This is a genomic window from Klebsiella sp. RC2 (assembly GCF_014192815.1).
Classification (GTDB): Bacteria; Pseudomonadota; Gammaproteobacteria; order Enterobacterales; family Enterobacteriaceae; genus Klebsiella; species Klebsiella variicola.
This window is the reverse complement of sequence record NZ_JACHYL010000003.1, coordinates 224537-455222: the sequence shown is the minus strand read 5'-3', so window position 1 is coordinate 455222 and position 230686 is coordinate 224537. Positions and strand designations below refer to the sequence as shown.

Below are 230686 nucleotides of genomic sequence, written 5' to 3'. Positions count from 1 at the left end.
ATCTTACTCCTGATTGTTTTATTAATTTCTCAGATAAATAAAATCCCTGCTATTATTGAGGGATATTCCACCTGGTTAAAGATAGGCGCGATTATAGGAATATCTTGCATTTCCTGCGTAACAGCTCAGTTCGTCTTATTTGAGAGGCATATTGAAACACCATTTACCCCTGATGATGAGAACTATGTCAACGAGATGTATTATGCGACGGCAGAGAACAACAATGAATTAAAAAAATATCTTCAGCACCGCTATAGTTTCTTTTGGCGCCGCAAAGTCCGCCTGATTTTAGTCACCGGGGACGATACAGCAATCGAACAACTGGTGCCTGGTCTGCGTCAGCAGCGCTGGCTGGAGGGCCAGCGTACCGTTCTGATTTACGGCGGCAGTCTGCTCTGCGAACCCGATCGCCAACAATACGCCGCGCTGCGCAAGCTGCGCCGCGGCCGTCCTCTGGACGGGATTGTGCGGGTAATGCCGTCGTCTCTCACCCTGACGCCGCAGATAAGCGAGAGCGACCTGCGCGGGCTGGAAAAAATCAGCGAACTGCTGCGCTATGCCGCCCCGGTCTGGCTGTGGAAACTGTGCGATAGTGAGTGGCCGCAGGCTGACCGCGCGGTGCAGGCGGTAGGGGTTAGCTTCCCGTTACGCGCTACCGAGGACGATGTCGCCCGTCAGCTTGCGCAGATGCTGCCCATGCTGCGGGAGCAGGGGATGCACCAGATCTCAGCAGATACCCGCCACGACTTCCTGCTGCGTCTGGGGCAGCAGCTTATCGACGGGGAGATCGCGCAATGGCGCTGGCAGCTGGCGCCGTGGCTGACCGCCTCGCGGCAGCGGTTTGCACTGCGTGGCCTGATGTTTAGCCTGCCAGAGCCTCGCGCCAAGGACCCTTATCAGGAGGCTGATACCTCGCCTGCGGGCCAGCCTCATCTCCTGACTTTGCCCGCGACCTGGCAGGGGATCGTCGATGACTGCCGCCGTTTACGCGGGCATCACGTGGGAATGGCATGGGAGCGGGGCCTGGCGTGCGGTCTGCTGGCCATCCTCGGCCTGTGGGCGGCGGGACTGCTGCTCTCCTTTGCCCTCAATTACAGTCAGATTGCTTCGGTAGCGGGAAAAGCCCGCGACCTGGTGGCCCACCCCTCCGTTTCTGACTATCAACTGACGGCCCTTCATGCCCTGCGCAACGAAGCCGGCCGTCTCGTGCACGATGGGCAGAAGGGAGCTCCCTGGTATCGGCGCTTTGGTCTGGACCATCATCAGCAACTATTAGACGCCGTCCTGCCCTGGTACGGTGTGGCAAATCATCGCCTGATACGTGACCCGGCCAATGCCGCGTTGCAGCAGGCGCTCAGCGCGCTGGTCAACTCCGCCCCCAATAGCGACCAACGAGCCCAGCTGGCGAAACCAGGCTATGACCAGCTGAAAGCCTGGCTGATGATGGCTCGTCCGGATAAAGCCGATGGCGCATTTTTCGCGCAGACCATGAAAACGGTCCAGCCGACGCGAATGGGGATCTCGAGCGGGCTGTGGCAAAGTCTGGCGCCGGATTTGTGGGCCTTTTATCTCTCCCTGCTGCCCGAGCGGCCAGAGTGGAAGATAACTCCGGATGCGCAACGGGTGAGTCAGAGCCGTCAGGTTCTGTTGCAGCAGCTAGGTCGCCGCAATGCCGAAAGCACCTTATATGAAAACATGCTTAAATCCGTGCGTCGTAATTTTGCCGATGTGTCGCTGGAAGACATGACCAGTGGCACCGACGCGCGCCGCCTGTTTACCACCGATGAAGTGGTCCCGGGGATGTTTACCCGCCAGGCATGGGAAGGCGGCATTCAGCAGGCCATTGATAAGGCAGCCAGCTCGCGCCGGGAGGAAATCGACTGGGTGCTGAGCGATTCGCGCAAAACGGTGTCGACAGACCTGTCGCCGGAGGCGCTGAAAGCGCGTCTGACCCGACGCTACTTCACCGATTTCGCCGGCAGCTGGCTGAATTTTCTCAACAGTCTGCGACTTAATCCGGCGACCAATATCGCCGATGTTACCGACCAGCTCACGCTGATTAGCGATGTCCGCCAGTCGCCGCTGATTGCCCTGATGAATACCCTTGCCTGGCAGGGGCAGGCGGGGCAACAAAGGGAGGGGCTGTCGGACAGCCTTATTAAATCGGCCAAAGATCTGGTGGGCGGGAAAGACAAGCTGGTCATCGACCAGTCGGCAGCCGGCCCGCAGGGGCCTCTGGATGACACGTTCGGCCCACTGCTCCAGCTAATGGGGAAAAACACGGGTAGCAACGTCATGTCGGCCGATAGCACCCTGAGCCTGCAAACCTATTTGACCCGTATCACCCGCGTGCGCCTGCGCCTGCAGCAGGTTGCGAATGCCTCCGATCCGCAGGAGATGATGCAGACCCTGGCGCAGACCGTCTTCCAGGGGAAAAGCGTCGACCTGACCGACACGCAACAATATGGCAGCCTGATTTCGGCAAGCCTTGGCGAAGAGTGGAGTGGCTTCGGTAACACTCTGTTTGTGCAGCCGCTAACTCAGGCCTGGGAAACCGTGCTTCTGCCGTCGGCGGCCAGTCTGAATGACAAATGGCGCCGATCGGTGGTCGCCAACTGGCACACCGCCTTTGACGGACGCTTTCCGTTTGCCGCCAGCAAAAGCGATGCCTCCCTGCCGATGCTGGCTGAGTTTGTGCGCAAAGACAGCGGGCGGATCGAACGTTTTCTCACGACGGAGCTGAACGGTGTCTTGCATAAAGAAGGCAGTCAATGGGTGCCGGATAAGGTCAACAGCCACGGCCTGGTCTTTAATCCGGCCTTTCTGCGCGCCATCAACCAGCTAAGCCAGCTGTCTGACATTCTTTTCACCGACGGAAGCCAGGGGATCAGCTTTGAGTTACAGGCCAGGCCTGCCCCGGAGGTTGTCGAGACACAGTTGACGATAGACGGCCAAAAGCTGCGCTATTTCAATCAGATGGCCGACTGGCAGACTTTCCGCTGGCCGGGGGAGACGTATAAACCCGGCACTCTGCTGACCTGGACCAGCGTCAATGCGGGCACGCGCCTGTTCGGTGACTACAGCGGTACCTGGGGCTTTATTCGCTGGCTGGAGCAGGGTAAACGCCAGCAACTCGAACGCAGCCAGTGGATGATGAGCTTCACCGCTCCGGATGGCCGCACCCTGCAGTGGGTATTGCGCTCCCAGCTTGGGAGCGGCCCGCTGGTGCTTCTGGCGCTGCGCGGATTGACCCTGCCGGATCAGATTTTCACTGTCGATGCGGCTGAGAGCGCACAGGCCCTGACGACGGGGGTAGGGAATAGTGACATGGATGAGATGGAATTATGAGTATTTTACAAAATCTGGTTGCCGCCAGTCAGTTGGATGAAAGCGTACTGCGCCAGCAGGCCCGGTCACGCCAGGCGCAGTGGCAGTCCTGGCTTGCGCCAATCAGTGATAGCCAGCCCACCGGGAGCGATCCGGGCTATGACGATGATTTTCAGCGTATCCGCGAGGAGGTCAATAAGATCTCCGGTGTCGATACCGAACTGATTTGCCAGCTGGCAGAAAAACTGCTGACTCAGACCTGCAAGGATCTGCGCGTGATCACCTTTTACGTGTGGGCGCGTCTGCAGCGGGATGGCGAAACCGGTCTGGCGGAGGGCGTTACGCTGCTGGCGGCAATGCTTGAGCGGTTTGGGGCTATGCTCCATCCCCAGCGTGAACGTAGCTGTAAATCGGCGCTGGAATGGCTTGGCAGTCGCCGGATGTCGGACAGTCTGTCTCTTTATCCGGAAGTCGACATGACCACTATGCAGGTCATTATCGGGGCGTTATTGCTGGCGGAAGCCACTTTTTCCGGCTTGGCTGAAGCATCTCGCCCCGATCTTTCCGGGCTATATCAGATACTGGAGAACCGCCTGGTGCAAAGCGGCGGAGCCCACAGTCTGGTGCCGCAGACCAGCCGCGAAGAACACGATCTGCTACCCCAACATGCAGACACCGCGCCGGTAATGCATACCGTCACGTCAGGTCGTGATTTGCTCGATCAGGCTAAGGTGTTGGCGAAATATCTGCGTGAGTGTCCCGGCGGATGGCTGGCAGGTCATCATCTGATGAAGAGTGTGCGTTGGGATACGTTAACGGAGTTACCGCCGCTGGATGCCACGGGCCGGACCCGGCTATTGCCTCCCAAGCCTGAGAGTAAAGCCCATCTTAAGCGGTTGTATTTACAGAAAAGCTGGTCGGAACTGCTGGAGCATACGGACACGCTGTTGGCGCAAGGCGTCAACCATCTGTGGCTGGATGTGCAGTGGTACGCCTGGCAGGCGCTGCTGAAACTGGATGCTGACAGTGTACGGGCCGATATCCTGTGCCGGGATATGAAAGGGCTACTGGCTCGTCTGCCGGGGCTGGAAACCCTGGCGTTTAACGATGGTACGCCATTCGCCGATGAAGTAACGCTCAACTGGCTTAACGAGCGTGTTCTGGATGAGATGGCCGGATGGCAAGATGAGCCGGTAATGGCGGCGACCAGCGCTGATGAGGTGCTGTCGCTGGAGCCAGAAGTGCTCACCCGCGCGGACGATGAAGGTATTGAGTCGGCGCTGAACTGGTTACAGGCGCAGCCGGGCTATACCACCAGCCGCAATCGGTGGCTGATGCGCTTACTGATGGCGCGGGTCAGCGAGCAGTACGGAAAAAATGAAATGGCGCTACATCTGCTGGCGGAACTCGACAGCCATGCCCGGGAAATGACGCTCGAACAATGGAAGCCGGAGCTTATCTTTGAGGTCAAAGCCCGCCGACTCCGGCTGCTCAGAGGCAAGGCCGGGCGCAGTGAGGCAGAAAAAAATCGCTTGCTGCCAGAAATGGAGTCATTGCTTGCCGGGCTCATCGCTCTGGATCCCGCTCGCGCTGCGGTGCTGTGCGCATAATTCACGCATCATTCACATTGCACTCCCTGCACTTGCTGTTCTCTGCATATCTGAAAGCTATTACTCATTCTGGTGATTTATGGACGATTTAACCCTGCGTTATTACGACGCTGAAATGCGCTACTTGCTGGAAGCGGGTGAAGAGTTTGCCCGTGCTCATCCTGAGCAGGCGGCAATGCTCAATCTCGACAAAGCGGGCGCCCGCGACCCCTTTGTCGAGCGCCTGTTTGAAGGTTTTGCCTTCCTGATGGGCCGCATGCGCGAGAAACTCGATGACGATCTGCCTGAGCTGACCGAAGGCGTGGTCAGTCTGCTGTGGCCCCATTATTTACGTACCATTCCCTCGATGTCGGTCGTGGAGTTCACCCCCGACTGGCCGGAAATGAAAGAGCCGATGACGATGGCCAAAGGCTTTGAAGTGCTTTCCCGGCCGATCGGTGAAAAGGGCACGCGCTGCCGGTACACCACCACCAAAGCGATCGCTCTGCAGCCGTTATCTCTTGAGCACGCCCGGCTGGCCACCGATACGGATGGCCGGTCGGTGATCACGCTGCGCTTTAACTGCAGCCAGCTGACGGACTGGAGCCGGGTCGATCTCAGTCATATCCCGCTCTACTGCAACGCCGATGCGCCGCTGGCCTGCGCCATGCACGAGGCCTTTACCCTCAATGTGGCCCGGATGTGGCTGCGCATGTCCGATGAGGTGGACAGAAGGCCGCTGGACGGGTATTTCAGCGCGCTGGGATTTGGCGAGGAGGACAGCCTCTGGCCTGAAGATGGCCGCAGTTTTCGCGGTTACCAGCTGCTGCTGGAGTATTTTACCTTCCGCGAAAAGTTCATGTTCATCGATCTGCGCGGGCTGGAGACGGTGGCTTTTCCGGCCGGACTGGCGTGGTTTGAAATCGACGTCGTGCTGGCGGAACGCTGGGAACATGACTTCCGCTTCAGCGAAAAGCAGCTGCGCCTGCACTGCGTGCCAGTGATCAACCTGTTTCCGCTGGAGTCCGATCCGCTGACCATCAATTCCCTGCAGACCGAATACCCGCTGCGCCCGATGCGCGTGCAGGACGGCCACACCGAAATTTACACCGTCGATTCCGTGATCTCCTCGCACCAGCAGGTTTACGCGCCGTTCTCAAGTTTTCGCCACAAAGGCGGCATGATGCGTCATGACGCGGCGGACTATTACTATCATACCCGGGTGCGCCGTGGCCCCTCCGGGCTGTACAACACCTGGCTTATCGTCGGCGGAGAAGCCTTTGATAATCATACCGTACCGGAAGACGAAAGCCTGTCGCTGACCCTCACCGGAACTAACGGCCAGCTGCCGCGTCGCGCGCTGCAGAGCACCGTGCTTGATACGGTGATGAAAACCACTTCCGCCAGCGTCGCAGTGCGTAACCTCTGCGCACCAACGCTGCCGTGCTATCCCCCCGCCCAGGACCGTTTTCACTGGCGGGTGCTGAGCCATCTGGGCAGCAGTTTTCTTTCCCTGATGGACAACGCTGAAGTCCTGCGCGGCACCCTGGCGCTGTATGAATGGACCGACAGCGAGATGAATCGTCGGCGTCTGGAAGCCATCCTCGACGTGAAGCACTGCGCAACAGAGCGCTTTGCGCAGGGCCATCTGGTGCGCGGCGTGCAGATCGAAGTCACCCTCGACAGTCACGGCTTTGCCGGACGAGGCGACATATGCCTGTTTGGCGAGATGCTTAGCCGCTTCTTTGCGCTCTACACCGACATCTACTTGTTCAACCGCCTGATTATCATTCTGCAACCAACCGGAGAACGACTGGAATGGGAAGAGAAGCACAGCCGACGCATTCCCGGCTGAACCCACGGCTGGAAGCCGACCTGCCGCGGATCAATTTTTACCGCTTCTGCCAGCTTCTGGAAAAGCGGCGTCCCGGCCAACCGCAGATGGGAGAGACCAGCCATCCGGCAGACGATCCGGTGCGTTTTTACCCGCATCCGGGGATGGGATTTCCCGCCAGCGAACTGAAAGCCGTGGAATACGATGAGGCTGATGAAAGCAGGCCGCCGGTCATTCGCACCACCTTTATGGGGTTGTACGGTGTCGATTCGCCGCTCCCGACGGCATATCTCGATGATATCGCCCAGCGCAGGGAAGGGCATGAAGCGCTGCAGGGCTTACTGGATATCTTCAGCCACCGGATCATGACGCAGTTTTACCGCATCTGGCGGAAATACTCCTGGCCCGCCACCTTTGAGCCCGGCGGCACCGATCGTCTCTCGCAGTCGCTGCTGGGCCTGGCGGGGCTGGGCATCCCCGGCACGACGCAGCATATCGCCTCGCCGGCGTCGCGCTTTCTGGCGCTAACTGGCGTGCTGCGTCAGCCGGGCAAAACCCAGCAGGGGATCCAGGCGCTGGTCACCCTGCTGGCCCCGGAGACCACCGTCAGGGTGAGCCCGTACAGCCTGCGTCCGGTGGCGATCAGCCAGCCGCTGGGGTTTTACGGCGATGACGACTTCTTCCTGGACGGCAATATGCCGCTGGGTGACGAAGCGATGGATGCCAGCAGCCAGCTCCTCGTCGCCCTCGCCACTGATAACCCCGTGGAGGCGCAGGGCTGGAAGCCTGACGGCCCGCTGTTTCGGGACTTTCTCATCCTGCTGCGGGTATACCTCGGCTGGCGATTCCGGGCCAACATCACCCTGACCGCGCCGACCCGACTGCTGGCTGTCCCGCCGCTGGGGGACGAGCCGTTCTGGCTCGGTATGAATGGCGTGCTGGGTGTGGGGGAGGGCGAGTGTCAGGACGATATTCCTCAGACCTTTACCACCGAGCTGGGTACCTATACGGGCCTGCAGCCTGCCACCTTTCTACAAGGAAACCGACGTGTTACGTACAAGTTTGACTAAAACCGCCTGCCTGCTGCCCCTGCTTGCGCTTTGTCTGAGCGGGTGCGGGCTCACCCAGCGTGTCTCGGAGGGGACCAAAACCGCCTTCAACGCCGTTTTTTATAAGCAAATTAATACGCTGCATCTGGACTTTACCGCGCGCGAAGCGCTCAACACCGATGCCAGAGAGAATCACTCGCTCTCTGAACCGGTTGTGGTGCGCATCTATCAGCTTAAAGATCGCCAGACCTTTGACCGGCTGGTTTACCAGCAACTGCTGGAGGAGGGGGATATTCTGCTCGCCGCCGATCTCCTCGCCAGTCGCGATGTGGTGATCAGTCCCGGAGGGGATGCCAGTCTGAATATGCCGCTGGAAGCAGAGGCGACGTTCGTGGCGGTTGTCGGCCTGTTCCGCCATCCGGACACCGAAAGAAATACCTGGAAGCAGGTGCTGGGGCGTGAGGAATTGGACCCGGACAAGCCGCGCATTTTCACCGCCGAACGCAACCAGTTACGGCTCAGGCCTGAAGCGGCGAAGTAACGTCGAAAACAAACATTTGTGGCGGGGCTATCGCGCCAGTTCGCCCTCAATCTTCGTAACCAGCGAACGGGCGATAACCATCTTCATCCAGCCCACCGGCTTCATCACAGCACAGGGAGATAACGTGACAGCGAGGGAACGTTTTTTTAAGAAACTGCAGCAACAGCAAAATCCGCAGCGGACAGCGGCCCTCGACGGCTCGGCCGCCGCGGATATCGCCAGGTTTCGTCAGCAGATGGCGGCGCTGGCTCAGCAGATAAGTCAGTGGTTTGATGGAACCGGTATTGAGGTGGTGATTTCGACCCGCCACCTCCACGATCTGAGTACCCTTGGCTACAGCCTCAACAGCGGCATCTGCCGCTACGATATCCCGGCCATTCGTCTGCAAAACGGCGAGCGCAGCGTCAATATCGTGCCGCAGCAGCTGTTGGATGGCGTGGAAAAGGGGATCGTGACGCTGAGTCTCGAGACACCCGGCGGTACGGGCTCCCGGGAGGTGTTTTATCTTAGCCTGGCCCCGGAGGATGGCTGGATGATCCGCAAGGCGCACCAGTCCCCGCAAGCGCGGCTTATGCTTACCGAAGATCGCTTTTTTATGGCGGTCGACAGCCTGGCCTGACAATCCCTGACAGGCGATGACGTTCCCGCGGCGGCGGTGCAAAGCGCGCATCGCCGCCCGGGGATATCAGGCGCCAAACGCGCCGTCGATGGTGTGCATGGCGCCCGTGACAAATGACGCCTCCGGACCGGCCAGCCACGCCACCATTCCCGCCACCTCTTCCGGGCGGCCATGGCGCTTAATGGCCATAAAGCTGTGCATCAGCTCTTTCATCGGACCGTTCTCCGGGTTGGCGTCGGTATCAACAGGGCCGGGCTGGACGACGTTGACCGTGATGCCGCGCGGGCCAAAATCCCGCGCCAGGCCACGCGCCAGCCCCTGCAGGGCCGATTTGCTGACCGCATAGGCCGCCATTCCCGGCACCGGCATGCGATCGCCATTGACTGAACCGATGACAATAATGCGCCCGCCTTCCGGCATGCGGCGCGCCGCTTCCACGGAGGCATGGTAGGGGGCATGAATATTGATGCGGAACAGGCGATCGATGGCATCGCTGTCCTGCTCGAGGGCATCGCCGAAAATGGCGATCCCGGCATTGACCACTAACACGTCCAGCGGGCCGCTGTCGCGGACCAGGCTTATCACCGCATCACGATCGGCGCTATCCGCCTGCACCGCCGTGCTGCCGGTCTCCGCCGCCAGCCGCTCGGCCGCTTCCGGCGAACCGGAATAGCTAAACACCACCGATGCGCCATCGGCGACAAAACGCCTGACAATCGCCGCGCCAATTCCCCGACTCCCGCCTAAAACCAGCACTGATTTGTTGTGAAATGCTGTCATATCCCGTACCTCATGATATTGTAGTGACGATTACAATATGCTGCGGCAAAACAGGCTGTCAAGGATTAATATAGTGACCACTACAAAATCAGGGCGTACTCCGGGACGTCCTCGCCAGTTTGATGCGGAACAGGCCATTGAAACGGCGCAACGCCTCTTTCACGCGCGAGGCTATGACGCGGTGAGCGTGGCCGATCTGACCCAGGCTTTCGGTATCAATCCCCCGAGTTTTTATGCCGCTTTCGGCAGCAAGCTCGGGCTGTATACCCGCGTCCTGCAGCGCTACAGCCAGACCGGGGCCATTCCCATCGACGCCCTGCTGCGAGACGACCAGCCGGTGGCGGCGTCGCTCATCGCCGTGCTGCAGGAGGCGGCTCGCCGCTATGTGGCCGATCCGGCCGCCGCCGGCTGTCTGGTGCTGGAGGGGGTACATTGCCAGGATGCCGACGCCCGAGGGGCGGCTGGCGAATGGCATGCTGCGGCGAGGGCCAAAATCCAGCAGTATATCGCCCGCCATCGCCCGCAGGACGCGCTGCGGGTGACTGACTATATGGATACGCTGATGCTTGGCCTGTCGGCGAAAGCGCGGGAGGGGGATAGCCTGCCGCGTCTTCTGGAGACCGTGCGGCTGGCAGGCCTGGCGCTGGAGCACATCCTGCCAGCCTGAGTCGTCAGATGGTTTGTCCGCCCGACACCTCGATCCGCTGGGCGGTCACCCAGCGGTTATCGTCGCGCAGCAGGCTGGCGATCATTGGCCCAATATCCTCAGGAACGCCCACCCGTCCCAGCGCCGTCATGGCGGCAAACTGCGCGTTAACCCCCGCGTCGTCCCGCACCAGCCCGCCGCCAAAATCGGTGGCGATAGCCCCGGGGGCGATGGTATTGACGGTGATGCCGCGTCCGCCCAGCTCGCGGGCCATGTACACGCTCAGCATCTCCACGGCCGCTTTGGCCGCAGCGTAAGCGGAGAAGCCAGGATAGGAGACGCGGGTCAGCCCGGAGGAGAAGTTAACGATCCGTCCGCCGTCTGCCAGCAGCGGCAGCAGGGTTTGTACGAGGAAAAATACCCCCTTAACGTGGACGTTAAACAGCCCGTCGAACTGCGCTTCGCGCGTTTCGGCCAGCGGGGTGAATTCGCCGTGCCCTGCGTTATTGATCAGGTGGTCGAAAGTGGCCCGCCCCCAGACGCTGGCCAGCGCGCTGCCGAGGCTGTCGGCGACCACCGCTTCCGCCTGTTCGAGATTGCCGCGGCAGGTGACGATGACATCCCCACCCTGGCGGGCGATATCCAGTGCAGTCTGACGGCCAAGGCCGCGGTTGGCGCCGGTAATAAGTGCAATCTTAGTCATGTTCGGTCCTCTCTGGTATGTTGAGGCTCTACAATAGGGGCCGCGCGTCAGGCCGGGTTGCCCAATCCTTGTTATTTTTTGCCCATTTCTCTCCGTTCACTCCCTTTTCCCGGGAAATAGCGCATACTCAGGCTTTAAAACTTGCCTGAAAGGATCTTATGCGCGACGCCCTGTTCGATCTCTGCCGCCGGTTTGCCGATGCTCATGTCGATAGCAGCGGGGTGGCGGTTACCCCGGTTCCCGGCATCACCCTGGTGCGGGCCCTGCATCCTGGCGACCTGCAGGCGGCCATCGCCAGGCCGCTGGTGGCCATGCTGCTCCAGGGGCGCAAGAGCGTGACCACCGGCCTGGCGAGCTTTGACTATGGCCCGGGCGAGGCGATGGTGATTGCCGCGGATGTCCCCACCACCAGCCAGATCACCGAGGCCAGTCAGCGTTTTCCCTATTACGCGCTGGTGCTGGAGCTGGACCTGGCTATCCTGCGCGAGCTGCAGGAGGCCGGGCCGTCAGGGCCGGATGAGGCGCCCCGCGTTGGTATCGAACCGATGAACGCCGATGTGACGGACGCCGCTTACCGGCTGGCAAGACTGTTTGATCAACCGGGGGCGCTGGCGGTGCTGGGGGAAGGTCTGCGGCGGGAGCTGCATTACTGGCTGTTGCAGAGTGTCCATGGGCCGGCCATTCGGGCGCTGGGCGCCGTAGACAGCTATTCGGCGCGGATCCGCCGGGCGGTGGCGATGCTGCGCCGGGATTTTATGCAGCCAGTCAGCGTCGACGTGCTGGCCGACGCCGCCGGGATGAGCGTCTCTGTCTTTCACCGTCATTTCCGCGCCGTGACCACGCTGTCGCCGCTGCAGTTTCAGAAGCAGTTACGCCTGATCCACGCCCGTCGCCTGATGTTGGCGGAAGGGATGAGCATTGCCCAGGCTGCCGGGGAGGTGGGCTATATCAGCGTGTCGCAGTTCACCCGGGAATACGCTCGCCTGTATGGCGCGCCGCCGGGCCGCGATCGTCGACGGGAAAAAATGAGCGCCTGACCTGGCGCGCGGGCAGGCGGCAGCTCATCCCTGAGCCTGACGCCGGTCGTTTAGTCCGCGATTTTCGCCGTGATATGCACTTTGTTGCCCATTCGCGCTTCAGTGATGCGATAGGTAGTCGCGCCCTCGCGGGCGGCCTGCTGGCGGATTTTGCTCTCCGCATGGTCCAGGGTATCGCCGGTGGCGGTGATGGTTCTGGCATTTGCCGCCAGAGGCAGCAGACAACTCAATACGATCAGTGGAATTAACTTGTTCATCGTCATTCTGTCCTGTGAGAGAAAATCAGCGCGCGGTCTGCAGCCAGCCGGCAATGTCCTGGGTCGGCAGCTGGTGGCGGGCATTCCAGGTGTCGCCCATCGGCCACCACACGCCATCCCCCCGGGCGAAGGCGGCGCGATAGCGCAGCATGGCGTCATCCGGGTCTGTCCGCAGCTGCTCCAGCAGGGCGGGCAGGGTGTGGACGGCTTTGCTGAACGTCTGCTGCGTTACGCGCTCCACGGTATCCGCCAGCTGCCGGTAAGAGGTTGTTTCGCCGGCAACAAACACCACCTCGTTGACGATCCGCGGCTGATGCAGATAAATCGCCGTGGTCAGGCGGCCAATATCCGCCGGTGAGGTGACGGTCACCTGGGTATCCCAGCTGCCAAGGGCGTGAAGGGTTCGGTTGGATAAATTCACTACATCGAAGTCTGGTTCGAAGAGAAAGCTGGTAAACATCCCGGTGGAGACAATGACCCACTCCGTGGCCCGCTGCGCGCGCAGCAGGGTCCGGACATCGTACTGCTCGTCCCAGACCGGCTGACCGCTGCCTTTGCCGACCACATCGTAATTGACGCCAAACTGCCAGGGAAAATAGCGGGGTACCCCGGCCGCCAGCACCGCGCGGGTAATTTTCAGCTGTGTCCCCGGACCGGCGACAAACCCCATGCAGTTAATCACGGTGGTGAATCCGCGAAACTGATCGGCCAGCGTCTCCATGGCGCTACCGGCGATGTCGACGGCGAGGAAGGTGGCTCCGGCGTCGGCCAGCGCCTGATGGTTTGCCGACCGCAGCTGGCCGGCTTCATCCCTGGCCGCCGGCGAGACGATAACCGAGACCGTGCCCTGGCGCTGGATCACCGCAGGCACCAGCGCATCGAGAACGGCGGCGCCCAGTTGTCCCGCTCCCAGCACCAATACCTTTTCCTCATGATTAAAATTATCAGTTTTCATTTTAACTCCTTGCTCAGTTAAGCCTTGTACTGACGGGCTACAGGCTCAGTGTAGGGGGGCGGGCATCATTCGATAAGAACAGGATTTCGGGTTAGACTGTTCGTGATAATGGGATAATAATTGCCGGGGGAGTACGAAATGGACAGACTGGATGCCATGCAGTTGTATGTTGCGGTCGTGGATGCCCACAGCTTCGCCCGCGCGGTGGAGGTGCTCGGGCAGCCGCGCTCCACGGTATCGCGGGTGGTGAAGGAGCTGGAAGCCTGGCTTGGGGCGCAGCTTCTTCAGCGCACCACCCGCAAGCTCAGCGTGACGGCGGAGGGTCGCCGGTATTATGAGGAGTGTAAAAGGCTGCTGGCCGAGATGGCGGCGATGGAAGCCTCCTTTCCCGGGCGCTCGGCTCAGCCCGCCGGGCGGTTCAAGGTAGGGATGCCGCAATCCCTTGCCCGCCACTGCATTCTGCCGAGGATCGGCGAGTTTTTGCAGCAGTATCCCGACCTGGAGCTGATCCTCTGCTCAAGCGACAACGTGGAAGATATTATTCAGGAGGGATTCGACTGCGTGATCCGTACCGGGCGGATCGAAGATTCCACCACCCTGGTGGCGCGTCCTCTGGCCTGCTACCGCTGGATGGTCCTCGCCTCGCCGGCCTGGCTCGCGGCCCACGGCCGGCCGCAGGGCATCGACGATCTGCACCAGCACCGGGCGGTGGGCTATCTGAACCACCGTACCGGGCGGACCATCGACTGGCTTTTCTCCCTCAATGACGGCGACTACGCGATCCGTATGCAGGAGACGCTGGTGGTCGACGATACCGATGCCTATATCCAGGCCGGCGTTCAGGGGCTGGGCCTGATACGCGTCGCCAGCTATCTGGCGCAACCTTATCTGCAGAGCGGGGCGCTGGTCGCCTGTCTGGAGCAGGCCGCTTCTGATCTTCCCTTGTCGCTGGTCTATCCGCAAAACCGCTATCTGCCGCCGGCGGTGCGCGCGTTTTATGACTGGAGCAGGCGCGTTCTGCAACCCCCGCTCAGCGAGGCCTGATGCCGGGGCATCGGCCCGGTTATTGACCGCGCATGGCCTGTTTTAACTTCGCCACCAGCCAGTTCAGCGCCGGATCCTGCGCCCGCCGTTTGTGCCGCAAAATGCACAGCGTAAATTCCGGATACGCTACCGGCGGAGCGTCCGCGCGCAACGCGTACTGCGCCTGCCAGCGCTGCGCCAGCCCCTGCGGGACGGTGGCGAACAGCGGCAGGGTGGTCAGCAGCAGGGGAAAGGTGGAGAAATTCTGCGTGGCAAAGCGCACGCGCCGCGCGAGTCCCTGGCTGGCGAGCTGGCGGTCTATTTCCCCGTGGCCGGTTTCGCGATAGGCCACCATCACGTGTTCCCAGGCGACAAAGTCGCTCACCGACAGCGGCCCGCGACACGGGATCTGCTGCGGCGACCACAGGGTGGTGACTCCCATGGTCATCACTGGCTCGCTGACCACCTCCCCGCGGCTCTGTTTGTTGACAGACACCGCGACATCAATGCGCTCCTCCTCCAGCAGCTGGCGAACCTGGAAGGGGTCGGCGGCTATCGACTGCAGTGAGACCCCGGGCGCCTCCTGCATCAGCCCGGGTAACAGCTGGGGCATCAGCCAGTGTTCGCTCCAGTCGCTGAGGCCGATGCGAAAAAGCTGCTGTGCGCGCGCCGGGACGAACTCCCCGGCGCCAAACATCGCCGAATGCAGGTTTTCCATCAGCGGCTGCAGGTCGGTCATCAGCGCTTGCGCCCGCGGCGTCGGCAGCATGCCTCTGGCGCTGCGCACGAACAGCGGGTCGTCAAACATCTCGCGCAGCCGCTTCAGCGCCCCGCTGATAGCCGGCTGGCCAAGGTGCAACACCTCTGCGGTGCGGGTGACGCTCGCTTCGCGGTACAGCACCATCAAGACCGTCAACAGATTCAGATCGATACGACTAAAATCATTTTCAATGATTTTCTTCATTATGATAATCAATTTGAATGTGGGTTATCCCGGCAGCATAGTGAATCTCACCCCGATAAATCAACCAGCGCAATGCGCGCGGAGGGTGTGATGCAAACTTACCAGACAGGCGATAGCCTGATTTTCAAAGTGCCGGAGCGCGAGATTACCCTGCAGCCGGCGGCGCTCTATCCACAGGCGTTCCCGGTAGCGGAGGCGGACAACGTTATTCAGTCGATTGCGCTGTCGATCCACAGCTGGGTGGTGCAGACCCCCCACGATCTGATTGTTATCGATACCGCCACCGGCAACGGTCGGGAGCGCGGCGGCAATCCGCTCTATCATCAACTTAACACGCCGTATCTGGAGAATCTCCGCGCCGCGGGAGTGAACCCGGAGGACGTGACCCTGGTGCTACTGACCCACCTGCATACCGACCATGTCGGATGGAATACCGTCTGGCAGGACGATCGCTGGGTGCCGCTGTTCCCCAACGCCCGCTACCTGTGCTCGGCAAAAGAGCTGACGCGGGTGAAAAACAGCGAACGCTACCGGGCGCTGTGGCTCGACAGCCTGCTGCCGGTGATCGAGGCCGGCCAGCTGGAAACCGTCGATGTGGCGGCCCGGCCGCGGGTCGGCGGGCGGATCGACTTTATCCCCACCCCCGGCCACAGTCCGGACCATGCCGCGCTGATCCTCGCCGCCGGAGATGATTACGCCTGTTTCTCCGGCGATCTCCTTCATTCCCCGCTCCAGTTTGCCCATCCGCAGTGGAACTCAGCGTTCTGCGGCGATCCCCGGCAGGCGGAAGCCTCCCGACGGGAGATGATGGCGTGGGGGGCAAGCCATCATGCTCAATGGTTCACCGGGCATTTTGCCGGGCCTTCCTGCGGCTGGCTGGAGGAGGATAAGCAAGATGACTATCGCTGGCGAGAGGCCGGGCAACAGGCTGCAGATAAGGGGAAACAGTGATGAATAATGCGCAAAGCGTGTTGATTTTTGGCGCCACCGGTCAGCAGGGCGGCTCGGTGGCGCGGGCGCTGCTGCACCGCGGCTGGCGGGTTCGGGCGCTGGTCAGGGATCCTTTCTCCGCCGGGGCCGTCGCGCTGGCGGCACGGGGAGCCGAGCTGGTGGTGGGTACCTTTGAAGACCGGGCGGCAATGCGATCGGCAATGGCCGGGGTCGACGGCGTCTTCAGCGTCCAGCCCAGTTCGCCGGGAGGGACGGTAACCGATGAGCAGGAGGTACGCTACGGGATAACCATCGCCGATCTCGCCGTCGAGTGCGGGGTGAAGCATCTGGTGTACAGCTCCGGCAGCGCGGCGGGGGAGACGCCCACCGGCGTAGCGCATTATGACACCAAAGCGGAAATTGAACGGCATATCCGCCGCCTGCCGCTGGCGGCGACCATCGTGCGTCCCGCCACCTTTATGGAGCTGCTGGTGATGCCCGGTTTTGGCCTTGATGAAGGTCATTTTCACTTTTTTATGCTGCCGGAGGGGAGGATGCAGGTGCTGGCGGTGGAGGATATCGGCCATCTTGTCGCGGCGGTTTTTGCCGCGCCAGCGCGTTTTGCCGGCAAGACGTTTGAGATCGCCAGCGACAGCGTGACCGGCCGTCAGCTGGAGGGGTTATTCTCCGCGGCGGCGGGACGGCCGATCCCCTATTCGCGATTTTCCGATGAGGTGCTGGCCGCCAGCCCTTTTCTGCACAAGCTGACCGGGCTGGTGGACGACGGGCGGCTGGCCGGGCACGCCGACCTCAACGCCCTGCGCCAGCTGCACCCGCAGCTGCACACCTTCGCCGGCTGGCTGGCAGGCCCCGGCCGTCCCGCCTTCGAGCGGGCGCTGACCAGCGGGGCCCGCTGGGCGTTTGATCGTTAAAGGCTGGCGTTCCGGTCACCCGCCAGGCGTGCTGTCTCGTCGGTGACCAGCCGCCGCTAGCCGGCAGTCAGGATCGCGTCGGCCAGCACCGCTAAAATCCGCTCTGCGCGCGGGGCATGGGAGGGCTGCTCCCGCAGCCAGGCAAGCGCGGCAATCAGATCGAACAGTTCGTCTCCGCTGAGATCTGGCCGTGCCTGGCCGGCCTGCTGCGCGCGGGTCAGCAGCGACGTACCGGCGGCGCGCAGGGCAACGCAGGCGCTGTGCAGGGCGGACTCAGGATCGTCGATGGCGCTCATCAGCGGGGCGATGATCCCGCGATGCTGATGGGTAAACGCCACGCTCTCGGCCAGCCATTCCAGCAGCGCCGCGGCAGGATCGGCGGCGAGCAGAAGCGACTCAGCCCGGGCGGTCAGCGCCGCAAAGCGGCTGCGGAGCAGGGCTTCCAGCAGGCTGTCGCGGTTGGGAAAGTGGCGGTAGAGGGTTCCCATTCCGACGCCCGCCCGGCGGGCGATATCGCGCAGCGAGGCCTCGGCGCCTTGCTCCACAAACACTTCCCGGGCCACGTCGATCAACAGATCATAATTTTTTCTGGCATCAGCTCTCATTGGCGTTCCTTGACAATCGGAGCACTGCTCCATATATTCGGAACAGTGCTCCGTTAAATATAACGCATTTCCATATGAGGAGAAAGCGATGTCGACGCAGATGATGAAGGCTGTTCAACAGCACGCCTTTGGCGGGCCGGAAGTCCTGAGCTATGACGATGCGCCACTGCCGGTGTTGCAGGCTGGCGAGGTGCTGGTGCAGGTGCACGCGGTGGGCGTGAACCCACCGGACAGCTATCTGCGCGATGGCTATCAACAGCTGCCCCCGGAATGGCGGCCCGAGGTCCGCTTTCCCTTGATCCTCGGGACCGATCTCTCCGGGGTGGTGGTGGCGCGGGCGGATGACGTCCGGGAGGTGGCGGTCGGCGACGAAGTGTATGCCATGGCGCGTTTTCCTGAAGGGGCGGCAGGGGGCAGCCGCGCTTACGCCGAGTACGTTAGCGTACCGGTCAGCGACCTGGCCCGCAAACCCCTAACCCTGAGCCATCAGCAGGCCGCCGCGGTGCCGATGTCGCTCCTCACCGCCTGGCAGTTCATGATCGATCCCGGGCATGAGGTGGCGAATCCGCTGCAGCCGGGGCCGCATCGGCCGGTGCCGCTGGCGGGTAAACGCGTTCTGGTCAACGGTGCGGCGGGCGGCGTTGGTCATTTCGCCGTACAGCTGGCGAAGTGGCAGGGCGCCGAGGTGATTGCCGTCGCCGCGGGCCGCCATGAAGCCTTTTTACGTCAGCTCGGCGCCGATGCCGTTATCGACTATACGACCACTGCGGTTGAGGAGGCGGTGCGTGACCTGGATCTGGTCATTGATGCGCCGGGCGGGCCGGCCAGCGGTCGTTTTCTGCGTACCCTGCGGCGCGGCGGCGCGCTGTACCCGATTTTTCCGCTCGGCTTTGCCGGGGCGGAAGAGGCGCGACAGCGCGGAGTGACGGTCTCGACCACCCAGGTGCGCTCCAGCGGCGCGCAGCTCGCCCGGCTTGCCGGCCTGCTGGACGCCGGAGTCATCCGGGTGGCGATTGACAGCGTTTTCCCCCTTGCGCAGGCGCAGATGGCGCACGAGCGAGCGGTGCAAGGTCATCTGCAGGGCAAAATTGTGCTGTCGGTGATGGACTCGTCAGCTGAGTAATCCCCGGCGGCCAGGGTTACGTTTTTTCGCTTCTCCCGGCGGCGGACTAAAACAGCGCCAGCCGGGCGAGACGGTCCAGCGCGTTGCTCAGCGCGTCGTCGCCTGCCGTGAGGCTGATGCGAATAAACCCTTCACCCCCTTCGCCAAAACCAGTGCCTGGCGCCACCAGAATATGCGCTTCCTGCAGCAGCAGGCGGGCAAACTCCTGCGAACGGTAGCCGGGCGGCACGCCGAGCCAGAGGAAGAAAGTGCCTTGTGCGGCACGAGCCGGCCAGCGCAGCGCAGCCAGTCGACGCAGAACCCACTCCCGACGTTGATGATAGACCGCCGTCAACTGCGCAATCCGCTCAGCTGGCAGGTTGAGCGCAGCGATCGCCGCATCCTGAATCGCGCCAAACACCGTGCTGTAGCTATGGGTGTGCAGCTTTTTAAACGCCTGGATAATCGAGGCGTTGCCGACCGCGAAGCCGAAGCGCCAGCCGGCCATATTAAAGGTCTTGGAAAAAGTATAGGTTTCCACTCCCCATGCTTTCGCGTTGGGCTGGGAGAAGAGGCTCAGCGGCGCATCGCTGGCCGCGCTGCCGATGGCCGCATAGGCAAAATCATGGAGGATCGGCACCTGGTGACGACGGGCAAATTGCAGAGCGCTGGCGAACAGCGCCGGCGTGGCGAGGGCGCCGGTTGGATTATGCGGGTAGTTAAGCACCACCAGCCCGGCCTTGTCAGCCACCTCCCGGGGGAGGTCGTTAAAATCCGGCAGGAAATGGTTCTCCGCCCTGAGCGGCAGTGCAGCGCCGCTGAGCGGTAAATCGGATAGCAGGGATCGGTGGAGATCAGATATTGACCGGGGCTGAGCAGCGCCCGCGGGATGCCGCCAATGCCGATATGCGAACCCTGAAACACGGCGACTTCGCTGTGCGGATCGAGTTCCACATCATATTGCCGGCGATAGAACTGGGCGATCGCCTCGCGGACCTGCGGTTTGCCCCAGAACGACGGGTAGCCATGGTTTTCACGACGATGAATGGCGCTCTGCAGCGAGTCAATCACTTCCGGCGGAGTGGGTTGATCCGGACTGCCGCTGGAAAGATCGATCAGCGGCAGCGCTTCGGTGTTGACCTCCGCGGCCAGTTTTTCCAGCAAGCTGAACAGATTCTCTTCCAGCGCGTCCACCAGCGGCGAAGCAGTAAAATCAGGCATAACATTCCCGGTTTAAGTCACGAATAATTAGCCATCTTTAAGGGATTTATTGCGCCTGGCTAAATAACAAAAAACGCAAAGGATTCTTGTTTTTAGGATATGTCGATATAGCAAAAGTTAATGAGGAATTAGCAAAAGGAAATCCGGCGTTCTGGCTTACAACCCACAGTCGGCTGTGATTTAATCGCTCAATATCGCCAACCTTCCAGGAAAATACCTTATGAACAAGTCAGTTGCGCTCAGGATGACTCTCGCCCTGTTGTCGGCCACCTCTTTTTATGCCGCCGCCGACGAACATCTTATTCGCGTCGGCTTTAACCCCGGGCCGTATAAAGAGCAATTTGAGAAAGGCGTCGCGCCCTATTTATTGAGTAAAGGGTATAAAATCGAATATAAGGATTTCAGCGACGGTATTCAGGTGAATGACGCGGTAGCCCGCGGGGATATCGAAGCGAATATTATGCAGCATCCGGTATATCTGAAAGCAATTAATGAGCGGCTGGGGATCGATAACGTGGGCATTGTGCAGGTCCCCACGCCGCCGATGGGGCTGTACGGCGGTAAACTGACCACCCTGGGGACGCCGGCGGCAGGGACCGTCGTGTCGGTACCGAACCAGCCGTCGAACGAATATCGCGCGGTGCTGGTGTTACAGAGTCTGGGCTGGGTGAAGGTCAAACCGGACAGCGACCCCGCCACTTTTTCGCAGCGCAATATCGTTGACAATCCGTACAAAATTGTCCTTAAAGAGATGGATAATGCCCAGCAGGTTCGCGCTCTGCCGGATGTCGACTATGGCCTGATTCAGGGCAATTTCGCCGTCTCCAGCGGTATGTCCCTGACCTCGGCATTAAAGCTGGAGGCAGCCACCAGCCATTTTATTAATGTCGTGACCGTCGCCGGTAAAAATCAGAAGGCGCAGTTTGCCAAAGATATTATCGATGGCTACCACTCTGCCGATTTCAAAAAATATATTCTCAGCCATCCGCAGTATGATGGTTACCTGCTTCCTGATTATTTAAAATGAATAACGCGATGATAGAGTTTCGCCACGTCAGTAAAAGCTTTTCCAGGAAAGGACATCCGGTTCTGGCCCTGCAGGATATTAATCTCAGCATTGAACGAGGCGATATTTTCGGCATTATTGGCTACAGCGGGGCAGGAAAAAGCACCTTATTACGGCTGATTAATCGTCTGGAAACGCCTGGCGAGGGCGAGGTGCTGTTAAACGGCGAGCCGCTACAGGCCTGCAGCGGCCAGCGCCTGCAGGCCATCAAAAAAGATATCGGCATGATCTTTCAGAATTTTAATCTGCTGAATTCGAAAACCGTTTTCCATAACATCGCCATCCCGCTGATTTTACAAGGCCGCGACAAGGCCTTTATCCAGGCGCGGGTGGCGGAACTGCTGGCGTTCGTCGATCTGAGCGACAAAATCCACAGCTACCCTAATGAGCTGTCGGGTGGACAAAAGCAGCGGGTCGGTATTGCCCGGGCGCTGGCCACCAACCCGTCGGTACTGCTGTGCGATGAAGCCACCTCGGCGCTCGATCCCCACACCACGGTGCAGATCTTACTGCTCTTGCAGGAGATTAATCGCCGCTATGGCATCACCATCGTACTGATCACCCATGAGATGTCGGTGATCCAGAAAATCTGTCACAAGGTGGCGGTGATGCAGGCGGGCCGTATCGTTGAGCAGGGGACGGTTTTCGACCTCTTTGCCCAGCCGCAGCATCCGGTAACGGCCAGTTTCGTGCAGTCGGTGGTGCACGATCGTCTGCCGCAGCGTGTGGCGTCGCTCCTGCAGCGCGATAACGGCGCCCGGGCTATACGCCTCGAATTTATCGGCGCGACGGCGCAGCAGCCGATCATTAACCACCTGATCCGCGAGTATGCTGTCGAGGTGAATATCCTGTTTGCCAGCATGTCTGAAGTTCAGGGCCGGATTCTGGGATTTATGATTGTGCAACTCCTCGGCGAGCCTGACGAAACCGACCGCGCCATCACCCATCTGGCCGATGCAGGAGTGAAAATCACCCATGTTTGATCTTATTGATACCGCCATTACCGGCGATCAGTTTCTGCTGGCGCTGCATGACACGCTGATTATGGTCGCCGTCTCGCTGGGCTTTGGCGCGCTGATCGGCGTACCGTTAGGGATTGTGCTGGTGGTTTGCCGTCCCGGCGGCATCGTGGCCAACCCGGTGGTGCATCAGGCGCTGAATCCGCTGATTAACGTGCTGCGTTCGCTGCCGTTTATCATTTTGCTGATTGTGATCCTGCCCTTTACCCGACTGCTGGTGGGCACCACTATCGGCACCGCGGGGGCCATCGTGCCGCTGATCGTTTTTGTCGCCCCCTACATTGCCCGGCTGGTGGAGAGCTCACTGCTGGAGGTGGATGAGGGGATCCTCGAAGCCGCGGATGCTATGGGCGCGACCCCCCTGCAGACGGTCTGGCATTTTATGCTGCCGGAGGCGGCAGCGTCGCTGATTCTGGCCCTTACCACGGCGACCATCGGCCTGCTTGGTGCGACCGCCATGGCAGGAACGGTGGGCGGCGGCGGTATTGGCGACCTGGCGATCACCTATGGCTATCAGCGCTTCGACGCCTTTGCCACCCTCACCACCGCCCTGGTGCTGATTGTGATTGTCCAGCTCATTCAGACGCTGGGCACCCGCCTGGCTCGCCGACTGCGTTGCGAATAACCGTCGTCCCGCCCCGGGGTAACCGCGGTTCGCGGGACAGCGGCTTAGCGCGTGGAGACCGCGGCAAAGGCATGGGCGACTCGCGCAATATTACCGTGGTTGAGCCCGGCCACGCAGACCCGACCGCTGGCGATCAGGTAAATGCCGTACTCTTCACGCAGGATGTCCACCTGCCGGGTGCTAAAGCCGGTATAACTGAACATGCCGCGCTGGGTCAGCAGATAGGAAAAATCACCCTCCGGCTGGGCGGCCTGCAGGGCCGTCACCAGCGCGACGCGCATGGCGCTGATGCGGGTGCGCATGGCTTCCACTTCTTCCTGCCACAAGGCGTTCAGCGCGGGAGCGTTGAGCACCTGCGATACCACCTGGGCGCCAAACCCCGGCGGGCTGGAGTAGTTGCGCCGCACGGTGGCTTTCAGCTGGCCCAGCACGCGCCCGGCGATATCGGCATTGTCGCAGACCACTGACAGGCCGCCAACCCGCTCGCCATACAGCGAAAATATCTTGGAAAACGAGTTGCTGACCAGCGCCGTCAGCCCGGCGCTGGCGATGGCGCGAATGGCATAGGCATCCTCGTCCAGTCCGCGGCCGAAGCCCTGGTAGGCGATATCAAGGAATGGGATCAGCTCCCGGGCGATCAGCACCTCAATCACGCGATCCCACTGCTCGCGGGTGAGATCGGCCCCCGTCGGGTTATGGCAGCAAGGGTGAAGCAGCACAATGCTGCGCGGCGGCAGTTGCTGGAGGGCGGCGAGCATAGCGGGGAAATTCACCCCGCGGGTGGCGCTGTCGAACCAGGGATAGGTATGTACCTCAAAGCCGGCGCCGGCAAAGATGGCAACGTGGTTCTCCCAGGTTGGATCGCTGACCCAGACCGCGGAGTCGGGGAAGTAGCGCTTGAGGAAATCAGCGCCCACCTTCAGCGCGCCGGAGCCCCCCAGCGTCTGGATGGTGGCGATGCGTCCGGCACGCAACGCCGGATGATTGTCGCCAAACAGCAGGGTCTGGACCGCACGGCGATAGGGCGCCAGCCCCTCCATCGGCAGATAAAGGCTGGCCTTTTGCTGCTGACTCTGCAGCCGGTCAGCGGCCTGACGGACCGCCTCCAGCTGGGGAATAATGGCCTGCTCGTTATAGTACAGCCCGATGCTGAGGTTAACTTTGTCTGCCCGGGGATCCTGTTGAAAGGCTTCCATCAGCGACAGGATAGGATCGCCCGTATAGGCGTCAACGTTCTGGAACACAGTGGTTACTCCTGAAATGACCGTCAAAGGTGAAGCCATTACACCGCGTAGCGTCCGGGACGGTGGTTCATGGCGATAATCGAATTCAAAACTACGGCGCCGAGGATAGAGACCAGCAGCATCGGCAGGCTTACTACCCATAGCGAGGCGGTGACGATGCAGGCGTCAACCACCATCTGGAATTTACCGGCGCGGATGCCACTTTTGTCCTGCAGATAGAGGGCCAGAATATTAACGCCGCCGAGGCTCGCTTTATGGCGAAACAGCACCACAAAGCCAATGCCGACCATGATGTTGCCGAAGAGAGTGGCGTAATAGGGGTTCAGGCGATCGACATGGATAAAGTAACCGTGCAGGTCAGAGAACAGGGACACCAGTCCGACCGCGCAGAAGGTTTTCAGCGTGAAGGCGGCGCCCATCCGCCGGACGGAGAGCCAATAGAAAGGCAGGTTAATGACGAAGAAGACCACGCCAAACGGCAGGTGGGTGGCATAGTGGATCAGAAAGGCCATACCTGCCGTTCCGCCGGTCAGGGCGCCGGCCTGGCGAAATAAAATAATGCCAAAGGAGATCATCAGCGTGCCGAACAGCAGCGCCAGGGTATCCTCCAGCCAGGTGTGGGTCAGTTTTTCAGGGGAAAGGATATTATCCATAAATAAGCACTATCTTTTCGTTAACAAGGATAAGTCCTTATTTGCAAAAATCGCACCAGAGGAGAGGGCCGGGCGATCGTTTGCGGAAAAAACAGACGCTATTCAGCCTAACGTATTGTTATGCCGAAAAGAGAAAATTGCACAAGTCATGCGATTTTCTGCAATCCATTGCGCAAACCGTGCAAATTATCACGATGTGATGCATTAACTAACCCTGCGTTTGCACCAGCGCAGGGCATCATGCCCTGATTCAGCGCAGCGGATCCGGGCCCGGCATCAGTTGGCCATTCTCTTTAAGGCGGTTGAGTATCACCGCGGTTTTCAGGTGGGCGACCCCTTTGTTTTGCGCCAGAATATGGCTGATCAAATGGCTCAGACCGGGCAGGTCCGGGACCGTCACCCGCAGCAGATAATCGGCGTCGCCGGTGGTTTTCCAGGCGTCCAGGATGGCGTCCACTTCACTGAGCATCTGGTGAAAGCTCTCCACGCATTGCGGGGTGTGATTCAGCAAGCGCACTTCTATCAGACCCAGCATTTCCTGTCCGGCAGCATCCGGCGCCAGCCGCGCGTGATAGCCGAGGATAAGCTGCGCCTGTTCAAGGGCGATGCGGCGCCGTGAACACTGGGAGGCGGACAGGCCGATGAGATCGCTCAGTTCCTGATTGGTCAAACGGCCATTGGCCTGCAGCAGGGTGAGAATTTTCAAATCATAGTCGTCGATGTTGTACATGGTGGCCACTAATGGAACGTCAGAGTGGTTAACAGCCTAACAGCTTTTTGCCCGCCGTGAAGTCTGACGACAGGGCGACGACGTCGGCGCACCAAAACGGGTCAGCTTTATGCATGAGGAGGCTATTTTTCTCATGATATGTGCGATTTCAGGCGGTTTATTGCGCGTTATGTTTGGCCTGGCGGCGCATGACTCACGCCCCAGAGCAGACGGATAAATAATATTTTAATAAAATTCAATATATTGCTCTTGCTCTTATGGCGGGATGCTGCGCCCTGGCCTGAAAGTTGCTATCGCCGAAGGTGACTTTTTTACAGACAGGGGCAGGTCAGAGATGACAACGCAGCAAGAGCATCAGTTAAAACGTGGGTTAAAAAACCGCCACATCCAGTTGATCGCCCTCGGGGGCGCGGTCGGCACCGGACTGTTTTTAGGTATCGCGCAGACGATCCGTATGGCAGGCCCCTCGGTCCTGCTGGGCTACGCCATCGCCGGAGCGATCGCCTTCTTCATCATGCGACAACTTGGCGAGATGGTGGTAGAGGAGCCGGTGGCGGGGTCGTTCAGCCATTTCGCCAACCGCTACTGGGGGCCTTTCGCCGGGTTTATGTCCGGCTGGAATTACTGGGTGTTGTATGTGCTGGTGAGCATGGCGGAGCTGACGGCGGTGGGGATCTATATTCAGTACTGGTGGCCGGAAGTACCCGCCTGGCTGTCGGCGGCGATCTTCTTCGTGGCGATCAACGCCATCAACCTGACGAATGTCAAAGTGTATGGCGAGCTGGAGTTTTGGTTCTCGATTGTCAAAGTGGCCGCCATCATCAGCATGATCGCCTTTGGCAGCTATCTGTTATTTAGCGGCCACGGCGGCCCGGCGGCGACGGTGGCCAACCTGTGGCAGGACGGGGGATTTTTTCCTAACGGTATCACGGGCTTAGTAATGGCGATGGCGGTAATCATGTTCTCCTTCGGCGGCCTTGAACTGGTGGGGATCACCGCGGCGGAAGCCGACGAACCGCATAAAACCATTCCTAAAGCCACCAACCAGGTGATCTATCGCATTCTGCTGTTTTATGTGGGGTCGCTGGCGGTCCTGCTGTCACTCTACCCCTGGCGGAACGTCGTGGAGGGGGGGAGCCCCTTTGTGCTGATCTTTCATGCCATTGACAGCAATATTGTGGCCAACGCTCTCAATCTGGTGGTGCTCACCGCCGCGCTGTCGGTCTACAACAGCTGTGTGTACTGCAACAGCCGGATGCTGTTCGGCCTGGCTCAGCAGGGCAATGCTCCGCGGGCGCTGCTGCGGGTTAACCGCCGGGGGATCCCGTTGACCGCGCTGGCGGTATCTGCCGTCGCCACGGCGCTTTGCGTGGTGATTAACTATGTGATGCCTGGTAAAGCGTTTGGCCTGCTGATGGCGCTGGTGGTGGCGGCCCTGGTGATTAACTGGGCGATGATCTGCATCACCCATCTCAAGTTTCGTCGCGCTATGCAGCGGGCCGGGAAGGTAACGGCCTTCCAAAGCCTCGGCTATCCCCTGACTAACTGGCTGTGCCTGCTGTTTCTCGCCGGGATCCTCGTGGTGATGTATCTGACTCCCGACATCCGCATCTCCGTCTGCCTGATCCCGGTATGGCTGCTGATCCTCGCCGCAGGCTATCTGCTGCGGAAGAAAAGCGCCCCGGCGCTGGTGGCGATGAAAGAAGGTTAATCGCCAACACCCTGCCGGGCGGCAGGGTGATATTCTCATCGTGAAAATAACGTCAATACTTCTAGTGGATTTTATAATTCCTATAAATGATAACCGGACATGTTAATCTGGGAATAGATGACATGAACATGCTTTTTATTGATCTTGCGTGGCGCTTTGGTAATATCCCGACGGCATTCAGGTTTATTTTATAATGCCACCGAATGGAATAGTAAAATACATAATGGAGTATGGGATGAAGCATGTTCATAAACTGGTCTGGATAGGCCTGTTCGTCAATATTATTATCTGTTTTGTCGCTCGAAATTTATTACTCGATGAAGGACAGCTGAACTTTCATCATCGGGCGGACAGCATGTGGTCCTGGCTGGTGCTCGCTCTGTTTATCGCCGTGGTGGTTCAGGCCGTCAGTATTATGTTGTCGGGCCGCTATCCTTATCTGGCCATCGTGCTGGCGTTTATTGGCGGTATCGTGATGGTGCCCGCCAGCATGATCTTTCTGGTTGGCTGTATGTTCAGCTTTCAAACGCGGATTAACGCCGGTTTTACCCCGTGGCGGTCAACAACCGGGGCGATGGGCCGCGACGATAATCACCAGCTATTAACCTTTAATGCATCCGGTTTTTATCCGCAGGGGGCGCTGGCGCTCATCGCCGGCATTATTATCTTAATGATTGGCATGGGTATTGGCGGGGTATTTATTGCCGCCGGCATTGTTGCGCTGTGCAATGGCTATCGTCTGCAGAATCGGGTGGTGATTGGCGTGAGCGGCGAGTCGATGATATTTACACCGGGGCTCTATGCCGATACCTACGTTATTCCGTTAGGTGACGTTGTGCTGGCTGAGCGCGGGAATAATGATGCGAAAGTTCGGCTACGGATCCGTTCCAGCGGCAGAAGCTTCACGTTGCGTAAAAAACTGCTCGCCGGCGATAACGTTAATGATGCCTTCGCCGCCATTCTGGCCAAACTGTCCACGGTTTAAGGCCGACGGGGAAGGGAAGCCGCCAGGAGAGAAACACCTGGCGGCGAAAGCGTGGGTTAGCATGCGCGTTCATCGCGCCAGCCTGCACCCACGCCCTACAGCACCAGGTTGCATGTTAATCCACGTTGGTAAAATAATCGCGCGCGGCGGTCTCGACGCGTTTCGCATCCAGCCCGGTCTTCTCAGTGATCTGTTCGATAAACGGTTTAAATTTTTCGTCCATCACGTTACCCCCGTCCCAGTGGGCGACGTAAAATTTGCACTGATAGCGATAAAAATGGAGAGTGGTATCTCCTAACGTGTAGTACATGAGCTTCTCCTGTCCATTAATACGGTCGCGGCGTCCACAGCGTCAGCAACCCTTTTCTCATCACGATCGAACTGCTCTCTATCCTCCTCCCAATTGGCTGAAATTTCCAGCGGTGCTTTGCGCTATAAAGCAGGATAAAGGAGGGTTAGATTGCGGACGAGTAGTGATTTTTTCTGAAATGGATCGGAGGAACCGGTTACCTGCGGGATGCGCAGATAACCGGAGAGCAGGCAGGATTAGCGCAGCGCGTTGCGCTCGTCGTCGGTCAGGTCCAGGGTCTGCACCATGCCGCTTTCTGCAGCGCGCACCGCCGCTTCCAGAACGGCCATTACCGCCAGCGCTTCAACCGGCGGCACCGGATTGGCGATCTGACCCTTCAGCGCGTCGCGGATCTGCATATAGTACTGGCGCTGATCGCCCTGCGGAGTGGCCTGAGAGTGGGCCTGCAGCGAGGCGTCATAGATCACCAGCTTGTCATCATCCTGACCCCAGCCGGCGCTTCCGGGCTCCACGCCCGCCAGCAGCTGGCTCTCCTGCTGGTCGGCCCGCGCTTTGATAACGCTGCCTTTATCGCCGTGCACGGTGAAGCGCGAGGAGCCGCCCGCGACCAGCATGCTGCAGTGCAGGATCGCTTTATGCGCCGGGTAGTTTAATACCACATGCGCCCAGTCGTTGATCTCCGCGCCGTCGCGCAGGGTGGCGATATTGCCTTGTACCGACTGCGGCAAACCAAACAGCTGCAGCGCCTGGTCGATCAGGTGGGGCCCCAGATCGAACCATAAACCACTGCCCGGGACGTTCTGCTCACGCCAGCGGACGCGGACTTCCGGACGGAAGCGGTCAAAATGCGACTCGAAGTGTTTCACCGTGCCAATGGCGCCCTGCTCAATGACCTGACGGATCCCCTGGTAGTCGCTGTCCCAGCGGCGGTTATGGAAGACCGAGAGCAGGCGCTGTTTCTCCTCAGCCAGGGCGATCAGCTCCCGGGCTTCCTGCATATCGAGGGTAAAAGGTTTATCCACCACCACATGCTTGCCGGCGTTCAGCGCCAGGCGGGCCAGCGGCGCGTGGGTGGCGTTGGGGGAGGCGATGACCACCAGATCGACATCCGGATGCTGAACCGCTGCCTCCGGGGAAGCGATGACCGTGACATCCGGCAGGTCGCGTTTGACTTTCTCTTCATCGCGCGAGGCGACGAACGCCAGATTCAGACCCGGCACTGAACGGATAAGCGGCGCGTGGAAGGTCTTACCGACGAAGCCATAGCCAATCAGGGCGATATTTATTGTGTTGTTACTCATCAGGTTCTCCACGCGGTTAAGCGTCAGCAATATGTACAGAGAGGGCGGGGTCATCCCCCAGCTCAGCCCAGGGACGATCAAGAAAAAGATGGTGAATGTCGCTGAGCCCGGCCACCAGCCACGGCTCGCAATGGTTGACTTTGGTATGGTCTGCCACCAGCCAGTGCTCTGCGCTGGCGGCCAGCATGGCGCGCTTCACGTCAGCATCGGCCTCCTGGCTCGCGCTCAGCCCCAGCCCGGCATGAAGCGCGCAGGCGCCGAGAATGGCGATGTCGGCCCGGTAGCGGGCGACCAGCGACAGCGTAGCGCTGCCGGCGAACAGCCGCTGTTCACTGTCCCACTGGCCGCCAAGCAGGATCAGCTGGATATCGGTACGGTCGCTAAACAGCTGGGCGATATCCAGCGAAGGCGTGATCACGGTCATCGGCCCTTTAAGCTGAGCGGCGACCGCCAGCACCGTGCTTCCGGCGTCGAGAAACAGCGTCGAGCCGAGGGGGATGCGCGCGGCGACCTGCTGACCCAGGCGCTGCTTGGTCTGGGGGAGCAGGGCGTTTCGACCCTGGCGCGTCATCGCCGGGACGTTAAGAGCGATGGCGCCGCCGTGGCTTTTCTGCAGGACACCCTGTTTTTCCAGCTCGCTCAGATCCCGGCGAATGGTATCGGCGGAGACCTGGAGCCCTTCGACCAGTTCGCTGATGCTTAGCTGGCCGTTTTCACTCAGCCTGTCGAGGATGTGTTTTTGTCTGGCGAGCTTATGCATGGCAAGTGACCCCGCAAATTAACGCAATAAACAGCATAATACAGCAATGAGTGACAAAATAAACCGCAGAAAGACGCATTGAGATCGGCAAAACGGGAAGAACTTGATTTCACTACGCTTTAACGTTAAATGAGGAGTGCAGCGCGACCCGGGGCGAAAGCGCTTTTTAATGAAGCTATTAGCCCAACTTACTGGGCAATAAAAAGCGAAAAAGCGCGCTTTCGCGTACCTTATAGAGAGTGCGCGCAATGTGACAGGTATGGATTAACGGAGGTTGAGTGGACGCGATTAAAGGCTCGGAGTTGCAAATACCGGACGCGATCTTCGCGTGGGTGCTCGACGGACAGGGGGGCGTGAAGCCGCTCACCGATAACGATATTATCGACAAAGACAAGCCCTGCTGGCTGCATCTGAATTATACCCACAGCGACAGCGCCGACTGGCTGGCGGCCACCCCGTTGCTGCCCAATAACGTGCGTGACGCCCTGGCGGGAGAGAGCACCCGGCCACGGGTGACGCGGATCGGCGACGGGGCGCTGATAACCCTGCGCTGCATTAACGGCAGTACCGATGAGCGTCCCGACCAGCTGGTGGCGATGCGTCTGTATATGGACGAGCGGCTGATCGTCTCCACCCGTCAGCGCAAGGTGCTGGCGCTGGACGATGTGCTGGGTGACCTGAAGGAGGGCAATGGCCCGACGGACGGCGGCAGCTGGCTGGTGGAAGTCTGCGATGCGCTGACCGATCATGCCAGCGAGTTTATCGAACAGCTGCACGACCGCATTATCGACCTGGAAGATGACCTGCTTGACCAACAGGTGCCACCGCGGGGTTTTCTCGCGCTGCTGCGTAAGCAACTGATTGTGATGCGCCGCTATATGGCGCCGCAGCGCGACGTTTACGCCCGACTGGCCAGCGAGCGGCTGCCGTGGATGAGTGACGATCAGCGGCGGCGGATGCAGGATATCGCTGAGCGGCTGGGGCGCGGTCTGGATGAGATCGACAGCTGTATCGCCCGGACGGCGATCATGAGCGACGAGATCGCCCAGATTATGCAGGAGTCGCTGGCGCGGCGGACTTATACAATGTCGTTGATGGCGATGGTGTTTCTGCCCAGCACCTTTTTAACCGGCCTGTTCGGCGTCAACCTTGGCGGGATCCCGGGAAACAGCTGGCATCTGGGGTTTAGCCTCTTCTGCCTGATGTTAGTTGTTGTCATCGGTGGTGTTGCGTGGTGGTTACATCGCAGTAAATGGTTGTAAAGAATCGCCTTTTAGCGGCCGCATTGCCGGGAAAACCCGGCAATGTTTGAGCGAAATCAATAAACCACCTACCCATTCAGGGCAATATCTCTCTCGCAGGTGAATGCAACGTCAAGCGATGGGCGTTGCGCTCCATATTGTCTTACTTCCTTTTTTGAATTACTGCATAGCACAATTGATTCGTACGACGCCGACTTTGTTGAGTCGGCTTTTTTTTTGCGCTCTCCGGACCAGCTTCTACGCTTACTAAGACACCCGACGGTCTTCAGGCCGTTAAGCCTGCGGGTACGCCCGTATTACTCTCCGGGAGGCCTCTATGCATTACGCTTCAGGGCTGACAGCCCAGTCTATCCCCATCTCACCCGAGCCGAACGATCCGGCTCCTTTACCCGACCCACGACCGCGTCCGCAGCCGCAGCCCGATCCGCCGCCTGACGAAGAGCCGATTAAATTGTCGCATCAGGCGCGGAGATCTGCGAGGATACGCGCCTGCAGATTGTCCGTCCTTTAATACGAGAATACATTGTGACCGCTTTTTCTACCCTGACTGTTTTACCTGCCGCCCAATTAGCCAACCTTAATGAGCTGGGTTATCTGTCGATGACCCCGGTTCAGGCCGCCGCCCTGCCGGCGATCCTTGCGGGGAAAGATGTGCGCGTGCAGGCAAAAACCGGCAGCGGAAAAACGGCCGCATTCGGGCTGGGTCTGCTGCAGCATATCGATCCGGCGCGCTTTGAAACCCAGTCGCTGGTCCTGTGTCCGACCCGCGAGCTGGCCGATCAGGTTGCCGGTGAGCTGCGTCGCCTGGCGCGCTGCCTGCCGAACATCAAGATTCTGATGCTCTGCGGCGGGCAGCCCTTTGGCGCCCAGCGAGATTCACTCCAGCACGCCCCGCATATCATCGTCGCCACCCCGGGCCGTCTGCTCGATCATCTGCAGAAGGGGACGGTCTCCCTTGACGCGTTGCAGACCCTGGTGATGGATGAAGCGGACCGCATGCTCGATATGGGCTTCAGCGACGCCATCGACGAGGTGATCCGCTTCGCGCCGGCTGACCGGCAGACCCTGCTGTTTTCCGCCACCTGGCCGGCGGCAATCGCGGCGATCAGCGGCCGGGTACAGCGCAATCCGCAGACAATTGAGATCGACACTGTCGATGCGCTCCCGGCGATTGAGCAGCAGTTCTTTGAAGTTTCCCGCCACGGTAAGATTGCCCTGCTGCAGCGCCTGCTCAGCCAGCATCAACCCGCATCCTGTGTGGTGTTCTGCAACACCAAACGCGATTGCCAGGCGGTCTGCGATGCGCTCAACGCCGCCGGGCAGAGCGCCTTGTCGCTGCACGGTGATCTCGAGCAGCGCGACCGCGATCAGACGCTGGTGCGCTTCGCCAACGGCAGCGTCCGGGTTCTGGTGGCGACCGACGTCGCCGCCCGCGGCCTCGACATCAAATCCCTCGCGCTGGTGGTGAACTTCGAGCTGGCCTGGGATCCGGAGGTGCATGTTCACCGCATCGGCCGTACCGCCCGCGCCGGCGAACAAGGGCTGGCCATCAGCTTCTGCGCGCCGGAAGAGGCGCAACGCGCCACTATCCTGGCCGACATGCTGCAGCTTTCCCTGAACTGGCTGCCGGCGCCGACGGGCAACACCACCATCGCGCCGCTGACGGCGGAGATGGCCACGCTGTGTATCGACGGCGGTAAAAAGGCGAAAATGCGCCCGGGAGATGTGCTGGGAGCCCTGACCGGGGATATGGGTTTTGACGGTGCCGATATCGGCAAAATTACCGTCCATCCGGCTCATGTCTATGTGGCGATCCGCCAGAATATGGCGCAGAAGGCGTATAAGCAGTTACAAAATGGCAAGATTAAGGGCAAAGCCTGCCGCGTTCGACTGCTGAAGTAAGGGCAGGTTAGTGCGTCTCAGGCGGCTGCCTGAGACGCGTGAGGGTTACTTCACTTCCACCACGTTCAGACGCAGTTCATCGAGACGGGCGTCTTCTTCTTCCGGCTGCCAGCCGGCGGGTTGCAGGGGAATCTCTTCCCGGTCAAACGCCAGATCGCCACCGTCCACCACCTCGGAGCCGTGGGTGATACCTTTAAAATCAAACAGATTGACATCGCTCAGATGCGAAGGCACCACGTTCTGCATCGCGCTGAACATGGTTTCAATGCGCCCAGGATAACGCTTATCCCAGTCGCGGAGCATATCGGCGATCACCTGACGCTGCAGATTTGGCTGCGAACCGCACAGGTTGCACGGAATAATCGGGAAGCCTTTGGCCTGGGAGAAGCGCTCGATGTCCTTTTCGCGGCAGTACGCCAGCGGGCGGATGACGATGTGTTTGCCGTCGTCGCTCATTAGCTTCGGCGGCATCCCTTTCATTTTGCCGCCGTAGAACATATTCAGGAACAGCGTCTGCAGGATGTCATCGCGATGATGGCCGAGGGCGATCTTGGTCGCCCCGAGCTCGGTGGCGGTACGGTAGAGGATGCCGCGACGCAGGCGAGAGCACAGCGAGCAGGTGGTTTTCCCTTCCGGGATCTTCTCTTTGACGATGCCGTAGGTATTCTCTTCGACAATCTTGTATTCCACGCCCAGCTGCTCAAGATACGCCGGCAGAATATGCTCCGGGAACCCAGGCTGTTTCTGATCGAGGTTCACCGCCACCAGCGAGAAGGAGATGGGCGCGCTTTTCTGCAGATTACGCAGGATCTCCAGCATGGTATAGCTGTCCTTGCCGCCAGAAAGACAAACCATAATGCGGTCGCCCTCTTCAATCATATTGAAGTCGGCAATCGCCTCACCGACGTTGCGGCGCAGACGTTTCTGCAGCTTATCGATGTTGTATTTTTCTTTTTTACTGATTTCTTGATTTTGCAGCATGTAATAGTGGCTCAATTCATAGTGTGGCATCAGAAGAGCACGCGTTCTGCCAGCCTGGACAACGTGGCGCTGGCGCGTAGCAATTAATGAGGTCTGACAGACAACCGTGGCGTGTATGGTACGGATTCAGGGGCAGAATGTCAGCATCTTTCCGGCACTTTCCGCTGCGGGCAGGCAGGCGGAGGCGGTGTAAGCGGAAATAAAAAGCCCGCCGGGCGGCGGGCTGTGGCGTTAACGCACCACCAGGACTGAGCACTCGGCGTGGCGGACCACCGCGGCGGCGTTGGAGCCCAGCAGATAGGTGGTGATATCTGGCCGGTGCGACGCGATGATCACCAGGTCGGCGGGTAGCGACTTGGCCAGCGCGAGGATCTTATCTTTTGGCGACCCTTCGGCGACGTGAAAATGCATCCGATCTTCCGGGATGGAAAATTGTTTGGCGATCTCTTTAAGCTGCGTTTCCGTTCCTTCGCGCAGCTCATCCATACCCGGCAGTTCAGCGGTGTAAGCCATTCCCAGTGAGGCATAATAGGGCAGGGAAGGGATCACGGAGAGGAAATGGACCTCGGCGTCGTCAATCCGTGCTTCCGATTCAACGTGACTGATAATGCGTTCAGTAAATTCTTTATCAGAGATATCGATAGGGACAAGAATCATTCTGCTCATAAAAACCTCCTGTTTAAGTATCCCCTCACATTGTACGGCATTAGAGCACGTTTTGTATCATGACCGTGGTCACACTTTGACATTAACGTGGCTTGCGTTCGGGGAATTTCCCTTTGATCACGCCGTCATAAAATCGTCCTTTTGACACCACCTGTAAAAAATCGCGGAAAATACGCGGTGGCACGCCGGTATATTGCAACGGCGGCTGGTGATAAAAATAGATTTCCAGTGTGGCGGAGGCGTCATCGTAGGCGACAGAGATAATTCGGGATGATTTTACCGGGTGATGATGCATGGTGGACGTCCTCGGGCAAGCACTGACTGAGCACGACTATATCACTAAATGGACGGCTATTTTAACCAGCGGGATATATTGTTTTGTTTTATCTACTGTACGGCGGGAGGAAGAAGCCCGCCGGAACCGGCGGGCTGGCGCATCAGAACTGGTAAACCAGGCCCAGGGCGACGATGTTGTCGGTAGAGATACCGTTGTCTTTGTAGAAGCTGTCGTTGTCATCCAGCAGGTTGATTTTGTAATCAACGTAGGTAGACATATTACGGTTGAAGTAATAGGTAGCGCCAACGTCCATATATTTGACCAGATCTTTATCGGCGTAGCGGCCGTTATTATAGAGATCTTTGCCTTTGGACTGCAGGTAGGAGATGGCCGGACGCAGGCCGAAGTCGAACTGATACTGCGCGGTGACTTCGAAGTTTTGCGTTTTATTGGCCACGCCGTCATTGCCGTACGGGGTCATATTGCGGGTTTCTGAGTACATGGTCGCCAGGTAGATATCGTTGGCGTCGTACTTCAGGCCGGCGGTCCAGGCTTCGGCTTTATCGCCGCGGGCGTTGGTCTGGGTCATCTGATCGTTGGTACGGTCAGAAGAGGTGTAGGCCGCTGCCGCGCTGATGCCCATGCCGAAGTCATAAGAGGTGGAGAGACCGAAGCCATCGCCATTGTCGAAGCGAACATCGCTGTCGCTGCTGCGGTTATTGGTGCCGACGTTGATATCCTGCGCGTTCTGACCTTCGTTTTTACCCTGATACTGCAGGGCAAAGTTCAGACCCTCCACCAGGCCAAAGAAATCGCTGTTGCGGTAGGTCGCGACGCCGTTGGCGCGGCCTGCCATAAAGTTATCCGCATAGGTGTAGGAGTCGCCGCCGAACTCCGGCAGCATATCGGTCCAGCCTTCGACGTCGTACAGCACGCCGTAGTTACGACCGTAGTCGAAGGAGCCGTAATCGCCGACTTTGATACCCGCGAATGCCAGACGGGTCCACGCCTGATCGCTGGAGCTCTCGGTGTTGTTGGCCTGAACGTTATATTCCCACTGACCATAGCCGGTAAGCATATCGTTGATCTGGGTTTCGCCTTTAAAGCCGAAACGCAAATAAGTTTGATCGCCGTCTTTTTTCGAGTCGCTGGAGAAATAGTGCAGACCGTCTACCTTGCCATAGAGATCTAATTTATTTCCGTCTTTATTATAAATTTCCGCCGCATGGGCGGCACCGGCGGCTAATAAAGCCGGAATAACGAGGGCCAGTACTTTTCTTTTCATGAAGAAATTCCTTTAACTGTTTTTATGTTTTAGCTTCCGGGAAGGAAGTGAACTCATGCTAAAGGAGCGGTCTGAGATATGGTAAGACTCAATTGTTACGATATAAGTAAAATCTAAAATAAATAATACCAAAGAAATGGTGATAATTATGCTGAATATATCCGTGGATAATATACAAAATAAAAATTATACATGCCCAGGGTAATCACGTATTATTCGCACGTTATATGCCTTTATTGTCATGCCAATTATTTATTGTTGCCGTCTCATTCTGCGGAATGATTTTGTTTATCGGTAAAACGACAAGCCCGAACAACATGTTCGGGCTTTTTTTATGGCTGCAGGATGGAAAATAACCTTAGCCTTCGCTCGGTGATTTCTCCGCTTTGCCGGCCAGCTGGGCGAGGAAGTCATACCGTTTCTGCAGATCGGCGGCGGCGTCTTTCCACAACTGCTCCGCCACCTCCGGCTGCTGGGCGTTCAGTCGACGGAAGCGTTGCTCGTTGAGCAGCGTCTCGGCCAGCGTGTCGGACGGCGGACGAGAATCCAGCGCCAGCGGCAGTTTGCCTTCGTCAGCGCGACGCGGGTCGAAGCGGTAGAGCGGCCAGAATCCAGTGGCGGTCAGCTGACGCATCTGATCGTGGCTGAGCGCCAGATCGTAGCCGTGCTCTTCGCAAGGACTGTAGGCGATGATCAGCGACGGTCCCGGATAGGCTTCCGCTTCCTGAATCGCTTTCACCGTCTGGTTCAGCTGCGCGCCCAGCGAAATCTGCGCCACATAGACATGACCGTACATCATCATGCTGACGCCCAGATCTTTGCGCGCCTTGCGTTTACCGTGTTCGCCAAACTTAGTGACCGCCCCCAGCGGGGTGGCTTTTGACGCCTGGCCGCCGGTGTTGGAGTAACACTGGGTATCCAGCACCAGAATGTTGACGTTTTCCGTCAGGCTCAGCACATGATCCAGACCGCCGAAGCCAATATCGTAGGCCCAGCCGTCGCCACCGATCAGCCAGACGGATTTCTCCACCAGCGCGTCAGCATCGGTCAGCAGCTCTTCAGCGCCGTCCACGCCGGCCAGCGCCTGGCGCAGGGCCGCCACCTGTTCGCGGCGTACTTCCGGCGTCGCCTCGGCATGCAGCGCCGCGTTCAACTCTGCCGGCAGTTTGTCGGCAAATTCGCTCAGCAGGCGCATCACGCGCTGACGGTGCTGGTCGACGGTTAAGCGGAAGCCGAGCCCGAATTCAGCGTTATCCTCAAACAGCGAGTTGGCCCATGCCGGGCCGCGGCCGTTGGCGTCGGTCGTATACGGCGTCGAGGGCAGGTTGCCGCCGTAAATGGAGGAGCAGCCGGTAGCATTGGCAATCAACATCCGATCGCCATACAGCTGGGTCAGCAGTTTGATATACGGCGTTTCGCCACAGCCGGAGCAGGCACCGGAGTATTCAAACAGCGGGCTGATCAGCTGCGAGGTGCGAATATCTATCCGCTCCAGTTTTGTGCGGTCGATTTCCGGCAGGTTGAGGAAGTAATCGTAATTGACCTTCTCCTCTTCCACATGCTCCAGGCGCGACATCATATTGATAGCCTTGATCTCCGGGTTCTGGCGATCTTTCGCCGGGCACACTTCAACGCACAGGTTGCAGCCGGTGCAGTCTTCCGGGGCGACCTGCAGAACGTATTTTTGTCCGCGCATATCGCGGGATTTGACGTCCAGCGAGTGCAGACTGGCAGGGGCGTTCTCCATCTCTTCCGGCGCGACCACTTTGGCGCGGATCGCCGAGTGCGGGCAGGCGGCGACGCAGTGGTTGCACTGCGTACACAGCGCTTCCTTCCAGATGGGGATCTCTTCGGCGATATTGCGTTTCTCCCAGCGCGTGGTGCCCATGGGCCAGGTGCCGTCCGGCGGCAGGGCGGAGACCGGCAGCGCATCGCCGAGGCCGGCCAGCATCGCGGCGGTGACCGTTTTGACGAAATCCGGCGCGGCGTCGGAGACCACCGGCGGGCGGTTCGGACTGCTGGCGTTCACTGGCTGGAGCGGCACTTCCGCCAGCGATTCCCGGGCCAGGGCCAGCGCCTGCCAGTTGCGTTCCACCAGCTCCTGGCCTTTGCTGCTGTAGCTTTTGGCGATGGCTGCCTGCAGTTCCGCCAGCGCGCTGTCGCCCGGCAGGATGCGGGTGAGATGGAAGAACGCCATCTGCATCACGGTATTAATGCGCGCGCCGAGGCTGCACTCGCGGGCGATTTTCGCCGCGTTGACCACGTAAAAACGCGCTTTTTTCTGATTCAGGGTGGCCTGGACTTCCTGCGGCAGGCGAGACCAGACCTCATCGGCGCTGTACGGCGTGTTGAGCAGGAAAATACCGCCGGGCTTCAGCCGCTCGGCCATCTGGTATTTATCGATAAACTGTAGCTGGTGGCAGCCGACGAAATCAGCCTGCGAAATCAGATACGAAGAACGAATCGGTTTTTCGCTCACGCGCAGATGCGAGACGGTGAGGCCGCCCGCTTTCTTCGAGTCATAGACAAAATAGCCCTGTGAGAACCACGGGGTCGAGTTCCCGATGATTTTGATGTTGTTTTTGGTGGCTGACACGCTGCCATCGCTGCCGAGACCGTAGAACAGGGCCTCGAGCTTGGCCTCTGCGGGCAGGGTATTTTCTCCCAGCGGCAGCGACAGATTGGTCACGTCATCATAGATACCGACGGTAAAGCGTGGCTTCGGCTGAGCGGACTGCAGTTCACTAAATACCGCCAGCACGCATTCCGGGCCGAACTCCTTGGAGGAGAGGCCATAGCGGCCGCCGATGGTGCGCGGCAGCGTCTCGCGCTCGCCGCGGTTAAAGGCTTCCGCCAGGGCGGTCATCACATCGAGATACAGCGGCTCGGCAAGCGCGCCAGGCTCTTTGGTGCGATCGAGCACCGCTACCGCCCGGGCGCTTTCCGGCAGCGCTGCCAGCAGGTGGGCGGCGGAGAATGGGCGATAGAGGCGCACTTTCAGCACGCCGACTTTCTCGCCGCGGCTCAGCAGTTCATCAACCACCTCTTCGCAGGTACCGATGGCCGAACCCATAATGACGATCACGCGCTCTGCCTGCGGGTGGCCGTAAAACTCAAACGGTTTGTACTGACGGCCGGTGGCGGCGGCGAAGTCGTTCATCGCCGTCTCAACATGGTTATAGACCGCGTCGTACCACGGATTGGTGGCCTCCCGGGACTGGAAGTAAGTGTCGGGGTTGGCCGAGGTTCCGCGGATCACCGGGTGTTCCGGATTGAGCGCGCGCTGGCGATGCTCGGCGATTTTATCCTGCGGTAGCAGGGAGCGAATGGTGTCATCCGCCAGCGGGGCGATTTTGTTGATTTCGTGCGAGGTGCGGAAGCCATCAAAGAAATGAATAAACGGCACCCGGCTTTGCAGGGTGGCGATATGCGAGATCAGCGCAAAATCCTGAGCCTCCTGGACGCTGCTGGCGCACAGCATGGCGCAACCGGTCTGCCGCACGGCCATCACATCGGAATGATCGCCGAAGATCGATAGCGCGTGGGTGGCGACGGTGCGGGCGGCGACGTGCAGCACAAACGGCATCAGCTGGCCGGCCAGTTTGTACAGCGTGGGGATCATCAGCAGCAGACCCTGCGATGAGGTAAAGGAGGTGGAGAGGGCGCCGGTCTGCAGCGCGCCATGTACGGCGCCAATGGCGCCTGCCTCCGACTGCATTTCGACTACCCGGGGAACATCGCCCCAGACGTTTTTCAGCCCATTGCCGGCCCAGGCGTCAGCCTGTTCCGCCATCGTTGAACTGGGCGTGATCGGGTAGATGGCGATAACTTCACTGGTGCGAAACGCGACGGAAGCGACCGCGCCATTACCATCAATCGTAATCATATGAAGACACCCTTACATTGCGCAAAAGAATGGACACGTGAAACCGCGACGCGCCCTGTAATTATATAAGGGGTAGTTTAGCAAACCGTTGGCGCGGCCATTTTTGCATTTGTGTCCTCAATGCGCCGGCCACCCGTGACCAGATCAATATTTTGCATGGTTCGCGGAGAAAATGGCTTCCTGCCGAGTGTCGAATCACGTGCGCCCGGCGACCAGGCCGGAGCAGATCAAGCTTTCGGCGAAAATTTGCTAGAAAATGTTAATGAGGCGCATAAATACGTACTTCCCCCCTCGACGCCGCCCGCCACGCTGCCTATTATTCTGGGGTTTGCTTTTTTAAGACGTTTCCGAGGGGAGAGAGAATGCGAGCTGCGATATTAGTAGGTTGTGCGGCGCTGTTGCTGTCGGCGTGCAGTAGTGAACCCGTTCAGCAGGCCACGGCGGCGCACGTCACGCCAGGCATGCGGGCGGCGATGAGCGACGCCGGTCAGGCCAACTGCGCCATGATAGGCGGCTCGTTATCGGTGGCTCGTCAGCTCGATGGTTCGGCGATTGGCATGTGCGCGCTGCCGAACGGCAAACGCTGCAGCGAGCAGGCGCTGGCGGGCGGCAGCTGCGGCTACTAACGGCGGCCCCGTCGCGGGGCAGCGTCAGCGGCACCTCAAGGCCGGCTAGTGCATCAGGTCGGCGAGCTTATAGACCAGCGTCTGGTCGGCGGTCGCCAGCGTCAACTGGTTTTCCGTCAGATCGACCTGCGCGCCTTCGCGCAACATCTTGCCGATCGTCGCGTCAAGGGTATTAAGCTGGGCATCGTGGCACAGCATCCGGGTCATCGCCAGCGACTTCACCTTCAGCTCGCCGTCCGACACCTTGCCTTCCCCGCTAAAACCGTTGCACATATTGCCCGAAACATACATCTTGCCCGTAATAGCCATCTTCTCGCCGAAGCTCAGCTCCAGCGGCCGGTCGCCGGCGTTGACCGCCTGGCCGTTGACGCTGGTCAGCACGAAGCGATGATGCTGCAGCTGTTCCGCGCCGGTGGACACCTTACTGTTATAGACACAGCCGGACAACAGCATACCTGCCGCCAGTAGCGCCGCCAATTTGTTCATTTTCACTCCAAAACATTCACATTTCTAATAAAACCAAGCCAGTGTAACGGTATCGCAGCGGGGATCTGTGGGGATTATCTGAATGTGCTCCCCCCGGGAGAGGAGCACAAAAGGGAAAGGAATCAGACGATGGCGTTCGGGCAGGTTTCGCCGTTTGCGACCTGCTGCAGGTTGCCCAGGGTGGTCTCCGAAATGCTGATCAGCGCCTCAGCGGTGAGGAACGCCTGGTGGCCGGTGAACAGCACGTTGTGACAGGCGGAGAGGCGGCGGAAAACGTCGTCCTGGATCACATCGTTGGATTTGTCTTCAAAGAACAGATCGCGTTCGTTCTCATAAACATCCAGCCCCAGCGCGCCAATTTTCTGGTGCTTCAGGGCGTCGATGGCCGCCTGGGAGTCGATCAGCGCGCCGCGGCTGGTGTTAATCACCATCACCCCGTCCTTCATCTGGTCAAACGCCTCGCGATTGAGCAGATGGTAGTTTTCGTCGGTCAGCGGGCAGTGCAGGGAGATCACGTCCGACTCCTTGTACAGTGTAGCGAGGTCGACATATTCCACCCCCAGCTCCAGCGCGGCGGCGCTTGGGTACGGGTCGAACGCCAGCAGGCGCATGCCGAAACCTTTGAGGATCCGCAGCATCGCCACGCCAATTTTCCCGGTGCCGATCACCCCGGCGGTTTTACCGTACATGGTGAAACCGGTGAGGCCTTCGAGGGAGAAGTTGGCATCACGGGTACGCTGATAGGCGCGGTGGATGCGACGGTTGAGCGACATCATCATACCGATCGCATGCTCAGCGACGGCTTCCGGCGAGTACGCCGGGACGCGGACCACGCGCAGGCCAAGCTCCTTTGCCGCCTCGAGGTCGACGTTGTTAAATCCGGCGCAGCGCAGAGCGATATACTTCACGCCGTGGGCCTTCAGCTCTTCCAGCACCGGGCGGCTGCCGTCGTCATTGACGAAGATACACACCGCTTCGCAACCGTTGGCGGTTTTGGCGGTCTTCGCTGTCAGCAGGAAGTCGAAGAATTCCAGTTCAAAGCCGTAGGTATCATTCACGTGCTGCAGGTACTTTTTATCGTACTGCTTCGTACTGTAAACCGCGATTTTCATAAGACTTTTCTCCAGTGATTATAACGTCACGGTAGCATATTTAAAATAATCGTACAATTATTAAAAAATAGTTTAAGTGTCAGGTGCTTATGCTAATTCTAGAGCATATCGCGGATTTGCGGAATCTCTTTGAAAGACAAAGTTTTTTCACCACAAACTGAGGCTTAAAGCGCCGGGGGAGAGCAGCAGAAACGGCCACAGCAGACCGGAGCTGACGTTAGCTAGCTGAAACGACCACAGCGGCAGGCCGCTGGCGCCGCTGACCAGGGGCAGGGTGGCGCGCAGGGGAGAGAGGAAGCGACTGAAAAAGACCGCCCACAGCCCGCGGCGCTGAAAAAAGAGTCGGCTGCGGGCCAGCCGCTCGGCGGTGAGCCAGCGTAACTGTGTGAGGCGGTGACGATAGCGAACGCCTAACCACCACGAGAGCCAGAATCCGCCGATGGCGCCGAGGCTGGCGCTGGACCACATTAACAGGAAATGACCGAGACTGGCGGAAGCGAATGTCCCCAACAGCAGCAGGCCGGAGGTGCCCGGGATCGCCAGCGACACCAGCGCGCAGGATTTAGTGAAGGTGAGCAGGAAAACCATTAGTAATACCAATGGATAGTGGCCCTGTGCGCTCTCAAAGAGCGAGATAATTAACGACACGGTCTCTCCCGCAAGCCATTTCTGTCTGGCTGGAGTGTGGCAGGCGCTGCTTAAACAAAAGCTAAATGATGACGGCCGATCGCCGCGCCGCGATACCGGCTGGCAACTATGCTTTAACAGGTCGCAAACTTTCACTCACTGGTCGAACGTGTCACAATGGGCGCCATTCGGCTTTTACTTATGTTGAATCAGGATATTAACTGCCCATGAAGGGTAAATATAAAGCCGCCATCGCGCTGGTGTTAGTGCTGGTGTTATTGCCGCTAACGCTGCTGTTGACGCTGACCCACTGGGTGCCGACGCTGGCGGGCATCTGGCTGCCTGTTGGCACTCGTATCTCGTTGCAGGAGAGCCCGCGTCTGACGCGGTCGGCTCTGCTGATCCCCGATCTGCGCTATCTGGTGGGCGACTGTGAACTCGCCCGGGTGACCGATACCCGCCTTTCGCGTCCCAGCCGCTGGCGGCTGCATATTGGCCAGCTGGACATCAACAGCGCTTGTCTGAGCAAACTGCCGGCCAGCGAGCCCACGCCGGGATCGCCGCGCACCCTCGCCGAATGGCAATCGATGTTGCCCTACAGTTGGTTAACGATTGATAACCTGCGGCTGTCGCCGTGGGAGAAATGGCAGGGGCGGCTGGTGATGTCGTTGACGCCAGTGCAGCAGGACATCGGCTTTGCCGGTAAGGAACTGAGTCTGCAGGCGCGCCTGCGCGGCCAGGCCCTCACCGTCAGCCAGTTCAGCGCCCGGCTGACTGACGATCAGCCGCCGGTGAAGCTGGTGGGAACCTTCCACCTGCCGCTGGTACCGGATGGTCTGCCGGTCGACGGCCAGATGCAGGGCACCTTTGAATTTCCACAAACCGCGGAATGGATCGATGCCGAGCTCGAGTGGCAGCACAATCGCGGCCAGCTGCTGGTGACGCCGCGCGGCGAGGTAGAGCCGATCCTGGACCTGCCGTGGGAGATCACCCCGGAGCGGATCACCATCAGCGACGGCCGCTGGCGCACCCGCTACCAGAACTACCCGCTCAGCGGGCGCGTCGCATTGTCGGTGGGTAACTGGCAGCAGGGGACCGAGCAGATGACCGTCAGCGGTCGCTTAAATGTCCTCACCGAGGGGCATGCCGGCAAAGGCAACGCGGTGCTGAATATCGGTCCGGGCAAGCTAAGCATGGATAACAGCGACATGCCGCTGCGGCTCACCGGCGAGGCCAAGCTGGGGGAGATGATCTTCTACGCGGCGCTGCCGGCGCAGCTCAGCGGGTCGCTGGTCAGCCCGCAGCTGGCGTTTCATCCCGGGGCGCTGCTGCGTTCGCGCGGACGAGTGATCGATGCGCTGAATATTGATGAAATTCGCTGGCCGCTGGCTGGGGTGAAAGTGACCCAGCAGGGCGTCGATGGCCGCCTGCAGGCGATCCTCCGCGCCCATGAGCAGCAGATGGGCGACTTTACGCTGCATCTGGACGGTCAGGCGAGCGATTTTCTGCCCGACAGCGGCCGCTGGCAATGGCGCTACTGGGGTGAGGGACACTTCACCCCGATGCAGGCGCGCTGGGATGTGAAGGGCAGCGGGGAGTGGCGCGACAATGCTATTACCCTGAGCAGCCTCTCCACCGGCTTCGATAAGCTCGAGTACGGCACGATGCGGGTCAGTACGCCGCGTCTGACGCTCGAGCAGCCGATCCGCTGGCTGCGTGATGCCCAGCACCCGCGGCTGACCGGCGCGCTGTCGCTGGACGCGGCCAAAACCACCTTCTCCGGCGGCAGCTATCTCCCGGCGTCAACGCTGAAATTTGCCCTCGACGGCCGGGACCCGACGTGGTTCCAGTTCACCGGCGCCCTGCACGCCGATACCATTGGCCCGGTGCGGCTGACCGGGCGCTGGGATGGCGAACGGCTGCGCGGCCAGGCGTGGTGGCCAAAACAGTCGCTGACGGTGTTCCAGCCGCTGGTGCCACCGGACTGGAAGATGAACCTGCGGGAAGGGAGTCTCTATGCGCAGGTGGCCTTTTCAGCGGCGGCCGGGCAGGGATTTGAGGCGGGCGGCCACGGCGTGCTGAAGGGCGGCAGCGCCTGGATGCCGGATAACCAGATTAACGGTGTCGACTTCGTGCTGCCATTCCGTTTCAGCGACGGCCACTGGCAACTGGGCACCCGTCGTCCGGTCTCCCTGCGTATTGGCGAAATCGTCAACCAGGTTACCGCGCGCAATCTGACGGCGGACCTGCAGGGCACCTGGCCGTGGAGTGAGGCCAATCCGCTGCAGCTCAGCGACGTCAGCGTCGATCTGTTAGGCGGAAAACTGACCCTGCTGCAGCTGCGCATGCCGCAGCGCGACCCGGCGCTGATCCGTCTGCAACATATCTCCAGCAGCGAACTCACCAGCGCCGTCAAGGTGAAGCAGTTCGCCATGTCCGGGGCGGTGAGCGGCGCGCTGCCGCTGTGGCTGGAAAACAACCAATGGATCATCCACGACGGCTGGTTGCGTAATGACGGGCCGATGACCCTGCGGCTGGATAAAGACACTGCCGATGCGCTGGTGGCGGACAATGTCTCCGCCGGGGCGGCGATTAACTGGCTGCGCTATATGGAGATCTCCCGCTCGTGGACGCGGATTAACCTCGACAATCTGGGCGTATTGACGCTTAAGGCCACCATCAACGGTACCAGCCGGGTGGACGGGAAAAGCAGTACCGTGCATTTAAACTACGCTCATGAAGAGAATATTTTCGACCTGTGGCGCAGTTTACGCTTCGGCGACAATTTACAGGCGTGGCTCGAACAGAATGCCATGCTGCCCGTGCGGCACTGTACGGACGGTAAGACATGTAAGGAACCTAAATGAAGAAGTTGCTACTGGCCATGGTGGCGCCGATGCTGCTCGCCGGCTGTACGCCGCGTATCGAAATTGCGGCATCGAAAGAGCCCATCACCATTAATATGAATGTCAAAATTGAGCATGAGATCCATATCAAGGTCGATAAGGATGTGGAAAATCTGCTGAAATCCCGCAGCGATCTGTTCTGAGGCGACGATGAGAAAACGACTGTTAAGCGCAGCGCTGGCGCTGACCTTACTCAGCGCGCCCGCGCTGGCGTTGACCCTGAGCGAAGCGCGGCAGCAGGGGCGGGTGGGGGAAACGCTGAACGGCTATCTGGCGCCGCTGCGCCAGGATAAAGAGACCTTAGCGCTGGTGAAGCAGATCAACGCCGCGCGCAGCGAAAGCTACCAGCAGCTGGCGGATGACAACAATCTGCCGGTAGATGAAGTGGCGAAAATGGCCGGGCAGAAGCTGGTGGCCCGGGCTCAGCCCGGGGAGTACGTCCAGGGGCTGAACGGCCAGTGGCGGCGTAAATGATCAGCGGCAGCGCTTGCGGTATTCGCCCGGCGAGACGCCAAAGCGCTGCTTAAAGGCGGTGGAGAAATGGCTGTGGTCGCTGAAGCCCCAGCGGTAGCCGATCCCCGCCAGCTTTTCGTCGTCATGGGCATTCTGTAGCGCCCGGGCGCACAGATCCAACCGCCGGTTCTTAATATACTGCGCCACCACCAGCCCTTTGTCGGCAAACAGCCGGTACAGGCTGCGTACCGACATCCCCGTCTCGCTGGCCAGCCACTCCGGGCGCAAATGCTCCGACTGAATGGACGCATCGATTAAGGCAATAATCTTTTGAAACTGCTTTTCCCTCCGGGAAGGGGTAGGCTCGCGCTGATGCAGCACCGGGCGCAACAGGCAGGCGATCGCCTCCAGCGCCGCTTCACTCTCGCTGGCGGAGAGTGTCGTGCCGCCCATGCTTTCCAGCAACAATCGCTGGCTGAGCTGCACCATTGGCAGGGATTTGTCCAGCCGGCAGGCGGTGGCGATGTCGCCTGTGGGCGCCACCCGCTGGCGCGGCAGCAGCAGGGAGGCCTGACGCGAGGTCTGCTGCCAGACAATCGAGCAGGGGCGGGCGGCGTCGATTAACGTGATATCGCCTGCCGCCAGCGTCACCTGGCGATCGTCCTGTTCGATGATGGCTTCGCCGGCAAGCTGAAATACGGTGTAGAACCAGGCGTCGTTATCGCGTTTTATCTCATTGTGTGTGCGGTAGAGATTAACGCCGGCGGCGGTGACCGTGCTGACCTTGAGGTTACCGGCGTAGCGGGCGTCAATCTCGCCGTGGAAGCGCCCCTCCAGCGGCCGGGCGGCGAAATGGCCGCAGACCTGATTGATCGTCGCCAGCCAGCGCTGGTACGCCAGCCCCCCCTCTGCCGTGGTCATCATTCGCCCTTCTCCTGTAATAACAATGTTTCCGCATTGTTGCATTTATGCCGCCTCAGGCAAGGCCGCGATGGCGGGTATATGAAAGAACTATTACCTGCGGCACATTTCTGCCAGGGTAAGCCGCGGATTTGCGGCGACTGTCACAGCGGCGCAAACGAATGTCACAGAGAAAAAAGCGCCAGCCGCCAACCGGACATAGACTGAAAGCACTATCCGCGAAGAATAAGGAAAGGGTATGTCCACCTCTCAGATAGCGCTGCTTGCCAGCGTCCAGCAGTTTTTAGACCGTCAGCATGGCCTGTATATCGACGGCGCTCCCTGCGCCGCGCAGAGCGAAAACCGGTTAACCGTCTGGGATCCGGCCACCGGGCAGGCGATTGCCACCACCGCCGACGCCAGCCCGGCGGATGTTGACCGGGCGGTAATGTCCGCCTGGCGCGCTTTTGTCGATCGCCGCTGGGCCGGGCGCACCCCGGCCGACCGTGAACGCATCCTGCTGCGTTTTGCCGACCTGGTGGAGCAGCACGGCGAAGAGCTGGCGCAACTGGAAACCCTTGAGCAGGGCAAATCCATTGCGATCTCTCGCGCCTTTGAGGTCGGCTGCACCCTGAACTGGATGCGCTACACCGCGGGGCTGACCACCAAGATCAGCGGCCGGACGCTGGACGTGTCGATCCCGTTCCCGCAAGGGGCGCGTTACCAGGCGTGGACCAAAAAAGAGCCGGTCGGGGTGGTGGCGGGCATCGTCCCGTGGAATTTCCCGCTGATGATCGGCATGTGGAAGGTCATGCCGGCCCTGGCGGCAGGCTGTTCGATCGTCATCAAACCTTCTGAAACCACCCCGCTGACCCTGCTGCGGGTGGCAGAGCTGGCGACCCTGGCGGGCATACCTGACGGGGTATTCAACGTGGTCACCGGCAGCGGCGCCGGCTGCGGCGCGGCGCTGACCGCCCATCCGCAGGTAGCGAAGGTCAGCTTTACCGGCTCAACGGCGACCGGGAAACAGATCGCCCGTGTGGCCGCCGACCGCCTGACTCGCGTGACGCTGGAGCTGGGCGGCAAGAACCCGGCGATTGTGCTCAAAGATGCCGATCCCCAGTGGGTTATTGAGGGGCTGATGACCGGTAGCTTCCTCAATCAGGGGCAGGTCTGCGCCGCCAGCTCGCGGATCTACATCGAAGCGCCGCTGTTTGACACCCTGGTCAGCGGTTTCGAGCAGGCGGTAAAATCGCTGCAGGTGGGGCCGGGGATACAGGAGACGGCGCAGATCAACCCGGTGGTCTCCCGGGCCCACTGCGACAAGGTGGCGGCCTACCTCGAAGAGGCTCGCCAGCAGAAGGCAGAGCTCATCAGCGGCAGCGCCGGACCGGATGCGGGGGGGTACTATATTCCGCCGACGCTGGTGGTTAACCCCGACGCCGGGCTGCGCCTCACCCGTGAGGAGGTGTTTGGCCCAGTGGTGAACCTGGTGCGGGTGGCCGACGGCGAGGAGGCGCTGCGTCTGGCCAACGACAGCGATTTTGGTCTGACCGCCAGCGTCTGGACCCGCGATCTAACCCAGGCCCTGAACTACACCGACCGTCTGCAGGCGGGAACGGTATGGGTCAACAGCCATACTCTGATTGACGCCAACCTGCCTTTCGGCGGCATGAAGCAGTCTGGTACCGGCCGCGATTTCGGCCCTGACTGGCTCGACGGCTGGTGCGAAACCAAATCCGTCTGCGTGCGTTACTAGACCGCTGTCGGGGAAAGCGAATGGCTTTTCCCGACGCGCCGCTTGCCGACCTCCGGTCTTTCTCGCTACTGTGGAGGGCAATCTTTGCCCAACCAGGGCGGTGAATCACCAGGAGGTCTTCGGCATGACAGCATTTCCTAAGGTTGCACTTATTGGTCCCGGCGCCATCGGCACGACTATCGCCGCCGCCCTGTTTGAGGTGGGGAGGGCGCCGATGGTCTGCGGCCGTACCGCCCATTCGGCGCTGGTGCTGCGCACTGACGAGGGCGAGATCGTGGTGCCCGGCCCGGTGCACACCGACCCAACGGCGATAGCCGCCCCCTTCGACCTGGTCTTTGTCGCGGTGAAAACTACCCAGACGGAGGCCATCGCCTCCTGGCTGACGGCCCTGTGTTCCACGGACACCGTGGTGTGCGTGCTGCAAAACGGCGTTGAGCAGCGCCAGCAGTTTGCCCCCCTGACCGGCGGCGCGACGGTGTTGCCCTCGGTGGTCTGGTTTCCGGCGCAGCGCGATGCCGATGCCTCTGTCTGGCTGCGCGCCACGCCGCGCCTGACCCTCCCGGATCTGCCGGGGGCAGAGCGAGTGCAGCAGGCGCTGGCGGGGACCCGCTGCGCGGTGGACCTGGCGGCGGATTTTACCACCGTGGCCTGGCGTAAACTGTTGCAGAACGCCGTCGCCGGACTGATGGTGCTGACCGGACGCCGCGCCGGGATGTTTGCCCGGGAAGACATTACTGCCCTCGGACTGGCTTATCTGCGCGAATGTCTGCAGGTGGCGCGGGCGGAAGGGGCCGCCCTGGGCGACAGCGTGCCGGAGGAGATTATCGCCGGCTTTCACCGGGCGCCTGCCGACTTAAGCACCTCTATTCTGATCGATCGCCTGAATGGCCGACCGCTGGAGTGGGATATTCGTAACGGCGTGGTGCAGCGTCGCGGACGTCAGCACGGCATTCCGACACCGCTCAGCGATATCATCGTGCCGCTGCTGGCGGCAGCCAGCGACGGCCCGGGCTGACCCGGGCAGGCGCGGGGTTAGTCCACCAGGGAGGGATCGAGGTCGATCATTAACTGCTTCATTTCGGCAAAATGCTGCCGCGAGAAATCGGCAATCTTCTCCCAGTCCTGGGCCGTTTTTTCCGCTACCGCGTCTGACAGAACCTTCAGCGGCTGGCCGGTGGACCAGGCGGTGATCAGGATCTGACAGGCGCGCTCCAGGGTCCAGATATCATCGAACGCTTCGCCGATGGTCGGGGCGGTCACCAGCACCCCGTGATTCCCCATCAGCAGGCGGCGTTTGTCCGCCAGCAGGCCCGCCAACCGGGCGCCTTCTGCCGCGGTGTCCGCCATCCCGCCGTACAGCGTATCGACGGCGACCCGGTTAAAATAGCGGGCCGTGTTCTGGTCGATGGGCAGGATCTGCGGCGTCGCCAGACAGGCGAGGCTGGTGGTGTACACCGGGTGCAGATGCAGCACCACCCGCACGTCCGGGAGCCGCTGATGGATCTGCCCGTGAATAGCCCACGCGGTGGCATCGACGTCAGGGCGCGCGGCGCAACCTTCATCATCGGCGTTCAGCACCAGCAGATCGCTGGCGCGGATGCGCGAAAAGTGTTTCCACTTCGGGTTGAGTAAAAACGTTTTCCCGTCAGCGGAGAGCGCGGCGCTGAAATGGTTGGCCACCGCCTCATGCATGCCAAGATGGGCAATGATGCGAAAGGTGGCCGCCAGGTCGATGCGGATCTGCTCTTCATCGGAATCGCGCATGGCCATTACTCCGCTTTCGGCATCAGGGTCTGCAGATCGTCCGCCGTCGGCGCCTGGAAGCGATATTTCTTCAGCAGGGCGGCATATTCCGGCGTCGCGCTGTACTTTTTCAGCGCCTCTTCGAGGGCGGTTTTCACCTCAGTATTGCCTTTTTTAACGCCAAAGCCGTTCAGCACCGGATAGATCAGCGTGTCAGAGGAGATAACCACCCGGTCGCCCAGTTTTTCCACCACCCCGCGCGCCACGGCGGCGTCGGTGATCTGCGCATCCACCGCGCGCGACAGCAGCGCCTGGGTGGTCTGCGGGTCGGTGGTATAAACGCTCAGCGCAATCGGCTTCAACCCCTTCTTCACGCAGTAGTCGGCGGAAAGCTTCTGCAATTGCGCCAGCCACGAGGTGGCGCCCATCGAGCCGATTTTATGCCCGCAGAAGTCCTCCGGGGTCTTAGGCTGGTAGTCGCCGCCTTTGCGGGCGAGGATCGCTTCCCCACTTTTCAGGTACGGCACCATATCGATCACCTTCAGGCGTTCGGCGGTAATGTACATCGACGAGTTGGTGATATCGAAGCGCCCACCCTGCAGCCCGGGGATCAGGTTGGGGAAGCGGGTATCGATATTCACTGCTTCACGGCCCATAGTCTTCGCCAGACCATCGAGCAGCTCGATGTCAAAACCGGCTGGCTTATTGTTTTCCATGTACTCGTAAGGAAAAAAGGTCATGTCCGAACCGGCGGTGATCTTACCGCTTTGCTGAAAGGCCAGTGCGCTAAAGGATGTCAGAGCAGCCGCTGCGCAGAGCAGCAGGGTCAGCGGGCGTGGTGCGAAAATGCGTGTCATAAAACCTCCGGAGTGTGGGCAAATTACATGCTGGCGCGATCGGCGCCGGCCTGCTGAACAAAAAACGAAGCGCCGCGCGGCTTCTGCGGCAGACGAAGCTGGTTATTGGTGCTGCGCACCAGACCGCTCTCTTCTCCCGCGACCAGTTGGCCGGCATGGCGGCTCGGCAGCGGGTTTTCGCCGTAGGGTAGCGCATCCTCCGCGGCGTAGACGCTGATGAACAGGGTGCGCGGCAGGGCGGTTTCGTTGGGACTGGAGGCGTGCAGCAGGCGGGTATGCATAAAGCAGACTGAGCCCGCCGGGCCAAAACAGGCCTGCGGCTGCTGGCAGTGCGTCGCCACCACCTCATCATCCACCGCCCCCGTGAAGCGCCCCTCCTGCCAGTGGGACCACAGCGGCCCCTGATGACTGCCCGGCACCACGTTGAGCGGGCCATTCTCTGGCGTCACCTCGCTGACCATCAGCAGGGCGGTGATGATGTCGTCATTGCTGTGCGGGGTGAAAAGGAAATCCTGATGCCATTTCACCTCGGTGGCGGTGTGCGGCAGCTTGGAGTTAATTTTGCTGTGATGAAAGCGGGTGCCGCTGCCGCCGATCAGCTGCGCGGCGATGGTCGCCATCCGCGAGTTCAGCGCAGTATGGCGATAGGCCTCGGAGATCTCCGTCGGGGAGGCGACCCGGCGCAGCGACGGATGGTCAGGAGCATGATCGCGCTCGATATCGAAGCGCGGCCGCCCGTCGAGGGTTTCTCCCCACACCGTCGCGTGACCGCGGCTCTCCTCGACCCAGCCGTCGAAATCGCTCTGCAGGGCGGCGATGTCGGCGCTGGAAAGCACCTCTTCGACCACCAGAAAACCCTGCTGATGAAACTGATCAATTTGCCACTGCGCAATCATAGTTTTTCCTCTTCACGTTCCGATAGTTAAGCCAGAGAAACATCTTTGAGAAAGGCCTCGACCCGCGGGTGTTGCCCGCTACGCATCGCCTGCGGCGTGTCATCGCACACCACCCGGCCTTTCTCCATAAACACGATCCGGTCGGACACTTTGAAGGCGAAGTTCATCTCGTGGGTGACGATGACCATGGTGATGCCTTCGTGGGCCAGGGATTCGATAACCTGCAGCACTTCATTCACTTTTTCCGGATCCAGCGCCGAGGTGGGCTCATCGAACAGCATGATCTGCGGACGCATCATCAGGGCGCGGGCGATCGCCACCCGCTGCTGCTGTCCGCCGGAGAGCTGGTGTGGATACTTCCAGGCGTGCTCCAGCATGCCCACTTTGTGCAGCAGTTCGCAGGCGTGCTGGCGCAGCTCCGCGTCACTTGCCAGATGGTGATAGCGCGGGGCCAGCAGCAGATTGCCGAACACGGTCAGATGCGGGAACAGGTTAAAGCTCTGGAACACCATGCCGATGTTCAGGCGATGTTCGGCATTCTCCATAAAGCGCGGCTTCTGCTGCCCCTGACGGTCGAGGTGAATAAAGGGTTGGCCGTTAATCTGAATTTCGCCGTTATCGATCTGCTCAAGACCGTTCAGCAGGCGAATGAGGGTGGTTTTCCCCGAGCCTGACGGACCGATGACCGAGACCACCTCGCCGGGCTGGATCTGCAGGCTCACCGCCCCCAACACTTCGACGTTGTTGTAGGCCTTATGCAGCTTAGAGGCCTGCAGCGCCGGCTCATGACTCTGGGTGACGCTGCGCGCCATCGCCGGGCGGCGGGCGCTGGCCAGCCGCTGCATCTCGGCATCTACCGGACGAGCGGTATTGCGCTGGGTCACGTCAAGGTAGTTCTCCAGCCGTTTCAGCAGAAAATCGAACACCGTGACGATAAAGATGTAATAAAACGCCACGGCCGTCATCGTCTCCATGACCAGAAAGTTCTGCGAGTAGAGCTGCTGGCCGACCATCAATATTTCGGTCAGGGAGATCACCGACACCAGCGAACTGAGCTTCACGATGGCGATATATTCATTGGCCAGCGCCGGCAGGGCGACGCGCAGCGCCTGGGGGATGATCACCCGCCACTGGATCCCGGCGTAGCGCAACCCCAGGGCCCGTGCGGCTTCGCTCTGCCCGCGAGGGATGGAGAGCAATCCGCCGCGGTGGATCTCGGCGATATAAGCCGCTTCGCTGAGGACCATCGCCAGCAGGCCGGCCCAGAAGGGATCGTTCAGCACCGGGGCGAAGGAGGGCAGCGCCTGCGGCATGTTGTAGACAAAAATCAGCAGGACCAGCAGCGGCATACTGCGAAATAACCAGATATACAGCCGGGCTGGGGTGGATAACCAGCCGCGCGGCGACTGTTTGGCCAGCGCCAGAATAAATCCGAGCACAATACTGCAGCCCCAGGTCAGCAGACTTAATTTAATGACGGTCCAGGTGGCCCACCAAAAATCGGCATCGCTGAGCAGGCTTAACATGTAGTTCCAGTTAAACGTCATGGGCTATTTCACTCGTCATAATTATCAAAAATGAAAGTGGCTCGGCTGTGCCGTAATGGAGCGCCACCGGTATTCATCGTGCGAATACACTATGCTGGCAGGATGCTTTCAGAGGCAATTAGTAAATTTTTGGTCTTTAAGTTTAAAAAAACTATACAGAGATATTAACGATATGGAATTTAAAGTGATTGTTAAGATACTTTGTGTAAACAATTTAAAAACAATGACTGTAATTCAATAACGCTATTTTGCGCAGACAGGTTATTTTGCGCGAAACTGGGGCAGGCGCTGCCAGTCTGGCGTGCAGCGTGGCGCATGATGGTGCAATGGTGGAAATAAACCACGCGGGCGTAGAGCAATAATAAATATTGTCGCCCCTTGTCGGGCAATGCGCCGCGCTTTTCCGGGGGTGGCACGCGGATTGCTTGGGACTTAGAGGAAAACTATTCCCCGTGTACGCCGGACCATATTTTATCAATGGTGATGCTATGAACCGATTTACCCTGAAGCAGCTCAAATATTTCGTCACCGTGGTGGAGACGGAGAGTATCGCCGAGGCCTCCCGCCAGCTGCACATTGCGCAGCCGTCGATTTCGATTGCCATCAAGAATCTGGAGAGCACCTTCGACCAGCAGCTGTTTATTCGCCACCATGCGCAGGGCGTTTCGCTCACCTCCAGCGGTCGGCGGATCTACGATAAAGCGAAAGAGCTGCTGCGCCTGTCCTGGGAGTTCGAACAGAATTCGCGAGCGGATAAAGAGCTGGTTTCTGGCATGATCTCCATCGGTTGCTTCGAATCGGTGGCTCCGCTGTATATGCCGAAGCTGGTGGCCGGGTTTAAGAAATGCTATCCGGAAATCACCCTGCATCTGTACGACGGCGAACAGCATGAGCTGATGCATGGCCTGCACCGCGGCCGCTTCGACCTCGCGCTGGTTTACGATCTGGAGCTCGGCCATTCGATCAATAAAGAGCGGCTCAATGCCCCGCATAAACCCTACGCGCTGCTGCCCGCCGCGCATCCGCTGGCGCAGAAGGCGCAGGTGACGCTGCAGGAGCTGAGCCGCGAGCCGATGATCCTCCTCGATGCGGTCCCCAGTAAAAATTATTTTATCTCCATCTTTAAGGAAAAGGGTTATCACCCGGAAGTGGCTTACAGTTCCCCCTCCATTGAAATGGTGCGCTGTATGGTGGGTCAGGGGTTGGGTTTTTCGGTGCTGGTCACCCGGCCCTGCTGCGATATGACCTACGATGGCGAAAGAGTGGTGCAGCGGGATATTGCCGACGAGATGCCCGCCTCGACCTTAATTATGGCGCATCTCGCGAATAATGAGCCCACGCGGCCGACGCAACTGTTTATGGATTATTGTCGCAGCATCGAATTAACCCCAACTCACGCCTGAAATAACGCCTGTCGATCCGGCAGGCATTATTTTTTGTCGTCACTCAGCCTCGTAAAATTCTATTCAGTCGATCGTTTTATAATATTTTACCAATTCGTCACAGTTAAATAACCTGAAAGCCGTCAATTCCGGCGACGTCGTCGGCAACTGTGCTTGAAGGATAGCGAAATGACTGAACAGATTACCGAGATCGATACCCTGGTGGTGGGCGCGGGGCAGGCGGGCGTCGCCATGAGCGAGCATCTGACCCGGCTGGATATCCCCCACCTGGTGCTGGAAAAGCAGGGTATTGCCCAGGCCTGGCGCAGCGGACGCTGGGATTCGCTGGTCGCCAACGGCCCGGCCTGGCACGATCGGTTCCCGGGCATGGTGTTCCCGGACTGCCCGGCAGACAGCTTTGTCGGCAAAGAGCAGGTGGCAGACTATTTTGCCGCCTATGCCCGCAGCTTCAATGCGCCGATCCGTACCGGGGTGGAGGTTTTCAGCGCCGAACGCCTCGTCGGACGGCCGGGCTTTCGTATCGACACCTCGCAGGGGGTGATTGAAGCGCAGCGGATCGTGGCGGCCACCGGGCCGTTTCAGCGGCCAGTGATCCCGGCCATCGCCCCACAGAGTCAGGCTATTCAGCAGCTCCACTCCGCGCACTATTTTAACCCGCAGCAGCTGCCGGAGGGCGGTGTGCTGGTGATTGGCGCAGGCTCCTCCGGCGTGCAGATTGCCGATGAGCTACAGCGAGCCGGACGCGCGGTGTGGCTGTCGGTGGGAGCGCACGACCGCCCGCCGCGTCGCTATCGTCAGCGCGATTTTTGCTGGTGGCTCGGGGTGCTGGGAATGTGGGATGCCGCGGCCAATGCGCCGGGTAAAGAGCATGTCACTATCGCGGTGAGCGGCGCGCGCGGCGGCCATACCGTCGATTTTCGCCAGCTGGCGCATCAGGGGGTCACGTTAGTGGGGCAGACCCGTGGCTTTGACGGTGACAAAGCACTGTTTCACCACGACCTGGCGGAGAATATCCGCCGCGGCGATGCCTCCTACCTTGCGCTGCTCGACGCCGCGGACGCGTGGGTGGCCCGCAACGGTATGGACCTGCCCGAAGAGCCCTCCGCCCGCGAATTTCTGCCCGATCCGGCCTGCGTTACCGACCCGCTGCTCAGTCTCAATCTGGCGGAGGCCGGGATCGGCACCATCATCTGGGCGACGGGCTACACCACCGACTATCGCTGGCTGAAGGTCAACGCCTTCGATGACGCACAGCGGCCACAGCATCACCGCGGCGTATCGACGGAGCCGGGCGTCTATTTCCTCGGCCTGCCTTGGCTCTCGCGGCGCGGGTCCACCTTTATCTGGGGCGTCTGGCACGATGCCAAATATATTGCCGACCAGATCGCCATTCAGCGCCAGTACCAGCGTTACCAGCCGTCCTGTTAACCGTTTTCCTTAAGGAGTGCTTTGATGCCAACTCATACCCGTATTCGCATGTTTAACACCAAAGAGACCTACCCGAACCAGGCGCTGAACAACGATCTGTGCCAGGCGGTGCGGGCCGGCAATACCGTCTACGTTCGCGGCCAGGTTGGCACCGATTTCGCCGGCAATCTGATTGGCCTCGGCGACCCGCGGGCGCAGGCGGAGCAGGCAATGAAGAATGTTGAACAGTTGCTGAAAGAGGCGGGAAGCGACCTCTCGCATATCGTCAAGACCACCACTTATCTGATCGATCCCCGCTATCGCGAGCCGGTCTATCAGGAGGTGGGCAAATGGTTAAAAGGCGTCTTTCCCATCTCCACCGGGGTGGTGGTGTCGGCCCTCGCGCAGCCGCAGTGGCTGATGGAGATTGACGTTACGGCGGTGATCCCTGACGACTGGCAGGGGGAGGCAGCAGAATGACTCTCTCTATTAGCGCCCGCTGCCCGGAATCAGGTCAGTTGGGCATTGCCATTAGTTCGTCGAGCATGGCCGTGGGATCGCGCTGTCCGTGGCTATTGCCCGGCGTCGGCGCAGTCGCCAGTCAGAACATAACCTTACCGTCGCTGGGGCCGCATATTCTTGGTGCGCTTGAGGCGGGGGCCTCCGTTGAGCAGGCTCTGAACCTGGCCCTGGCGGAGGACCGCTTCCGCGAATATCGCCAGGTCGCGGCGATTGATGCCAACGGTGAAGTGGCGGCGTTCAGCGGAGAACATACTCTCGGGATCGGTGGCACCCTGGCGGGAGATAACTGCGTGGCGGCGGGCAACATGCTGGCCAGTCACGAGGTGATCGCCGCGATGGTGGCCGCCTTCGAGACGGCGAGCGGTGAACTGGCCAGCCGGCTGCTGGCCGGGCTGCGCGCGGGGATTGCCGCCGGGGGCGAGGCCGGCCCGGTCCACTCGGCGGCGGTGAAGGTGGTGGACGATTACCCGTGGCCGGTGGTCGATCTGCGTATTGACTGGGCGGAGACGGATCCGCTGGCGGCCCTTGAGCAACTGTGGCTGGCCTGGGAGCCGCAAATGGACGCCTATATTACCCGGGCGCTCGACCCTCGCGATGCGCCCGCCTATGGCGTCCCCGGCGATGAATAACATCCTCGCCGCGCTGCTGGCTTTTGACACCACCAGCCGCCATTCGAACCTGGCGATGATCGACTGGATCGCCGATTTTCTCGCTTCCCGCGGCGTGGCGTCCCGCCGCTTTTATGACCCGTCGGGCGGTAAGGCCAATCTCTACGCCCGGCTGGGGCCGTCCGGCGGCGGTGGGGTGATGCTCTCGGGCCACACCGACGTGGTCCCGGTGGACGGCCAGGCCTGGAGCGTTCCGCCTTTCAGCCTGACCGAGCGCGATGGCCGCTACTATGGCCGCGGCAGCGCCGATATGAAGGGGTTTCTCGCCTGCGTGCTGGCGGCAGTGGATGACTTTCTGGCGGCGCCGCTGCGCATGCCACTGCATCTGGCCTTCTCCTATGACGAAGAGGTCGGCTGTCTCGGCGTGCGCAGCCTGGTGGATTTTCTGCAGGCCTCGCCGGAGAAACCGGCGCTGTGCCTCATCGGCGAGCCAACGGAGATGCAGCCGGTGTTCGGTCATAAAGGCAAACTGGCCATGCGCTGCTGCATCGAGGGGCAGGCCTGCCATTCGGCCTATGCCCCGCAGGGGGTGAACGCCATCCGCTACGCGGCGAGACTGATCAACCACCTGGATCGGCTGGGCGTGCGTCTGGCCCGGCAGCAGGACAGCCGCTTTTCGCCGCCCTTCAGCACGCTGCAGGTGGGCACCATTCAGGGTGGGGCCGCGCTGAATATTGTTCCGCAGTCCTGCCGCTTTGATTTTGAGATCCGCTACCTGCCGGGGATGCGTCCCGAAGCGGTCACCGAGGCGCTGGCGGCCTACGCCCGCCGCCAGCTGCTGCCGGAGATGCGCCGGGTAGGCAGCGGGAGCGACATCCAGTTCCAGCTGTTAAGCCACTATCCGCCGCTGCTCAGCGATCCGCAGTCCGACTTCGCCCGCTGGCTGGCACAGTGGTGCGGCAGCGACCGCTTCTCCACCGTGGCGTTCGGCACCGAAGGAGGGCTGTTCGATGAGATGGGCGTCGCGACCCTGGTCTGCGGACCGGGCAGCATGGCCCAGGGCCATAAGGCCGATGAGTACATCAGCATCGCGCAGACCGAGCGCTGTATGACGATGCTGCGACAGCTTTGCGCGTGGATGCGTGCCGAACCGGCGGAACCGCTCACCTGATCCCTCAACACAGGAACCCAAGCGATGCACAACCAACACTCTCCCCACATCGATCAAGCGACCATCGACCGCTGGCAGGCGGATGGCGCGGTGTTATTAAAAGGCGTCTTTACCCCCTGGGTCGAGCGCCTCGCCGAAGGGGTCACGGCGCTGATGGCCAGCCCCAGCGAGTATGGTCATGCGCGCACGGTGATCCCCAAAGATGGTTCGCCGCCTTTTTTTCAGGACTACTGCAACTGGTCGCGGATCCCGGCGTTTAGCGAGTTTGTCTTTCAGTCAGCGGCCGCCGAGATCGCGGCGGCGCTGATGCAGTCGCAGACGGCGAAATTTTTCCATGAACATACGCTGGTCAAACCGGCCGGAGGCAGCACGGTGACTCCCTGGCATCATGACCAGCCTTACTATTGCGTCTCCGGCAGACAGAACGTCAGCTTCTGGATCCCGCTGGACCCGGTGGCGGAGGCCACCTCGCTGCGCTGCATTCGCGGGTCGCATCGCTGGGAGGAGGAGTACAGTCCTACCCGTTTCAATGGCACTAAGCTTTACGAGCACACCCGGTTCAGCACCCTGCCGGATATCGACGCCCATGAGGACGAATACGATATCGTCAGCTGGGCGCTGGAGCCGGGGGATGCGGTGGCCTTCCATTTCCGCACCGTCCATGGCGCCCGCGGCAACCCCGGCGCGCGGGCGCGACGGGTCTTCTCCGCCCGTTGGGTGGGGGATGACGCCGCGTTTGCCGATCGCGGCGGCGTGACGTCGCCACCGTTCCCCGAGCTGACCCTGCGGGACGGCGACCCGCTGGATTCCCCGCTGTTCCCCCAGGTTTGGCCGCGGGCGTGAGCCACTGGCGGCGGGATCTGCTATGATCCCGCCTTTCGCTGTCTGGAGCCTGTCGATGTTCAACGACGCCATTGTTTATGACCGTTACGGGCCGCCGGCCGCCGTGCTGATCCTGAAACGCCTGCCGCTGGCGCCGCTGGCGGGCGGACGGGTGCGGGTCAGGATGCGCTATGCCCCGGTGAATCCCTCGGATTTGATCCCCGTGACCGGCGCCTATCGACACCGCACCCGACTGCCGGCCGTCGCCGGCTATGAAGGCCTTGGCGAGGTGGTCGCCGCGCCATACGGCAGCCGGCTGACCGCGGGCCAGCGGGTGCTACCTCTTCGCGGGGGCGGCACCTGGCAGCGGTTTATCGATCTGGATGAGACCTGGCTGGTGCCGGTGCCGCCAGCGGTTGACGATCTGCTGGCCGCCCGCGGGTATATCAATCCGCTGACGGCTATGCTGATGCTCAAGCGCTGGCCGGTTGCCGGAAAACACCTTGTGCTGACCGCGGCATCGTCCTCCTGCGCCAGCCTGCTGGGACAGTGGGCGCTGGCGATGGGCGCCCGCTCGGTGAGCGGGATTATTCGCTCGCCGCAGCACCGGGCGCGCCTGGAACAGGCCGGGATCTATCCGATCCTCGATACCGACCGGGCGCTGATGGAGAAGGTCAGCCAGCACAGCGATCTGGTGTTTGACGCGGTGGGCGGCGAACTGGCGAATACGCTGCTGTCGGTGCTGCCCGCATCGTCGCTCCTGATCTCCTATGGGCTGTTATCCGGGCAGCCGCTGACCCAGACGCGCGGTAGCGCGACGGTGCGCAAGTTTCATCTGCGGGAGGCGTTGCCGACACTCAGCGTGGCGGCGTGGCGGGCGGCGTTTGACGAGATTTGGCTGCGCTTGCCAACGACCACCCAGCCGCCGGCCCAGCGCATAGCGTTGAACGACTGGCGGGAGGCAATTGCCGCCGCCGACCAGCCGGGAAGAGGCGGTAAAATCCTGCTCGATTTCACCGCGGGCTAAGATTACTTTTTCTTCTCGCCAAGGGTTGGGGTTTCGTCAAAGAAGTTCCACGGCTTCAGCAGGGCGTGCGCCCACTCGGTCGGCATGATCGGCCACTCTTCGGCGCGCGCCACGTGGGTGGTGCCGGTGGTGATCCACACGACGTCGTCGTGGTTTGTCAGCGACTCATCATCCTGCGCATACTGCCCTAAGCCGGTATCGTGGGCGGAACGGTTAGGGTATTTCCCTTCCGGATAACGCTCTGTCGGGTGGTAGCGCGTCACCCACAGCTGTTTATCCATAAAGCTCAGGCGATGGTAGATCCACTCGTCCGGGGCGAACTTCGCGCCGGTCGCCGCCGGATGCGTGCCGCCGGCGTAAGGGATAATCTGATAAGAGACCGGGTTGCCCATGCGGTTCTCTTTGCTGGTATTGCTCAGCAGGCGAATGGTGCCCGGGTCGAATTTCTGCGCCGCTTTCTGCTCGCTGTCAATGGTGTACTGATTCACCTGCATGGTACTGGTGCGCGGGCCACCGGCGGTGTTGGGCTTCACTTCAGGATCCATCGCCACCAGGGTGTTGTTTTCGCCGTCCACGTCGAGGTCGAGGCGGAAGTTATAGATGTGCTGGTGGGTGGTGCCGACAATATTATGGTCGATCAGCGTCCCGTAGCGGGTATCCTCTTTGGCGCTGGGGTCATGCATGGTCTTCGCCATCACGCCTTTAACGGCTTCAATGCCGGTGGCGCCGGCGTCGATACCGATGGTGCCGTTGTCGTGGAACACCCAGTCAAAGATATAATCATAGTTCCCGACGGTACTGATCCAGCGTACCACCAGTTCCCGGCGTTCGGTGCTGACGTTGGGTTTGCCCATTTCCAGGTGCTTATACTCAGGCCCGGCATAGCGTTCGAATATGGCGACCGCGCCTGGAATCGTGGTCGGTTTGCCGGTGTAATCGGCGATGGTTTCATCCAGCAGCACCGCATTCGATGGCGCATCTTTACCTCGCACAATCGGCGAGGTCAGGGTGCCCATGCCGTAATCGCCGGAGTCGAGGTAGGCTTTGAAATACCAGCCGACGTCCGGGTCGCCGTAGGGGACGATCATCCCGCCGAGGGAACCTTCATACATCACCTGGCGTTTTGTGCCGTTATCGTTGTAGGTCACCGTCGAGAGGATTGGCCCGACGCGCGAGTTCAGGCGCAGGTGGAAATCCCAGTTTTGCCAGTGAATGGTATCCCCGGTGATTGTGTAGTTTTTGCCTTCCGGTTCGGTTATCTCCAGCAGTTTCACCGCCGGGGCGTTGCGGTCGCGGCCATCATACGGACGGGGCTCCATCGGTACCGGGATCACCGGGCCTTCCTCAATTTTGATAATTTTCTTCGCTTCAAGGTCGACCACCGCCACCAGGTTTTCAATCGGGTGCGCCCAGTAGTTGCCGTCGCCGGTATCGAGATAACTGACCACCTTCAGCAGACGCGCATCCTGTTGCAGGCCATCTTTGCCATCAAAATAGCCAACGGTGAGCGGGGTGGTGACCACTTTGCCTGGATCGGTAATACCGTGCTTTTTCAGCACCTCAGCGAATTCGCTGCTGGCGTTGATGATGTTCTGCACGCTGACAAAATCATCGAGCAGTACCATCCCGTGGGCGCCTTTAATCGGCGTCCAGGAGAGGATTTTTTTGTTTTGCAGATCGACGACGGCTTCAATCACGTGTTTGCCATCCAGCATCACCACATCGGCGGTGCGCGGTGAATCGACCGGCGTACCCTGCAGGGCAAAGGCCCACACCGCCGCTTTATCCGGCTCGTGCAGGGAAATTTCGGTAAAGCGGGTATTGGGCTGGAATTCCGGCGCGGCTTTGACAAGGGTCACCGCTTCACTGATTTCCGCCGCCGAGAGCGAGTTTAACGGGTGAGGGCGCTTTTCCACCTGGAAGGTCTGATCGAGACCGGACTGGAACACATCGTTGATAAAGGTATCGGAGACCCAGGCTTTTCCTTCCTTCATCACCACCGGCACCTGCAGGTCAAGGGTTTTACCGTTGACGATCGCGGTTTTGGCGCCGGGCTTCACTTTAACGTAAGCGCCGTCTTTTATCAGGGTGAACATTTGCGCGTAGTCATCCCACTGCACATCGGCGCCGAACGCCTGCAGCGTTTTATCCAGCGGTACCATGTGGGCTTCGCTGCCGTGGGCGAAGACCGGTGATTGCCAGGCGCAAACCACCGCGACGGCCAGCGCCAGTGCGGTTTTACGAGGAGAAAATTTCAAGCCGTTTGCCATAGTGACCTCATCTTATTGTTGTGTTGTCTCTTGCCGCTGCGAATGTCGGCTTTGTCACCCTTAAGCTACCAGCCAGCGGCGCCGGGGCGTTTGTTTGCTTTTGCCAGCTTGTTTGTCAGTTTTGCCAGACGGACGTAAAAAATGCCTCCGCAGAGGCATTGAGAACGTGCGCCGATTTTTTTGCCGGGTGGCGGCTGACGCCTTACCGGGCCTACAGCCCCTACAGATCCAAATCATCGCTGGCGCTGGGGCCGCTGAAACTACCGGTGCTGGCGGCCTCAAAATCGCTGAGACGTTCCCGGAAGGCCGGGGCAGCCCGCAAGGATGCGGGCTGAGGGCCGTGTTTTGCAGGGACGCTGCCTCGGCCCGACCCGCAGCCTGCAGGGAAAAGTCGAAGGCACCACGCAGTGGCGATTTTGCTGGCCGGAGCCCGGGGGTACAGGGGGCGGCGGCGACTGGCCGCCCCCTGTGCGCTCCCTGCGCCATGAGTGACATAACGCAGACGATTAATCGGGAGCGCAATGTGCGCTGAAGCCACAGATAACATAAAGGACTTCCCGGGGCGAAACCGTTGCAAACCGATTGCAGGATCAATGGCTCAAGGATCGGCCAACAGAGCGCCAGCGGTCTATTTTCCGCTATTACGCCGGAAAATCCCCTTGCTGGCGCGCCACCAGGGTCAGAATGGAATACAGCGCCACCGCCTGCTGGTGCTGGTTGAAAATCTCCACCGCCCATTCCACCACGCCGGTGGCTTTCTCATCGGCGCTACGCTGACGCTTAACGGTTTTACGCTTACAGGTCAGGCGAACCTGAATGGTGTCTCCCGGTTTGACCGGCTCAATAAAGCGCAGGTTTTCCATCCCGTAGTTGGCGATAACCGGCCCGACGCCGGCATCGACGAACAGCCCGGCCGCAGCGGAGATCAGGAAATAACCGTGGACCACCCGCTCGCCGAAAATCGACTCGGCGGCGGCGATTTTGTCCATGTGCGCATAGAAATGGTCGCCGCTCAGGCAGGCGAAGTTAACGATATCCGCTTCGGTGAGGGTTCTCCGCGGGGTTAATAAGCTATCGCCAGGCTGGATCTCTTCGAAGTATTTACGGAACGGGTGAATGCGGTCTTCGCTAACCTGCGCGCCACGCACCCACTGCTGGCCGATGGTCGCCAGCATCGTTGGGCTGCCCTGGACCGCGGTACGCTGCATATAGTGTTTCACCGAGCGCAGCCCGCCAAGCTCTTCTCCGCCGCCCGCGCGGCCAGGGCCGCCGTGTACCAGCTGCGGCAGCGGCGAGCCGTGGCCGGTCGACTCTGCCGAGGACTCCTCGTTAAGGATCTGAATACGACCATGGGCGCGCGCGGCGCCAAGGATAAACTCGCGCGCCAGCTCGCCGCTGGCGGTGACCAGCGTACCAGCCAGGCTACCGCCGCCGGCGCGTGCCAGCGTGAGCGCATGCTGGCGGTCGCGATACGGCATCAGCGTCGCTACCGGGCCAAAGGCTTCAATGGCGTGAACCTCTGGCGTTTCATCCGGCTGCGGGCAGTACAGCAGGGTCGGCGGGAAGAACGCGCCATCAGCATTAAGATCTGCCTGTCCGCCGAGCAGCGCTTCACAGCCGGAGGCAATCAGTTTATTGACGTTATCCTGCACATCTTGACGCTGTTCGCGATTAACCAGGGCCCCCATCTTAATGCCCTCCTGCGCAGGGTCACCGACGGTTACTTTATGCAGGCGGGAGATCAGTGCATCGCTAACCGCATTAATCTGAGCCAGTGGCACGATGATTCTGCGGATAGCGGTACATTTTTGCCCGGCTTTCGCCGTCATCTCGCGGACCACTTCCCAAATAAACAGCGCGAATTCAGGTTGCTCTGGCGTGACGTCTTCACCTAATACGCAGCAGTTGAGCGAATCCGCTTCCATCGTAAAGGGAATCGATTTTGCCACCAGGTTAGGGTGGGTCCGTAGCTGCTGACCGGTGGCGGCTGAGCCGGTAAAGGTCACCACGTCCTGGCTATCGAGATGGTCGAGAAGATCGCCCGCACCGCCGCAAATCAGGCTGATGGCGCCTTCCGGCACCAGGCCGCTGTCGACAATCGCTTTCACCATCGCCTGGGTAAGCTGGGCGGTAGCGGTGGCCGGTTTAATGATCGCCGGCATGCCGGCAAGCCAGGTCGGCGCCAGTTTTTCCAGCATTCCCCAACAGGGGAAGTTGAAGGCGTTGATATGGACGGCGACGCCTGATTTCGAGGTCAGCACGTGACGCGCGGCAAAACCCCCTTGTTTGGAGAGCGGGATCAGCTCGTCCTCCGGCCACAGGATATCGTCCGGCAATTCGCGACTACCGAGCCCGGCATAGGTGAAAAGGGTGCCGATGCCGCCTTCAATATCCACCCAGCTGTCGGCGCGGGTTGCGCCGGTTTGCGCGGAGATGGCGTAGAACTCGTCTTTCTGCTCCAGCAGCCGTTTTGCTACCGCTTTTAACATCGCGCTGCGTTCAATAAAGGTCATGGCTTGCAGAGCTTTACCGCCGCGCTCAATCGCGAAGCGGCGCGCTTGCGCCATATCCAGGCCTTCACTGGTCACCTCCCACAGCGCCGCGCCGGTGATGGCGTGATGGATAGTACGGGCGCGGCCCCGGCCGGTCTGCCAGGCGCCGGATAAGTAGCTGGCTAACTGCTGCATCGCAAATCTCCAAATGTGTTACGTGTGATATCTATAAATAGTTCTTTTATGAATCATAAAAATCAAGCCTGTATTTAATAATTTATTAACATTGTGATCGGCGGTCGATGGGGTGTTGCGTTTATGCTGCTGATTTATCGGCTGTTTACAAAAGGTTTTGCGGTTAGCATCACAAAAAGAACAAACAAAATTTGTGGTTTTATTTAACCAATATGTAACCTTCAATAAACAAAGTGATTCACATAAATGTTTTTGTTGTGAATATCGGAATCATAAAGGTGATGACGTGACAGAAGAACAACGCTTTGACCAGCGCATCGCGCAGGAAACGGCCATCGAACCGCAGGACTGGATGCCGGATGCCTACCGTAAGACCTTGATTCGGCAGATAGGCCAGCACGCGCACTCGGAAATCGTCGGCATGCTGCCGGAAGGCAACTGGATCACCCGCGCGCCGACGCTGCGCCGCAAAGCGATCCTGCTGGCTAAGGTACAGGATGAGGCCGGGCATGGGCTTTATCTCTATAGCGCCGCGGAAACGCTGGGCTGCGCCCGGGAAGACCTGTATCAGAAAATGCTCGACGGGCAGATGAAATATTCCTCCATTTTTAACTACCCGACCCTGAGCTGGGCGGATATCGGCGTGATCGGCTGGCTGGTCGATGGCGCGGCCATCGTCAACCAGGTGGCGCTGTGCCGGACCTCCTATGGCCCCTATGCCCGGGCGATGGTCAAAATCTGCAAAGAAGAGAGCTTTCACCAGCGTCAGGGTTTTGAAGCCTGCATGGCGCTGGCGCAGGGCAATGACGCGCAGCGGCAGATGCTGCAGGACGCCATTAACCGTTTCTGGTGGCCGGCGCTGATGATGTTTGGCCCCAACGATGACAACTCGCCGAACAGCGCCCGCAGCATGGCGTGGAAAATCAAACTGCACTCCAACGACGAGCTACGTCAGCGCTTCGTCGATAACACCGTGCCGCAGGTAGAGATCCTCGGTATGACCGTCCCGGACCCGGATTTGCAGTTTGATGAAGCCAGCGGCCACTACCGCTTCGGCGAAATCGACTGGCAGGAATTTAACGAGGTGATTAGCGGCCGTGGGATTTGCAATCACGAGCGGCTGGCCGCCAAGCGTAAGGCCTGGGAAGAGGGCGAGTGGGTGCGCGAGGCCGCGCTGGCCCATGCGCAAAAACAGCAGGCCCGCAGCGCGGCATGAGGAGAGACAACATGAGCAAAGTTTACTGGCCGTTATATGAAGTGTTCGTTCGCAGCAAACAGGGGTTATCCCATCGTCACGTCGGCAGTCTGCACGCCGCTGATGATCAAATGGCGCTGGAGAATGCCCGCGATGCCTATACCCGCCGCAGCGAAGGCTGCTCAATTTGGGTGGTGAAGGCCAGCGAAATCGTTGCTTCGCAGCCGGAAGAGCGCGGCGAATTCTTCGACCCGGCGGAAAGCAAAGTCTACCGTCATCCGACTTTCTATACCGTGCCGGATGGCATGGAACACATGTGAGGCGGCGATGAATAACCCTAACCCCGTAGCCACCTACGCCCTGCGGCTTGGCGACAATGGTCTGGTTCTGGCCCAGCGTTTAGGCGCCTGGTGCGGCCATGCTCCCGAGCTCGAGATCGATCTTGCGCTGGCCAACATCGGCCTCGACCTGCTCGGCCAGGCGCGCAATTTTTTAAGCTATGCCGCCGAGCTTAACGGCTGCGGCGACGAAGATACGCTGGCCTTTGGCCGCGATGAACGCCAGTACAGCAACCTGCTGCTGGTGGAGCAGCCAAACGGCAATTTTGCCGACACCATCGCCCGCCAGTTCTTTATCGACGTCTGGCACGTCGCCCTGTACAGCCGGCTGGTGAACAGCCGCGACACGCAGCTGGCGGCCATTGCCGCCAAAGGGCTGAAAGAGGTGCGTTACCACCAGCGCTTTAGCCGCGGCTGGCTGGAGCGTCTGGGTAACGGCACCGAGTTATCAAATCGCAAAATGCAGCAGGCGGTCGACAATCTGTGGCGCTTCACCGGCGAACTGTTCCTTGCCGATGAAGTGGATCTCAGCCTGGTTGAGCAGGGCATTGCGGTTGATCCGCGCGAGCTTCAGGCCGAATGGCAAAGGGCGGTACACACGGCGCTGCTCGACTCCGGCTTACAGATCCCGCAGGAAGCGGCCTTCCGCAGCGGCGGCAAACAGGGGCTGCACAGTGAACATCTCGGCCCGCTGCTGGCGGAGATGCAATATCTGCAGCGTTCGCATCCCGGACTGCAGTGGTAAGTGAGGTGACTATGCAACGTCTTGCCGACATCGCTCCTGCAGAGGTTCGCACCATCTGGGGATTATTAAGCGCGATCCCGGATCCGGAAGTGCCGGTACTCACCATCACCGACCTCGGTATGGTACGCAGCGTCGCGCGTCACGGCGACGGGTGGGTGATTGGCTTTACCCCGACCTATTCGGGCTGTCCGGCGACGGAGCATCTGCTGGGCGAGATCCGTACGGTCATGAGCGAGCATGGCTTTCTGCCGGTGCATATCGTCCTGCAGCTGGATCCGCCGTGGACCACCGACTGGATGAGTCAGGAGGCCCGCGAGCGCCTGCGCCAGTACGGAATCAGCCCGCCCCAGGGGCACGCCTGCCATGCGGACATGCCCGCTGAGGTGAGCTGTCCGCGCTGCGGCAGCACCCATACCTCGCTGATTAGCGAATTCGGTTCCACGGCCTGCAAAGCGCTCTATCGCTGCGACAGCTGCCGGGAACCTTTTGATTACTTTAAATGTATTTGAGGTTGCCATGACGACGTTCCATTCGCTTAAGGTGGCGAGAGTCGAGCCGGAAACCCGCGATGCGGTGACCATCACTTTTGCGATCCCGCAAGCCCTGCAGGCGGAGTACTGCTTTCGCCCAGGCCAGCATCTGACGCTAAAAGCCCGTCTGGGCGGCGAAGAACTGCGCCGCTGTTACTCCATTTGTCGCAGCCGCACGCCCGGCGAAATTAGCGTCGCGGTCAAAGCTATCGACGGCGGGCGCTTTTCGCGCTACGCCCAGCACGATATCCAGCAGGGTATGGAGCTGGAAGTGATGGTGCCGCAGGGGCATTTCGGTTATCAACCGCAGGCTGAACGGCAGGGTGAATATCTGGCGATTGCCGCCGGTTCCGGGATCACGCCGATGATGGCGATCATGAGCGCGACGCTGGCGACCGAGCCGCACAGCCGCTTCACGCTGATCTACGGCAACCGCAGCAGCCATAGCATGATGTTCCGCCAGGCGCTGGCCGATTTAAAAGACCGCTATCCGCAGCGCCTGCAGGTGATACATCTGTTTAGCCAGGAGTCGATGGACAGCGATCTGCTACAGGGGCGCATTGACGGCGACAAACTGCGCCAGCTCGCTGACCATCTGCTGGATTTTAGCCGTTTCGACGAGGCTTTTATCTGCGGTCCGGCGGCGATGATGGATGAGGCGGAAGCGGCGTTACGTGAACTTGGCGTAGCGGAGAAATCGATTCATCTCGAACGCTTTAATACACCAGGCGGCAATGTGAAGCGCGCCGCCGGCGTGCAGGCGGAAGGGCGCACGGTGACCATCCGCCAGGACGGGCGCGATCGGCTGATCGCCCTCAGCGCCGAAGACGACAGCATCCTGGATGCCGCATTGCGTCAGGGCGCCGATCTGCCGTTCGCCTGTAAGGGCGGGGTATGCGCCACCTGTAAATGCAAAGTGCTACGCGGTGAAGTGGCGATGGCCGCCAATTACAGCCTGGAAGCAGATGAGCTGGCGGCGGGATATGTCCTGAGCTGCCAGTCGTTGCCGACCAGCGGCGATGTGGTGGTCGACTTTGACGCGCGGGGGATGGCATGAGTGACCTGCTGATCCACCGTCATGGCCGGGTGCTTCAGCTGACGCTGAACCGCCCGCAGGCCCGCAACGCGCTGAACAATGCCTTATTAACCCAGATTGCCGAGGCGCTGGAGGCCGCGGCAGTTGATGACAGCGTCGGCGTCTGCGTTATCAGCGGCAACCCGCGTTTTTTTGCCGCCGGGGCCGACCTCAATGAGATGGCGGAAAAAGATCTGCCTGCCACCCTTGATGATATTCGCCCACGGTTGTGGGCGCGAATTGATGCTTTCACTAAACCGCTCATCGCTTCGGTCAACGGCTACGCGCTTGGCGCCGGCTGCGAGCTGGCCCTGCTGTGCGACCTGATTATCGCCGGCGACAACGCCCGTTTTGGCCTGCCGGAAATTACCCTCGGCATTATGCCGGGCGCGGGCGGCACCCAGCGGCTGATCCGCAGCGTAGGCAAGGCGCTGGCCAGCCGAATGGTGCTGAGCGGCGAGAGTATTGACGCCCGCCAGGCGCAGCAGGCCGGGCTGGTTAGTGATATCCATCCGGCGGCGTTAACCGATGAGTATGCCCTGAAACTGGCAACCACCATTGCCCGCCACTCGCCGCTGGCGCTCCGGGCGGCAAAACAGTCGCTGCGCCTGTCGCAGGAAGTCAGCCTGCAGGCCGGTCTGCAACAGGAGCGCCAGCTGTTTAGCCTACTGAGCGCCACCGAGGACCGCCGCGAAGGCATCGACGCCTTCTTACAAAAACGTACACCGGACTTTAAAGGACGCTAATCGTGGAAGCTTTCATTCTCAGCGCAGTGGAACAGGGCGTCATGACCATTACCCTCAATCGCCCGGACCGTCTCAACAGTTTTAACGATCTGATGCATCACCAGCTGGCGGAATGTCTGAAGCAGGCCGAGCGCGATGATGGCGTGCGCTGCCTGCTGATCACCGGCGCCGGTCGCGGCTTTTGCGCCGGCCAGGATTTGAACGATCGCAATGTCGACCCCAGCGGCCCACCGCCGGATCTCGGCCTGTCGGTAGAACGCTTTTACAACCCGTTAGTGCGCCGTCTGGCGGCGCTGCCGAAGCCGGTTATCTGCGCGGTCAACGGCGTTGCCGCCGGCGCTGGCGCCACCCTGGCGCTGGGCTGCGATATCGTGCTGGCCGCGCGTTCGGCGAAATTTGTGATGGCGTTCAGCAAGCTCGGCCTGGTGCCGGACTGCGGCGGTAGCTGGTTCCTGCCGCGGGTGGCCGGCCGCGCGCGCGCGATGGGGCTGGCGCTGTTGGGGGATAGCCTCAGCGCGGAACAGGCCGCGCAGTGGGGAATGATCTGGCAACTGGTGGACGATTCAGAACTGGCGGATACCAGTCTGCAGCTGGCGCGCCATCTGGCGGCGCAGCCGACGTTTGGTCTTGGGCTGATTAAAAAGGCGCTGCTGGCTTCTGAAACCAACAGTCTCGATGCGCAGCTGGATCTGGAGCGCGATTATCAGCGCCTGGCCGGACGCAGCGATGATTACCGCGAAGGGGTCAGCGCGTTTCTGGCCAAACGGCCACCACAGTTCAGCGGGAAATAGATGATGACGACATCCTTAGCCAACGTGGCGGTGATCGGCAGCGGCACCATGGGGGCCGGTATTGCCGAAGTAGCCGCTGCCGCCGGACATCCGGTGCTGATTTATGACATCGATCATCAGGCCATTGCCCGGGCGATCGACGGCATTGCCAGGCGTCTGGCATCACGGGTCGAGCGCGGCAAACTGGCGTCAGAGCAGGCCGACGCGCTGCTGGCGCGCCTGCATCCGGCTCACGATTTAGCCGCGCTTGCCGACGCGGATTTAGTGATTGAAGCGGCCTCTGAACGGCTGGAGGTCAAAACGGCGCTGTTCGCGCAGCTGGCGGAGATCTGCGCGCCGTCAACGTTGTTGACCAGTAACACTTCGTCTATTTCGATTACCGCCATCGCCGCCGGGGTCAAAAACCCGGAGCGGGTGGCCGGGCTGCACTTTTTTAATCCGGCGCCGGTGATGAAGCTGGTCGAGGTGGTCAGCGGCCTGGAGACGTCTGCTGAGGTAGTAGAGCAGCTGTGCCAGTGCGTAAGCGGCTGGGGGAAACAGCCGGTACGCTGCCGCTCAACGCCCGGTTTTATCGTTAACCGCGTAGCGCGTCCGTTCTACGCCGAGGCCTGGCGCGCGCTGGAAGAGCAGGTTGCCGCCCCGGAGGTTATCGATGCCGCTTTGCGTGACGGCGGCGGTTTTCCGATGGGACCCCTGGCGCTGACTGATCTGATTGGCCAGGACGTCAATTTCGCCGTGACCTGTTCGGTGTTTAACGCCTTCTGGCAGGACCGCCGCTACCTGCCATCGCTCCTCCAGCAAGAGCTGGCGCTGGCCGGGCGGCTGGGTAAAAAGAGCGGTTACGGCGTCTATCGCTGGCCCGCTGAGACACTGCCGGACGCGGCGTTGCCGCCGGTTGCCAATGGCGCTCAATCCGTGATGACGATAGGTGACAGTGTCACTGAGCTGGACGAACTGCTGTTGCTGGAGACCGAAGGTGAGACCGCGCTGGCGCTAAGCGTTAAGCATCACCGCCCGGTGGTGGTGTATGACCTGTGCGCCAGCGATACGGTGGTGCTGGCCGCAGCGGCGACCAACGCGCCTGCGGCCACTGATAAGGCCGTGCATTACTTCCAACAGCAGGGCAAGAAAGTCCTGCATATTGCCGATTATCCCGGCCTGCTGGTGTGGCGCACGGTGGCGATGTTGATTAACGAAGCGCTGGATGCGCTGCAAAAAGGCGTCGCCAGCCCGCAGGATATCGATACCGCGATGCGCCTTGGCGTCAATTATCCGCACGGCCCGCTGGCATGGGGAGAACGCCTTGGCTGGCGACGGGTGCTGCAACTGCTGGAGAACCTGCAACACCATTATGGCGAGGAGCGCTATCGTCCCTGTTCCCTGTTGCGCCAGAAGGCGCTGATGGAGAAGCACCATGAGCAATGATGCGTGGCGCAACGCGCGCGTGATGTACGAAAAAGATACCTGCGCCAGAAAGATGGGGATCGAACTTATCGAAATGGACGATGGTTTTGCGCAGATGAGCATGACCGTCTCGGCGGACATGCTTAACGGCCATCAAACCTGTCACGGCGGTCAGCTATTTACGCTCGCCGATACCGCTTTCGCTTACGCCTGTAACAGCCAGGGGCTGGCGGCGGTGGCTTCGGCGGCAAATATTGATTTTCTTCGTCCGGCGTTTGCCGGCGACAGGCTGGTCGCCACCGCAAGAGTCAAACAGCAGGGCAAGCTGACCGGCGTCTACGACATCGAAATTGTTAATCAACAGCAAAAGATTGTGGCCCTGTTCCGCGGCAAATCGCACCGTATCGGCGGCACAATCACGGGAGAAGTGTAATGCGCGACGCCTTTATTTGTGACGGGATCCGCACGCCGATTGGCCGCTACGGCGGAGCGCTGGCCGGCGTCCGCGCCGACGATCTGGCGGCGATCCCGCTACGTGAGTTGCTGAGCCGTAACCCCGGGCTCGACCCGGCAGCGATTGATGATGTGATTTTCGGTTGTGCTAACCAGGCCGGTGAAGATAACCGCAACGTAGCGCATATGGCGACGTTGTTGGCAGGTTATCCGCATACCGTGCCGGGCACCACGATTAACCGCTTGTGCGGATCGGGTCTGGATGCAATCGGTTTTGCCGCCAGGGCGATCAAAGCCGGCGATGCCGATCTGTTGATTGCCGGCGGCGTGGAATCGATGTCTCGCGCGCCGTTCGTGATGGGAAAAGCCAGCGCGCCTTATCAGCGTCAGGCGGAACTCTTCGATACCACGATTGGCTGGCGTTTTGTGAACCCGCTCATGGCGCAACACTTCGGAACTGACAGCATGCCGGAAACGGCCGAGAATGTAGCTGAATTGTTAAATATCAGCCGGATCGATCAGGACGCTTTCGCCTGGCGCAGCCAGCAGCGTACGGCGCAGGCCCAGCGTGACGGCATTCTGGCGCAGGAGATCGTGCCGGTGCAGATCATCGGCAAGAAAGGGGCGGTCAGTGCGGTACGCGATGATGAGCATCCCCGCCCGGAAACCACGCTTGAGCAACTCGCGCTATTAAAAGCGCCGTTCCGTAAAGGCGGAGTCATTACGGCTGGAAATGCTTCTGGCGTTAACGATGGCGCAGCGGCGCTGATTATCGCCAGTGAACAGCAGGCCAGCGTACAGGGGCTCACGCCGCGCGCGCGTATCGTGGCGATGGCGACGGCGGGTGTTGAACCGCGCCTGATGGGGCTGGGGCCGGTACCGGCAGTGCGTAAAGTGCTGGAGCGAGCCGGACTCAATATTAACGATATGGATCTGATAGAGCTGAATGAGGCCTTCGCCGCGCAGGCGCTGGGGGTGCTCAGACAACTCGGCGTGCCGGATGATGCGGCGCACGTGAATCCCAACGGCGGCGCCATCGCGTTAGGTCATCCGCTGGGCATGAGCGGCGCGCGACTGGCGCTGAGCGCCAGCCTTGAGCTGCAACGCCGGGGTGGGCGTTATGCGCTGTGTACGATGTGTATTGGCGTGGGTCAGGGCATTGCCATGATCCTCGAGCGAGTGTGAGCTAATTTACCTGCGAGTACCCTACAATGATAACTACTACAAAATTAGATCCGATTGAAACCGCATCGCGTGATGAACTGCAGGCTCTGCAAACCCAGCGCCTGAAATGGACGCTGAAGCATGCGTATGACAATGTGCCGATGTATCGACGCAAATTCGACGCCGCCGGCGTACACCCTGACGACTTTCGGGAATTAAACGATCTGAAAAAATTCCCCTGTACCACCAAACAAGATCTGCGCGACAACTATCCCTTCGATACCTTCGCGGTGCCGATGGAGCAGGTGGTGCGCATTCACGCCTCTTCCGGCACCACCGGCAAACCGACGGTGGTGGGCTACACGCAGAACGATATTGATAACTGGGCCAATATCGTCGCCCGTTCGCTGCGCGCCGCCGGCGGCACGGCGAAAGATAAAATTCACGTCGCCTACGGCTACGGCCTGTTTACCGGCGGCCTTGGCGCGCACTACGGCGCGGAGCGTTTAGGCGCGACGGTGATCCCGATGTCCGGCGGGCAGACCGAAAAACAGGCGCAGCTGATCCGCGATTTTCAGCCGGATATGATCATGGTGACGCCGTCCTACTGCCTGAATCTGATTGAAGAGCTGGAGCGCCAGATGGGCGGCGATGCCCGCGGCTGTTCATTGCGGGTCGGCGTGTTTGGCGCTGAGCCGTGGACGCTGGCGATGCGCGCGGAGATCGAGCGCCGCCTGGGGATCACCGCCCTGGATATTTACGGTCTGTCAGAGGTGATGGGGCCAGGGGTGGCAATGGAGTGTCTGGAAACCGTTGACGGCCCGACCATCTGGGAAGACCACTTCTTCCCGGAAATCGTCAACCCGGACGACGGTACGCCGCTGGAAGATGGCGAGCATGGCGAACTGCTGTTTACCACATTGACCAAAGAAGCGCTGCCGGTGATCCGCTATCGTACCCGCGATCTGACTCGCCTGCTGCCGGGCACCGCGCGGACCATGCGCCGCATGGATCGCATCAGCGGGCGCAGCGACGATATGCTGATTATCCGCGGGGTTAACGTCTTCCCCTCGCAGCTGGAAGAGGAGATCCTCAAGTTTGAACACCTGGCGCCGCACTATCAGTTAGAGGTCAATCGCCGCGGTCATCTTGATTCGCTGGCTGTGCGCGTTGAACTGAAAGAGAGCGGGCTGGCGTTAAGTCATGAACAACGCTGCCAGATTTGCCATCAGTTGCGTCACCGCATTAAGTCGATGGTCGGGATCTCTACCGATATTACTATCGTCAACTGCGGCAGCATTCCTCGCTCGGAAGGGAAAGCCTGTCGGGTATTCGACCTGCGTAAAGCGGTGGTCAGCGGTTAATTCTCTCCCCGGTAACCCGGCTGAGGCCTTTACGCCGTAAGCCGGGAATTTCCTGTGCTATGATTCATAAAGGAAAAATATAACAACAGAATGAATCAGATGAGTAAACTCGACGCCTTTATTCAACAAGCGGTGACGGCGATGCCGATCAGCGGTACGTCATTGATTGCCTCGCTGTATGGCGACGCTTTATTGCAGCGCGGTGGGGAAGTGTGGCTGGGCAGCGTTGCGGCGCTGCTGGAAGGATTAGGCTTCGGCGAGCGCTTTGTCCGCACCGCGCTATTTCGTCTCAATAAAGAAGAGTGGCTCGATGTCGTCCGTATCGGCCGGCGCAGCTTCTATCGCCTGAGCGATAAAGGGCTGCGCCTGACCCGGCGCGCGGAACATAAAATTTATCGCGCCAGTGCCCCGGAATGGGACGGTACCTGGCTGCTGCTGCTTTCGGAAGGCCTGGAGAAAAATGTGCTCGCCGACGTCAAAAAGCAGCTGCTGTGGCAGGGCTTTGGCGCGCTGGCGCCCAGCCTGCTGGCCTCGCCGTCGCAAAAACTGGCCGATGTCCAGTCGCTGCTCCACGAAGCGGGCGTCGCCGAAAACGTCATCTGTTTTGAAGCCCATTCGCCGCTGGCGCTCTCCCGTGCGGCGCTGCGCAGCCGCGTGGAGGAGTGCTGGCATCTCACTGAACAAAACGAGATGTATGAATCTTTCATCTCGCTATTCCGACCGTTACTGCCGCTGCTGCGCGACTGCGACCCGGCCGAGCTGACGCCTGAGCGCTGTTTCCAGATCCAGCTGCTGCTGATCCATTTTTATCGCCGGGTGGTGCTCAAAGATCCGCTGCTGCCGGAGGAGCTGCTGCCGGCGCACTGGGCGGGGCAAACCGCCCGCCAGCTGTGTATCAATATTTATCAACGCGTGAATCCCGGCGCGCTGGCGTTCGTCAGCGAGAAAGGGGAAAGCTCGGTGGGCGAGCTTCCGGCGCCGGGCCCGCTCTATTATCAGCGCTTTGGCGGTTTGCCGGGCGCATAAGGAGGTTGCATGCCGATTTATCAGATTGATGGACTGACGCCAGTGGTGCCGGAGGAGAGCTACGTCCACCCAACCGCCGTGCTGATTGGCGACGTGATCCTCGGCAAAGGGGTCTATGTTGGGCCCAACGCCAGTCTGCGCGGCGATTTTGGCCGCATCGTGGTCAAAGACGGCGCCAATATTCAGGACAACTGCGTCATGCATGGATTCCCCGGCCAGGATACGGTGGTGGAAGAGGATGGCCACATCGGTCACGGCGCTATTCTGCACGGCTGCGTGATTGGCCGCAACGCGCTGGTGGGCATGAGCGCGGTGATTATCGACGGGGCGGTCATTGGCGAAAACAGCATTGTCGGCGCTTCGGCCTTTGTCAAAGCCAACGCCGAGATGCCCGCCAACCATCTGATTATCGGCAGCCCGGCAAAAGCGATTCGCACCCTGAGCGAACAGGAGCTGGCGTGGAAAAAACAGGGTACCCGTGAATACCAGGTGCTGGTGGAGCGCTGTAAGCAGACGCTGCATCAGGTGGAGCCATTACGGGAAGTGGAAGCAGGGCGTAAGCGACTGGAATTTGATGAAAACCTGCGGCCAAAAACGCAGCGCTAACTTTCCAGGGCAACCCGGAGGGGCTCGGTGGATTAGTGCTCAGCCAGTTCACGAAAGAACGCCGGGTTGGCCTGGATAACCGCCAGTACTTTTGCTGCCAGGCCTGTCGGGTTGCGCCGCCTGGACTCCCAACTTTTGATAGTATCCACGCTGGTACCCAGCGCTTTTGCCATCTCCGCCTGCGAAACATTAAGCTGAGTGCGGATGGCTTTCACATCAGCAACTTCATAGCGCGTCGCTCGGGCTGGGGCCTTGTTGCCGTCTTTGATCTCAACAGCCTCTTCCAGGGACGCTTTAAGTTCGTTGAAGTAACCCATTTCAAACCTCATTTTTTAGTCGCCGGGTCAGTTTCCTGAGTTCGTTTTTTTCCGCTGCGCTCAGGCTCTCTTTGGTGTGCTTGGGGTAGGCTAAGACGAGATAGATGATCTCGCGGGTTGCCAGAAAATAAATCACCCGCACGCCGCCGCTTTTTCCCTGTGAGCCTGTCGCCATTCTTATTTTCCGTAACCCGCCGGTATCCTGGATAAGATCGCCGAAATCCGGATTGCCTATGAGTTGCCTCTGCAGTGCCCTCAGATCTTCATCGCTGGCCAGCTGTTTTATCTGGCGGGTAAATAGCGACGTTTCGATAAATTCAATGGCATGACACACGAAAACGCTCCTTGCTAAGGTACCATGTACACCATCGAGTGTACATAGTACGCACTCCTGTTTTTGACCATGACAACGGTTGCCGTCAGCGACCGGGAGTGAGCCAGATTCGCGCGGCGACAGCCATGGTACAGGCTGGTGGCTTAAGGCGTTGGAATGATGTGTGAATTTACGAGGCGGCTCGTAAAAGGGGGATGGGCGAGGGGAAAAAACACTCCCGCCGGGCGGCGGGAGTGGAAATCTTAGGCTGCAACCACGCTGTCGATGGCCGCTTTGGCATCGGACTGCGCTTTGGCCGCCACTTCCGGGCCGTAAGCGATACCTTCGGCGAACACGAAGTTCACGTCGGTGATACCGATGAAGCCGAGGAAGGTGGACAGGTACGGGGTGACCAGGTCGGTCGGGGTATCTTTATGGATACCGCCGCGGCTGGTCACGACGACCGCACGTTTACCGGTCACCAGACCTTCCGGCCCTTTCTCGGTGTAGCGGAAGGTGACGCCGGCGCGAGCCACCAGGTCAAAATAGTTTTTCAGCTGCGTCGGGATGTTGAAGTTGTACATCGGCGCAGCGATAACAATCACATCATTGCCTTTCAGTTCGGCGATCAGCTCGTCGGAAAGGGCCAGCGCTTCCTGCTGACGCGGAGTCAGCGGCGCGTCGCTCGGACGCAGGGCGCCAACCAGTTCACCATCCAGAACCGGGATCGGATTAGCGGCCAGGTCACGCACGGTGATCTCGTCGCCCGGGTGTTTTTCCTGCCATTGTTCAACAAAATAGTCGGAAAGCTGACCAGATTGTGAGTACCCTGCCAGAATACTGGATTTCAGAACTAATACTTTGCTCATGGGTGTTTCCTTTTTTAATGTGATTGACGGGTCAATGCCCTGGTGCTTGTTAACACTGTATTCACAATCGCGCCACAGAGATAGCGCAATATATCGAATCCTATGTTCAGATTTTTTGAACAAGGCACGGATGACACAGATGTGGTACTCTAAGGCAATACATCAAAAGAGATTTTCCCGGCAGAGCTCTGCCCGATAACGCTATGACAGAACAACAAAAAATCACCTTCCCCCAGCTTTATCAACAGCTCGACGGCCTGATGCTGCGCGACAAAACGCGCTTCGCCCGCCGTCTGCACGGCGTGAAGAAGGTTAAAAATCCTGAATCGCAACAGGCCATCCTCCAGGAGATGGCGCAGGAGATAAGCCAGGCAGCCGGTAAAGTCCTGCTGCGCGAAGCGGCGCGTCCGGCCATCACCTATCCTGAAAACCTGCCGGTTAGCCAGAAAAAACAAGAGATTCTCGAGGCGGTGCGCGATCACCAGGTGGTGATCGTCGCCGGAGAGACCGGTTCGGGTAAAACCACCCAGTTGCCAAAAATCTGCATGGAGCTGGGCCGCGGGCTGAAAGGGCTGATCGGCCATACCCAGCCGCGTCGTCTGGCCGCGCGAACCGTCGCCAACCGTATCGCCGAGGAGCTGCAAACGGAGCCGGGCAGTTGCATCGGCTATAAAGTTCGCTTTAGCGATCACGTCAGCGACAACACCATGGTCAAGCTGATGACCGACGGTATTCTGCTGGCGGAGATCCAGCAGGATCGCCTGCTGATGCAGTACGACACCATCATTATCGATGAAGCGCACGAGCGCAGTCTGAACATTGATTTTCTGCTCGGCTATCTGAAAGAGCTCCTGCCGCGCCGCCCGGACCTGAAAATCATCATTACCTCGGCGACCATCGACCCGGAACGTTTCTCAAAGCATTTCAATCATGCGCCCATTATCGAAGTCTCCGGGCGGACTTACCCGGTGGAAGTCCGCTACCGGCCGATAGTGGAAGAGGCGGACGACACCGAGCGCGATCAATTACAGGCGATTTTTGATGCGGTTGACGAACTGGGGCGCGAAGGGCCCGGCGATATTCTGATCTTTATGAGCGGTGAGCGGGAAATTCGCGATACCGCTGATGCGCTGAATAAGCTGGATCTGCGCCATACTGAAGTGCTGCCGCTGTATGCCCGCCTGTCCAACAGCGAGCAGAACCGCGTCTTCCAGCCGCACAGCGGACGACGCATCGTGCTGGCGACCAACGTGGCGGAAACTTCGCTGACCGTGCCGGGCATTAAATACGTTATCGATCCCGGTACTGCGCGTATCAGCCGTTACAGCTACCGTACCAAGGTGCAGCGCCTGCCGATCGAGCCGGTTTCCCAGGCGTCCGCCAACCAGCGTAAGGGCCGCTGCGGCCGCGTTTCGGAAGGGATCTGTATTCGTCTTTATTCGGAAGACGATTTCCTGTCGCGCCCGGAGTTTACTGACCCGGAAATTCTGCGTACCAACCTGGCGTCGGTCATCCTGCAGATGACCGCCCTGGGCTTAGGCGATATCGCCGCCTTCCCGTTTGTCGAAGCGCCGGATAAGCGCAATATCCAGGACGGCGTGCGCCTGCTGGAAGAGCTGGGCGCCATCACCACCGATGAGCAGGCCACCGCCTATAAGCTGACGCCGATGGGCCGCCAGCTCAGCCAACTGCCGGTGGATCCCCGTCTGGCGCGCATGGTGCTGGAGGCGCAGAAGCACGGCTGCGTGCGGGAAGCGATGATCATCACCTCCGCGCTGTCGATTCAGGACCCGCGCGAGCGGCCGATGGACAAACAGCAGGCCTCCGATGAGAAGCACCGCCGCTTCCACGATAAAGAGTCCGATTTCCTCGCCTTCGTCAATCTGTGGAACTACCTTGGCGAGCAGCAGAAGGCACTGTCGTCGAATCAGTTCCGCCGCCAGTGCCGGGTCGATTTTCTTAACTATCTGCGCGTGCGCGAGTGGCAGGACATCTACACCCAGTTGCGCCAGGTGGTGAAAGAGCTCGGCCTGCCGATCAACAGCGAGCCGGCGGAATATCGCGAGATCCATACCGCGTTGCTGACCGGTTTGCTGTCGCACATCGGCATGAAGGATGCCGATAAGCAGGAGTTTACCGGCGCGCGCAACGCCCGCTTCTCCATCTTCCCGGGTTCCGGTTTGTTTAAAAAGCCGCCAAAATGGACGATGGTGGCGGAACTGGTGGAAACCAGCCGGCTGTGGGGGCGCATCGCCGCCCGCATTGAGCCGGAGTGGGTTGAGCCGGTCGCGCAGCACCTGATCAAGCGCTCATACAGCGAACCGCACTGGGAGCGGGCGCAGGGCGCGGTGATGGCGACGGAGAAGGTCACCGTCTACGGCCTGCCGATCGTTGGCGCACGCAAGGTCAACTACAGCCAGATCGACCCGGCGCTGTGCCGCGAACTGTTTATCCGCCACGCGCTGGTGGAGGGCGACTGGCAGACGCGGCATGCCTTCTTCCGGGAAAATCTGAAGCTGCGGGCGGAAATCGAAGAGCTGGAGCATAAATCGCGCCGCCGCGACATCCTGGTGGATGACGAAACCCTGTTCGAGTTCTACGACCAGCGCATTAGCCACGACGTCATCTCCGCCCGTCATTTTGATGCCTGGTGGAAGCAGGCCAGCCGCGAAACGCCAGACTTGCTCAATTTTGAAAAGAGCATGCTGATTAAAGAAGGGGCGGAGCAGGTCAGCAAGCTGGACTACCCGAACTTCTGGCATCAGGGCAACCTCAAGCTGCGGCTTAGCTACCAGTTTGAACCGGGCGCCGATGCCGATGGCGTGACGGTGCATATTCCGCTGCCTCTGCTGAACCAGGTGGAGGAGGCCGGATTTGAGTGGCAGATCCCCGGCCTGCGTCGCGAGCTGATTATCGCGCTGATAAAATCGCTGCCGAAGCCGGTGCGGCGCAATTTCGTCCCGGCCCCTAACTATGCGGAAGCGTTTCTCGGCCGGGCGACGCCGCTTGAGCTGCCGCTGCTTGATTCGCTGGAGCGTGAGCTGCGTAAGATGACCGGCGTGACCATCGACCGCGAGGCCTGGCAGTGGGATCAGGTGCCCGATCACCTGAAAATCACCTTCCGGGTGGTGGATGACAAAAACAAGAAGCTTCAGGAAGGGCGCTCGCTGCAGGCGTTGAAAGACGCGCTGAAGGGCAAAGTTCAGGAGACGCTGTCGGCGGTGGCCGATGACGGCATCGAGCAGAGCGGGCTGCATATCTGGAGCTTTGGTACGCTGGCGGAAAGTTACGAACAGAAACGCGGCAACTATAAGGTGAAAGCCTGGCCGGCGCTGGTGGACGAGCGCGACAGCGTGGCTATCAAGCTGTTTGATAATCCACAGGAACAGCAGCAGGCCATGTGGCGTGGTCTGCGCCGCCTGCTGCTGCTCAACATCCCGTCGCCAATTAAGTATCTGCACGAAAAACTGCCGAACAAAGCCAAGCTTGGGCTCTATTTTAACCCGTACGGTAAAGTGCTGGATCTGATTGACGATTGCATCTCCTGCGGCGTTGATAAGCTTATCGACGAGGCGGGTGGTCCGGTGTGGACGGAAGAGGGCTTCAGTCAATTGCACGATAAAGTGCGAGCCGAGCTCAACGACACGGTGGTGGAGATCGCTAAACAGGTCGAGCAGATCCTCACCGCGGTGTTCAATATCAACAAACGGCTGAAAGGCCGCGTGGATATGACCATGGCGCTGGGGCTGTCGGATATCAAAGCGCAGATGGCGGGTCTGGTGTATCGCGGTTTTGTCACCGGCAACGGTTTCCGCCGTCTTGGCGATACGCTGCGTTATCTGCAGGCGATTGAAAAGCGTCTCGAGAAGATGGCTATCGATCCGCACCGCGATCGCGCACAGATGCTGAAAATTGAGAGCGTGCAGCAGGCGTGGCAGCAGTGGCTGAATAAGCTGCCGCCGAACCGCCGTGAGGACGACGATGTCCGGGAGATCCGCTGGATGATCGAGGAATTGCGCGTGAGCTTCTTCGCCCAGCAGCTGGGCACCCCGTATCCTATCTCGGACAAACGCGTCCTGCAGGCGATGGAGCAGATCACGCCGTAATCCCTTCCTTCCCCCCGCCCGGTGGCGCTGTGCTTGCCGGGCGGGGGCATATCCTGAGGCTGATACTCATCAGTACGCCGCACCCGATAATCTTCCCGCCCCGGATGTGGCCCATACCGGTTCTCCCGGACGTAAAATTAACGGATTCTGAAAATCAACCCGGTGGCTTGGGGAACCTGCTTTATTGGCGTATGTTTAGCCTCGCTTTGCCGGATAAACAGGACTCGGAGTCTATTTTTACGATGATGGCTATGTACAGACTATTTATGCTGGTGTCGGCCATTCTTGTTATTACGGCGTGTAAGCCTTTCGTTGACGCTTTTTCCTGTGATGAAACCCAGCGGGCGATCAACGATGCCAATTTTTATATTTTGACCTATCTTCCACCGCTCAATGGCGATGTGCAGAGCGTAAAAATTGACGGTAGCCAAAATAACGACGCAGGCACGCTGCGTTTTGCCCGGTGCCGCCGGCTGGAAAGTTACGAGCGAGCAAAAACTTTTAATACCGCGAATGACTCCACGATAGTCAGAGATAATGTTCACTGGCGAAATGATAAAGGATGGATGCGGGAATATATCCGACAGACCCGGAGCGCGGCGGGAAATATCAGAAAAATGGTCATGCGTGAGCAGTTCTACACCGATAATCTCGGGCGCATTGTACGTTCAGAGAATCTACTCGTGTCGCAGCAACCGCCCAAAGCCATGAGCACGACCACCTATCACTATGACGACCGCCACCGGCTGGTGCGTAAAACGGTCAATGGCGGCATGATGGCCATGCTTGCTGTCAATTATCGCTACGCGGAAGGGCATTTAAGCCGCATTGCCGACTCGGATGCGACCACGACGCTGCGTTGGGATGAAAAAGGGCGGTGGTTATCCGAGGAAAGAACCACCACGTATAGTACAAAACACCAGTCGCGCTGTTTAGGCTGGGACCCCGAGGGGAACTGTACCGGGGAATATGGCGAGCATGAAGGATACGGCGGAAAAAGCGACGCGTCTCTGCACTATCAGTATACGTATTATCCCCAATGATCGTCAGCGGACGAATGCCGCTGGTGACGCGTCCCGGCGCGGGTTTTCTCCCTCTCCCTGGGGGAGAGGGCCGGGATGAGGGCATCAGGCCGCCCGGATCTTACCCATTCACCAGCGCCAGCGTAAACCCATCCCATCCCTTGATGCCCACCGTCTGCAGCGCGGTGGCAGTGAGCCGCGGGTTATCCCCGATCATTTCGATAAACCGACGCACGCCCTGCACGCGCGCATCATCGCTTTGTCCGTTAATCACTTCGCCATCGCGCACCACGTTATCGCCCACGATCAGCGTCCCGGGGCGCGAATAGTGCAGCGCCCACTCCAGATAGCGAGGATTATTAGGTTTATCGGCATCAATAAAGATCAGGTCGAACGGCTGCACATTCGCGAAATTTTCCAGCGTGTTCAGCGCCGGTCCTTCAATGAGTTCAATGCGCTCGTTTAGCCCCGCAAGGCGGATATTCTGGCGCGCCACCCCGGCATGGCCAGGATCGGCCTCGAGGGTAATCAGCTTTCCGTCGGCGGGCAGCGCGCGCGCCATCCAGATAGCGCTATAGGCGCCGAGCGTGCCAATTTCCAGGATCCGCCGCGCCTGCGTTATGCGCACCAACAGCGCCAGAAGTTGCCCCTGATTGGCCGCAACATCATGTTCAGGTAGCCCGGCGCGTTTGTTGTTTTCCAGTACCTGACTCAGTATGTCATCTTCAGGAATAAGCGAAGAAATCATGAAATTATCGACGGCAGACCACTGTTGTTGCATAGATTGACTCCCTGGTGGTTGTTGCCGGGTAGCGCTGCGCTACACCGGCCTGAATATGGGTTTCTGCGCTCTCCACGGTTGTGGACCGGCGCGCACAGGGGATTCACGCGTTCATCCAGCCGCCTCCCAGCGCCCGGTAAAGATCGATCTGCGCCAGCAGCAGGTTGTTCTTCACCTGCACTACGCTAAGCTGGGTGGAGAACAGCGTTCGCTGGGCATCGAGCACATCCAGATACGAAGAGTAGCCGTTACGGTAGCGATTCTGCGCAATGCGCAATGTTTCCTCCGCCACCGCCACCTGCCCCTGCAGTTCGGCCAGCTGTTCGCCGTAGCGGCTAATGGCGTCAAGGCTGTCATTCACCTCTTTGAACGCGCCGCGCACCGTTTTCTCGTAGCTATAGAGCGCCTGGTTGCGCTGGGCCATGGAGACATCCACCTGGGCATTTAACGCCTGGCGGTTAAGCAGCGGCGCCAGAATACTGCCGCCGACGCTCCACAGCCGCAGCGGGTTGTCCAGCAGGTCCGGCAGTGTACGATCCTGCATGCTGCCGGTAGCGGTGAGGTTGATAGACGGCAGCAACTGCGCCTGCGACGAGGCCAGGGTGGCATCGGCGGCCACCAGCTGACGCTGAGCCTGTACGATATCCGGGCGGCGGTTGAGTAAGGTGGACGGCAGTTGCGACGGCAGACGCAGCGGAGTGAGCTGGGCGAACTCGCCGCGTTTTACCGCGCCGGGGTTATCACCCAGCAGCACGCTGAGCGCATTTTCCTGCTGCGCAATCTGGTGCTGTAGCGGCGGGATCTGCGCCCGCGTTGAGCGCAGCTCCGAATCTGCCTGCATCAGCTCAAGGCGTGAAGTATACCCGGTTTCAAACTGACGCTTCGCCAGGCGCCACGCGTCTTCCCGTGATTTCAGCGTCTGTTGGGTAACCCGCAGCTGCTCATCCAGCGACAACAGGGTCACGTAGCCGACGGCCACCGAGCTGGCGACGCTCAAATTGGCCGCGGCTGCAGCGGCTTTTTGCGCCTCGAGGCTGGCTCCGGCGGCACTGGCCGCGCTGCGGTTGGCGCCCCAGATATCAACATCATAGCTGGCGGTCAGGCCGCCTTTGTACAGCGTGCTATGGATCGGCAGGCCGGTGGTGGCGGACTGCGCGCGGGCGCGGGTGCCGGTCAGGCTGGCGTCCAGCGAGGGGAAAAGGCTGCTGTCGGCGGCATAGGCCCGCGCCTGATACTCATTCACCCGCTCCCGGGCGATCAGCACATCGCTGTTATAGCGCAGCGCCCGGTCGACATTCTGATTGAGCGTGCTGTCATGAAAATTGCGCCACCAGACGCCTTCCACCGGGCTGGCCGGGCCAACGTCGGCCCGCCAGGCGGCAGGGATGGTCAGGGTCGGCTGCGCGCGCTGCACGTCGGCGGATTGACAGCCGACCAGCGCGAGGATGACGGCAAGGGTGACCGGGCGGATCATGGCTGTTTCTCCGCGCGGGTATCAATGGTCACCTGCACCGACATACCGGGACGCAGGTGTTCGCTGTACTTCTGCCCGTCGTTGACCGTAATGCGCACTGGGATCCGCTGGGCGATCTTGACGAAGTTGCCGGTGGCGTTGTCCGGTGAGATGGCGCTGAATTCCACCCCGGTCGCCGGGGAGATGCTCTGCACCTTGCCATGGAAACGCTCACCGTTAAGCGCGTCGACGGTGAAGGTGACCGGCTGGCCGATACGCACCTCGGCAAGCTGGGTCTCTTTCAGGTTGGCGATCACCCAGTGCTGGGGCGGGACCAGCGAGGTCAGATGGGTTCCGGCGCTGACGTAGGCGCCAAGACGTACCGAGATCTGCCCCAGCTGGCCGCCGGTGGGGGCGATGATCTGCGTATTCTGCAGGTCGATCTGCGCCAGCTCGAGGGCGGCTTTGGCGCTGGCCACGTCGGCTTCCAGCGAATCGCGATTGACGATGGTCGATTCACGGTCCTGGCGCGACATCTCCAGCGCCGCTTTCGCCTGTTCAATATCCGCAGCCCCTTGCGCCGCGCTGGCGCGCGCCGAATCACGCTCGCGGATCGACAGCGAACCATCGGCAGTCAGCTCCTGTACCCGTTTTAAATCGGCCTGGATTTTCAGATTCTGCGCGCGGGCGTTTTGCAGCGCGGCTTCATTTTTGGCGATCGTCGCCTCGGCGCTTTTGCGCTGCTGCAGATTGTTGCGCAGCGCGGCCTCCTTCATCGCCAGGGTAGCCTGGGCCTGATGCACCCGCTGCTTATAGATGCGATCGTCTATCTGGAACAGCACCTCGCCCGGCTGGACAATTGCGAAATCTTTGACGTTGACGGCGGTGATGTAGCCGTTGACCTGCGGGCTGATAAAGGTGGTCTGCCCGCGCACATAGGCGTTATCGGTAAACTGGCTATGCCGGGTGAACGGCGGCAGTTGCCAGGCGTAGAGGATCACTAATACGCCGACGAGGCCTATCGCTGCGGCGGTAAAAATGGAGACCACGCGAATGTTGTTCCGGGTGTTGGCCTGTTGTTTGGCCGCATCCTGCTGACTCATAACGACTCCAGAGATGAAATGATGATAATTATTTGCTGCCGGTGGCGCGTTTTAAGGCGATACGGGCGGTCAGTCGTAAGCGAATTAAGCGCCAGAAAACCCACACTAATGTGCCGGCGGAGATGGCCGCCGTCAGCAGATAGGTGTCATTCCAGGCGAGAATATTGGCCTGCAGCGTCGCGGCGTTTTGCAGCAGGGTGGTGGCCTGAACGTTAAGCAGGGTGCTGTCGCCGATCTGGCTCTGATACATCTGGCTATACTGCTGCAGCCGCTCGACGATCAGCGGGTTCAGGGTGGTGATCTGGTCCGCCAGCTGGCTGGAGTGAAATTTTTCCCGCCAGGTCTGGAAGGTGCCGAGGATCGCCGACCCCAGCAGACCGCCGATGTTCTGGCTCATGCCGAATAGCACCGAGAAGCTGACCAGGTTGCGCGGATCGGCAAACACGCCGCCAATGCCGGCGAGCATCGCCGGGGCCAGAAAGAAGGCGCTGCCGAAGCCGAGTAAAAACTGGCTGAACATTAATTGTTCCGGACGGGTGAGGGCGTTGGACTGGCTGTCGAGCAGCGAGGCTACCATGATCAGCGCCAGGGCGGTGGCGGTCGGCCAGTAGAGCTTCTGCGGGTTGAGCGTCAGACAACTGGCGATGATCCCGCACAGAATGCCGGCGAAAATTGACCATGCGAGGTTAGTCATCTGTTCGTTTTGCAGACCAACGTACTGCAACCAGCCGATGACCCCGGTGTTTTGCTCCGCCAGCACGATGCGGATCAGCAGCATAATCAGGCCGAGGCGTACGATGCTGCCGCTGGAGAGCCACTTGGTATTGAGCAGGGGATTGCTGCGGTTATGCTCAAAGGCGATAGCGGCGACGATCAGCACCACCGCTGCCGCCAGCGACCAGCCGATCCACGGCGCTTCAAACCACCACTCGAGCCGCCCCAGCGACAGCACGGCGCACACCAGCGCCATGCCGGGCGCCAGCAGAAAGAAGGTGATAAAATCCTTCTTCTCGAACACCTTTTTACGATCGCTCGGCGGCAGTTTCAGCGCGATGACGCAGGCCAGCGACACCAGCGCCAGCCCCAGTTCAAAGAAGTAAAGGCCGCGCCATTCATCGATCTGCAGCAGTTCGGTGGAAAAGAGACGCGCCAGCGGAATGGCCAGCGACGAGCCGGTGATGCCGATGGTTAGCCCTTTCAGGCGGTGGCGTGCGGGCCAGGCCTGCACCTGGTAGTAGATCCCCAGCGAGCTGAGCGCTGCGGCCACCATGCCGTGGGCGGCGCGGACCATCATCGCCGAGCTGAGATCGTTGACGAACAGGTGGAAAAAGGTGACCAGCACATAGAGCACCAGAAAGCCTTCGGTAAAGGCGCGCAGCCCAAACTGCTGGCGAAATTTCACCAGCAGCAGGTTGATGGAGACGTTGGTCATGACGTACACCGCCGGCAGCCAGGCGATCTCGGTCGACCAGGCGGCGAAGGTGCCCTGCAGCAGCTGCAGGTTGGCGGTGACCACCGCGTTGCCCAGCGCGCCGGTGAGGCACACCAGCAGGCCGACCACGCCATAGGCGAGACGTTTCTGCGGACTGTGCAGCGGCGTCGAGGGCGAGCCAAGCAGGGCTGGTTTTTCATGCGGCGCCCAGTCATGCGGGGCATAGGGGTTATCCTGGCGACGGGGCATTATTTCTTCTCCACTTCGCGCAGCAGTTTTTCCAGCACCCGCTGAGTTTGCTCCCGCTCCTGCGGGGTAATCGCCGTCAGGATCTCTTCGCGCAGATCGTCCGCCACCGTTTTGACCTGCTCATACAGCGCCATTCCCTGCTCGGTGGCGACCAGCAGCCGCTTACGTTTATCGCTGGCGGTGGTGACACGCTCCACCAGGCCGAGGGCGACCAGCCGGTTGATCAGCGGCACAATGGTCGGACTCTCTACCCCCAGCTCCTGCGCCAGTTCGCTTTGCGACAGCGGCTGTGGCTGGCGGGCAATGGCCGCGACCGCCACCCAACTGGCCTGGCTCAGGCCAAGGTCCTTTAGCCGACGGTTGACCGCCAGCCGCCAGTGATGGGCGGTGAGGTATAAAAGATGGGAGAAGTTAAGCTGTCGATTGTCCATAGGTCGTCTGTCAATATCGTTAGAGCTCTAACGAGTTTATGTCGGGCGACCGCCATAATTCAAGGCGAAGGAAAAAAATTGGTTAACGGTATGTGCGTTTATTGTGGCTAATAGCGATGGGTTAACCCGCGAACCCTCTACTCACTGAGGATGCTCTTATTCTGCGCCATGACCCAGGTGATAAAGGCCCGTAGCGGCACCGGTATATGTTTCCGGCTCGGGTAGTAGACGCAGAAATGGTCGGCAGGATAGTGGTAGTCGGGTAACAAACGGACCAGGCTGCCCGCGCTCAACTGCTGCGTCACCAGCGACTGATAGACAAAGGCGATGCCTAATCCGCTCTCCGCCGCCTGGATCATCGCCGTATCGGAATCAACGACCAGATCGCCTCTGACCGAAACTTCGCTAGGCTCCCCGCTGGGGCTAATAAACTCCCAACGGTACTTTTCACCGCTGGGAAAACAGCGGTTGATGCAGCGGAAATTGACCAGCGACTGCGGGGTGTCGGGCTCGCCGGCCTCGCGGATATAGGCCGGGCTGGCCACCGGGATCAGCGACAGCTTCTCGCCAAAGGGGATGGCAATCATATCTTTGGGCACATCCTGCGAATAGCGAATACCGGCGTCAAAACCGGACTCAATAATATTGACTTTCCGATCGGTGGTGTACAGTTCGAGCGTTACATCGGGATAGGCGGTTTTAAAGGCAATAAAATAGTGTTGAAAAAACAGGTCAAGAACAATACGCGGTAAATTGACTTTCACCACGCCTTCCGGCGTCAGGCGATGATAATTCAGGCTGTCAACCACCCGGCGATAATCATTGACCACCGACGTCATATTATTAAGAAATTCCTCACCCACGGCAGTTAATGACAAACTGCGCGTCGAGCGATTCAGCAGGCGCACGCCTAACTTTTCTTCCAGATGATTAATAGCGCTGGTGAGGGCCGGTGGTGAAAGATTTAATGCCCTGGCAGCCTGGCGAAAACTGCCATGTTTCACTATGAGTATTAATATTTCAATTTGTTGCAAATCCGGCAAGGTTTTCATTGTTAATTTCCAGCTAACACCGCGTTCGGAATAGATTAATTGTTATCAATGTAAAAGGGAAGTATATATTTAATAACATTCAGCACGTAAGGAAAATAAGGTGAAAACACGTTATCTCGGAAAAGAGAAGTTCCAGGTTTCCGCATTGGGTCTCGGGTGTATGGGAATGAGTTTCGCCTACGGCGGCGCCGAGGAGTCGCAGGCGATTAATACGATTCATGCCGCGGTGGACATGGGCGTGACCTTCCTGGATTCTGCCGAAGTGTATGGTCCTTTCGATAATGAAGTTCTTGTCGGGAAAGCGATAAAAGGTATCCGCGATAAGGTGCAGATTGCCACCAAGTTTGGTTTTCGTATTTTGCCGACCGGCCAGGGACTGGAGCGGATGGCCGGCGTCGACAGTCGTCCGGAACATATTCGCGAGTCAGTGGAAGGGTCGCTGAAGCGGCTGAATATCGAGACCATCGATCTGCTCTATCAGCACCGCGTCGATCCGGCGGTGCCGGTGGAAGACGTGGTGGGCACCATGGCCGACCTGGTTAAAGAGGGGAAAATTCGTCATATCGGACTGTCGGAAGTCTCATCCCAGACGCTGCGCCGGGCCTGCAAGGTGCATCCGATTACCGCCGTGCAGACGGAATACTCGCTGTGGACCCGCGAGCCGGAGGCCGGTATTCTCAACGCCTGCCGCGAGCTGGGGGTGGGCTTTGTCCCATACAGCCCGCTGGGGCGCGGCTTCCTGACGGGAAAAATCACCGATCCTGGCGTCTTCGCTGAGGATGATTTCCGCCGCAATCTGCCGCGCTTCCAGGCCGAGACCATGCGCAAAAACCAGCTGCTGCTTGAGCGTCTGCAGCAGGTGGCCACGCGCTATGACGCGACCCTTGCGCAGATTGCCCTTGCCTGGGTCATGAGCAAAGGCGAGGATATCGTGCCTATCCCGGGGGCGAGAAAAATTGCCCATCTGCGTGATAATGCCGGAGCCGCGAATATTACCCTCTCTCCTGAGGATATTCTCACCATCGAAGATATTTTCACTCCCGATAACGTCACTGGCTTACGCTATAACCAGGGCGACTTTAACTTAATCGAAAAATAACCCCCTGAATACTATTCTCCCGCCGCCCTGGCGGGAGATGAGGTTACTTATGACTATTGCTGTTTCCCGTACGGCGGGATTGCCTGCGGCAGTTTATGCGCTTTCCGTGGGCTCATTTGGTATTGGTACCACCGAATTTGTGATTATGGGATTATTACTTGATGTGGCCCATGATTTTCATATATCCATTACGCTTGCCGCCTGGTCTATTACCGCTTATGCCTGTGGGGTGGTGATTGGCGCGCCGCTCCTCACACCGCTATTAAGCAGCTACCCCAAAAAACCGGCGTTGTTATTTCTGATGATCTTATTTTCCATCGGTAATTTAGGTTGCGGTATTGCCGGTAATATGACCATGCTCATTATTTTCCGGGTAATAACCGCCTTAGCTCACGCCTCATTCTTCGGCATCAGTTCGGTCTATGCCGCGGAGCTGGCGCCGGTGGATAAACGGGCTTCGGCGGTCTCCGCCGTCTTTCTCGGCGCCACCCTGGCCAATATTCTGGGCGTGCCCCTCGGCGCCTGGGTAGGGCAATACCTTGGCTGGCGCTACACCTTCTTTATGGTCACGCTGATTGGCATTCTTTCCGCCCTGGCAGTCATTGCCCTGGTGCCCGGCCGTCAGGCCCAACCGGCGGTGCAGAGTCGGATCCGCGACGAGCTGAAGGTGCTGCGCCATCCGACGGTGCTGCGCAGCCTGCTGATCACCGCGCTCGGGTTTTCCGGCGTCTTCGCCGCCTTTACCTACATTGCGCCAATGCTGAAAACCGTCACCGGGATGAGCGACCATCTCATTCCACCGGTGCTGGTGCTGTTTGGCGTCGGGATGGTCGCCGGGAATCACCTCGGCGGCCGCCTGACCGACGGTGGGGTCCGCCGGGCGCTGCTGCTGACCCTGGCCTTGCTTATCGTCGTCCTGTGCCTCTTTCCGTTCGCCATTCAGACGCTACCCGGCGCCTGCGCGGCGGTGTTTCTGCTGGGGGCGGCGATGTTCTCCACCATTCCGCCGCTGCAGATGCAGGCGCTGGACAGCAGTGAGACCGGCAAAAGCATGGTCTCCTCGTGCAATATCGCCGCCTTTAACCTCGGCAATGCCGCTGGCGCCTGGTTTGGTGGGCTGTTGCTCACCGCCGGCGTCTCCCTCTCGCATATTCCCCTGGCCGGTGCATGCCTGACCGCCAGCGGATTTGTTATCGCTAGTGTGACGTTGTCACCTTTAAAAGGAAGTCAAGCATGAAGTATCGGTATTTAGGTTCCACCGGGCTGTCGGTGTCGGAGCTCTGTTTTGGCGCCATGACGTTTGGTGAAAAAGGGGCCTTTCTCGGCGCACCGGGACGCAACTGGTCGGAATTCGGCGTGGTGCCTGAGCATACGGCATACGATCTGGTGTACAAAGCGCTGGACGCCGGGATTAACTTTTTTGATACCGCGGACTGTTATAAAAACGGCCAGGGCGAAGAGCTGCTCGGTAACGCGCTGAAGGGGAAACGCCAGCAGGTGATTATCGGCACCAAAGGACGCTGGCAGACCGACCCCAATCCGAACGCGCTGGGGGCGTCGCGCTACCATATTATTAATGCCGTCGACGCCAGCCTGCAGCGGCTGAAAACGGATTATATCGATATCTATCATCTCCACGGGTTCGATCCGCGCACCGCGCTGGAGGATACCCTGCGGACGCTGGATGCGTTAATTCGCGCCGGGAAAATTCGCTACATCGGGGTCTCCAACTACGCGGCCTGGCAGCTGGCGAAGGCGCTGGGGATCTCAGAGCGCCTCGGACTGGAAAAATTCTGCGTCTATCAGGGCTATTACAATATCGCCGCGCGAGAACTGGAGCATGAGATTATCCCGCTCAGCGTCGATCAGAACGTCGGCATCACCGTCTGGAGCCCGCTGGCCGGGGGCTTCCTCACCGGTAAATACCCTCGCAATCAGGCGTTTCCTGAGGGCAGTCGGCTGGCGAACGCCACCCCGTTTGAGTCGGCGCCGATCGCCAATCGTGAACAAGCCTGGCAGACCCTGGAAGTGATGCAGGAGATTGCCCGTCAGCGCAACGCCAGCGTGGCGCAGGTGGCGCTCAACTGGTTGCGTACCCGCCCGGGGATCACATCGCTGGTGATCGGCGCGACCAAACTCGCCCAGCTGGAGGATAACCTGGCGGCACTGAACTGGACGCTGAGCGACGAGGAGGCGGCGATCCTCAACAGCGTGAGCGAAAAAGAGAAGCCTTATCCCTACTGGCATATCTGCAATGTCGCCGGCGATCGCCGTCTGGCCGACGATATCTACCCCTAACTCACCCTGCACCCAGGCAACACGCGTATGCCCCCCTGGGGGCATACAGAGAGGCTCGATCGTGAAAAAAGTACTCATTGTTGGCGCCGGCCCGGTAGGGTTAATCATTGGCTGCTATCTGAATAAGTATGGAATTGATTTTGATATTATTGATAAAAATACACACAGCACCACCTGGTCCAAAGCGCTGAGCGTCAGTCCGGCGACGATTAAAGCCTTCCACGGCTTAGCCCTTGCCGGGGAGCTGACCGCCCAGGGCAAGCAGGTTCAGTCAATTTACGCCTGGTATAAAAACCGCAAGTTTCTGCATATTGATAACCGCCATCTCCCCACCTGCTATCCCTTCCATGTCAGTATCCCGCAGCCGCGGACGGAGAAGATCCTTGAAACGGCGCTGGCCGAGGCCGGTCAACTGGTGAAACGCGGACATCAGCTGGTCTCCTGGCGGCGGGAGGAAGGGCGCTATCACGTCTCTCTGCTCGACGATGCCCGCCGGGCCTGTTCCGCTACCTATGACTATATTATCGGCGCCGACGGCGCGGCCAGCACCGTCCGGGAGCTGGCCGGGATTGGCTTTAGCGGCCATGATTACCCGCTGCATTTTGTAATGGCGGACGTGCAGTTCGCCAGCGCGGCGACGCTCCCGGGAACCTCTTACTATATTGACGAGCTGGGCTTTCTGATCTTTCTGCCCATGCCGGACAATCAGGTCAGGATCGTGATTAAAAGAGCCGGTCGATTACCGTCGCCGCGTCCGGTGCCGGATCTGCAGGAGATCAACGTGGCGCTGGCGCGCTTCTGCCCCGAGGTTCCTCCGGCGCAGGCGCTGACCTGGTCCTCCAGCGCCAACTTCTATAACCGGATCGCCGATGACAATCTGCAGCACAATATCATGCTGGCAGGCGATGCTTTCCATCTGTTCAGTCCGATTGGCGGGCAGGGGATGAATACCGGTATTCAGGATGCGATTAACCTGGCCTGGAAGCTGGCCTTTTACCTGCATGGCGTCGCCAGCGACCGGCTGCTGGCATCCTATCGCACCGAGCGTTTCGCCGCGGTGAGCGGCGTGCTGCACGCCACCGATCACGATACCGGCCTGATCGCCGGTCTGGTGCCGAAAAACCATATCGACGCGGTCTACTTTCCGGAGTTTTGCAATCGTCACTATTATCGCCACCAGCTGCCGCTGCAGTACGCCGGCTTTGCCGCGCCGCAGAGCGCTCACCCGAACGGCCTGATGGGCCACCATGTCCCGTGGTACGTCTTTACCTCGCCGCAGGCGAGGTTTCGCAACAGTTATGACGCCTTCGCCAGCGGTAAGGTCGTGGTCTTTTCCGCGCGCGTCGACTGTCCTCCCTTATCCCGCCTGAAACCTGGCGGCTGGTTTATATTCTGCGCCCTTGACCCGGCGGACGAGGCGTTTCTCGAGGCGCTACAGATTGGCCGCGATGACTATGCGGTGATCAATCCCGATGGCTATGTGGGCTTTACCGGCAGCGAAGCCGGGACATCGCAGTATCTTTCCTCGCTCTACGTAATGGAATAATCATGAATAAAGTGTATATCGTCGCGGCCTGCCGTACGCCGGTGGGGCGTTTTCTTGGCGCCCTGAAAACGGTCTCTGCGGTGGAACTGGCCGCGCTCACCGTCCGCCACAACCTGCAGCAGGCCGGGATTGACCCGGCGTGGATTGACGAAGTGATCTGCGGCTGCGTCCTCGCCGCCGGGCAGGGGATGGGGCCGGCGCGTCAGGCCGCGCTGCGGGCGGGGATCCCGGTGCAAAAGCCGGCTTACACCCTGAATATGATCTGCGGTAGCGGTATGAAAAGTATTACCGAAGGGGCGATCCATATCCAGAGCGGTTATGCCGACATGGTCGTCGCTGGCGGGATGGAAAACATGAGCCAGGCGCCGTTTTTGCTGCGGGGAGAGATAAGGGGCGGCATGAAATTTGGCGCGTTCAGCAGCGAGGATCTGATCCAGAGCGATGGCTTAACCGATCCGCTGTTGCATATTCCGATGGGGGAAACGGCGGAGGCCATCGCCGCGCATGAGCAGATCTCGCGCGCAGAACAGGACCAGTACGCGCTGGACAGCCATCAAAAAGCCTCCGCCGCCAGCCGCGCCGGCCATTTTGCCGAGGAGATAGTGCCGGTGACGGTCAGCGGGAAGCGGGGCGTCAGCGTGGTCCGCGAGGATGAGCAGATCCGCCATGACCTTAGCGCCGACCAGCTGGCGGCGCTGAAACCGGCTTTTCGTCGCGACGGGAGCGTCACGGCGGGCAACGCCTCGGGGCTGAACGACGGCGCGGCGTCAGTGATCCTCGCCTCGGCGCGCGCCGTTGCGCAGTACGGCCTGCGGCCGCTGGCTGAGATAGTCTCCTTCGGCGAGGGCGGCGTCGACCCGGCGATGATGGGGCTTGGGCCGCTGCCGGCCATGACGTGCGCCCTGCGCCGCGGGCGGTTTCAGCTCAGCGATATGGCGCGACTGGAAATTAACGAAGCCTTTGCCGCGCAGGTGCTGGGGGTGGTCAAGGGGCTGGCCCGCGAGCATCAGATGACGGCGGAGGAGATAGCCGCCCGCCTGAACGTCAACGGCGGCGCGATTGCCCTCGGGCACCCGCTCGGCAGTTCCGGAACCCGGATTGTCGTGAGCCTTCTGCACGCGCTGCGCCGGGAGAATAAACCGACCGGCCTGGCCTCGCTGTGTATCGGCGGCGGGATGGGTATTGCGTTAATTGTGAAAGCGATCTGAGGAGACAAGCGCCATGGAAAAATTAATTGTGGTGGGTGAGAAATTTACCGATTTTGCCCGGCGGCATCAGAACGTGCTGACCGTCAACGAGTTTGAGCGTTTTGTCTGGAGCGGCGAGCTCGCCGGCGTCGATAAAATCGTCATTGGTCAGGGCGTGCAGCTCGACGACATCTCCCGCACGGTCTGCATTATTCGTCAGCACTATCCGGATAAAATCCGCCAGATCGTCAATCTGCAGGATCTCTATTATCAAAACAACCGCGATCATCAGCGGCTGGTGCATAAACGTAAAAAAGAGAACATCCTCATCACCTCGCCGGAAAAACGCGATGAAGATAGCTATTGCGCGCGTCTGATCCTGCAGGACGCCTCGGAGCTGCTTTGCGACCACCAGACCGGGCAACACATCCAGGGGATGGTGCTGATCGAGGCGGCGCGGCAAACCATCATCGCCACCTCGGAGAAATTTCTGCTGGCGGAGGCCGGCGTGGCGATGGACGAGAAGTACTTCACGCTGAGCTCGCTGCAGGTAGCTTTTTCCAGCTTTGTTTTCCCGCTGCCGGTGACCATTGTGCTGAATGTGGTGTCGCGCAAAAGCTCAGCCCACGGCCGCTTTACCTGCGAGTGTTCGGTCGGTTTTGACCAGACCGGCACCCGCAAAGCGGAAGTCGGCTTTAGCTTCAGCGTCTATGACCTGAACTACATTACTCGTAAGGAGTGTGAGCAGGCGGCGCTCTGCCATCAACATTATCTGGTCAGTATTGAGCAGGGGGACGGGGATGAGCATCGCCTTTTTTGACGTGGATGAAACGCTGATTACCGGCAAAAGTATGTTCCTGTTTCTGCACCGCTATGCCGAGGAATATCCGCTGCAGTGCGGTTTGACGGCCGCGGCGATTGTCCGCCAGCTCCAGGCGCTTAGCAAAGCGGGTCAACCGCGGGAGGCAATCAATCGCTACTACTATTCGCTGTTTCGCCATGAGCCGCGCGCCCAGGTACGGGCGGTTGCTGAGGCATTGTATCGCGAAGGTGGGTACGGTTTTCACCGTGAGGTGGTGGCGATCCTCCGGCAACATCAGGCGCGCGGGGATGACGTGGTGTTTGTCTCCGGATCGATGACCGACATTCTCTGGCCAGCGATGGCGGCGCTGGGGGTGGAGCATGCCCTGTGTTCAGAGCCGGTGGTGGTTGACGAACACTATACCGGGGAACTCTGGCGGACCGCCATTGGCGAACATAAGGCGTTGCATGCTCAACGCTACGCGCAGGAACGGGGCCAGCCGCTGGCGGCGTGCTATGCCTTTGGGGACCATATCTCGGATCTGCCGCTGCTCGCGCTGGTTGGCAACCCCTGCGCGGTCAATCCGTGCGCGGCGCTGCTGGCGGAGTCGCAGCGTCGGGGATGGCCGGTGCTGTGGTCTAACGGCGGTTGACGGCACGATAGCGAAAAAAAGGGGGCGGCGCTACGCCACCCCCTGATTCACACCCTGACGGGGATCAGCCCGGGTAGATGCCGCGGTCTTTACGCGCCATCAGGATGCGCTCGCAGGCCACGATATAGGCGGCGGTACGCAGCGTACACGCTTTCTCGGCGGCTTTATCGCAGACGTGAATAATGGCGTCGGTCATGATGCGGTCCATCTTGGCGTTGATCTCTTCTTCGCTCCAGAAGAAGCTGGCCATATCCTGCACCCACTCAAAATAGCTGACGGTCACCCCACCGGCGTTACAGATAACGTCCGGCACTACGATCACGCCGCGCTCGGCCAGCACGTCGTCCGCTTCCGGAAAGGTTGGGCCGTTGGCCCCTTCCAGCACCAGTTTGCAGGTCAGCTTCTCCGCGCGCTCGCGGGTGATTTGCCCTTCCAGTGCTGCCGGGATCAGAATGTCCATCGGGGTGGTCCAGAAGGCGTCTTTATCGATCTCCTGGGCGCCAGGGAAACCGGCAATCTGCTTTTTCTCCGCCTGCCAGGCGGTGAGGGCGGCCATATCAATCCCGCCTTCGTTATACAGGGTCGCGGTATGATCCTGAATGACCACCACGCGGGCGCCGACGCCGGCGAACAGGCGGGCTGCTTCGCTACCGACGTTACCAAAGCCCTGCAGCGCGACTTTGGCGCCTTCAATTTCGATACCGGCGCGACGAGCCACTTCCCGGCCGGTGACAAATACGCCACGCCCGGTGGCCTTTTCACGGCCGAGGGAGCCGCCGAGGTGGATCGGTTTGCCGGTGACCACGCCGGTAATGGTGGTGCCATGGTTCATGGAGTAGGTGTCCATCATCCATGCCATCACTTTACCGTTGGTGCCGACGTCCGGCGCCGGAATATCTTTCTGCGGCCCGATAATAATGCCGATTTCGCTGGTGTAGCGGCGGGTCAGACGCTCCAGTTCACCTTCTGACAGTGAGAAGGGGTCGACGCGAATGCCGCCTTTGGCCCCGCCGTAAGGAATATTGACCGCGGCGCACTTAATGGTCATCCAGGCAGAAAGTGCCATGACTTCGTTAAGATCGACATCCGGATGGTAGCGAACACCACCTTTACCCGGTCCACGCGACAGATTGTGCTGAACGCGATAGCCCTCGAAGTGGCGGATGGTGCCGTCGTCCATTTGCACAGGAATGTCGACGATCAGCGCACGCTTCGGATGGCGCAGGGTTTCCACCCAGTAGGCAAGATCGCCGAGATAAGGCGCGACACGGTCGATCTGGCGCAGGTAGGTGGTCCATGGAGATGTACTACTTTCAGATGCGTAAGATAACTTTTCCATAAGAGTCCTGTTTCTCAGTGTTATTTATGTCGTGTAAAACCGTGGAATAGCTACAGCAGTAAACTCTGTGCAATGAATGGTATCACCAATTTTATAAAGCGGTATTTGACGGCAATTCCGATTTTTAAATTTTTGTTAGATTTTTTATTTTTTAAGTGAATAACTACGCACGCCAACCACCTGCAAGCTGTGCATTTTAATTCACTTTTTATTCACTTAAGTGCATAGAAAAATATTTTTTCTATGTTTTTCATTATCTTGATGATCTTCAAAAAGTGAATAAATTGCTTCCACCCGTATTGACAATCTTATTGTTCACAGGCCAGCATTAGCCCACACAACAACATGACGTTAACCATGAATTAACAAATGCCCGCAAAATAAATAGGGCTTATTTTTCCTGTGGTGAATATTTTTGCCATCACAGCGGGCGCGCTCGTGTCCAAAATAAGCCGAGGGTCAGGGTTAATGTCGATTGTCCAACGCGGCGGGAGCGTTTTCCGTCGTCTTACGTTCCGGAGATGAATGATGTCAGGCACTATGACTCGCGAAGATTTTGACGCTTACCTGGTTCCCTGTTTTGCCCCCGCGCCGTTTATTCCGGTCAGGGCGGCGGGTTCCCGCGTCTGGGACCAGCAGGGGAAAGAGTATATCGATATGGCGGGCGGCATTGCGGTGAATGCCTTAGGCCATGCCCATCCGGCGCTGGCTCAGGCCCTGCAGGATCAACTGGCGAAACTGTGGCATATCGGCAATGGCTATACCAACGAGCCGGTGCTGCAGCTGGCGAAAACCCTCGTACAGTCGACCTTTGCCGATAAGGTGTTTTTCTGCAACTCCGGCGCCGAAGCCAACGAGGCCGCTCTCAAACTGGCGCGGAAATACGCTCACGATAAGTTTGGTGGTGAAAAAAGCGAAATCATCGCCTTCAACCATGCCTTCCATGGCCGGACGCTGTTCACCGTCTCCGTCGGCGGCCAGCCGAAATATTCCAGCGATTATGCTCCGCTGCCGCAGGGCATTACCCATCTGCCCTATAACGACATCGAGGCGGTCACCGCGGCCATCTCTTCGCGCACCTGTGCGGTGATCGTCGAGCCGATCATCGGCGAAGGCGGCGTGATACCCGCTGACCCGGCGTTCCTCCAGGCGCTGCGCACCCTCTGCGATCGCCATCACGCGACCCTGATATTCGATGAGGTGCAGACCGGGGCGGGCCGTACCGGCCATCTCTACGCCTACCAGCACTACAACGTCGTCCCGGACATCCTCACCAGCGCCAAAGGGCTGGGGGGCGGCTTCCCAATCGGCGCGATGCTGGCGAAAGAGGCCTGGGCGCAGGTTTTCCAGCCCGGCACCCATGGCACCACCTTCGGCGGCAACCCGCTGGCGGCGACCGTCGCTAACGCCGTGCTGGCCCATCTCGATGCGCCGCTGCTGGCGGGCGTTGGCGAGCGCCATGCGCTGATTGTTGACCAGTTGAATGCGATCTCTGCCCGTTACGATGCGTTCAGCGCCGTGCGCGGCACCGGTCTGCTGATCGGCGCTGAGCTGGCGGGGCCGCTGCGCGGCAAGGCCAAAACGTTGACCAACCTGGCGGCGGAAGAGGGGCTGATCGCCCTGATTGCCGGCCCGGACGTGCTGCGCTTCGCGCCGGCGCTCAATATCCCGCTGGCGGATATTGCGGAAGCCTTCGTGCGCCTTGATCGCGCCGTTGCTCGCTTAACCCGCTAACCGGGAGGACGGCCTGTGATGCTATTTCGTCCCGTACGGGAAAACGATCTCGACGACATCGTCCGCCTTGCCGCGCGGGCGGGGGTCGGCATGACCTCCTTACCGCATGATGCCGGGCGCCTGGCCGCCCGTATCCAGCGCAGTATCGAGACCTTCGCCGGCGAACTGCCGCGCGGCCAGCAGGGTTTCCTGTTTGTGCTGGAAGACACCGCGCTGGCGCGGGTGGTGGGGGTGAGCGCCATTGAGGTCGCGGTGGGCCTGGACGAGCCGTTTTACAATTTTCGCATTCAGAAAACGGTTCGCGCCTCGAAAGCGCTGGGAGTCTATAAGCCTCAGGAGCTGCTTAATCTCAGCTATGACCACACCGGGCACAGCGAACTGTGTACGCTGTTTCTCGACCCGGCCTATCAGCGCAACCGCAATGGTCTGCTGCTCTCCAAGGCGCGCTTTTTATTTATCGCCGCCTTCCGCGAGTGGTTTTCCCCGTACCTGTTTGCCGAACTGCGCGGCTGCAGCGATGAGCAGGGGCAGTCGCCGTTCTGGGATGCGCTGGGCCATCACTTCTTCGACATCCCGTTTGCCGATGCTGACCGGCTGACCGGCACCGGCATGAAAACCTTTATTGCCGAACTGATGCCGGCTTACCCGATCTATATCTCACTGCTGCCGGAAGCGGCCCGCGAGGTCATCGGTCAGGTGCATCCCAATACCGCCCCGGCGCGGGCGATCCTCGAGAAAGAGGGATTCAGCTGGCGCGGCTCGGTGGATATTTTCGATGCCGGACCGGTGCTGGAGGCGAACACCGATCAGATCCGCGCCGTGCGCGACAGCCAGTGCCTGCCGGCCCAGCAGCTGATGGGCGCCCTGCCGGCGCCGACGCTCGTCGCCAACGGTCAGTTCGACAATTTCCGGGCGCTGCTGGTGGCCCACGAAGAGCAGGTCTCACTGGATGCCGCCGCGCTGGACGCGCTGCAGGTCAGTGAAACCGACCGCGTTTATACGGTAACCCTGAATCCAGAGGAAAACAGATCATGGCGGTAAAAGCACAGTTTATAGCCGGGCAGTGGCAGGCGGGCAGCGGCGCAACGATGAGCAAACTGGCCCCGGAGGATCAGTCGCTGCTGTGGCAGGCGGCCAGCGCGGGTGCCGACGACGTCCAGGCGGCCTGCGCCGCGGCGCGCGCGGCGTTTTACCCCTGGTCGCACCGGCCGCTGGCCGAGCGTATTGCCGTGGTGGAGCGTTTTGCCGCGCTGCTGGAGACACATAAAGAGGCGCTGGCGACCCTGATTTCCCGGGAGACCAGCAAGCCGCTGTGGGAGACCCGCACCGAAGTGCAGGCGATGATCGGCAAGGCCGCGATCTCCATCGAGGCCTATCACCAGCGGACGGGCTTTCACGAGTCGACGCTGCCGGACGGAAAAGCACAGCTGCGCCACAAACCGCATGGCGTGATGGCGGTCTTTGGTCCCTACAACTTCCCGGGCCACCTGCCCAACGGGCACATCATTCCGGCACTGATTGCCGGCAATACCATCGTGTTTAAACCCAGCGAGCTGACGCCGGCCACCGCCGAAATGACCGTCCAGCTGTGGCAGCAGGCGGGCGTCCCTGACGGGGTGATCAATCTGCTGCAGGGCGGAAAAACCACTGGCCAGGCGCTGCTGGAAAATCGTGATATCGACGGCGTACTGTTCACCGGCAGCGCGGCGGCCGGTTTCCACTTCCATCGCTATTTCGGCGGCCAGCCGGAGAAGATGCTGGCGCTGGAGATGGGCGGCAACAACGCGCTGATCGTCGCCGACGTGGCCGATGTCGATGCGGCGCTGCATGTGATTATCCAGTCGGCGTTTATCTCCGCCGGGCAGCGCTGCACCTGCGCGCGCCGGCTGATCGTGCCGCGCGGCGAGCAGGGGGATGCGCTGCTGCAGCGGCTGGTCGCGGCCAGCGCGCAGATCCGCGCCGGCAAGTGGGATGACCAGCCCGCGCCGTTTATGGGCGGAGTGATTTCTCTCGACGCCGCGCAGAACATGCTGGCGGCGCAGCAAAAACTGGAGGGGCTCGGCGGCAAGGTGCTGCTGCGCATGCGCCAGCCCGACCCGCGCTCCACGGTGCTGACGCCGGGGATCGTCGACGTCACCGGTATCGAGGTGCCGGATGAAGAATACTTTGGCCCGCTGCTGACGGTTATCCGTTATGACGATTTCCCGGAGGCCATCCGCCTTGCCAACCAGACCCGCTATGGCCTGGCCGTTGGGCTGATCTCCAGCGACGCGGCGCAGTTTGACCAGCTGGCGGACGAGGCGCGGGCCGGGATCGTCAACTGGAACAAGCCGCTGACCGGCGCCTCGAGTAAAGCGCCGTTTGGCGGGGTGGGCGCCTCCGGCAACCATCGCGCGGCAGCGTGGTACGCCGCTGATTACTGTGCCTGGCCGATGGCCTCTCTGGTCAGCGATACGCTGACGCTTCCGGCGACGGTATCGCCGGGCCTGCCATTCTGATAACGGATCCTGTGAGGACATATGTCTGGTTTTGAAGCAAACTTTGATGGCCTGGTCGGCCCGACGCACCACTACGCCGGACTCTCCGTCGGCAATGAAGCCTCGCAAAATAACCGCGATGGTCTCTCTAACCCTAAAAAGGCGGCGCTGCAGGGGCTGTATAAAATGAAAGCCCTTGCCGATCGCGGATTCGTGCAGGGCATTCTGCCGCCGCAGCCGCGTCCGAATCTACGTCTGCTGCGCGAAGTCGGTTTCCAGGGCAGCGATGAGCAGGTCATCCGGCAGGCGGCCCACGCGGCGCCGCAGCTGCTCTCCGCCTTCAGCTCCGCCTCGTCGATGTGGACCGCCAATGCGGCGACCGTCTCACCGTCGGCGGACAGCGCCGATGGCAAAGTCCATTTCACCGTCGCCAACCTGAACAATAAGCTGCACCGTATGCAGGAGGCGCCCACCACCTCGGCGATCCTGGGCGCCACGTTCGCCGATCCGCGCTACTTCGCCCACCATGCGGCGCTGCCGCAGCATGGCGACCTCGGCGATGAAGGGGCAGCCAACCATAACCGCTTCTGCCGGGAGTATGACCGACAGGGGGTGCAGTTTTTTGTCTACGGTCGACGCGCCAGCGGCGGGATCGCCCCGGTGAAGTATCCGGCGCGGCAGACCCTCGAGGCCAGCGAGGCGGTGGCCCGCCTGCATCAGCTGGATCCGCGCTACACGGTGTTTGCCCAGCAGGCGCCGCAGGCTATCGATCGCGGCGTGTTTCACAACGACGTCATCGCGGTCAGCAATCGCCATGTGCTGTTCCACCATCAGCAGGCGTTTGTCGATCAGGCGACGGTGCTGGCGACGCTACGGGCTAAAAGCGACAGTCTGGATATCCCGTTCACCAGCGTGGAAGTGCCGGACGAGCGGGTGTCGCTCGATGACGCTGTGGCCTCTTACCTGTTCAACAGCCAGCTGCTGAGTAAACCTGACGGCAAGATGCTGATCGTGGTGCCGGAGGAGTGCCGCCAGCGGGAAAACGTCTGGCGCTATCTGAGCGACCTCGCCGCCGACAGCGCATCGCCGATCGATGAAGTGGCGGTCTTTGACCTGCGGGAAAGCATGCGCAACGGCGGCGGCCCGGCCTGTCTGCGGCTGCGGGTAGTGCTCAACGAGGCTGAACGCCAGGCGGTCAACGCCCACAGTCTGATGAACGACGAGCGTTATCAGCAGCTGACGGCATGGGTGGAAAAACACTATCGCGACCGGCTGCACGCCCGCGATCTGGCGGACCCGCAGCTGCTGCGCGAGGTTTATCAGGCGCTGGATGAGCTGACGCAGATCCTGCGCCTGGGCGCGGTCTATGATTTTCAGCGTTAAGGAGCGGCAGATGGAGCACCTGGTTAACGATTTACTGCACTGCCGCCTGCAGGAGTGGAGCTTCCCGGCGGGCATCGAGGCCCGCTGGCTGGGCGAGGGGATCCTGCAGTTGCTGCCGACGGCGCCGTGGCGCCAGGCGACGATCCTCTCCGCGGGCGTGCATGGCAATGAGACCGCGCCGACGGAGCTGCTGCTGCAGTTGACCCACGATCTGAGCCAGGGGCGGCAGCCGCTCACTCAGGCGCTGCTGATCGTCTTTGGTAACCTGCCGGCGATCCGCGCCGCACGCCGCTATCTGCACAACGACTTGAATCGCCTGTTCGGCGGCCGCCATCTGGCGGTCACCCCGGGGAATGAGTCGCGGCGGGCTTTTGCGCTGGAGCAGGCGGTGCAGGCCTTCTATCGCGCCGCCGATGCGGCGGGTCCGGTCAACCGTAGCCATCTCGATATGCATACCGCCATTCGCGGGTCGCTGTATCGCCAGTTTGCGCTGCTCCCGGCCCACGCCGGGGATTTTTCGCCTGGCTTCTACCAGCTGTTGCAGGCCAGCGGGATGGATGCCATCGTGCGGCATACCGAAGCGGGCGGCACCTTCACCCATTTCACCTGCGAAAAGTTCGCCGCGCAAAGCGCCACCCTGGAGCTGGGGAAAGTGATGCCGTTCGGCGCCAACGATCTCAGCCTGTTCGCCGCTACCGACGCGGCGATCCGGGCCTGGATTTCTGACGCGCCGCTACCGCCGCGCGACAAAGCGCCAGTGGACTACTTCCTGGTCGAGGAGAGCATCATCAAGCGCGAGGGGGAATTTACGCTTAATCTCGCGGCCAACGTTGAGAACTTCACCGCGCTCCCGGCGGGATACGAAATCGCTCGCCAGGCGGAGAAACGGTGGGTGGTGCAGGCCCGGGCCCCCTATATCCTCTTTCCCAATGCCGGGGTCGCCACCGGTCAGCGCGCCGGGCTGCTGCTGCGCGCCGCGGCTCTTCGCCTCCCACAACCAGCCTGAGGAAACACCATGACTGAACATCAACATCAGGCGTCTCCTGCCGCCGGAGGTGAGGGCGCGTCACAGCTTAAACGCGGGCTCGGCGCCCGCCACATTCAAATGATTGCCCTCGGGGGCGCCATCGGCACCGGGCTGTTTATGGGGGCGGGGCGCAACATCGCCGTCGCCGGCACCTCGATTCTGGTGATCTATGTGCTGGTCGGGTTCTTTACCTATATGGTGATGCGGGCGATGGGGGAGCTGCTGCTCACCCGCCATGACTACCGCTCGTTTGCCGACTTTGTCGGCGAGTATCTCGGGCCGCAGGCCAGCTTTTACCTCGGCTGGACCTACTGGCTAAGCTGGGTAGTGACCTGCATTGCCGACGTGGTGGTCTGCGGGAGCTATATGCAGTACTGGTTCCCGGAACTGTCGGCATGGATGCCGGCCCTCAGCATGCTGGCGATCCTGTTCCTGCTTAACCTGCTGTCGGTGAAAATGTTTGGCGAGGCGGAGTTCTGGTTCGCCCTGATCAAGGTGATCACCATTATCGCCCTGATCGGCACCGGCGGCTGGATGATTGCCACTGGCTGGACTTCTCCGGACGGCGTGACGGCTTCTCTCAGCCATCTTACCGACCCGACGGCTTTTATGCCTCACGGTATCACCGGTTTTTTCGCCGGCTTCCAGATAGCGATCTTCTCCTTTACCGGCATTGAGCTGCTGGGCACCATGACGGCGGAGACCCGCGATCCGCAGCGCATTTTGCCCAAGGCGATCAATGCTCTGCCGCTGCGGATTATCATCTTCTATCTGCTGTCGATGGTGGTGATTATCGCCGTCGCCTCCTGGCCGGGGGTATCGGCGGAGACCAGTCCGTTCGTGACGCTGTTTGCCAAGGCCGGGCTGCCTGCCGCCGCGGCGGTGATTAACTTCGTGGCGCTGACCTCGGCGATGTCCTCGGCCAACAGCGGCGTCTTCTCCAGCACCCGCATGCTGTACGGCCTGTCGGTGGAGAAGCATGCGCACTGGCAGTTTCGCATCCTGTCGCGCAATACCCGCATCCCGGTGCGTAGCCTGCTGTTCTCCTGCTTCTGCATGCTGATCGGTACGCTGCTGCTATTCCTGGTACCGAATGTGATGACCCTGTTCACCATCGTCTCGACCCTGGCGGCGATTATGGTGGTGTTCAGCTGGGGGATGATCCTCGTGGCCTATCTGGTCTATCGCCGTCAGCGTCCGGACCTGCACGCCGGGTCGATCTTTAAGATGCCTGCCGGGGTGGTGATGAGCTGGGTGAGCCTGCTGTTCTTCGCCTTCGCCATCTTCATCATGATCTTTGACCCGGACACGCTGCTGGCGCTGTTGGCTTCTCCGCTGTGGTTTATTGCCCTGTGGGGCTTCTGGAAGCTGAAGCAGCGGCGTGAGGGGCAGCTGACACTGGATAACCAGAGCGCCTGACACTCGCCGGCCAACCTGGCCGGCTAAGCAGGAGGTGAAGACGTTACGTCTGTTTCTGCCCGGTGGCGGCTGGCGCTTTACCGGGCCTACATGCTTACCGGACCTGGGATGAGCGGTATCCCCCGCGGCGTGATCTCCCTCTGTAGGCCCGCGCAAGCGCAGCGCCGCCGGGCGGGATAGTCGGCACGCTACCTGCCCAGACGGCGGCGGTTAGGCGCTTTCCGCCCGGGAAGGGGCCGCACCCGGCGCGGACTTCATCCGGCTGGCGCAGAAAATTGCCAGCAGCGAAATCACCACCGTTACGCCCAGATAAACGGCCACCGGCCGCCAGTCCCCGTCATATTTTGCCAGCAGACCGGTGGCGATAAGCGGCGCGGTGCCCCCGGCCAGCGCGGCACCCAGCTGGTAGCCGAGGGTGATCCCGGTATAGCGCACATTGGCGCTGAAAATCTCAGAGCACAAGGTGCCGAGCACCGCAGTTACCGGCGCCCACAGGATGCCGAAGGCAACGACCGTCGCCAGCATGATGCCCCAGTTGGTGCCGGTGTCGAGCAGCAGGAACCACGGAACGATAAACAGCCCCAGCAGCACCACGCTCAGGGTATACATCTTTTGCCGCCCCACCTTGTCTGACAGCAGCCCCATCAGCGGGATCATCACGGTGGCCACCAGCGCGCCCAGGGTCACGGATTCCAGCGCCTGCGACTTCTGGTAGCTCAGGGTGGTGGTGGCATAGCTGACCACAAAGGTGGAGAAGATATAGAATGGGGCGGTCTCCACCACTTTCAGACCGGCGGCAATCAGCACTTCCCGCCAGTGGTGCTTGAGCGTTTCGCGCAGCGGGGCCTTCGCCACCTGGCCGGATTTTTTCACCTGCTTAAAGGCGGGCGTTTCGTCGATATCTTTGCGGATCCACAGGCCGAGAAAAACGAGAACGGAGCTGAGCAGGAACGGTATGCGCCAGCCCCAGGCGAGAAACTGCGCCTCGTCAAACAGGGTCATCAGCGAGACGATAAACGTCGCCATCAGCATGCCGATGGTCACGCCGGCCTGGGGAATGCTGCCGAAAAAGCCTTTCCGCTTTTCCGGCGCGTATTCGTAGGCCAGCAGCAGCGCACCGCCCCATTCACCGCCGATACCCATGCCCTGAATAATGCGCAGGGTAATCAGCAGGGCGGGCGCCCAGAGGCCCACCATCTCATAGGTGGGAAGCAGGCCGATCGCCACCGTGGCGCTGCCCATCAGCGACAGGGTCAGCACCAGCGTCTTCTTGCGGCCGATGCGATCGCCGATATGAGCGAAAATGACGCCGCCGATGGGGCGGATAAAAAACGTCAGCGAGAAGGAGAGCCAGGAGAGGATCAGGCCGATGACCGGGTCGACCATCGGAAAGAAGATTTTGTTGAACACCAGCGCGGCGGCGGTGCCATAGAGAAAATAATCGAACCATTCGATGGCGCTGCCTGTCAGGCTGGCGATCAGGACCTTCTTGTTTTTCTGCAGAATGGATGCAGTGTTGTCTTGTGGATTGCTCATTACGAAACGTTCTCCCGCCACGGTAAATAGGTCAGGTGTCACTCTGTGTAAACAGGGTGCAACCTGGTGTGAAAAAAGGTTGTGTAATTGTTAAGCAACTTAGGGTTGAAGGTTACAATTGGCAAGTTCATCGCTGGCAAACTGGGCGACATGGCGAGGTTTGGCGTGGTGTAACCGCGACGCTATTTTTTATTTTCCACCTGATTTTGCTGTTTTTTGTTATTTTCATAGTGAGTTGTTCAGGTGCAACCCGCCTGTTTTTAGATGTTTCTTGTTATTTCAAAATGGTTACAAATTAACGCCGCTTTGCCTCCCGCGAGGCGGCGTTTATGATGGCGAAAGCATCCTCTCCGATCGGCTGAGAGGGAATTAAGGAGACAGAATGGCAGAACAATTTCCCCGGCTGTCGGCGGCGACGCTGGCGGCGGCTAACCAGGTCGGCGCCTGGCTGGCGCAGGACGATCTGGCGACGCTGCCCGCGCTGCCGCAGGTGGACGTGGTGGTGCTGGCCGGCAACGCCGTGATCCCGACCATCGACGCCGCCTGCCGGCTGGCGGCGGAACGGGAAGTCCCGCTGCTGATCAGCGGCGGCGTGGGACATTCTACGAACTATCTCTACGAGGCGGTGCGCCAGGATACCCGTTACCGTATGTTGCCGGTGGCGGGGCGTCCGGAAGCGCATATTCTGGCCGATATTGCTCATGACTACTGGCACATTCCGCGCTCGCGGCTGGTGGTGGAGGACCAGTCGACCAACTGCGGCGAGAACGCCCGTTTTACCCGGACCACGCTGGAGAACGGGGGGATCCCTCATCGTCGCGGGATCGTCATTCAGGACCCCACCATGCAGCGGCGAACCATGGCCACCTTCGCCCGCGTCTGGCAGGGGGTGGCGACACCGCCACAGTGGCTGAGCTTTCCCGGCTGCTCGCCGGTGCTGGAGCAGACCGATGGTCAACTGGGGTTCGCGGGCGGCGGGGCGGGGCTGTGGCCGGTCGCCCGCTACCTGGCGCTGCTGCTGGGCGAGCTGCCGCGCCTGCAGGATACGCCTGAAGGATACGGTCCGCGGGGGAAAGACTTCATCAGCCACGTCACCTTCCCGCCGGAGATCCTCGATGCCTGGCGACAGCTGCGGGAGGACGGCCAGCTTGCCGGGGCGCTGCAGGCCCGCACCCTCGGCTGAAAACTGCCCGTTTGCGGCAGATTTATCGCAAACGGGCAATTTGTGTTATTGGAATGTAACCTCAACCGGGCATTTTTGGCCCGGTTTTATGAATCAGCTCACAGAACGGCGCCAACGTGCTGCGAAGCCACGGCTTATCCGCCCGATATTTAACAAAAAAATCACTTGTTAAATACAAACGCACTACAGGAGCAGCCATGACAGCACCCGTTCAACACCAAATGTATATTGATGGCCAGTTCGTTTCCGGTCGCGGCGACGGCTGGATCGACGTGCTTAACCCGGCGACCGAAGCGCTGCTGTCGCGGATCCCGGACGGGACTGCTGAAGAGGCGCGGCTGGCGATTGACGCGGCTGAGCGCGCCCAGCCCGCCTGGGAAGCGCTGCCGGCCATTGAGCGTGCGGGTTGGTTACGCAAAATTGCCGCTGGTATCCGCCAGCGTGCTGAAGAGATTGCCGGGCTGATCGTGGCTGAAGGCGGCAAGATCCAGCAGCTGGCTGCGGTGGAAGTCGCATTCACCGCGGACTATCTCGACTATATGGCCGAATGGGCGCGCCGTTACGAAGGCGAGATCGTGCAGAGCGATCGCCCTGGGGAGAATATCCTCGTCTTTAAACGCGCGCTGGGGGTGACCACCGGGATCCTGCCGTGGAACTTCCCGTTCTTTCTTATCGCCCGCAAGCTGGCGCCGGCCCTGATCACCGGGAATACCATCGTCATTAAGCCCAGCGAATTTACGCCCAATAATGCCATCGCCTTTGCCGAGATTGTCCATCAGGTAGGGTTGCCGAAAGGGGTCTTTAACCTGGTGCTCGGCCGCGGAGAAACCGTTGGTCAGGAGCTGGCCGGCAATCCAAAGGTGGCGATGGTCAGCATGACCGGTAGCGTGGCGGCAGGAGAGAAAATCATGGCCGCTGCGGCGAAAAATATCACCAAAGTGTGCCTCGAACTCGGCGGCAAAGCGCCAGCCATTGTGATGGATGATGCGGATCTGGAGCTGGCGGTGAAAGCGGTGGTGGACTCGCGGGTGATTAACACCGGGCAGGTGTGTAACTGCGTCGAGCGGGTCTATGTTCAGCAGGACATTTACGACCGCTTCGTCAACCGCCTCGGCGAGGCGATGAAGGCCGTGCAGTTTGGCGACCCGGCGACGCGGGATGACATCGCGATGGGGCCGCTGATCAACGCGGCGGCGCGGGACCAGGTGGCGGGCAAAGTGGCGAAGGCGGTGGCGCAGGGGGCGCGGGTGGCGCTGGGCGGGCAGCCGCTGGAGGGCAAAGGCTATTTTTATCCGCCGACCCTGCTGCTGGATGTGCGTCAGGAGATGGACATTATCCACGAGGAAACCTTCGGGCCGGTGCTGCCGGTGGTGGCGTTTTCGACCCTCGATGAGGCGCTGGCGATGGCCAATGACAGCGACTATGGCCTGACCTCCTCGATCTATACCCGCGATCTGAACGTGGCGATGAAGGCGATTAAGGGACTGAAGTTCGGCGAAACCTATATCAACCGGGAAAACTTTGAGGCGATGCAGGGTTTCCACGCCGGCTGGCGCAAATCGGGGATCGGCGGCGCTGATGGCCGCCACGGGCTGAATGAGTACCTGCAGACCCAGGTGGTCTATCTGCAGGCCTGAGGTACTTAACTCCGAGCCGGCGGGCAGCTCAGGCGGCCCGCCGTTCGCTTAGCGGGCGAATTTCTCCAGCACGCGGATCAACTGGGTGACGAAGCCGTATTCGTTATCATACCAGGCGACGGTTTTCACCAGCTGTACGCCGCCGGCCTCCACAATCTCCAGCTGGGTGGCATCGTAGATCGAGCCGAAATGGCTGCCGATGATGTCGGAAGAGACAATCTCTTCTTCGGTGTAGCCGAAGGATTCATTGCCCTCAGCCGCCTGCTTCATCGCCTGATTGACCTCATCCGCAGTCACTTTTTTCTCCAGCACCGACACCAGCTCTGTCACCGAACCCGTTTTTGTCGGCACACGCTGGGCATGGCCCTTCAGTTTACCGCTCAGGGCGGGGATCACCAGGCCGATGGCCTTTGCCGCACCTGTGGTGTGCGGGATGACGTTTTCTGCCGCCGCTCTGGAGGCGCGCAGATCTTTGCCGCGCGGCCCGTCCACCAGCGACTGGGTGCCGGTATAAGCATGGATGGTGGTCATGGTGCCCACGGTGATGCCGAAGGCATCCTGGAGGACTTTGGCCATCGGCGCCAGGCAGTTGGTGGTGCAGGAGGCCACGGAGATGATGGTGTCATCCGGGGTCAGGGTGTCATCGTTGACGTTGTAGACGATGGTTTTCATCTCGCCAGCGGGGGCGGAAATCAGCACTTTGCGCGCGCCGGCCTGGAGATGGGCTTGCGATTTCTCGGCCGAGGTGTAAAACCCGGTACACTCCACAATCACCTCTGCGCCTGCCGCCTGCCACGGAATATGCTGCGCCTCTTTTTCGGCATACACCGTAATGGTTTTGCCGTTGACGATCAGCGCATCTTCCGTAAAGTCGACGCTCCACGGAAAGGGGCCGTAGTTTGAATCATGCTTCAACAAATAGGCCAGCACCTTTGGCGAGGTGAGGTCGTTGATAGCCACCACTTCCAGGCTGCTGTCGACTTCTAATAAACGGCGTAACACCAAACGTCCGATACGACCAAATCCATTAATCCCAAGTTTACTCATGGACATTCTCCGGTTGGTAAAACGACTCGATGTGATAAAACTCCTCCAGGCTTAGTCCTGTCCCCCTGATTGGTCAACTGACAATCTGTGCGGTATGCCAGCGTTTCCGGGCCGGGGAGGAAAAAAGTGGATGTTTTCCCGGCCTTTTTTAGCGCTGACGGCAGGGAATAATTTTTGTTACCGGAGATGAGGGGGCCGCCTGCTGGCGAAGCGGTGAAAAGCGTCTATGCTTAACTATTGAATAGCTTAGTAAAATATTGACGTTAGACGAAGGGAGAGGTTATGGGATTCTGGAGAATCGTTTTCACTATCATTCTGCCGCCGCTGGGCGTACTGCTGGGGAAAGGCTTCGGCTGGGCGTTTATTCTCAACATTATTCTGACCCTGCTGGGCTATATTCCTGGCCTGATCCACGCCTTCTGGGTGCAGACCCGCGACTGAGGGGCGAGCAGATAACCACGCCTCCCCCTGGGACCCGCTCAGGGGGGCATCAGGCTCTCTTTATACAGCAGCGTATTATCCTTCGACCAGTAGTGCCGGGTCTCCTCTTCCAGATCAACAATCCACTTAAACACGCCGGCGCTGGCGAGATCCTTGCAGTACTGTTCAAAGTTGATGGCGCCGGCAAAATGGCGGATGACCGCGGCCGAGGTCAGTCGATGGCTGGGGGCGCTGCGCACGCGTAGCAGGCCGCGGGCGCTTTTTATCGAAATCACCTCGTCGTTTGCCATCACGAAATTCATATTGCCGGTGGAGACAAAATAGATGTAGTAGGAGACCTGATGCCGGCGGAGTTCACTGGCGAAGGTGGTAAAATCGGCATCCGCGCGAACCTGTTCGAAAAAGTGACCCAGCCTTGCCAGCAGTTCCATTTCAATCCTTGTTGTGTTGTTGCTGCGCATGGTTTCGGCGTCTGTCGGCATAAACCATTCACACGTTTACTTATTCGTATTTTAATAATATAGGCGCGTTATATTAATGGTTATTATGTAACTGGAACATCGTTTCAAGTGTTACAAGCTATTGCAAAGGTTCGCAGGGGATCCTCGAGGCAGGCAGAAGGTGTGGTAAGACGGGAAGAGGCGAAATTAGCGCCGGCGATGATCGTCGCCGGCGGGGCCATGAGCCGCGGCTATTTCTGGATCAGATAGCGAATGGTTGGGCCATCCTGCTGAATATCCAGCACCGTATAGCCATGGTTCCTGGCATCGAGTGGAATGTTATTGATCGACTGCGGACAGTCGCTGACCACTTCCAGGATCTCGCCTTTTTGCAGGGAGGGCATCGCTTCCAGAGTGGCCACGGCCGGATAGGGACAGGGTTCGCCGACCATATCCAGGCGATAATCAGGGATGATGTTTTTCATGCGCTCTCCTTCACGGTCCGGACCGCCGTCGACTGGCGGCGGAAAAAATGTCTTTCCCAGGCGATCACCAGCAGCAGGGCGATCAGCAGCAGCAGATAGGTCGCCAGCAGCCCGCCGAAGGGGCCGAAGGCGTTCAGCAGGTTGATTTTTTGCCAGTGGGTGGCGAGCGGAGCGGCGATATCGTCCCAGCACCAGGCGAGCAGCGTTGAGCCAATGACATTGCCCAGCCCAACCCACCAGTAGTGAACCTGGCCCTCCACCGCCCGGTACATCCAGCCGGTTTCACAGCCGCCGGCCAGCACGATGCCAAAGCCAAACAGCAGCCCGCCAATCGCCGCATTGGGACCGGCCCACATAATTTTCGGCGCCATCCCCAATTGCACATAGCTAAAGATACCGATGGCGCTCGCCGCCATGCCGAAGATAATCGCCTTCGCCATCACCGTCCGGCCGGTGATCCACATATCGCGAAAGGCGGAGGTAAAGCAGATCTGCGCGCGCTCAATAAGCAGACCGAAGCCGATGCCGAACAGCATCGCCAGGCCGAGCGCCGGGTGGTCTGCGGCGGTGAGCAGGCCCCAGCCGATCATGGCGAAAAAGATCACCATCCCCAGCCGGAAACGGCGGCGCGCCTGCTGCGGTTTTTGGGTTAACGGCGAGGCGGCGGACACCTTTTGCATTTTTACCGGGATGCGAAAAAGGGGCAGCAGCGTGAAGCGGGCGCCAAACCAGGAGCCGATGGCGGTGGCGATGGCAAACAGCCAGGCGTGCAGGGAGAACTGCGGAATACCGGTGAAAAAAGCCGCCAGATTGCAGCCCATCGCCAGACGTGCGCCGAACCCGGCGATGATGCCGCCTGCCACGGCCTGCACAATGCGGATCCGGCTGCGTGGAAAGCGCAGTTTGACGTTATTGGCCCATAGCGCGGCGGCCAGGCAGCCGCCGAACATGCCGATGATCATCCTGCCATCGATGCGGGTCAGCGGCGTCCCTTCGAGATGAATCAGCTGGTAATAGCCCCACTGTTCGCTGTGGACGCCCAGCAGTTGCAGCAGTTGACCACCCCAGCGGGTGAATTCGCCGGTCACCGCCCAGAAGGTGCCGGTGATGCCAAAATAGTAGGTGGAGAGGATGCCCGCCGCGATGACCGCCGGGACAGGGGACCAGAACCGGATAAGCCAGGCCTGTTTGAAGGATTGCCATGTCATAAAAATGCCTCTGAACTCAGAAGGTATTAAAGGTCGATGACCGACCGAAGGGGGCAAATAGTACCCGCCTTAACGCCTGCTTTCTCTGTTTTGGATCAAGGCCCTACGCTTGCGCCACCACGGCAAGCAGCGCCAGCAGTGCGGGCAGCGCCTGAATATAGAGAATTTTGCGGCTGGCGGTTAGCGCGCCGAAAATCCCGGCGACCAGCACGCAGGCCAGGAAAAAGATAACCACCTGCACCCCCGGCGCCCCCAGCCACAGCCCCCACGCCAGGCCGGCGGCCAGAAAACCGTTATACAACCCCTGGTTGGCCGCCAGCACCCGGGTCTCCCGGGCGAAATCGGCGCTGAGGTTAAAGGCCCGGCGCCCGGCGGGGGCTTCCCAGAGAAACATCTCCAGCACCAGGATGGCGAGATGAATAATAGCGACCAGCGCAACGAGGAGAGTGGCTAACACAGCAGTCCTTAATCAATAAGATGAATGTGTCTGCAGTATAGCTGCAAGCGCTAACGAAGCGGGAGCGCCGCTGCTATAGTGCAGATAGGGTCATGTTTTCTGCCGCGACCAGCGTCGGTTATCTGATTGCCCTTCGGTTTAGTTTAGCGGTGCTAGTATGCCGGGTTCTTTTTTACGGGTGTGGTGTAGGTTGCTGAATGTTAAATAAATTATGGATTTTGTTATCAGGGCTACTGGTGGTTGCCATGCCGTCGGCGCAGGCCGGGGAATTAAACCTCTATTCGATGAATACCGGCTCCTATGTTTATCATATGACCGGTAACCACGGACAATATAACGAGCATTTCAATAACAATTTTTTCTCGGTGGAGCGCAAGTTTTCTCAGGATTCAAAATACAGCGTGCTGGTCGGAACGATGAAAAACAGCTTTGACGATCGCTGTTTGACCCTCGGCGTGCGCCGCGACTGGCTGAAAAACGATACCGGCTGGGTGCTGAAAGGGGTGTATGCCTATACCGGGGAATTTTTCTTTGACGCCTTCAGCCACTGTGGGGATTCCGGCACCTACCGCACCGCCAAAAAAATCACCGGCGTCGGTTTTTCGCCCTACCTCTATCATGGTCTGCAATATAACTTCACCGATTATTTCGGTGTGGAAGGCGGCATTATTGTGCCGGCGATCTTTGTGATGAGTATTCAGTGGAGCTTTCGCTAGCCGCTTTATTATCCGGGAAAAGAGCAGGCCGCCTCAGGTGGCCTGCTACTGATGACCTGGCGGCAGGAATTAATGGAAGCCGAGACGGATCAGATCTAACGGGCAAAAGCGGCCCTCGCAGCCGTCGATTTCAACGCAGTCCGCCCGGCGAAGCTGCTCGGCGGTTTTCCCTTCACCATGGATAGCTTTAATCACGCCTGTTGTGCCGTTACCGGCGATCATTACCATGCTGCCGGTAGCAATAGCGTTACGATTACGGTCATAGGTTTTCATGGTCTCCTCCTCAATAAACCAGGGTAAGCAATGATTAAGCGGCTAAAGTAATACGCTTTTTTGCCTAAAAAAGTTTTGAGGATAATCAAATTTATTTTAATAACCCCGGAGCGAAAAGGGCCACAAGTCCCCTCTATTCACGCCGATCGCATCGCCTGCGTGGCGCGCGACACTGACGGCAATATGTCATTCAGGTTACTGTTTTATGACCAGATTATTAACCTTGCCAGCCCGCGGAAAATAGCGAAAGATGGCGCTATTCGGGCATCAACAGTGCCAGTGCGTGTCCTGAGGGAGCCATGAGTCAAGACGTCACCGCGAAGATGTTAAAGCCCGATTTTGATAGTGAAGTTTCCGGTCTGGTGCATGGTTATCTGTTTCATGAACAGCGCCCCCCGCAGCCCATCGCCTCTGGCGAGGTGTGCGCCCGTTATCAGGCGCTCGCCGATGACAAGGCGTTTATCTGGTTACACCTGAATCTCAATCATGCCACCGCCGAAAAATGGTTAACCAGCCACTTTCCGGTGGCGGACTTTTTCTTCGAGGAGATCCGCAGCGGCTCGCACACCACCCGCATTGAGCGACAGGGGGAGAATCTGTTCGCTGTGCTCAACGATGTGCTGTTTCGTCCGCAGGATACCAGTGCGGAAACCGCCACGCTGTGGCTCTACTGTAGCCCTAAGCTGGTGGTGACGGCGCGCTTCAAACCGTTGCGGTTTATCGAATGGATGCTGCCGCGTCTGCAGACGCTCAGGGTGAATACCTCTACCGAGCTGCTGGCTTTTCTGCTGGAGGAGCAGGAGGAGGTGCTGGAGCAGGTCGTCCGCCAGGCCAGCCGCCATGTCGACCTTATTGAAGAGCGTCTCCTGAGCAATCACGTGCAGAGCAACCGGGCCGATCTGGCGCGGCTGCGGCGGATGCTTTTACGTTTTCAGCGGCTGCTGGCGCCGGAGCCGGCGGCGATGTTCCGGCTGCTTAACCGGCCGCCGGCGTGGATGGATCGTGCAGTGGTGCAGGCGTTTCGTCAGTTCACCGAAGAGTTTAGCGTGGTGCTCAATGACCTGTCCGGCCTGATCGAGCGCATCAGTCTGCTGCAGGAGGAGATTGGCGCCCGCCAGCTGGAACAGAGCAACCGCACCCTCTACACCCTGACGGTGATCACGGTCCTCGCGCTGCCGATTAACATCGTCGCTGGCTTCTTCGGCATGAATGTCGGGGGGATCCCGCTGGCGAGTAACCACCACGGGTTTATCCTGCTGGTGGTGATAGTCGCCATCTTTACCCTCGGCGCCGGCTACCTGGCATTCCGCCGGCGCGATGACCTGTAGATTGCGCGTCGAATCAGCTGAGGCTGCGCAGGGCGGCAATCAGTCCTTCGACACCGCGTTCCAGCTTCTCGCGCGGGCAGCCGACGTTGAGGCGCAGAAAGCCGTTGCCCTCAGGACCATAGGTATAACCCGGCATAATCGCCACCTTCTGTTCGGCGATCAGCGCCTGCTGTAGCGCGTGATCGTCGATGTTCAGGGGGCGCAGGTCGATCCACGCCAGGTAGGTGGCCTCCGGCGGCTGCCAACAGAGCGCGGGGAAGGCATTATTAAGCGTGTCGGCGACATAGCGCATATTCGCCTGCAGATAGTCACGCAAGGCGTCGAGCCAGGGAGCCCCGTCGCGGTAGGCGGCGATATGGGCGACCAGCGCCGGCACGGAGGGAGAAGAGAGCCCGTCGCGGGCCTTCAGCGCCTGCAGGTAGTTGTCGCGCGCGTTCGCCTCAGGGATAAAGCCATAGGCCCCGGTAAAGGCCGGAATATTAAAGCTCTTCGAACCGGAGGTGAACAGCGCCCATGGCCCCTGAGCGACCTCGCTCCACGGGATATGGCGGTGTTTGTCCCAGGCCATGTCCATATGAATTTCGTCGCTAATCACCCTGACGCCATGTTTTTGACACAGGGCCGCCATGGTTTGGAGCTCCTCCCGACGCCAGACTTTCCCCGTTGGGTTGTGCGGGCTGCACAGCAGCAGCAGGGTATTCTTCGGTTCCGCCAGCACGGCTTCCAGGCGGGCCATATCGCAGTGCCATTGATTATTCGTCAGGGTCAATGGCACCGGGGCAATCTCCCGGCGGTTAGCGGTGATGGTCTTATAGAATGCATCGTAGGCAGGGGTATGGACGACGACCCCGTCGCCTTCGCTCGACCACTGGCGGATGGTTTCCGCCACCATGTAGATAACCGACGGCCCGTAGACCACCGTTTGCGGATCGATGACGCTGTTAAACCGGCTGGCGTACCAGTGGGCAATCGCCCCGAGAAACGCCTCGTTCCGCCAGCGACTGTAGCCGAACACCCCGTGGGCCAGCCGCTGGCTGACGGCGTCGAGAATGCAGGGCGCGGTGGCGAAATCCATATCGGAGATGGTGAACGGCAGCAGGTCGGCGGCGCCAAACCGGTCGGCGACATAGTCCCACTGTGTGCACCAGGTACCGTGGCGGTCGATGGGGGTGGCAAAATCAAACATCGGAACTTCCTTAGCGAATGTCCCCCTCCGCGCGGAAGGGGGACCAGTGGGGTCAGGCCTGAACAGTATTCATCAATACGGCCATTTCATCTTTTACTGACTGCACCTGCGGGCCAATAACCACCTGCAGGTTATGCTGATTGAGCTGAACCACCCCGATGGCGCGATGGGCTTTCAGCGCGGCGGCGTCCACTTTGCTCATATCGTGTACCGACAGACGCAGACGAGTAATGCAGTTATCCAGCGAAACAATGTTCTCGGCGCCGCCGAGCGCCGCCAGAATCGCCGGCACGTTATAGCCGGATTTGCCGATGGTACCGGCGACGGCTTTCTCCACGCTGGCGGCGGTGTCGATATCGCGGCCCGGCGTTTTCAGATTGAAGCGGGTGATGGCGAAGCGGAAGATGGCATAGTAGACCGCGAACCAGATAGCCGCTACCACCGGCACCAGATACCACTTGGTCGCCAGGCCATGCAGGATGCCAAACACCACGAAGTCAATGATATTGCCGTCGGTGTTGCCGATGGTCACCCCGAGCACCGCCATGATGGTAAAGCCGAGACCGGTCAGCAGCGCGTGGATGACATACAGCACCGGCGCGACGAACAGAAACAGGAACTCCAGCGGCTCGGTGGTGCCGCCGACCACGCAGGCGATGACCCCGGAGATCAGCAGGCCTTTAATTTTATGCCGGTTTTCCGGACGGGCGCAGTGGTACATCGCCAGCGCGGCTCCCGGCAGGCCGCCGAGGAAGGCCGGCATTTTACCCTGCGACAGGAAGCGGGTGGCGCTTTCGGAGAAGCCGTGGGTGGTTGGGCAGCTTAGCTGCGCCTGGAAGATGGTCAGCGCGCCGCTGACGCTGTGGCCGCAGACGTCGAGGGTACCGCCGGCTTCAGTGAAGCGGATCAGCGCCACCAGAATGTGGTGCAGGCCAAACGGCAGCAGCAGTCGCTCGCCGGTGCCGAAGATCATCGGGCCAAAATCCCCGGCGCTGTTGATCATCTTCCCGAGGGCGTTGATCCCCATGGCGAAGACTGGCCACACCAGCGGGATCGCCAGCCCGACCAGACCCAGCACCACGGTGGTGATGATCGGCACGAAGCGGGTGCCACCGAAGAAGGCCAGGGCGTCCGGCAGGCGAATGTTATGGAAGCGTTCATGCAGCAGCCAGACGATAATCCCGGCGATAACCGCGCCGAGGATCCCGGTATCGATCGACGGAATACCGATGATGTTCTGGATATTGTTGGCCTTCAGGATCGCGGCGTCGGTGGTGGGCAGAATGCCTTTCGCCGTCAGCCAGAAGTTGACCGCCAGGTTCATGACCGCGTAGCCGACAAAGCCGGCGAAGGCGGCGACGCCTTTGTTCTCCCGCGCCAGTCCCAGTGGGATGGCGATACAGAACATGACCGGCAGGAAGCTGAAGGCAAAGGAGCCGACTTTGCTCATCCAGATAAAGATGGCCTGCAGCAGCGGCATATCCAGCCACGGCAGCAGCGTCAAAACATCGTGACTGCTTAACGAACTGCCGATCCCCAGCATGATCCCACAAAACGAGAGCAACGCTACGGGCAGCATAAAGGTTTTTCCGAGCTGCTGGAAAAACTCCCATAAAGTGATTTTTGGTGCTGTTTTCGCCGTCATAACACGGTTCCTGATTCTCAAGTGGTCGGGAAGAACTAACGCCACGGCAAGATAAAACGTTTTACCAGTTTTTAGTGCGATAAAAATCACATAATCAAGCGATAATAAGGTTTATAAAGATTGCACAATGATAAAACGTTTTATCGACAGGCAAGGGAGTCAGCCAGCACGTTATGGCTATCGCAAAAAAGATCACCATCAATGATGTGGCGCAGGCCGCCGGGGTCTCCGTGAGCACCGTCTCGCTGGTGCTGAGCGGTAAAGGGCGCATCTCCAGCGCCACCGGCGAGCGGGTTAATCAGGCCATCGAACAGCTGGGATTTGTGCGCAACCGCCAGGCCGCCTCGCTGCGTGGCGGGCAGAGCGGGGTGATTGGCCTTATCGTTAGCGATCTGTCAAAGCCGTTTTACGCCGAATTAACCGCCGGCCTCACCGACGCCCTGGAAAGGCAGGGGAAAATGGTGTTCCTCACACAGGGCGGGCGCAGCGGCGAGAAGATAGACCAGCGGTTTGATACCCTCGCGGCGCAGGGGGTCGACGGGGTGATCATCGCCGGGTCGATCGATCGCGGGAGCGAACTGCGCGAGCGGGCCGCGCAGGCCGGCGTGCCGCTGGTGTTTGCTTCCCGCGCCAGCTACCTTGACGATGTCGACCTGATCCGCCCGGACAACATGCAGGCGGCGCAGCTGGTGACCGAGCATCTTATCCGCCGCGGCCATCAGCGGATCGCCTGGCTTGGCGGGCAGAGCTCGTCGCTGACGCGCGCCGAGCGGGTCGGCGGCTATTGCGCCACCTTGCTGAAATACGGTCTGCCGTTTCACAGCGAATGGGTGCTGGAGTGCGAGTCGAGCCAGAAGCAGGCGGCGGAGGCGATGGCGGGGCTGTTGCGCCAGAACCCGACCATCACCGCGGTGCTGTGCTACAACAACGTGGTGGCCACCGGCGCGTGGTTTGGTTTACTGCGGGCCGGAAGGCAGAGCGGAGAGGATGGCGTCGAGAGCTATTTCGAACAGCGGGTGGCGCTGGCGGCCTTCGCCGACGTGCCGGAGGCGGCGCTGGATGACCTGCCGCTCACCTGGGTAACGACCCCGGCGCGCGAGATGGGGAAAACCCTGGCAGAGTCGATGCTGCGACGGCTGGAGGAAGGCACCGGCGAGGCGCGAAACCAGATTATGCCGCCGCGGCTGGTGACACGGAAGTGAGGGAGACGGCGCGATGGCCGTCTCCTGAGACGATAAGTTACGGCTGCGGGGCGGCGTCGTCCTGCTGAGGAGCGGCGTCATCCTGTTGCGGCTGGCCTTCCTGCGGCGCCGCGTCCGGTTGAGCAGGCGCTTCCAGACCAAACATCGCGGCAAAATCCTCCAGCGGCATTTTCTGTCCGTTCAGCGTCACCTGGCCGTTAGCGTACTGCAGGCTGCTGCTGATGGCGTTATCTTCCATGGTGGTGATGCGGAACATCTGGCCCATCGCCGCCAGGCCTTTGACCTGCTGATCGGCGAGTTTGGCCGCATCGGCTGGCTGGTAACCTTCCAGACCGGCGATTTTGGTCATCAACTCCGTCGCCATATCCACCGGGATCACCACCTTGCCGTCAAGGGACTGCACCACGCGATCCAGACTGTCCGCCAGGGTCTGCGGTGGGGTGGTCACCTGGGCCGGATCCTTCAGCAGAACCGACAGATTCAGGGTACTTTCCCCTTTGGCATTGCGCCAGCTCAGCGGAGAGATGGTCACCGATGGGTTGCCTTTAAGCAGGATCGGCAGCGCATTGAACAGGGTTTCGGTTAACGCCTGCTGGTACAGTTCCGGGTTTTGCGCCAGTTCCGGTTTTGCCAGCAGCGCCTGAGACTGTGCACTGTACTGCTGACTAAACTGGTGCCACGCCTGACCGTCGACATTATCCACTTTCAGCGTCAGTTTGCCGCTGCCCATATCCTGCCCCTGCAGCTTGAGGCTGTTGACGGTGTAGTTCACCTGGCTGTTCACGCCTTTGCCGTCCTGGGTCAGCGTCGAGCCGCCGTCCAGCGCCATCCCGTCAACCAGCGCCAGCTCTTTGCCTTCGACGCTGATGGCCAGTTTATCGAGGGTCATTTTTTGCTGGCCGATACGTTCGTTGAAGCTGGCCAGTTCGGTGGCGCCGTCGGTGGTCAGGTTGACGAAGCGCAGCTGTACCTTCTGATTATATTCGTTGAGCGCATCGATCTGCCCGCTGCCGGCCTGGCCCTTCAGGCTGATGTTTTTGCCGTCGCGGTCGGCGTCGAGCTGGAACTGACCGCCGCTGAAGGTGACTTTCTCATCACCTTTGGCATAGTCGAGGGCATTGAGCACGATCGCCGACTGGCTGTCGCCGCTGTAGGCGATGCGTGTATCGACGGTAAAGGGAGTGTTGCCTTTGGCGATCTCGAACAGCGCCTGGCTGGCATCATTTTTCACCAGCGTGGTGTGGACCGAGGCCATCGCCGGGGCCAGATTAAAGGTTTTTAATGAGGCCAGCGGGAAGGGTCCATGATCGACCACCTCGTCAAGTACCACGCTCTGTCCGGCGGCCAGCCAGCTGTTGGCCTGACCGGCGATCGGCTTAACCACCAGCTGCAGATGGCTGCTGAACAGCCCGCGCTGGTAATTCTGATAGCTCAGCTCCAGACCTGATTCCGGCGCGCTGCTGCGTAGCTGCGCGTTAGCCTGCTGCACCATATCGGCGATCCGGCCTTCCAGCTGTTTGCCGGTGTACCAGGCGCCGCCTGTCCATACCACGCCCAGCGCCACGATGATGCCTGCTGCGACCAGCGATTTTTTCATAGCATTTGTCCATAAATGAAGCCAGGCGGAGAGACCGCCTGGCTGAGTTGTCATCATTCAGTAAGCGCGACCTGAAAGGTCAGTCACTTACTGGAGCTTATTGAACACGCGCGCCACGCGGCCGCGTCCGCTGACCTGCACCGGTGATTCGTTGGCGGCCACGAAAGCCGACTCGCCCGGCTTGAGCGTCAGGCTCTGGTCACCTTTGTGCAGCACGGCTTCGCCGTCGACGCAGAAAATAATCGCCGCGCTCGCCTGAGCCAGATCGCTGGCCTCGGCGGAGAGGTCGTGCAGCGAGAAGGCAAAATCTTCCACCGGGATCGGGAAGTCCAGCTCTGCGCCGTGCTGCTGCGGCTGGGTCAACAGCTCACCCGCCGGTTTGGCTTCGAACTTGACGTTAGCGACCAGCTCAGGAATATCAATGTATTTCGGCGTCAGACCGGCACGCAGTACGTTATCCGAGTTGGCCATCACCTCCAGCGCCACCCCCTGCAGATAGGCATGCGGCGTTTCGGCGAACAGGAACATGGCTTCGCCAGGGTTCAGCTTCACCACGTTCAGCAGCAGCGGCGAGAAGAGGCCGCTGTCGTCCGGATAGAATTCCGCGATCAGGCGGATAGTCTGCCACGGTTCGCCTTGTTCACGGGCCAGTACGTCGCGCAGCACCTGCAGCGCCTTGGCTTTTTCCTCGCCCTGCATATTGAGCAGGCTGGCAAACAGCTGGCTCAGATGAGCCGCATCCGGCTGCTGCAGGAAGGCGCCAATCGCCGGATGCGCGCTAGCCACCGGCTGCAGCAGGGTGACAATCTCGCTGAACTCGCGAAACGCATTCATCGCCAGGAACGGCGTCAGGGCAAAAACCAGCTCCGGCTTGTGGTTTGGATCTTTATAGTTACGCTCGGCGGCGGAGAGCGGGATGCCGGCGGCGTTCTCGCGGGCGAAACCTTCTTCCGAGGCCTGCTTGTTGGGATGGACCTGAATAGAGAGCGGCTGAGCGGCGCACAGCACTTTAAACAGGAACGGCAGCTCACCAAAGCGGGCGGCAACCTTGTCGCCGAGCAGGGCGGTTTTATCCGAGTCAATCACCTCGCGCAGCGAACGCGGCTGGCCGTCGGCCGCCAGGATCTGCGAGCTGCTCTTCGGATGCGCCCCCATCCACAGCTCCGCCATCGGCAGGTTGTCCGGGTTGGCAATGCCATACAGTTCAGTTAAAGCGGTGTGGCTTCCCCATGCGTAGTTCTGTACGGCGTTGATCAGCTTTTGCATTCTCATTCCCTGTATCAATCAAAGTAAAAATTATTGCTCTATTAAACCAGTAAACCGTGGAGAAGCAACTGCTGAAAGAAAAAGTCGTCCCTGTCTCAGTTTTTGTTAAAAAATTGTGTAAGATTGATCGACTCGCTTTTCTACAGGCACATGGAGTCCCTGCCTGAAACATAATCAGCCAAAGCAGTAAGTGAGAGTACAATGTCGAATAAACCGTTTGTTTACCAGGATCCTTTTCCCCTCAAAAAGGATGACACCGAGTATTATCTCCTCAGCAGTGATTACGTCTCCGTCGCCGAATTTGCCGGCCAGGAAGTGCTAAAAGTCGACCCTCAGGCGCTAACCCTTCTGGCGCAGCATGCTTTCCACGACGCCTCCTTTATGCTTCGCCCGGCGCATCAGCAGCAGGTGGCGGATATCCTTAACGACCCGGAAGCCAGCGAAAACGACAAATACGTCGCCCTGCAGTTCCTGCGCAACTCGGATATCGCCGCCAAAGGCATTCTGCCCACCTGCCAGGACACCGGCACCGCGATCATCATGGGTAAAAAAGGCCAGCGCGTGTGGACCGGCGGCGGTGATGAAGCCGCTCTGGCGCAGGGTGTGTACAACACCTATATCCAGGACAACCTGCGCTACTCGCAGAACGCGCCGCTGGATATGTATAAAGAGGTTAACACCGGTACCAACCTGCCGGCGCAGATCGATCTTTATGCTACCGATGGCGATGAGTACAAATTCCTCTGCATCGCCAAGGGCGGCGGTTCGGCGAACAAAACCTATCTGTACCAGGAAACCAAAGCGCTGATCACCCCGGCGAAGCTGAAAAACTATCTGGTTGAGAAGATGCGCACCCTCGGGACCGCCGCTTGTCCGCCGTACCATATCGCCTTTGTGATCGGCGGGACTTCGGCGGAAGCGACGCTGAAAACCGTGAAGCTGGCCTCCACCAAATACTACGATGGCCTGCCGACCGAAGGTAACGAGCATGGCCAGGCGTTCCGCGACATTCAGCTGGAGCAGGAGCTGCTGCTGGAAGCGCAGAACCTTGGCCTCGGCGCGCAGTTCGGCGGGAAATACTTCGCCCACGATATCCGCGTGATCCGTCTGCCACGCCACGGCGCTTCCTGCCCGGTAGGGATGGGCGTCTCCTGTTCCGCCGACCGCAACATCAAAGCCAAAATCAACCGCGACGGCATCTGGATCGAGAAGCTGGAGAGCAATCCGGGGAAATATATCCCTGAGCATCTGCGCCAGGCCGGGGAAGGCGAAGCGGTGAAGGTGAATCTTAACCAGCCGATGAGCGAAATCCTGGCGCTGCTGTCGCAGTACCCGGTGTCCACCCGTTTGTCGCTGAGCGGCACTATTATCGTGGCCCGCGATATCGCTCACGCCAAGCTGAAGGAGCTTATCGACAGCGGTGAAGCACTGCCGCAGTACGTCAAAGATCACCCGATCTACTATGCCGGTCCGGCCAAGACACCGGACGGTTACGCCTCCGGCTCTCTGGGACCGACCACCGCAGGGCGCATGGATTCATACGTTGATCTGCTGCAGTCGCACGGCGCGAGCATGGTAATGCTGGCGAAAGGCAACCGCAGCCAGCAGGTGACCGATGCCTGCCATAAACACGGCGGCTTCTACCTCGGCAGCATTGGCGGCCCGGCAGCAGTGCTCGCCCAGCAGAGCATTAAGAGCCTCGAATGCGTGGCATATCCGGAGCTGGGTATGGAGGCTATCTGGAAAATTGAAGTGGAGGATTTCCCGGCGTTTATCCTCGTCGATGATAAAGGCAATGACTTCTTCCAGCAGATCCAGACGTCGCAGTGCGCCCGCTGCGTGAAGTAACCCAGACCGCCCTTCGGGGCGGCTCTGGCCGATGACAAACCGGTTTTCGTTATTGTGATCGCCTTTCTGCCGGGTGGCGGCTTTCGCCTTACCCGGCCTGCGAAAAACAGCAATATTAAACAGTTAGGCAATTCTCTGTAGTCCCGCGCAAGCGCAGCGCCGCCGGGCAATCCCGACGATTGCATTTTGTCAGCGGTCTGGGCCGCCCTTCGGGCGGCTTTTTTATGTCGCTTCGCGGCACGAACCACCAAAACAACTTATAAATCTGGCCAATACTTAGTCTTTTAAGCAGGTGAGCTTTGTCGCTATGACGCACTTTGAATCCAAGGAGAAAGTAATGACAACGCATCGCAGTGAAAAAGACTCGATGGGCGCCATCGACGTCCCGGCCGATAAACTCTGGGGCGCCCAGACCCAGCGCTCGCTGGAGCATTTCCGCATATCAAGCGAAAAAATGCCCGGGGAGCTGATTTACGCCCTGGCGCTGACCAAGCGGGCGGCGGCGAAGGTTAATCAGGATCTCGGGTTGCTGACGGCGGAGAAAGCCGGGGCGATCGTCGCTGCCGCTGACGAAGTCCTCGCCGGAAAGCACGCGCAGGAGTTCCCGCTGGCTATCTGGCAGACCGGCTCCGGCACCCAAAGCAATATGAATATGAACGAGGTGCTGGCCAACCGCGCCAGTGAACTGCTGGGCGGTGAACGGGGGATGGCGCGAAAAATTCATCCCAATGACGATGTGAATAAGAGCCAGAGCTCAAATGACGTGTTCCCCACCGCCATGCACGTCGCGGCGCTGATTGCCCTGCGGGAAAAAGTGATCCCGTCGCTGCAGGCGCTGCGGGCGACGCTCAATGAAAAAGCAGTAGCCTTCAGGGATATCGTCAAGATCGGCCGCACCCATCTGCAGGACGCCACGCCGCTCACGTTAGGCCAGGAGATCTCCGGCTGGGTGGCGATGCTGGACCATAGCCTGAAGCACATCGAAGCCAGTCAGCCGCATCTTGCCGAGCTGGCGCTGGGCGGGACGGCGGTAGGAACCGGGCTGAATACCCATCCGGAGTATGCCGTGCGGGTGGCGGCCGAGCTGGCGTCGCTCAGCGGACAACCATTTGTCACCGCACCAAACAAATTCGAAGCGTTGGCCACTGTGGATGCCCTGGTCCATGCCCACGGCGCGCTGAAAGGCCTGGCGGCGTCCCTGATGAAAATCGCTAACGATGTCCGCTGGCTGGCCTCCGGCCCCCGCTGCGGCATTGGCGAAATCGCCATCCCGGAAAACGAGCCAGGGTCATCGATTATGCCCGGCAAGGTTAACCCAACCCAGTGCGAAGCCCTGACCATGGTCTGCTGCCAGGTGATGGGCAACGACGTGGCGGTGAATATCGGTGGCGCCTCCGGCAACTTTGAGCTTAACGTCTATCGCCCGATGGTCATCCACAACTTCCTGCAGTCGGTGCGTCTGCTGGCGGACGGCATGGCAAGTTTTAACGAGCACTGTGCGGTGGGTATTGAACCGAATCGCGAGCGGATCAGCCAGCTGCTCAATGAGTCGCTGATGCTGGTCACTGCGCTGAATACCCATATCGGCTACGACAAGGCGGCGGAAATCGCTAAAAAAGCGCACCATGAGGGGCTGACCCTCAAAGCCTCGGCGCTGGCGCTGGGCTACCTGACGGAAGCCGAATTCGACAGCTGGGTGCGCCCTGAGGAGATGGTTGGCAGCCTGGCTACTCGCTAGCCAGCCAGAGGTGCAGGCGCGGGATAAGTAATCTCAGCGACTGCGCCTCCGGTTTGTAGCGGTACTGGACATTGTCGGCGTCATAGTTCAGCAATTCGCCGATATCCGGGACGCTGACCCCCTGGCTGCCGGATATCAGCGCGATCAGCGGGCTGGGGCAGGCGTACTGCACCTGTTTCTGCTCGCTGGCGTACCAGACGCGGGCAATCGGCTGCACTTTCACCGGCCGTTTGATTTTCAGCCGCGCCCGCTGCGGCAGGGCGGCGATGTCCTGATACTCCCTCTCAAGCTTGCTCTGCCACTGCTCACGGGTCCACGGCGGCACCGCTCGCGGTGATTGCAGGCTTTTCTCCAGCATCATCAATACCTGGTCGCGGGTCAGGTTCTTGATCACGTGTTTATTGGCCCAGCCGAAGCGGATGGTGCTGGGGTCGATAAGGGGCGTCAGCGTGCGGTAGGCGCTGAGGGTGATCAAGCCCGGCAGGTGGCGATGCACCCATTCAAAACGGGCAGTGGGGGGCAGGCCAGAATCGACGGTGACGATTTTCTCGAAGGTAGCCTTCAGGGCGTTAATATGCTGAATGCGCGCCTGCAGATCCTGCTGCTCCGCAGCGGTGACCTGCAGGCAGATAGCCCCTGGCAGGCGGACGGCGGCCTTGCTGCTGCGGTTTTCCGACTGCTGCTGGATAAACAGATGGCTGAAGTGGCGCAGGGCGAGGGCCAGCGCCGCCTTGCCGCTGTGCTGCACCACCGGTATGTTGGCCAGCGGATCGTGCTCGGCATCCTTACTGATCGCCGGCAGTTCAAATACCCTGGCCGCCAGCAGCCGACAGCTGCTTAATGCCTGCTGGAGCGTCTGCAGCTCCAGCTCGATCTGGCGAAAGGTATCATTCAGACGTTCAACAAGATCGTAGCTGGCCATCATTTCACCTTAGTTACAACATACTATTTGATTTTTACAGCATACGCAGCGCGCGGCCGCTGCGCAAGTTTTATTCAGGCAGAGGTAAAATCGGGCAACTGATGATAAACCGGCCAGCTAAAGCAGAAGCGGGCGCCGCCGAGAGGGCTGGCCTCACAGCGCACGTCACCGCCCATCGCCTGGGCGATACTGTGCACAATCGCCAGGCCGAGGCCACAACCTCCTGTCGCCCGATCGCGGCTGGGGTCAAGACGGACAAAGGGCTCAAACACCCGCTCGCGCTCTTCGGGAGCGATTCCCGGGCCGTCATCCTCGACCTGCAGCGACGCGCGCGGACCCTGTAGGGTCAGGCTGACCGCCACCCGCTGGGTGCTGTAGCGCAGGGCGTTATTCACCAGATTATCCAGTACCCGCTCCATCAGCCGCATATCCAGCGCGCCGTAGTTGCCGTGGGTCAGCGTCGCCAGAGCGACCTCGCGCTGCGGGTTGACCATCTGGATATCCTCGACGTGATCGCTGATCCAGGCGGGAAAGTCAGGCGTCGTCAGGCTGAGTTCCGTCTGCGGGCGGTCGAGGCGGGCGTAGGTCAGGAGCTCTTCAATCAGCGCCTCCAGCTGGCCGATATCGCGGTTCAGCGCTTGCGATTCCGCCTCGGTGAGGTTTTCGCTCATCTCCAGACGGTAGCGCAGGCGGACCAGCGGCGTCCTGAGCTCATGGGCGATACCGTCAATCAACTGCTTCTTACTGGCAATGAGGGCGTTAATGTTATCGGCCATTTGGTTAAAGGCCACGCCGAGCCGTTCAAAGCTGGACATGCTGTCAAAATGAATGCGCTCGCTGAAGTGGCCCTCGCCAAAGCGCTGGGCAGCGGTTTCAATGCGCAACATGTCCTGCCAGTGCGGACGCATCCAGATAAACACCGGAAAGGCCAGCGAGATAGCAATAAACGCCATCAGCGCCACGTCCAGCAGGCGCATTTCATGCAGAAAATAGAGATAAGGCACCGGGCCCACCGACAGCACATAATGGCTGCGGGGAATACGCTGAATAAAGGTGTACTGGTCATCCAGCGCGACAATATCGCCGGCGCGCAGGTGCTGCATCGAGCTTTCCGACAGCTTAAATTTGCTGATCGGCTCGATGTGCAGATCGAACGACAGGTTCAGATCCAGCTCTTTGAGCGTCTTGCTCCAGTCGCGCGGCGGAATTTCCCGCAGCTCGCTGCGCATCAGATACAGCGAACTTTTCATCAAATCGTCCAGCGACTGTCGTCCGGCGCGCTCAGCGGTAAATTTATAGACCAGACCGACCAGCATGGTCATTACCAGAAAGCAAACGAAGAGCAAAAGATAGAACTGCACAAACAGCTTTTTCATTAAATCTCACTTAAATCAGAATGTTAATTACCTATCTTTTGCCTTCATGGCGCGGTGTGGTATGTGTCTTTCCGCTAAAGCGGTGATGCAGGAACGAAACCAGACCGCAGTCCAGGGCGTTTGTCACGGCAGAATATACCGCAAAATCACTTCTGCGTTTCACGCCCGGTTTAATGCGCTATCAAAGCAGGGTTCACCCTCACTGACAACATCCCGTACGCATAAATAATGACGGAGCCCTTATAAGCGCAGCAGTCCGCCATCCACCACATACTGGGAACGGACGTTGTTGGCCATGATGGTATCGAACTGCGTTTCGGTGGTATTTTCCACCGTAGAAAAGGCGAGCTGCCCGGCGTTCAGCCACAGGCCATCCAGCATGCCAAATGATTCTACAGACTCGGCGAGGGCATGCGCCGCCTCAGGTTTCGCACCATCGTTCTGAAGAAACCAGGCACGCTCGGGCAGCAATGTGCGTAACGACGCCAGTTTTTGCTGATGGCGTCCGGTCAGCATCACTTCGCCCCCTTCATCAATAATGCGCATTGCCCCCGCCAGACCAATACCGCTGCTCGCCCCTGTAATCACAATTTTCTTACCTGAGAACCGTCCCATTGTCTCTCCCGTACCGCGTGAGTGTTGAGTTAACTCACACTAGAACAATGAAAATTTATTGTAAAACGACCATCTTTGGGGGCTCGGCATGTTGCACCTTGCCATCTTTGTGGCGCCGGTATACCCGGTATAGGTCGCGTCATCCGGGATGATATCGGCCGGGAATATCTGAATTAGTGACGTTGTCACAAATCAATTATAACCACCAGACCTGCACTACTCTGGGGCGTCGAGCGGGGTATCGCTACTCACGAAAGTAGGGAATATCCACCGGATAGAGGGTCGTCAGACTCAGCAGACGACAGCGCACCAGCTTTTCCGTTTTGGCATACCAGTAAGCAAATTCGCCGGTGGTCTGGTGGTAAATCATCTGATCGAGGTTGGCAAACGGGATCACCAGCAGCGGTCCCTGGCGAACGTGGCCGCCTCCCGTTTCAAAGTGATGCTGTCCCCAGGATTGCTGGGTATGTTCATAGCGGTGGAGGATCACCTCGATTTGCCCGCGCTGTGGACAGAGGAGTCGAATATCGGCGTTGTCGAGGGAAAAAGCCCAACCAGAGAGTGAAGTGAAGAGTGAGAGTGCCAAAAGTACAACGTATTTCATCATGCAAAAGTCCTGTGTTTTCAGGCTTTATGCCACTCTGATAACGGTAAGTCCTTGAGCACAATCATATTGAAGGCTTATGTGATGGGGAACTGTACGGCTAAACCTATTGATTTACGCAATATGACAAATTCGCAGCGGGCAGCGGGCGCGCAGAGGGAAACCCGCGCAGTTGCCCTAAGCAGTAAAAGTTGAGGTGGTTACTGTCGGGGAGTGCGCCATAAAACGGGCCCTTCGCAGGGCCGCGGGAGAAGCTTAGTTGTCCCAGGCGTGTGGGGCGAACAGGTAGCCTTTGTTGCGAACGGTCTTAATACGATAGGGCTCCGTGGCGTTGTCGAGCAGTTTTTTGCGCAGGCGGGAGATAGCCACGTCAACGCTGCGATCCATCCCGTCGTAGGTGACGCCGCGTAAATTTTTCAGCAGCGCGTCGCGGTCCATAATTTGCCCGGCGTGGGTGGCCAGCTCCCACAGCAGATCGAAATCGGCCGTCGACAATGCGACGTTTTCTCCGCCAAGCAGCACCTGGCGGTTGACCGGGTCAATGGTCAGCGAACCAAAGGAGATGGTTTTGTGCGGCGTGAGCGTTGCCGGGGTACCGGCGCCGGCGCCCGCCGGAGCGATATGCTGGCGTAAATGCAGACGCAGTCGCGCGAGAAGCACCGCTGGCGGCGTGGTTTTCAGGATATAATCGCTGGCGCCCATCTCCAGGGAGAGGATATGGTTCATGTCGCTGTCGAGTGAGGTCAGCAGGACAATGGGCCCTTGCCATTGCCCGCGCAGATCGCGGCAGAGCGTCATCCCGTCTTTGCCGGGCAGCATAATGTCCAGCAGCACGAGGTCCGGTTTCTCCCGCGCGATCACGTCCTCTGCGCGGTCGCCGCGAGGCTCGACCACCACCTCCATATCATGCTTGCCGAGATAGGCGGCGATCAGCGCCCCAACCTCAGGGTCATCCTCAACAAAAACGATTTTATTCATGTCTATTGCACATCAGTAAAAGAAGTAACATACACTGCGTCTATTTTACCCGCCATTACTCTTTTATAAACAGCGCTATTTCCGCTATGCTGCGCTAACTTGTTGATTCATTGTTAAGGCATAAGGACATGGGGCTGTTAATCAAAGGGCTGCTGGGTGCGCTGGTGGTGGTGCTGATTGGCGTGCTGGCAAAAACGAAAAATTACGCTCTCGCCGGGCTGATCCCGCTGTTTCCTACCTTTGCGCTCATCGCCCACTATATCGTCGCCAGCGAGCGCGGTATTGAAGCCCTGCGCGCCACCATCGTGTTCGGCATGTGGTCGATTATTCCCTATTTTGTCTATTTGGTATCGCTGTGGTACTTCACCGGGATCATGCGCCTGCCGTTGGCGCTGGCAGGCGCGGTGGGATGCTGGGGGCTATGCGCCTGGCTGTTAATCCTGGGCTGGAACCACTTCCACTAGCGCAGCGGGCGGCCGCCGTCGACGGCGAAGGACCGGCCGGTGACGTAGCGGCTGGTAAACAGATAGTCGATAAGGTCGCTAATCTCTTTTTCGCCTGGGGCGATTTTCATCAGCGATTTATCCAGCGCCTGCTGACGATAGGCTTCGTCGTCACCCTCATTAAACATAATCAGCGACGGGGCGATGGCGTTGACCTTGATCTCCGGCGCCAGCTTGCGGGCGAAGGAGCGGGTCATATTGTCCAGCGCGGCTTTGCTGGCGGCGTAGGCGATATGTTTATCGCTGCCGCGCTCCACGACGTAATCGGTAATATGGATAATATCACTGGCGGCATGGCCGTGGCCGCGCAGCAGATCCTCCAGCGCGTGGTTGAGCAGGTAGGGGGCATGGACGTGGATCTGCATCATGCGGTTGATCACTGTGCTCAGCGCAACTCCCGGCTTCTCCGCCATCCAGTCGCTGGCGTTGTGGATGATGGCGCGCAGGCCGCTGGTGTGCGATTTGACCGCTTCGGCGAAGGTCAGTATGCCGTCATCGCTGCTGAAATCGGCCTGCAGACAGAGGGCGCCCGCGTCGCGCAGGCCATCGATTGCCGGATAGGGCGTGCGATAGCTGACGATGACCGGCTGGTGTTGCAGCAGAAAATGGTGTGCCAGCGCGAGACCGATGCGGCGGCCTCCTCCTGTGATCAGAACCGGGCGGGGCTGTTGTTCAGCCATGGGTATCTCCTATGCGTTCTGCGGCAGGGCGAGCGCTTACCCCACCAGCATCCACGTTGCCGGCACAGCGGCAACCAGCAATAAACCAATTAGCGCCAATTCGCGGCGTTTGAGCGAACGATCGTGCTGGTGCGTACGTCGAGCGTACAAAAAGACCAGAAGACCCGGAGCGTAAAGTACCACCGACAACAGCAAATGCACAGGTCCCGACGCGTATAATAACCATAAGCCATAAATGCAGGCGCCGATACCCACCGCTTTGTGCAGCGGGCGAGTGGCGATTTTCAGCAGAAAGGCGCCGACCAGCAGATAGGGAACGAGGATCATCTCTGAGGCGATGGTCAGCAGGGTGCCGTAGTCCGACCCGGTCAACCAGATCAGCACCAGCGATACCTGAACGCTGATATTGGTCAGCCACAGCGAGGCGGACGGGGCATTGTTGCTGTTCTGGCGGGCAAACAGGCGCGGGAAGGCTTTATGAGTGGCGGCCAGGAAAGGCACTTCCGCAGCCATAATCGTCCAGCTCAGGTAGGCGCCACACACCGACACGATCAGGCCCGCCGCAATCACGATTTCTCCCCACGAACCCATCATGTTGACCATCAGTCCCGCCATCGACGGGTTACGCATACCGGCCAGTTCGCTGCGCGGCACCACGCCCAGCGACAGCAGGGTGACCAGCAGATAGACCGTGAGGGCGGAGAGCACCGCCAGCAGCGTTGCGCGACCGACATCGCGCTTGTGTCGGGCGCGGGCAGAAACCACGACGGCACCTTCCACGCCAATAAACACCCACAGGGTGATCAGCATGGTGTTTTTAACCTGCTCCCACACGGGGATTCCCAGCGCCAGTCCGCGGAAATCGAGGCGGAACGTATCCAGCTGGAAGGCCAGGGCGGCGAGCGCGATAAACGCGCCCAGCGGCAGGAGTTTGGCGAGGGTGGCCACCAGGTTAATCCCCGCCGCCGTCTGCACGCCGCGCAGGACCAGAAAATGGACAACCCACAGCAAAACCGAAGCGCCAGCGATAGACTGCCAGGTGTTGCCATCGCCAAACAGGCGCAGCTCAGGGGTATCGGTGAAGAAACTGAGCGCCGAAAAGACGATGACCAGATAGGAGACGTTGGCGATCACCGCGCATAGCCAGTATCCCCAGGCGGAACAGAAGCCAATCAGCTCACCGAACCCTTCGCGGGCGTAGGTGAAGATCCCGCCGTCGAGGTCGGGGCGAATGCGGGTTAACAGCAGCATGGCGAAGGCGAGGAACAGGATCCCGACGCCGGTGATGGCCCAGCCGATAAGCAAAGCGGAGGGGCTGGCTACGGCAGCCATATTTTGCGGCAAACTGAATACGCCAGCGCCGAGCATTGAGCTAAGGACCAGGGCGGTCAGGGCGCTCAGGCCCAGTTTCTTTTCCATTGCATTCCCGAGGTGAAAATGGCTGTTCCAGAATATTTATTTTGCGAAATCGCATAAAAATGGAGGATTGCGCTAAGGCGCGGGATTTTACGGAGTGTCCGGGAGCCATGCAATGGCGGGGGATGAAAAAAAATGAAAAGGCGGCATTGCGCCGCCTTTTTAGCCAGTCAGCAGTGATTATTTGTACAAATCAGCGCTGATGGTGATGTTGCCGCCGCGTTCCTGCCACTGACGGGTGATGTGGTAGTACTTCGCCCCTTTCTTCGCCGCGCGTTTCGCCGTCTGATAGGAGATTTCCGTCATGTTGCCGTAGTTGCCGGTGAACTGGATATTATCGAACGGCACCATTTGCGCCGCGGTCACTTTGTTCACTTCTTCCACTTTTGTGCCGTCCGGCAGCGTGACAGTGTAACGCCCGCCTTTGGAAGACTGGGTCTCGAAGAAACGACCGACGCCAGTGCCTGAGCCCACAGCCGCGGTGGTGGCGACGCCCGGGATTTCCACGTTTTTCGCGGCTTCACCGCCTTTGGCCAGCGCCGCGCGACCGGCGTCAGAGTCTGCCGGGATGGCGTCCGGGCTCTGCAGCACGCGTTTTTCAGCATCTTTTTTATAGATATAAGCGGTAATGCGCTGGTTGCCGCCCTGGTTGGCATCCACCTGGCGCACGATAAAGAACGCATAGGCGCCTTTCGCTTTTGCCGCTTTGGTGATGGCATCATTGACTTCCGGCTGGCTGCGATAGAAGCCCTGAACGGTGACAGTGTCGTAAGGCATCAGCGTCACGGCCTGATCTTTCGGCAGTTCTACCACGCCATTGATGATGCGATTTTTCGGCGCATCCGCTTGCGGCGCGTTGTCTTTATAGAGGTCAGCCGTGACGCGCCAGTTGCCGCCATTGCCGTAGTCCGACGTGTCGACAACATAGAATGAGGCCGCGCCGTCTTTGTCGGCTTTACGCGATACCGCCTGTACCGCGTCGCCAATGGCATTAAACCGGCCGGTGACGACAACGCGATCGTAGGGCTTCAGCGCAGCCGCCTGCTCCGGGGTCAACTCGGTCGCTGCATGGGCAGACAACGTGGCGGTTGTCAGGAGAGCAGACGCCAGGAGGGTGTTTTTAAGCTTCATAAAAATAATCCTTTGCCTTGCGCAAACCATATACTGGTGTTGTTGTTGACTGAAAACGTTTGATTATTGCATTTAATCGTTGTGACTGTCTGCGTCATTTTTTGCTTGCCGCCCGAATCGTATACTACGGAAAGATAACATTTTTCGATATGTTGAAAAAACAGCCGCTTGACCAGCAAAAACGATAATCGATACCACTTTTATTAGTTAACGTAATGTTAATACAATGATCTCAATGGCGATAAATGGCGTTTTATCACGCTGGATAAGCGGATTATCAGGCCTGAGTGAGAAATTCAGGTAAATATTGCTGCCCGGAACCATCTGTGCTGACAATAAGCAATAAAATCAAAATTTCTGTTTTATCGCTGTAGATCACAATCGCTATTTTCAGTAGGTTATAAAAAGTTTGTTACTGTTTCATTTTGCAGACAGCGGAAGATGGCGAGGAAGATTTCGCCGTCTTGTCGTTGTTGGTCAGAAAAGTAAACCATCATCAAAAACCGATGGAAGGGAAAACTATGCGTATTGGTGTACCACAAGAGAGGCTAGCCCAGGAGACCCGGGCCGCCGCCACGCCGAAGACCGTTGAGCAATTGCTTAAACTCGGCTTTAGCGTCGCGGTAGAAAGCGGTGCCGGGAAACTGGCCAGCTTTGACGATGCCGCCTTTACCCAGACAGGGGCTGAGATCGTCACGGGCAACGAGGTCTGGCAGTCTGACGTCATCCTCAAGGTCAATGCTCCAAATGACGATGAAATTGCACTGCTGAATCCGGGAACCACGCTGATAAGTTTTATCTGGCCTGCGCAAAACCCGCAGCTGATGGAAAAACTGGCGGCCCGTAATATCAACGTGATGGCGATGGATTCGGTGCCGCGTATTTCTCGCGCCCAGTCGCTGGATGCGCTCAGTTCAATGGCAAACATTGCCGGCTACCGTGCAATCGTGGAAGCGGCCCATGAATTCGGCCGTTTCTTTACCGGACAGATTACGGCGGCAGGCAAAGTTCCGCCCGCGAAGGTGATGGTCATCGGCGCCGGGGTGGCCGGTCTGGCTGCGATTGGCGCCGCCAACAGCCTGGGCGCTATCGTCCGCGCCTTCGATACCCGTCCGGAAGTGAAGGAGCAGGTGCAGAGTATGGGCGCCGAGTTCCTCGAGCTGGACTTTAAAGAGGAAGCCGGCAGCGGCGACGGCTACGCCAAGGTGATGTCTGAGGCCTTTATTAAGGCCGAAATGGCGCTGTTCGCCGCCCAGGCGAAAGATGTCGATATCATCGTCACCACGGCGTTAATTCCGGGTAAACCGGCACCGAAACTGATCACCCGCGAGATGGTCGACTCCATGAAGTCGGGCAGCGTGGTGGTCGACCTCGCCTCGCAAAATGGCGGCAACTGTGAGTACACCGTGCCCGGCGAAGTGGTCACCACCGCCAACGGCGTGAAAATTATCGGTTACACCGATCTGCCGGGCCGTCTGCCGACCCAGTCTTCCCAGCTCTACGGTACCAACCTGGTTAACCTGCTGAAGCTGCTGTGCAAAGAGAAAGATGGCAACATTGTTATCGATTTCGATGACGTGGTGGTGCGCGGCGTGACCGTAGTGCGCGAAGGCGAAATCACCTGGCCGGCGCCGCCGATTCAGGTCTCCGCTCAGCCGCAGGCTGCAGCGAAAAAAGTGGAAGCGCCGAAAGAAGCGGCAAAACCGGTGTCCCCATGGCGTAAATATGCCCTGATAGCGCTGGCGATTATCCTCTTCGGCTGGCTGGCGAACGTCGCGCCAAAAGAGTTTCTTGGCCATTTCACCGTCTTCGCGCTGGCCTGCGTAGTAGGTTACTACGTGGTATGGAACGTCTCACATGCGCTGCATACGCCGCTGATGTCGGTGACGAACGCGATTTCGGGCATTATCGTTGTTGGTGCGTTGTTGCAGATAGGCCACGGGGGCTGGGTCAGCTTCCTGAGCTTTATCGCGGTACTGATCGCCAGCATTAATATTTTCGGTGGTTTTACCGTGACTCAGCGCATGCTGAAAATGTTTCGCAAAGGATAAGGGGTAGCACATGTCTGGTGGATTAGTTACAGCTGCATACATTGTTGCCGCAATCCTGTTTATTTTCAGCCTGGCGGGTCTGTCGAAACACGAAACGTCGCAGCAGGGCAACTATTTCGGCATCGCCGGGATGGCTATCGCCCTGATCGCCACGATTCTGGGGCCGGACGCCGGCAACGTCGGTTGGATCATCCTCGCGATGGTGATCGGTGGGGCGATCGGTATTCGTCTGGCGAAAAAGGTCGAGATGACCGAGATGCCGGAGCTGGTGGCTATCCTGCACAGCTTCGTGGGCCTGGCGGCGGTGCTGGTGGGTTTTAACAGCTACCTGCAGCATGAAACCGGGATGGAGCAGATTCTGGTCAATATCCATTTGACCGAAGTGTTCCTCGGCATCTTCATCGGTGCAGTCACCTTCACCGGTTCGGTGGTGGCGTTTGGTAAACTGCGCGGCAAAATTTCCTCGAAGCCGCTGATGCTGCCCAATCGCCATAAGCTGAACCTGGCGGCGCTGGTGGTCTCCTTCGTGCTGATGGTGATTTTTGTTCGCGCCGACAGCACTGGTACCCAGGTCCTGTGCCTGCTGGTGATGACCGCGATCGCGCTGGCCTTCGGCTGGCACCTGGTGGCTTCTATCGGCGGCGCGGATATGCCGGTGGTGGTTTCCATGCTCAACTCCTACTCGGGCTGGGCGGCAGCGGCAGCGGGCTTTATGCTGAGCAATGACCTGCTGATCGTCACCGGCGCGCTGGTGGGTTCTTCCGGTGCCATCCTCTCTTACATTATGTGTAAGGCGATGAACCGCTCCTTTATCAGCGTGATTGCTGGCGGCTTCGGCACCGATGGGTCTTCCAGCGGCGGCGATGAAGAAGTGGGCGAACATCGCGAGATTAGCGCGGAAGAGACCGCGGAGATGCTGAAAAACTCGCAGTCGGTGATCATCACCCCTGGCTACGGTATGGCGGTGGCCCAGGCGCAGTATCCGGTGGCAGAAATTACCGAGAAGCTGCGGGCGCGGGGTATCAAAGTACGCTTTGGTATTCACCCGGTGGCCGGGCGTCTGCCGGGGCATATGAATGTGCTGCTGGCGGAAGCCAAAGTGCCTTACGACATCGTGCTGGAGATGGATGAGATCAACGACGATTTCAGCGATACCGACACCGTGCTGGTGATTGGCGCCAACGACACCGTCAACCCGGCGGCGCAGGACGATCCGAAGAGCCCTATCGCGGGTATGCCAGTGTTGGAAGTCTGGAAAGCGCAGAACGTGGTGGTCTTTAAGCGTTCGATGAACACTGGCTACGCCGGCGTACAGAACCCGCTGTTCTTCAAAGAGAACACCCATATGCTGTTTGGGGATGCGAAAGCCAGCGTCGATGCGATCCTGAAAGCGCTGTAATGTAGCACGCTTGTTTTACAACGTTTGTTTATAAGCCGTCTCCTGTGAGACGGCTTTTTTATATGCGGAGAGATGCCTGGAATTGTTCATAAAATAAGCGGTGAGAGATGATATAATGTCCCGGTTATTACATCAGACAGAGGATATTATGGATACCGAGTTAACCCCAACGCAGATGGCCATCGAATTCTTACGCCGCGACACTACCGTCATGACCCCAGCGCAGTATCTGAAAAAGCTGAAACTGCTGGAGCTGGAGTTTGCTGACCTGATGGCGCTCTCATCGCTGGAGCTGAAAGAAGAGATCGATCTGGCCTGGCGTCTGGGTATCCACTAAGCCATTCTCGCTGGACAGTGACAGGGGCCGCCAGCGGCCCTTTTTTTGTGCCTGACTGGCAGCAAGCAAAAAAAAATCCCCCGCGAGGCGGGGGAAGATGAGCGGTACGAGAAGAGGGTTAATCGTCGTCGTCGTCGTCCAGTTCCACCGGCGTCTGGTAGGCCTCCGGTTTGAGTACCAGCAGGTCACAGCGCAGATGATCGACCACCTGTTCCGCGGTATTGCCGAGGAACGCCGCTGACAGGCCGGTACGTCCGACCGTTCCCAGCACCACGATCCCCGCCTGCAGATGCTCGGCGAGATCCGGGATCACCTCCTCAGGCAGGCCTTTTTCCACGTGGGTGAATTTCTCATCGATGCCAAACTTCTGCCGCAGCGCTTTCATCGCCAGCAGGTGCTGACCGCGAATGGCGTCGTTGTAGACGCTGGGATCAAAATCCGGGAGCTCAATCGCGATATTGATGGGGGTTACCGGGTAGGCGCCGATGAGATGTACTTCGGTATGGTTGACTTCTTGCGCCAGCGACAGCGTTTCCCGAACCAGCTTTTCGTTCAGGGTGTTGTGATAATTCTCTTCGCTGGCGAGATTGACCGCGACCAGCGCTTTGCCACCTTCCGGCCACGGTTGGTCTTTTACCATCCACACCGGGCAGGGGCACTTACGCAACAGATGCCAGTCGGTGGGTGTGAAGATCACTGCCTCCAGTTTGTCGTGCTGGTGGGCCATCTTCAACAGCAGGTCGTGTTTCTCGCTAATAACTTCCTGAATAATGGCTTCGAAGGGGCGGTTGTGCCACACCACTTTTACGTCGATCGGCACACCCGATTCAATATAGAATTTCGCCTGCTCGCGTATCCAGGCTGTACGTTGGGCAATAACGCCCTGACGCATCGCCGTGCGTTCGTCCGGCGACAGCAGGGTGGTCATTTCATAAGAAAAATCATAGATCGGCAAAAAGGCTTTGATGCGTCCACCAATCCGTTGGTGCAAGTACACCGCGCGCCTAAGTGCCGGCTGGTCGTCCTGGTTAGGATCGATTACTACCAGCATGCTCTGATACTTCGCCATACAGGGTCTCCTTACAACTGCAGCTACCGTCAGTTACTAAAAAGATAACCTATATGGATGAATTGAAACAGGGGAGGAGCCTGGTCAGATCAACAAATCTTAAAAAATTGCCGATCGTGACCAGGTGGTGCGCAGAGATTAAGCGACGTTGCGCGCCTGACCGGCCAGCTGGGCCAGCAGATCGCTGTTTTCAATAGTGATGTATTTGCCTTTCACTGCCAGCATGCCGCTTTTCTGGAAACGCCCCAGCAGACGGCTGATGGTTTCGACAGTGAGGCCGAGATAGTTGCCAATGTCGCCGCGGGTCATGGTCAGGCGGAACTCACGCGGTGAGAAACCGCGCTGGGCGAAACGACGAGAGAGGTTGTAGATAAACGCCGCCAGACGCTCTTCGGCATTCTTTTTGGAAAGCAGCAGGATCATATCCTGGTCGCCTTTAATCTCACCGCTCATCAGGCGCATCATCTGCTGACGCAGATTCGGCATTTTTCCGGAAAGATCGTCAAGGGTTTCAAAGGGGATTTCGCAGACCATCGAGGTTTCCAGCGCCTGCGCAAAGCTCGGGTGCAGACCGGTGCCGATGGCGTCGAAGCCCACCAGATCGCCCGCCAGATGGAAGCCGGTGATCTGCTCATCACCTTGCTCAGTGATGGTGTAGCTTTTGATGGTCCCGGAGCGAATAGCGTACAACGACTTCAGCTCATCACCGGCTTTGAACAAGGTTTGACCTTTCTGGATTGGCTTTTTCCGCTCGATAATATTATCCAGCTGATCAAGCTCATGCTCGTTCAGAGTAAAGGGGATGCAGAGCTGGCTGATACTGCAATCCTGACAATGGATAGCACAACCGCCAGACTGAATGCGTCGAATAATTCGCTTCTCAGGGATCATATGTCTGCTCAGGCCTTAATTGATATTGGTCAATTTTAACATCTTTTTGATCAGCAGGTAAGTCTTCAGACCCGGAAACACGTAATATCAGCAGGGTAAATCAAAACGGATGCATATCTGCTTGATAAGCAATAGATTATTTCGCTATGTTTGATTGTAAAATTACCTGAAGATTCCAGAAAAGGCATTTTCAGTCAAAGTAAAAGATACCCTTCATGGCGCAATAACCACTCTTTTCGCTGCACGCCCCCGGCATAGCCGGTCAGGGTACCGTTACGCCCGATGACCCGATGGCAGGGCACCACGATACTCACCGGATTGGCGCCATTGGCGGCGCCCACGGCGCGAGCGGCGCCGGGGCGTCCGAGCGCCTCGGCCAGTTGGCCATAGTGCATCACCTGGCCGCAGGGGATATCGCGTAACGCCTGCCAGACCTGGCGCTGGAACGGGGTGCCGGCGGTGGCGGTAGCCAGGGTATCGATAATCGCCAGATCGCCGGCGAAATAGTCGTTCAGCTTACTGCTGAGGCCGCCTGGGTTGCGGCAGTCGACGCGCTGATAGCCTTCCCGTCGATAGTGAACGTCGAGCAGGGTTTCCATCCGATCGCGGTGCTCGTCCCACTCGACGGCGCGCAAATTAAACTTTTCGTCGCAAAGTACCCACAGCGGCCCCAGCGGGGTATCCATTTTATCCTGCAGCAAGGTCAACATCGTTTCTGTCATCCACCATCGTACATGAGGGGCACACGATACCACGCGCTGACGACAGTCAACTATACTCCCAAAAGATAAAGCCGCATCACGGGCTGGCGCTCTGCGTAAGCCACGATGATTTATTTTTGGATCGATCCTCGCGGGTTATCGGGCATGGTTTTTGCTACTTTTTAACTGACGATACCGGTGCTTCTCGCGCCTGGTAGGGTGCCGACGCCTCAGCGCGGCGCTGTTAATCACTCAGAGGTGGGGCTATGCAATATATACTGACTGGCGTACTGGTATTGATCATCAGCGGCTTAGCGATCCACGGTCTGACCCTGGTGTTTGAAAGGGTGTACAAAGCGCTTTTCTATAAATTAGCCAGTGTGGATCATGCGGCCAGCAAAGTGAAAACGAAGGTGTCGCGTTAAGGCTATACGGCCATCCCTGGCCTGCCAGCAGGTTAAGGAAGACGCGGATAGATGCCCGGGCCGATCGGCAGTCCCACCAGATACCATCCCACCAGCAACAGCAGCCAGACGGCGAGAAAAATCAGCGGGTAAGGGAGCACCAGCGAGTAGTAGGTGCCGAGGCGGGCATCCGGTCGGTAGCGCTGTAGGAAGCCGAGAAACAGCGGCACAAACGGCGACACCGGCGCCAGCGGCAGCACCGATGAATCGGCGATGCGAAAGAGGATCTGCGCAAAGGCCGGGTGAAAGCCCAGCAGCATAAACATCGGCACGAAGATCGGCGCCAGAATCGACCAGATGGCCGAGCCGCTGGCGATAAACATACACAGAAAAGCCGACAGCAGCGCGAGCCCGACAAACGCCGGGACGCCGTTCATCCCGGCGCTCTCCAGCAGGTCCGTCAGACCGACGGCCATAAACTTGCCCATGTTGCTCCAGTTGAACATCGCCACGAACTGCGCCAGCGGGAAGACCATCACGATAAACCCGGCCATCTCTTTCATCGGCTCAATCATCAGCTGCGGCAGGTCGGCCTGGCGGCGAATTTTGCCGGTGGCGATGCCGTATGCCAGCGACACGACAAAGAAGAAAAAGATAATCAGCGGCACGATGCCTTTGATAAACGGCGAGGGCATGACCGTATGTTGAACCGGGTCGCGAAGAATACCGTTCTCGGGGACCACCATCAGGGCGACGACCGCCACGAATACCAGCGTTGCCACGCCGGCGATGCGCAGGCCGAAACGCTCCTCGGGCGTCAGCGTCTGCAGCTTTTCATCACGACTGCCTTGCCACTGGCCCAGCCGCGGCTCCACCAGCTTATCGGTGATCAGTCCGCCGACGAGCGTCAGAACGATCACCGAGGTCGCCATAAAGTACCAGTTGTCGATCACGCTGACGTGCAAAGAGGCATCGATGGATTTTGCCGCCTCGGTGCTGATCCCCGAGAGCAGTACGTCGGTGGTGACGATCAGTAAATTGGCGGTAAAGCCGCAGCCCACACCGGCAATCGCCGCCAACAGGCCGGCGACAGGATGCCGACCGACGGCGAGGAACATCAGCGCGCCCAGCGGCGGCATAATTACCAGCGCCGCGTCAGAAGAGATATGGCTGAAGAAGGCGATAAACAGCACCATATAGCTGGCATATCGGGCGCTGACGTGAGAGGCCATCTTCACCATCAGCGCGGGTAACAGGCCCACCCGCTCGGCGAAGCCGGCGCCCAGCACCAGGGCGAGGATCGCCCCCAGCGGCGCGAAACCGCTGAAGTTTTTAATGACGTTGGGCAAAAACCAGTGCAACCCTTCCACGCTGAGCAGATTTTTGACCACCACCCGTGAACCATCCGTAGGGTTCTGCACCCCGACGTTGAAGGCGGAAAGTATCGCCGTGGCCGCGATCAGCGCCACGATAAGATAGATAAACAGCAAAAACGGGTGCGGGACTTTGTTACCGATCTTCTCTACCCAGCCATAGCGCTTTCCGCCGGGGGAAGACGACGGTATGGATGACATACTCATGGGCGTTCCTCTGTTGTCGTTGTTGTGTTGGGCAGGCCTGCTCCCGTACTGCCGGCGGTTATTATGGTCGGTGCGTGCCGCGATGCCGGTCAGCGTTGGCCAGGAGTAGCCTGTCTTAAGTGGTTATCGTAAAACGGACGGACTCACCTCCGCCGGGATCGGGCAACGATAGGGGCGTTCGGCCAGTACCTGCCTGAGTTCTTGTTGGCTGGCCGCCAGCAGGGCGCTGTCGCTGAATAAACGGATCGCGGTCGCCGCGAGCACTTTCCCCGCCAGCAACATCCCTTTATGGGCAATGGAGGTTCTGCCCTGGCTCACCAGCTGCCAGCTGTGCAGCGGGGTTCCCACCGCGAAGCACGGGCTGAAGCACTGAGCCACCGGCGCTTTCCAGCTGACATCGCCGACGTCAGTGGAGCCGGCGAGGACGTTATCCGTGGCCGCCCAGGGCGCCACCTCATCAATCAGCAGCGTGTCGCGGTGGCGACGAGCGAACGTTTTGCCTTCCTCCCCACTGGTGCCGGCAATATTGTTCAGGCTGTTGTTAATATCGTTGGCGCTGAGGGTGGCGCGTATCGCCGCGGCAAAAGCGCGCTCCTCGTCGCTCCAGGCGGGGGTACCGTAATGACAGACCGCCTGATACATCGCCGCCTCAAGCGTGCGGTTGGGGAGATAGCTGGAGCAGGCTTTTTCAAAGCGGCAGCTGACCTGGGTCTCGGTCATCAGCGCGGCCCCCTGAGCAATCTTCTCGATGCGGGCGAAGATCTCCTCCGCGTCGGCCATCTCCGGCGCACGGATCAGATACAGAACTTCCGCCTGAGCCTGCACCACGTTGGGCGAGACACCGCCGGTATCGGTAATGGCATAATGGACCCGCGCCTTCTCGATGATATGTTCATTGAGGAAGTTGCTGCCGGTGGTCATCAGAGTGACGGCATCCAGCGCGCTCCGGCCCAGGTGCGGCGAATTCGCAGCGTGGGCGGCGGTGCCGGTAAAACGCCATGCCGCCTGAATATTGGCGAGGGTGCGGGTGCTGAACATCCCGGCCCAGGCTTCCGGATGCCAGGTCAGCGCCGCATCGACATCATCAAACAACCCTTCGCGCACCATAAAGGTTTTTCCCGATCCGCCTTCCTCGCCGGGACAACCATAGAAGCGCAGCGTGCCCGCGCCGCCATGCTGTTGCAGCCAGGCTTTGGCGGCGACCGCCGCGGCGAATGCCGCCGTACCGAGCAGATTGTGCCCGCAGCCGTGGCCGTTGGCTCCCGGTGTCGAGGGTGTCGGTTCCGCGCAGTGCGCCTGCTGGCTGAGGCCCGCCAGGGCGTCAAATTCGCCGAGCAGGGCAATGACCGGTTGGCCTTCGCCGACGCTGGCGATAAAGGCATTCGGGATCCCACCCGCATCGCGAGTGAGCTGGAAACCTTCTGCCTCCAGCGCATCCGCCAGGCGTTGGGCGGACCAGTACTCCTCAAAGCGGGTCTCCGGGTGATCCCAGATGTCATCGGCGATGGCGCAGTACGCCTCGCGTCGCGTCTCAATCATCTCGTCCACAAACTGAAAAATGGCTTCCATTACACCCCCCGCTGCCAGGGAAAGTTAAGCGCGATACGCGCCAGAGTTTCTACCGCTAGCGCCATGACGCTCTCGTCGAAGTCAAACTTCTCGTTGTGGTGACCGGCGCTCAGTTGGGTGCCGAAGATCATGTACGAGGCGAGGCCGCCGCGCGCCTGGACCCGGGCCATCATCAGGGTGGCGTCTTCCGAGCCCGCCGGGGCGGCGATACGATCCACCGCCTGTTGCACGCCGGGCACACGGGCGGCCTGTTCGCGCAGATAGTCCACCCACGCCGGCGACGGCGCGCTGGCGGTCGCCGCACCCATCATGCGTAGTTCGTAGCGGGCTTCGTACATCGCCGCCGCCCCGGCGATGACGTGCTGCGCCCGCTCGAACACGTACTGGTTAATGGCTTCGCTTTCACCGCGGGTTTCCACTTTTAACAGCGCGGAAGAGGGCACCACGTTGCGCCCGGTGCCCGCCTGCATCACCCCGACGTTGACCCGCGAGGCGCCGGCGCTGTGCGGCGGGATGGCGTGCAGGCCAAGAGCGGCCTGGGCGGCGGCCAGCAGCGCGTTGCGCCCCTCCTCCGGCTTGCCGCCGGCGTGGGCGGCCACGCCGCTGAACTGCACGTCGAATTTAGTGGTGGCCATAAAGTTGTCGCCGCCGCAGACGACGGTACCTGCCGGCACACCGGTCCCGATATGGATCGCCGTGAAATAATCCACGTCATCCACCACGCCGGCGGCCACCATCGCCCGGGCGCCGCGGGTGCCCTCTTCAGCGGGCTGGAAAATCAGTTTGATCACCCCGTTGAGCTGCGCGGCATACTGCTTCAGGACATGCGCCAGGCCCAGCCCGATGGCGGTATGGCCATCATGGCCGCAGGCGTGCATCATGCCGGCGTTGCAGGAGGCGAAATGGTCGCGATGAGGGCGGTGGCTGTCGTCGTGCTGTTCATTGAGGTCAAGGGCATCCATATCGACGCGGAAGGCCAGGGTTGGGCCGGGCCGCCCGGTGTCGAGCGTGGCGACCACGCCGGCGAAACCGCCTTCAAACGCCGGCAGCCAGCGTTCCGGCGCGCCCTGTTCGCGGGCGCGCTCGAAAGCCTGGGCCAGGGTATCCTCGTCCGGCAGCCCCATCCGGCTATCGGCATCGATGACATCGCGCCCCAGCGCCAGCTGATAGCCGAGCCCGTCGAGGATCTCCGCCACCTTGCTGGCAGTGCGGAATTCCAGCCAGCCGGATTCCGCGTGCAGGTGAAAATCACGGCGCCATTGGATCATGGCCGGCGCCAGCTGGTGGAGGTATTCATCAAGTTGCGGCATAGCTCATCCTGTCATAAGTAAAAAATGTGACGGCGTTCACGATGTGATAGCTTTTGTTTATCACTTACGTTTTACAGGCCGTATCCCACTTAACCTGCCATAGCCTGATGGATTACAGTAGATGTGATTTTCTTCTGTCTGATAAACAATGGTTATCACCTAAAGCATGGCATTTCAGATTAAATTTCATCATATCCGCGCCTTCGTCGAAGTGGCCCGGGAAGGGAGTATTCGCGGCGCCAGCCGGGCGCTGGCGGTCTCGCAGCCGGCCCTGACCAAAGCGATTAAAGAACTGGAGGAGGGGCTTTCCGCCCAGCTGTTCGTGCGCCGCAGTCAGGGGGTGGCGCTGACCGAAAACGGCGAAAGCTTTTACCAACATGCGAGCTTGATCCTTGAGGAACTGCGGGCGGCGCAGGACGAACTGCTGCAGCGCCAGGGCGAGCAGGCCGGGCAAATTAATATTGGCCTTGGCGCCAGCGTCGCCCGGTCGCTGATGCCGTCGGTGATCTGTCGCTTTCATCAGCAGCATCCGCAGGTAAAGGTGCGGATCATGGAGGGCCAGCTGCTGGCGATGATCAATGAGCTGCGCCAGGGAGAGCTGGATTTCACCATCAATACCTATTACCCCGGGCCGTACGACCATGAGTTCAGCTTTGAGAAACTGTTTGAGAAACCGTTCGCGGTGTTTGCCCGCGCGGGACATCCGGCGGCGCAGGCCACCTCGCTGGGGGAGTTGATGGATCACCACTGGACCATGCCGACGCCGCGCGGCAGCTACTTTAAACAGCTGCAGGACCGGCTTAATCAGGCCGGGTTAGCGCCTAAGGTAGATATTGTTTGCGAAACCTTCTCGTCGTGCATTAGCCTGGTGGTGAAAAGTGATTTTCTCAGCATCCTGCCGGTGGAGCTCGGCAACGATCCGCTGATGGCGGACAAGCTGGTGATGATCCCTGTCCGCGACGTCTTGCCGACGGCCACCTATTATCTGATCCAGCGGCGCGATACCCGGCAGACGCCATTAACGGCGTCGTTAATCACGCTGTTTCGCCGCCAAAGCCGACAATTGTTTCCTTAATCGCCCGTCGCGCTCACTTTGCCAGCGAACGCGGCTAAACGCGTTGAGGGGGGAGCGCCGGGCGGCTATAGTAGCTGGCGACAGCCGCTGGAGGAGAGCCCATGAACCTTGATGACAAATCCCTGTTTCTTGACGCCATGGAAGATGTCCAGCCTCTGAAACGTAAAAATGACGTGCACTGGCATCCCGGGCGCAACAGCCGGGCCCCGCAGCGCGTCGATACCCTGCAACTGGATAATTTTCTCACCACCGGCTATCTCGATATCGTGCCGCTCGCCACGCCGCTGGAGTTTAAGCGTGAAGGGCTGCAGAGCGGCGTGCTGGATAAGCTGCGGCGGGGGAAATACAGCCAGCAGGCGAGCCTCTCCCTGCTGCGCCAGCCGGTGGAACAGTGCCGACAGATGCTCTTCGCCTTTATGGTGCAGGCGCAGAAAGAGGGGTTACGTAATGTGCTGATCGTTCACGGCAAAGGCCGCGACGACCAGTCCCACGCCAATATTATCCGCAGCTATCTGGCGCGCTGGCTGGAAGAGCTGCCGGAGGTGCAGGCCTTCTGCGCCGCGCTTCCACATCATGGCGGCAGCGGCGCCTGCTATGTCGCGCTGCGTAAATCGGCCGAGGCGAAGCAGGAGACCTGGGAGCAGCACGCCAAGCGCAGTCGTTAGCGCAGAAGCAGCGTCAGCTCGCGGGCGGCTTTTTGCAGCTCCGGCAGCACGCGATCGATCATCTCGCGGGCCGACATCTGGCCCGCATGCACCCCAACGTTCAGCGCCGCCTGGACCTGCCCCTGAGCGTTAAACAGCGGTACCGCGAGGGAGCGCAGGCCCATCTCCAGCTCCTGGTCGTTGAGGGCATACCCCTGCTGATGCACCCGTTTCAGTTCGGCGCGCAGCTTCGCCACCGAATCCACCGTCTGCGGGGTGTAGCGGATCATGGTCACCCGAGCCAGCATGTCGTTGAGCTTCTCCTCCGGCTGATGGCTGAGCAGCACCCGGCCCATCGAGGTCGCCCAGGCCGGAAGGCGGCTGCCGATATCCAGGTCGATGGTCATAATCCGCGAGCTGGAGGCGCGGGCGATATACAGAATATCGTCCCCGTCGAGGGTGGCGATGGAGCAGGACTCGTTGAGCATTTCGCTCAGATGTCGCAGCACCGGCTGCGCCGAACGCGCCAGCGGCGTCGAGGCCAGCCAGGCGTGGCCCAGCGCCAGGATCCGCGGTCGCAGCTGGAAATTCTTACCGTCTTCGGCATACACGAACCCCAGCTTGCTCAGGGTATACAGGCAGCGGCGCACCGCCGCGCGCGGAATGCCGGTCTTCTGGCTGATCTGCGAGATAGACAGCAGGGGCCGCTGCGGCGTGAACGCCTGAATCACCTCCAGGCCGCGCGCCAGGGAGGCCATAAAGTTAGGATCGCCCTTAAACGGATCGCCGTCGCCGGTCAGTAAATCGTCTGGATGCTTGTCCATTTCTGTTCCCCATATTTGCCATCGATCACATTCTTTCGCTAAAGATAACCGATGTTCGATTATCGCACCATATTTCGATTATCGCCCTTGACCGACATCGTTAAGCGGGTCACATTTTGTGCGAACAACGAATAAAAGTGCGATTACCGCACATCACTGGAGCGACCTGATGATTGATAAAAGCGTATCGACGCTGAGCGAGGCCATCGCCGGGATCCACGACGGGGCGACTATTATGATCGGCGGCTTTGGTCCCGCCGGCCAGCCGACCTTTCTGATTGACGCCCTGATTGACCAGGGCGCCCGCGACCTGACCATCATTAATAACAACGCCGGCAACGGGGAAGTGGGTATCGCGGCGCTGCTGAAAGCCGGGCGAGTACGCAAGATGATCTGCTCCTTCCCGCGCCAGGTGGATTCCCAGATTTTCGATGACCTCTATCGCCGCGGCAAAGTGGAGCTGGAGCTGGTGCCGCAGGGTAACCTCGCGGCGCGGATCCAGGCGGCTGGCGCCGGGCTGGGGGCAGTGTTTACCCCCACCGGCTACGGCACACCGCTGGCGGAAGGCAAGGAGACGCGGGAAATCGATGGTCGCCATTACGTACTGGAATATCCGATTAAAGCCGATTTCGCGCTGATTAAGGCCCATCAGGGCGACCGCTGGGGCAACCTGGTCTATCGCAAGGCGGCGCGCAACTTTGGCCCGATCATGGCGACGGCGGCGAAAACCACCATCGTCGAGGTCTCGCAGCTGGTGCCGCTGGGCGACCTCGACCCGGAACACATCATCACCCCCGGCATTTTCGTCCAGCGTGTCTTCTCGCTGGAAAACCTGACTGCCGCACAACGCGCCTGAGGAGCCCGAGATGCAAAAACTGACCCGTGACGAAATGGCCCAGCGCGTGGCCCGCGATATTCCCGAAGGCGCTTACGTCAACCTCGGCATCGGCCTGCCGACCCGCATTGCCAATTACCTGCCCGCCGACAAAGAAGTGTTCCTGCACAGCGAAAACGGCCTGTTGGGGATGGGGCCGAAACCGCAGCCCGGGGAAGAAGATCCCGAGCTGATCAATGCCGGTAAAGAGTATGTCACCCTCCTGCAGGGCGGCTGCTATTTCCACCACGGCGACTCCTTCGCCATGATGCGCGGCGGCCATCTCGATATCTGCGTGCTGGGGGCCTATCAGGTCTCCGCCAGCGGCGACCTCGCGAACTGGAGCACCGGTGCGCCGGATGCGATCCCGGCCGTTGGCGGGGCGATGGATCTGGCCATCGGCGCCCGCCAGGTGTTCGTGATGATGGACCACCTGACCCGTGACGGCGAGTGCAAGCTGGTGGCGCAGTGCAGCTACCCGCTGACCGGCGTCGGCTGCGTCAGCCGGATCTATACCGACCTGGCGGTGATCGACATCACCGACCGCGGCCCGGTGGTACGTGAAATCTTTAACGGTCTCTCTTTTGAAGAGCTGCAGCGCATCACTCCGGTGGCGCTGACCTTTGAACAACTGGCGGAAAGCGCGTAAGGAACCTATGATGAATCAGGCATTTATCTGTGATGCGGTACGTACACCCTTTGGCCGTTTCGGTGGTACCCTGGCGACGATGCGCGCCGACGACCTCGCGGCGCTGCCATTAAAAGCCCTGCTGGAGCGTAACCCGGGACTGGATCCCTCGCGCATTGACGATGTGATCTTTGGCTGCGCCAACCAGGCCGGGGAAGATAACCGCAACGTGGCGCGGATGGCGCTGCTGCTGGCCGGGCTGCCGGAGAGCGTGCCCGGGAGCACCATCAACCGCCTGTGCGGTTCCAGCCTCGATGCGATCGGCGTCGCGGCGCGGGCGATTAAAAGCGGCGAGACGCAGCTGATGATCGCCGGTGGCGTGGAGAGCATGTCCCGCGCGCCGTTTGTGATGGGGAAAGCAGAGAGCGCCTTTAGCCGCAGCATGCAGATGGAGGATACCACCATCGGCTGGCGCTTTATTAACCCGCAGATGAAAGCCCTGTACGGCGTGCATTCCATGCCGGAGACGGCGGAAAACGTCGCCGATGAGTTTGCCATTTCCCGTGCCGATCAGGACGCGTTCGCCTTACGCAGTCAACTGCGTACCGCCGCGGCGCAGGAGGCGGGGCGTTTCGCCGATGAGCTGATCGCCGTCCAGGTGCCGCAGCGTAAAGGCGAGCCACTGCTGTTTAGCCGCGATGAGCACCCGCGCAGTACCTCGCTGGAGGCGCTGGCTAAACTGCGCGGCGTGGTGCGCGCCGACGGCAGCGTCACCGCCGGTAACGCCTCCGGCGTTAACGATGGCGCCTGTGGGCTGCTGCTGGCCAGCGAGACGGCGCTGGCGGCTCACGATCTTCAACCGCTGGCCCGGGTGGTCGGCGTGGCGACGGCGGGTGTTGCGCCGCGGATCATGGGCTTTGGCCCGGCGCCCGCGGTGCGTAAGGTGCTGGCGCAGACCGGCCTGACATTAGCCCAGATGGATGTCATCGAACTGAATGAAGCCTTCGCCGCTCAGGCGCTGGCGGTGACCCGTGATCTGGGCTTACCGGATGATGCCGCCCACGTGAACCCTAACGGCGGGGCGATCGCGCTGGGCCACCCGCTCGGTGCCTCCGGCGGCCGGCTGGCGATGACCGCGTCTTATCAGCTGAAACGGACCGGCGGCCGCTACGCCCTGTGCACCATGTGCATCGGCGTCGGACAGGGGATCGCCCTGATTATTGAACGTGTTTAAGGAGCCAGAATGAGTTTGTTGACCCCAATGCTGCGCAGCAGTCCGCTGACCGACTGGTTCAGCGACGCGCAGCGGGTGCAGGGCATGCTGGATTTTGAAGCGGCGCTGGCGCAGGCGCAGGCCGTCTGCGGGATGGTGCCGCCGGAAGCGGTCGGGCCGATTGTCGCGGCCTGCCGCCACGAGACCATCGATTTTGCCGCGCTGGGCGAGGCGGCGGTGGGGGCCGGTAACCTGGCGATCCCGCTGGTGAAACAGCTGACGGTACAGGTAAAAGCGCGAGATCCCGAGGCTGCGCGCTACGTCCACTGGGGAGCCACCAGTCAGGACGCCATCGACACCGGACTGGTGCTCCAGCTGCGCGGGGCGCTGGATGCCGCTGAGACCTTGCTTGAGCAGCTGTTGGCTGCCCTGGCTCTCCAGGCGGATCGTTATCGCGATACTGTCATGCCGGGTCGGACCTGGATGCAGCATGCGCTGCCGGTGACCTTTGGCCTGAAGCTGGCGGGCACCCTCGACGCGCTCCTGCGCTGGCAGCAGCGGCTGCGCGAGATGCGTCCGCGGCTGCTGGTGCTGCAGTTTGGCGGCGCCGCGGGCACTCTGGACGCGCTAAAAGAGAAAGGGCCGGCGGTTGGCCAGGCGCTGGCGCAGATCCTCGGTCTGTCGCTGCCGGATACCCCGTGGCACAGCCAGCGCGATCGGCTGCTGGAGGCGGGCGCCTGGTTTGCCGGTGTCTGCGGTACCCTGGGGAAATTCGCTAACGACTTCTCCCTGCTGATGCAGACCGAAGTGGCTGAGGTCGGCGAGCCGGTGGCGGAAGGCCGCGGCGGCTCATCGACGATGCCGCATAAGCGCAATCCGGTGGCCTGCGCGGCGATCCTGACCGCCGCCCAGCGTACGCCGGGGCTGATGGCGACCCTCTACGCCAGCCAGCTCCAGCAGCACGAGCGGGCGCTGGGCGGCTGGCAGGCTGAGTGGGAGACGCTGCCGGATCTGATTACTCTGGTGGGCGGGGCGCTGGCGCAAAGTGAAGCGCTGGTGCGCGATATGCAGGTCTTCCCGCAGAAAATGCGTGCCGATCTCGATATCACCCACGGGCTGATCATGGCCGAGGCGGTGACCCTGGCGCTGGCGGAATTCATCGGCAAAGCCGAGGCGCATCATCATATCGAGGCGCTGTGCCGTCAGGCGCTGGACCGTCACTCTCCGCTGGTCGATCTGCTCGCGGCTGACCCACAGGTCAGTCAGTATCTCTCTCGTGAACGCTTAACCACGCTGCTGGACCCGGCAACGGCGACCGGCAGCGCCGAACGCTTTGTGCGCCAGGTACTGGCGCGTTATCAGGAGCAACGTGATGAATCTTGATTATCAACTCGACGGGCCGGAGGGCGCGCCGGTTATCGTCCTCTCCAACTCGCTGGGCACCACCCGGGCGATGTGGCAGCCGCAGATCGAGGCGTTAACCGCCCATTTTCGGGTGCTGCGCTATGACACCCACGGTCACGGTAATACGACGAAAAATGGCAAAGTGACCCTCGCCCAGCTGGGGGAAGATGTGATTGCGCTGCTCGATCACCTGAATATCGACCGCGCCTGGTTCTGCGGGATCTCGATGGGCGGTCTGACCGGCCTGTGGCTGGGACGCTTTGCGCCAGAACGTTTTTATGGTCTGGCCGTTGCCAACACCGCGGCGCGCATTGGCGATCAGGCCAGCTGGCTGTCGCGGGCGCGGGCGGTACGCCAGGAGGGAATGGCGGTGGTGGCTGCCGGGGCGGCGGATCGCTGGTTCACTCATGCGTTTCGCCAGAAGGCGCCGGAGGTGGTGGAGGCGCTATGCCACCAGTTAACCCATACCGACGTCGAAGGCTATGCCGCCTGCTGCGAGGCGCTGGCCGCCGCCGACCTGCGGGGCGAAGTGGGGCAGATCCCGCTGCCGACATTAATTATCGCCGGTGAAAGTGACCCTGTCACTACGGTCAGTGACGCCAGTTTCCTGCAGCAGCAGATCCCCTCTTCCCAGGTGGTGGTGCTGGCGGCATCGCATCTGTCAAACATTGAGGCGCCGAAAAGCTTTACTTCGGCGCTGCTAAGCTTTTTCCAGGGGGAACGCCATGGAGGATAAACAGCGCTATCAGGACGGAATGACGGTACGGCGCAAAGTATTGGGCGACGCCCACGTCGACCGTACCCTGCAGCATCTGACGCCGTTGAATGACGAGTTTCAGGACTTTATCACCCGCTACGCCTGGGGTGAGACCTGGACCCGTCCGGGGCTCGACCACCACACCCGCAGCATGATCACCATTGCCATGCTGATTGCTCTCAATCGCGAGGCGGAGCTGAAGATGCATCTGCGCGCGTCGTTTAACAACGGGGTCACCCGCGATGAGCTGAAAGAGTTGATCATGCACTCTGCGCTGTACTGTGGGCTGCCGGCGGCGAATGCCACGATGCATCTGGCGCAGCAGGTGTTTGACGACATCGACGCCGCGCAGGGTTGAGTCGTCGTCCGAGTCGGATTGCCCGGCAGTCGTTGTAGGCCGGGTAAGGCGCAGCCGCCATCCGGCGAAATCACGGCACAACCGGAAATGTCCCTGTTCGTACTATGTTTGGCAGGGCTACAACTTCTATGTTAATTCCGGGCAGATTGCGCTCCCGGTTGATCTTCTGCGTTATGTCTCTTATGGCGCCGGGAGCGCACAGGGGGCGGCCAGTCGCCGCCGCCCCCTGTACCCCCGGGCTCCGGCCAGCAAAATCGCCGCTGCGCGGTCCCTTCGACTTATCTCTGCAGGCTGCCCCGGCCTTCCGGGAACGTCACAGCGATTTTGAGGCCGCCAGCACCGGCAGTTTCAGTCGCGCAAATGGGTAAATGAGTGACAGGTCGCACGATCCGTAGGCCGGGCAAGGCGTTAGCCACCGCCCGGCACAAACGCGGCTCTGCGCTGGCTGTTCTTGCTCAGCGGTGAAGCCGCCACCCGGCGGAAATGCCGCTATATTAGCCCTTATTTCTCAGGCTCCTGCGGCGCGACGGCTGGGGCGGCGTACCAGGCCTCCTGCGGCACCACCACCGCCGCCTTGGGCTGCATCACAAAGTTCGGCGACATAATCTGCACGCCGAATTCGTTAAACACATCAATAATACTGCTATGCAACGCGTTGCGGCCATCCGGCAGCTTAGTTGTGGGGAGCAAGCGCACCTGTAGCTCATACGCGGTGTACCAGTCAAGCAACCCCAGCTTGCGAACTATCGGGGCGATTTGTTGATCCACCCCAGGGGTGCGTCTTGCCGCCAGCTCCAGCAGCGCATGCACCTGACGCCACGGCGTATCGTAGCCGATGGTGACGCTGGTGGTGAGATTGAACCCGCCGTCGGTGCTCTCGGCGCTGAGATTAATAATTTTCCCGCTCACCACCACGGCGTTCGGGACGGTGACAATGTAATTCTCACGGGTGAGGATCTTGGTCGCCAGCACGCCAATCTCGCTGACCTGTCCCTCATTGTCGGCGAGGCGGATCCAGTCGCCTTTGCGCAGCGCCCGGGAGTAGATCAGCACCAGGCCGCTCATCGCATGGGTCATCACCCCGGTCGACCCGAGAGTCAGCATCAGGCCGAAGAACACGCTAATGCCTTTGAAGGCGAGGGAGTTGGCGCCGGGGAGGAACGGGTAGGCGGCAGACAGGGCAAACAGCCAGATGACCACCGAGATCAACCGGCGGGTGGCGCTGACGGTTTCCGGATGGATGCCCGGCACCTGAATGCGGCCGGCGGCGACCTGGTCGAGAGCCACTTTCACCAGGCGAATGATGAGCCAGGTGATCAGGAAAATAAGCACCACGATCATCAGCCCCGGCAGGGAGGCGACAATCGACAGGGAGAGATCGCGGATCACGCCCAGCGACCAGTCACCCAGCGATTCACTCCACACCCGTGTCCAGGGAAACAGGCTGAAGGCCCAGCTCAGCCAGAGATAACTGGCCAGCATGCCGACGAGAATGACCAGCACAGCATAGAGTCGAACTTCAATATTGCCGAGATAGCGCCGCCAGTGCTGCGGGATGGCGCTGCGTTTTTCAAGGATCCGCAGCAGGAAAAAGCGCCGCACCCGCCGCCAGGCGCGGAAGGCGCCGTAGTAAAACAGCGCCAGCAGCAGCCCACCGGCCAGCGCTTTGCCGGCTGAAAGCAGCAGATAACGGTCGTTGAACTGTTCCTGCAGGCTGGTGCGCTGGGCCTCCATTCGCGCCAGCACCCGCTGGGCCGCCTGGTCGAGGGTTAAATCATCGCCCTCATCGAGATCCGCCTGGCTCAGCAGCAGCACCGGTTTGCCGTTCATCAGAAACAGCCGGCCCGGCTGACCATAGCGGTTGACCGCAACGACCCGCAGCGGTTGGCGAATATCGTCTTCAGTAAAGGCGCGTAAGGCGCTGCGGGTACGCAGGACGCGCTCTTCGGGCGTGGTCTGGCCGAAAGTAGCCTGCAACATGACGACAGGTTGATGGAAAATCGTGACTGTGCGTGCCTGCTCGCGGGCGGTCGGCTGCTGTCGCGGTTCGGCAGCCAGCGCCGGCTTTAGCACCAGCAGCGCCAGCGCCCAGAGGATCACCACGCTCATCCTGTTCATAGAGGCACCTGAGAAAGAGAATTATTGTTATTTTTCAGCAAACAACGGACGGCTTGTAGTTGAGCATAGCCTGGCGCGAAATGAATTCAAGCTGGCGCGGCGTGGGCATAAAAAAAGCCGTCGCCCAAACGGCGACGGCCTGATATCAGCGTCAGAAGTGAGCGTTAGCCGTGCTGTTGACAGCCGGCACACTGCTTATTCTGGATCTGCTGGAAGAAGTCGTTACCTTTATCATCAACCAGAATAAACGCCGGGAAATCTTCCACTTCGATTTTCCAGATAGCTTCCATCCCCAGTTCCGGATAGGCCACGCACTCGAGGCTCTTAATGCTCTGCTGGGCGAGCACTGCTGCCGGGCCGCCGATGCTGCCGAGGTAGAAGCCGCCGTGTTTATGGCAGGCATCGGTCACCTGCTGGCTGCGGTTGCCTTTCGCCAGCATCACCATGCTCGCGCCGTGCGACTGCAGCAGATCGACATAAGAGTCCATGCGGCCTGCGGTAGTCGGACCGAGGGAGCCGGAGGCATAACCGGTCGGCGTCTTCGCCGGGCCCGCGTAGTAGATCGGGTGATCTTTGACGTACTGCGGCAGCGCCTCGCCGTTATCAATAAGCTCTTTTAGCTTGGCGTGGGCGATGTCGCGGGCCACGATGATGGTGCCGTTGAGGCTCAGGCGGGTGGAGACCGGGTGCGCCGACAGTTGCGCCAGGATTTCGCTCATCGGCTGATTCAGGTTGATGCTGACGACATTGCCTTCACCCTGCTGACGCAGATGTTCAGGGATATATTTCCCCGGATTGCTCTCCAGCTTCTCGATCCAGATGCCGTCGCGGTTGATTTTCGCTTTGATGTTGCGGTCGGCGGAGCAGGAGACGCCCATGCCGATCGGGCAGGAGGCGCCGTGGCGCGGCAGACGGATCACCCGGATATCGTGAGCGAAGTATTTCCCGCCAAACTGCGCGCCGAGGCCGAGGTTCTGCGCTTCCTGCAGCAGTTCCTGCTCCAGCTGGACGTCGCGAAACGCCTGACCGTGCTCGTTGCCTTCGGTCGGCAGGCCGTCGTAGTAGCGTGTGGAGGCCAGCTTCACGGTCTTCAGCGTCGCTTCTGCCGAGGTACCGCCGATCACAAACGCGATGTGGTATGGCGGGCAGGCGGCGGTACCGAGGGTACGCATCTTCTCGACCAGATAGTTTTTCAGCTTCGCCGGAGTGATCAGCGCTTTGGTTTCCTGATAGAGATAGGTTTTATTGGCGGAACCGCCGCCTTTCGCCATGCACAGGAACTTATACTCTTCGCCGTCGACGCTGTAGAGATCGATCTGCGCCGGCAGGTTGGTGCCGGTGTTGACCTCTTTATACATATCCAGCGGCGCGTTCTGTGAGTAACGCAGGTTATCTTCGGTATAGGTGTTGTAAACGCCCTGCGCCAGGGCGGCTTCATCGCCACCGCCGGTCCAGACGCGCTGGCCTTTTTTACCCATGATGATGGCGGTGCCGGTATCCTGACAGGTCGGCAGAATACCTTTGGCGGCGATTTCGGAGTTGCGCAGGAACTGTAGCGCCACGTATTTGTCGTTTTCGCTGGCTTCCGGGTCGAGCAGAATCGAGGCGACCTGCTGCTGATGGGAGACGCGCAGCATAAAGGCGGCGTCATGGAAGGCCTGCTGGGCGAGCAGGGTCAGCGCCTGCGGCTCTACTTTCAGAACCGGCTGGCCGTCAAATTCGGCGACAGAGACGTGCTCTTTGCTGAGCAGATAGTATTCGGTATCGTCGTGCGCCAGCGGGAACGGATCCTGATAAACAAACGGTTTAGTCGACATAGTCACTTACTCCATAAAGATAAAAACCGCCGGGGTGGTCCCGGCGGTTATGAATCAGAACATCATGGACATCCACGGATAGCCAATCAGCAACAGGGCGGCCAGGAAGATGGCGCCAAAGATGGTGCCGAGGCGCCAGTAGTCTTTGGTCGGCAGGTAGCCGCTGCCGTAGTAGATTGGGCTTGGGCCAGTACCGTAAGGGGTGATAATCCCCATCACGCCCAGCGAGGTGACCATCAGCAGGACGAACACTTCCATATTCATACCCGGAATGGTGGCCGCAATAGTCAGCATGGCCGGCAGCAGGGCAGTGGTGTGCGCGGTGGTGCTGGCAAACAGGTAGTGCAGCAGGTAGAACGCCAGCAGCAGGACGATGGTCGCCACGCCTGGGGAGATACCGCCCATCAGCGCGCCGCCCTCTTTACCCAGCCAGGCGATGAAACCGGTGGAGGAGAGGCCGTCGGCCAGCGCCACCAGGGTGGCAAACCAGACAAAGGTGTTCCACGCCGCTTTGTTGTTGGTGATGTCGCTCCAGGAGAGCACGCCGGTCCACAGCATCAGCACGATAACCAGCAGGGCGGCCAGCGCCGGTTCAATCCAGTCGGCGGCGAAGATCCACATCATCAGCGCGAAGCAGACGAACACCAGCAGCAGAATTTCATTGCGCGACAGTTTGCCCAGTTTTTCCAGCTCACGCGCGGCCCACAGCGGCACTTCGTTATTGATTTTCACTTCCGGCGGATAGAACCAGTAAGCCAGCAGCGGCATAGTCAGGATCAGCAGGACACCGAGCGGCAGGAAGGCGATGAACCAGGTCCCCCACGAGATGTTGATGCCGACGATGCTTTTTACCAGCGCCAGGGCCAGCAGGTTCGGTGCCAGCGCTGACAGGAACATCGAGCTGGTGATACAGGCGGCGGTGATCGCCACCCACATCAGATAGGAACCGATTTTACGCGCGCTCGGGTCGTTTGGTTTTGAACCGTACAGCGGCGGCAGGTTGGCAATAATCGGGTAGATGGTACCGCCGCTGCGCGCGGTGTTAGACGGCGTAAACGGCGCCAGCAACAGGTCAGCGAAGGTGATGGCGTAGCCCAGCGTCAGGCTGCGACGGCCAAGATATTTCACCAGGATCAGCGCCAGGCGGCGGCCAAACTGGGTTTTATCGTAGCCGGCGGCGAACATGAACGCGCCGAAGATAAGCCAGACCGTGGAGTTGCCGAAGCCGCTCACCGCCCATTTAAAGGAGGCGCCGGCCAGCTTGAAGCTCGGGGCGGCCATCTGTTCCGGGCTGAACAACAGCCACTGGCTACAGAGGGCGATCACCACCACGCCGGTGATGCCGATAACGGCGCCAGGCAGCGGTTCAAAAATTAACCCGACGATCACCCCGACGAAGATGGCGAAGTAGTGCCAGGCGTACGGCGGCAGGCCGTCCGGGACCGGAACGAACAATAACAGTACGGCAACGATAATCGGCAGCGCCATCATCAGGAGACGTTTTTTAGTCGCAGTCGTTGGATTGACTGCACCGGCAGGCGGTATGGTTGTCTTTTTCTCTTTCATAATGAGTATCTGCAAGTTGTTGAAAATAGCGTTTACGCCAGCGACATGCTCAGTGATTTCTTTAATTACAAAAGTTACTTTAGTTTTTATTTTTCGTTTCTGAGTATCGTCAGGGCGTTTATTTAACGCGTTTGTCTGGGCGTTAAATTAAATTTGTTGGTTATTTATATATTGCGCTTTCAATGGCCGTTGCAATTGATCGAGATCAAGAAAAGCAGGTGATTTCACTATTTTTTTTATTATCAGTATAACCCTATATGATGAGGTGTTAATTTGGATAAAATATCGATAAATGTTAAAATAAAAATGAACATTTAATGCTGAATTTATCCATTATTTTCGTAACAGCATGAAAGTAAATGCTTTTATTGAAATTCTAGATCGTTTTGAATGTTAACATAAGTATCTAAAATGTTATCGTACATTTGTATTATGTAAATGCTATTTATTATTTTAATAATACAATAGAGGTAGCGATGTTATTGTTGGGGTTAAATAGTTTTATAACTAACGTAATTGATTTAGTAACTAAAAAACACGCTATATTATTGGCATGACAACAGGAATTAAAAAACCAAAACCATTAATGATTCCGTCACCCCATTCTGAGTTTTTAATATTTTAAAATCTGGAGCGTAACTTATGACCAGTAACGAACGAATTCTGCAGCCATTTACTTTACCAAATGGTACGGAGCTGAAAAACCGTTTGCTCATGGCGCCGATGACCACCTGCACCGGTTATTTCGATGGGACTGTCACCAGCGAGCTGGTGGAGTACTATCGCGCTCGCGCCGGCAGCATCGGCACCATTATTGTCGAGTGCTGCTTTATTGATGACTACGGCCTGGCCTTCCCGGGCGCGATCGGCATCGATAATGATGAAAAAATTGCCGGCCTGGCGAAAATCGCCGAGGCGATCAAAGCGCAAGGTTCAAAAGCGATTCTGCAGATCTATCACGGCGGACGCATGGTCGACCCGCAGCTGATCGGGGGGCGCCAGCCGGTGGCGCCAAGCGCTATTGCCGCGCCGCGTGAGGGCGCCGCGATGCCGCGGGCGCTGAGCGGAGAAGAAGTGGAAGGGATGATCGCCAAGTTTGGCGACGGCGTCCGTCGCGCCATTCTCGCCGGCTTCGACGGCGTCGAAATTCACGGCGCCAACACCTACCTTATCCAGCAGTTCTATTCACCGAACTCCAACCAGCGCGACGACGAGTGGGGCGGTAGCCGCGACAATCGCGCCCGTTTCCCGCTGGCGGTCCTCGACATCACCCACAAAATGGCCCGCCAGTACGCTGACGATGCCTTTATCATCGGCTATCGCTTCTCGCCGGAAGAGATGGAGGTCCCGGGGATCCGCTTCGACGACACCATGTATCTGCTGGAAAAGCTGGCTGCCCGCGGTGTCGATTATCTGCACTTCTCGGTGGGCGCGACCCTGCGTCCGTCTATCGTCGATACCAGCGATCCAACACCGCTGATCGAGAAATACTGCTCGATGCGCTCTGAAACCCTGGCTCAGGTGCCGGTGATGGGCGTCGGCGGGGTGGTTAACGTTGCTGATGCCGAGCTGGGCCTCGATCACGGTTATGACCTGATCGCCGTGGGCCGCGCCTGCATCGCCTATCCGGACTGGGCGGCACGCATCGCCGCCGGTGAAGAGCTGGAGCTGTTTATCGACAGCACCCAGCGCGAGGCGCTGCACATTCCGGAACCGCTGTGGCGCTTCTCGCTGGTGGAAGCGATGATCCGCGACATGAGCATGGGCGACGCTAAATTTAAGCCGGGGATGTTTGTTGAAACCGTTCAGGATGACGCCAATGAACTGGTGATCAACGTTAGCCTCGAAAATGATCATATTGCCGATATTGAACTGGCGGCGAGCCCGGTGCAGACCGTCGAGTTCACCACCAGCTTCGAAGAGATCCGCGAACGTATTCTGACCGCCAACACCCCGCACGTGGACGCCATTTCCGGTGCTACCAGCCAGAGCGAAGCGGTGAAAAAAGCGGTCGCTAAAGCGATGCTGAAATCCAGCAAAGCGCTGGCAGCGGAAGAGGGCGGCAATGACGCCGCGCCGAAAAGTTATGACGTGGTGGTGGTCGGCAGCGGCGGCGCCGGCCTGGCGGCAGCCATTCAGGCTCACGACGAAGGCGCCAGCGTCCTGATCGTCGAAAAAATGCCGACCATTGGCGGCAACACCATCAAGGCTTCCGCCGGGATGAACGCCGCGGAAACTCGCTTCCAGCGGGTCAAAGGTATTCAGGACAGTAAAGAGTTGTTCTATCAGGAAACCCTGAAGGGCGGCCACAATAAAAACAACCCGCAGCTGCTGCGTCGCTTCGTGGAGAATGCGCCGCAAGCCATTGAGTGGCTGGCGGACCGCGGCATTATGCTCAACGACATCACCACCACCGGCGGGATGAGCATTGACCGTACCCACCGTCCGCGCGACGGGTCAGCAGTCGGCGGCTATCTGATTAGCGGCCTGGTGCGCAACATCACCAAACGCGGGATCGACGTCCTGCTGGATACCTCGGTGGAAGAGATCCTGATGAGCGGGGATGAGGTGAGCGGTGTACGTCTGGTCAACGACGAAAAAGAAGTCATTGAAGTACAGACCAAAAGCATCGTAGTGGCCACCGGCGGCTTCAGCGCCAACAGCGCGATGGTGGTGAAGTATCGTCCGGACCTCGACGGTTTCGTGACCACCAACCACAAAGGGGCAACCGGGAGTGGTATCGCGCTGCTGGAACGCATCGGCGCTGGCACCGTGGATATGGGCGAAATTCAGATTCACCCCACCGTCGAACAGCAGACTTCGTACCTGATTTCCGAATCGATTCGCGGCGGCGGCGCTATTCTTGTTAACCAGCAGGGGAACCGCTTCTTTAACGAAATGGAGACCCGCGATAAAGTCTCGGCGGCGATTATCGCCCTGCCGGAACACTATGCGTACATTGTCTTTGACGAGCATGTGCGGGCGAAAAACAAAGCTGCCGATGAGTACATCGCCAAAGGCTTCGTCACCAGCGCCAGCTCCCCGCGTGAACTGGCGGAGAAACTGGGGATGGATTACCATGCCTTCCTCGCCACCCTCGAGTGTTACAACGGGGCAGTGGAAAAACAGCATGATGAACAGTTTGGCCGGACCACCGCGCTGCGCGCGCCGATTAACGAAGGCCCGTTCCATGCCATTCGCATCGCCCCCGGGGTGCACCACACCATGGGCGGCGTGACCATTAACACCGATGGCGAAGTGCTGAACGTTGACCAGCAGCCGATCCACGGCGCCTACGCCGCCGGTGAAGTGGTGGGCGGGATCCACGGCGGCAACCGCATCGGCGGTAACGCGGTCGCGGATATCATCATCTTCGGTACCCTCGCGGGCCACCAGGCGGCGAAACGTGCCAGAGGATAACAGGTAATTGCTGATGCCGGGCTGGTGCTTTTGCCGCCCGGCTTAGAGCCTATCTCATTAGGGCTATTTTGCTTGCCATGTTGAACCTGGGCAGTGCTCGAAATCCTCACGTACTACGTGTACGCTCCGGTTTCTGCGCGCTGTCCGTGTTCAAACTGGCTGCGCCAATTACGCCTACTGGGATAGGTTCTTATCCCTTCTGAAGGAGAGCCCGATGTCCGATAACCGTGTCTATAGCTACTCCGCCGTCCTGATGGGTTCCCCCATTCTGCTCAAACTTTATTCCCACGATGAGGCGCTGGCCTCCCGCGTATTTCAGTTAATTAAACGCTACGAAGATCTGCTTACCGTTAACCGTGCCGAGTCGCAGGTGATGGATATCAACCATGCCGCCGGACGCCATCCGGTCACGGTCAGTCGCCCGGTCTTTCAGCTGATTCAGTGCGCCAAAGCCGCCAGCATGGTGCGCGACAGCGCCTTTAATCTTGCCATCGGCCCGCTGGTGAAGCTGTGGCGAATTGGCTTTCACGGGCACAGCGTGCCTGACGCGGCTGATATCAGAGCCCGACTGGCGCTGACCCGCCCACAGGAGGTGATCCTTGATGAGGCAACCTGCAGCGTGTTTCTCCAGCAGCCGGGGATGGAGTTGGATCTCGGGGCGATCGCCAAAGGCTATATCGCTGACCGCGTGCGCGATTATCTCCGTCAGCAGCAGGTGGAGAAGGCGCTGATCAATCTCGGCGGCAATGTGCATACCCTCAGTGAATGGACCATTGGCCTGAAAAAACCGTTTGCCGACGCGCAGGCGCTGATCGGCTCCCTGACGATCAACGGACAGTCGGTGGTCACTTCCGGAACCTATGAACGTTACTTTGAGCAGGACGGCAAACGCTGGCACCATATTCTCGACCCGCGCAGCGGTTATCCGCTGGATAACGAACTCGACAGCGTGACAGTGATTTCCACGGATTCTTTAGACGGCGATATCTGGACTACGCTGCTGTTCGGCCTCGGCGTAGAGAAGGGCTGCGCAGCACTGCGTCAGCGTGAGGATATCGACGCGATTTTCGTCACCAAAAATCGCGACATCATTCTCTCATCGCCGCAGCGGCTGCGTTTTGCGCCGCTGGACAGCGGCTATCAGGTTATTGACTGTACTGCTTAAGCAAACTGTACTGTTCGGCGACCAGGCGGTAGCGATAGACCGGTCGCCCGGTAGCGCCGTAGTGGATAGTGGTGTAGAGGATATTGATCTGTGCCAGCCAAATCAGATATTTGCGGCACGAGACGCGGGAGATATTTACGGCCGCCGCCAGCTCATCGGTAGAGAATTCAACGTCCGGATGGGCGTCAATCCACTGGCAGAGCGTACGCAACGTTTGCGCGGTTAGCCCCTTGGGCAGCTTGCGCGCGTCGCTGGCCTCCGGCGCGCCGCCGTGCAGCAGACGGTCGACGTCGGCCTGTTCGTAATACGGCTGGCCGGTCATCAGTTTACGCTTCTCCCGCCAGGTGGTGAGCGCCTCTTCAAAGCGCGGAAACTGGAAAGGTTTGATCAGGTAATCAACCACCCCGTAATGCATCGCGGTCTGCACCGTGGCGGCGTCTGCCGCCGAGGTGATCATGATGACATCGATAGCGCGCCCCGACTCGCGGATGGTCGGCAGTAGATCCAGCCCGCTGTCCTGTTGCATGTAGACATCCAGCAGCACCAGATCGATCTCCCGCTGCTTATCGTTAATCATCTCCTGGGCCTGACTGAGCGTCGAAGCGCTCCCGCTGCAACGAAAGCCGGGAACTCTTGCCACGTACAGGCGATTCAGTTCGGCCACCATCGCATCATCGTCAACAATCAACACATTTATCACGCACGTTTCCTTTTACTATCCCAGGGGAGATGAACAAAAAATTGGGTAAATACGCCGGGTTCCGACTCGACGGCGAGGGTGCCGCCCAGTTCGCGCAGCTGCTGGTTGGCGAGAAACAGCCCGACGCCACGATTCTCGCCTTTGGTGGAGAAACCTTTGTTAAAGATAGCGTCGATATTATTTTCCGGGATCCCCGGTCCGTCATCGCTCACTTCACCGCTTAGCCAGCCGTCCTGGTAGTGCAGCAGCAGGCCGATCTCACCCTCCGCCTGGCCGCTCATGGCGTCCAGCGCGTTCTCGATAAGATTGCCCAGCACCGTCACCAGCACCGTGACCTGCTTCTCATTCGGGCAATCCGGCACCAGGCTCTCTTCCGCCAGCGTCAGCGTAAAGCCGCACTCGGTGGCGCGCTGAATTTTACTTATCAGGAAGCCCGCCACCACCGGGGATTTAATACGGTGCTGAATGTCGCCGATGTCCGCCTGATAGCGGTGGGCGGTCTGCAGCACGTATTCCTCGAGTTTGCCATAGCTTTTCATATTCAGCAGGCCGAGGATCACGTGCAGTTTATTCATAAATTCATGGGAGGTGGTGCGCAGGGCATCCACATAGCTCATCATGCCGTCCAGCCGCTGCAGCAGCTGGCTCACCTCGGTCTTATCGCGGAAGGTACAGATGGCGCCGACCACCGCTTCCTGGCTGCGAATGGGCACCGTATTGCCGATCAGCAACAGGCCATTGCATCCCAGTTCGCGGTCGTACATCGGCTCGCCGCTCTGCAAGACGGTCTGCAGGTCGGCGAGCAGTGGCGTGTGGGCGAGGGTTTTGTCCGGGCCGGAAAAGAGGATCTCCTGCGCCGCCGGGTTGATCAAATTAACTTCGCCGTGGGCATCGACGGCAACGACGCCCTCCTTCAGGGCATGAAGCATGGCCTGACGCTGTTGAAACTGGGTGGAAATCTCCTGCGGCTCCAGCCCCAGCAGGACGCGCTTCAGACCGCGCACCAGGCTCCAGGTGCCCAGCGCGCAGACCAGCGCGCTGAACAGGATGGTCAACAGTACGTCCCAGCGGCTGTTGGCGATCTGTTCGTCCACTTTACTCAGCGAAATGCCGACCACCACCACGCCAATTTGCTGGTGCTGGTCGTTGAACACCGGGGTGAATACCCGCAGCGCCGGGGCCAGTACGCCGTGGTTAATGGCAACGTTCTCTTTTCCCTGCAGCGTGGGCAGGATATCCCGGCCGATAAACCGCTTTCCGATGATAGAGGTATCCGGATGCGAATAGCGAATACCGTGCATATCGGTGACGATAGCGTACAGTAGGTCGTTGCGCCGGGTGATGGCCTGCGCCAGCGGCTGAATGATCTGCTGCTGCGGGGGCGCCTCCAGTCCGCGCTTCACCTGCGGCATATCGGCCATGGTGCGCGCCACCGCCAGCGCGGTCTCTTTCAGACCGTCGCGGGTGGCATTGCTGATCTGCATATACCACAGGGCATAGACCAGCAGGAGAACGGCGCCGATGACGCTGCCAATCATCAAGGATACGGCGGTGCTCAGCTTTAACGGTAAGGCGCGTTGGCGAACGCGAGGCTGCTGCTCTGATGCCTTCATGACGATCCCGGATAGATTCAGTGAAGGCATATTATCGCCGATAGGACGGTTTTCATAAAGCCGTGTAATCAAAGCAAATCGAGGCGGTTTAGCCGATACGTAAACCGTTTCATATGCTCTGCCAGCAATCCTTCTGGCTGGCCATGCCGGCGGGCGGCGAAGATGAGACCTCAGACAGGATTGCTCAGATAACCGGCAATCGCCCCCTGACGGGGCGGTCGGGAGGGTAAACTGTGACCCCGACGGCGGTAAAGCACAGAACATTCCACTTATAGTGGCGGCAGAGGTTAAATAGGCCTGATGAATATAAGGATATGCATCAGGCCGCTGATTTCGCCGAGATGCGCTTTTTCTGTTGTAAATGGAGGTTGTTATGAACAGTTCGCTAACCGCTGCAATGCAGGCCCGCCGTCACCCGGATACCACTCACATCGATCGTCTCGCCACGGCCGACATGCTGGCGATGCTGCATCAGGATGATAAGCAGATATCGGAGGCGGTTGGCGCCTGCCTGCCGGACATCGCCCGGCTGATTGATGTCGCCACCGCGACGATGGGCCGGGGAGGGCGCCTGGTCATTATCGGCGCTGGAGCGTCAGGCCGAACGGCCATCGAGGCGGTCAGCGACTATTCGCCGGAAGGCAAACACGCGCTGGTGGGACTGATTGCCGGTGGGCAGACGGCGGCGATGGCCGAGCGGGAAACCGCAGCAAATAATTATGACCTGGGCGCCTTTGAACTGCAGTCGCTGGACTTTTCCAACCACGATATGCTGCTGGCGTTGACCGTCAGCGGCAAGACGCCATGGGTGTGGGGCGCGATGCGCCACGCCTGGTCGCTTGGGGCCCCTATCGCTGTCGTCACTCAGCAGGCGGCCAGCGAGGCGGCGCAGCTGGCGGATATCATTATTGCCCCACAGACCGGGCCGGAAGCGGTGGCAGGCTTAGCCAATCCGAAGGCTCAACTGGCCCAGCGGCAGATCGTCAACATGCTGACGACCGGGCTCGCCATCCGTGACGGTCGGGTGTACAGCAATCTGCGGGTGGACGTGCAGGCTGACAATTCGCACTGGGCGGAGCGGCAGATAGCGATTGTCATGGCGGCCACCGACTGCACGCGCAGTGAAGCAAAAGCGGCACTGGCCAGCTGCCATCAGCACTGCCGCACCGCGATCCTGATGCTGCTCAGCGGGCTGGATGCCTGGCACGCGCGCGAGCTGCTGACGCAACATCATAATCACCTGCGTCTCGCCCTGCGCGAAGCACACCGCAGCAGCACGGCCACTCCCGCCCATTAACCCCTCTGCCAGGCGCGCGCGATTGGCGTACGCGCCTGGACTTTATTAACTAAAAAAACTCTCTTTTTTTATTTTTCTCAGCAATCAGGCTGAATTTTCGATCTTATTTTTCACCAGGTATCATTTTGATGTCTCGCTTTACTTTTTTAAGTTAAATAATTATTTGATTAAAAGTGCCAGAGTGTAAATGATATTTTAAAATAAAGTAAAAGTGCGTTAATATGCTGCCTCTTATTACCGTGTGCTACGTGATAATTCTATTATGCCTGCAATGAAAAAAACGATTATTTCCTTTACCGCATTAGCGATGTTCGTCAGCGCGGCGACGCATGCTGAAGCGGATACCTCTAAAAAGACCGACTTCCTGCTGATTGGCGGCGGGATCATGAGCGCCTCGCTCGGCACCTGGCTGCAGGCGCTGCAGCCGGACTGGAACCTGACCATGGTGGAGAAACTGGACGGCGTAGCCCTGGAATCTTCCAACGGCTGGAATAACGCCGGTACCGGCCACTCAGCGAATATGGAGCTGAACTATACCCCGGAACGAGCGGACGGGTCGATTGACGTCAGCAAAGCGCTGGATATTAACGAACAGTTTATGATTTCCCGTCAGTTCTGGTCGGCACAGGTGAAACGCGGTATTTTGCACGACCCGCACTCCTTTATTAACTCCACACCGCATATGAGTTTCGTGTGGGGCGATAATGTGGATTACCTGCAAAAACGTTATAACGCGCTGCAGCAGACCACCTTATTCCAGGGAATGAAATTCTCCACCGATCACGCGCAAATTAAACAGTGGGCGCCGCTGGTGATGGAAGGTCGCGATCCGCAGCAGAAAGTGGCCGCCACCTGGACGCCGGTGGGTACCGATGTCAACTACGGCGAAATTACCCGCCAGCTGATCGGCAGCCTGAAGAAAAATAACCACTTCACTCTGCAAACCTCCTCCGAGGTGACCGATTTCAAACGCAATGCCGACAACTCCTGGCACGTGACGATTAAGAACGTGCAGAGCGGGGACGCGCAGACTATTGACGCCAAATACGTCTTTATCGGCGCCGGCGGCGGCGCGCTGAAGCTGCTGCAGAAAACCGGTATTCCGGAAGCGGATAACTATGCCGGTTTCCCGGTGGGCGGCTCGTTCCTGATGACCGAGAACCCGGCGGTCACCGCGCAGCATCTGGAGAAAGTCTACGGTCAGGCTTCGGTCGGCGCGCCGCCGATGTCGGTTCCGCACCTTGACGCTCGTTATCTCGACGGTAAGCGCGTGGTGCTGTTCGGGCCATTCGCCACCTTCTCGACCAAGTTCCTGAAAAATGGTTCGTTCTTTGACCTGCTCAGCACCACCACCACCGATAACGTGCTGCCGATGACCCACGTCGGTCTCGACAACTTCGATCTGGTGAAATATCTCGTCAGCCAGGTGATGCTCAGTGATGATGACCGTTTTGCTGCGCTGAAAGAGTACTACCCGGACGCGCGTAAAGAAGACTGGAAATTGATCCAGGCCGGTCAGCGCGTGCAGATCATCAAGAAAGACGCGGAGAAGGGCGGCGTTCTGAAGCTCGGTACCGAAGTGGTGGTCGATCAGCAGAAAACGATTTCTGCGCTGCTCGGGGCGTCGCCGGGGGCTTCCACCGCCGCGCCGATCACCCTGAACGTACTCAAGCAGATGTTCCCGCAGCAGTTTAACTCGCCGGAGTGGCAGAGCCGTATTCACGCTATCGTGCCGAGCTACGGTCAGAAGCTGAACGGTAACGTGGCGCTGACCCAGCAGGTATGGGATGACACCGCCGCGGCGCTGCAGCTGACTAAGCCGCCGGTGATCCAGATGCCAGCGGCTGCGCCGACCGCGACCGCCAAACCGGCAGAGCCGCCGCGCGACGCCTCGCCGCAGCATGATATGGCGCTGTAAAAGCACATTCGTGCAGTGAACAAAAGGGAAGACCACGGTCTTCCCTTTTTTACATCCACATTTCCCTGCCGCTATTTATGAATGATGCTCATAACCCTGTTATGATTTCCGGGGATTATCCGTTACCCCGAAACGGCTAAAATAGCCAGTCACTTCACCGCTTTCCTCTCCTTAACGGATACCATAATGACTTCATCGCATCAGCGCGCCACCAGCGGGGCGCTTTTTATTTTGATTTTAAGCGGCCTGATGGCCTTTACTTCGCTCTCCACCGATATCTATCTGCCGGCCATGCCGATGATGGCCGCGCAACTGCACGGTGATGCCGAACTGACGATCACCGGATTTCTGATTGGCTTTGCGCTGGCGCAGCTGGTGTGGGGGCCAATAAGTGACCGGCTGGGGCGTCGCACGCCACTGTTCATCGGCATGGTGCTATTTATTATCGGCTCCGCCGGCTGCGCGCTGTCGACCACCATCGATCAGATTGTCTTCTGGCGCGTGTTTCAGGCGCTTGGCGCCTGCACTGGGCCGATGCTGGCGCGGGCGATGGTTCGCGATCTGTTTGCTCGTACTCGCGCCGCGCAGATGCTCTCGACGCTGACTATCGTGATGGCGATTGCGCCGATTGCCGGGCCGCTGATCGGCGGGCAGATGATTAAATTCACCAGCTGGCACACTATTTTCTGGCTGCTGGTGGTGATTGGCGCTCTGATGTTTATCGCCTTGTGCTGGCTGCCGGAAACTCTGCCGCCAGAGCGTCGGCAGAAAGGATCGCCGCTTAGCGCGTTTCGCAATTACGCCGCGTTGGTAAAAAACCGGACGTTTATGCGTTATACCCTCAGTCTGACTTTCTTTTACGTCGCGGCTTACGCTTTTATCACCGGTTCGCCGGATGTCTATATTCGCTATTACGGCATTGCGCCGCAGCACTACGGCTGGTTGTTCGCGGTCAATATCGTTGGGGTTATGCTGATGAGCGTGGTCAATCGTCGTCTGGTGCAGCGCCATGCGTTAGGTTCGCTGTTGAAGGCGGCGCTGGCGGTATCGGCGATTGCCGTCGTCGTGCTGGCAGCCGGCGTGCGTCTGCATATCGGCGGCGTGGCGCTGATTGTGGTGAGTATTTTCCTGTTCTTCTCAATGAATGGGGTGATTGCCGCCACCTCAACCGCTGCAGCGCTGGATGAGGCCGGTGAATATGCCGGTTCCGCTTCGGCGCTGATCGGCTCGCTGCAGTATGGCAGCGGCATTATCTCTTCGCTGTTGCTGGCATGGCTCCACGACGGTACGCCATGGACGATGGCGTGGATCATGGCCGCTTTTACGCTCGCCAGCCTGCTTTTGGCGTGGCTCCATCGGCGCGTCGATTAATGAATTGAGTTCATAGAGACAAGTTGATTTCCCGGCTGGCGAGTAAGCGAACCGACAACGCGGAGAATATTGACGATAATTAGCGGTTGCGGTCAAAACGGACGTGAGGGTTATTGTTATACTGCCTTGAATTACTGAAGAAAAACGATAACCAGGAGTGTGGAAGGGCTATGAAAGACGATATCAACCAGGAGATCACCTTCCGCAAGCTATCGGTCTTTATGATGTTTATGGCGAAGGGCAATATCGCCAGAACCGCCGAAGCCATGAAGCTCAGCAGCGTTAGCGTGCACCGCGCGCTGCATACGCTCGAAGAGGGGGTCGGCTGCCCGCTGTTTGTCCACAAAGGGCGCAACCTGCTGCCGCTGCAGGCGGCGTGGACGCTGCTTGAATACTGCCAGGATGTGATGAGTCTGATGAGCCGTGGTCTTGAGGCGACGCGCAAAGTCGCCGGCATCGGTCAGGGGCGGTTGCGCATCGGTACCCTCTATTCGCTGACGCTGGAAACCGTTCCGCGCATCATTATGGGGATGAAGCTGCGTCGCCCGGAGCTGGAGCTGGATCTGACCATGGGCTCCAACCAGATGCTGCTGGATATGCTGGAGGACGATGCGCTGGATGCTATCTTAATCGCCACCAATGAAGGCGAGTACAATCATTCGGCCTTCGACGTGGTGCCGCTGTTTGAAGATGATATCTTCCTCGCCGCGCCGGCGACGGAACAGCTGAATACCACTCAGCTTGCCGACCTGCGCGATTATGCCGATCGTAAGTTTGTTTCGCTGGCGGAAGGGTTTGCGACTTATGCCGGGTTTCAGGAGGCCTTTCAGGTGGCCGGTTTTGAGCCGGAAATTGTGACCCGGGTAAATGATATCTTTTCGATGATAAGTCTGGTGCAGGCAGGGGTTGGCTTCGCGTTGCTGCCGGGACGCATGAAGAAAGTTTATGAAAACGATGTGCAGCTGTTAAAGCTGGCGGAACCCTATCAGATGCGCCAGCTGATCTCTATCGTCTATTCGCACCATCGCGAGCGCGATGCCGACCTGCTGGCGCTGGCGGCGGAAGGGCGGATGTACGCCCGCAGTATTAATCGCTAAGCCGCTGCGCCAGATGGCGGGCGACGTCTACGCCGCTGCGCTCCAGCGAAATGGTCTCGCCGCGCCAGCCCGCCTGGCGGGTCAGGCAGGTGAGCACCCCGCCGGGCGGCATCTCGATTGCCAGCCTGGCGTCGCGTTCATCGGCGGCGATCATCGCCTCCTGCCAGTGCACGGTGCGCGCCATGTTCATCGCCAGATCGTCAGCGATCCGCTGTGGATCCCACAGCACGCGCGCCGTCGAGCCGCTTAAATAGGCGCGCTGAGGGCGCGTTAAGGTGACGTCGGCAAAGGCTTTTGCCAGCGCTGCGGCGGGTTTATCCAGCAGTGCGCAGTGCGAGGGCACGCTGACCGCCAGCCGCTGGGCTTTACTGGCGCCAGCCCGCAGCGCCAGCTGCGCCACCTCGGCCATCGCCTCATCGCGCCCGGCGATCACGATCTGCGTTTCGGCGTTGAGGTTGGCGAGATAAACCTCGTGGCCCTGCATCAGCGCCTCAACCCGCGGGCGGGTCAGCCCCATAATCGCCGTCAGCCCGTAACCTTCGGGATAAGCCTGCTCCATTAAATCGCCGCGCAGCGCCACCAGCCGCAACGCGCTGGCGAAATCGAGCGCGCCGGCAATCACCGCTGCCGGAAACGCGCCGATAGAGAGGCCGCTGACCATCTGCGGATCCACGCCCTGGCGCTGTAGCTCGCGCGCCCAGGCGACCCCGGCGATCAGCAGACAGAGTTGTACCGCACGGGTGTGTTTTAGCGCGTCGGCGCTATCGAGAGTAGCGACTTCATCCCCCAGCACGGCGCGCGCCTGGGTGAAGATAGCCTCGCGATCGGGGAGGGCCGCCAGCATGCCGGGGCGCTGGCCGCCCTGACCGGGAAAAGTAAATAAAATCTTCATCATTCCTCCCTGTGCCACGGCGTCGCGGTTAAGCGTGCGCCATGGGATGTTTTCAGCAGCGCACGGCCATCGCGCAGCCACTCATTAAGGGCGAAGGCGCCGTAGGGCGTTTCTACCTGGGTATCGGCGCGGCACGGCAGTTGGGCCACACGGGCCTGCCACTCGCGCAGCGCCTCGCGATCCAGCGGCTGCGGCGCGCGGATCAGCAGATCCAGATCGCTTGCCGCATGGAGTACCGGGATCTCAGTGGCCAGCGCATAGCCGGTACTGCCGGTGACGCCCCAGCGCCAGGACCAGGGGTGTAAGGTAAGGGCGATAGCCGCCTGAACCGGCGGCTGTGAAACAAAAGGGGAGCCCAGCAGACGCTCGCGCTCCACCAGCATTTCCGGCGTCACGCAGCGCACGATATTGTACGCCTGGACCCAACCGGCGGCGCGCTGCTCGCGCTTCATGCCCCGCACCCCCACCGGGATGCGGGCCTGGTCATCAACGTCGCGTCTCACCACCACCGGCAGCGCGGCTCGCCACTGCTGAGCCACCCACGGCTCGGCAATCGCTTCCAGGGCGCTGGCGTGGTTTAACCAGAGTAAATCGTGGGGACGCGGCGTTGATGACATGGTTTACAGTCCTGAGGTCAAAGAGATAAACAGCGGTAGCGACAGGATACACAGAACCGAGCTCAACAGCAGCACGGCTTCAGCATCCGGAGATTGCACCCCGAAGCGGTTGCCGAAGACCACGCCGAAGAAGCCGGCGGCCAGGGCAATCATCAGGATCGCGGTAATGGCGATAGAGCCGTGCAGACCCAGCAGCATCACCAGACCCCAGGCAATAAACGGCTGCACCAGCAGTTTCACGATGGTGGAAGTGGCGATCAGCGCATTGAGCTGCAGTTTACGTGCCGACAGGATCACCCCGGTGAGGAACAGCGCGGCGGCGGTGGCGGCCAGGCCCAGCGGTTTGATGGAGGCCAGCAGCATTTCCGGCATTTTGATGCCGATAGCGGAAAGCACCACCCCAAGCAGCGGGCCCCAGACGATCGGTTTTTTCACCGAGCGCCACATCAGCACCGGCAGCATCGCCAGCGTAGAACCGCTGTTTTCACCTGCGGCGCGGGCTTTTTCACGTTCCAGAATCAGCAGGCAGAACGGGGTCATCAGTACCGAGCCGCAGGCGATAGAGACCGCCACCGACAGCGAGGTTGACGCGCCTTCACCCAGCACGCTGCCGAGGATCGGCAGACCCAACGCGGCATAGTTTGGCAGGGCGACGGTGAGGGTCAGCACCGCGGCATCCTGCGGCGTGCGTTTGAACACGCTGGTGGCGAGGAAGTAGATCGCGGCATAGGTGATCCACATCGCGCCGGTCAGCACCAGCACCAGCGGCGACTGGGCGACGATACCGGCCCACGGCGTTTGTACCGTGGCGCTAAACAGCGTGGCGGGTAAGGCAAAATCCATTACAAAGATATTGAGCAGGGAGACATTTTTATTATCTACCATCCCGGCCTTACCGGCCCAGAAGCCCAGCAGCATAATGACGAAAATCGGGGCAAGAGCATGAATAATCACATAAGTCATAAATCACCTGTAAATAAAATAGAGTACTGGCGCGATTGTTATTTTTTCTAAAAGCCGTCCCTTCCCGGAGCGTGTATTCCGCGCTCCGGGGGACAGCTTCCGGCAGGTTTTCTTCTACTACTTACGTACGAACGTCTTACCAGCTGGCGCGCATGCGATCGCGAACCAATTGTGAGCTACGGCGGTTTTCCGCGCCCAGGCGGCACTTCAGCGAGGTATCTTTGCGCGCGTCAGCGATGGCGTCGCGCAGGGTACGGCTGACCAGCGACAGATCGCCTTCGTCTGGCGCATCCGGATTATTAATATCCAGAAGGGCGGAGAGCAGGCCGAGCGTCGCATAGTTGCTGACGTCGTAGGCCATCGGCGGGATTGTCGCCGCCAGTTTCTCCAGCGCCTCCACGGTACGCAGCGTAATGCGCGCTGCCGATTCTTTACCCATCGCGTGGACCAGCACACCGCTATCGTTAAAGGCGATCAGGCGGTTGGCCTGGTAGCCGTGGGCCAGAAACGCCCCGGACATCGCTTTTCCGACAATCAGGCCAATCACCGGGTGGCCGGCAAGACGGGCTTTGGCGTAGGCGCCTGCCGCCCCGGCCAGCGCCTGATGGATGCCGAAAGCTTCTTCGCGGCGGCCATAGGCCTGGCTCGGGACATCAATTACCGCGACGATCGGCCGTTTCACAGGCTGGTCGGCGTCAGCGGCGATGGTTTCATTGACCACTTTCGCCAGCGTCCAGCCTTCCAGCAAGCCGACTTCGCCGCCGGCGGCGCGCGGGTAGTGGTTGTTGGCGTCAGGCACCACGGCGATAAAGCGGACGCTTTCACCATCAATCTGGCCATCTGCGACCTGCACCGAAGGGCACAGACCACTCATCAGCGGCGCGTCGGGCGCCAGTTTATTCAGCCACAGCGCGGCGCGGTTTGGGAACTGACTCATTATTTATCCTCCCGGGCAAAAAGCTGTTTAATCTGCGCGGTATCCGCCTGCTGGCGGGTATCGAACTGGCTCAAGCGACGCAGATAATCGTCATAGTTGTCGCTGCGGTGCTGTACCGGTACGCCTTTGGCGATCGCCTCGTTCATTGCGGTTTTAACGGCGTTAACGCCATCGTTAACCAGCGCGTCGACCAGTCCGCTGGCGGCGCGAATTTCACCCCCGGTCATGCTCCAGATAAACGGACGGTTGCGGGAGTCGTACTCTTCAATGCCGGCTTCCTGCTCGATAACCTGCGGGCCGTTGAGGCCGAGACGGGCTTCACGGGTGACGATAAGGTAGCTGCACAGCGCCGCGGCGATGGACATGCCGCCGAAGCAGCCGACGGTACCGGTAATAATGCCGACCACCGGGGTGTAGCGGCGCAGGTCGACAATCGCGGCGTGAATATCGGCGATGGCGGCCAGACCGAGGTTGGCCTCCTGCAGACGTACGCCGCCGGTTTCGAGGCACAGTACCGCCTGGGTCGGGATACCGTTGCGGTTATCTTCCGCCGCCAGCTCCAGTGCGGCGGCCATTTTGGCGCCGGAGACTTCGCCCATACTGCCGCCCTGGAAGGTGCCTTCGATGGCAATCACCACCGCAGGTTGGCCGTTGATCGTGCCTTTGGCGACCACCATACCGTCGTCGGACTGCGGGACGATGCCCTGCGCGCCGAGCCACGGCGACATAATGCCTTCAAACGGATCCAGCAGTTCGCGGTAGCTGCCGTCGTCCAGCAGGGCGTGGGCGCGTTCGCGAGCGCGCAGTTCGATAAAGCTGCGATCGTTACGCATGAGCGGCCTCCTCAAAGACTTGTTCAATACGAATACGAGCGACGCCCGGCGTGGCGCCGAAGTCGTGGATAATCAACTGCCCGGCGGGCAGACCGTTGATCAGGTTCAGCCTGTCGAACAGCGCCTGCCAGCGCGCCTGGCTGTTATCCACGGAGGTAGTGATCTGTACGTTGAGCGTGGCGCTCTGTGCGGCGGTATAAAGCACTTCCATATCGCCTGAACCTACGACTCCTGCCAATGCTTTGCCGCTGAGGGCGCGGTTGGCAGGAAATGACAATGTAATCTGTTCCATAACATCCTCTGAATGCGTTAGCCGGCAACCCGGTCGAGAAACAGGGTGGCGGCAAGGAGATCGGCCGCGCCACCCGGCGAGGCGTTGTGCGCCAGCATCTGCGCATCAAGGCGCGCCAGCGCGGCGCGACCGGCGACGCTGGCGCAACCGCCCGCCGCCAGAACCTCGCGAGCGCCTTGCTGCATGGCATGCAGGCCGTTCATGCCGGCGCGCGACAGCACGCAGGTATCGCTCAGCGAGGTCATGATGGCCATCAGCGCATCAAGGCGCGCCTGCGGCTCGCTGGCGCCTCGCGCCCGGCTCTGCCGCAGTTGCGGCAGCGCCAGGGTGGTAACATGCGGAAATCCGCGCTGCGCTTCCTCGCGTGCGCCCGGCACCTGCCAGCGGCGGCTGGCGCGCAGACCCTTACTAAAGCTTTTCGGCGCGAAACCGTCCGGCAGGCGGGCAAGGGCGGCTGCGGCGGCGGCGATCGCCTGTGATTGACCCTCTCCACCCAACATCGCCACCGCGCTGACCAGCAGGCCCAGCGCCCAAATGGCGCCGCGGTGGGTGTTAACTCCACCTGTCGCCATCATCATCTGCGCTTCACCTTCGCGACCGAGGCGGCCGACGGTTTCGCGCAGGGCGATATCCGCCGGACGCTGCCAGCTTTGCTGCGCCAGCGCGTGAAAGGTCGGCTGCAGGCTGCGGGCGGAGCGTTCCATCAGGTCCAGATTGAGATCCTGATGCGCGCCGTTGCCGCGACTATCGACCAGGCCCGGTTTCGGACTCAGACGGGCTTCGTCAATCAGACACGCGCTGGCGGTATGCGCCAGCCAGCTGACGCGGCTTTCTGCGTGCAGGGGGGAGAGATTTTTCATTACCAGCTCCGGAATTTTGCCGGTGGGTTGTACAGTCCGTCGGACCACTCCACCAGGTCGGCGACGCTGCCGGCCGCCAGTAGCGAGCGGGTGGCATCGCTACGGCGAATGCCGATATCTTCCGGGTACACCACTTTGCCGCTCTGGCGCAGGGCGGCGACGCGTTTGGCGTCCACCCCGAGGCCAATATCGGTGATCCCGGCCACCGCGGCGACCATCGCCCGGCGCTCTTCAAGGCTCTCCGCGCGGTACAGGTAAGCGATACCCTCTTCGGTCAGCACGTGGGTCACGTCATCGCCATAAATCATCACCGGCGCCAGCGGCATGCCGGAGGTTTTCGCCACCTCAACCGCGTCGAGGGTTTCAACGAAGGTCGGTTTCACGCCGGCCTGGAAGGTTTCGACCATCTGCACCACCAGTTTTTTCCCACGCTGCATCGGGTCTGGTTCAGTGATCATATTGAGCCAGGCCGGGGTGGCGTGGCGGCGACCGTGCGGGTCGTGGCCCATGTTCGGCGCGCCGCCGAAGCCGGATAGGCGGCCGCGGGTGACGGTGGAGGAGTTAGCCAGGCCATCAACCTGCAGGGTCGAACCGATAAACATATCTACCGCGTACTGACCTGCCAGCTGGCAGAAGGCGCGGTTGGAACGCATTGAGCCATCCGGGCCGGTAAAGAAGATATCCGGGCGGGCGCGGATGTACTCTTCCATCCCCAGTTCGCCGCCGAAACAGTGCACGCTCTCCACCCAGCCGCTCTCGATGGCCGGGATTAAGGTCGGATGCGGGTTCAGCGTCCAGTGTTTACAGATTTTGCCTTTCAGTCCGAGCTGTTCGCCATAAGTGGGCAGCAGCAGTTCAATGGCAGCGGTATTAAAGCCGATACCGTGGTTAAGCGACTGCACCTGATGCTCCGCGTAGATGCCTTTGATCGCCATCATCGCCATCAGAATGTGTTCTTGCTTAATCAGGCGCGGGTCGCGGGTGAACAGCGGTTCAATGAAGAACGGTTTGTCGGCGACCACCACGTAATCAATCCACGAGCCGGGAATATCCACGCGCGGTAGATCGCATTCGTCGTCCACCAGTTCGTTGACCTGGGCTATCACAATGCCATCGTGGAAGGCGGCGGCTTCGACCAGCGCCGGGGTATCTTCAGTACTTGGCCCGGTGTACAGGTTGCCTTTGCGGTCGGCTTTATAGCCCGCGATCAGCGCGACGTTTGGCGACAGATCAACGTACAGGCGGGAGTAGAGTTCGATATAGGTGTGGATGGCGCCGATTTCGAGCAGGCCATCTTCCAGCAGCTGCGAAATGCGCAGGCTCTGGGTGCCGGAGAAAGAGAAATCCAGTTTACGGGCAATGCCTTTTTCAAACAGGTCCAGATGCTCGCTGCGCCCGACGCTGGGCATAATCATATGCAGGTCGTGAATTTTTTGCGGATTGACCTCGGCGAGCATGCGGGAGAGGAAATCAGCCTGTTTCTGGTTGTTGCCTTCCAGCACCACCCGATCGCCCGGGGCGAGCAGATTTTCCAGTACGCTGACCAGCTGGTCAGTGGGGATGACTTTGCCGGCGATCTTCGCTTCGGCCAGCCGCCGCTGTTTTTCCGTCCGGCGACGGTTCCAGACCCGCGCCGTCGTTTGTTCAGCATTCATTGTTAACCTCCTGATTCGACAAATCGTTTTGTTTGTCCTGGTGGAAGTTAGTGTGCGATGTGCGGCGCTGCGCATCAATTAAGCACGGCGGCTAATTGTTAGCTTTAGAGTAACGATTGGGTCTTACCGTTTGTGATAGGGATCAATAATACGAAAGGCGTAGTGGTCTAAGAGAAGAGCGCAGGTGAGCAAGCCGGCCGGCACTCGGCCGGCCGTGAGAAGGGGTTATTCTTTGCTGACATCACTTAATAAGAAAGCAATACTCTGACCGCCGCTGGTCTGCTCGAGGGCAATTTTGGCGATAATCGTCAGTGGCACCGACAGCAGCATGCCGACCGGGCCCAATAGCCAGCCCCAGAAGATCAAGGACAGAAACACTACCAGCGTGGAGAGCCCCAGGCCACGTCCCATCACCCGTGGCTCCAGAATGTTGCCGAACACCAGGTTGACGATCAGGTAGCCGGCCAGGACCACCAGCGCCTCGTACAGCCCGCCAAACACCAGTACCTGCAGGATCGGCGGGATGGCCGCCAGCACGGAGCCAATATTGGGAATATAGTTGAGCGCGAAGGCCAGCAGTCCCCACATGAAGGCGAAGCGCACGTCCAGCAGCACTAGCATGCCCCAGACCACCAGGCCGGTCACCAGGCTAATCGCGGTTTTCAGCACCAGATAATGCGACACGCTGTCGATGGCCCGCTGAATGGCGCCCATCCCTTCAACCGGACGGGACATCAGCTGTTGCAGCTTGGCGGGAAGCTGGGGGACCTCCAGCAGCATAAATACCACCGTCAGCAGCAGCAGAAAAATCGAGGACATCGCGTTCGACAGCTGAGTGAGCAGGCTGGTGACCAGCGTCATCACCGCGTTAGGGTCGATGTATTTATTCAGCTCCACCACCGAGACGGTGAACCCCATGCGCTGCAGCCAGGGGGCGATGGTTTGCATCGGCTCGTAGAGATAGTTGCGATATTGCGGTAAGGTGCGCGCCAGCTCGTTAAGCGAGGTCCCCAGCGAGGCCAGCAGCACAATGGCCAGCATGACGATGAGGCCAATCAGCATCGAGATCGCCAGCACGCGCGGGACCCGGCAGCGGACCAGCAGTTGTACCAACGGATTAATGATCACCGCCAGAAAGAGGGCGAGAATAAAGGGGACAATAATGTCCGCCGCAAAGCGAATGCCGGTAAGGATGATCACCAGCATGCCCAGCATGATGACCATCTTTAATCCGTTAAGTGTAATAATGGGTTTAGCCATAGGTCCCGACCTCAATCTTCCTTGCCTATTAACAGGTTGCGTTACATTAGCATAATGACGTTTTTTTGCAGAAAAAACGCATTGAAGCAAAACGGCGGCGTAAAGAATTGCAAATTCTTTGAATTAAATGTAGCACTATGCTACAAATTTATCTGTGTATAACTACTGAGGACAATTTTCATCCGCAACGGACGAGAAGCAACACCGCGGATAATTGTAATTTTATGGACAATCAGTTCAGGATGTATATTTTAAACCACCCCGCAATCTCTCTCTCTTTTTCCCGTTTTGCCGGCGAGCAGCACTGGCATTCGGCTCTATAGTCACCTTCTCTCTGCCTGAGCTGGCGCCAAGCGCACAGCGAAATCTACGTCAGAAATTTTCCTGTTTACGCCTCGCGTAAACGGTAATGGATTATATTCTCAAGCAGGAGAAGGGATCATGTTTTATTGGATTTTATTAGCTTTAGCTATTGTTGCTGAAATTACCGGCACCTTGTCGATGAAATGGGCGAGCGTGAGCGGTGGTCATACCGGTTTTATTTTAATGCTGGCCATGATTGCTCTGTCATATATTTTTCTTGCCTTTGCGGTTAAAAAAATTGCCCTGGGTGTGGCCTACGCGCTATGGGAAGGGATCGGCATTTTGCTGATTACCGTGTTTAGCGTGCTGTTGTTTGATGAAAGCCTGTCGCCGCTGAAGATCGCCGGCCTGACCACCCTGGTGGTGGGGATCGTCTTAATTAAGTCCGGCACCCAGAAAAAAGCGTCGTCAAAGCAGGAGGTGGCCCATGCAGCAGTTTGAGTGGATCCACGCCGCGTGGCTGGCCGTCGCCATCGTGCTTGAAATCATTGCCAACGTCTTTTTGAAGTTTTCCGATGGCTTCCGCCGCAAAGTCTACGGCATCCTGTCCCTGGCGGCGGTGCTGGGCGCGTTCAGCGCCCTGTCGCAGGCGGTTAAAGGGATCGATCTCTCGGTCGCCTATGCGCTGTGGGGCGGCTTCGGTATCGCGGCGACCATCGCCGCCGGCTGGGTGCTGTTTGGTCAGCGCCTGAATAACAAAGGCTGGGCGGGGCTCATCCTGCTGGTGGCCGGCATGGTGTTAATTAAACTCGCCTGACGTCTCGCCGCCTGCAAAGCCAGGCGGCAAAACAGGTCCTCTGTAGTATGCTTAACTCAAGATCAGCCCCTCGCTGATAGTGTGCCTGGTGACGATGAGGACTGCGCATGTTCACTGCTTTCGGCTGGCGGAAAATTCCTTCCGCCAGGACGTTGTCAATAATGATATTCCTCGCCGGCCTTGGACTCACCGCGTCGGTCATTTCTCTGCTGTATCTCTCACAACACCTGATTGCCAGCAAATCTAATGAAATCGATCAGCAGCGTTCGGTGCTGTCGGTGGAAGGGGCGGTACAGACCTCGGTCAATCGGGTGCTGTCGCTGGTGCTGGACAATGCCATCTGGGATGACGCGGTAACGCAGACCTACGCCCCGTCACTCGATCAGAAATGGCTGTACGATTCCTGGGGATCAGGCTTCAAAATCAATAACCTGTACGATGGTACCTTTGTCCTCGATGAACATTATCGTATCCTGTGGGGCGCCTTTCAGAGCCAGGTGCTGCCCCGGACTGACCTCTCATTTCTAGGGGCTGGCCTGACCAGTCTGATCCACACTCATGCGCAAGCATTGCGTGAGGGAAAAAACGCCTTTGCCGGTATCACGCGCACGGAGGCCGGGATCGCCTTTGTCGGCATCGGCCTGATACGCCCAACGACAGGTCGGCTTCAGGTATTTGATGCGACGCGGCGCTATCTGGTGATAACCCGGCATATCAACCCCCAACTGCTGGAGCGCCTGGGTGACACCTTTCAGATTCGTCATCTGCATCTCGCCGAGGGTCCCGGCGCCTATCGTATTCCGCTGCGAACGCAGGCGGGTGAGGTGCTGGGATACCTGGCCTGGCAGCCGCGCCTGCCTGGCGCTGAAGCGGCGCAGGCCTCGTCAGGCAGCATGGGACTGATCGCCGGGGTGGCGGCCAGCCTGATCCTGCTGTTTATCCTTTTTAGCAGTTTGGGCATGTATAAGCTGGCGCGCGGGGAGCGTCAGGCGCGGGAGATAGCCATGATTGACTGGCTGAGCCGACTGCCTAACCGGCGAGCGCTTCTGCTGCGGTTAAGCCAGGTATGCGAGACGGGGAAACACGATATTCAGTGCGTGGTGTTTATCGATCTGGATGGTTTTAAGGACGTCAATGATAACTATGGTCATGATGTCGGCGACGCCCTGATCCGCCATATCGCCAGCGCCCTACAGACGCGGGTACCGACGGGGGCCATGCTGGCGCGGATGGGCGGGGATGAGTTCGCCATGGCGGTGAGCGGCGCAAAGGCGATTGACCGGGCGGCGGCGTTCGCCTGGGCAGCGCTGGAGCTGCTGAAAGCGCCAGTGACGCTCAGCAAACGCAAAATTTATATCGGCGCCAGCATTGGCATCGCCAGCGGCGCCCCGGCGGAATGTTCCAGTACCGAGCTGTTTCGCCGGGCGGATATCGCCATGTACCACGCCAAGAAGAGCGGGAAGGGGCGGACGGCCTGGTATGACGATGCGCTGGATGCCGTGCGGCGTCATCAACTGATGATTGAGAACGGCATCCGCCAGGGGCTGGAGCAGGATGAATTTGAGGTCTGGTATCAGCCGGTGGTCGATGCCGATACCCTGGCGATGACCGGCGTGGAGGCGCTACTGCGCTGGCCGCGACGCCCGCAGGGGGCGCTGGCGCCGGATGCGTTTATTGCCATCGCCGAGAGCAGCGGCCTGATTGATGCCCTCGGGCAGTTCGTTCTGCAACGCGCCTGCAGCGACCTGCAGCCGGTGGACGATCTCCTTTTGTCGGTGAACATCTCGCCGGCGCAATTTCGCGACCCGGCTTTTGAAAACCGGGTGATGAAGACCGTCGCGGCCTGCCGCTTTCCGCCGTCGCGCCTGCAGGTGGAGGTGACGGAGAGCTATGTGCTGGAAAATCCGGAACGTTCGCAGGCGGTGGTGGAGAATCTGAAGGCCCAGGGTATTGCCGTGGCGCTGGACGATTTTGGCACGGGCTACTCAAGTATTGGCTATTTACGCCGCTTTCGCTTTGATAGCCTGAAGATCGACAAATCTCTCGCCGGGCGGGTGGACAGCGATGAACAGGCGGCGGAGATGGTGCGCGGGACGGTGCGCATTGCCCGCGCGCTGGGGATGACGGTCGTGGCGGAGGGGGTTGAGGATCCGCAGCAGCTGACGCTGCTGCGGCGGGCCGGCTGCGACCGGCTTCAGGGGTACTATTTCAGTAAACCGATGCCGATCGCCGATCTGCTGCAGCGGCGTCAGTCGCAGGGGTGATTACTCTCTGGCCAGTGCTTCCAGCTTATCGCGAAAGCCGGTAACCGAAATGGCGCGGTTGTCAGCCCGCCAGCGATCCTGCGGACCGGGAGCGGAGCTTTGCACGGCGATCACTTGCCAGCCGTCCTCCGTTTTCATCAGCAACGGCGACCCGCTGTCACCAGGCAGCGTATCGCACTGATGCGACAGCACGCTGTTTTGCGCCCAGCCGGTCACGATGCAATCCTGATGGCTGTACAGATTATCCAGATGATCCTCCGGATATCCCGATTGGGTCACTTTACGGTCCGCTGCCTTCAGCGCAGCGGTGAGATCGGCCTTGCTACCCGGGAAGAGTGGGATCGGCGTGATGCCCGAGGGAGCATAGCGCAGTACGATCAGGCCAAAATCTGACGGCGCCGCGGCGGAGGGCACGATCCAGCCATCGCCATCGGCCTTCAGGCGCTTACCTAAGGCCGGATCCACTCGCCCTTCAATGCCGTGAATTTCATATACCCAGCCGCCCTTGCGCGAAATAAAGCGCAGAGCAACCGCTTTGTCCGGTTTGCCGCGCGGAGGCGTCAACAGACAGTGGCCAGCGGTCAGCGCCAGGTGAGGGGAGATAAGCGTCGCTGTGCACAGATTGCCGCTGGCGGTTTCCAGTTGGCCGATCGCATCCCACGGGCTTTCCTCGGGGTGGCTCACCGCTTTTCGGTCATCATGGCCGAAAAACAGCGTCTTAATATCTTTGGCGCTCAGTCCGCTATCATCGGCATGTGCGCCCAGAGGTAACAGATAAAATGAACACAGCAATAACAGAACGTCTCTACGCATATCACTCTCTGGGGAGGCTATGATGTCTATTGACAGTAGCAGGAGATTTAAGTTTTTGAAAGTAAACAATAATTCTAAGCAGGCCAAACCGTTGCCATCAGGCGAGACGGGCTGACGCTGCCGCTGGCAAAACCGTCTGATTTCAAGCGGTTAATACCAGCTGAACGCTGTTGCTATTTCCGCAGAAAGCGACGTCCGACGCAACAAAATTCGTGTATCAGAACGTACTGAACCCGGCGAATAATTCACCAACCGGACATTAAGATTATTCCTGGTTTGCCAGCGATTCGCTGAAAAATAATGCGCTTGCCCGCCAAAACTTCACCAGAATTCGCACTTCTTTACGCCTCTCGTAATTATTTTCAATGCGAAACATTTTCTCACCGAAAACGTTGTTACCGTCACTCCGCCGTTGAGTAAATAGAGAGGTAATACCGGCGATGATAGCCTGAATTCTATTTCCCCGACGTTGGGAGGGTATATGTCTAAAAAAGGTATTCGCGCACTGGTTTATGTTTCCCTGGTCTCAGTTGCTATCTGGGGCGCGACCGGTTATCTGGTGATGGAAGCGGTGCGCGTACTGTGAAGCGTCTGGTCACCGAGAGGTGGCCGGCGCGCGCTAGTTTATGACTACAGTGTCTGGCGTCTTCGGACGCCGGGCATTTTTTGTGCCGCAGGAATTTCAGGGTAATGAGACGCGGGAAGGTGTCGTCAGCGATCGCCGTACGGTATTTATTATTCTGCAAAGCCAGCAGAAGCAGTAAATGAGAGCGTGGCGGAAATGATTAATAGAGGAAAAAGCGGGTAGCAACCACTGCGCAAATGATTAACAGGATCAGGATGAGCTCGAAACGATAGCGCCGCAGCATAGTGCTCTCCAGAAAAAACGGCGCTGAAACAGCGCCGATTATTAAGAAGGTTAGTTCACCGGGAGGAATTATGCTGCCGGCTGTGCAGCAGGTTTAGCGGCCTGGTGTTTAGTGGTTTTGTGGTGTTTTTTTGCAGCCTGCGCTTTCTGTGCTACCGGTTTAGCCGCAGCTTTGTGGTGCTTTTTAGCCGCCTGAGCTTTCTGCGGAGCAGCGGGTTTAGCTTCTACTTTTTTGTGTTTTTTAGCGGCCTGGGCTTTCTGGGCAGCGGCTGGTTTAGCTTCTGCTTTTTTGTGTTTTTTGGCAGCCTGAGCTTTCTGCTCTGCAGCTGGTTTTGCCGCGGCTTTGTGGTGTTTTTTGTGATGGGTGGTCTTGGCAGCAGTGCTGTGGGTAGCAGCCGGTGCCTGAGTGGTGCTTACTGCGTCAGCAGCGAAAGCGGCGGAAGAGAGACCCATAGCAGCGGCAACGACCAGAGCTAATACTTTTTTCATTCTGATATCCTCGAAAAGTTTTCTTAATTTCAACCCCACTGCGGGGCCGGTGAAATCACTATATGCTTGTCTTTTCGAGCTTTCCGTGAGTGTTTGGTATCGGCGTGTAACCGAATGTACAACACGCCTGGCCGTGGGGAGTGGAAGGACGCGCCGGGCAACCCGGCGCGTACGATCACAGATAGCGGTCGGTAAGGTGTTCGCGGAAGTAGCGGCTGTTGAGATCCTCGCCGGTGGCCTGCTGGATCAGCTGCGAGGTGGAGAAGCGGCTGCCATGCTGCCAGATATTCTGCCGCAGCCAGTCGAACAGGGCGCTGAAATCGCCCTCCGCAATATCGCGGTCTAACGTCGGCAGCGCGCGCCGGGTGGCGGCCATCAGCTGGGCGGCATACATCGCACCCAGCGTATAGGAAGGGAAATAGCCGAATCCGCCGTCGGTCCAGTGAATATCCTGCATGCAGCCGTCCCGGTAGTTGCCGGTGGTCGACAGCCCCAGCCAGTGCTGCATCTTCTCGTCCCACAGCGCCGGGATATCATCTACTTCAATCTCGCTGTCAATCAGCGCGCGTTCAATTTCATAACGCAGGATCACATGCGCCGGGTAGCTGACCTCATCGGCATCGACGCGAATAAAGCCCGGTTTCACCCGCTGATTCCAGGCGACAAAGTTGTCGCTGCTAAAGGCTGGTTGATCGCCAAAACGCTCACGCACCGCCGGTAACAGGCGGTTGAGGAAAGGCTCGCTACGTCCCAGCTGCATTTCAAAAAACAGGCTCTGCGACTCGTGGATAGCGGTGGAGCGAGCGAGTCCTACCGGCTGGTCGACCCACGGGCGAGGCAGATTCTGTTCATAGCGGGCGTGGCCGGTTTCGTGGATCACGCCGAACAGGGCGCTGAGCAGGTCGTTTTCGTTGTAGCGGGTGGTGATGCGCACATCCTGCGGGACGCCGCCGCAGAACGGGTGAGCGCTGATGTCGAGGCGCCCGCCGTCGAAGTCAAAGCCGAGGATGCGCATGGCCTGCAGGCCCAGCTCGCGCTGAGCGGCAATCGGGAAAGGCCCCTGCGGGGCGAGTAATGTCTGCGTCGCTTGCTTAGCGACCGCTTGCCGCAGCAGGGAAGGCAGCCAGGACTTGAGGTCGGCAAACAGGCTATCCAGCCGGGCGCTGGTCATATCTGGTTCGAAAATATCGAGCAGCGCGTCGTAGCGTGAGCCGCCTCTGGCATCGGCGCGGATCTGCGCTTCCTGACGGCTCAGCCTGACCACCTCGCGAAGATTGTCGGCAAAGCCAGCCCAGTCGTTAGCGGGACGCTGACTGCGCCAGGCATGCTCACAGCGGCTGCCGGCAAGAGATTTTGCTTCCACCAGGCTCTCCGGCAGCAGCGCGGCCTGATCGTACTGACGCTGCATCTCCCGCAGATTGGCCTGCTCGACGTCGTTGAGGTCCTGCTGGCGGGCCTCCTGCAGCCATTGGCCCACTTTTTTATCGGTCAGGATCTGATGCTGCAGCACGCCGAGCTCCGCCAGCGCTTCGCTCCGGGCGGCGCTGCCACCTGGGGGCATCATCGCAAACATATCCCAGCCAGCGATGGCGGAGAGATGCGAAAAGCGCGACAGGCGCTGAAAGGTACGAGTAAGCTGCTGATAAGGCGTATTTTCAGTCATAGTGGCGTTCGGTCCGTGACAGGTGAATGAACAGGTTATCGGTATCCTTCTACACTATCCTGATACGCCCGGCGGGTCGAGCGTTGCGCATACGGGAAGGGAAAGACACATGGCGGGAGAATAAGCTCACCTCTGTGATCGGTGTGACAGAAAACGGTAACATATCGGTACTAAACTGTGATCGATTACACAGGTCTGGAGGTTCGGGGGTGGTTTATGAATCCGTTCACCTGGCTGTTTATTGCACTGCTGTCCGTTGATGCCGTCAGAGAGTTGATGGGCTTGTCTTCCATTATGGGCATGTGGTGAACCGTGGCCCGCAGGCCACGTCACACGCGACTATTTCAGTCGTTGATGTAAGCAGGTGCCGGTCAACAGCGCGGCAAGGAGCAGCAGCGCGATAAACCCACCGACGCCGTTCCAGCCGTAGTGATGCCAGAATACCCCGCCTAACGTCCCGGCAAGACTTGAACCCAAATAATAGCTGAACAGATACAGCGATGACGCCTGACCGCGGGCGCGGCGGGCGCGTGGGCCAATCCAGCTGCTGGCGACGGAATGCGCGGCGAAGAAGCCAGCGGAAAACAGCAGCATGCCGATGAAAATAAGCCACAGGGAAGAAAAGAGCGTCAGCAGCAGTCCGCAGAGCATGACAGCGGTAAAGCCTAGCATCACCGGTCCGCGGCCAAAGCGTACGGTCATGGCCCCTGCCTTCGGTGAACTCCAGGTCCCGGTGAGATAAGCTACCGACAGCAGGCCTACCACCGCCTGGCTTAGCGACCATGGCGACATCATCAGCCGGTAGCCAATATAGTTAAACAGGGTGACAAAAGCGCCCATCAGCAGAAAACCTTCGACGAACAGCAGCGGCAGACCGCGGTCGCGCCAGTGCAGACGGAAGTTGATCAGCAAGTTTTTCGGTCGCAGCGAGGTCGAGCGGAAATGGCGCGACTCGGGCAGAATGCGCCAGAACATGATGGCCGCGGCCAGCGCGAAGCCACTGATCACCGCCAGCGCCACGCGCCAGCCGAAGAAATCGGTAAAGACCCCGGTCAGCAAGCGGCCGCTCATGCCGCCGATGGAGTTGCCGCTGATATATAACCCCATCGAAAAGGCGACGAAACTGGGGTGGATCTCCTCACTCAGGTAGGTCATGCCGACCGCCGCCACGCCGCTCAGCGACAGGCCGATCAGGGCACGCATAATGAGGATGCCGTGCCAGCTGGTCATCATGGTCGACAGCAGCGAGCAGCAGGCGGCCAGCAGAAGGGCGGTGACCATCACCGGCTTGCGCCCGATGGCGTCGGACAGCGGGCCGGTAAACAACAGGCCCACCGCAAGCATCGCCGTGGAAATGGAGAGTGAAATACTGCTGCTGGCCGGGGAGACGCCGAACTCGTTCGACAGCACCGGCAGGATCGGTTGCACGCAGTAGAGCAGAGCAAAGGTGGCCAAACCGGCGGAGAACAGCGCGAGGGTGACGCGCATAAATTGCGGGGTGCCGCGCTTAATAAACTGATCCGGGCGGGATGCACCAGCGACGCTGACCTCGCCCGCCGGCACGGTGTCAACGGTTGTTGTACGACTCACAGAGAATTCCTTGCGTAGAAGTTGCTGCTTACCAACAGAATGTTGTGACCATTCAGCTCACATTTTTAGGGTATGAAAATGTAAATATTCTGTCTAATATATTAATAATCTCAAATAAGACGTTTTAAATATGAATATCGAGTTGCGTCATCTGCGCTATTTTGTCGCCGTCGCCGAGGAATTACATTTTGGCCGGGCCGCAGCGCGACTGAATATTTCTCAACCGCCGTTAAGCCAGCAAATTCAGATCCTCGAGCAGCAGACCGGTGCCCGCCTGTTCGCGCGCACCAATCGCAGCGTCAGTCTGACGGCGGCCGGAAAGCAGTTTCTCGCCGATAGCCGACAAATTCTTGCCCAGGTGGATGACGCGGCCGCCCGCGCTGCGCGTCTGCATCACGGTGAAACCGGCGAACTGCGTATCGGCTTTACCTCCTCGGCCCCCTTTATCAAGGCGGTATCCGATACGTTGTCGATGTTTCGTCAGCGCTACCCGGATGTGCATATTTTGACCCGCGAGACCAACACTCGCGAACAGATTGTGCCACTGAGCGAGGGGGCTCTCGATCTGGGGCTCCTGCGCAATACCCAACTGCCGGACACCCTGGCGTGGGAGCGGGTGCTGCGCGAGCCGTTGCTGGCGATGGTCCCGGCCGACCATCCGCTGGCCCGCCAGCCCTCGGTCAGCCTGGCGGCGCTGGCGCGCGAACCCTTCGTCTTTTTCGACCCGCACGTGGGTACCGGCCTGTATGACGATATCCTCGGCTTGCTGCGTCGTTACGGTCATACGCCGGTGATTGCCCAGGAGGTGGGGGAGGCGATGACCATTATTGGTCTGGTGGCCGCCGGACTGGGGGTGTCTATCCTGCCGGCCTCCTTTCAGCGCGTACAGCTCAGTGAAATGCGCTGGCTGCCGATCGACGAACAGGATGCGGTGTCGGAGATGTGGCTGGTGTGGTCGAAACATCATGAACAGGGAGCGCTGGCAAAACGCTTTCGCGAGTCGCTGCTGGCCTGGAAAACCGAGCACAATTGAGGCGAAAAGGGGCTGGAAATGTGCGGTAAATCACAAGGCTAAGTAAAAATTTGACGTTCACCATCGAAGTGCTTCACCATAGCCGAAAGTTTATTTCGAAGCGCGAAAATAAAGGGAGTCAATGGTGGTAGCGGATAGTCAACCAGGCCATATCGATCAAATTAAGCAGACCAATGCGGGCGCCGTGTATCGCCTGATTGATCAGCTCGGCCCGGTATCGCGTATCGACCTCTCCCGATTTGCGCAACTGGCTCCCGCCAGCATCACCAAGATTGTCCGCGAGATGCTGGAAGCGCATCTGGTGCAGGAGACGGAGATCCAGGAGCCCGGCAGCCGTGGCCGCCCGGCGGTGGGGTTGATGGTAGAAACCGAGGCCTGGCACTATCTTGCGGTGCGCATCAGCCGCGGCGAAATCCACCTTTCGCTGCGTGATTTAAGCAGTCAGCTGGTGGTGGAGGATCAGCTGGAGCTGGCCCTCACCGACAGCACGCCGTTTCTGACCCGTATTATTGATCATATCGATCGGTTCTTTATTCGCCACCAGAAGAAGCTGGAACGGCTCACCTCCATCGCCATGACGATGCCGGGTATTATTGATACCGAAAATGGCATTATTCATCGCATGCCGTTTTATGAGGATGTCAAAGATGTGCCGCTGGGCGATGTGCTGGCCAACCATACCGGGGTGCCGGTCTACATTCAGCATGACATCAGCGCCTGGACTATGGCGGAATCGTTGTTCGGCGCCTCGCGCGGCGCCCGGGATGTCATTCAGGTGGTCATCGATCATAACGTCGGCGCCGGGGTTATCACCGACGGACGCCTGCTGCATGCTGGCAGCAGCAGCCTGGTGGAGATCGGCCATACTCAGGTCGATCCCTACGGCAAGCGCTGCTACTGCGGCAACCATGGCTGTCTGGAAACCATTGCCAGCGTAGAGAGCGTGCTGGAGCTGGCGCAGATGCGCATGGCCCAGTCGATGAGCTCGCTGCTGCACCAGCGTCCGCTGAGCGTGGAGTGGCTGTGCCAGGCCGCGCTGCAGGGCGATCTGCTGGCCAGAGACATTATCAGCGGCGTGGGTAACCACGTCGGGCGGATTCTGGCGATCATGGTCAATCTGTTTAACCCGCAGAAAATTCTGATTGGCTCGCCGTTTAATCTGGCGGCAGATATCCTTTTTCCGGCAATTTCCAGCTGCATTCGGCAACAATCGCTCCCGGCCTACAGCCAGCATATCGCGGTTGAAAGCACCCAATTTTCCAATCGTGGCACGATGGCTGGCGCGGCGCTGGTCAAGGATGCGCTCTATAACGGATCCTTACTCATACGACTGTTACAGGGTTAACATTTTTTCATAGTCACACCAAAAATTGCGCTATCTCAAGCCGACCTCTGGCGGCATCACGTAGACTTTGCCCACTGTTGATTATTTCTCTCCCGTATATTTCATCGACAAAACTGTGGGGTTAGTGATGTTTAAGCGTTTCTTTATTACAGGTACAGACACCTCTGTCGGGAAGACAGTGGTTTCCCGTGCGCTGTTGCAGGCACTTGCTGCCAGAGGCAAAAGCGTGGCCGGGTACAAGCCTGTGGCGAAGGGCAGCAAAGAGACGCCAGACGGTTTGCGTAACAAAGACGCGCTGGTGCTGCAGAGCGTCTCCACGCTGGCGTTGCCGTATGAGGCTGTCAATCCCATAGCGTTAAGTGAAGACGAAAGCAGCGTGGCGCACAGCTGCCCGATCAACTACGGTTTGCTGTCGGATGGTTTGCAGCGACTGGCCGGTCAGGTCGATCACGTGGTGGTTGAAGGCACCGGCGGCTGGCGCAGCCTGATGAACGACCTGCGACCGCTCTCCGAATGGGTGGTACAGGAGCAGCTCCCGGTGCTGATGGTGGTGGGGATCCAGGAGGGGTGTATCAACCATGCGCTGCTGACGGCCCAGGCGATCGCCAATGACGGGCTGCCGCTGATCGGCTGGGTGGCCAACCGCATCAACCCCGGTCTCGCGCACTACGCTGAAATCATCGATGTCCTCAGTAAGAAGCTGCCGGCGCCGCTGATTGGCGAGCTGCCGTACCTGCCGCGCGCCGAACAGCGTGAGCTGAGCCGCTACGTCGACTTAGACATGCTCGGCAACGTGATGGCGATAGATCGAATCCCGGCGTAACGTCCGCGACAGCACCGACGCCACCACGCAGGTGATCAGCAGGCCGGGCAGCAGCGCATACTGCCCGGTCATCTCACAAATCATCAGGGTCGACATGATTGGCGCATGGGTGGTGGCAGCCAGAAACGCCGCCATGCCGGTCAGACCGATCATCATAGCCATCTCTTCATTCCCCGGTAGCCATAGCCCGCTGACGCTGGCAAACAGCATGCCCATCGCCAGGCCGACAAACAGCGTGGGGGTAAAGACCCCGCCCGGCGCGCCGGAGCCGCTGCTGGCCAGCACCGCCAGCAGTTTGCACAGGAAAACGCCGGCCAGCAGTACGCCGGACGGCGGCATCTGCAAATAGCTTTGCACCACGCTGTAGCCGTTGCCCCACACCGCCGGGGTGATGAGCGATAAGCCGCCGACAATCAGCCCCCCCAGCGCCAGCTGCCACGGCGGCGTCAGTTTCAGTTTGACGAACCCGCGGTGGCTGTAGTCCATCAGCCAGATAAACAGCGGGCCGCACAGCCCGGCCAGCAGGCCAGTCGCCAGCATTAAACCATAGTGCAGCGCGCTGAGGTTCTGCTGCAGGACGACGTGGTACAGCGGCGCGGCGCCGCCGTTGAGGAATTGCGTCAACAGCAGGGCGATCACCGCTGAGATAACGACCGGCCCAAGCGAGGCCAGCATCAGCGTGCCAAAGAGAATTTCAGCAATAAACAGGCTGCCGGCCAGCGGGGCATGATAGGCGCTGGCCATCCCGGCAGCCGCGCCGCAGGCGACCCACAGCTTCCATTCAGTCTGCGGCGTGAAGCGGCGGGCGAACAGCGATGCCGCCAGCGCGGCCAGCAGGATCATGGCGCCTTCCCGGCCAATTGCGCTGCCGGTGACCACGACCAGCAATGACGCCAGCGATTTCACCAGACTTGCCGGCGTATCGAAGCAACCGTCGCCGGTCTCCAGGGCTTCCATATAATCGGTGGCGGCATGCGGGCGCGCGATGCTGCGTCGCTGCCACAGCCAGAGAAGTGCCCCTGCCGTCAGGCCGCCCAGCGCGGGGGTAATCAGTCGCCGCCACGCCGGCAGCGACTGCGCCGCGTTGACCAGGCTCCCGCTGTCATTGCCAAGAAACAGCGTTTCCAGCACCACCATCGCATGGCGAAACAGCGCCACCGCCAGGGCGGCGAGAAGGCCAATCAGGGTGGCGATCAGCAGGCGGCGAAACATCACCTGCACATCAGGATAGGGATGAAGACGGTGCATCAGTTACGGCGAGGTTCGGAAAACATGGCCTTATTGTGATAGGGAATAACCTTAGATGCAAAAGCGATAAGTGCGGGTGAGGGGCTGGGAAGCGACGAAATAAAACCGCGCCGGATACCGGCGCGGTGAAGGGTTAACGATAGAGCGCTTTTTCCGCCACGGCGATCGGCAGATTCTCCTGCCACTGCGCCAGCGTTGCCTGCGCCAGCTGACCCAGCGCCTGGTAGAAGGGGTGGGCGGCATGGTCGACAAAGACGCTCAGGAAGCGCCCGGACCACGGCAGCAGGTGCCAGGCCAGCAGCTGGGCAAACAACGCATCCTGCTCCGTCTCGCACAGCCATGCCGCCAGCAGCAGCAGGGTGCCGAAATGATCTTCCGGTTCGTTACGCTCGGCGTCCAGTGCGATGCCGTTCGTGCGCATCCACTCGCGCAGGGCCAGCGTGGAATCGCCAAACAGCACTGACTCTTTATCCAGCCAGACGGATCCCCATGGCGGCGCCGGCAGGGCCCACGGGCCGATAAACAGGCGTTGCCAGGCTTCTGGTAATGACTCTTCCGTCGACGCGGCAAAGGCTGACGCCAGTGGGGCGGTTACCGGGAAGGGCCACTGTTGCTGCCAGCTGCCGTCCTGGAAGGCGGCGACCAGCGGCGCAATGTGCGCGCTATTCGGCGCATAAGAGAACAGCGCGCCCAGGGTGCGAGCGCTTAACGCGACAGCGTCGCGGTTTGGGATCGGCATCATTACTTATTCCTTTCTGCGGCGCGCGCCAGCGCGCCGTCTCATTAACCGGCAACTGCCATACCGACGGTCATATGCAGACCATAAAACAGGCCGCGACCAATACATTCCGCGATCAAGACCAGCAGCAGGCCGATCAGCAGCCCCGTAGCGCGCGGCGGTTGGCGGCGGATCAGCGGACACAGCCAGCAGCCAAGACCGAGAGCCAGCAGTATCAGGCGTAACGCCTGGAGTTTGCCGTAATCTGGCAGCAGGGTGGCTGCCTGCTGGACTGAACTGTGAATGGTACTGAGTCCGGCGCTTTGCATGATGATAACGACGGCGCCGATTGCCAGCGCGGCCACGCTGAGTCCGGCAAAAAACCAGCCGTTAAAGTCGACTTTCGCCAGCCGCAGCAGCAGGGCGGCGAACAGCGGCCCGCTGAGGAGCACCGTCAGGAAGAACGCGCTGGTAGTGTAGCCATTGTACCATGTTGGCACAGTATCGATTTGGTAAACCCGGGTCATCGCCAGAACAAACAGCAGGCCTAACAGCATGGCGATCACCAGCCAGGCTTTACCCAGCGCCGCCGGCATTTTGCCCACTACCGCCAGCAGCCACCAGAATCCTCCCACGGCGAAGAACAAGGCGCCGCTGGCGATTTCATTGCTCAGCGCCGAGGCGCCGACGCGGTTCAGCGAGTTAAACGCGCGCAGCGGCGAACCGAGATGCATCACCGAAGCCAGAAAACCAATGCCCATCAGCAGCCAGATAAAAAACATGCTGCGCACCAGCCGCTGCTGCGCTTCGCGTTGGTTTGTCAGCGATAGCCAGCCCAGCCCGCTGACGAGGGTCGCGCCGACCACGCATTGCCCCAGTACCGTAAACAGCACCAGCGGCCATTCATGCCATCCGCTTCCCATCTCACACCTCCTTTGGATTTGCCAGATAACCGGTGGTATCGCCACACGGACGGGCATTGGCGTTAGGTTTAATTACGATACTCGGCCTGGTAAAGTGCGCCGACGGCAGCGGGGCCACTGCGGCCAGCTGGCCGTGCTTGGCGCGCAGCTCGGCAATCGGCCCGAAATCGAGCGCACGCAGCGGGCAGGACTCGACACAGATCGGTTTTTTCCCCTCGGCGACGCGCTCGTGACAGCCGTCGCACTTGGTCATGTGGCCTTTGTCGGCGTTGTACTGCGGGGCGCCGTACGGGCAGGCCATATGGCAGTAGCGGCAGCCAATGCACACCGCTTCGTTGACCACCACAAAACCATCGTCGCGCTTGTGCATCGCCCCACTTGGGCAGACCTTGGTGCAGGCCGGATCTTCGCAGTGGTTACAGGCGATGGAGAGGTAGTAGGCGAACACATTCTGCTGCCAGACGCCGTTGTCCTCCTGCCAGTCGCCGCCGGCATACTCATAGATGCGGCGGAAGCTGACCTCCGGGGTGAGATTCTTGTAGTCCTTACAGGCCAGTTCGCAGGTTTTACACCCGGTACAGCGAGCGGAATCGATAAAGAATCCATATTGCGTGCTCATGGTTTACTCCTTAAACCTTTTCGATGTCGACCAGGTTGGTATGCTGTGGATTCCCCTTCGCCAGCGGCGATGGGCGGTGGGTGGTCAGCGTATTCATGCAGGCGCCATGGTCGATCCGGTCTCCGGCCATATTCGCGTCGTGCCAGGCGCCCTGGCCCATCGCCGACACGCCCGGCATGATGCGTGGCGTCACTTTCGCCGGAAGACGGACTTCGCCGCGCTGATTAAAGACGCGCACCATATCGCCGTTTTTAATCCCGCGTTTTTCCGCGTCAAGCGGATTGAGCCACACCTCCTGGCGACAGGCCGCTTGTAATACATCGACGTTGCCGTAGCTGGAGTGGGTGCGCGCTTTATAGTGGAAACCAAACAGCTGCAGCGGATACTGACTGCGCAGCGGATCGTCCCAGCCTTCAAATGTGGAGGCGTAGACCGGCAGCGGGCTGATAACTTCGTCTTTCTCCAGCTGCCAGTGGGCGGCGATCTCGGCGAGACGGCTGGAGTAGATTTCAATTTTGCCGGACGGGGTTTTGAGCGGATGCGCTTCAGGATCGCGGCGGAAGTCGCGATAGGCGACGAAGTGGCCGTTCGGATCTTTACGCTTGTAGATGCCCATCTGTTTCAGGTCGTCGTAGCCAGGTAGCGCCGGGTCTTTCGCCACCATTTTGGCATACAGATGCTGCAGCCACTGCGCCTGCGTGCGCCGCTCGGTAAAACGTTGATGCACGTCGTCGCCGAGCCGTTTCGCCACTTCACTTAAGATCCAGTAAATCGGTTTGCGTTCGAACTTCGCCGAGGTAGCAGGCTGGATAAAAATGAGATAGCCCATATTGCCGGCGTAGTCGTTGGGAATAATATCTTCCTGCTCAACGGTCATCAGATCGGGTAGCAGCAGGTCGGCGTATTTCGCCGACGAGGTCATAAAGTTGTCGATAACCACAATGGTCTCGCACTTGCTTTCGTCCTGCAGGATCTCGTGGGTCTTATTGATGTCGGAGTGCTGGTTGATGATGGTGTTGCCCGCGTAGTTCCACAGGAACTTGATCGGCACATCCAGCTTCTCTTTGCCGCGCACGCCGTCGCGGGTGGCGGTCATCTCCGGGCCTCGAGCGATGGCGTCGGTCCAGGTGAAGCAGGAGATGGCGGTCTTCACCGGATTTTCCAGCACCGGCAGACGTTCGATAGTGATGGTGTAGGTTGATTCGCGGGCGCCGCTGTTGCCGCCGTTGATGCCGACGTTGCCGGTTAAAATCGGCAGCATGGCGATCGCGCGGGCGGAGAGTTCGCCGTTGGCCTGGCGCTGCGGTCCCCAGCCCTGGCAAATATAAGCCGGTTTACTCATGCCGATTTCGCGCGCCAGCTTAATGATGCGATCGGCGGGGATGCCGGTAATACGCGAGGCCCACTGCGGTGTTTTGGCGACGCCGTCGTCACCCTCGCCAAGAATATACGCTTTGTAGTGGCCGTTTACCGGCGCCCCGACCGGCAGCGTTTTCTCATCGTAGCCAACGCAGTATTTGTCAAGGAATGGCTGGTCGACGAGATCCTCGTTTATCAGCACCCAGGCGATACCGGCGACCAGCGCGGCGTCCGTGCCGGGACGAATAGGGATCCACTCATCTTCCCGACCGGCGGCGGTATCGGTGTAGCGCGGGTCGATAACGATCATCCGCGCGTTAGAGCGCTCGCGAGCCTGCTCCAGATACCAGGTAATGCCGCCGCCGCTCATCCGGGTTTCCGCCGGGTTATTGCCGAACATCACCACCAGCTTGCTGTTTTCAATATCCGAAGTACTGTTGCCGTCGTTGCTGCCGTAGGTATAGGGCATCGCGCAGGCAATCTGTGCGGTGCTGTAGGTACCGTACTGGTTAAGCGAGCCGCCGTAGCAGTTCATCAGCCGCGCTACCGGCGACGCTGAAGGCGACGAACGGGTGATGTTGCCGCCGACGATCCCCGAAGAGTAGTTAATGTACACGGCTTCATTGCCATACTGGGCAACGGTGCTTTTCAGACGGTCAGCGAGGATATCCAGCGCCTCCTGCCAGCTGATGCGTTCAAATTTGCCTTCCCCGCGCTTGCCGACGCGCTTCATGGGATAGTTAAGGCGATCCGGATGATTGATGCGCCGACGAATAGAGCGCCCGCGCAGGCAGGCGCGGACCTGGTGGTCGCCGTAGCGGTCGTCGCCGGTATTATCCGTTTCGACGTAAACCACTTCATCATCCCGCACGTGCAGCCGCAGGGCGCAGCGGCTACCGCAGTTGACCGAACAGGCGCCCCAGACAATGCGGGTGTTGTCGCCAGTAGCCTGTTGTACTGCTGCCGCGGCGCTGCGCAGTGTAAAGGGCAGGGTAAGCCCGCCGGCGGCCAGCGCCAGAGAGCTGAGGGCTGTGGATTTGAGTAGCGCGCGTCGGGAGACGCCGCCGGGGGATTCCTGATTCGACATTGCTCACTCCATGATAGTTATGCTGTGCGGAGAAGGGCCGCCACGTCATTAACAGACGCAGGGGTGAGCGATAATACGTTATGGGTAGCCAGCAGATCTTATCCCTGGTCAATGCAGGGATAAGATCTTTCATTTGAAACCGAAGTGGGCTTACTGAGCGTCGTTTTCGGCGGGACTGTCGCTGTTACGCGTATAGGTGATTTTGAAGGTGTCATTGGCGCAATGACCGACCACCTGAACCCCGGGCTGGTCTGCCTGATCGTTTGGCACAATGGCCAGGCTGAAGGCGGTTTCCGGTACGCCATTGTTGATGATCTTCTGCTGGATGTCGCTTTTGACCCGTTCACAAGAGTCGGGGGCCGCCAGCACGGCCGTGGAGCACAGCAGTAGTGCGGCGCCTGTCCAGAGGGATAGTTTCATCTTACACTCCTTATCGATGTTATCCAGAATTAAGCATAGCAGAACTGGTGTAAACAATTGTATTTGCTAATATGATCTGGTGTACACAAAAGGAATCGCCTGTGAAAAGATTGTATTGGCTGATCCCGGCAGCGCTGCTGCTGACGGCGTGCGACCGCCAAAGCGCCCCGGAAGCCTTCACCCCGGAGATGGCGAGTTTTTCCAATGAGTTTGAGTTCGATCCGCTGCGCGGGCCGGTGAAAGATTTTAGCCAGACGCTATTGGATGAACACGATGTGGTGGTCAAGAAGGTGAGCGCTCAGCTGTCAAAAGAGGGATGTTTCGATCTGCTGACCCTGGAAGATGTGGAGAACAATACCGGCGCCACGCTGCTGCTGGATGCCAACTATTACGTCGATGGGCGCACCCACGAGAAGCGACTGCGCCTGCAGGGCAAGTGTCAGCTGGCAGAGATGCCCGCCACGGGGGTGAGTTGGGAGACGGATGATAACGGTTTTATTATTCGCGCCCGTGGCAAAGAGACCACCGCCACCTACCGCTATGACAGCGATGGCTATCCGCTGGGAAAAACCACCACCGCCAAAGAAGAGCAATTTACCGTCGCTTCCACGCCGTCGAAAGATCCGCGCAAGAAAATGGACTACACCGCCATCAGCACCTTCAACGAACGCACGCTGGGCACGGTACGCCAGACCTGCGACTACGATCGCCACGACAATCCGCTGAGCTGTGAGCTGCAGGTGATTGATGAAAGCGTGCAGCCGCCGCTGACACGCCATTACACCATCAAGAACCGCATTGATTATTACTGAGCCGTCGGCTTCAGCAGGGCCGGTCCTGGGGTTTTGTGTTCGGCCAGATACTGGTGCTGGAACAGACACATGCGAATGGTGTTGCGGTACTCGCCGTTAATGAAAAACTCATGGATGAGTTCACCCTCGACGATAAAGCCAAGCTTGCGGTAAATATGGATCGCTTTTTCATTCTCTTTATCGACAATCAAATACAGCTTATACAGATTAAGAACCGTAAAACCGTAGTCCATGGCCAGCCGCGCCGCGCGAGTGGCAAGGCCTTTTCCCTGGAAGTCCGGTGAGATAATGATCTGGAACTCGGCCCGCCGATGAACATGGTTGATTTCAACCAGCTCTACCAGCCCGGCTTTATCGCCATTGCATTCGATGACAAAGCGACGCTCGCTTTGATCGTGGATATGTTTGTCGTACAGATCGGAGAGCTCAACGAAGGCCTCGTACGGCTCTTCAAACCAGTAGCGCATGACGCTGGCGTTGTTATCGAGCTGGTGGACAAAGCGCAAATCTTCCCGTTCGAGGGGGCGGAGTTTGACGTGTAGCGCGTCGGTCATGGGTAATCCTGTGGTTAAAGCTGAACAGCGCGTTATGAAAGGCGGCGCCCGCAGGCGCCAGCGTTGACAGGAAGCGGATCAGGGATTGATTGCCCGGCCGGTGCGGCGGTCAAGGCAGCGCAGAGTGTTCGGCTCCCAGTAGGCATTGACGTTGGCGCTCTTCTGGCAGTTATCCTGCGCGTCGAAGGCCACATCGGTTTTGTCCCACTCTTTTTCCGCCCGCTTATTGACCTTCTGGCGCAGGCTGCGGGTGTCGTTCCATTGCTCTTTTTCCATCGACGCCTGCTGACGGCTTTGCGCGCTGTCGCCAGATTCAATCACCAGCCGGTCGGTGGCGGCGAAGGAGCTGGAGGTATAGACCACGGCGCTCAACGCCAGAATGGCGGTCAGGCACCAGCGTTTGTTCAGTGTCATGTTCATCACGGTTTCCTTTAAGTGATGGGTTAACCCTCAGGCTAAGTTTACTACAGCTCTTTTGCCGGGCATAGCCGACAAAACAGCGTGGGGCAGAAGCCATTATCGCGTAGAATGGTTCAACGCTTTGTCTCATTTACGAATCTTTTAATGCTCAAAACAACGCTCCTGTTCTTTGCCACCGCCCTGTGCGAAATCATCGGCTGCTATCTGCCGTGGCTATGGTTAAAGCGCGGGGCCACGCCGCTGCTGTTGATCCCCACCGGCCTGGCGCTGGCGCTGTTTGTCTGGCTCCTGACGCTCCATCCTGCCGCCAGCGGGCGGGTCTATGCCGCCTACGGTGGGGTGTACGTCTGTACCGCCTTGCTCTGGCTGCGGGTCGTGGATGGCGTCAAGCTCAGCCATTACGACTGGGCCGGGGCGATCATCGCCCTGTGCGGCATGCTGATCATCGTGGCGGGCTGGGGGCGGGCCTGAGCTCGCCTTGTGTGATCGCTGCCACTTTTTTAAACCTTAATTCTTGTATGGTAGTCGACCTGTTGCCTTACTTATCAGACATTCTCTTTTGTTATGACTCTGTAAGGAACAACGATGGCTATCGAGACACTTGCCGCCCGGACGGGGGCGACGCCGCTGCGTATCCGTCGGGTGCAGAAGATCACCCTGACGCTGCTGTTTATCGCCGGTATCGTCAACTTTCTTGACCGCTCTTCGCTGAGCGTCGCCGGGGAGGCGATACGCGCCGACCTGGGACTCAGCGCCACCGAGTTTGGGGTGCTGCTCTCCGCCTTTTCGCTCTCCTACGGCTTCGCACAATTGCCGTCGGGAATATTGCTGGATCGCGTTGGACCGCGCATTGTGCTCGGCGCCGGACTGATTTTCTGGTCCGCAATGCAGGCCCTGACCGGGATGGTCAATTCGTTCTCGCATTTTATTCTGCTGCGCATTGGCCTCGGGATTGGTGAAGCGCCATTTATGCCCGCCGGTGTGAAATCAATCAATGACTGGTATGCGCAAAGAGAGCGCGGTACGGCGGTGGGGATATTTAACTCCTCGACGGTGCTGGGGCAGGCCATTGCGCCACCGGCTCTGGTTATTATGCAACTGGCCTGGGGCTGGCGAACGATGTTTGTGGTGATTGGCTTAGCCGGTATCGTGATCGGTCTGTGCTGGTATGTGGGCTACCGAAATCGCCGGCACTTCACCCTTATGGAAGAGGAGCAGCAGTATCTGGCCAGCGAGGAGGTGGCCCGCCCGGCGCTGAAATTTAGCGAATGGCTGGCTCTGTTTAAACGGCGCACCACCTGGGGGATGATTCTGGGCTTTTCCGGTGTGAACTACACCGGCTGGCTGTATATCGCCTGGTTGCCCGGCTATTTGCAGGCACAGCAGGGATTAAGCCTGGCCCGTACCGGCTGGGTGGCGGCGATCCCGTTCCTTGCGGCGGCGGTGGGGATGTGGGTCAATGGCCTGGTGGTCGATGCCCTGGCGCGCAGAGGTTACGATCTGGCGAAAACCCGGAAAACGGCGATCGTGATCGGTCTGGTGCTGTCGGCCCTGGGCACCCTGCTGGTGGTGCAATCCTCCACGCCGACCCAGGCGGTGGCTTTTATCTCCATGGCGCTGTTTTGCGTCCATTTTGCCGGGACGTCGGCCTGGGGGCTGGTGCAGGTATTGGTGGCAGAGCATAAAGTGGCTTCGGTGGCAGCGATCCAGAACTTTGGCAGCTTTGTGTTTGCCTCCTTTGCGCCGATCGTCACCGGGTGGGTGGTGGATACCACTCATTCTTTTAATCTGGCGCTGGTGATCGCCGCCGGCGTGACCTTCACCGGGGCGTTGTGCTACTTCTTTATCGTTAAAACCCGTATCGACTAACCGCCAGACCGGACTCCCGGTTAAATGACAGGCCCGCAGGGACGCGTGGCCGGTGTGTCATTCGTCGACTTCTTTTATTTCCTCGCGGCGACTGTTTCCCATTCCATCAGCGATGATTTTGTGACGGTTCACTCCCGGCAGCGAACCGATCATATCTTCTTGTATGGTAGTTGACAGAAATCAAAGATGTTATACCAATTGCGTGCGATGGTTGAGACACAAAGGCATTCTCCTCGAGAGTTCTCCCCGAGAATGGTTGATGAGACACATAACAACGAGAGTCATCATGGAAAACACCCTTTTAACCGCCAACGCCATGCTGCCAGGCTACGATCGCAGCGCGCTGATCCCCCGTATCGTGCACCTTGGTTTTGGCGCATTCCACCGCGCCCATCAGGCGGTATATGCCGATATTCTTGCCAGTGAACATGGCAGCGACTGGGGCTATACCGAAGTCAATCTCATCGGCGGCGAGCAGCAGATCGCCGACCTCCGCCAGCAGGATCGGCTGTACACTGTGGCCGAAATGTCCGCCGACGCCTGGACCGCACGCGTGGTTGGGGTGGTGAAGCAGGCGCTGCACGCCCAGGTTGATGGCCTCGAAGCGGTGCTGGCGGCGATGTGTGAGCCTCAGGTAGCCATTGTCTCCCTGACCATTACCGAGAAAGGTTATTGTCATTCGCCGGCCAGCGGCGAGCTGCAGCTCGATCACCCGCTGATCGTCGCCGATCTGCACAACCCGCGCCAGCCAAAATCGGCGCCGGGCGTGGTGGTGGAGGCTCTGGCTCGCCGTCGGGCGGCAGGCTTGCCGGCTTTTACCGTGATGTCCTGCGACAACATGCCGGAAAACGGTCACGTGATGCGCAATGTCGTCTGCGCCTACGCCCGGGCGCTGGACGCGGAGCTGGCGGCCTGGATTGAACAGAACGTCACCTTCCCATCGACCATGGTGGACCGCATTGTCCCGGCCGTTACCGCGGAAACCCTCGATAAAATTGAACAACTGACCGGCGTGCGCGACCCGGCCGGGGTGGCCTGCGAACCTTTCCGGCAGTGGGTGATTGAGGATAACTTTGTTGCCGGACGTCCGCAGTGGGAAAAAGCGGGAGCGGAACTGGTCGCCGATGTAGTGCCTTTTGAAGAGATGAAGCTGAGGATGCTCAACGGTAGCCACTCGTTCCTGGCGTACCTGGGCTATCTGGCCGGTTATCAGCACATCAACGACTGTATGCAGGATGACAACTACCGCCGCGCGGCGCTGGCGCTGATGCTGGACGAACAGGCGCCGACGCTGAAAGTGCAGGGGGTGGATCTTCCGCGCTATGCCAGTCTGCTAATTGACCGCTACTGCAATCCGGCGCTGAAGCACCGTACCTGGCAGATAGCCATGGACGGCAGCCAGAAGTTGCCGCAGCGCATGCTGGACTCCGTACGCTGGCATCTGGCGCACCAGCAAGATTTCACGCTGCTGGCGCTCGGTGTGGCGGGCTGGATGCGCTATGTCGGCGGCGTTGACGATGCCGGCCAGGCGATTGAGATTTGCGATCCGCTGTTGCCGGTTATCCAACAGGCGGTGGCGGCCAGCGCCGAGGGTGAAGCGCGGGTGAAAGCGCTGCTGGGTATTGAGGCGATCTTCGGCCTGGCGTTGCCGCAGGAGCCCCGTTTCGTCTCGGCGGTGACCCGCGCCTATCTGGCGCTGCAGCGGCAGGGGGCCAAAGCCACTGTCGCCGCGTGGGCTGCCGAGCAATAATCCGCTTCCGGTGTCGGCCTCGTCGTCGGCACCGGCTATTTTGTTATCTCTGCCACCTTCCGCTGATATTTCTTTTTTGCTGTCGATCGGTTTTAGCGCGCTGAAAAGATGATCGAACGCAATGTCTATACATAACTCTATATTTCCCTGATTTACTAAAGATAATTAGCTGTTATTTTTCCGAATAATGGCTGGTAATTTACTGCCATAATGGCATAGTTAAGTCATTGAAAAAGAACTTTCTCTGGAAAAGGAGTACGGGCCATGTATAAAAAAATTTTATTGCCTGTTGATGTCTTTGAAATGGATTTAAGCGATAAAGCTGTGCGTCACGCGGAATTCCTCGCCACTGCAGAAAACGGTGAAATCACATTGCTCAACGTTCTGCCGAACAGCAGTCGTTCACTATTACGCGGCTTTACGGCGGATATTCGTAAATTTGAAGCCTATATGAAAGAAGAGTCGGAGAAAAAGATGCGCGAGGTGGCGCGACTGTTCGACATTCCGATGTCGCGGATCCATACCCGGGTGGTCTTTGGTAACGTGCGCGACGAAATTCTGGCTATCAGTAATAACGAAGAGTTCGATGTGATAGTGGTTGGATCCCGCAAACCGGGCATCTCCACCCATCTGCTGGGCTCCAACGCCGAGTCGATTCTGCGCTACGCCAAAACGCCGGTGCTGGTCGTCCGTTAATCCCCTCATGACGACGGCTGCGTCAGCCACGCTGGGCAGCCGTCTGACCATTAATCTTCGCTAAACCAGTCGCGGTTCTCCTGGCGGATCAGTAACACGGACTCGCTGATTTCATGCAGATGGACATTCATTGCCTGCTCTACTGCCTCCGCGTCGCGTTTTTCCAGCGCGGTGAAAATCTCATGGTGCTGACGCAGGAGCATCTCCGGCGAGGTGATATGGTCCAGGCTCATGTAGCGCACGCGGTCGATGGCGGCTTTAATATTTTCCACCGTATCCCACGCCAACTGACAATCGGCAATGATCGACAGCTTCTGGTGAAACTCATCATCAAGCAGGAAAAAGTCGTTTGATTGTTGTCTGTCGACGGCAATACGCTGCTGATGGAGATTCTGCTCCAGCTGATAAACCTGCTCATCGTTAATCATGCCGGCGGCGCGGCGGACCACCGCGCACTCAATCGCCTGGCGGACAAAGCAACCATTGCGCACCTGCGACAAGGAAATTTTATTGACGTAGCTGCCGCGCTGGGGACGTATCTGGATAAGCCCATTTTCCGCCAGCTTGATGAAGGCCTCGCGCACCGGCTGACGCGACACATCGAAACGCACGGAGACTTCTTTCTCGGACAGCGGTGTGCCAGGCGGGATCAGGCAGTGAACGATATCCCGGCGGAGGATGCGATAAATTTGCTGATTGACAGGTTGCGTCGGGTTCAGTTGCGATTCTGCGGCCATTGATGATTACTTTTTAAGGGATTATGCGCACTATTTTACGCGTTTTTTGCGGTTCCGCCCATACCCGGCCCGCAGGCCGGGTGGCTGACGGTTAGCCCTGGCGGTGAACGCTGAGTCCGGCAAAACTCTGGCTCACCGGCATCATCTCCAGGGTGTTGATGTTGACGTGCTTCGGCAGGGTGGCCACCCACCAGACCGCCTCGGTCACATCTTCCGGCGTCAGGGCTTCGGTGTTCTCATAAGTTTTCCCGGCCTTGGCGTCATCACCTTTAAAGCGGACGTTGGAAAACTCGGTGCCACCCACCAGACCCGGCTCGATGTCGGTGACGCGCACGGCGGTGCCGTGCAGGTCGGTGCGTAGATTCAGACTGAACTGACGGACGAAGGCTTTGGTCGCCCCATAGACGTTGCCCCCGGCATAAGGCCAGCTACCTGCCGTGGAGCCGATGTTAATGATATGCCCGCGATTGCGCTCCACCATACCCGGCAGGACCGCGCGGGTCATGTACACCAGCCCTTTATTATTGGTGTCGATCATATCCTCCCAGTCTTCAACGCTGGCGCGGTGCGCCGGCTCCAGACCCAGCGCCAGACCGGCGTTATTCACCAGGACGTCAATCGCCTGCCACTCGGCGGGCAGATCGGCAATCAGCGTCTCAATGGCGGCGCGGTTGCGGACGTCAAGCTGGGCGATATAAAGGTTGTCACCGAGGTCGTCTTTCAGCGTCTTCAGGCGCTCTTCACGACGTCCGGTGGCAATCACTTTATGGCCGTTAGCGACGAAACGGCGAGTAATACTTTCACCAAAACCGGCGGTGGCACCGGTAACCATGATAATCATCTTACTGTTCCTCAACGCTTTTTGTGTTTTCATACCATAGCACGCACAGACGGCGACCGGTAACGGAAATCATTGCGACCCCTTAAGGAGAAGCCTAATCTTACAGGATTAGCCTGTGCAGGAGAGAAAGATGTCTGAACAAAATCCCTTTTTTAGCGTCAGTTTGCTGCCTTACCAGGCACCCCCGTTTGATCTCATCCAGGACTACCACTATCGCCCGGCGTTTGATGAGGGTGTCCGGCAGCAGCGCGCGGAGATCCGCGCGATAATCGACAACCCGGAGCCGGCGAATTTTGCCAACACGCTTGAGGCCCTTGAACAGAGCGGACAGCTGCTGGCGCGAGTGACGCGGGTCTTTTTCGCCATGGCTGGCGCCCACACCAACCCGTTCATCCAGTCTCTGGATGAAGAATTTTCCGCTGAGCTCGCCGAGCTGGGGAATGACATCTGGCTTAACGAGGCCTTATTTCAGCGAGTGAACAGCGTCTATGAGCAGCGTGACGCGCTGGCGTTAGACAGCGAATCTCATCGTCTCCTGACCCTCACCTGGCAACGTTTTGTCCATGCCGGGGCGACGCTGGCGCCAGCGCGGAAGGCGGTGCTACGCACGCTGAACACCGAAGCGGCGACCCTGCAAAGTCAGTTCCAGCAGCGGTTGCTGGGGGCGGCCAAAAACGGTGGACTGGTGGTTGATTACCGACATCAACTGGATGGCCTGGCGGATGAGGAGATAGCGGCGGCCGCCGACGCGGCGCGGGAAAAAGGGCTCAGTGACCGCTGGCTGCTGACGCTGACCAATACCACCCAGCAGCCGCCGCTGCTCTCTTTGCGCGACCGACAGACGCGGGAGAATCTCTTTGCCGCCGGCTGGACGCGCAATCAGCAGGGTGATGAGCATGATACACGTCGCCTGGTGCTGCGACTGGCGGCGATCCGCGCGCAGCAGGCGGAGCTGCTGGGCGCGGCCGATTACGCCAGCTGGGCGCTGACCGATCAAATGGCCGCCTCTCCGGCGGAGGCATTAACTTTTATGCGCCGGATCGCGCCGGCTGCGCGGGCGCGGGCTGAACGAGAGCTGGCTGACATCCAGCAGGTGATTGATAACGAGGGCGGGGCGTTTCGCGCCGCAGCATGGGACTGGCTCTATTACAGCGAACAGGTGCGGCGAGCTGCCTTTGCCATTGATGATGCGCAGCTTAAACCCTATTTTGCTCTCGAGCGCGTGCTGCAGGATGGCGTCTTCTGGACGGCCACGCAGCTCTTTGGCCTCCGCTTTGTCGAGCGCTTCGATATCCCCGTCTATCACCCGGATGTTCGGGTCTGGGAGATCTTCGATCACAACGGAGAAGGGATGGCGCTGTTTTACGGTGACTACTACGCACGCGACTCAAAAAGCGGCGGCGCCTGGATGGATGTGTTTGTCGAACAGTCTACCCTGCGGGAGCAGCGACCGGTTATCTACAATGTCTGCAACTACGCCCGGCCGCAGGCAGGGCAGAGCGCGCTGTTGTCGTGGGATGAGGTGATCACTCTGTTCCATGAGTTTGGCCATACCCTGCATGGGCTGTTCGCCAGCCAGCGTTACGCCAGTCTCTCCGGAACCAATACCCCGCGCGATTTTGTCGAATTTCCTTCGCAGATTTTCGAACACTGGGCCAGCCAGCCGCAGGTGTTTGCCCACTACGCGAAGCACTACCAGTCCGGGGAGCCGATGCCGGAGGCGCTACGCGACAATATGTTGCGTGCGGCAACCTTCAATAAAGGGTACGACATGAGCGAGCTGTTGGCTGCTGCGTTGCTCGATATGCGCTGGCATAGCCTGTCGACCTCGGCAATACCGGAGGACGTGGATGTGTTTGAGCAGAAGATATTGCAGGAAGAACACCTGGATCTGGCGGCCGTTCCGCCGCGCTATCGCAGCAGCTATTTCTCCCATATCTTTGGCGGCGGCTATGCGGCAGGCTATTATGCCTATCTGTGGACCCAGATGCTGGCCGACGACGGCTATCAGTGGTTTGTGGAGCAGGGCGGTTTGACCCGTGAGAACGGTCAGCGCTTCCGGGAAGCGATTCTGTCGCGCGGCAATAGCACTGATTTAGCTGAACTTTATCGCCAGTGGCGCGGGCACGATCCACAGATTGAGCCGATGCTGAAAAATCGCGGGTTGAATGCGTAGGGCCATTTCGGGCTGACACGATAACCGGGCGCGATGCCCGGTTTTTTTACGATTTTTTCTTCCCCCAAATCCCTCCAAAACTTTTCCACAAAATAAATTTTTAAATTCTGCTAAATTTGCATGGAGGTACGGCCCAATTTTTCACGTAGCTACACCTTTACTTTCACCCAATCGAGACTCCGATAGCAGTGATACTGCGCGGTCATTTTTTCTGATGAGTGCCCTAACAGCTGATGGGTGTTGATTCCCTGTGCTTCATACAGACGTTCGGACAGTGAGCGCTGCTCATGGAAAGTAGGTATTGTTTTCCCTCTTTCAATGGAAAGGTTGGTGCTATCCACTGCGAGTTTGAAGGAAACGCTAAGGCTGTTCTCGCCAACCTGATCGCTGGCTTTTACTTTCCCGCTGGACGTTACGTGGTGAAGAAGCCACGGGCTAACAACCCGATCCCTACAGCGCTTGATCACTTGTGCCAGGCTAATGTCCAGCACCTCACTGCGCAAATTGAGTGGAATAGCAAGTTTCACACCTGTCTTTCGCTGCTTAACGTGCAGGTATCCATCCCAAACATCTGAGAACTTCATTTTGGCGAGATCACCGCGCCTTTGTCCGGTGACTATCGCCAACAGCATGGAGTTTTGAACGTAAGGGGCCATATCGCTGGCCGCTTCAAAGATCGCTTGCCACATTTCAAAATTCAGTCGAGAGCGGTTTACTCGAGCAACGACTTTTCTGGTAGCTAGTGCCGGGTTGTATCCTGGCTCAACTTCGCCCGCATGTTGTGCTTCCCTGAACAAATCGATCCAGACGCTACGAAGCGTTTGTGCCATTCGTGCTTTACCTTTGGCTTTATATTCGTCGGTAATGGCTGCAAGCATTTTCGTGGTTACTTCCTGTAGAGCACTGTCAGCAGTTGAGTACGTCCGCGCAGTGATTCGGATCACCAGACATCAGGGGCGACTCACGACCGCCGAGGCATTGGTGAGAGCTAATTTGCCGGAGATGTGCCAGGGGAGGGAGGCTGCCTAAATCCCCCGCAGAACGCAAAGCCGCGCAGCTAATCTGTTAGTGATATATAATCCCCTTCATAACCTGAGGGGGATTTATGTTTAAAGAAAAAATGAACCTTGAAGCTGGCTACACTCTTTTGGACGACGGCACAGTCAGGAGGGGGCATTTAGTTAGCCGCATAGATCGAAGTTACATTGTCTTGGACGAGAATCAGAACAAAATTGGCACAGTCACAGTGACTGTTATCGAGCAAACCAAGCCGCCATTTAAGGAAGATGTTCATATTGTGAGAAAGGACCTGGAAGGGAATGTGGTTCTTGATGTGCGGTATGTAGATGATTAATAATGAGTAAATTCAACATTGCAGCCAAATCGAAAGACGAGCAGGACAAGGTCAACGTCGACCTCGCCGCTTCCGGCGTAGCCTACAAAGAGCGCCTGAACATGCCGGTTGTCGCCGAAGAAGTAGCGATTATCAGGTAGGGAAGGGCGTATTTAATTTCGAGTGAGGAAGTACAGAGGAGGAAAAATCATGCTAGATCTTGAAAGCATTTATAAAAATGTAAGTGTGGAAGATGTTCTTCTGTATTTTTCACCTATTACTCCATACCCTAGCATCGACCGTATGTATGTTAGGTATAACTTTGATGTTGTTGCTAATGGTGAGTTACTAAGGACTCATGACAGACTGTTCAAGGAAGGAAAACTAAAACATACAGGCCAACCTCTTCCCGATAAAGGCCCTAACTGGAGAGAACCTGAATTTGTCAAAGAAAAACGGTATGGGGTTACCTAGGAACTCTCAACTTCCAGTAGCCTAGGGATACAAGGAAAACAACAGTTGGTATCGTATATGAATACAACATTACTTCTGGTTTGTGCTGTTCTTATATCAAACTTGGCACTTGCTGTAGAACATAAAGAAGAAATAGTGCCAGTGCGTATAAGTTGCCCTTCCCCTTATTATCCAGCTTCTGCTATGGCTAATAAGATTAGCGGCACTGTAACATACTCTGCCGAAGTAAATGAAAAAGGAGAAGTTACTTCTGTTGATACAACCGGTACTGAGATCTTTTTTAGAGAAACTAGATCAGCAATCCGGAAATGCAAGTTTGAGCCAGGAAGACCGGGCGTTGCCCGTGGAATCATAAGATTTAGGCCGTATCAACCGTAAGTGCTCCTAACTTTTTGGGGAAGTTACCTCTGGAACTATGCTTCGCAAGAAGATTTAGATGCACATGGCATGTTTTATCTATTTCCTGCATAGGTTATCTGGTTTTTCTTGCATATGTATGGCGATAAACCTTGCTATTTTATTGGCATCTTGGCGTTACCTAGAGGCGCGCTCAAGCAAAACATCATGTACCTGCTTCAGTGGGGCTTTTCGCATATGCTCATTTTGCATCTATCCCCGGGAAGGGCGATAATTATCTCGTCAGCCTGAACAACTGACGACTTACTTCCGGCGCCAAGTGGGGACACATGGCGCAAAAACCTTACAGCAATTCCTATCACCGATGGCGAAAGGCACCAGCGATTTTCTGTATTCAGCGTTTGACCTCTCCGGAGGTGAAGCGTGAACTTCCCACAGGAAAGCATCAAACCTCATAACGGTAGCTTCTCGGCTATAGGTAAGCACCTGCAGCCTTATCTAGCCATCGCGATAGCTCCATACTGATACTCAAACCGTGACGTGAAAGATGCAAAGGACATGCAAGAGGCGCGCTGTGGCCATGCGGTGCCTCCGCCTTTTGCTGAGGCGCTGTGAGGGCTAATTTGCCGGAGATGTGTTAGAAGAATTTGGCGGGATAGTGTCATACTGAAAAAGAGCTATAGTAGAAATGTACTACCCCCGCGTTGTGGGGGTAATTGGGTAATACAAGTGATGCTTTTTGATAAAGCAATCATCTTCCCCCGTTTGCGGGGGTTATGTAGTCCAAGCCCCTCTTTTTGAGGGGCTTTTTATGTCGAAGTGGTAGCCAGAGAGTAGCCTGAGCACCTCAGCGGCTACTTCATCGAACGCGTCCGCCACAATCGCGAGCGAAGCGTCCAACTCCCATGCGCCAGCAATCCTCGTTATCAGGAAATGGAAGAAGCAAATAAAAAGTAATCTTTACTACAATGTTGTTTAAGCGTCATTAATATATTTCTATTGAGCACCAAAGACTTAACTATCATTTTTTCATTTCTTTAGTATGGTTACCAAATTTATATTGGATCCTATCATGCGCATATTGAAAATCGTTGTAACTGGAACCGTACTGCTGCTTGCTGCCTGCGCAGAACCGCAAAGCTAGTCGGTGTTATCAATGACCAAGGTCTTGGCAAGCGAGTCAACAAATCTGTCTATAGTTGAATGTTCACTTGGCATTAAGATGCTTGATGACAAAGGAAACTCATATCAGGATACAAGCGGCATTTGTGTTAATGAAATGAATTTACGCCTGAAAAGCGGAACAATGACGCAAGCAGAGCTCGAAATTGATAAAAACCGAGCACAAAACGAAATTGCACAATATCAGCAGCAATTGGCTATTGCTGCGGCTAATGATAGAGAGGAAAGAAAAGAACAGGCCGACAGGCAAAACGCCTTTCAGATAAGGAACGCGATATGCCAAAACAGAATTGGCGGTTGCAACTACTAACGCTAAATCAGACATTCTGGTATCAGTAATGAATGCAATAACAAGCTTTGATTTTCATGATCGAGCAGCCGTTATATCTATGCCAACCTGAGAAACTAAATACTAGATTTCGGCGTCAACTGGGGGACATATGATGCACAAAAACTTAAGCAATGACTGTGACTGATGGCTTCGGTCACCGGCTATTTTCTTCATTCATCGTTTTATCTCTCTGGAGATAAAGAGTGAACTTCCCTCAAGAAGGCATAAGGTTGTATAACGGAAATTTCGCAGCTATGGTCAGCACCTGAAGCTGTTTCTTTCCAATGGTGTTACCTCCCGACTGATTCTCCAATCGTGACATGAAATATACCAGAGAAATATTATCTCTGGGCTATCTTAACGCTGTGCCACCCCATTATCCCCTCCAAGTATTCCCAAGAATTATTACCACACTCAAGGGGGGGCAAAAGAAGTCCATTTGGCTGAGAATGTCCTTGAAATGGCGCTTACCTATGCGAAAAACGCTTAAGGGTGTATTATAATCCGATAACTGACCATTTGGTAGTGTTAGATATGGATGATGGTTCGGTTCAGACTGCCATTTTATATAATGCTGTCCATATCAACTTAACAATATTGAAAAAGGAGTTCTGTAATGAGTATGAATTTGATAAAACTTGCAAGGAAACTAGTGACCTTACAAATTTCTGCAGATGAATTCGAAACCCATTTTTTCAATATGTGGCGAAATGAAGGGAGAACTGGCCAGCTTACACAAGATAGTAAGGATATTGGAGAGTGTGCGGCTGAACTTTTTATTCTTGCTGATTGTTATACATCGGATTCTGTGAGAAGAGAGAGCGAGCTGGATTCAGATAGTTTGCGCAAGGAGGTTAAAGCTACTCTTGCGAAGTATCAACTCCTGTAACTTTTCCAATTGGTTCTGAGATAAATGATTGATTTTGAAAGTATGGCACATGCTATCGGAGCCTGAGCAATTCCTGTGACCTATGCGCTCTGCATGCAGCACTTTAACTTTCAGGAAGTGACGCGTGCGACAACAACTTCCACGACGATCTCTTAAGTTCCACTTCCACCTTACCTGCGATAATGGGTCGCTTTCGTCCTTGCGCACGCTATCAGGAGAAGACCAGGCAGAACACCAGATGTTCCACCTAATGAACCAAACCTGCACCGGTGTTTATTAACACTTGTTCCTTGTCATTAACCATTACTCATCTTTTGTCAGAAAGGCGGTGCAATATGTCATATGGATATTTCAAAATAATTTGGATTTTAATGCTGCAAAATATGCTTAAATCAACGGAATTTTCATGGTAAATAGAAGTTAACTTTATGATTTTTATTGGTAAATGCACACATTGAAAAGGATGCTTCTCCCATATCTTTGGCGGCGGCTATGCGGCAGGCTATTACGCCTATCTGTGGACCCAGATGCTGGCCGACGACGGCTATCAGTGGTTCGTGGAGCACGGCGGTTTGACCCGTGAGAACGGTCAGCGCTTCCGGGAAGCGATTCTGTCGCGCGGCAATAGCACTGATTTAGCTGAACTTTATCGCCAGTGGCGCGGACACGATCCACAGATTGAGCCGATGCTGAAAAATCGTGGGTTGAATGCGTAGGGCCATTTCGGACTGACACGATAACCGGGCGCGATGCCCGGTTATTTCGATTTTTTCTTTCCCAAAACCGCAGCAAAATTCCTCGCCAACATGAATCCTTCAATGCTGAAAAAATTGCAGGGTGATAGAGCTCCATTTCTCACGTCACGACATCTTCCACGTTCATCGAGTCGAACCGCGATCGTTGTGATATTGCGCTGTCATCTTATCTGATGCCCGCCAGAAGGGGTTCCAGCACCAGGTGAGCCAGAGTAGATGGCTAAAGAAAATCCGACATTATGCTCGCACTGCGGCGGCGAGATTCAGCGAATAGCAGACATCAGAGAGGGTTTCGATAATGTGGCTGGCTTTTATTGAGTGTCAGTGTCTCAGTCCGTTATAGCTTTCCATTTGCTAACGGACAGCGCATGACTTCCCATACCTAAAAGGGTATGGCTGGGCATCAATATAGTATTGGAAAGGGTGTTATGCCTGTTATTAAGATTGAATCACCCGCCAGACAGGGCGAAGGAATACGCAGACAGAGGTGATCAGTCTATGAGTAATGCAATAACTAAAGTCCAGAATGCCAATGCACGCCGCGGCGGTGATGTATTGTTAGAAGTTCTGGAAAGTGAAGGGGTGGAATATGTGTTTGGTAATCCAGGTACCACCGAACTGCCGTTTATGGATGCGCTGTTAAGAAAACCGTCAATTCAGTACGTGTTAGCTCTGCAGGAAGCGAGTGCAGTCGCCATGGCGGACGGTTATGCGCAGGCAGCAAAAAAACCAGGCTTTCTGAATCTGCATACCGCCGGTGGTTTAGGCCACGGCATGGGAAATCTGTTGAATGCAAAATGCTCACAGACACCACTGGTGGTGACGGCGGGGCAGCAGGATTCACGCCACACGACAACCGACCCATTATTGTTGGGTGATCTGGTCGGTATGGGTAAAACGTTCGCGAAATGGTCGCAGGAGGTTACCCACGTTGATCAGCTACCGGTATTAGTTCGTCGGGCCTTCCACGATTCTGACGCTGCACCGAAAGGCTCCGTTTTCCTGTCGCTTCCGATGGATGTGATGGAGGCGATGAGTGCTATCGGCATTGGCGCGCCTTCTACTATCGACCGCAATGCAGTCGCGGGTTCGTTACCTTTGCTGGCGAGTAAGCTGGCGGCATTTACTCCGGGTAACGTCGCACTGATTGCCGGCGACGAAATCTATCAAAGTGAAGCGGCCAATGAGGTTGTTGCTCTTGCTGAGATGCTTGCCGCTGACGTGTACGGTTCAACATGGCCGAACCGGATCCCCTACCCAACAGCACACCCTCTCTGGCGGGGCAATCTGTCCACGAAAGCGACGGAAATTAACCGAGCATTAAGCCAGTACGATGCTATTTTTGCCCTTGGTGGTAAGTCGCTTATCACTATTCTTTATACCGAAGGTCAGGCAGTGCCGGAGCAGTGCAAAGTGTTCCAATTATCAGCCGATGCGGGCGACCTGGGACGCACCTACAGTAGTGAACTCTCAGTGGTTGGCGATATTAAATCATCGTTAAAGGTGCTACTTCCTGAACTGGAGAAAGCCACGGCAAACCATCGCCGTGATTATCAACGCCGTTTTGAAAAGGCGATTAATGAGTTTAAATTGAGCAAAGAAAGTCTGCTCGGGCAGGTTCAGGAACAACAATCTGCTACGGTAATTACGCCGCTGGTGGCGGCGTTTGAGGCAGCAAGGGCGATCGGACCAGATGTGGCCATTGTTGACGAGGCGATTGCCACCAGCGGTTCGCTTCGCAAATCTCTCAACAGTCACCGCGCGGATCAATATGCCTTTTTACGCGGCGGTGGCCTGGGATGGGGAATGCCCGCGGCTGTCGGCTATTCACTCGGTTTGGGAAAAGCGCCTGTGGTGTGTTTTGTGGGAGACGGCGCGGCGATGTACTCCCCTCAGGCTCTCTGGACGGCCGCACACGAAAAACTGCCAGTCACCTTTATTGTCATGAATAACACGGAATATAACGTATTGAAAAACTTCATGCGTTCACAGGCGGATTATACGTCGGCCCAAACAGATCGCTTCATCGCAATGGATTTGGTTAATCCGTCAGTGGATTATCAGGCACTGGGTGCATCGATGGGGCTGGAGACCCGAAAAGTTATCCGTGCTGGCGATATTGCCCCGGCCGTTGAGGCCGCACTGGCGAGTGGCAAGCCTAACGTGATCGAAATCATCATCAGTAAAAGTTAATCGTTAATCCGTCCGGACTGTGCCGCATCCAGTTTATCCTTGATACTGCGGCACAGGTTCACAAAACCCGGTAAAGCCGGATTAGTGTTCTTTGCCGACCACATCAGCATATTCTCCACCATATTCGGATTTTCCAGCTTCCGGTAAACCACACCGCGTAATTGAGCATTCTCCATACTGGCGGGAATAAGCGCGACACCAACACCATGGGCCACAAAATTCATCACAGTCTGCTGCACGGAGGCTTCCAGACCTATCTGCGGACTAAATCCAGCTTTGAGGCACTGATGAAGGATGGAATCATAGAGCATCGGCGCGCTCTCGCGCGGAACCGTGATGAACGGGTCATCACAGAGTGATTCAAGCCTGAAATGCTCGTGTTGAACCTGGGGGTGGTTGGCAGGAAGGGCGGCAATGAGCGGCTCACGCAAGAGCACCAGTGAATGAATCCCCGGCGTGGCCGTCTCGGAGAAGCTGATTGCCGCGTCCAATCTGCCATCCTGTAATGCGGCGTGTAAATCAGAGGGGACCCTCTCCTGAAAATGCAACTCCACGTCCGAACAGGTATTCCTGTGCTGCATCGCAACATGCGGCACAACGCTATAGCTGGCATACATTGTTGCGCCTAATTTCAGAACCCCTTTCTGCCCTGATTCTATTGCCCGTACGTTATTACAGGCCTGCTCCAGCATTGCCAGCATCGCGCGACAGTCCAGCAGAAATTGCTCCCCGGCAAGGGTTAAACTGACCCCTTTTGCGGCCCGGTTAAATAGCTTTGCTCCGAGGATAGTTTCCAGCTGGGCTATTTGCCGGCTTAAGGGAGGCTGCGAAATATTAAGTTTACTGGCGGCTTTGCCAATGTTTCCGGTTTCAGCAACAGTGCAAAAGTTAATCAACTGATTAAGGGTTGGTTTCATAAGCATTCCTGAAGCGGGTTCATACCTTCCAGGGTATCACTTGTTTGCCGCAGAGGGGCATATGAAATTAAGCGTTCTGGCGTTCGAGTTGAAGCAGGTGTGTGGCAATTCCCCATCTGATTGCCAGGCATTTCCCATCCCGGAAATCGAACACCGAGTAACTTGCATTAGGGTGAGCGTACCGCGAAAAGTTATCAATAGTCCCTTCTTTAAGCACCGCCAGCACGCCCTGGCTGACTTGCCCGTGCGTGACAATACAGATGCGCTGATGTTCTGTGGCTTCTGGTAGGTTGTGTATGAAACCTGTTACTCGTCGGGTTGCTTGTGCTAATGACTCCCCCTCTGGTGGGCAATACTCAGCATCAAGTGTGAATAACGCATGCGCATCGTGGGGACGTTGTTGCAGGAGCTGTGACGTTAACATACCTTCGAACTGGCCAAAGGCCTGTTCTTTGAGGGCCGGCTCAGCTATCAATGGGCAACGAAAACGGTCAGCCAGGCGCTGTCCCATTTGCCAGGCACGACCAAGCGGAGACGTGTAAACGTAGTCTACCCGGTAATCACTCGCTGCAAACGCGGCAAGTAAAGCTGATGTTTGGCGCTCCCCGCGGGGGGTTAACGCACTGTCACTCTGTCCCTGAATTATTCCTTTTATATTCCACTCTGTTTCCGCGTGTCGAACAAGTATCACTTGCATCATTAAATGGCCATGTATGTTGTTGATTTAAATTCTACCGTTTAGACAAATCCCTTTAATAAGTGGGATTTTTAGCACTGGACGAAGACAGGTTCTGCCTCCCCGCTTTCCTTGTATCTGACAGCATGTAGTGATGAGATACCGTCTCTGAAATCGAGTTAGCCATCCCATTCCCTTAATCAGTGACGCCTGGTTAGGAATGTGATGCAGACAATCCAAAAAACGTGCCAGGCAATGACCCGAGCCAGCACGCTTGTCAAATGGGATGGCTAGAATGGCAAACAGCGATTGTCTTCAGGACATTTTCGCTTCGACGTTTAACTCAGCATTTATAATATCGCGTATATTGACGAGTGCATTGCGCACCGCGGCACCTCCTGCATAAAACAGTAATTGCAGGACAACCTCGATGATTTCTTCTCTGGTTGCCCCTGCATTTAGCGCTGCCTGAGCGTGTGCCCTCAATTGTGGAACCGTATGACCCAGAGTGACGCAGGAAGCAATGACAACCAGCTCCCGAGTTTTAGCGTCCAGCCCCGGGCGTGCAAGGATGCCTCCCATAGCCCATTCGATCGAGATATCAGTAAAATCAGGGCACAAATCGGCCATGTCCTTTCGTAGTTCTTCTCCTGCGCCATTTCCATACAGCTCATTAAACAATCTCATTCCTCGCTCACGGAGCTCTGTATTGGTCATCATTTTTAACCCTCCTGCACTAAGTGAAAACAGATTAAAACCCGCTGGTGAAATTTGATAAACAGCGTTATGTTTTTATCTTTAACAAGCCAGGCTTGATAATAGTGAATAAACTGGAAAGTATGGCGGTGTTTGTCCGCGTCGTGGACAGGGGCAGCTTTAGCGCTGTTGCTGAAGAGATGCGAATCAGCGGAACCATGGTTGGGCTGCATATCAAAGCGTTAGAGGAACATCTCGGCGTTCGCTTACTTAATCGCACAACGCGTCGGCAAAGTCTGACCGATTTTGGTCAGGGTTATTATCAGAGTTGCCGCCGGATATTAGCTGATATTGAAGATAGCGAGTCACAGGCATTTGCTCTTCACCAGAAGCCACGTGGAAAACTGAGAGTAGGTTGCCCAGTCTCCTTTGGTGTCCATGCGCTTTCGCCTGTTACTGCTCAGTTTCTTATTGAATGGACTGATATGGCAGTAGACCTGGTGCTGAGCGATAAATCGATGGATATGGCAGATGAAGGTTTAGATGTCATGATTAAGATTGGTGAGCTCCTGCATGTTAATACACTTGTTGCCCGTCCGATAGCGCCATATCGCTCAGTCATGTGTGCATCTCCGGCCTATATAAAACGGGCAGGGGAACCCATAACACCTGAAGAGTTATGCCATCATCGATGTCTTGGGTTTGCCCATCCCATTGCAGCGAATGAATGGACACTTCAGAGGGAAGGCAAACCTGTCAGAGCTCCGGTAAACATCACGATGACCTGTAACAATGGGGAAGCATTGCGAAGGGCAGCATTGAATGGATTGGGAATTATTATGCAACCCGAGATCCTGTTGGCTGAAGATTTGCAACATGGCCGACTGCTGCCTCTGATGTCTGAATTTCAACCATTAGCTAAGCCAGTGCATATATTGACCTTTGCAAACCGTCAACAGTTACCAAAAATCCGTTTATACGTTGATTTTTTTATTGAAAAATTTCAGTGCATCACTCTACGCATTGAACCTTGAATAAATAATGAATTGTACGCGGCTACGGTTGACCGAATGCCCCGTCGGTGGCAGAGAGGCACCATCTGACGTTGATAATACATAATAATTCGCCTTTGTTCCTGAACACTCCCGAACGTGCGTCCCTTTTTAATCTTGACTTTGCATAAGATTGCTCGGTATGTTTCTCATCGTAGTGTATTATGCCAGATGAAATAAAGCCGTCTATAGCGTGGGTTATATCGTTAAAATGATATATTCGCGCTAATGATTTTTATCCAGGGAAGCAATGAATAAGGAAGTGCGCGAGTGTCTGATTGGAATATTATTGTGCTGTCTCTATTTTCAGCGACGTACCTGCCTTTGTTCTGGTTCGTAGGCATGCGGATAGCCTCTGAGGACATTCTCAGAAAGAGTAAATTTTACGAAGCGGATCCAAATGTTTTAGTCCCTGGATGGGCGAAGACATGCACGACAGTATTCTGTGTTTTGCACTACTGCCTGTTCATCATTCCGCTGACTATGATTGACTGGTTACATGGCTTGGCTGCATTTGGCGCAGGAATTCTGTTGCTTGTGTTTCTCCCTTTATTCAGGAAAAGCTATATGCCTGTTTTTAAAGCACACGCTGTGCGCGTTCACAGGGGAGACCCTTCAACAGGTCGATTATTAATTCGTGTGTTGAAGGCTTAGACTTTTGGTTGAAGATGCTCTGTTTAGCCTTTATTCATATTACGTAAGTCTTCAAGCAAACCAGGTCCGTCCGGTAACCAACCCAGATGAGTCTGGGTAGCTTTGCCTGAAGCACCAAGATCAACATGAGCCAGTGCCGCTATCCAGCCAAAATAGGCTTCAACTTCCTCAGTGCTGATTGAGCGTACAGGTAAACTCAGACTTTCAGCAAGCTGTGCTGCGATGGCATGCATAGGGACGCCTTCTTCCGCCACTGCATGGTAATGTGCACCGGTTTCACCCTTTTCCAGCGCCAGTCGGTAGAGTCTTGCCGCATCCGTGACATGAACAGCGGAAAGCCGATTTTCTCCTTGTCCTACATAAGCCACAAAGCCTTTTTCCCGGGCAATACGAATATGTTCTGCCAGCCGGCCCTGGTGCTCAGTATCATGCACTTGAGACAAACGAACCACGATAATGTTTACCCCTTTGGCCAGCATTGAGGCAGCGGCTTCTTCTGTCGCTGCACGAGGAAATAAGGCGGAGGAGACAGGTTTATCAGTTTCACGAACAAGTCCATGGATTCTGCTACGGTCTACAAGACCTGTTCCGGAAGAGACCACCAATGGCCGCTGGCTTCCGGCCAGCGCCTCACCCAATGTTTCGATAACCCTGCGATCAATTTCACTGTTCTCTTTAAGTTTTGAAAAATCATGATTGAAAGCAGTGTGGATAACCCCATCGACGGAGTTTGTGGCATCGCGCAGGCTTTTCAGGTCAGTTAACTCGCCAAACATTGCTGTGGCTCCGGCCGCCTCTAACGTCTTCGCCCCTTTACCAGTGCGTGTCAGGCCGATGACCTCGTGTCCATTGCGCAGAAGTTCTGGTAGAAGATAAGAACCAATGAAGCCTGTCGCGCCGGTTAAAAGTATCTTCATAATTACATTCCTCATCGCCCAATGAGATGATGGTCCTGGACTCTGGATGCGGAAAAATTTTTCCAACGGGTCCGAAGGGTGTCTATCGCGCATGTAAGTATAGCGTGCAAACGGAATAAGGTTCCGTTTTAATTTGAGAGTCCATTTTTCTATTGGCTAAGAGATGAAGGGTGAAAAAAGTGATTTCTGACGATGGCGGAAAAAGAGGTGCCCGGGCGGATGCCAGACGTAATCATGAGCAGTTGCTGAAAACGGCATCCACTCTGTTCAGAGAAAAGGGCGTCATGGTTCCGATGAAGGACATTGCCAGAGAGGCTGGGATTGGGGTGGGGACGCTGTACCGCCACTTTCCTCATCGTGCTGACCTTATTGCGGCAGTATTTCGCAACGAAGTGGATGAATGTGCGATGGCGGCAGAACATCTGTGTCAGGAATTTTCTTCCTGCGAAGCACTGGAGCGGTGGATCGCGCTTTATGTCCAGCTCATCGTTACCAAACGAGGTCTTGCCAGCGTACTCCATTCTGATGAATCGGCTTATGCCGATCTCCCCGCGTATTTTGAAACCCGCCTCGTTTCGTCGCTGGAGAAATTACTACCGCATGTGACAGGGAATATCCGCGATAACACGCTGGCGACTGATATCCTGAGAGGGATAGCCCTGTTATGTGCACCTGCCGCGAAGGGAGATTTATTGCAGACTCAAAGACTGGTTAAGCTGTTTCTCAAAGGTATCCGCGCTGGCGATGATATCCATGGTGATTAGCTGCTGAGATAGCCGGTATGGTTTGCCTTTTATTCATACATCATTCAGTGCACTTCAACATCAAGGCGTTAAGGTTGCGTTAACAAACAGACGCAATACTGATGTGGCCGATCCCCTTATAAAATGGCCAAATGATGAACGAACAACTTCGCAATGCGCTTCCGCACAAAGACACCCCTTTTTTCCGCATGCTGCATATTATTGTCGCCACCCTGATTCTATTGCAGATCATTAGCTCTAATCTCACCGAAAGTGAGGCGCTTCGCGACGTAACTCTGACCGGAGTCGTGACATGGTTCCATGTTATCTGTGGATTCGCGCTGATGGTTCTTGGTGTAGTGATGCTGGTATGGATGCTTAAACAACGTGGGTTTCGTTACTATTTTGCCTGGTCGTCCCTTGATTTTCGCGGTGTAGTTGAAGACATTAAAATGCTAATGACATTTCGTCTTCCTGAAGCACATGCCGGTGGCATAGCGGCGATGATCCAGGGGCTTGGCGTACTTGCTTTGTTGGCGGTCGCACTCTGTGGAGGGCTCTGGTTTGTACTGGACACCGCGCCAGGGACGTCAACGGCGCTGGCAGAAGCGGTCCTGCATTTGCATAAATTTCTGACGGTGTTCATTGAAACCTATTTCTGGGCACATGGTGCGATGGGATTGCTGCATATCTTCCTCACCTTTCGCAGTCAAAAGAAACATCCCGTTGTTGGATAAGGTTCTGGTCTCTCGCTAATCCCGATGAGAGTGCGTATTAAAAGGAAAAAGGCATGCATCTTGAACGACACAGCATTGAAAGCGTCGGTTGGTTAAGGGCGGCGGTACTCGGGGCGAATGACGGGATTGTCTCAACCGCCAGCCTGGTGCTCGGCGTGGCGTCTGCAAATACCAGCCCTTCGGGCGTGTTGCTGGCCGGTGTCGCCGGGCTGGTTGCTGGCGCCATATCGATGGCAACAGGAGAATATGTTTCGGTATCATCCCAGGCGGATACGGAAACCGCCGCGCTTGCCGAGGAAAAAAGTGAGCTGGACGCAGATTATCAGGGAGAGGTACGGGAGCTGACGTCTCTTTATATCCAACGCGGAGTGGAGCCTGCGCTTGCCCGCCAGGTTGCAGAGCAACTGATGGCTAAAGATGCCCTCGAGGCCCATGCCCGCGAAGAGTTGGGATTAACGGATACTCATTCTGCGCGACCTTTGCAGGCGGCCATTTTTTCGGCCGTGAGTTTTTCAGCCGGGGCGGGGTTACCCTTGATCGTTGCAGTGCTATCGCCAGCAAAACTGACTGTTATCGCGATTTTCCTATCCACTCTCTGTTCACTGGCTGCTCTTGGCTATTTCTCTTCCGTGGTGAGTAACGCACCGCCTGTCAGAGCTATCAGCAGAATTACGTTCTGGAGCACGCTGGCCATGCTTTTTTCGATGGGGATTGGGCGCATAGCCGGGCAGGTACTGCTGTAAAATTGCTAAATTATCAAACACACCTTTAGAGAATGAGCTATTTAATCTAACGTCCATATCGGGGTAGTCTTTAAATATAGCGAAATAACTTGTTATATAAATCTCGCTACAACGATATCTTTCATTGGCAACGTGGACGAAAAAATGGTTTTGATGGCTACTATGTTTCTGTATTCTCTGGCTCTGTCGTTTTCGCCCGGGCCAGTCAATATGGTCATTATCTCTTCAGGTGTTATGCATGGCTTTAGAAAAACATTCGCCTTCGTATCCGGTGCGACTCTGGGTTTCACCCTGTTGCTTATCTTTGTTAGTTTTGGGTTATACACAGTCATTGCCTCGCACCCATCATTTTTCAAATACCTGAATGTTCTCGGCTCGATTTTTATACTGTATCAGGGCTATAAAATTGCCACATCACAACCTGATTGGTCATTAAAAAAGGGAAATGCACCCGGATTTGTTCAGGGAGTGTTAATGCAATGGTTCAACCCAAAAGCCTGGGCTGCCTGTACCTCTGGAACTACCTTGTTTTCTGAGCCATCAACCAGTCTGCCCCTAATACTGTTCATTATTATTTACTTTTTTATCTGTTATATCTCATTATCAATTTGGGCAATCTTCGGTGATAAAATGTCAACATTTCTTCAGGGAAGGGCACAAATGCGTATCTTTAATTTATTGATGGGCGGGGTTTTATGCGTTATCGCATGTTATATGCTTTACCCACAATGATTTTAACTGTTCAAAGCTTATGTTGTTCCATAGCGTTATAAATGTAATTAATTAGTTTATAGGCGGCGCTGCTGGTTGATATATTGGCGGGCCAAATGGCATAAACTTTTAGCGGCTCTAATGACCAGTCAGGAAGTACTTCATGCATCTCCCCGAGTTTAACATCATTTTCGCAGAGGAAACGGGGAGGTACGGCAAGCCCTATGTTCTGTTTGGCAAGGACATAGGCAGCTTCAATGTTATCAACGCATACCATAGGAGCATACTTAATGACCGCCAGTTCGCCGTTTTTATGCCTGAACTCTCGGATGTTCTCTCTCATTGTTAACCCAATCCACGGCAGGGATCCCAGCTCAACGGGATGCTTAATGGGTTGGTGCTGCATGAGCAAGTCCTTAGACGCCACCAGTTGTCGTGGTAGAACAAATAGATGTCTTGCTTTGAGTGAACTGTCCGGGAGTTCGCCAATACGGAAGGCGACATCAATGCTATCGGCGATGATGTCCTCGCGTAGATCACTATAAGAAATACTCAGGGAAATATCCGGGTTTTCTTTGATAAAATTCGCCAGATGGCGGGTGAATGGACCGTTTAAAAAAACAGCAGGGAGGGAAATGCGCAGCTTGCCGACGGTAGAGATAGAGCGTTGTTTAAATTCAATGACGCCCTTTTCATACAGCTCCAGCATCGATCTGGCGGTCTCCAGCAAACTGATGCCATCCTGGGTTAGAGAAATTTTCCGCGTATTTCTGTACAGCAAGGCGCTATTGAGGTTTTTCTCAAGTCTGGATAAATGTGTGCTTGCTGTTGCGGTCGTCAGGCCTAACGCTGCGGCGCCACCTGAGATAGAACCTCGTTCTACAATTTTGGCAAATACTATCAGGTAGCGGATGTCATCGATCATTTACAGTCCTGTGTTCACTCAGTAATGCTGGGCGTGGAGCCAGCAAAAGCGTTAATCCATCATAGAATTAACATATCCTATTTTCATCATCGGCAGCATAATTTTTCAAATGCTTCTCAACGCTGGCTAACCGGTTCCCCGGTATGGAGATTTGTGCTTCAATGGGCAGGCAGAAATCCTCGAAGCATCATCGGTAATATTCCCCGTCAGGAGGTAAGTTTGCACATTGATACCCATCGTTTGCATCTTCGCCCGGTCATGGCTTCCGATGTCGACGATCTGTACCGAATTTATGGCGATCCCGCGACCAATACCTTCAACCCCGCAGGACCGTACCCGAATATAGACTATGCGGAAGTCGTCCTGCGGCGCTGGCTCGCGCACTGGCAAACGCACGGATTCGGAAACTGGGCAATATCAATGCGCAATACCCCTGAACACATCATTGGCTTTGGTGGCGTCAGTCTACGCAGTTATAACGATGTCACCATTAACAATCTTGGATATCGGTTTTCTACTGAGGCATGGGGAAAAGGCCTGGCCACCGAGTTTGCGATTGGCGCGATGAGATATGGCTTCGAGGTGCTTAAACTTGCGGAGATGTCAGCGGTTGTCCGGGCTAACCATCTGGCTTCGCAGAAAGTTCTCGAGAAAGCCGGGATGAGGTACTTTAACGATATTGCTGATGTAAAAGATGCACCGCCGAGCCTGCTTTATTCATTGACGTTAAACGAGTGGTTAAGCCAGATCAGTGGCTGTACATAACGTTTAGGTTAACCCTGGTGACGGGTAATGACGCGATCGCCTTGGGCGATCTTTCCGGCAAAACCTGCTGGCATGCCCACGAAGATACTCTTAGACATCCGCCCCCAATTTTATGCTGGTATTATGGGAGTAACCGCTGCGCGTCACGCCCGGTTCACTCCGTGCAGCGATGTGCTTTTTATTAGCTAAATGCGCGCGTAATAATAAAAATAATTTCTTCAGCTTTATTCATTTTCAGAATTATCGCACAAGGTCTTACCTTAATCTGAAATGGCTGAGGGATAGTTGTTTTTGAAAACTTATACCCCGTATTATTTGATAATCATCTTTATCTCTTAAAAGGTCGTGTATGAGTAATTTTCTGCTATTAGCCCTGGCGGTGGTGTTATTGTTAACATCATTATTTTGTGGTCTGTCATATGTTAAAGACAGAAGGAAGCTTAAGATGCGTTTTAACAAAACCCGGCGTTAATGGGTTGCTATTGAGGATAGCGCAAGAGCGATGGCCGAGAATCGCGCCAGCTCTTGCTTAGTATCAATCTGGAATTTTTTCATGATGTTTATTTTGTGTGAAAAAACCGTCTTATGGCTGATGCCCAGCTCTTGCGCTATCTGTTGATTGTTCATTCCCGTTTTTATCGCATCGATAATATAAAGCTGCGATTTGGTCAATGTTAGTCGCGGGCATTTAAGGCAGCGTCTGCTGTCTTTTTCCGCCCCCCCAGCGACGGGTTTACTTAATGCCGTCAGACGGTTTGCAATTTGCTTTTTAATGCTGCTGAGATCGGCGTTGATACTGATAAAACAGGCATCACGCAGACAAAGCGGCAAACGGTCAACCCGGGCACAGCTGTCGCTGGGGACAAAAACAAAGACAGGCGTCTGTTGCGGTATCTTCTTGAAGTACGGGTGACACAGGTAATGTTCACCGGTTTCCATTTCCGTAAAAAGCACATCAGTCTGGCTAATGATGTCAGATGAATATTCGTGAAGGGAAAAGGGCGTACAGATATTTTCTTCGATTGCGATCTCGATCAGTAGCTCGCAAATTCCCCGTTTCAGATAAATATTTTCAGTGTTAATTAAAAAATCAGGCATAGTGATGATGAACGCGAAATGGATTAAGGTTGATAAAATTCTTTGAAGCAAATTTGTTTTGCGAATATGGTCTTAGGATATTTCTAATAACAAACAAAAGCAATAAGTCCAAAATTGGACTTATTGCTGTGCGGATGATATAAGATTTTTAAAATCAGTGAGTTACGTATATGAGTCGCATAGAAGTTGTCGGCAATTTGGCACAAACTGCTTAAATTGCTTATATTGCATGCGTTAATTCTGGTCTCAAATATATTAATCAAAGTAATTTATTCACTGTGTGAATTGCTATTTCAAAAATACGTTGTGCAGGCGCGGATCCTCGATGAGATCGCGCCTGAGCGAAGCCAGGAGTTGTCTTTGACAAAAAGGGAGCGAGGTATTGTCCCGCCGCTGCGGAGGGTGAACAGCAACGGCGTACAAAAGAATCAGTTATCGGGGTTGTTAGAAATGCCTTTCCAGACCATCCCCAGGCCGATCAACATCGACGCGAAGAGGGCGAACAGGGTGGTGGAGATAAAAATACCGGTCATGGTGGTGCCTCAGAAAGTGCGTATGCAGGTTATTAGGCACGGGACGGCGAGAAAGGTTCCTTGCAGGGCTGACTATTTTTCCGTCAGGGTTTGCCGGCTGATGCCAGCAAGGTAATGGCTTGTCAGCGCGCCTCGGGCGGCGGAGCGAGCCGCTGGTGAGGAACGCGCTTATCACTGCAGTCGTAAAGGGCAAAACGGACGGTGGGGGTGGTGGCGCGGTCCGGGCGTTGACATCCCTTTGAACAAGTTATATATACATGTCGCTTCTGTTTATTGAATGTTAAACAGCATCAGTTATGGGACTCAGAAGCGCCACTGCCCCCGCCGTCGGGCGGGGGTCACTCTGCCACCCGGCCTGGTTATTTTTTCCTGTGGCGAGTGATAAAAAATTTTATTTTCGCTCTTGAAAAATGCACTGCAGATATTATTTTATATAGCGGACAAGCAATGCTTGCCTTTATGTTGAGCTTTTGAATGGATATTCAGGAGGTTAATTATGGCACTCAAAACCTTGTCAGCACTCCCTGTTTTCGCTGATTCTCTTTTTGCCGATCGTTTCAACCGCATTGACCGTCTTTTCAGCCAGTTAACTGGCGATACGCCGGTGGGCGCCTTGCCGGCCTATGATTTGCAGAAAATAGATGACAGTAATTTCCTGCTCAGCGTCAGCGTGCCCGGCTGGAAAGATGAGGAACTG

215 protein-coding genes and 7 pseudogenes (2 of these 222 cut by a window edge) are annotated in these 230686 nt (G+C 58.5%); 120 read left to right on the top strand and 102 right to left on the bottom strand.

Translation table 11 applies throughout. The features are described 5' to 3' along the window. The 6 genes from FHW76_RS11780 to FHW76_RS11755 form a co-directional block, all read left to right on the top strand. Positions 1-3348, top strand: partial view of an ImcF-related family protein gene (locus FHW76_RS11780; RefSeq protein WP_086512234.1) — the 3' portion only. The gene continues 48 nt to the left of window position 1, outside the view; only the last 3348 of its 3396 coding nucleotides appear in the window; its start codon lies beyond the left edge, outside the window; its stop codon occupies positions 3346-3348. Then, complete coding sequence (gene tssA / locus FHW76_RS11775; RefSeq protein WP_064170150.1) at positions 3345-4937, top strand: type VI secretion system protein TssA; 1593 nt, start codon at positions 3345-3347, stop codon at positions 4935-4937. The genes FHW76_RS11780 and tssA overlap by 4 nt, the downstream gene beginning before the upstream one ends. A gap of 79 nt (positions 4938-5016) precedes the next feature. Continuing rightward, the gene (gene tssF / locus FHW76_RS11770) at positions 5017-6771 is read left to right on the top strand and encodes a type VI secretion system baseplate subunit TssF (protein ID WP_086512235.1); all 1755 of its coding nucleotides are present in this window, start codon (positions 5017-5019) and stop codon (positions 6769-6771) included. After that, positions 6735-7820 (top strand): type VI secretion system baseplate subunit TssG, encoded by a 1086-nt coding sequence (gene tssG, locus FHW76_RS11765; RefSeq protein ID WP_086512236.1) that lies wholly within the window; start codon positions 6735-6737, stop codon positions 7818-7820. Before tssF ends, tssG begins: the two co-directional genes overlap by 37 nt. Beyond that, positions 7798-8340, top strand: a complete 543-nt coding sequence (gene tssJ / locus FHW76_RS11760; protein ID WP_064170148.1) for a type VI secretion system lipoprotein TssJ — start codon at positions 7798-7800, stop codon at positions 8338-8340. Before tssG ends, tssJ begins: the two co-directional genes overlap by 23 nt. A gap of 124 nt (positions 8341-8464) precedes the next feature. Further along, positions 8465-8959 carry a hypothetical protein gene (locus tag FHW76_RS11755; protein WP_022066354.1) on the top strand — a complete coding sequence of 165 codons (495 nt, stop codon included), beginning with the start codon at positions 8465-8467 and terminating at the stop codon, positions 8957-8959. A gap of 66 nt (positions 8960-9025) precedes the next feature. Here FHW76_RS11755 and bdcA read toward each other — a convergent pair whose 3' ends face one another. Beyond that, positions 9026-9739, bottom strand: a complete 714-nt coding sequence (gene bdcA, locus FHW76_RS11750) for an SDR family oxidoreductase (RefSeq protein ID WP_008805173.1) — start codon at positions 9737-9739, stop codon at positions 9026-9028. 73 nt (positions 9740-9812) lie between these two features. On the opposite strand from bdcA, the gene FHW76_RS11745 reads away from it, so the two are divergent. Continuing rightward, entirely contained in the window at positions 9813-10406 is a 594-nt protein-coding gene (locus FHW76_RS11745; RefSeq protein WP_008805172.1) for a TetR/AcrR family transcriptional regulator, read from the top strand. Between the two features lie 4 nt (positions 10407-10410). On the opposite strand, the gene FHW76_RS11740 is transcribed toward FHW76_RS11745, so the two are convergent. Beyond that, positions 10411-11088 (bottom strand): SDR family NAD(P)-dependent oxidoreductase, encoded by a 678-nt coding sequence (locus FHW76_RS11740; protein ID WP_183476717.1) that lies wholly within the window; start codon positions 11086-11088, stop codon positions 10411-10413. A gap of 158 nt (positions 11089-11246) precedes the next feature. Between FHW76_RS11740 and FHW76_RS11735 the strand changes: the two genes are divergently transcribed. Next, the gene (locus FHW76_RS11735) at positions 11247-12125 is read left to right on the top strand and encodes an AraC family transcriptional regulator (RefSeq protein ID WP_072123225.1); all 879 of its coding nucleotides are present in this window, start codon (positions 11247-11249) and stop codon (positions 12123-12125) included. Between the two features lie 50 nt (positions 12126-12175). On the opposite strand, the gene FHW76_RS11730 is transcribed toward FHW76_RS11735, so the two are convergent. Together FHW76_RS11730 and FHW76_RS11725 are read right to left on the bottom strand one after the other, a co-directional pair. Then, positions 12176-12382: a DUF1471 domain-containing protein gene (locus tag FHW76_RS11730; RefSeq protein ID WP_004179576.1), complete on the bottom strand. Its 207-nt coding sequence runs from the start codon at positions 12380-12382 to the stop codon at positions 12176-12178. Positions 12383-12407: 25 nt separating this feature from the next. Further along, positions 12408-13337, bottom strand: a complete 930-nt coding sequence (locus tag FHW76_RS11725; protein WP_042948317.1) for an aromatic alcohol reductase — start codon at positions 13335-13337, stop codon at positions 12408-12410. Between the two features lie 138 nt (positions 13338-13475). Here FHW76_RS11725 and FHW76_RS11720 point away from each other — a divergent pair, with 138 nt between their 5' ends. Next, entirely contained in the window at positions 13476-14381 is a 906-nt protein-coding gene (locus FHW76_RS11720; protein WP_183476715.1) for a LysR family transcriptional regulator, read from the top strand. Between the two features lie 19 nt (positions 14382-14400). Here FHW76_RS11720 and FHW76_RS11715 read toward each other — a convergent pair whose 3' ends face one another. Beyond that, positions 14401-15324, bottom strand: a complete 924-nt coding sequence (locus FHW76_RS11715) for a LysR family transcriptional regulator (RefSeq protein ID WP_040968436.1) — start codon at positions 15322-15324, stop codon at positions 14401-14403. A gap of 87 nt (positions 15325-15411) precedes the next feature. Between FHW76_RS11715 and FHW76_RS11710 the strand changes: the two are divergent. Together FHW76_RS11710 and FHW76_RS11705 are read left to right on the top strand one after the other, a co-directional pair. Next, positions 15412-16282, top strand: a pseudogene (locus FHW76_RS11710) (MBL fold metallo-hydrolase). After that, positions 16275-17186: an NmrA/HSCARG family protein gene (locus tag FHW76_RS11705; protein WP_110209427.1), complete on the top strand. Its 912-nt coding sequence runs from the start codon at positions 16275-16277 to the stop codon at positions 17184-17186. Before FHW76_RS11710 ends, FHW76_RS11705 begins: the two are co-directional and overlap by 8 nt. A gap of 56 nt (positions 17187-17242) precedes the next feature. Here the strand turns inward: FHW76_RS11705 and FHW76_RS11700 are convergent, their stop codons facing one another. Then, complete coding sequence (locus tag FHW76_RS11700; protein ID WP_048964478.1) at positions 17243-17791, bottom strand: TetR/AcrR family transcriptional regulator; 549 nt, start codon at positions 17789-17791, stop codon at positions 17243-17245. 88 nt (positions 17792-17879) lie between these two features. Here FHW76_RS11700 and FHW76_RS11695 point away from each other — a divergent pair, with 88 nt between their 5' ends. Then, positions 17880-18914 (top strand): NADP-dependent oxidoreductase, encoded by a 1035-nt coding sequence (locus FHW76_RS11695; protein WP_087653239.1) that lies wholly within the window; start codon positions 17880-17882, stop codon positions 18912-18914. A gap of 46 nt (positions 18915-18960) precedes the next feature. Here the strand turns inward: FHW76_RS11695 and FHW76_RS11690 are convergent. After that, positions 18961-20114: pseudogene (locus tag FHW76_RS11690) on the bottom strand (aminotransferase class I/II-fold pyridoxal phosphate-dependent enzyme). A gap of 220 nt (positions 20115-20334) precedes the next feature. Between FHW76_RS11690 and FHW76_RS11685 the strand changes: the two are divergent. The 3 genes from FHW76_RS11685 to FHW76_RS11675 are packed head-to-tail and all read left to right on the top strand — an operon-like array spanning position 20335 to position 22824. Next, the gene (locus FHW76_RS11685) at positions 20335-21141 is read left to right on the top strand and encodes a MetQ/NlpA family ABC transporter substrate-binding protein (RefSeq protein WP_183476713.1); all 807 of its coding nucleotides are present in this window, start codon (positions 20335-20337) and stop codon (positions 21139-21141) included. A gap of 8 nt (positions 21142-21149) precedes the next feature. After that, positions 21150-22163, top strand: coding sequence for a methionine ABC transporter ATP-binding protein (locus FHW76_RS11680; protein ID WP_008805160.1), 1014 nt, complete (start codon positions 21150-21152; stop codon positions 22161-22163). Further along, the gene (locus FHW76_RS11675; protein WP_183476711.1) at positions 22156-22824 is read left to right on the top strand and encodes a methionine ABC transporter permease; all 669 of its coding nucleotides are present in this window, start codon (positions 22156-22158) and stop codon (positions 22822-22824) included. The genes FHW76_RS11680 and FHW76_RS11675 overlap by 8 nt, the downstream gene beginning before the upstream one ends. 44 nt (positions 22825-22868) lie before the next feature. On the opposite strand, the gene FHW76_RS11670 is transcribed toward FHW76_RS11675, so the two are convergent. The 3 genes from FHW76_RS11670 to FHW76_RS11660 form a co-directional block, all read right to left on the bottom strand. Beyond that, entirely contained in the window at positions 22869-24068 is a 1200-nt protein-coding gene (locus FHW76_RS11670) for an amino acid aminotransferase (RefSeq protein ID WP_110227383.1), read from the bottom strand. Positions 24069-24106: 38 nt separating this feature from the next. After that, positions 24107-24721, bottom strand: coding sequence for a YitT family protein (locus FHW76_RS11665; RefSeq protein ID WP_023322497.1), 615 nt, complete (start codon positions 24719-24721; stop codon positions 24107-24109). Between the two features lie 250 nt (positions 24722-24971). After that, positions 24972-25451: an Lrp/AsnC family transcriptional regulator gene (locus FHW76_RS11660; protein ID WP_008805158.1), complete on the bottom strand. Its 480-nt coding sequence runs from the start codon at positions 25449-25451 to the stop codon at positions 24972-24974. A gap of 334 nt (positions 25452-25785) precedes the next feature. Between FHW76_RS11660 and FHW76_RS11655 the strand changes: the two genes are divergently transcribed. After that, the gene (locus FHW76_RS11655; RefSeq protein ID WP_008805157.1) at positions 25786-27162 is read left to right on the top strand and encodes an amino acid permease; all 1377 of its coding nucleotides are present in this window, start codon (positions 25786-25788) and stop codon (positions 27160-27162) included. A gap of 235 nt (positions 27163-27397) precedes the next feature. Then, the gene (locus tag FHW76_RS11650) at positions 27398-28147 is read left to right on the top strand and encodes a hypothetical protein (protein WP_008805156.1); all 750 of its coding nucleotides are present in this window, start codon (positions 27398-27400) and stop codon (positions 28145-28147) included. A 115-nt stretch (positions 28148-28262) separates the two neighbouring features. On the opposite strand, the gene FHW76_RS11645 is transcribed toward FHW76_RS11650, so the two are convergent. From FHW76_RS11645 to FHW76_RS11635, 3 genes are all read right to left on the bottom strand, one after another. Beyond that, entirely contained in the window at positions 28263-28457 is a 195-nt protein-coding gene (locus tag FHW76_RS11645; protein WP_008805155.1) for a hypothetical protein, read from the bottom strand. 236 nt (positions 28458-28693) lie between these two features. Beyond that, complete coding sequence (locus FHW76_RS11640) at positions 28694-29812, bottom strand: oxidoreductase (protein WP_072274385.1); 1119 nt, start codon at positions 29810-29812, stop codon at positions 28694-28696. Further along, complete coding sequence (locus FHW76_RS11635) at positions 29775-30518, bottom strand: DeoR/GlpR family DNA-binding transcription regulator (RefSeq protein WP_012541956.1); 744 nt, start codon at positions 30516-30518, stop codon at positions 29775-29777. The genes FHW76_RS11640 and FHW76_RS11635 overlap by 38 nt, the downstream gene beginning before the upstream one ends. A gap of 278 nt (positions 30519-30796) precedes the next feature. Here FHW76_RS11635 and zntB point away from each other — a divergent pair, with 278 nt between their 5' ends. From zntB to dbpA, 3 genes are all read left to right on the top strand, one after another. Beyond that, entirely contained in the window at positions 30797-31780 is a 984-nt protein-coding gene (gene zntB / locus FHW76_RS11630; protein WP_008805152.1) for a zinc transporter ZntB, read from the top strand. A 334-nt stretch (positions 31781-32114) separates the two neighbouring features. Continuing rightward, positions 32115-32291 carry a hypothetical protein gene (locus tag FHW76_RS26590; RefSeq protein ID WP_369707647.1) on the top strand — a complete coding sequence of 59 codons (177 nt, stop codon included), beginning with the start codon at positions 32115-32117 and terminating at the stop codon, positions 32289-32291. A gap of 14 nt (positions 32292-32305) precedes the next feature. Then, positions 32306-33682 carry an ATP-dependent RNA helicase DbpA gene (gene dbpA / locus FHW76_RS11625; protein WP_032732890.1) on the top strand — a complete coding sequence of 459 codons (1377 nt, stop codon included), beginning with the start codon at positions 32306-32308 and terminating at the stop codon, positions 33680-33682. Between the two features lie 45 nt (positions 33683-33727). On the opposite strand, the gene ttcA is transcribed toward dbpA, so the two are convergent. The 5 genes from ttcA to nifJ all read right to left on the bottom strand — a co-directional run bounded on the left by ttcA (position 33728) and on the right by nifJ (position 40777). After that, positions 33728-34663 carry a tRNA 2-thiocytidine(32) synthetase TtcA gene (gene ttcA, locus FHW76_RS11620; protein ID WP_008805150.1) on the bottom strand — a complete coding sequence of 312 codons (936 nt, stop codon included), beginning with the start codon at positions 34661-34663 and terminating at the stop codon, positions 33728-33730. Between the two features lie 231 nt (positions 34664-34894). Next, positions 34895-35329 carry a universal stress protein UspF gene (uspF, locus tag FHW76_RS11615; protein WP_008805149.1) on the bottom strand — a complete coding sequence of 145 codons (435 nt, stop codon included), beginning with the start codon at positions 35327-35329 and terminating at the stop codon, positions 34895-34897. An 82-nt stretch (positions 35330-35411) separates the two neighbouring features. Next, positions 35412-35624 (bottom strand): KTSC domain-containing protein, encoded by a 213-nt coding sequence (locus tag FHW76_RS11610; RefSeq protein ID WP_008805148.1) that lies wholly within the window; start codon positions 35622-35624, stop codon positions 35412-35414. Positions 35625-35766: 142 nt separating this feature from the next. Next, on the bottom strand, positions 35767-36891 hold the full coding sequence (gene ompK37 / locus FHW76_RS11605) for a porin OmpK37 (RefSeq protein ID WP_016160893.1): 1125 nt from the start codon (positions 36889-36891) through the stop codon (positions 35767-35769). 358 nt (positions 36892-37249) lie between these two features. Further along, positions 37250-40777 carry a pyruvate:ferredoxin (flavodoxin) oxidoreductase gene (gene nifJ, locus FHW76_RS11600; RefSeq protein ID WP_183476709.1) on the bottom strand — a complete coding sequence of 1176 codons (3528 nt, stop codon included), beginning with the start codon at positions 40775-40777 and terminating at the stop codon, positions 37250-37252. A 362-nt stretch (positions 40778-41139) separates the two neighbouring features. Between nifJ and FHW76_RS11595 the strand changes: the two genes are divergently transcribed. Continuing rightward, positions 41140-41403, top strand: a complete 264-nt coding sequence (locus tag FHW76_RS11595; RefSeq protein WP_008805145.1) for a DUF333 domain-containing protein — start codon at positions 41140-41142, stop codon at positions 41401-41403. Between the two features lie 45 nt (positions 41404-41448). Here FHW76_RS11595 and hslJ read toward each other — a convergent pair whose 3' ends face one another. From hslJ to FHW76_RS11580, 3 genes are all read right to left on the bottom strand, one after another. Then, the gene (gene hslJ / locus FHW76_RS11590; RefSeq protein ID WP_008805144.1) at positions 41449-41889 is read right to left on the bottom strand and encodes a heat shock protein HslJ; all 441 of its coding nucleotides are present in this window, start codon (positions 41887-41889) and stop codon (positions 41449-41451) included. A 122-nt stretch (positions 41890-42011) separates the two neighbouring features. After that, positions 42012-43001: a 2-hydroxyacid dehydrogenase gene (locus tag FHW76_RS11585; protein ID WP_008805143.1), complete on the bottom strand. Its 990-nt coding sequence runs from the start codon at positions 42999-43001 to the stop codon at positions 42012-42014. A 147-nt stretch (positions 43002-43148) separates the two neighbouring features. Continuing rightward, on the bottom strand, positions 43149-43649 hold the full coding sequence (locus tag FHW76_RS11580; protein ID WP_008805142.1) for a DedA family protein: 501 nt from the start codon (positions 43647-43649) through the stop codon (positions 43149-43151). A gap of 206 nt (positions 43650-43855) precedes the next feature. Between FHW76_RS11580 and FHW76_RS11575 the strand changes: the two genes are divergently transcribed. From FHW76_RS11575 to FHW76_RS11565, 3 genes are read left to right on the top strand one after another with little or no spacing between them, the layout of a single operon-like run. Next, positions 43856-46495, top strand: coding sequence for a YdbH family protein (locus FHW76_RS11575; RefSeq protein ID WP_168434379.1), 2640 nt, complete (start codon positions 43856-43858; stop codon positions 46493-46495). Next, positions 46492-46677 carry a YnbE family lipoprotein gene (locus tag FHW76_RS11570; RefSeq protein ID WP_012541949.1) on the top strand — a complete coding sequence of 62 codons (186 nt, stop codon included), beginning with the start codon at positions 46492-46494 and terminating at the stop codon, positions 46675-46677. Before FHW76_RS11575 ends, FHW76_RS11570 begins: the two co-directional genes overlap by 4 nt. A gap of 7 nt (positions 46678-46684) precedes the next feature. Continuing rightward, a complete protein-coding gene (locus FHW76_RS11565) occupies positions 46685-47008 on the top strand; it encodes a YdbL family protein (protein ID WP_012541948.1) in 324 nt (107 codons plus the stop codon). Here the strand turns inward: FHW76_RS11565 and feaR are convergent, their stop codons facing one another. Further along, positions 47009-47911: a transcriptional regulator FeaR gene (gene feaR, locus FHW76_RS11560; RefSeq protein WP_008805139.1), complete on the bottom strand. Its 903-nt coding sequence runs from the start codon at positions 47909-47911 to the stop codon at positions 47009-47011. It lies immediately after the preceding gene. Positions 47912-48146: 235 nt separating this feature from the next. Here feaR and FHW76_RS11555 point away from each other — a divergent pair, with 235 nt between their 5' ends. Both FHW76_RS11555 and FHW76_RS11550 read left to right on the top strand, forming a co-directional pair. Next, a complete protein-coding gene (locus FHW76_RS11555) occupies positions 48147-49646 on the top strand; it encodes an aldehyde dehydrogenase family protein (protein WP_183476707.1) in 1500 nt (499 codons plus the stop codon). 124 nt (positions 49647-49770) lie between these two features. Continuing rightward, positions 49771-50661 (top strand): oxidoreductase, encoded by an 891-nt coding sequence (locus FHW76_RS11550; protein ID WP_012541944.1) that lies wholly within the window; start codon positions 49771-49773, stop codon positions 50659-50661. A 17-nt stretch (positions 50662-50678) separates the two neighbouring features. On the opposite strand, the gene FHW76_RS11545 is transcribed toward FHW76_RS11550, so the two are convergent. From FHW76_RS11545 to FHW76_RS11530, 4 genes are read right to left on the bottom strand one after another with little or no spacing between them, the layout of a single operon-like run. Beyond that, positions 50679-51410 (bottom strand): class II aldolase and adducin N-terminal domain-containing protein, encoded by a 732-nt coding sequence (locus FHW76_RS11545; protein ID WP_004224462.1) that lies wholly within the window; start codon positions 51408-51410, stop codon positions 50679-50681. A gap of 5 nt (positions 51411-51415) precedes the next feature. Continuing rightward, complete coding sequence (locus FHW76_RS11540) at positions 51416-52246, bottom strand: ABC transporter substrate-binding protein (protein ID WP_183476705.1); 831 nt, start codon at positions 52244-52246, stop codon at positions 51416-51418. 23 nt (positions 52247-52269) lie between these two features. Then, positions 52270-53142 (bottom strand): phytanoyl-CoA dioxygenase family protein, encoded by an 873-nt coding sequence (locus FHW76_RS11535; RefSeq protein ID WP_004224469.1) that lies wholly within the window; start codon positions 53140-53142, stop codon positions 52270-52272. A 26-nt stretch (positions 53143-53168) separates the two neighbouring features. After that, a complete protein-coding gene (locus FHW76_RS11530; RefSeq protein ID WP_004190429.1) occupies positions 53169-54689 on the bottom strand; it encodes an amino acid ABC transporter permease/ATP-binding protein in 1521 nt (506 codons plus the stop codon). A 488-nt stretch (positions 54690-55177) separates the two neighbouring features. Here FHW76_RS11530 and FHW76_RS11525 point away from each other — a divergent pair, with 488 nt between their 5' ends. From FHW76_RS11525 to FHW76_RS11495, 7 genes are all read left to right on the top strand, one after another. Beyond that, complete coding sequence (locus FHW76_RS11525) at positions 55178-56092, top strand: LysR substrate-binding domain-containing protein (RefSeq protein ID WP_004190428.1); 915 nt, start codon at positions 55178-55180, stop codon at positions 56090-56092. 168 nt (positions 56093-56260) lie between these two features. Then, on the top strand, positions 56261-57520 hold the full coding sequence (locus tag FHW76_RS11520) for an NAD(P)/FAD-dependent oxidoreductase (RefSeq protein ID WP_022065437.1): 1260 nt from the start codon (positions 56261-56263) through the stop codon (positions 57518-57520). 24 nt (positions 57521-57544) lie between these two features. Continuing rightward, positions 57545-57979 carry a RidA family protein gene (locus FHW76_RS11515; RefSeq protein WP_004190423.1) on the top strand — a complete coding sequence of 145 codons (435 nt, stop codon included), beginning with the start codon at positions 57545-57547 and terminating at the stop codon, positions 57977-57979. Next, positions 57976-58650 (top strand): DUF1028 domain-containing protein, encoded by a 675-nt coding sequence (locus FHW76_RS11510; protein WP_008805132.1) that lies wholly within the window; start codon positions 57976-57978, stop codon positions 58648-58650. The genes FHW76_RS11515 and FHW76_RS11510 overlap by 4 nt, the downstream gene beginning before the upstream one ends. Further along, positions 58628-59800 (top strand): acetylornithine deacetylase, encoded by a 1173-nt coding sequence (gene argE / locus FHW76_RS11505; protein WP_409338953.1) that lies wholly within the window; start codon positions 58628-58630, stop codon positions 59798-59800. The genes FHW76_RS11510 and argE overlap by 23 nt, the downstream gene beginning before the upstream one ends. 24 nt (positions 59801-59824) lie before the next feature. Continuing rightward, positions 59825-60643: a phytanoyl-CoA dioxygenase family protein gene (locus tag FHW76_RS11500; protein WP_008805130.1), complete on the top strand. Its 819-nt coding sequence runs from the start codon at positions 59825-59827 to the stop codon at positions 60641-60643. 22 nt (positions 60644-60665) lie between these two features. Continuing rightward, entirely contained in the window at positions 60666-61649 is a 984-nt protein-coding gene (locus tag FHW76_RS11495; protein ID WP_183476701.1) for a zinc-dependent alcohol dehydrogenase family protein, read from the top strand. Positions 61650-61651: 2 nt separating this feature from the next. On the opposite strand, the gene tynA is transcribed toward FHW76_RS11495, so the two are convergent. Next, positions 61652-63919, bottom strand: a complete 2268-nt coding sequence (tynA, locus tag FHW76_RS11490) for a primary-amine oxidase (protein WP_183476699.1) — start codon at positions 63917-63919, stop codon at positions 61652-61654. Positions 63920-64560: 641 nt separating this feature from the next. Continuing rightward, positions 64561-66606 (bottom strand): phenylacetic acid degradation bifunctional protein PaaZ, encoded by a 2046-nt coding sequence (gene paaZ / locus FHW76_RS11485; RefSeq protein WP_183476697.1) that lies wholly within the window; start codon positions 66604-66606, stop codon positions 64561-64563. Between the two features lie 286 nt (positions 66607-66892). Here paaZ and paaA point away from each other — a divergent pair, with 286 nt between their 5' ends. The 13 genes from paaA to paaY all read left to right on the top strand — a co-directional run bounded on the left by paaA (position 66893) and on the right by paaY (position 78043). After that, a complete protein-coding gene (gene paaA / locus FHW76_RS11480; protein ID WP_004176377.1) occupies positions 66893-67822 on the top strand; it encodes a 1,2-phenylacetyl-CoA epoxidase subunit PaaA in 930 nt (309 codons plus the stop codon). Positions 67823-67833: 11 nt separating this feature from the next. Beyond that, positions 67834-68121: a 1,2-phenylacetyl-CoA epoxidase subunit PaaB gene (gene paaB / locus FHW76_RS11475; RefSeq protein ID WP_004224492.1), complete on the top strand. Its 288-nt coding sequence runs from the start codon at positions 67834-67836 to the stop codon at positions 68119-68121. Positions 68122-68128: 7 nt separating this feature from the next. Next, positions 68129-68884, top strand: coding sequence for a 1,2-phenylacetyl-CoA epoxidase subunit PaaC (gene paaC / locus FHW76_RS11470; protein WP_048963954.1), 756 nt, complete (start codon positions 68129-68131; stop codon positions 68882-68884). Between the two features lie 11 nt (positions 68885-68895). Then, the gene (gene paaD / locus FHW76_RS11465; protein ID WP_042948403.1) at positions 68896-69393 is read left to right on the top strand and encodes a 1,2-phenylacetyl-CoA epoxidase subunit PaaD; all 498 of its coding nucleotides are present in this window, start codon (positions 68896-68898) and stop codon (positions 69391-69393) included. Positions 69394-69400: 7 nt separating this feature from the next. Beyond that, positions 69401-70471: a 1,2-phenylacetyl-CoA epoxidase subunit PaaE gene (gene paaE, locus FHW76_RS11460; RefSeq protein WP_032730220.1), complete on the top strand. Its 1071-nt coding sequence runs from the start codon at positions 69401-69403 to the stop codon at positions 70469-70471. After that, the gene (paaF, locus tag FHW76_RS11455) at positions 70468-71235 is read left to right on the top strand and encodes a 2,3-dehydroadipyl-CoA hydratase PaaF (protein WP_040968453.1); all 768 of its coding nucleotides are present in this window, start codon (positions 70468-70470) and stop codon (positions 71233-71235) included. Before paaE ends, paaF begins: the two co-directional genes overlap by 4 nt. Before the next feature lie 2 nt (positions 71236-71237). After that, positions 71238-72026, top strand: coding sequence for a 2-(1,2-epoxy-1,2-dihydrophenyl)acetyl-CoA isomerase PaaG (gene paaG / locus FHW76_RS11450; protein WP_023297510.1), 789 nt, complete (start codon positions 71238-71240; stop codon positions 72024-72026). Continuing rightward, the gene (gene paaH, locus FHW76_RS11445; protein WP_167341330.1) at positions 72027-73451 is read left to right on the top strand and encodes a 3-hydroxyacyl-CoA dehydrogenase PaaH; all 1425 of its coding nucleotides are present in this window, start codon (positions 72027-72029) and stop codon (positions 73449-73451) included. It begins immediately after the preceding gene. After that, positions 73441-73863 carry a hydroxyphenylacetyl-CoA thioesterase PaaI gene (gene paaI / locus FHW76_RS11440; RefSeq protein ID WP_016160912.1) on the top strand — a complete coding sequence of 141 codons (423 nt, stop codon included), beginning with the start codon at positions 73441-73443 and terminating at the stop codon, positions 73861-73863. The genes paaH and paaI overlap by 11 nt, the downstream gene beginning before the upstream one ends. Then, positions 73863-75068: a 3-oxoadipyl-CoA thiolase gene (gene pcaF, locus FHW76_RS11435; protein WP_012541928.1), complete on the top strand. Its 1206-nt coding sequence runs from the start codon at positions 73863-73865 to the stop codon at positions 75066-75068. The genes paaI and pcaF (FHW76_RS11435) overlap by 1 nt, the downstream gene beginning before the upstream one ends. Before the next feature lie 26 nt (positions 75069-75094). After that, complete coding sequence (gene paaK / locus FHW76_RS11430) at positions 75095-76411, top strand: phenylacetate--CoA ligase PaaK (protein ID WP_023322520.1); 1317 nt, start codon at positions 75095-75097, stop codon at positions 76409-76411. Between the two features lie 99 nt (positions 76412-76510). Further along, positions 76511-77437, top strand: coding sequence for a phenylacetic acid degradation operon negative regulatory protein PaaX (paaX, locus tag FHW76_RS11425; protein ID WP_162493262.1), 927 nt, complete (start codon positions 76511-76513; stop codon positions 77435-77437). A gap of 9 nt (positions 77438-77446) precedes the next feature. Beyond that, positions 77447-78043, top strand: coding sequence for a phenylacetic acid degradation protein PaaY (gene paaY / locus FHW76_RS11420; protein ID WP_008805114.1), 597 nt, complete (start codon positions 77447-77449; stop codon positions 78041-78043). Positions 78044-78075: 32 nt separating this feature from the next. Here paaY and nadS read toward each other — a convergent pair whose 3' ends face one another. The 3 genes from nadS to azoR form a co-directional block, all read right to left on the bottom strand. Then, on the bottom strand, positions 78076-78360 hold the full coding sequence (gene nadS / locus FHW76_RS11415) for a NadS family protein (RefSeq protein ID WP_012541926.1): 285 nt from the start codon (positions 78358-78360) through the stop codon (positions 78076-78078). Between the two features lies 1 nt (position 78361). Next, entirely contained in the window at positions 78362-78694 is a 333-nt protein-coding gene (locus FHW76_RS11410; RefSeq protein ID WP_008805112.1) for a type II toxin-antitoxin system RelE/ParE family toxin, read from the bottom strand. 242 nt (positions 78695-78936) lie between these two features. After that, on the bottom strand, positions 78937-79542 hold the full coding sequence (azoR, locus tag FHW76_RS11405; protein ID WP_002902889.1) for an FMN-dependent NADH-azoreductase: 606 nt from the start codon (positions 79540-79542) through the stop codon (positions 78937-78939). 203 nt (positions 79543-79745) lie between these two features. Between azoR and hrpA the strand changes: the two genes are divergently transcribed. Together hrpA and FHW76_RS11395 are read left to right on the top strand one after the other, a co-directional pair. Beyond that, positions 79746-83648, top strand: a complete 3903-nt coding sequence (hrpA, locus tag FHW76_RS11400) for an ATP-dependent RNA helicase HrpA (RefSeq protein ID WP_032754215.1) — start codon at positions 79746-79748, stop codon at positions 83646-83648. A gap of 191 nt (positions 83649-83839) precedes the next feature. Continuing rightward, positions 83840-84691 (top strand): hypothetical protein, encoded by an 852-nt coding sequence (locus FHW76_RS11395; RefSeq protein WP_032730229.1) that lies wholly within the window; start codon positions 83840-83842, stop codon positions 84689-84691. Between the two features lie 100 nt (positions 84692-84791). Here the strand turns inward: FHW76_RS11395 and FHW76_RS11390 are convergent, their stop codons facing one another. The 6 genes and pseudogenes from FHW76_RS11390 to FHW76_RS11365 all read right to left on the bottom strand — a co-directional run bounded on the left by FHW76_RS11390 (position 84792) and on the right by FHW76_RS11365 (position 91171). Continuing rightward, complete coding sequence (locus FHW76_RS11390; protein ID WP_032754220.1) at positions 84792-85451, bottom strand: O-methyltransferase; 660 nt, start codon at positions 85449-85451, stop codon at positions 84792-84794. Between the two features lie 103 nt (positions 85452-85554). Further along, positions 85555-86925: an efflux transporter outer membrane subunit gene (locus FHW76_RS11385; protein ID WP_032754222.1), complete on the bottom strand. Its 1371-nt coding sequence runs from the start codon at positions 86923-86925 to the stop codon at positions 85555-85557. Then, positions 86922-88007, bottom strand: a complete 1086-nt coding sequence (locus tag FHW76_RS11380) for an HlyD family secretion protein (RefSeq protein WP_008805107.1) — start codon at positions 88005-88007, stop codon at positions 86922-86924. The genes FHW76_RS11385 and FHW76_RS11380 overlap by 4 nt, the downstream gene beginning before the upstream one ends. Positions 88008-88035: 28 nt before the next feature. Beyond that, positions 88036-89688 (bottom strand): annotated as a pseudogene (locus FHW76_RS11375) (MFS transporter). Then, entirely contained in the window at positions 89688-90119 is a 432-nt protein-coding gene (locus tag FHW76_RS11370; protein WP_008805105.1) for a MarR family winged helix-turn-helix transcriptional regulator, read from the bottom strand. The pseudogene FHW76_RS11375 and the gene FHW76_RS11370 overlap by 1 nt, the downstream one beginning before the upstream one ends. 137 nt (positions 90120-90256) lie before the next feature. Further along, a complete protein-coding gene (locus FHW76_RS11365; RefSeq protein ID WP_086512252.1) occupies positions 90257-91171 on the bottom strand; it encodes a LysR family transcriptional regulator in 915 nt (304 codons plus the stop codon). Positions 91172-91271: 100 nt separating this feature from the next. Here FHW76_RS11365 and FHW76_RS11360 point away from each other — a divergent pair, with 100 nt between their 5' ends. From FHW76_RS11360 to FHW76_RS11330, 7 genes are all read left to right on the top strand, one after another. Continuing rightward, the gene (locus FHW76_RS11360; RefSeq protein ID WP_012541920.1) at positions 91272-92270 is read left to right on the top strand and encodes an aldo/keto reductase; all 999 of its coding nucleotides are present in this window, start codon (positions 91272-91274) and stop codon (positions 92268-92270) included. Positions 92271-92319: 49 nt separating this feature from the next. Continuing rightward, positions 92320-93507: an MFS transporter gene (locus tag FHW76_RS11355; RefSeq protein ID WP_183476695.1), complete on the top strand. Its 1188-nt coding sequence runs from the start codon at positions 92320-92322 to the stop codon at positions 93505-93507. Beyond that, positions 93504-94568: an aldo/keto reductase gene (locus tag FHW76_RS11350; protein WP_008805101.1), complete on the top strand. Its 1065-nt coding sequence runs from the start codon at positions 93504-93506 to the stop codon at positions 94566-94568. Before FHW76_RS11355 ends, FHW76_RS11350 begins: the two co-directional genes overlap by 4 nt. A 61-nt stretch (positions 94569-94629) precedes the next feature. Next, on the top strand, positions 94630-96114 hold the full coding sequence (locus FHW76_RS11345) for an NAD(P)/FAD-dependent oxidoreductase (protein ID WP_046622571.1): 1485 nt from the start codon (positions 94630-94632) through the stop codon (positions 96112-96114). Between the two features lie 2 nt (positions 96115-96116). After that, on the top strand, positions 96117-97322 hold the full coding sequence (locus FHW76_RS11340; protein WP_183476693.1) for an acetyl-CoA C-acyltransferase: 1206 nt from the start codon (positions 96117-96119) through the stop codon (positions 97320-97322). A gap of 13 nt (positions 97323-97335) precedes the next feature. Next, the gene (locus FHW76_RS11335) at positions 97336-98121 is read left to right on the top strand and encodes an AfsA-related hotdog domain-containing protein (protein WP_012541915.1); all 786 of its coding nucleotides are present in this window, start codon (positions 97336-97338) and stop codon (positions 98119-98121) included. After that, positions 98102-98755 carry an HAD family phosphatase gene (locus FHW76_RS11330; RefSeq protein WP_016160925.1) on the top strand — a complete coding sequence of 218 codons (654 nt, stop codon included), beginning with the start codon at positions 98102-98104 and terminating at the stop codon, positions 98753-98755. Before FHW76_RS11335 ends, FHW76_RS11330 begins: the two co-directional genes overlap by 20 nt. Before the next feature lie 64 nt (positions 98756-98819). Here the strand turns inward: FHW76_RS11330 and FHW76_RS11325 are convergent, their stop codons facing one another. Together FHW76_RS11325 and FHW76_RS11320 are read right to left on the bottom strand one after the other, a co-directional pair. Continuing rightward, complete coding sequence (locus tag FHW76_RS11325; protein ID WP_183476691.1) at positions 98820-100094, bottom strand: Glu/Leu/Phe/Val dehydrogenase; 1275 nt, start codon at positions 100092-100094, stop codon at positions 98820-98822. 212 nt (positions 100095-100306) lie between these two features. After that, a pseudogene (locus FHW76_RS11320) lies at positions 100307-100453 on the bottom strand (hypothetical protein). 169 nt (positions 100454-100622) lie between these two features. On the opposite strand from FHW76_RS11320, the gene FHW76_RS11315 reads away from it, so the two are divergent. Genes FHW76_RS11315 through FHW76_RS11290 form a run of 6 tightly spaced genes read left to right on the top strand, consistent with a single transcriptional unit; the run spans position 100623 to position 108134 of the window. Continuing rightward, on the top strand, positions 100623-101828 hold the full coding sequence (locus FHW76_RS11315) for a bifunctional succinylornithine transaminase/acetylornithine transaminase (protein WP_012968351.1): 1206 nt from the start codon (positions 100623-100625) through the stop codon (positions 101826-101828). Between the two features lie 18 nt (positions 101829-101846). Further along, the gene (astA, locus tag FHW76_RS11310) at positions 101847-102869 is read left to right on the top strand and encodes an arginine N-succinyltransferase (RefSeq protein ID WP_012968350.1); all 1023 of its coding nucleotides are present in this window, start codon (positions 101847-101849) and stop codon (positions 102867-102869) included. After that, positions 102860-104326 (top strand): succinylglutamate-semialdehyde dehydrogenase, encoded by a 1467-nt coding sequence (gene astD, locus FHW76_RS11305; protein WP_012968349.1) that lies wholly within the window; start codon positions 102860-102862, stop codon positions 104324-104326. The genes astA and astD overlap by 10 nt, the downstream gene beginning before the upstream one ends. A gap of 21 nt (positions 104327-104347) precedes the next feature. Further along, entirely contained in the window at positions 104348-105688 is a 1341-nt protein-coding gene (astB, locus tag FHW76_RS11300; protein WP_004148240.1) for an N-succinylarginine dihydrolase, read from the top strand. A gap of 10 nt (positions 105689-105698) precedes the next feature. Next, positions 105699-106694, top strand: a complete 996-nt coding sequence (astE, locus tag FHW76_RS11295) for a succinylglutamate desuccinylase (RefSeq protein WP_008805092.1) — start codon at positions 105699-105701, stop codon at positions 106692-106694. A 9-nt stretch (positions 106695-106703) separates the two neighbouring features. After that, a complete protein-coding gene (locus tag FHW76_RS11290) occupies positions 106704-108134 on the top strand; it encodes an amino acid permease (protein WP_008805091.1) in 1431 nt (476 codons plus the stop codon). A 210-nt stretch (positions 108135-108344) separates the two neighbouring features. On the opposite strand, the gene FHW76_RS11285 is transcribed toward FHW76_RS11290, so the two are convergent. Beyond that, complete coding sequence (locus FHW76_RS11285; protein ID WP_044613590.1) at positions 108345-109670, bottom strand: MFS transporter; 1326 nt, start codon at positions 109668-109670, stop codon at positions 108345-108347. 382 nt (positions 109671-110052) lie between these two features. Between FHW76_RS11285 and FHW76_RS11280 the strand changes: the two genes are divergently transcribed. Beyond that, positions 110053-110853 carry a YdcF family protein gene (locus FHW76_RS11280; protein WP_183476689.1) on the top strand — a complete coding sequence of 267 codons (801 nt, stop codon included), beginning with the start codon at positions 110053-110055 and terminating at the stop codon, positions 110851-110853. A gap of 61 nt (positions 110854-110914) precedes the next feature. Here FHW76_RS11280 and FHW76_RS11275 read toward each other — a convergent pair whose 3' ends face one another. Continuing rightward, positions 110915-111052, bottom strand: a complete 138-nt coding sequence (locus FHW76_RS11275; protein WP_012541908.1) for a hypothetical protein — start codon at positions 111050-111052, stop codon at positions 110915-110917. On the opposite strand from FHW76_RS11275, the gene aldA reads away from it, so the two are divergent. Further along, complete coding sequence (gene aldA / locus FHW76_RS11270; RefSeq protein WP_042947953.1) at positions 111051-112490, top strand: aldehyde dehydrogenase; 1440 nt, start codon at positions 111051-111053, stop codon at positions 112488-112490. The genes FHW76_RS11275 and aldA overlap by 2 nt on opposite strands. A gap of 48 nt (positions 112491-112538) precedes the next feature. Here the strand turns inward: aldA and gap are convergent, their stop codons facing one another. Continuing rightward, positions 112539-113537, bottom strand: coding sequence for a type I glyceraldehyde-3-phosphate dehydrogenase (gap, locus tag FHW76_RS11265; protein ID WP_016160929.1), 999 nt, complete (start codon positions 113535-113537; stop codon positions 112539-112541). Positions 113538-113819: 282 nt separating this feature from the next. On the opposite strand from gap, the gene FHW76_RS11260 reads away from it, so the two are divergent. Next, positions 113820-113978 (top strand): YqaE/Pmp3 family membrane protein, encoded by a 159-nt coding sequence (locus FHW76_RS11260; protein WP_002903230.1) that lies wholly within the window; start codon positions 113820-113822, stop codon positions 113976-113978. A gap of 38 nt (positions 113979-114016) precedes the next feature. On the opposite strand, the gene FHW76_RS11255 is transcribed toward FHW76_RS11260, so the two are convergent. The 4 genes from FHW76_RS11255 to FHW76_RS11240 form a co-directional block, all read right to left on the bottom strand. Further along, entirely contained in the window at positions 114017-114409 is a 393-nt protein-coding gene (locus FHW76_RS11255) for a DUF1398 domain-containing protein (RefSeq protein ID WP_008805086.1), read from the bottom strand. 260 nt (positions 114410-114669) lie between these two features. Next, a complete protein-coding gene (yedF, locus tag FHW76_RS11250; protein ID WP_002903233.1) occupies positions 114670-114903 on the bottom strand; it encodes a sulfurtransferase-like selenium metabolism protein YedF in 234 nt (77 codons plus the stop codon). Next, positions 114900-116111: a selenium metabolism membrane protein YedE/FdhT gene (gene yedE, locus FHW76_RS11245; protein WP_012541906.1), complete on the bottom strand. Its 1212-nt coding sequence runs from the start codon at positions 116109-116111 to the stop codon at positions 114900-114902. Before yedE ends, yedF begins: the two co-directional genes overlap by 4 nt. A 103-nt stretch (positions 116112-116214) precedes the next feature. Continuing rightward, positions 116215-116568 (bottom strand): DUF1304 domain-containing protein, encoded by a 354-nt coding sequence (locus FHW76_RS11240; RefSeq protein ID WP_022066007.1) that lies wholly within the window; start codon positions 116566-116568, stop codon positions 116215-116217. Between the two features lie 236 nt (positions 116569-116804). Between FHW76_RS11240 and FHW76_RS11235 the strand changes: the two genes are divergently transcribed. After that, positions 116805-117284: a hypothetical protein gene (locus FHW76_RS11235; RefSeq protein ID WP_162493319.1), complete on the top strand. Its 480-nt coding sequence runs from the start codon at positions 116805-116807 to the stop codon at positions 117282-117284. A 69-nt stretch (positions 117285-117353) separates the two neighbouring features. Here FHW76_RS11235 and ydfZ read toward each other — a convergent pair whose 3' ends face one another. Next, positions 117354-117557, bottom strand: a complete 204-nt coding sequence (gene ydfZ / locus FHW76_RS11230) for a putative selenium delivery protein YdfZ (protein WP_004151566.1) — start codon at positions 117555-117557, stop codon at positions 117354-117356. A gap of 299 nt (positions 117558-117856) precedes the next feature. Here ydfZ and FHW76_RS11225 point away from each other — a divergent pair, with 299 nt between their 5' ends. Then, on the top strand, positions 117857-118885 hold the full coding sequence (locus FHW76_RS11225) for a CorA family divalent cation transporter (protein ID WP_183476687.1): 1029 nt from the start codon (positions 117857-117859) through the stop codon (positions 118883-118885). 13 nt (positions 118886-118898) lie between these two features. Here FHW76_RS11225 and FHW76_RS11220 read toward each other — a convergent pair whose 3' ends face one another. Further along, on the bottom strand, positions 118899-120071 hold the full coding sequence (locus FHW76_RS11220) for a MalY/PatB family protein (RefSeq protein WP_129765908.1): 1173 nt from the start codon (positions 120069-120071) through the stop codon (positions 118899-118901). 52 nt (positions 120072-120123) lie between these two features. Then, a complete protein-coding gene (malX, locus tag FHW76_RS11215; RefSeq protein WP_012541901.1) occupies positions 120124-121716 on the bottom strand; it encodes a maltose/glucose-specific PTS transporter subunit IIBC in 1593 nt (530 codons plus the stop codon). A gap of 173 nt (positions 121717-121889) precedes the next feature. Here malX and FHW76_RS11210 point away from each other — a divergent pair, with 173 nt between their 5' ends. After that, positions 121890-122918, top strand: a complete 1029-nt coding sequence (locus FHW76_RS11210; RefSeq protein WP_008805079.1) for a Mal regulon transcriptional regulator MalI — start codon at positions 121890-121892, stop codon at positions 122916-122918. Positions 122919-122955: 37 nt separating this feature from the next. Here the strand turns inward: FHW76_RS11210 and FHW76_RS11205 are convergent, their stop codons facing one another. Next, positions 122956-124515, bottom strand: coding sequence for a YdgA family protein (locus tag FHW76_RS11205; RefSeq protein ID WP_032735477.1), 1560 nt, complete (start codon positions 124513-124515; stop codon positions 122956-122958). Between the two features lie 87 nt (positions 124516-124602). Next, positions 124603-125781: a mannose-6-phosphate isomerase gene (gene manA, locus FHW76_RS11200; protein ID WP_183476685.1), complete on the bottom strand. Its 1179-nt coding sequence runs from the start codon at positions 125779-125781 to the stop codon at positions 124603-124605. A gap of 201 nt (positions 125782-125982) precedes the next feature. Between manA and fumA (FHW76_RS11195) the strand changes: the two genes are divergently transcribed. After that, complete coding sequence (gene fumA / locus FHW76_RS11195) at positions 125983-127629, top strand: class I fumarate hydratase FumA (RefSeq protein WP_183476683.1); 1647 nt, start codon at positions 125983-125985, stop codon at positions 127627-127629. A gap of 337 nt (positions 127630-127966) precedes the next feature. Then, on the top strand, positions 127967-129367 hold the full coding sequence (fumC, locus tag FHW76_RS11190; RefSeq protein WP_012541897.1) for a class II fumarate hydratase: 1401 nt from the start codon (positions 127967-127969) through the stop codon (positions 129365-129367). Here the strand turns inward: fumC and tus are convergent. The 5 genes from tus to rstA form a co-directional block, all read right to left on the bottom strand. Further along, positions 129357-130289: a DNA replication terminus site-binding protein gene (gene tus / locus FHW76_RS11185; protein WP_183476769.1), complete on the bottom strand. Its 933-nt coding sequence runs from the start codon at positions 130287-130289 to the stop codon at positions 129357-129359. The genes fumC and tus overlap by 11 nt on opposite strands. 74 nt (positions 130290-130363) lie before the next feature. After that, positions 130364-131665: a two-component system sensor histidine kinase RstB gene (gene rstB / locus FHW76_RS11180; protein WP_039103296.1), complete on the bottom strand. Its 1302-nt coding sequence runs from the start codon at positions 131663-131665 to the stop codon at positions 130364-130366. Positions 131666-131905: 240 nt separating this feature from the next. Further along, complete coding sequence (locus tag FHW76_RS11175) at positions 131906-132280, bottom strand: SDR family NAD(P)-dependent oxidoreductase (protein WP_012968337.1); 375 nt, start codon at positions 132278-132280, stop codon at positions 131906-131908. 244 nt (positions 132281-132524) lie between these two features. Then, positions 132525-132887: a hypothetical protein gene (locus FHW76_RS11170; protein WP_008805071.1), complete on the bottom strand. Its 363-nt coding sequence runs from the start codon at positions 132885-132887 to the stop codon at positions 132525-132527. Positions 132888-133139: 252 nt separating this feature from the next. Continuing rightward, positions 133140-133862 (bottom strand): two-component system response regulator RstA, encoded by a 723-nt coding sequence (rstA, locus tag FHW76_RS11165; protein WP_008805070.1) that lies wholly within the window; start codon positions 133860-133862, stop codon positions 133140-133142. 128 nt (positions 133863-133990) lie between these two features. Between rstA and FHW76_RS11160 the strand changes: the two genes are divergently transcribed. Next, positions 133991-134326 (top strand): GlpM family protein, encoded by a 336-nt coding sequence (locus tag FHW76_RS11160; RefSeq protein WP_008805069.1) that lies wholly within the window; start codon positions 133991-133993, stop codon positions 134324-134326. Here FHW76_RS11160 and folM read toward each other — a convergent pair. The 3 genes from folM to ydgH form a co-directional block, all read right to left on the bottom strand. Next, positions 134323-135045 (bottom strand): dihydromonapterin reductase, encoded by a 723-nt coding sequence (gene folM / locus FHW76_RS11155; RefSeq protein ID WP_012541894.1) that lies wholly within the window; start codon positions 135043-135045, stop codon positions 134323-134325. The genes FHW76_RS11160 and folM overlap by 4 nt on opposite strands. A gap of 36 nt (positions 135046-135081) precedes the next feature. Continuing rightward, complete coding sequence (locus FHW76_RS11150) at positions 135082-136464, bottom strand: amino acid permease (protein WP_012541893.1); 1383 nt, start codon at positions 136462-136464, stop codon at positions 135082-135084. 177 nt (positions 136465-136641) lie between these two features. Continuing rightward, positions 136642-137592 carry a DUF1471 family protein YdgH gene (gene ydgH / locus FHW76_RS11145; RefSeq protein ID WP_008805066.1) on the bottom strand — a complete coding sequence of 317 codons (951 nt, stop codon included), beginning with the start codon at positions 137590-137592 and terminating at the stop codon, positions 136642-136644. A 521-nt stretch (positions 137593-138113) separates the two neighbouring features. Here ydgH and pntA point away from each other — a divergent pair. The 3 genes from pntA (at position 138114) to FHW76_RS11125 (ending at position 141379) form a co-directional block, all read left to right on the top strand. Next, complete coding sequence (gene pntA / locus FHW76_RS11135; protein WP_060875841.1) at positions 138114-139643, top strand: Re/Si-specific NAD(P)(+) transhydrogenase subunit alpha; 1530 nt, start codon at positions 138114-138116, stop codon at positions 139641-139643. 10 nt (positions 139644-139653) lie between these two features. Continuing rightward, complete coding sequence (pntB, locus tag FHW76_RS11130) at positions 139654-141042, top strand: Re/Si-specific NAD(P)(+) transhydrogenase subunit beta (RefSeq protein ID WP_012541888.1); 1389 nt, start codon at positions 139654-139656, stop codon at positions 141040-141042. 148 nt (positions 141043-141190) lie between these two features. Next, the gene (locus tag FHW76_RS11125) at positions 141191-141379 is read left to right on the top strand and encodes a YdiH family protein (RefSeq protein ID WP_004887037.1); all 189 of its coding nucleotides are present in this window, start codon (positions 141191-141193) and stop codon (positions 141377-141379) included. 118 nt (positions 141380-141497) lie between these two features. On the opposite strand, the gene uspE is transcribed toward FHW76_RS11125, so the two are convergent. The 3 genes from uspE to ogt form a co-directional block, all read right to left on the bottom strand. Continuing rightward, positions 141498-142448: a universal stress protein UspE gene (gene uspE, locus FHW76_RS11120; protein ID WP_008805063.1), complete on the bottom strand. Its 951-nt coding sequence runs from the start codon at positions 142446-142448 to the stop codon at positions 141498-141500. 138 nt (positions 142449-142586) lie between these two features. After that, positions 142587-143339, bottom strand: coding sequence for a fumarate/nitrate reduction transcriptional regulator Fnr (gene fnr / locus FHW76_RS11115; RefSeq protein WP_002903394.1), 753 nt, complete (start codon positions 143337-143339; stop codon positions 142587-142589). A gap of 194 nt (positions 143340-143533) precedes the next feature. Further along, positions 143534-144049 (bottom strand): methylated-DNA--[protein]-cysteine S-methyltransferase, encoded by a 516-nt coding sequence (gene ogt / locus FHW76_RS11110; protein WP_183476681.1) that lies wholly within the window; start codon positions 144047-144049, stop codon positions 143534-143536. A gap of 257 nt (positions 144050-144306) precedes the next feature. Between ogt and FHW76_RS11105 the strand changes: the two genes are divergently transcribed. Then, complete coding sequence (locus FHW76_RS11105) at positions 144307-144465, top strand: hypothetical protein (protein WP_012541886.1); 159 nt, start codon at positions 144307-144309, stop codon at positions 144463-144465. Between the two features lie 32 nt (positions 144466-144497). On the opposite strand, the gene abgT is transcribed toward FHW76_RS11105, so the two are convergent. The 3 genes from abgT to FHW76_RS11090 all read right to left on the bottom strand — a co-directional run bounded on the left by abgT (position 144498) and on the right by FHW76_RS11090 (position 148903). Next, positions 144498-146024, bottom strand: a complete 1527-nt coding sequence (gene abgT / locus FHW76_RS11100) for a p-aminobenzoyl-glutamate transporter (RefSeq protein ID WP_022065675.1) — start codon at positions 146022-146024, stop codon at positions 144498-144500. A 123-nt stretch (positions 146025-146147) separates the two neighbouring features. Further along, entirely contained in the window at positions 146148-147593 is a 1446-nt protein-coding gene (locus FHW76_RS11095) for a M20 family metallopeptidase (protein WP_022065674.1), read from the bottom strand. Further along, positions 147593-148903 (bottom strand): M20 family metallo-hydrolase, encoded by a 1311-nt coding sequence (locus FHW76_RS11090; RefSeq protein ID WP_032735491.1) that lies wholly within the window; start codon positions 148901-148903, stop codon positions 147593-147595. The genes FHW76_RS11095 and FHW76_RS11090 overlap by 1 nt, the downstream gene beginning before the upstream one ends. A 166-nt stretch (positions 148904-149069) precedes the next feature. Here FHW76_RS11090 and FHW76_RS11085 point away from each other — a divergent pair, with 166 nt between their 5' ends. Both FHW76_RS11085 and smrA read left to right on the top strand, forming a co-directional pair. Beyond that, positions 149070-149978, top strand: a complete 909-nt coding sequence (locus tag FHW76_RS11085) for a LysR family transcriptional regulator (protein WP_008805057.1) — start codon at positions 149070-149072, stop codon at positions 149976-149978. 101 nt (positions 149979-150079) lie between these two features. Then, the gene (gene smrA, locus FHW76_RS11080) at positions 150080-150643 is read left to right on the top strand and encodes a DNA endonuclease SmrA (RefSeq protein ID WP_008805056.1); all 564 of its coding nucleotides are present in this window, start codon (positions 150080-150082) and stop codon (positions 150641-150643) included. On the opposite strand, the gene FHW76_RS11075 is transcribed toward smrA, so the two are convergent. Beyond that, entirely contained in the window at positions 150640-151446 is an 807-nt protein-coding gene (locus FHW76_RS11075; RefSeq protein WP_008805055.1) for an IclR family transcriptional regulator C-terminal domain-containing protein, read from the bottom strand. The two genes, smrA and FHW76_RS11075, sit on opposite strands and share 4 nt — an antisense overlap. Before the next feature lie 169 nt (positions 151447-151615). Between FHW76_RS11075 and FHW76_RS11070 the strand changes: the two genes are divergently transcribed. From FHW76_RS11070 to pcaC, 6 genes are read left to right on the top strand one after another with little or no spacing between them, the layout of a single operon-like run. Further along, on the top strand, positions 151616-152302 hold the full coding sequence (locus FHW76_RS11070) for a 3-oxoacid CoA-transferase subunit A (RefSeq protein ID WP_183476662.1): 687 nt from the start codon (positions 151616-151618) through the stop codon (positions 152300-152302). A 10-nt stretch (positions 152303-152312) separates the two neighbouring features. Beyond that, positions 152313-152969, top strand: coding sequence for a 3-oxoacid CoA-transferase subunit B (locus tag FHW76_RS11065; RefSeq protein WP_012541879.1), 657 nt, complete (start codon positions 152313-152315; stop codon positions 152967-152969). 10 nt (positions 152970-152979) lie between these two features. After that, positions 152980-154182 (top strand): 3-oxoadipyl-CoA thiolase, encoded by a 1203-nt coding sequence (gene pcaF, locus FHW76_RS11060; protein ID WP_180233833.1) that lies wholly within the window; start codon positions 152980-152982, stop codon positions 154180-154182. 9 nt (positions 154183-154191) lie between these two features. Beyond that, positions 154192-155544 carry a 3-carboxy-cis,cis-muconate cycloisomerase gene (locus FHW76_RS11055; protein WP_012968331.1) on the top strand — a complete coding sequence of 451 codons (1353 nt, stop codon included), beginning with the start codon at positions 154192-154194 and terminating at the stop codon, positions 155542-155544. Continuing rightward, complete coding sequence (gene pcaD, locus FHW76_RS11050; protein ID WP_016160947.1) at positions 155534-156301, top strand: 3-oxoadipate enol-lactonase; 768 nt, start codon at positions 155534-155536, stop codon at positions 156299-156301. The genes FHW76_RS11055 and pcaD overlap by 11 nt, the downstream gene beginning before the upstream one ends. Beyond that, complete coding sequence (gene pcaC, locus FHW76_RS11045) at positions 156291-156680, top strand: 4-carboxymuconolactone decarboxylase (RefSeq protein ID WP_008805049.1); 390 nt, start codon at positions 156291-156293, stop codon at positions 156678-156680. Before pcaD ends, pcaC begins: the two co-directional genes overlap by 11 nt. Positions 156681-157181: 501 nt before the next feature. Here the strand turns inward: pcaC and FHW76_RS11040 are convergent. The 3 genes from FHW76_RS11040 to FHW76_RS11030 all read right to left on the bottom strand — a co-directional run bounded on the left by FHW76_RS11040 (position 157182) and on the right by FHW76_RS11030 (position 162181). Then, the gene (locus FHW76_RS11040; protein WP_012968328.1) at positions 157182-158798 is read right to left on the bottom strand and encodes a mechanosensitive ion channel family protein; all 1617 of its coding nucleotides are present in this window, start codon (positions 158796-158798) and stop codon (positions 157182-157184) included. A 164-nt stretch (positions 158799-158962) separates the two neighbouring features. After that, complete coding sequence (gene fumA, locus FHW76_RS11035) at positions 158963-160615, bottom strand: class I fumarate hydratase FumA (RefSeq protein ID WP_008805047.1); 1653 nt, start codon at positions 160613-160615, stop codon at positions 158963-158965. A gap of 54 nt (positions 160616-160669) precedes the next feature. Continuing rightward, entirely contained in the window at positions 160670-162181 is a 1512-nt protein-coding gene (locus FHW76_RS11030; RefSeq protein WP_012968326.1) for an anion permease, read from the bottom strand. A gap of 642 nt (positions 162182-162823) precedes the next feature. On the opposite strand from FHW76_RS11030, the gene FHW76_RS11025 reads away from it, so the two are divergent. Next, a complete protein-coding gene (locus tag FHW76_RS11025; protein ID WP_049165089.1) occupies positions 162824-165601 on the top strand; it encodes a flavocytochrome c in 2778 nt (925 codons plus the stop codon). A 214-nt stretch (positions 165602-165815) separates the two neighbouring features. Then, on the top strand, positions 165816-166766 hold the full coding sequence (locus tag FHW76_RS11020) for an FAD:protein FMN transferase (RefSeq protein WP_172871906.1): 951 nt from the start codon (positions 165816-165818) through the stop codon (positions 166764-166766). On the opposite strand, the gene dcuR is transcribed toward FHW76_RS11020, so the two are convergent. Further along, positions 166747-167466: a two-component system response regulator DcuR gene (dcuR, locus tag FHW76_RS11015; protein WP_008805043.1), complete on the bottom strand. Its 720-nt coding sequence runs from the start codon at positions 167464-167466 to the stop codon at positions 166747-166749. The genes FHW76_RS11020 and dcuR overlap by 20 nt on opposite strands. Next, on the bottom strand, positions 167463-169079 hold the full coding sequence (locus FHW76_RS11010) for a sensor histidine kinase (protein ID WP_064165714.1): 1617 nt from the start codon (positions 169077-169079) through the stop codon (positions 167463-167465). Before FHW76_RS11010 ends, dcuR begins: the two co-directional genes overlap by 4 nt. A gap of 373 nt (positions 169080-169452) precedes the next feature. On the opposite strand from FHW76_RS11010, the gene FHW76_RS11005 reads away from it, so the two are divergent. The 4 genes from FHW76_RS11005 to FHW76_RS10990 all read left to right on the top strand — a co-directional run bounded on the left by FHW76_RS11005 (position 169453) and on the right by FHW76_RS10990 (position 174762). Then, positions 169453-170376 carry an N-acetylmuramic acid 6-phosphate etherase gene (locus FHW76_RS11005; protein WP_117133002.1) on the top strand — a complete coding sequence of 308 codons (924 nt, stop codon included), beginning with the start codon at positions 169453-169455 and terminating at the stop codon, positions 170374-170376. Positions 170377-170683: 307 nt separating this feature from the next. Continuing rightward, complete coding sequence (mqo, locus tag FHW76_RS11000) at positions 170684-172294, top strand: malate dehydrogenase (quinone) (RefSeq protein WP_224226274.1); 1611 nt, start codon at positions 170684-170686, stop codon at positions 172292-172294. Positions 172295-172480: 186 nt separating this feature from the next. Continuing rightward, positions 172481-173665 carry a multidrug effflux MFS transporter gene (locus FHW76_RS10995; protein WP_040968473.1) on the top strand — a complete coding sequence of 395 codons (1185 nt, stop codon included), beginning with the start codon at positions 172481-172483 and terminating at the stop codon, positions 173663-173665. Between the two features lie 170 nt (positions 173666-173835). After that, on the top strand, positions 173836-174762 hold the full coding sequence (locus tag FHW76_RS10990; protein WP_101825058.1) for a LysR substrate-binding domain-containing protein: 927 nt from the start codon (positions 173836-173838) through the stop codon (positions 174760-174762). Here the strand turns inward: FHW76_RS10990 and mdcH are convergent. The 9 genes from mdcH to FHW76_RS10945 form a co-directional block, all read right to left on the bottom strand. Then, entirely contained in the window at positions 174752-175654 is a 903-nt protein-coding gene (mdcH, locus tag FHW76_RS10985) for a malonate decarboxylase subunit epsilon (protein ID WP_023340079.1), read from the bottom strand. The genes FHW76_RS10990 and mdcH overlap by 11 nt on opposite strands. Further along, a complete protein-coding gene (locus FHW76_RS10980; RefSeq protein WP_064170113.1) occupies positions 175654-176271 on the bottom strand; it encodes a malonate decarboxylase holo-ACP synthase in 618 nt (205 codons plus the stop codon). The genes mdcH and FHW76_RS10980 overlap by 1 nt, the downstream gene beginning before the upstream one ends. 3 nt (positions 176272-176274) lie before the next feature. After that, entirely contained in the window at positions 176275-177234 is a 960-nt protein-coding gene (locus FHW76_RS10975) for an AEC family transporter (RefSeq protein WP_012541868.1), read from the bottom strand. 136 nt (positions 177235-177370) lie between these two features. After that, positions 177371-178171, bottom strand: coding sequence for a biotin-independent malonate decarboxylase subunit gamma (gene mdcE / locus FHW76_RS10970; protein ID WP_012968318.1), 801 nt, complete (start codon positions 178169-178171; stop codon positions 177371-177373). Then, positions 178171-179004 (bottom strand): biotin-independent malonate decarboxylase subunit beta, encoded by an 834-nt coding sequence (locus FHW76_RS10965; protein ID WP_008805034.1) that lies wholly within the window; start codon positions 179002-179004, stop codon positions 178171-178173. Before FHW76_RS10965 ends, mdcE begins: the two co-directional genes overlap by 1 nt. Then, positions 178997-179296 carry a malonate decarboxylase acyl carrier protein gene (gene mdcC, locus FHW76_RS10960; RefSeq protein ID WP_012541865.1) on the bottom strand — a complete coding sequence of 100 codons (300 nt, stop codon included), beginning with the start codon at positions 179294-179296 and terminating at the stop codon, positions 178997-178999. The genes FHW76_RS10965 and mdcC overlap by 8 nt, the downstream gene beginning before the upstream one ends. Before the next feature lie 17 nt (positions 179297-179313). Further along, complete coding sequence (locus FHW76_RS10955; protein ID WP_023340082.1) at positions 179314-180156, bottom strand: triphosphoribosyl-dephospho-CoA synthase; 843 nt, start codon at positions 180154-180156, stop codon at positions 179314-179316. Continuing rightward, complete coding sequence (gene mdcA / locus FHW76_RS10950) at positions 180156-181811, bottom strand: malonate decarboxylase subunit alpha (protein ID WP_008805031.1); 1656 nt, start codon at positions 181809-181811, stop codon at positions 180156-180158. Before mdcA ends, FHW76_RS10955 begins: the two co-directional genes overlap by 1 nt. Positions 181812-182036: 225 nt before the next feature. After that, entirely contained in the window at positions 182037-183071 is a 1035-nt protein-coding gene (locus FHW76_RS10945) for an AI-2E family transporter (RefSeq protein WP_008805030.1), read from the bottom strand. A 441-nt stretch (positions 183072-183512) separates the two neighbouring features. Between FHW76_RS10945 and kpnE the strand changes: the two genes are divergently transcribed. The 3 genes from kpnE to FHW76_RS10930 all read left to right on the top strand — a co-directional run bounded on the left by kpnE (position 183513) and on the right by FHW76_RS10930 (position 186455). Next, a complete protein-coding gene (kpnE, locus tag FHW76_RS10940) occupies positions 183513-183875 on the top strand; it encodes a multidrug efflux SMR transporter subunit KpnE (RefSeq protein ID WP_008805029.1) in 363 nt (120 codons plus the stop codon). After that, entirely contained in the window at positions 183862-184191 is a 330-nt protein-coding gene (gene kpnF, locus FHW76_RS10935; RefSeq protein ID WP_008805028.1) for a multidrug efflux SMR transporter subunit KpnF, read from the top strand. The genes kpnE and kpnF overlap by 14 nt, the downstream gene beginning before the upstream one ends. A gap of 107 nt (positions 184192-184298) precedes the next feature. Continuing rightward, positions 184299-186455 carry a bifunctional diguanylate cyclase/phosphodiesterase gene (locus FHW76_RS10930; RefSeq protein ID WP_049245799.1) on the top strand — a complete coding sequence of 719 codons (2157 nt, stop codon included), beginning with the start codon at positions 184299-184301 and terminating at the stop codon, positions 186453-186455. Here FHW76_RS10930 and FHW76_RS10925 read toward each other — a convergent pair whose 3' ends face one another. Beyond that, entirely contained in the window at positions 186456-187268 is an 813-nt protein-coding gene (locus FHW76_RS10925; protein ID WP_183476660.1) for a serine protease, read from the bottom strand. A 626-nt stretch (positions 187269-187894) separates the two neighbouring features. Here FHW76_RS10925 and FHW76_RS10920 point away from each other — a divergent pair. Then, a complete protein-coding gene (locus tag FHW76_RS10920; RefSeq protein ID WP_153690771.1) occupies positions 187895-188032 on the top strand; it encodes a hypothetical protein in 138 nt (45 codons plus the stop codon). 173 nt (positions 188033-188205) lie between these two features. On the opposite strand, the gene asr is transcribed toward FHW76_RS10920, so the two are convergent. Both asr and FHW76_RS10910 read right to left on the bottom strand, forming a co-directional pair. Further along, positions 188206-188625, bottom strand: a complete 420-nt coding sequence (gene asr, locus FHW76_RS10915; protein ID WP_043875352.1) for an acid resistance repetitive basic protein Asr — start codon at positions 188623-188625, stop codon at positions 188206-188208. A 175-nt stretch (positions 188626-188800) separates the two neighbouring features. Beyond that, positions 188801-190288 (bottom strand): carboxypeptidase M32, encoded by a 1488-nt coding sequence (locus FHW76_RS10910; RefSeq protein ID WP_183476658.1) that lies wholly within the window; start codon positions 190286-190288, stop codon positions 188801-188803. A gap of 216 nt (positions 190289-190504) precedes the next feature. On the opposite strand from FHW76_RS10910, the gene FHW76_RS26305 reads away from it, so the two are divergent. Further along, positions 190505-190597, top strand: a complete 93-nt coding sequence (locus FHW76_RS26305; RefSeq protein WP_004206050.1) for a KPN_01571 family protein — start codon at positions 190505-190507, stop codon at positions 190595-190597. A 30-nt stretch (positions 190598-190627) separates the two neighbouring features. On the opposite strand, the gene FHW76_RS10905 is transcribed toward FHW76_RS26305, so the two are convergent. Further along, positions 190628-191878, bottom strand: coding sequence for an MFS transporter (locus FHW76_RS10905; RefSeq protein WP_008805023.1), 1251 nt, complete (start codon positions 191876-191878; stop codon positions 190628-190630). A gap of 130 nt (positions 191879-192008) precedes the next feature. On the opposite strand from FHW76_RS10905, the gene FHW76_RS10900 reads away from it, so the two are divergent. The 3 genes from FHW76_RS10900 (at position 192009) to bioD (ending at position 195079) form a co-directional block, all read left to right on the top strand. Then, on the top strand, positions 192009-192911 hold the full coding sequence (locus FHW76_RS10900; protein WP_008805022.1) for a LysR family transcriptional regulator: 903 nt from the start codon (positions 192009-192011) through the stop codon (positions 192909-192911). A 124-nt stretch (positions 192912-193035) separates the two neighbouring features. Further along, a complete protein-coding gene (mlc, locus tag FHW76_RS10895; protein WP_032691385.1) occupies positions 193036-194256 on the top strand; it encodes a sugar metabolism global transcriptional regulator Mlc in 1221 nt (406 codons plus the stop codon). A gap of 127 nt (positions 194257-194383) precedes the next feature. Next, positions 194384-195079: a dethiobiotin synthase gene (bioD, locus tag FHW76_RS10890; protein ID WP_012541855.1), complete on the top strand. Its 696-nt coding sequence runs from the start codon at positions 194384-194386 to the stop codon at positions 195077-195079. Here the strand turns inward: bioD and clcB are convergent. The 6 genes from clcB to FHW76_RS10860 form a co-directional block, all read right to left on the bottom strand. Then, positions 195032-196327: a voltage-gated ClC-type chloride channel ClcB gene (gene clcB / locus FHW76_RS10885; RefSeq protein WP_064170109.1), complete on the bottom strand. Its 1296-nt coding sequence runs from the start codon at positions 196325-196327 to the stop codon at positions 195032-195034. The two genes, bioD and clcB, sit on opposite strands and share 48 nt — an antisense overlap. Before the next feature lie 133 nt (positions 196328-196460). After that, positions 196461-197069, bottom strand: a complete 609-nt coding sequence (gene dmsD / locus FHW76_RS10880) for a Tat proofreading chaperone DmsD (RefSeq protein ID WP_008805018.1) — start codon at positions 197067-197069, stop codon at positions 196461-196463. A 41-nt stretch (positions 197070-197110) separates the two neighbouring features. Then, entirely contained in the window at positions 197111-197968 is an 858-nt protein-coding gene (locus FHW76_RS10875; RefSeq protein WP_044613037.1) for a DmsC/YnfH family molybdoenzyme membrane anchor subunit, read from the bottom strand. A gap of 1 nt (position 197969) precedes the next feature. After that, positions 197970-198587: a DMSO/selenate family reductase complex B subunit gene (locus FHW76_RS10870; RefSeq protein WP_008805016.1), complete on the bottom strand. Its 618-nt coding sequence runs from the start codon at positions 198585-198587 to the stop codon at positions 197970-197972. Between the two features lie 10 nt (positions 198588-198597). After that, positions 198598-201033 (bottom strand): selenate/tellurate reductase subunit YnfE, encoded by a 2436-nt coding sequence (gene ynfE, locus FHW76_RS10865; protein WP_064170108.1) that lies wholly within the window; start codon positions 201031-201033, stop codon positions 198598-198600. Between the two features lie 150 nt (positions 201034-201183). Then, the gene (locus FHW76_RS10860; protein WP_023297556.1) at positions 201184-201453 is read right to left on the bottom strand and encodes a DUF1161 domain-containing protein; all 270 of its coding nucleotides are present in this window, start codon (positions 201451-201453) and stop codon (positions 201184-201186) included. Between the two features lie 101 nt (positions 201454-201554). On the opposite strand from FHW76_RS10860, the gene FHW76_RS10855 reads away from it, so the two are divergent. Continuing rightward, positions 201555-202265 carry a YnfC family lipoprotein gene (locus tag FHW76_RS10855; RefSeq protein WP_008805013.1) on the top strand — a complete coding sequence of 237 codons (711 nt, stop codon included), beginning with the start codon at positions 201555-201557 and terminating at the stop codon, positions 202263-202265. Here FHW76_RS10855 and speG read toward each other — a convergent pair. Both speG and FHW76_RS10845 read right to left on the bottom strand, forming a co-directional pair. Beyond that, positions 202259-202819, bottom strand: coding sequence for a spermidine N1-acetyltransferase (gene speG / locus FHW76_RS10850; RefSeq protein ID WP_008805012.1), 561 nt, complete (start codon positions 202817-202819; stop codon positions 202259-202261). The two genes, FHW76_RS10855 and speG, sit on opposite strands and share 7 nt — an antisense overlap. Before the next feature lie 78 nt (positions 202820-202897). Beyond that, entirely contained in the window at positions 202898-203239 is a 342-nt protein-coding gene (locus FHW76_RS10845) for a DUF1283 family protein (RefSeq protein ID WP_004206035.1), read from the bottom strand. 108 nt (positions 203240-203347) lie between these two features. Between FHW76_RS10845 and FHW76_RS10840 the strand changes: the two genes are divergently transcribed. From FHW76_RS10840 to FHW76_RS10825, 4 genes are all read left to right on the top strand, one after another. Further along, positions 203348-203710, top strand: coding sequence for a YnfA family protein (locus tag FHW76_RS10840; protein ID WP_162493261.1), 363 nt, complete (start codon positions 203348-203350; stop codon positions 203708-203710). A gap of 114 nt (positions 203711-203824) precedes the next feature. Next, a complete protein-coding gene (locus tag FHW76_RS10835) occupies positions 203825-205108 on the top strand; it encodes an MFS transporter (RefSeq protein ID WP_183476656.1) in 1284 nt (427 codons plus the stop codon). A 286-nt stretch (positions 205109-205394) separates the two neighbouring features. Further along, on the top strand, positions 205395-206858 hold the full coding sequence (locus FHW76_RS10830; protein WP_180233788.1) for a mannitol dehydrogenase family protein: 1464 nt from the start codon (positions 205395-205397) through the stop codon (positions 206856-206858). A 264-nt stretch (positions 206859-207122) separates the two neighbouring features. Further along, the gene (locus tag FHW76_RS10825) at positions 207123-207554 is read left to right on the top strand and encodes a universal stress protein (protein WP_008805007.1); all 432 of its coding nucleotides are present in this window, start codon (positions 207123-207125) and stop codon (positions 207552-207554) included. Between the two features lie 50 nt (positions 207555-207604). On the opposite strand, the gene FHW76_RS10820 is transcribed toward FHW76_RS10825, so the two are convergent. Beyond that, on the bottom strand, positions 207605-208291 hold the full coding sequence (locus FHW76_RS10820) for a GntR family transcriptional regulator (protein WP_008805006.1): 687 nt from the start codon (positions 208289-208291) through the stop codon (positions 207605-207607). Between the two features lie 91 nt (positions 208292-208382). Next, complete coding sequence (gene ydfG, locus FHW76_RS10815; RefSeq protein ID WP_008805005.1) at positions 208383-209132, bottom strand: bifunctional NADP-dependent 3-hydroxy acid dehydrogenase/3-hydroxypropionate dehydrogenase YdfG; 750 nt, start codon at positions 209130-209132, stop codon at positions 208383-208385. A 130-nt stretch (positions 209133-209262) separates the two neighbouring features. On the opposite strand from ydfG, the gene dcp reads away from it, so the two are divergent. Then, positions 209263-211308 (top strand): peptidyl-dipeptidase Dcp, encoded by a 2046-nt coding sequence (gene dcp, locus FHW76_RS10810; RefSeq protein WP_110216937.1) that lies wholly within the window; start codon positions 209263-209265, stop codon positions 211306-211308. Between the two features lie 149 nt (positions 211309-211457). Here dcp and FHW76_RS10805 read toward each other — a convergent pair whose 3' ends face one another. Then, entirely contained in the window at positions 211458-212186 is a 729-nt protein-coding gene (locus tag FHW76_RS10805) for a tyrosine-type recombinase/integrase (RefSeq protein WP_227543772.1), read from the bottom strand. Positions 212187-212413: 227 nt separating this feature from the next. Here FHW76_RS10805 and FHW76_RS10800 point away from each other — a divergent pair, with 227 nt between their 5' ends. From FHW76_RS10800 to FHW76_RS10765, 8 genes and pseudogenes are all read left to right on the top strand, one after another. Continuing rightward, on the top strand, positions 212414-212662 hold the full coding sequence (locus tag FHW76_RS10800) for a hypothetical protein (protein ID WP_183476654.1): 249 nt from the start codon (positions 212414-212416) through the stop codon (positions 212660-212662). Between the two features lie 2 nt (positions 212663-212664). Continuing rightward, positions 212665-212790 (top strand): annotated as a pseudogene (locus FHW76_RS10795) (DNA polymerase III subunit theta); the annotation flags it as partial. A 61-nt stretch (positions 212791-212851) separates the two neighbouring features. Then, positions 212852-213115 (top strand): hypothetical protein, encoded by a 264-nt coding sequence (locus tag FHW76_RS10790; RefSeq protein ID WP_032755662.1) that lies wholly within the window; start codon positions 212852-212854, stop codon positions 213113-213115. 57 nt (positions 213116-213172) lie between these two features. After that, positions 213173-213493, top strand: coding sequence for a TonB family protein (locus FHW76_RS10785; protein WP_077257022.1), 321 nt, complete (start codon positions 213173-213175; stop codon positions 213491-213493). Positions 213494-214628: 1135 nt separating this feature from the next. Then, positions 214629-214964, top strand: a complete 336-nt coding sequence (locus FHW76_RS10780; RefSeq protein WP_126315599.1) for a hypothetical protein — start codon at positions 214629-214631, stop codon at positions 214962-214964. Between the two features lie 637 nt (positions 214965-215601). Continuing rightward, the gene (locus tag FHW76_RS10775) at positions 215602-215874 is read left to right on the top strand and encodes a colicin immunity domain-containing protein (RefSeq protein WP_023322560.1); all 273 of its coding nucleotides are present in this window, start codon (positions 215602-215604) and stop codon (positions 215872-215874) included. A 467-nt stretch (positions 215875-216341) separates the two neighbouring features. Further along, a pseudogene (locus FHW76_RS10770) lies at positions 216342-216590 on the top strand (M3 family metallopeptidase); the annotation flags it as partial. A 537-nt stretch (positions 216591-217127) separates the two neighbouring features. After that, complete coding sequence (locus FHW76_RS10765; protein ID WP_008805003.1) at positions 217128-218822, top strand: thiamine pyrophosphate-binding protein; 1695 nt, start codon at positions 217128-217130, stop codon at positions 218820-218822. On the opposite strand, the gene FHW76_RS10760 is transcribed toward FHW76_RS10765, so the two are convergent. The 3 genes from FHW76_RS10760 to FHW76_RS10750 form a co-directional block, all read right to left on the bottom strand. Further along, entirely contained in the window at positions 218819-219739 is a 921-nt protein-coding gene (locus FHW76_RS10760; RefSeq protein WP_008805002.1) for a LysR family transcriptional regulator, read from the bottom strand. The two genes, FHW76_RS10765 and FHW76_RS10760, sit on opposite strands and share 4 nt — an antisense overlap. Positions 219740-219806: 67 nt before the next feature. Continuing rightward, a complete protein-coding gene (locus tag FHW76_RS10755) occupies positions 219807-220439 on the bottom strand; it encodes a histidine phosphatase family protein (protein ID WP_077264721.1) in 633 nt (210 codons plus the stop codon). Between the two features lie 291 nt (positions 220440-220730). Next, the gene (locus FHW76_RS10750) at positions 220731-221135 is read right to left on the bottom strand and encodes a carboxymuconolactone decarboxylase family protein (RefSeq protein WP_023297568.1); all 405 of its coding nucleotides are present in this window, start codon (positions 221133-221135) and stop codon (positions 220731-220733) included. 101 nt (positions 221136-221236) lie between these two features. On the opposite strand from FHW76_RS10750, the gene FHW76_RS10745 reads away from it, so the two are divergent. Beyond that, positions 221237-222145 carry a LysR family transcriptional regulator gene (locus tag FHW76_RS10745; protein WP_110217406.1) on the top strand — a complete coding sequence of 303 codons (909 nt, stop codon included), beginning with the start codon at positions 221237-221239 and terminating at the stop codon, positions 222143-222145. A 288-nt stretch (positions 222146-222433) separates the two neighbouring features. Next, complete coding sequence (locus tag FHW76_RS10740; protein ID WP_110217398.1) at positions 222434-222817, top strand: hypothetical protein; 384 nt, start codon at positions 222434-222436, stop codon at positions 222815-222817. 23 nt (positions 222818-222840) lie between these two features. On the opposite strand, the gene FHW76_RS10735 is transcribed toward FHW76_RS10740, so the two are convergent. Then, positions 222841-223734, bottom strand: a complete 894-nt coding sequence (locus FHW76_RS10735; protein WP_110217399.1) for an SDR family oxidoreductase — start codon at positions 223732-223734, stop codon at positions 222841-222843. A 170-nt stretch (positions 223735-223904) separates the two neighbouring features. Between FHW76_RS10735 and FHW76_RS10730 the strand changes: the two genes are divergently transcribed. The 4 genes from FHW76_RS10730 to FHW76_RS10715 all read left to right on the top strand — a co-directional run bounded on the left by FHW76_RS10730 (position 223905) and on the right by FHW76_RS10715 (position 226689). Continuing rightward, a complete protein-coding gene (locus FHW76_RS10730) occupies positions 223905-224498 on the top strand; it encodes a TetR/AcrR family transcriptional regulator (RefSeq protein ID WP_110217400.1) in 594 nt (197 codons plus the stop codon). A gap of 134 nt (positions 224499-224632) precedes the next feature. After that, entirely contained in the window at positions 224633-225214 is a 582-nt protein-coding gene (locus FHW76_RS10725) for a cytochrome b/b6 domain-containing protein (RefSeq protein ID WP_110217407.1), read from the top strand. Between the two features lie 53 nt (positions 225215-225267). Next, the gene (locus FHW76_RS10720; protein ID WP_183476652.1) at positions 225268-225957 is read left to right on the top strand and encodes a VIT family protein; all 690 of its coding nucleotides are present in this window, start codon (positions 225268-225270) and stop codon (positions 225955-225957) included. Between the two features lie 144 nt (positions 225958-226101). Next, the gene (locus FHW76_RS10715; RefSeq protein ID WP_023297570.1) at positions 226102-226689 is read left to right on the top strand and encodes a LysE family translocator; all 588 of its coding nucleotides are present in this window, start codon (positions 226102-226104) and stop codon (positions 226687-226689) included. Positions 226690-226699: 10 nt separating this feature from the next. On the opposite strand, the gene FHW76_RS10710 is transcribed toward FHW76_RS10715, so the two are convergent. Then, positions 226700-227593, bottom strand: a complete 894-nt coding sequence (locus tag FHW76_RS10710) for a LysR family transcriptional regulator (protein WP_008804995.1) — start codon at positions 227591-227593, stop codon at positions 226700-226702. Positions 227594-227812: 219 nt separating this feature from the next. On the opposite strand from FHW76_RS10710, the gene FHW76_RS10705 reads away from it, so the two are divergent. Both FHW76_RS10705 and FHW76_RS26660 read left to right on the top strand, forming a co-directional pair. Next, positions 227813-228358 (top strand): GNAT family N-acetyltransferase, encoded by a 546-nt coding sequence (locus tag FHW76_RS10705; protein ID WP_110217401.1) that lies wholly within the window; start codon positions 227813-227815, stop codon positions 228356-228358. A gap of 349 nt (positions 228359-228707) precedes the next feature. Then, the gene (locus FHW76_RS26660) at positions 228708-228830 is read left to right on the top strand and encodes a small membrane protein (protein ID WP_012541799.1); all 123 of its coding nucleotides are present in this window, start codon (positions 228708-228710) and stop codon (positions 228828-228830) included. On the opposite strand, the gene FHW76_RS10695 is transcribed toward FHW76_RS26660, so the two are convergent. Next, positions 228827-229456: a helix-turn-helix transcriptional regulator gene (locus FHW76_RS10695; protein ID WP_012968289.1), complete on the bottom strand. Its 630-nt coding sequence runs from the start codon at positions 229454-229456 to the stop codon at positions 228827-228829. The genes FHW76_RS26660 and FHW76_RS10695 overlap by 4 nt on opposite strands. A 428-nt stretch (positions 229457-229884) precedes the next feature. Further along, complete coding sequence (locus FHW76_RS26585) at positions 229885-229980, bottom strand: YnaM/YnfT family protein (RefSeq protein WP_272482055.1); 96 nt, start codon at positions 229978-229980, stop codon at positions 229885-229887. On the opposite strand from FHW76_RS26585, the pseudogene FHW76_RS10690 reads away from it, so the two are divergent. Together FHW76_RS10690 and FHW76_RS10685 are read left to right on the top strand one after the other, a co-directional pair. Next, positions 229940-230032: pseudogene (locus tag FHW76_RS10690) on the top strand (hypothetical protein); the annotation flags it as partial. The gene FHW76_RS26585 and the pseudogene FHW76_RS10690 overlap by 41 nt on opposite strands. Positions 230033-230485: 453 nt before the next feature. Next, positions 230486-230686: the start of an Hsp20 family protein gene (locus FHW76_RS10685; protein WP_008804992.1), read on the top strand. It continues 273 nt past the right edge of the window; 201 of the gene's 474 nt are visible here — the first part of the coding sequence; its start codon is at positions 230486-230488; its stop codon lies beyond the right edge, outside the window.

Coding starts and splice junctions, on each gene's coding strand:
- tssA (WP_064170150.1), top strand. CDS start 3,345: ATGAGTATTTTACAAAATCTGGTTGCCGCCAGTCAGTTGGATGAAAGC.
- tssF (WP_086512235.1), top strand. CDS start 5,017: ATGGACGATTTAACCCTGCGTTATTACGACGCTGAAATGCGCTACTTG.
- tssG (WP_086512236.1), top strand. CDS start 6,735: ATGGGAAGAGAAGCACAGCCGACGCATTCCCGGCTGAACCCACGGCTG.
- bdcA (WP_008805173.1), bottom strand. CDS start 9,739: ATGACAGCATTTCACAACAAATCAGTGCTGGTTTTAGGCGGGAGTCGG.
- FHW76_RS11740 (WP_183476717.1), bottom strand. CDS start 11,088: ATGACTAAGATTGCACTTATTACCGGCGCCAACCGCGGCCTTGGCCGT.
- FHW76_RS11735 (WP_072123225.1), top strand. CDS start 11,247: ATGCGCGACGCCCTGTTCGATCTCTGCCGCCGGTTTGCCGATGCTCAT.
- FHW76_RS11730 (WP_004179576.1), bottom strand. CDS start 12,382: ATGAACAAGTTAATTCCACTGATCGTATTGAGTTGTCTGCTGCCTCTG.
- FHW76_RS11725 (WP_042948317.1), bottom strand. CDS start 13,337: ATGAAAACTGATAATTTTAATCATGAGGAAAAGGTATTGGTGCTGGGA.
- FHW76_RS11720 (WP_183476715.1), top strand. CDS start 13,476: ATGGACAGACTGGATGCCATGCAGTTGTATGTTGCGGTCGTGGATGCC.
- FHW76_RS11715 (WP_040968436.1), bottom strand. CDS start 15,324: ATGAAGAAAATCATTGAAAATGATTTTAGTCGTATCGATCTGAATCTG.
- FHW76_RS11705 (WP_110209427.1), top strand. CDS start 16,275: ATGAATAATGCGCAAAGCGTGTTGATTTTTGGCGCCACCGGTCAGCAG.
- FHW76_RS11700 (WP_048964478.1), bottom strand. CDS start 17,791: ATGAGAGCTGATGCCAGAAAAAATTATGATCTGTTGATCGACGTGGCC.
- FHW76_RS11695 (WP_087653239.1), top strand. CDS start 17,880: ATGTCGACGCAGATGATGAAGGCTGTTCAACAGCACGCCTTTGGCGGG.
- FHW76_RS11685 (WP_183476713.1), top strand. CDS start 20,335: ATGAACAAGTCAGTTGCGCTCAGGATGACTCTCGCCCTGTTGTCGGCC.
- FHW76_RS11680 (WP_008805160.1), top strand. CDS start 21,150: ATGATAGAGTTTCGCCACGTCAGTAAAAGCTTTTCCAGGAAAGGACAT.
- FHW76_RS11675 (WP_183476711.1), top strand. CDS start 22,156: ATGTTTGATCTTATTGATACCGCCATTACCGGCGATCAGTTTCTGCTG.
- FHW76_RS11665 (WP_023322497.1), bottom strand. CDS start 24,721: ATGGATAATATCCTTTCCCCTGAAAAACTGACCCACACCTGGCTGGAG.
- FHW76_RS11660 (WP_008805158.1), bottom strand. CDS start 25,451: ATGTACAACATCGACGACTATGATTTGAAAATTCTCACCCTGCTGCAG.
- FHW76_RS11655 (WP_008805157.1), top strand. CDS start 25,786: ATGACAACGCAGCAAGAGCATCAGTTAAAACGTGGGTTAAAAAACCGC.
- FHW76_RS11650 (WP_008805156.1), top strand. CDS start 27,398: ATGAAGCATGTTCATAAACTGGTCTGGATAGGCCTGTTCGTCAATATT.
- FHW76_RS11645 (WP_008805155.1), bottom strand. CDS start 28,457: ATGTACTACACGTTAGGAGATACCACTCTCCATTTTTATCGCTATCAG.
- FHW76_RS11640 (WP_072274385.1), bottom strand. CDS start 29,812: ATGACCCCGCCCTCTCTGTACATATTGCTGACGCTTAACCGCGTGGAG.
- FHW76_RS11635 (WP_012541956.1), bottom strand. CDS start 30,518: ATGCATAAGCTCGCCAGACAAAAACACATCCTCGACAGGCTGAGTGAA.
- ttcA (WP_008805150.1), bottom strand. CDS start 34,663: ATGCTGCAAAATCAAGAAATCAGTAAAAAAGAAAAATACAACATCGAT.
- uspF (WP_008805149.1), bottom strand. CDS start 35,329: ATGAGCAGAATGATTCTTGTCCCTATCGATATCTCTGATAAAGAATTT.
- FHW76_RS11610 (WP_008805148.1), bottom strand. CDS start 35,624: ATGCATCATCACCCGGTAAAATCATCCCGAATTATCTCTGTCGCCTAC.
- ompK37 (WP_016160893.1), bottom strand. CDS start 36,891: ATGAAAAGAAAAGTACTGGCCCTCGTTATTCCGGCTTTATTAGCCGCC.
- nifJ (WP_183476709.1), bottom strand. CDS start 40,777: ATGATTACGATTGATGGTAATGGCGCGGTCGCTTCCGTCGCGTTTCGC.
- FHW76_RS11595 (WP_008805145.1), top strand. CDS start 41,140: ATGCGAGCTGCGATATTAGTAGGTTGTGCGGCGCTGTTGCTGTCGGCG.
- hslJ (WP_008805144.1), bottom strand. CDS start 41,889: ATGAACAAATTGGCGGCGCTACTGGCGGCAGGTATGCTGTTGTCCGGC.
- FHW76_RS11585 (WP_008805143.1), bottom strand. CDS start 43,001: ATGAAAATCGCGGTTTACAGTACGAAGCAGTACGATAAAAAGTACCTG.
- FHW76_RS11575 (WP_168434379.1), top strand. CDS start 43,856: ATGAAGGGTAAATATAAAGCCGCCATCGCGCTGGTGTTAGTGCTGGTG.
- FHW76_RS11570 (WP_012541949.1), top strand. CDS start 46,492: ATGAAGAAGTTGCTACTGGCCATGGTGGCGCCGATGCTGCTCGCCGGC.
- FHW76_RS11565 (WP_012541948.1), top strand. CDS start 46,685: ATGAGAAAACGACTGTTAAGCGCAGCGCTGGCGCTGACCTTACTCAGC.
- feaR (WP_008805139.1), bottom strand. CDS start 47,911: ATGATGACCACGGCAGAGGGGGGGCTGGCGTACCAGCGCTGGCTGGCG.
- FHW76_RS11555 (WP_183476707.1), top strand. CDS start 48,147: ATGTCCACCTCTCAGATAGCGCTGCTTGCCAGCGTCCAGCAGTTTTTA.
- FHW76_RS11550 (WP_012541944.1), top strand. CDS start 49,771: ATGACAGCATTTCCTAAGGTTGCACTTATTGGTCCCGGCGCCATCGGC.
- FHW76_RS11545 (WP_004224462.1), bottom strand. CDS start 51,410: ATGCGCGATTCCGATGAAGAGCAGATCCGCATCGACCTGGCGGCCACC.
- FHW76_RS11540 (WP_183476705.1), bottom strand. CDS start 52,246: ATGACACGCATTTTCGCACCACGCCCGCTGACCCTGCTGCTCTGCGCA.
- FHW76_RS11535 (WP_004224469.1), bottom strand. CDS start 53,142: ATGATTGCGCAGTGGCAAATTGATCAGTTTCATCAGCAGGGTTTTCTG.
- FHW76_RS11530 (WP_004190429.1), bottom strand. CDS start 54,689: ATGACGTTTAACTGGAACTACATGTTAAGCCTGCTCAGCGATGCCGAT.
- FHW76_RS11525 (WP_004190428.1), top strand. CDS start 55,178: ATGAACCGATTTACCCTGAAGCAGCTCAAATATTTCGTCACCGTGGTG.
- FHW76_RS11520 (WP_022065437.1), top strand. CDS start 56,261: ATGACTGAACAGATTACCGAGATCGATACCCTGGTGGTGGGCGCGGGG.
- FHW76_RS11515 (WP_004190423.1), top strand. CDS start 57,545: ATGCCAACTCATACCCGTATTCGCATGTTTAACACCAAAGAGACCTAC.
- FHW76_RS11510 (WP_008805132.1), top strand. CDS start 57,976: ATGACTCTCTCTATTAGCGCCCGCTGCCCGGAATCAGGTCAGTTGGGC.
- argE (WP_409338953.1), top strand. CDS start 58,628: ATGGCGTCCCCGGCGATGAATAACATCCTCGCCGCGCTGCTGGCTTTT.
- FHW76_RS11500 (WP_008805130.1), top strand. CDS start 59,825: ATGCACAACCAACACTCTCCCCACATCGATCAAGCGACCATCGACCGC.
- FHW76_RS11495 (WP_183476701.1), top strand. CDS start 60,666: ATGATCCCGCCTTTCGCTGTCTGGAGCCTGTCGATGTTCAACGACGCC.
- tynA (WP_183476699.1), bottom strand. CDS start 63,919: ATGGCAAACGGCTTGAAATTTTCTCCTCGTAAAACCGCACTGGCGCTG.
- paaZ (WP_183476697.1), bottom strand. CDS start 66,606: ATGCAGCAGTTAGCCAGCTACTTATCCGGCGCCTGGCAGACCGGCCGG.
- paaB (WP_004224492.1), top strand. CDS start 67,834: ATGAGCAAAGTTTACTGGCCGTTATATGAAGTGTTCGTTCGCAGCAAA.
- paaC (WP_048963954.1), top strand. CDS start 68,129: ATGAATAACCCTAACCCCGTAGCCACCTACGCCCTGCGGCTTGGCGAC.
- paaD (WP_042948403.1), top strand. CDS start 68,896: ATGCAACGTCTTGCCGACATCGCTCCTGCAGAGGTTCGCACCATCTGG.
- paaE (WP_032730220.1), top strand. CDS start 69,401: ATGACGACGTTCCATTCGCTTAAGGTGGCGAGAGTCGAGCCGGAAACC.
- paaF (WP_040968453.1), top strand. CDS start 70,468: ATGAGTGACCTGCTGATCCACCGTCATGGCCGGGTGCTTCAGCTGACG.
- paaH (WP_167341330.1), top strand. CDS start 72,027: ATGATGACGACATCCTTAGCCAACGTGGCGGTGATCGGCAGCGGCACC.
- paaI (WP_016160912.1), top strand. CDS start 73,441: ATGAGCAATGATGCGTGGCGCAACGCGCGCGTGATGTACGAAAAAGAT.
- pcaF (WP_012541928.1), top strand. CDS start 73,863: ATGCGCGACGCCTTTATTTGTGACGGGATCCGCACGCCGATTGGCCGC.
- paaK (WP_023322520.1), top strand. CDS start 75,095: ATGATAACTACTACAAAATTAGATCCGATTGAAACCGCATCGCGTGAT.
- paaX (WP_162493262.1), top strand. CDS start 76,511: ATGAGTAAACTCGACGCCTTTATTCAACAAGCGGTGACGGCGATGCCG.
- paaY (WP_008805114.1), top strand. CDS start 77,447: ATGCCGATTTATCAGATTGATGGACTGACGCCAGTGGTGCCGGAGGAG.
- nadS (WP_012541926.1), bottom strand. CDS start 78,360: ATGGGTTACTTCAACGAACTTAAAGCGTCCCTGGAAGAGGCTGTTGAG.
- azoR (WP_002902889.1), bottom strand. CDS start 79,542: ATGAGCAAAGTATTAGTTCTGAAATCCAGTATTCTGGCAGGGTACTCA.
- hrpA (WP_032754215.1), top strand. CDS start 79,746: ATGACAGAACAACAAAAAATCACCTTCCCCCAGCTTTATCAACAGCTC.
- FHW76_RS11395 (WP_032730229.1), top strand. CDS start 83,840: ATGTTTAGCCTCGCTTTGCCGGATAAACAGGACTCGGAGTCTATTTTT.
- FHW76_RS11390 (WP_032754220.1), bottom strand. CDS start 85,451: ATGCAACAACAGTGGTCTGCCGTCGATAATTTCATGATTTCTTCGCTT.
- FHW76_RS11385 (WP_032754222.1), bottom strand. CDS start 86,925: ATGATCCGCCCGGTCACCCTTGCCGTCATCCTCGCGCTGGTCGGCTGT.
- FHW76_RS11380 (WP_008805107.1), bottom strand. CDS start 88,007: ATGAGTCAGCAGGATGCGGCCAAACAACAGGCCAACACCCGGAACAAC.
- FHW76_RS11370 (WP_008805105.1), bottom strand. CDS start 90,119: ATGGACAATCGACAGCTTAACTTCTCCCATCTTTTATACCTCACCGCC.
- FHW76_RS11365 (WP_086512252.1), bottom strand. CDS start 91,171: ATGAAAACCTTGCCGGATTTGCAACAAATTGAAATATTAATACTCATA.
- FHW76_RS11355 (WP_183476695.1), top strand. CDS start 92,320: ATGACTATTGCTGTTTCCCGTACGGCGGGATTGCCTGCGGCAGTTTAT.
- FHW76_RS11350 (WP_008805101.1), top strand. CDS start 93,504: ATGAAGTATCGGTATTTAGGTTCCACCGGGCTGTCGGTGTCGGAGCTC.
- FHW76_RS11340 (WP_183476693.1), top strand. CDS start 96,117: ATGAATAAAGTGTATATCGTCGCGGCCTGCCGTACGCCGGTGGGGCGT.
- FHW76_RS11335 (WP_012541915.1), top strand. CDS start 97,336: ATGGAAAAATTAATTGTGGTGGGTGAGAAATTTACCGATTTTGCCCGG.
- FHW76_RS11330 (WP_016160925.1), top strand. CDS start 98,102: ATGAGCATCGCCTTTTTTGACGTGGATGAAACGCTGATTACCGGCAAA.
- FHW76_RS11325 (WP_183476691.1), bottom strand. CDS start 100,094: ATGGAAAAGTTATCTTACGCATCTGAAAGTAGTACATCTCCATGGACC.
- FHW76_RS11315 (WP_012968351.1), top strand. CDS start 100,623: ATGTCAGGCACTATGACTCGCGAAGATTTTGACGCTTACCTGGTTCCC.
- astA (WP_012968350.1), top strand. CDS start 101,847: ATGCTATTTCGTCCCGTACGGGAAAACGATCTCGACGACATCGTCCGC.
- astD (WP_012968349.1), top strand. CDS start 102,860: ATGGCGGTAAAAGCACAGTTTATAGCCGGGCAGTGGCAGGCGGGCAGC.
- astB (WP_004148240.1), top strand. CDS start 104,348: ATGTCTGGTTTTGAAGCAAACTTTGATGGCCTGGTCGGCCCGACGCAC.
- astE (WP_008805092.1), top strand. CDS start 105,699: ATGGAGCACCTGGTTAACGATTTACTGCACTGCCGCCTGCAGGAGTGG.
- FHW76_RS11290 (WP_008805091.1), top strand. CDS start 106,704: ATGACTGAACATCAACATCAGGCGTCTCCTGCCGCCGGAGGTGAGGGC.
- FHW76_RS11285 (WP_044613590.1), bottom strand. CDS start 109,670: ATGAGCAATCCACAAGACAACACTGCATCCATTCTGCAGAAAAACAAG.
- FHW76_RS11280 (WP_183476689.1), top strand. CDS start 110,053: ATGGCAGAACAATTTCCCCGGCTGTCGGCGGCGACGCTGGCGGCGGCT.
- aldA (WP_042947953.1), top strand. CDS start 111,051: ATGACAGCACCCGTTCAACACCAAATGTATATTGATGGCCAGTTCGTT.
- FHW76_RS11275 (WP_012541908.1), bottom strand. CDS start 111,052: ATGGCTGCTCCTGTAGTGCGTTTGTATTTAACAAGTGATTTTTTTGTT.
- gap (WP_016160929.1), bottom strand. CDS start 113,537: ATGAGTAAACTTGGGATTAATGGATTTGGTCGTATCGGACGTTTGGTG.
- FHW76_RS11260 (WP_002903230.1), top strand. CDS start 113,820: ATGGGATTCTGGAGAATCGTTTTCACTATCATTCTGCCGCCGCTGGGC.
- FHW76_RS11255 (WP_008805086.1), bottom strand. CDS start 114,409: ATGGAACTGCTGGCAAGGCTGGGTCACTTTTTCGAACAGGTTCGCGCG.
- yedF (WP_002903233.1), bottom strand. CDS start 114,903: ATGAAAAACATCATCCCTGATTATCGCCTGGATATGGTCGGCGAACCC.
- yedE (WP_012541906.1), bottom strand. CDS start 116,111: ATGACATGGCAATCCTTCAAACAGGCCTGGCTTATCCGGTTCTGGTCC.
- ydfZ (WP_004151566.1), bottom strand. CDS start 117,557: ATGAAAACCTATGACCGTAATCGTAACGCTATTGCTACCGGCAGCATG.
- FHW76_RS11225 (WP_183476687.1), top strand. CDS start 117,857: ATGAGTCAAGACGTCACCGCGAAGATGTTAAAGCCCGATTTTGATAGT.
- FHW76_RS11220 (WP_129765908.1), bottom strand. CDS start 120,071: ATGTTTGATTTTGCCACCCCCATCGACCGCCACGGTACCTGGTGCACA.
- malX (WP_012541901.1), bottom strand. CDS start 121,716: ATGACGGCGAAAACAGCACCAAAAATCACTTTATGGGAGTTTTTCCAG.
- FHW76_RS11210 (WP_008805079.1), top strand. CDS start 121,890: ATGGCTATCGCAAAAAAGATCACCATCAATGATGTGGCGCAGGCCGCC.
- FHW76_RS11205 (WP_032735477.1), bottom strand. CDS start 124,515: ATGAAAAAATCGCTGGTCGCAGCAGGCATCATCGTGGCGCTGGGCGTG.
- manA (WP_183476685.1), bottom strand. CDS start 125,781: ATGCAAAAGCTGATCAACGCCGTACAGAACTACGCATGGGGAAGCCAC.
- fumA (WP_183476683.1), top strand. CDS start 125,983: ATGTCGAATAAACCGTTTGTTTACCAGGATCCTTTTCCCCTCAAAAAG.
- fumC (WP_012541897.1), top strand. CDS start 127,967: ATGACAACGCATCGCAGTGAAAAAGACTCGATGGGCGCCATCGACGTC.
- tus (WP_183476769.1), bottom strand. CDS start 130,289: ATGGCCAGCTACGATCTTGTTGAACGTCTGAATGATACCTTTCGCCAG.
- rstB (WP_039103296.1), bottom strand. CDS start 131,665: ATGAAAAAGCTGTTTGTGCAGTTCTATCTTTTGCTCTTCGTTTGCTTT.
- FHW76_RS11175 (WP_012968337.1), bottom strand. CDS start 132,280: ATGGGACGGTTCTCAGGTAAGAAAATTGTGATTACAGGGGCGAGCAGC.
- FHW76_RS11170 (WP_008805071.1), bottom strand. CDS start 132,887: ATGATGAAATACGTTGTACTTTTGGCACTCTCACTCTTCACTTCACTC.
- rstA (WP_008805070.1), bottom strand. CDS start 133,862: ATGAATAAAATCGTTTTTGTTGAGGATGACCCTGAGGTTGGGGCGCTG.
- FHW76_RS11160 (WP_008805069.1), top strand. CDS start 133,991: ATGGGGCTGTTAATCAAAGGGCTGCTGGGTGCGCTGGTGGTGGTGCTG.
- folM (WP_012541894.1), bottom strand. CDS start 135,045: ATGGCTGAACAACAGCCCCGCCCGGTTCTGATCACAGGAGGAGGCCGC.
- FHW76_RS11150 (WP_012541893.1), bottom strand. CDS start 136,464: ATGGAAAAGAAACTGGGCCTGAGCGCCCTGACCGCCCTGGTCCTTAGC.
- ydgH (WP_008805066.1), bottom strand. CDS start 137,592: ATGAAGCTTAAAAACACCCTCCTGGCGTCTGCTCTCCTGACAACCGCC.
- pntA (WP_060875841.1), top strand. CDS start 138,114: ATGCGTATTGGTGTACCACAAGAGAGGCTAGCCCAGGAGACCCGGGCC.
- pntB (WP_012541888.1), top strand. CDS start 139,654: ATGTCTGGTGGATTAGTTACAGCTGCATACATTGTTGCCGCAATCCTG.
- FHW76_RS11125 (WP_004887037.1), top strand. CDS start 141,191: ATGGATACCGAGTTAACCCCAACGCAGATGGCCATCGAATTCTTACGC.
- uspE (WP_008805063.1), bottom strand. CDS start 142,448: ATGGCGAAGTATCAGAGCATGCTGGTAGTAATCGATCCTAACCAGGAC.
- fnr (WP_002903394.1), bottom strand. CDS start 143,339: ATGATCCCTGAGAAGCGAATTATTCGACGCATTCAGTCTGGCGGTTGT.
- ogt (WP_183476681.1), bottom strand. CDS start 144,049: ATGTTGACCTTGCTGCAGGATAAAATGGATACCCCGCTGGGGCCGCTG.
- FHW76_RS11105 (WP_012541886.1), top strand. CDS start 144,307: ATGCAATATATACTGACTGGCGTACTGGTATTGATCATCAGCGGCTTA.
- abgT (WP_022065675.1), bottom strand. CDS start 146,024: ATGAGTATGTCATCCATACCGTCGTCTTCCCCCGGCGGAAAGCGCTAT.
- FHW76_RS11095 (WP_022065674.1), bottom strand. CDS start 147,593: ATGGAAGCCATTTTTCAGTTTGTGGACGAGATGATTGAGACGCGACGC.
- FHW76_RS11090 (WP_032735491.1), bottom strand. CDS start 148,903: ATGCCGCAACTTGATGAATACCTCCACCAGCTGGCGCCGGCCATGATC.
- FHW76_RS11085 (WP_008805057.1), top strand. CDS start 149,070: ATGGCATTTCAGATTAAATTTCATCATATCCGCGCCTTCGTCGAAGTG.
- smrA (WP_008805056.1), top strand. CDS start 150,080: ATGAACCTTGATGACAAATCCCTGTTTCTTGACGCCATGGAAGATGTC.
- FHW76_RS11075 (WP_008805055.1), bottom strand. CDS start 151,446: ATGGACAAGCATCCAGACGATTTACTGACCGGCGACGGCGATCCGTTT.
- FHW76_RS11070 (WP_183476662.1), top strand. CDS start 151,616: ATGATTGATAAAAGCGTATCGACGCTGAGCGAGGCCATCGCCGGGATC.
- FHW76_RS11065 (WP_012541879.1), top strand. CDS start 152,313: ATGCAAAAACTGACCCGTGACGAAATGGCCCAGCGCGTGGCCCGCGAT.
- pcaF (WP_180233833.1), top strand. CDS start 152,980: ATGAATCAGGCATTTATCTGTGATGCGGTACGTACACCCTTTGGCCGT.
- FHW76_RS11055 (WP_012968331.1), top strand. CDS start 154,192: ATGAGTTTGTTGACCCCAATGCTGCGCAGCAGTCCGCTGACCGACTGG.
- pcaD (WP_016160947.1), top strand. CDS start 155,534: ATGAATCTTGATTATCAACTCGACGGGCCGGAGGGCGCGCCGGTTATC.
- pcaC (WP_008805049.1), top strand. CDS start 156,291: ATGGAGGATAAACAGCGCTATCAGGACGGAATGACGGTACGGCGCAAA.
- FHW76_RS11040 (WP_012968328.1), bottom strand. CDS start 158,798: ATGAACAGGATGAGCGTGGTGATCCTCTGGGCGCTGGCGCTGCTGGTG.
- fumA (WP_008805047.1), bottom strand. CDS start 160,615: ATGTCGACTAAACCGTTTGTTTATCAGGATCCGTTCCCGCTGGCGCAC.
- FHW76_RS11030 (WP_012968326.1), bottom strand. CDS start 162,181: ATGAAAGAGAAAAAGACAACCATACCGCCTGCCGGTGCAGTCAATCCA.
- FHW76_RS11025 (WP_049165089.1), top strand. CDS start 162,824: ATGACCAGTAACGAACGAATTCTGCAGCCATTTACTTTACCAAATGGT.
- FHW76_RS11020 (WP_172871906.1), top strand. CDS start 165,816: ATGTCCGATAACCGTGTCTATAGCTACTCCGCCGTCCTGATGGGTTCC.
- FHW76_RS11010 (WP_064165714.1), bottom strand. CDS start 169,079: ATGAAGGCATCAGAGCAGCAGCCTCGCGTTCGCCAACGCGCCTTACCG.
- FHW76_RS11005 (WP_117133002.1), top strand. CDS start 169,453: ATGAACAGTTCGCTAACCGCTGCAATGCAGGCCCGCCGTCACCCGGAT.
- mqo (WP_224226274.1), top strand. CDS start 170,684: ATGTTCGTCAGCGCGGCGACGCATGCTGAAGCGGATACCTCTAAAAAG.
- FHW76_RS10995 (WP_040968473.1), top strand. CDS start 172,481: ATGACTTCATCGCATCAGCGCGCCACCAGCGGGGCGCTTTTTATTTTG.
- FHW76_RS10990 (WP_101825058.1), top strand. CDS start 173,836: ATGAAAGACGATATCAACCAGGAGATCACCTTCCGCAAGCTATCGGTC.
- mdcH (WP_023340079.1), bottom strand. CDS start 175,654: ATGAAGATTTTATTTACTTTTCCCGGTCAGGGCGGCCAGCGCCCCGGC.
- FHW76_RS10980 (WP_064170113.1), bottom strand. CDS start 176,271: ATGTCATCAACGCCGCGTCCCCACGATTTACTCTGGTTAAACCACGCC.
- FHW76_RS10975 (WP_012541868.1), bottom strand. CDS start 177,234: ATGACTTATGTGATTATTCATGCTCTTGCCCCGATTTTCGTCATTATG.
- mdcE (WP_012968318.1), bottom strand. CDS start 178,171: ATGAGTCAGTTCCCAAACCGCGCCGCGCTGTGGCTGAATAAACTGGCG.
- FHW76_RS10965 (WP_008805034.1), bottom strand. CDS start 179,004: ATGCGTAACGATCGCAGCTTTATCGAACTGCGCGCTCGCGAACGCGCC.
- mdcC (WP_012541865.1), bottom strand. CDS start 179,296: ATGGAACAGATTACATTGTCATTTCCTGCCAACCGCGCCCTCAGCGGC.
- FHW76_RS10955 (WP_023340082.1), bottom strand. CDS start 180,156: ATGAAAAATCTCTCCCCCCTGCACGCAGAAAGCCGCGTCAGCTGGCTG.
- mdcA (WP_008805031.1), bottom strand. CDS start 181,811: ATGAATGCTGAACAAACGACGGCGCGGGTCTGGAACCGTCGCCGGACG.
- FHW76_RS10945 (WP_008805030.1), bottom strand. CDS start 183,071: ATGGCTAAACCCATTATTACACTTAACGGATTAAAGATGGTCATCATG.
- kpnE (WP_008805029.1), top strand. CDS start 183,513: ATGTTTTATTGGATTTTATTAGCTTTAGCTATTGTTGCTGAAATTACC.
- kpnF (WP_008805028.1), top strand. CDS start 183,862: ATGCAGCAGTTTGAGTGGATCCACGCCGCGTGGCTGGCCGTCGCCATC.
- FHW76_RS10930 (WP_049245799.1), top strand. CDS start 184,299: ATGTTCACTGCTTTCGGCTGGCGGAAAATTCCTTCCGCCAGGACGTTG.
- FHW76_RS10925 (WP_183476660.1), bottom strand. CDS start 187,268: ATGCGTAGAGACGTTCTGTTATTGCTGTGTTCATTTTATCTGTTACCT.
- FHW76_RS10920 (WP_153690771.1), top strand. CDS start 187,895: ATGACTACAGTGTCTGGCGTCTTCGGACGCCGGGCATTTTTTGTGCCG.
- asr (WP_043875352.1), bottom strand. CDS start 188,625: ATGAAAAAAGTATTAGCTCTGGTCGTTGCCGCTGCTATGGGTCTCTCT.
- FHW76_RS10910 (WP_183476658.1), bottom strand. CDS start 190,288: ATGACTGAAAATACGCCTTATCAGCAGCTTACTCGTACCTTTCAGCGC.
- FHW76_RS26305 (WP_004206050.1), top strand. CDS start 190,505: ATGAATCCGTTCACCTGGCTGTTTATTGCACTGCTGTCCGTTGATGCC.
- FHW76_RS10900 (WP_008805022.1), top strand. CDS start 192,009: ATGAATATCGAGTTGCGTCATCTGCGCTATTTTGTCGCCGTCGCCGAG.
- bioD (WP_012541855.1), top strand. CDS start 194,384: ATGTTTAAGCGTTTCTTTATTACAGGTACAGACACCTCTGTCGGGAAG.
- clcB (WP_064170109.1), bottom strand. CDS start 196,327: ATGCACCGTCTTCATCCCTATCCTGATGTGCAGGTGATGTTTCGCCGC.
- dmsD (WP_008805018.1), bottom strand. CDS start 197,069: ATGATGCCGATCCCAAACCGCGACGCTGTCGCGTTAAGCGCTCGCACC.
- FHW76_RS10875 (WP_044613037.1), bottom strand. CDS start 197,968: ATGGGAAGCGGATGGCATGAATGGCCGCTGGTGCTGTTTACGGTACTG.
- FHW76_RS10870 (WP_008805016.1), bottom strand. CDS start 198,587: ATGAGCACGCAATATGGATTCTTTATCGATTCCGCTCGCTGTACCGGG.
- ynfE (WP_064170108.1), bottom strand. CDS start 201,033: ATGTCGAATCAGGAATCCCCCGGCGGCGTCTCCCGACGCGCGCTACTC.
- FHW76_RS10860 (WP_023297556.1), bottom strand. CDS start 201,453: ATGAAACTATCCCTCTGGACAGGCGCCGCACTACTGCTGTGCTCCACG.
- speG (WP_008805012.1), bottom strand. CDS start 202,819: ATGACCGACGCGCTACACGTCAAACTCCGCCCCCTCGAACGGGAAGAT.
- FHW76_RS10845 (WP_004206035.1), bottom strand. CDS start 203,239: ATGAACATGACACTGAACAAACGCTGGTGCCTGACCGCCATTCTGGCG.
- FHW76_RS10840 (WP_162493261.1), top strand. CDS start 203,348: ATGGTTCAACGCTTTGTCTCATTTACGAATCTTTTAATGCTCAAAACA.
- FHW76_RS10835 (WP_183476656.1), top strand. CDS start 203,825: ATGGCTATCGAGACACTTGCCGCCCGGACGGGGGCGACGCCGCTGCGT.
- FHW76_RS10830 (WP_180233788.1), top strand. CDS start 205,395: ATGGAAAACACCCTTTTAACCGCCAACGCCATGCTGCCAGGCTACGAT.
- FHW76_RS10825 (WP_008805007.1), top strand. CDS start 207,123: ATGTATAAAAAAATTTTATTGCCTGTTGATGTCTTTGAAATGGATTTA.
- FHW76_RS10820 (WP_008805006.1), bottom strand. CDS start 208,291: ATGGCCGCAGAATCGCAACTGAACCCGACGCAACCTGTCAATCAGCAA.
- ydfG (WP_008805005.1), bottom strand. CDS start 209,132: ATGATTATCATGGTTACCGGTGCCACCGCCGGTTTTGGTGAAAGTATT.
- dcp (WP_110216937.1), top strand. CDS start 209,263: ATGTCTGAACAAAATCCCTTTTTTAGCGTCAGTTTGCTGCCTTACCAG.
- FHW76_RS10805 (WP_227543772.1), bottom strand. CDS start 212,186: ATGCTTGCAGCCATTACCGACGAATATAAAGCCAAAGGTAAAGCACGA.
- FHW76_RS10800 (WP_183476654.1), top strand. CDS start 212,414: ATGTTTAAAGAAAAAATGAACCTTGAAGCTGGCTACACTCTTTTGGAC.
- FHW76_RS10790 (WP_032755662.1), top strand. CDS start 212,852: ATGCTAGATCTTGAAAGCATTTATAAAAATGTAAGTGTGGAAGATGTT.
- FHW76_RS10785 (WP_077257022.1), top strand. CDS start 213,173: ATGAATACAACATTACTTCTGGTTTGTGCTGTTCTTATATCAAACTTG.
- FHW76_RS10780 (WP_126315599.1), top strand. CDS start 214,629: ATGACCAAGGTCTTGGCAAGCGAGTCAACAAATCTGTCTATAGTTGAA.
- FHW76_RS10775 (WP_023322560.1), top strand. CDS start 215,602: ATGAGTATGAATTTGATAAAACTTGCAAGGAAACTAGTGACCTTACAA.
- FHW76_RS10765 (WP_008805003.1), top strand. CDS start 217,128: ATGAGTAATGCAATAACTAAAGTCCAGAATGCCAATGCACGCCGCGGC.
- FHW76_RS10760 (WP_008805002.1), bottom strand. CDS start 219,739: ATGAAACCAACCCTTAATCAGTTGATTAACTTTTGCACTGTTGCTGAA.
- FHW76_RS10755 (WP_077264721.1), bottom strand. CDS start 220,439: ATGATGCAAGTGATACTTGTTCGACACGCGGAAACAGAGTGGAATATA.
- FHW76_RS10750 (WP_023297568.1), bottom strand. CDS start 221,135: ATGATGACCAATACAGAGCTCCGTGAGCGAGGAATGAGATTGTTTAAT.
- FHW76_RS10735 (WP_110217399.1), bottom strand. CDS start 223,734: ATGAAGATACTTTTAACCGGCGCGACAGGCTTCATTGGTTCTTATCTT.
- FHW76_RS10725 (WP_110217407.1), top strand. CDS start 224,633: ATGAACGAACAACTTCGCAATGCGCTTCCGCACAAAGACACCCCTTTT.
- FHW76_RS10720 (WP_183476652.1), top strand. CDS start 225,268: ATGCATCTTGAACGACACAGCATTGAAAGCGTCGGTTGGTTAAGGGCG.
- FHW76_RS10715 (WP_023297570.1), top strand. CDS start 226,102: ATGGTTTTGATGGCTACTATGTTTCTGTATTCTCTGGCTCTGTCGTTT.
- FHW76_RS10710 (WP_008804995.1), bottom strand. CDS start 227,593: ATGATCGATGACATCCGCTACCTGATAGTATTTGCCAAAATTGTAGAA.
- FHW76_RS26660 (WP_012541799.1), top strand. CDS start 228,708: ATGAGTAATTTTCTGCTATTAGCCCTGGCGGTGGTGTTATTGTTAACA.
- FHW76_RS10695 (WP_012968289.1), bottom strand. CDS start 229,456: ATGCCTGATTTTTTAATTAACACTGAAAATATTTATCTGAAACGGGGA.